Origin of the sequence: Aquibium microcysteis (assembly GCF_014495845.1) — a bacterium.
Classification (GTDB): domain Bacteria; phylum Pseudomonadota; class Alphaproteobacteria; order Rhizobiales; family Rhizobiaceae; genus Aquibium; species Aquibium microcysteis.
In genome coordinates this window covers 2,830,203-3,060,014 of record NZ_CP061080.1, presented here as the reverse complement: position 1 = coordinate 3,060,014, position 229,812 = coordinate 2,830,203, and the positions used below count along the sequence as shown (strand labels likewise).

Below are 229,812 nucleotides of genomic sequence, written 5' to 3'. Positions count from 1 at the left end.
TGAGGTTTTCCAGCAGCGTGAGGCCGGGCGCCAGCATGAACTCCTGGTGCACCATGCCCACGCCGCGGGCGAAGGCGTCGGCGGGGCCGGCGAAGGTCGCCGGTTCCCCGTCGAGCAGGATGACGCCGGAATCCGGCCGGTCCACGCCCTGCAGGATCCGCATCAGCGTCGACTTGCCGGCGCCGTTGCCGCCGACGATGGCGTGCACCGTTCCGCGCCGCGCCCGGAAGTCGATCGCGTCGTTGGCCAGCACCGGGCCGAACCGCCGCGTGACGCCCTGCGCCCCGAGGCGGACCGACCGGTCCGGCATCGTCTCTGCCGTCTGCATGGAAGGCCGGATCCCAAGGCTTACTTCAGGTAATCGGGATAGCCCTGCTCGACCACGTTCCAGACCTTGATCTTGCCCGACAGGATGTCCTGCTTCGCGGCCTCGACCTTTTCGAGATAGGCGGCCGGGATCAGGTCCTTCGTGTGCTTCATCTCCGACAGGCCGACCCCGTTCTCGGCGAGGCCGAAGGCGATGGTCTTGCCGCTCGGGAAATTGCCCGCGGCATAGTCCTTGATCAGGGTCTCGACCGCGACGTCGGTGCGCTTGATCATGCTGGTCAGCACGTTGCCCGGGGCCAGCCCGTCCTGGTCGGTGTCGACGCCGATGGCGTAGCGGCCGGCTTCCTTGGCGGCCTGGATGACGCCCATGCCGGTGCCGCCGGCGACCTGGTAGACGATGTCGGCGCCTTCCTCGAACATGGCCTTGGTCATCTGCAGGCCGATCGCCGGGTCGGCGAAGTTGTTGGAATAGGCGACCTTCACCACCACGTCGGGATTGGCGGCCTTGGCGCCCTCGACATAGCCGGCGATGAACTTGTCGATGCCGGCCGACTTGGTGCCGCCGATGACGCCGATGATCGGCTCCGGCGTGATGCCCTTGATGGAGGTGTCGGTGGTGACCAGCGCCGCCAGCATGCCGGCGAGGTAGGATCCTTCCTGTTCCTGGAACAGCACCGAGGCGACGTTCGGCGCCTCGCGGACCTGGTTCAGGATCACGTAGTTGGTGTCGGGATAGTCCTTGGCCACCTCGAGCATCGGCTCGCCGTGCGAATATTCGAGGTCGATGACGAGGCCGAAATCGGCGTCCGAGGCGCGGCGCAGGATTTCTGCGGCCTGGGCGACCACGTCGCGCGATTCGACCGGCTTGCCCTCGAGACCGGTGGCTTCGAGCCCGCGCTTGAAGCCTTCATAGGCGAGGTCGTTGTAGGACTGGTCGCCGAGGCCGCTCTGCGAGATGACGAGCGCGACCGGCTTCTCCGCCGACAGGGCGCTAGTTGTCCCAAGGGCCGAGACGAGGGCCGATGTGGCCACGGTGATCGCCAATGTTCTGATCATGCTGGTACTCCTTGCCATTCTTGATGTTCCCCACATGATGCTGCCGGACGAGGAGAGCCTCGTATGAGTAGCGGCGGGCATCATAGATCGCGCTGACGGCATCGAGCGGCGTGCCGTCGGCGGCGAACGAGTGTCGGGTCACCGCGACGACGACCGCGTCGCCCTCGAGACCCAGAAGCGTGCGGTCCCGCTCGGAGGCGGGACAGGCCACCAGCCGTTCCGTCGCGCTGGCGACGACGAGGCCGTGCGCCTCGAAATGGCGGTAGAGCGAGAAGCCCGGCTCCGACGCGATCGCCCGCGTCAGCCGCGTCTCCGCGACGATTTCCGTCGACAGGATCGAGCGGTGCCGCGCGACGCCGCGGCCGTCGACCAGCCGCAGGCGGTCGAGCAGCATGACCGGCGTTCCGGCTGCGTAGGGCAGCCCGTCCTCCCAGTCCGCCGCCTCGAAGGCGAGCAGCCGGTGCGAGGCGACGTGACCCGCGGCCTCGACCGCCTCGGTGAAGGAGAGCAGGTAGCCCGGCGCCCGCCGCAGCGGCGCCTCGGCCACGAAGGAGCCGCTGCCCTGGCGGCGCGTCACCAGCCCTTCCTCGACCAGCTGTTCCACGGCCTTCGCCACGGTGAAGCGGCTGACGCCCCACAGCTTCGCCAGTTCCGGCTCGCTCGGAATGCGCGCGCCCGGTCCCATCTCGCCGATCTGGGTCTTCAGCCCCTCGGCGATCTGCAGATAGAGCGGTCCTGCGCGGGTTCCGGCCTTGATCATGCTTGTCCATGCCATCTTGTCCAGTCAACTGAGCAGATCGTGAGGCGGCTTGCAAGTGGATTTCGCTGGCAGACCGAGTGCGTCACGCGTCGGAGCACCTCCAGGCCGAGCGGCATCGGCACGGCGCCGCACGTCGCCGTCACCTCTGCTGCACCGGCAGCGTCGGGCGTCCCCCCTCGCGCCGCGTCATTCCGGACCGGTCGCCGAGCGCAGCGGAGGCGTCCGGATTCGGAATCCATTCCGTGACGTCCGCAGGAAGAAGCCTGACGCGATCGACGTCGGGAATGGATTCCGGACAGCCGCTCCGCGCTCCGCGCGGCTCGTCTTCCGGAATGACGCGGGCAAGGCGACCGCCGCCGATCCCGCCTCCGCTCTCGCCCGGCGCCTCCCACCTTCGTCATCCCGGGAGGGCGTCCGAGCGCAGCGAAGGACGACGTATCCGGGATCCATGCCTCGTCGGCGACGCCTCGCTCCGGTGCAGGACGGACCCTCTCCTTCTCCATCGTTCCGTTGATCGTCTTCCAACGACGCATGGCCCCCCGGGTCTGCGCGACGGCCTTCGGCCTGCTCCGCCGAGGATGACGATGCCGAAGGACGCGCCACGGGAACGGAGCACCCTGGCGTCCGCGGCCATCGTCCGTCCGGCTGCTGGGTTGTCTACGGGGAAATCCTCGGCGTCGCCCCTCCCGCAGGGGCGTGGGTCGAAACTCCGACTACATGTTCCTGGAAATGCACCACGAGCGTCGCCCCTCCCGCCGGGGCGTGCACCGAAACCTCGTCGGAGGCCGGTCCGGCGCGATCATCTCATCGGCCTTCCGATGCCGGGCCGCGGTGTGCTGCTCCTGAACGCTTCTTTTACCAGAAGTGCCTAAAACAGTCCTCATGCAGAAACCTGGCGCCGGCCGACGAGCGACGATGGTCTCCACCATGGCTGCGGCCGGGCTCGTCCCTGCGGCCCTGGTCGGGAGCCTCGTGGCGGCCGTCCCGGCGCCGTCCTTCGGGCGCTCCGCGACGATCGCAGCCGTCTTTCCGCCCTGGTGGCCGGCAGGGCGCGCCTTCGAGGCGGCGGCGGGAGCGGGACCCCTGCTCGACGCGGGACGGGCGCCGTTCGTGATGGTGGTCGGCTTCACCGATCCGGCCGTCGCCGACAGGCTGCGGGCTGCCGGTGCGATTTTCCTCGTGGATGCCGCGGCCGTCGGCTGTGCGCCGACGGGGCCAGATGAAGGATGAGACGATGAACTCCACGACGGGCGACGCGCTCCGGGATCTCGGCCTGCACAGACGCCGCATGGTGAAGGCCATCGCGGTCGGGCAGTTCGGCGCGCTGCCGCTGATCGGTCTGGCGCAGATCCTCAACGGCACCACCGGCTTCGGGATGCTGGCGGCCTCGCTCACGCTTGCCGTGCTGGCGACGGCGCTTGCGCGGCGGCCCGCGCTGGAGGCGGCGGCGAGCGCGATCTGCGGCGTGGCGGTGGCGGCCAACGTGTCGTTCCTGGTCGCCGCACTTGCCGGCAATCCCCTGCAGGTCGACATGCACATGGCCTATTTCGCGGGCCTCGCCCTGATCGGCGCGACGTTCGACTGGCGCGCCATCGTCGCCGCGACGCTGACGACCGCCGTGCATCACCTCGTCCTGAACTTCGCCTTCCCGGCAGCCATCTATCCGGGCGGCACCGACATGATCCGCTTTCTCGTGCATGCCGTGATCCTGGTCGTCGAGGCGGCGGCGCTGCTGTGGGTGGCGTGGCGGGTCGGCGGCATGTTCGACAGCATCGCGCGCACGGGCGAGGCCATGCGCGAGGAGCAGCGCCGCGCCGACGCCGCCGGACGGGAGACCCTCGCCCTGCGCGAACGCCAGCAGGCGGAGCGCGAGGAGCAGATGCGAAGGCAGGAGGCGCAGGCCGCCGATCTCCGCCGGTTCGTCGCCGACATGGAGCGGGGCCTCGGCCGGATCGCGGACGGCGACCTGACGGTGCGGCTGCTGGATCCGGCCCCGGTCGCCTACGAGGCGCTCCGGCACAAGTTCAACGAAACCATCGGCCAGCTGATGCGGACGATCGGTGCGACGGTCGAGGTCGTCGCGACGATCCGCGGCGGGCTGGCCGAGATTACCGCCGCCTCCGGCGACCTGTCGACGCGCACGGAGCAGCAGGCGGCCAGCCTCGAGGAAACGGTGGCCGCGCTCGGTGCCGTGACGCAGGGCGTGAACGAGACGGCCACCGCGGCCGGCCGCGCGCAGCAGCTTGCCGACGCCGCGCGGACGGATGCCGACGGCGGCAGCGCCGTCGTGCGCAGCGCCGTCGACGCCATGAGCGTGATCCGGTCCTCCTCGGCCGAGGTGTCCAAGATCGTCGGCGTGATCGACGAAATCGCCTTCCAGACCAATCTGCTGGCGCTCAACGCCGGTGTGGAGGCCGCCCGCGCCGGCGAGGCCGGCCGCGGCTTCGCCGTCGTTGCCCAGGAAGTGCGCGGGCTGGCGCAGCGCTCGGCCGAAGCGGCGCGGGAGATCAGGGGGCTGATCTCGGCTTCGGGCGATCAGGTGAAGACCGGCGTCGAACTCGTCGCCGCCTCCGGGCAGGCGCTCGCCAGGATCATGGAACAGGTCGTGGCCATGAGCGATCTCGTCGCCCACATCGCCGATGGCGCGCGGGAGCAGGCCGGCAGCCTCCGCGAAGTCTCGACCGCGGCCGACCGCATGGACCGCGTCACCCAGCAGAACGCCGCCATGGTCGAACAGAGCGCCGCCGCGGCGCAGAAGCTCTCGATCGAAACCGAGGAACTGGCGCGCATGATCGCCCGGTTCCGCACTGCCGGCAGCGAACCCGCGTTCCGTCCCGCACGCGCCGCCTGACGGCGCAGCCGGTCGGCGGCACGGGCGTCCCTCCACCGCCTCTGTCGCCGCCTGCGCCGCGTCGCTGCGTCCTCTGCGTGCGCGCTTCGCAAAGATCGCCGACCTTTTCCGGAACAGGCACCGCACTCGGCCGTTTGGTGCTCGGTCGGTCACGGATGTGACCTCCAACCCATCATTCCGCGAAAGGGACATGACCATGGCGAAGGAAAAGACGCTGGAAGACCTCTTCCACGATACGCTCAAGGACATCTACTACGCCGAGCGCAAGATCCTGAAGGCACTGCCGAAGATGAAGCGCGCCGCGCAGTCCGACGAACTCAAGGCCGCCTTCGACAAGCACCACCAGGAGACGCAGGGCCAGATCGAGCGCCTGCAGCAGGTGTTCGAGATCATGGGCAAGCGCGCCCAGGGCAAGACCTGCGACGCCATCGAGGGCATCATCTCCGAGGGCGAGGAGATCATGGACGAGTTCAAGGGCACGGCAGCCCTCGACGCCGGCCTGATCTCGTCGGCGCAGGCCGTCGAGCACTACGAGATCACCCGCTACGGCACCCTGAAGCGCTGGGCGACGGAACTCGGCATGACGGATGCCGCCGACCTGCTCGATCAGACCCTGCAGGAGGAGTCCAAGACCGACGGCGATCTCACCAAGCTCGCCGATTCCTCCGCCAACGCGCGGGCGAAGTCGAAGAAGGCCGCCTGACGACGCAACATCGGCCCGCGGCGGGGCCCCAACCCGCCGCGAGAGCCGCCTGAAAAGCCCGGCGCTGCCCCCCCCTCGGGTGAAGGGCGGCCGTCGGTGCTGGCGGCGATGTGCCGCCGCGGTGTTTCCTCAGGCATCGGCCTTGGCCGTACGGCGCACCGACACTGTCCCCGACCTCCGGCACCCCGAGAGTCGCCATGGCTGCTTCCGGTCTCGTCCACGGCCCGCTGGGGCCGAACTGCCTGCACGTCTGCATCGACATGCAGGCCATCTTCATGCCGGGTGCGCCCTGGGGAAATCCCTGGATGGAACGTGTCCTCCCGGCGGTCGAGGAATTGTCGGCGCGGCATGCGCGGCGCACCGTCTTCACGCGTTTCGTGCCCGCCACGGATCCAGAGACGGCGCCCGGCGCCTGGAAACGCTACTATCGCAAATGGGAAGCCCTGACGCTGCGGCACGTGGCGCCGGAGCTCGTCGACCTCCTGCCGGCGCTGGCGCGCCTCGCTCCACCGGCGGCGGTGCTCGACAAGCGGGTCTACTCGCCCTGGACGGAGGGGCGGCTCGATGCCCTGCTGGCATCGGGCGGGATCGACACGCTGGTCGTCTCGGGTGGCGAGACCGATGTCTGCGTGCTTGCAACGGTGCTCGGCGCCGTCGACCGCGGCTACCGCGTCGTCATCGCCGCCGATGCGGTCTGCGGCTCGGCCGACAGCACCCACGATGCAGCGATGCTGCTCTACGCGTCGCGCTTCAGCGAGCAGGTTGAGGTCGCGGCGACGGAGGAAATCCTTTCGGGCTGGTCCTGACTTCCCGGACCGGGATGCGGGCGGACCGTGGCGCGGCTCCGCGGGCGTCTGGCATCGATCCGGCGACCGTGCTAGCGGCGCGGACGCGAAGGACATGCGATGGTCGAAGACGGCACGCGATATCTGCTCTGCCGCCCCAATGGCGGTCTGAACGACACGCTGGTGCAGCTGGAGCTGTGCCGGCGGTACGCCGCCCGCTTCGGCCGTACGCTGATCGTCGACACCTCGCGCTGCGGGCTCAGGCTGCCTTTCGGGGAGGTCTTCCTGCCGCGTGAGGATTTCGGGCCGCCCGTCCTCGGCCTCACCGCAGGTCTGGCGCAGGAACTCGACCGCTGCGCGTCGGTTGCGCCGTCCGCACTGGCGGGCCGCATCTCCACCTACGTCTCCGTCTGGGATACCGAACTCGGAGCAACGGTGGAGCGGGACTCGCGGCAGCGCATCGTCTTCGATCTCGAATGCGACCATGCGGAGGCCCTTCTCGTGCACGAGCAGCCCGGCGGCGGAAAGCGGGGCTTCGGGTTCCTCGGGCGCGTGGCGCTCTCACCCTGGATCGCCGATGCGGTGACCGCGCGGCTGCTGCCGCTCGGCGGCGACTACGACGCCATCCACGTGCGCAACACCGATCTGTCGACCGACTACCTGCGCCTGTTCCGGCGCTGCCGGCGGCTCTTCGCCGGCCGGCAGCTGCTCGTCTGCTCCGATGCGGCTGACGTGAAGCGGCGGGCGGCGGAGGTCTTCGCCGCGAGCACGATCCTGAGCGTCGCCGAGGTCCCGGACACGGGCGGCGAAGGCCTGCACTGGAGCCGGCTCTCGGAACCCCGCAAGGCGGCGGTCGACCTGTTCGCCGATCTCCTCGCGATCGCGCTGAGCCGCCGTTTCGTGTTCACCGCGGTGGACGCGCGCGGCGGCAGGCGCACCGGGTTCTCCGGCTTCTCGGTGCTGGCCGACATGCTGCGCCAGCAGCCGGACGTCGTGCGCGGCCTGCTGGAGGCGGCCGATCCGGTCCGCGTCGCCGCGCTGTTGACGGCTCACGCCGCGCCGGGCGGCATGCGGGCGGTCGGGCGGTCCGTCGCGGTGCTCGACCAGTGGCGCTGGAACCATGGCGCCCGCTGGTTGTCCCTGCGGCTCGGCGTGAAGCTGCGGCTGCGCGCGCTGCTCCCGGGCTGACCGCGATCTTGTCCGTCCGCCGCAAGCTCCGGGACGCGCGTGTGGGGTGCGGCCGTGCCGGACGGCAGCGATTTTTGTGCGCGGCGTCGCGTCGGTCTTTTCGCGCCGGTGCCGGCGTGCGATGATCATGCTGCGGCCATCCGGCCGCGTTCCTGAGGGGGTTCTTCCGATGTCTCGCATGCCCGCGCGCCGTCTCGTCGCGTCGCTCCTGTCCCTGTCTGCCGTCTGCCTGCTGCCGTCCGTCATTCCAGCCAAGGCATCCGACGTCACCTTCGTCATCCGCAACAACCACCCCAACGCCGTACGCGTGGAACTCTACAGCCAGGACCGCGATCACGTCTGGCCGGGCAGGGGCCAGGATTTCTACCTCGACGACGGCGAAGCGCGCGAGATGTCGCTGGCCTGCGAGGAAGGCGAGCGGATCTGCTACGGGGCCTGGATCGACGGCGACGAGAGCACCTATTGGGGCGTGGGCCCCGGCAATGCCGAGAGCTGCGCCGACTGCTGCTACGTCTGCGAGGGCGGCCAGACGGAGGAGATCGTGCTCGAGGAATAGGGCTCCGGTGCGCGGGAGCATCCCGGCCGGACCCATCGCGCTTCGCTTCCGGATGGCGAGGCGATCCGCCGGCGGATCGCCTCGTGCCTGACGGGTCGCGCCAGTCTCTTGCGCCTGCAACCTTTGGGTGCCGGCGCCATTAGCGGGTCGGAAACCTCCACCCGCTCCCGTCCGGTGGCGCGGGTCCCGTTTCCGCGAGCGGCTCTATTTGGACGCCAGCACCGCGCAGCGTCCGAAGATCGGGAACTTGTATTTCTTCAGGCCGGCCTCGCAGTCTTTCAGCGCCATGTCCTCGGCCGCCGCCTTCGACGGAAAGTTCAGCCGCCAGGAGCAGATGAAATGCTCGTTGCCGTAGCCGTCGGGCGTGCTGACATAGGCGGAATGGCCGGACGCCGCGACGTAGCGGTCGTATCCGCCTTCGCAGGGGCCGTGGACCATGGTTCCGAAACGCGGCGCCCGTCGCACCTCGCCCTTGTCTCCCGCGAGCGAACCGGCCTGCGCCGGCGCGAGCGAGGCGGCGATCACCGCGCCGGCGATGGCCAGTCCAGCCATCCTGCGTCCTGAACCCACCCTCACGTCCTCCTCTGGCCCCAAGCTTCTCGATTCGCGGGACGGTTGCGGGCTCCATACCCGCATATCGACAGGCTCATGCGCCTGCAGGCCCCTTCGGACCATCGCCGGTCGTCGGCGCCGGTCGGCGGGACTACTTCGACGCGACGACCTCGCAGGGGCCGAAGACCTCGTGCCTGTACCTCTTCACGCCCGCCCGGCAATCGGCCAGCGCGGCGGCTTCCGCCTTGGCCTTGGTGGCGAAGTTCAGGCGCCAGGAGCAGACATAGGCCTCGTTGCCGAAACCGCTCGGCGACGAGGCGTAGGCGGAGTGGCCGCCAGCGGCGACGTATTTCCTGTAGCCGTCCTTGCACGGCCCGTACTCCAGATTGTCGAAGATGTGCCGCCGCTTCACCTCGCCCTCGCTGCCCGCCAGCGATCCGGCCCGTGCGCCAGCAAGCGGCGAAAGGATCGCAGCCCCCGTCAGTGACACAGCCAGAATGAAGACTTCCGCACGCATGACGATACTCCCCCTTCCTCGATGTTTCCATCGAGAGTAGCGAGATCACGGCCGGTTGCAATCGCGTTGCGGGGACTTCCGTCTGCCTCCGATACAATCTTGCGGACGCGTTGCAGTTGTGCCGCACTCCACCGCACCCGACGTCCCGAGGAAGCCGCCGGCGGCCTGGTCGTCGGTCCGCGCCCGATCCCGCCTCACGGCCGCGGGTCGTTCCAGTGCACCATCGGCAGGCCGGCCACCGGGCTGCGGAAGAACGGGATCCTCGTGCCGCGCAGCGAGCCGATGTAGACCGTCTTCAGGTCCGGGCCGCCGAAGGTGACGCTGGCGAACCAGGGCGCGATGGTCCCGCCGGCGGCCAGCATCAGGTCGGGCGTGGCGGCGCCGCGATCGAAGGCGTCGAGCAGGCGCCGGCTCGCCTCCGGATTGTCGTCGTCGAGGATGATCCTGAGCTCGCCCTCCGGGGTGATGGCGAAGATGCGGTCGGTCATCACATGCGTGCCCCAGAGATTGCCGTGGGCGTCGAAGGCGATGCCGTCGATGAAGGCGCCGTGGTCCTCGGGGCCGAAGGTCTGGCGCTCCGACAGCGAGCCGTCGGCCGCCACCCGGAAGCGGGTGATCTTCCGGCCGGTGGTCTCCACCACGTAGAGCCACTCCTCCTTCGCATCGAGCCGGATTTCATTGGTGAAGGCGATGCCGGTGGCGACCGTGCGCACCGTGTCGCCGTCGACCAGCAGGATCGACCCGTCCTCGACGCGGCGGCTCGCCGCCTCCATCCAGTTCCGGATCTGGGTCGAGACCGTCACCCAGAGCCGGTCCCTGGAGTCGCGCAGGACGAAGTTGACCTTGCCGATCGGCTGGCCGTCGACCTTGTCGATCAGCACCCTGGTCTGGCCCGCGCGGGTCATCAGTTCCAGGCAGTCGGTACCGAAATTGGAGATGTAGATCGAACCGTCGCGGGCGAAGGCGAGACCGTTCGGCAGCGTCCCCTGCGTGAAGCGCGTCGCCTCGTCGGTGGCGGTCGCAAACGCGTCGGCGTGGCTCTGCGCGATCAGCTCCTGCGTGCCGTCCGGCTTGATGTGCATGACGCCCGAGCGCGCGTCGGCGGCCCACAGGCTGCCGTCGCGCTCGGCAAGGATGCATTCTGGCCGCTGCAGATCGTGGCCGACATAGGAGATGTCGGCCTTCGTCACGGTGAAGCCGTCGATCGGATTGGCCATCTCAGACCTCCTTCCAGCCGTCCGCCGTCTTCATCCGGTGGCGGATCGTGTTGTGCCGGCCGAGCGTCTGCTCGATGAAGCAGCCCTTCTTGGCGGTCTCGATCAGCTCGATCACCTTGTCCTGCGGCGAGGAACTGTCGATCAGCACGTCGATCTCGAAGGCCTTCGGCGCCGTCTCGTAGACCGGGCCCACCGCCTGCCAGTTCCACTGCACCCGCGTCTCGACCTTCAGGTCGTCGATCTTCACGCCGAGCCTTTTGGCGAAGGCGCGGATCTGCGTCATGATGCAGCCGGTCAGCGCGCCGACGAACAGCGCCAGCGGCGGCGGCGCCGAGGCATCTCCGCCGTGGAAGGAACCCTCGTCGGTCGCCATCTCGAACGGCCCCTCGGGGAAGGGCTGCACCATGGTGACCGACAGTTCGTTGCGCATCTTGCCGACGGCGTGGCCGGTGCAGTCGAACTGCACGACCGCCCTGTCCGTGACGGGGGCGTTCATCAGAAGGCCACCCGGTCGCCGCCCTTGAGGGCGAGCATCGCGCGGGCCTCTGCCGGCGTCGCGATGCCGTGGCCGAGTTCCTCGAGGATGGTGCGGATCTTGGCCACCTGCTCGGCATTCGAGCCGGCAAGCCTTCCCTTGCCGATGTAGAGCGAGTCCTCCAGCCCGACGCGCACGTGGCCGCCGAGAAGGGCGGCCTGCGTGATGAAGGGCATCTGGAAGCGGCCCGCCGCCAGCACCGACCAGACGTAGTCGTCGCCGAACAGCCGGTCGGCGGTCTGCTTCATGAAGGCGACGTTCTCGACCTCGGCACCGATGCCGCCCAGGATGCCGAAGATGGACTGGACGAGGAAGGGCGGCTTCACCAGGCCCTTGTCGACGAAATGGGCCAGGTTGTAGAGGTGGCCGATGTCGTAGCACTCGTGCTCGAAGCGCGTGCCGCAGCCTTCGCCGAGATGCTGCAGGATGTAGGCGATGTCGCGGAAAGTGTTGCGGAAGATGTAGTCGTCCGTCGCTTCCAGGTACGGCTTCTCCCAGGAATGCTTCCACTCCTTGTACTTGCCGGCCATCGGGTGCAGCGCGAAATTCATCGAGCCCATGTTGAGCGAGCAGAGTTCCGGCTCGGCCTTGAGCGGTGCCGCCAGCCGCTCCTGCACGGTCATGCCGAGCCCGCCGCCGGTGGTGATGTTCACCACCGCGTCGGTCGCCTGCTTGATGCGCGGCAGGAACTGCATGAAGACTTCCGGATCCGGCGTCGGCTTGCCGGTCTCGGGGTCGCGGGCGTGCAGGTGCAGGATCGCCGCACCGGCCTCGGCCGCATCGATCGACTGCTTGGCGATCTCGTCGGGCGTGATCGGCAGCGCGTCCGACATGGTCGGCGTGTGGACGCCGCCGGTGACGGCGCAGGTGATGATGATCTTGTCGTTCTTGCGGGCCATGGGGTCCTCCCTGATGTGTCTGTCGTTTTCGTCTCGCGAGTCCGGCGCCGTCAGCTTGGCCGTGGCTTCACGATGCGGTTCCTGAGCGTGCCGATGCGCTCGACGGTGAGTTCGATCACGTCGCCCGGCGCCAGCTGGCGGCCGACCTCCAGCGCACAACCGGTGCCGACCGTGCCCGAGCCGATCACCTCGCCGGCGAAGAGCGACTCGGAGGTCGAGAGGTAGGAGATGATCCGCGCGAAGGAGTGGTGCATGTCGCGCGAGTTTCCCCCGCCCCAGCGCTCGCCGTTGACGCGCACCTCCATGTCGAGCGCGACCGGATGCGTCACTTCGTCGGCCGTGAGGATGTAGGGGCCGAGGATGTTGCCGGTGTCGAAATCCTTGCCCTTGGTGGGGCCGAGCTGGCCGGGCGTCTCCTTCAGCTGCGCGTCGCGCGCCGACATGTCGTTGAAGATCGTGTAGCCGAAGACGTGCTCCATCGCCCGCTCGGCCGGAATGTCCACGCCGCCGGTGCCGATGATGACGGCGAGCTCCAGCTCGTAGTCCATGAAGGACGAGTAGGACGGCCAGAGCGTGTCCTGCCCGTGGCCGATCACCGACAGATGGTTGCACTTGTAGTAGATCGGCTGCTCGTACCAGACCGCGGGGATTTCATAGCGCTTGCCCGTCCGCTTTTCCGCCTGGTCGTAGGCATTGCGCAGATGCGCCTCGAAGGCCAGGCAGTCACGCATTCGCACCGGGCGGGGCAGGGGCGCGCGGAAGACCACCGACGCTTCCTCCACCAGGGCCTCGGCGGGCGGTGCGGCGAGCAGGCCGCGCGCCGCGTCCAGTCCGTCCGGACCGGCCTCGATCAGCGCCTGCATGGTGGCGAAGGCGGACCCGTCCTGCCCCGCCAGCCTTGCGGCATGCGCAAGGTCGAGGAGCCGGCCTTCCGACTGAACGGCTGCCACGAATTCGCGGCCCGAGGCGACGACGGTGGCGAGACGCACCGCCTAGTCCTCGAAGATCGCGACGGCGCGGGTGAAGCCCGCGGACGCCGCCTTGATCTTGAAGGGGAAGCAGGCGATCTCGTAGCCGTTCGCCGGCAGCCGGTCGAGATTCGCCAGCTTCTCGATGTGGCAGTAGCCGATCTCCATGCCGGCGCGATGGCCTTCCCAGATGATCTTCGGGTCCTGCGTCTGCGCGAACCGCTTCGCCGTGTGGACGAAGGGCGCGTCCCAGCTCCAGGCGTCGGTGCCGGTCACGCGCACGCCGCGCTCGAGCAGCCAGATCGTCGCCTCGCGGCCCATCCCGCAGCCGCGCGCGACGTAGTCGGGCTGGCCGTAGCGGGCGCCGGCGGCGGTGTTCACCACCACGATGTCGAGCGGGCGCAGGTCGTGGCCGATGCGCTTCAGCTCCGCCTCGACGTCCGCGGCGGTGGCCACGTAGCCGTCCTCCATGTGGCGGAAGTCGAGCTTGACGCCCGGGTTGAAGCACCATTCCAGCGGCACCTCGTCGATGGTGATCGCCCGCTCGCCATCGTTCATGGTCGAGGCGTAGTGATAGGGCGCGTCGAGATGGGTGCCGTTGTGGGTGGAGACGCTGAGCTGCTCCACCGCCCAGCCCTCGCCGTTCGGCAGCTGGTCCTTCGTCAGACCGGGGAAGAAGGGCAGGATCTGCCCGCCCGTCATCTGGTGGTCGAGATAGTCGATCTTCGGCAGCGCCATCGGCGGATCGGAGGCGATCCCCATCTCGAGGGCGACGGACAGGTCGATGATGCGGCGCGGCATGGCGGTCTCCGGGACTAGCGGGCGAGTAGGCCGGTGGCGAGGAACGGGAAGGCGAGGACGAGCGCGAGCACGAGCCCCATCATGATGGCGAAGGGGGCCGCGCCGCGGAAGATCTCGCCGAGCGAGATCGAATCGTCGTTCAGCGTCGATTTGATGACGAAGACCGAGAGCCCGAACGGCGGCGTCAACAGCCCGATCTCCACCGCGATCACGGTGACGATCCCGAACCAGACGAGGTCCACGCCCATCGGGATGATGACGGGCAGCATCAGCGGGACCAGGATCAGCATGATCGAGGACGAGTCGAGGATCGTCCCCATCAGGATCACGAGCAGCACGTAGGCCAGGATCACGCTCCAGAAGCCGATGTCGGCGGTGGCGACGAAGGAGCCGAACTCCGCTGGCAGGCCGGACAGCGACAGCATGCGCGAATACATCTGCGCGGCGATGATCAGGAAGGAGATCGAGGCCGTCACCAGGCCGGTGTCGGTCAGCACCTCCCAGAAGCTGCGCCACGTCAGCGCCCGGCGCGCCAGTCCGATGGCGATGGCGCCGAGACAGCCGACGGCGCCGGCCTCGATCGGGGTGAAGAAGCCGGCGTAGAGGCCGCCGAGCACCAGCGCGATCAGCGTCGCGATCGGCAGACCCTTGGCGGCGAGATCGCGCCCCGACATGTCGTGTTCGGTGTCGCCCGACAGGTTCTCGCCGATGAAGGAGGGCCAGAAATAGGCCATCAGGATGACGCCCCCGGCAAAGACGACGGCGAGAAGGATGCCCGGCAGCACGCCGGCGAGGAACAGGTCGCCGACCGACTGTTCCGTCAGCAGGCCGTAGAGGATCAGGAGCAGGCTCGGCGGGATCAGCATGCCGAGAACCGACGAGCCGGCGACGACGCCGACCGAGAACTTCTTGGTGTAGCCGTGCCGGACCATCTCGGGCACGGCGAGCCTGGTGAACACGGCCGCCGAGGCGATCGAGATGCCGGTGATGGCGGCGAAGATGGCGTTGGCGGCGACGGTCGACACGCCGAGCCCGCCCTTCAGCCTTCGGAAGAGCTGGTTGGCGACGTCGAAGGCGTCGCGGCCGAGCCCGGTCACCGAGACGAGGAAGCCCATCAGCACGAACAGCGGCACCACGCCGAAGAAGTAGGAGGAGATGGTTTCGGAGGCGGCGAGAGCCAGCAGCTTGCCGGCCAGCAGCGGCGATCCCTTCATCATCCAGACGCCGACATAGGAGCACAGCATGAGCGCGATCGGCACCCACAGGCCGGCATAGACCAGCACGATCATGGCGCCGAGCGTGGCGAGCCCGATCTCGAAGGAGCTCATCGGGCCGCTCCGCCGTTCCCGCGCCCGAGGAGGCCGGACAATGCGATCGCGCCGGCGATGAGCATCTGCATGATGAGGGCGGCGCAGCCGATGAGGATCACCAGCTTCACCGGCCATTCAGGAGCCGTGAAGTCGCCGACCGTCCCGACATAGGTGCCCCGTTCCCAGGCCTTCTCGAAGAGGGGCCAGCTGGCGGAGAGGAGGAACCAGACGAGGGCCAGGGCGGCGGCGACATAGATCAGTTCGACCGCCGCCCGCAGCCGCGGCGAGCGTCGGGCGATGGCGTCGAGCAGGGCGTCGGTGCGGGTGAACCGTCCCATGCGGAACGCCTGCGAGACCTGCAGGAAGACGATCGCCACGATCGACATCGAGACGATTTCAGGCACGCCCGAAATCGGCGCCAGGAAGAGGTTCCGGCCGAGCACGTCGGCATTGACCAGCACGACGAGCGCCAGGATCAGCAGCGTGCCGATCACGTTGAGCCCGTTCGAGATCATGTCGGCGGTGGCGCGGATGCGCCTGCCCCAGCCGGAGCCGTTCGTCGGCTCCGGCGTCGCTCCATGTGCCATGGACGTTCGCCCCTTCGAAGGTGCCTGAGGGTGTTCGGACCGCAGACTATTCCTGGTCCCAGTCGCGCACCGGCTTGCCGCCGGCGGCGCGGATGGCGTCCATGTAGGCCTTCAGGATCTCGCTGCCGGCCTTGCCTTCGCCGTCGACCTGCTTGGCCCAGGTCTGCGCGACGTTGTCCATGCCGGCAGCCCATTTCTGGCGGAAGGCGTCGTCGACCTCGGTGATCGTCGCACCCTGGTCGGCCATGGCCTTCAGGGCGGCCTCCTGTGCGGCGCCGAGATCGGCGAGGTAGGCCGTCTTGAAGGCTTCGGCGCCGGCCTTGAGCGCCTTCTGCACCTCTTCCGGCTGCTCGTCGTACCACTCCTTGTTGGCCGCCAGCGCGCCGGCATACTGCGCGCCGAAGCCGATCCGGGTCACGTAGGGAGCCACCTCGTAGAGCTTGCCGGGCAGGGCGGCGGTGGCGAAGACGATGACGCCGTCATACACGCCGGTCTTGATCTCGTTGTAGTAGGTGGTGAGGTTGCCGGAGACGCCGACCGCGCCGCTGCCGGCGAGCCAGTTCACGGCCGGCCCGGGCGCGCCGATCTTCTTGCCCTTGAGATCCTCGATCGACTTCACCGGGAAGGTGGTCATCAGCAGGTAGTCGTCGATCGCCGATGGGCCGCCGAGATATTCGAGGCCGTTTTCCTCCCAGGTCACCTTCATGGCGGCGTTCGACGCATGCAGGCCGTCGACCGTGTTGGCCACCAGGGCGGGGTCGCTCGACACGAAGGGCGTGTAGTAGCTCACGTTCTGCAGCGACAGCTTGGCGGGGTCGAAGACCGACGAGATGACGCCGACCTGTGCGAGACCTTCCTCGGTCGCCTCGAGCTCGTCGCCCACCTTGGCCAGCGAGCCGCCGTACTGCTCGTCCCACTTGATCTCGTGGCCGCTGCCCTCGAGCGCCTTGTTGACGGCGGGGATGAAGGTCTGGCTGGCATGCTTGACCCAGCGGAACACCGGCGGGTGGCCGGCGACGATGGTCGCGTCGATCGTCTCGGCGCGCGCGCCCGCCGTCGATGCGGCGAGGGCGGCGGCGAGGAGCGTGTATTTCAGAAGCGTCTTACCGAACATGGTTTCCTCCCTTGGTTCGATCGGTTCGTCTTTGAAGTTCGTCGGTCAGTCCCCGTGCATCAGGGCCCGGACGCCGGCGCTCGAAAAAGCGACGACGGCGCGCAGCAGCTTTGCCGTCTCGGGATGGTCGTACCTTTCCGACATGCGGCCCGCGCGGTTGGCGATGCCCACGGCCGCGATGCCGGCGCCGAGCGACAGGAGATAGGCGCGGATGGCGTCGCTCTCCGTCATCTGCGGCTCGATCTCGCGGAAGGCGTCGGTGAAGCGGCGGGCGATGCCGTCGAAGTTCTCCGCGATCACCCGCTTGGCCACTTCGTCGACGGAATGCGTGAACACGGCCAGCATCTTGACGTAGGAATAGCCGCCCTGCTCCTCGTCGGTCGCCAGTTCGATCAGCGGCGCCAGGAAGGCCTCGATGAGGTCGTCGACCGTCGGCTGCCCCTTCTCCCTGAGGGCGGCGAGACGGGTGTCGCGCTGGGCGTTCACGAAGGAGGACCGGCGGCGCATGATCGCGTGCAGCAGTCCTTCCTTGGAACCGAAATAATAGGCGATCATCGCCTGATTGACGCCCGCATCCCGCGCGATGCCGCGCATCGATGCGCCGGCATAGCCGAACTCCGCGAACGCCCGCTCGCCCGCCGACAGGATGGCAGTGCTGACGTCGCCTTCCGTGCGCGTCTGCGTGAGCATGATCAGGCAGGTCCTCCCATTCGTTAAACGTTTGACGAATTCATCGGACGAGTCAAGCCGCTTCGTTCGTCGGGCCGTCCGATCCTCTCGCGAGAGGGGTGTCGACCCTACCTGGAACCCGCTCCCGTGGCTCGGGGCGGCGAAAGCCAGGCCCGCCAGGGCTCCCTTTCGGGCCGCTGGAGACCGGCCGGCGGGAATGCGTCTTCCTGCGGAGTGCGATCGACGGACGGGGGACGCGGATCGCCGGCAGCGCCGGCCAGCCCGGTGACGGCGGCGCCGTCCCCGTCAGCGTGTGAAGCGCAGCGTCACGGCGATGGAGAAGGTGTTTCCGCCCACGCCTTCGGGCGGTCGCGGATAGGGCGCGGCGCGCCGGGCAACGGCCAGCGCTTCCTGGTCGAGCATGGCGTGTCCCGAGCCCGACGAGACCCGCGCGCCGGCGAGGCCGCCCGCGCGGTCGATGACGATCGAGAGCCGCGTCACGCCGGTGATGCCGGCATTGCGGGCGGCGGCGGGGTAGCGCTTGTAGCGCTGGATATGGGAGAGGACCCGCCGGCCGTACGCGGCTTCGGCGCCGGGCGCCGCGGCGGCGCGGGCCTGGCTTCCCGCGCTCGCGGCGGAAGCGGCCTTTCGCGACGGTGCGGCGGCGGGCTGGCCTCCGGACGGCGCCGCGGCCTTCGCCCTTTCCTTCTGCGGGTGCGGCTGGCGCGCAGCGGCCGTGTCGCGGCTCTCCGTCGCGGCGGGACGCGCCTGCCCCTGCCTGCGCACGTCGGTCTTCCGCGCCGGTTCTGCCGCAGCGCTCTGCGGCTGCGGACGCGGTTCGGGGATCTGCGCCACCGTCTGCGGCAGGGTGAGGTCCTGCGCATCGCCGGGCAGCGTCGTCACCGCCGGCGGCGCCGCCAGCATGGCGGTCACCGCTGCATCCGGCACGGGCGGCGCGAAGGCCGGTGCGGCGGGCGCCGCAGTTTCCGCCGTCGTCGTCGGCGTGTCGTCGGGGACCGTCGGACGTGCCGCCACCGGCTCGACCGGAGCCAGCGCTTCGGCCATGGCGACCGCGGCTGCATCCGGAACCTCCGCCTGCAGCGGCTCGGCGACCGCCGCCGCGACCGGTGCGGCAGGCTCCGCCGACACCTGCTCCGCCGGGCTCGGCGTGGTTTCCGCGGCCTCCGGTGCCGCAGCCAGCGCTTCCACGGCGGCCCCGGATGCGACCGGGGGAACGGCTGCCGCGGCGGGGTCGCCGGACGGGGAGGCCGGGGCGGCGGGCGTCTCCTCGACGGTCCGGGAGAAGGCCGGTTCCACCGGCGCGACGGCGGCGGATGACGGCAACGCTTCGGCCTCGTCCGGCAACGCCTCGACCGCGTCCCGCCGCTGCGCCGTTTCCGCCGGCTGTGGCGGAGCCACGGCCTCGGCGTCATCGGCGCGAAGCGGTTCGACGGGGCGGGCTTCATCCGCCCATGGCGCATCCGGGGACCCGGCCGGATCCGGCTCCACGGTCGCGGCCGGCTCCGGAACGGCCGCCTCCGCCAGCCCGACCGGCTCCGCGGCGCCGGCCTGATCTGGCGTCACGGCCTCCGCCCGATCGGCCGCCACGGCCTCCGCCCGATCCGGCTCTACCGCCTCGGCCCGATCCGGCTCCACCGCCTCGGCCTGGGCAGGCGCCACGGCCTCCGTCACCGCCTGCCCGGCCACGGGCGCATCCTCGGTTTCCGGCCAGTCGCCGTCCGTCACCACCGCACCGTCCTGGCCGGCGAACGCGGCGCTGGCAGGCGCGGCCGGGACGTCGAAGACCAGTTCGACCGCGAGGCCGTCCGACGCGGCCTCGACGCCCTCCGGCGCCAGGCCGCTCGCTAGCCAGGCGAAGGCGGCGGCATGGACGGTCGCCGACAGGATCAGCGCGACGGCGCCGAGCCGTCGCCGGCGCGGGGCGGGATGCGGCAGGAGCGGCGCCGCGAGGCCGCCGGCCGACAATCCGGTGGACGGCATCGCGCCACCATTGTCGTTCTCGCCGCGGCGGGGCGCGTCGAGAGCGGGCGCCGCGCCCACGCCATTCCTGGACCGGGCCGCTTCCGCGGCGCTGCGGCGGGCGAGGTCGATCCAGGCCGGGGTGACGGTCATGGCCTTCCTCCCGCGACCGTGTGCCCGCCAGGCTCCGCCGACAGCCCGACCGGCGCCAGCACCGGCCGGCCGTCCTCCCGCGCGACGTGGGCGCGGATGCCGAAGACGCCGGCCAGCATCGCCGCGTCCAGCACCTCGGCCGGGTCGCCGTCGGCGGCGACCGCGCCTGCGCGCAGCACGATCACCCGGTCGCACCAGCGTGCCGCCAGCGTCAGGTCGTGCAGCGACACCAGGATCGCGCGACCGCGCCGGGCGATCGTGCCGAGGGCGGCCATCATGGCGATCTGGTGGGCGGGGTCGAGGCCGGAGACCGGTTCGTCGGCGATCAGCACGGGCGTGTCCTGCGCGATGGCGCGGGCGGCCAGCACGCGGGCCTGCTCTCCGCCCGAGAGTTCGGTCGCGCGCCGCGCGGCGAGGGCGTCGACGTCCATCACCCGCATCGCCTCGCGGCAGATGTCCATGTCGCGCGCGTCGGGGCGCGCGGCAAAGCCGAGCCAAGGCAGCCTGCCGAGCGCCACCGCCTTCTCCACGCTCACCGGCCAGCCGATCACCCGCGTCTGCGGCAGGTAGGCGACGAGTCGGGCCCGCCCGCCCGGGGACAGGCTGGCAGCGTCGCGTCCGCCGATCCGCACCGTGCCGGAATGGGCGATCTGGCCTGCGAGTGCCCGCATCAGCGTCGACTTGCCTGCGCCGTTCGGCCCGAGCAGCCCGACCACCTCTCCCGGCCGCACGAGAAGATCGACGCCGCGCAGCACGCGGCGGCCGGCGAGATCCACGTCGAGGGCGCGGGCGGCGAGTTCCATCAGGCGATCCCCCGGCGGGAGCGCGTCACCAGCCACAGGAAGAAGGGCGCGCCGATGAGCGCCGTCATCACGCCGACGTTGAGTTCCTTGGCCGGAACGATGGTGCGGGCGGCGATGTCGGCGGCGAGCAGCAGCGCTGCGCCGCCGAGGCCGGAGGGAACGAGCAGCCGGCTCGGCATCCGGTCGGTCAGCGGGCGCAGCAGATGCGGCACGACGAGGCCCACGAAGCCGATCGCGCCGGTGACGGCGACACCGGCGCCGACGGCCAGCGCCACGCCCGCCACGAGCATGATCCGGGCGCGCATCAGGTCGATGCCGAGGCTCTGCGCCGCCTCCTCGCCGAAGGACAGGGCGTCGAGCGCCCGTGCCGAGGCGAGAATCAGCGCCCAGCCGATCAGCATCGGCGGCAGCGAGATCCAGACGTGGACCATGGAGCGGTCCTTGATGGAGCCGAGCAGCCAGAAGATGATCTCGTAGCTCGCGAAGGGATTGGGCGAGAGGTTCAGTGCCAGCGAGGTGAAGGCTCCGGCGAGGCTGGACAGGGCGATGCCGGCCAGGATCAGCGTCAGCGTCGTGGTGTTGCCGGCGGCGATCGCCAGGAGCACGACGACGGCCACCAGGGCTCCGGTCATCGCACCCGCGGGCAGCGCCAGCATGGAGGCACCGGCGAGGCCGGAATAGAACACGATCACGGCCCCCAGCGAGGCCGTGGCCGACACGCCGATGATCCCGGGTTCGGCGAGCGGGTTGCGCAGGAAGCCCTGGAGGGCCGCGCCCGACAGTCCTAGACCGAAACCGACGAGGGCGGCGAGCAGCGCGCGCGGCAGACGGACCTCGCGCATGATGATCGCGGCGGCCTCGCCGCCGCCCGACAGGAGCCCGTCCACGCCCGCCGCCAGTCCGAGCGCGGCGGGGCCGATCAGCAGCGACGCCGCGAAGAGCACGGCGACCGCGACCGACAGCGGCAGGATCAGGCGGGACGCGTTCATCCGGCCGCTCCCCGTGCCTCGAGGATCCCGTCTCGAAGGCCTCGGAGCGCGCGCACGGCTTCCAGGGTGAAATATCCGCCGCAGTTCCATGCGCCGCGCGGCACGATGCCGGACGCCAGCCGCGCGCCGCTTGCCGCGATGGCGGGATGGCGCGTGACCTCGTCGGCGAGGGCGGGAGCATCCTCGGCCCGCGCCGGAAGCAGCACCACGTCCGGGCGGTCGGAGACCAGCAGTTCGAGCGGGTAGGGGGCCATGCCGGCAAAGCCCCGCTCGGCCGCGAGATTGCGGAAGCCCGCCGCTTCCAGCACGCTGCCGGCCAGCGTGTCCGCGCCCGTCGCCACGCCGTTCTGGCCGTAGAGGACGATGGTGGGCCGCGGCGCGTCGGCGGGCACCCTCAGTGCGGCGAGGTCGCGTTCGAAAGCTGCGGCCATCGCTTCGGCCCGGGCCTCGGCGCCGAGGATCGCGCCCATGCGGCGGATATCGAGCGGGATCGTGTCGAGCGTCTGCGTGTAGTCGAACTCCTCCACCCGCAGCCCGAGATGGCGCAGCAGCTGGGTCGTATTGTGAAGCGAGTAGGTCCCGGTCACCACCGCTTCGGGCGCCGCGACGAAGACCTCTTCGGCGATGCCGGCATTCTTGGGGTAGGCGCCGGCCTTCGCGTGCAGGAAAGAGTAGTCCGGATCGTCGGACAGCACCGACAGCGAAACGATCTGTTCCGGCGCCGCCAGCGCGAGCACGAGCTGGTCGGTACAGACGTTGAGCGACATGACCCTCGGCGTCCCGTCCGCGGCGGCGATCCGCGCCGGTCCGGCGATCATCGCCGCCGCCAGAACGGCGGCGACCGGCGGAAACCAGGGGGCGCCCGGCCGACGCGCGCGTCCGGCCCGACTGCCGGGTGCACGCGCGACGACCGGGCGGCGGCGCATCAGAACTGCGCCTTGAAGCCCGCGAAGGCGGAGATGCCGGCCGTGCCGAAGCCCGGCGACACCTGGTAGTCCTGGTCGAGCAGGTTCTCCACGCGCACATAGGCTTCGGTGTTCTCGGTCGGCTTGTAGGCCACCTTGGCGTTGATCAGCACGTAGTCGTCGAGCTTCACGTCGCCGCGCACCGCGCTGTATCTTGTGCAGGGTGAGGGGTCGGGATCGCAGCCGAAACTGGTCGTATAGGCTTGGCTGCCGACGATGATGGTGTCCAGCGTATCGAGCGGGATCTTGGCCGTGGCCGAAATCGTCCACTTCTCGGCCGGGCGCACCGTCGCCTGCAGGCCGATCGCATGCTCCGGAATGCGGATGGCGCGGTCGCCGTCGGGATCCCTGGCGTCGGTATAGGTGTAGTTCGCACCGACGTCGAACCAGCTTGATGCCTTCCAGGTCACGGAGGTCTCGACGCCGCGGGACTTCGTCGTCCCGGGGGCCTGCTGGTAGTTGAAGGTGACGTTGTCGTAGAGGATCAGGTTCTCGACGTCGAGCATGAAGAAGGTGACGTCCGCCACCAGCGCCCCGTCGAGCAGGGTCTGTTCCACGCCCGCGTCGAAACTGAAACTCGTTTCGGGCTTGAGGGCGGTGTTTCCGACGTAGGGGCCGTACAGTTCGTAGAGGCTGGGGGCACGGAAGCCCGTCCCGACCGAGCCGTGCAGCCGGGTCCCGGTCTGGTCGAACAGGTAGGACGCGGTGCCGCGGTAGGTGAGGTGCCCGCCGAATGCGGAGTGGCTGTCGTGGCGAAGCCCGCCGGTCAGGACGAGATTCTCGACCGGCTCCAGGATGGCCTGGGTCCAGACGCCGGTCAGCGAGAAGGTTTCGTCGGTGTCCGTGCCGTAGTTGTCGGTCGCCTCGGCACCCTGCCGTTCGTGGTCCGCACCGTACTGCAGCGTGAGCCAGGTCGAGGCCTCGAAAGAGCCCTGGTAGTCGAACTTGGTGCGCTTGCCGGTGTAGTCGGCGTCGAAGGCGCCGTTGATCGGATCGACGGACCGAATCGCGCGGTCGAGCTGGAAGACCTGCACGGAAGCTGTGTTCTTCAGTCGTCCGTCGAGCAGGTCGAGATTGAAGCCGAAGCGGGCGGCCGCCTGTTCGGTGGCGTTGCGGTTCTGGAGATTGTCGGAAGGCTCGACGATCTCGCCGGTGCGGGGGATGACGTAGCGATCGTTGTCGTAGTTGGACCGACCCTTGATGTAGAGCGCGCTGGCGAAGACGGAGAAGTTCTCGTTGAACCGGTACTCGCCGTTGATGTCGAGATTGCCGAGGTCGAAGGCGTCGTTTTCGGTCCCGAGCGCTGCGGACGAGATGCCGTCGGTATGATAGCCGGCCGCGTTGAACGACAGGCTCGCCTTGTCGTTGGCGGCGCGCAGCCCGTAGGCGCCGCGCACCGTGCCGTTCGAGCCCGCCTCGACGCCGACCAGATGCTTCACGCCGGGCTCGATCCCGCCGAGGGTCGAGACCGAGATGACGCCCGCGATCGCGTCGGAACCGTAGAGCGTGCTCTGCGAGCCCTTCAGGACCTCGATGCTGCCCACGCTGTCGGCGAGCAGATACTGGTAGGACGTCTGGACCTGGGTGCTCGTCGGGTCGGAGATGTCGATGCCGTTGTAGAGCGTCTTGACGTAGCGGCGGGGCAGGCCGCGCACGGAGAGGCTCGCCTCGGTTCCCTGACCGCCGGGAGAGGTAATGTGGATGCCCGGCAGCTGGTTCAGGTAGTCGACGATGAGAGGCCGCGCCTGCGCCTCGATCTCGTCCTTGCTCACGGTCTCCACCTTCGAGCCGGTCTTGGCCTTGTCGATGGGCGTGCGGTTGGGCGTGATGACGATTTCGCCGATGTCGAGTTCCTGAGCGAAGGCAGGTGCTGCGACGATCAGCGAAAGAACGGATACGGCGGCGGAAAGCGACAGCGCTTTCGTGTGATTCATGACGGTCCCCCGGGGCCGCGCCCCCTCGGACGCGGTCATGGTTGCAATGGTGCCGGTGGGATCGGTGTCGGGGTCCCCCAGCGATGACGAAAGCCACCACTGTGCGAGACAGCGCCGGAAGCTCCCCGCATCCGGAAACGTGACGGCCCGAGGCAGGTCTCCTGGCTTGCGGTTCAGCGGCCTGCCCTGCCTTCCCGAAGCGACGAACGCGCCTCAGTGGCATCGATGGACAGGCCTCGCCGCTTACAGTTGCGGGGGCAGCTACGGTCGCGATGCCTGCGGCACCGTCCCGTATTCCCTATCTCCTCCCGGCCTGCATTGGCACGGGAACCTCGGACGCCGACATATTAACAGTCCGTGAAGCGCCGGGTCAACGGTCCGGGCAAGCGCGATTCACGGTCGAGCGACCGGCGCCGGACGACCGCAGCGTGTTTAGCCGTACTAAAACAATCCGCTTGACTCGTTCCAGGCGGCGAGTCACGTTTTAGAAATACTAAAACGGGGGAAAGCGTGGCCGACCGGGTTGATCACGAGGGCTTTGCGGGTGCCGAGGCGGCGCCGCTGGGCGATCGCCTGCGGACGCGACGCCAGGCGCTCGGGCTGACCCTGAAGGAGGTCGCGGACAAGGCGGGCCTGTCGGTCGGCTTCATCTCGCAGATCGAGCGCGGCATCACCACGCCGTCGCTGTCGTCGCTGGTATCGGTGTCGCGGGTCCTCGGGCTGCACGTCTCGGAGTTCCTGTCGCAGCCCAAGGTCACGGCTTCGATGACCCGGAGCAGCCAGCGCCCGCATTATGCCGTCGGCGGCAACTCGCTGGTCTACGAACGGCTGTCCACCTCGTTTCCGGGCAACGTGCTGCGCAGCCTGATCATCCACGAGCCGCCCGGCTACCGCTCCGAACCGATCGCGCACGAGGGCGAGGAGATCTTCTACGTGCTGTCGGGGGCCATCACCGTCGAGCTCGAGGGGGAGACGAACATCCTCGAAGCCGGCGATTCGCTGCACTTCCAGTCCAACCGCGTCCACTCGTCGTGGAACCACACCGGCTCGCCGGCCACCATCCTGCACACCTGCACGATGGACGTGTTCGGCGACGACCCGGCCACGGAGGAACCGCACCCGGTCGTCCAGCGGGCGGCCGCGCGCGGCCGCAAACCATCCAAATCCAGGATCAACAAAGGGGAATCATGATGAAATCGATCGCCAGGCCGTTCGCGGCCGCGCTTCTCGCCGCCACCGTCCTCACGCCGCTCGCCGTCGCGCAGGCATCCGCGCAGACCGTGCTGCGCCTCGACGAGGTCGCCGTCGGCGAACTCGATCCGGGCAAGGCGTCGGACTATGCCGACTCCATCCTGATGTTCAACGTCTACGACACGCTGGTCCTGCCCGTGCAGGGCGGCCCGGGCTACGCGCCGCATCTGGCCGAGAGCTGGGAGGCCGACGGCAACGACTTCGTCTTCAAGCTGCGGACCGACGTGAAGTTCCAGAGCGGAAACCCGCTGACCGCCGAAGACGTCGTCTTCTCCTTCGACCGGATGAAGTCGCTCGGCGCCGGCCTGTCCTTCGTCTTCGCCAAGGTCGAGTCGGCCGAGGCGGTCGATGCGAACACCGTCCGCTTCAAGCTGACCGAGCCATACTCCCCCTTCGTCGCCTCCCTGGTCCGCCTGCCCATTCTCGACAAGAAGCTCGTCATGGCCAACCTCGGCGACGGCGAGGGCGAGATGAAGGACTGGGGCCAGGCCTTCCTGTCGGCCAACGGTGCGGGTTCGGGGGCCTACAAGGTCGTCTCGCACAATCCGCAGCAGGAAACGGTCATGGAGAAGAATCCGGACTATTTCCTCGACGTGGCGGCCAGCGCGCCCGACCAGGTGCGCCTGCGCTACGGCCTGGAGGCGGCCACCGTGCGCACGCTGATCGCCCAGGGCGAGCACGACATCTCCTCGCAGTGGCTGCCGCCGGAGGTGCTGAAGGCGCTTGCCGGCAGTGGCGCGCAGATCCTCAAGGAGGCCGGCGGCGGCGCGTTCTACGTCAAGCTCAACACCGCCAAGCCGCCGCTCGACGACGTGAACTGCCGCCTGGCGCTGGCATCCGCCTTCGATTACTCCGCCGGCATCCAGATGGTGGCGGTGGCCGACGGCATCGCACAGGGCAGCCCGTCGACCGGCGCGATCCCGGTCGGCATGTTCGGTGCCGGCGACACGCCGCTGGCGCGCGACCTCGAGGCCGCCAAGGCGCATCTCGCCGCCTGCAAGTACAAGCCGGAGGACTTCACGCTCGAACTGTCCTGGATCGGCGAGGTCCCGATCGAGGAGCGCTTCGCGCTGCTGATGCAGGCGAACTTCGCCGAGATCGGCATCAAGTCGGAGATCCGCAAGGTGCCGTGGGCGCTGTTCACCGAGCTGGTGTCGAAGCCCGAGAACACGCCCAACGTCTCGCAGATCTTCGCCAACGCGGTGACCGGCGATCCCGACACGCTCCTGTTCCCGATGTACCACTCCTCGCTCAAGGGCACGTGGCAGTCGCCGGAATATCTGACCGATGCCACCGTCGACGACCTGCTGGTCAAGGGCCGCACCGTCACCGATCCGGCCGAGCGCCAGGCCACCTATGCCGCGCTCAACGCCCGGCTGATGGAGATCGCGCCGACCATCTACGGCTATGACCGGCAGTCGCTCTTCGCCGCGTCGAACCGGGTCAAGGTGCCGGCGCTCAGCGATCCGGAGAAGGCCTTCGGCCTCGACGGCATGGGCTTCACCTTCCGCCTGATGGAAATGACCGGCCAGTAACCCGGGCAGCAACCGAACCCTCATACCGGGACCGGCGGGCGACCGCCTGTCCCGGCGAACCGAAGAGCCGCCATGCCCCCCGTCGTCCGCCTCCTCGCGAAGCGGCTCGGAACCTCCCTGCTCGTCCTGGTGGGGGTCTCGATGCTGATCTTCGCCATCGCCCGGATCATCCCCGGCGATCCCGCGCGCATCGCGCTCGGGCCGAACGCCAGCGTCGAGCAGGTGGCGCAGATGCGTGAGCGGCTGCATCTCGACGATGCGCTGGTCGTCCAATACGCCTATTTCGTCCGCGACGTCTTTCGCGGCGATCTCGGCGTCTCGCTCTACACCAACCGCCCCGTCACCACCGACATCGCCCAGTTCCTGCCCGCGACGCTGGAACTCATCGTCGTCGCCGGCCTGATGATGGTGCTCTTCGGCCTGCCGCTCGGCGTCGCCGCGGCGCGCTGGCGCGGCACCTGGGCGGACCATGCCATCCGGCTGGTCACGCTGCTCGGCGTCTCGGCGCCGAGCTTCGTCTGGGCGGTCATCCTGATGCTGTGCTTCGCCTATTTCCTGCCGCTGTTCCCGATCGCCGGGCGCATCGCCGACAGCTACCAGATCGCGCCGGTCACCGGCTTCCTCACCATCGACACCCTTCTGGCCGGCAACCTCTCCGCCTTCGCCAACGCTGCCTGGCACATCGTGCTGCCGGCCTTCGCGCTGGCGCTGTCGGGCATCGGCCAGGCCGCAAGGCTCACCCGCTCCAACATGGTCGAGACCTACGACAGGCCCTACATCGAGATGGCGCAGTCCTACGGCTTCGCCGAAGGCCGCATCGCGCGGCGCTGGGCCTTCCGGCCATCGCTCATCCCGTCGCTGACGATCATCGGCCTCGATTTCGCGGCCATGCTCGGCAACGCCTTCCTGGTCGAGGCCGTCTTCGCCTGGCCCGGCCTGTCGCGCTACGGCGTCGCCGTCATCCTGCGCAAGGATCTCAACGCCATCGTCGGCACGGTGCTGATCATCTCGGCGCTGTTCCTGATCGTCAACGTCGTCGTCGACCTCCTCATCGCGCTGATCAACCCGCGCATCCGGCTGTCGCAGAGGGCAGGGTGATGGTCATCGGTTTTCGCGCATTCACCCCCCTCTGCCCTGCCGGGCATCTCCCCCTCGAGGGGGGAGATCGGCTGTCATCGATGCGTTCGCCAATCTCCAGCGTCGCAAGAAAAGCGGGGCCGCCGAAGCTGCCGATCTCCCCCCTCGAGGGGGAGATGCCCGGCAAGGCAGAGGGGGGTATCGTACGCGCGACGGTCTTCCAGCGAACGCATGGAAGGACCCTCCGTTGATGAAGCGCACGCTCTCCATCCTCCTGCGCAACCCGCTCTCGGCCCTCGGCCTGTTCCTCGTGGCGCTCGTCGTGCTGTCGGCGGTCTTCGCCGACGTCATCGCGCCGTTCCCCAGCCATGCGGGCGCCGTGGTCGACTTCGCCAATTTCAACAAGCCGCCGGAATGGCCCTACGTCTTCGGCACCGATCTCGTCGGTCGCGACCTGTTCTCGCGCATCCTCTACGCCTATCGCATCTCGCTCCTGCTCGGCGTCGTGGTGCTCGTCATCGCCGTGCCGGTCGGCGTCACCATCGGGCTCGTCGCCGGCTATCTCGGCGGCTGGACCGAATACGTGCTGATGCGCGTCACCGACGTCTTCCTGTCAATCCCGCCGCTGGTGCTCGCCATGTCGATGATGGGCCTGCTGCAGCCCACGCTCACCAACGGCATGCTGGCGGTCACCGCCATGTGGTGGCCCTGGTACACGCGGCTCGTCTACAACCTCGCCCGATCCGAGAAGGAGGAGGGCTACGTGCTCGCCGCCGAGGTGATCGGCGCGTCGAAGGCGCATGTCATCTTCCGCGAGATCCTGCCCAACTGCGTCCCCTCGATCGTCACCAAGATGACGCTCGACCTCGGCTTCGTCATCCTCATCGCCTCGTCGCTCTCCTTCCTGGGGCTCGGCGTGCAGCCGCCGACGCCGGATCTCGGCTCGATGGTCGCCGACGGCGCCAAGTACCTGCCGGATTCCTGGTGGCTCACCGTCTTCCCGGGGCTGGCCATCCTGGTCGCCGTCTTCGGCTTCAACCTCGTCGGCGACGCGCTGCGCGACGTGCTCGGAGGCGGCCAGTGACGGCGCCGACGCTTCTCCTCCGCGACCTCACCCTCGGCTTCCGCGGCTGGTCGGGGCAGGTCGACGTGCTGCACGGCATCTCGCTGCACGTCGGGAAGGGCGAGCGCGTGGCGCTCGTCGGCGAAAGCGGCTCGGGCAAGTCGGTCACCGCGCGCATCGTGCTCGGCCTGCTGCAGCAGCTGAAGACCGCGCGCATCGGCGGCCTCGTCTCCTTCGAGGGGAAGGACCTGTCCAGCCTGTCGGCACGCCAGCGTCACGCCCTGCGCGGCACCCGCATGTCGATGATCTTCCAGGACCCGACCTCCTCGCTCAACCCCGTCTACACGATCGACGCGCAGTTCCACGAGGTGCTGAAGCGCGCCGTGCCCGGCATCTCGCAGGCGCAGGCGCGGGAGAAGGCCGAGGCAGCGCTGGCCGACGTCGCCATCCCCGATCCGGCGCGCGCGCTCGATTCCTATTCGTTCCAGCTGTCGGGCGGCATGAACCAGCGCGTCATGATCGCCATGGCGCTCGCCAACGAGCCGTCGCTTCTGATCGCCGACGAGCCGGGCACCGCGCTGGACGTCACCGTGCAGGCGCAGACCCTGGCGCTGATGCGCGACCTGGTCGAGAAGCACGGCACCTCGGTGCTGTTCATCTCGCACAATCTCGGCGTGGTCCGCGAATTCGCCGACCGCGTCTACGTCATCTACAAGGGCCGCATCGTCGAACACGGCCGCTCGGCCGATCTCTTCGCCGACCCCCGCCACCCCTATACCCGCGCCCTGCTCGCCGCCGTCCCCCGCATCACCGGCGGCGGCATTCCCGAGATCGAGGACGTGTCGGACAGCTATTTCGCGCCGATGGTGGTGCACGAGGGATGTGAAGAGCCGGGGGAGGCGGGGTGATGACGATCCAATCGCGGCCCACCGCCTCGCCCGGCAGTACCCCCACCCCTTACCCCTCCCCTCAAGGGGGAGGGGCACACCCAGCGCCAATGCTCGCCCTTCGACCGGAATCCCGACGAACTGCGCCTTCGCGGTCCCCCTCCCCCTTGAGGGGAGGGGTAAGGGGTGGGGGTTCACCGGCCCGCCGTCTCCGAATCATCCTGGAACATCCGCGTCCCGGCGCATCATCGGACCACCGCCCATGACCGCGCTGCTGTCCCTCGACCGCGTCTCCAAGACCTTCACGCAAGGCCGCCACGAGGTTCGCGCCGTCGACGACGTGTCCTTCGACGTCGTCCAGGGCGAATGCCTGGCGATCGTCGGCGAAAGCGGGTCGGGCAAGTCGACCATCGCCAACATGATCCTCGGCATCTACCCGCCGACCGCCGGCACCATCGCCTTCAAGGGCGCGGCGCTTCCGACTGCCCGGACGCTCGCCCATCGCCGCGCGATCCAGCTGGTGCAGCAGAACCCGCTCTCCTCGCTCAACCCGCGGCGCACCATCGGCGCCTCGCTGCGGCTGCCGCTCGACGTGCACGACCTCGGCCCGCGGGCCGATCGCGCCGGCCGCGTCGGCGAACTCCTCGAAGACGTCGGCCTGCCGGCCGACTATGCAAGGCGCGCCCCCGACGCGCTGTCGGGCGGTCAGCGCCAGCGTGTCGCCATCGCCCGCGCGCTCGCCTGCCAGTCCGATCTCGTGGTGCTCGACGAGCCGACCTCCGCGCTCGACGTGCTGGTGCAGGCGCGCGTGCTCAAGCTCCTGAACGATCTGCGCAAAAGCCGCGGCCTCACCTATGTGTTCATCACCCACGACCTGTCGGTCGTGCGCAACGTCGCCGACCGCGTCGCCGTCTTCGAGCGCGGCCGGCTGGTCGAGCTGAACCCGACGGAGACCATCTTCTCCGATCCCCACCACCCCTACACGCGACGCCTGATCGGCGCCGTTCCGGTCGTCACCGCCGACGAGGTGCGGCTGCGCGACCGTCTCATGGAGAACGACAATGAACGTGCCTGACTATACCCCCTTCCTCCTCGCCGCCGGCGGCACCGGCCAGCCGCAGGCCGCCCTCGACGCGCTCTGCGCGCTCACGCAGCAGGTCGTCGGAGCCAAGCTCTTCACCGTCATGACCAGCGACCGGGCGCAACGGGTCAATGCACGCGTCTATTCCAACATGCCCGACGCCTATCCCGTCTCGGGCACCAAGCCTGCCAACGAGACCGACTGGTCGCGCCAGGTCATCGCGGAGAAGAAGACCTTCGTCGCCAACGACATCGAGGCGATCGCCGACGTGTTCGGTGACTGGGAGCAGATCCGTTCGCTCGGCTGCGAGAGCGTCATGAACGTGCCGATCCTGATCGACGGCGAAGTCGCCGGGACCATCAACTGCCTCGACGTCGCAGGGCACTATACGCCCGAGCGGGTGGCCGCGGCCGAGGCGCTGAAGCTGCCCGGCCTCGTCTGCCTGCTTCTCCTCCAGCGCATGACCAAGGGAGCCTGACCATGGGCGAGACCACCATCCGCGTCGCCACCGACGTCGGCGGCACCTTCACCGACCTCGTCTGCTTCGAGACCGATACCGCCACCGGCGCGGCACGCATCGTCACCGCCAAGTCCGACACCACCCCGCCGAATTTCGAGCAGGGCGTGCTCAACGTGCTGGCCAAGGCCGGCATCGATCCGGCGTCGGTCGATTTCCTGGCGCATGGCACCACGGTCGTCATCAACGCGCTGACCGAGCGCAAGGGCGTCAAGGTCGGGCTCGTCACCACCGAAGGCTTCCGCGACACGCTGGAGATCGCGCGCGGCAACCGGCCGGATTTCTTCAACCTGCACTACCAGAAGCCGAAGCCCTTCGTGCCGCGCTATCTGCGCCGCGAACTGCCCGGCCGCATCTCCTACAAGGGCGAGGAGCTGAAGCCGCTCGACCTGTCGGCCCTGCCGGGCATCGTCGCAGACTTCCGGGCCGACGGCGTCCAGGCGGTCGCCATCTCCTTCCTGCACTCCTATGCCGATCCCGCGCACGAGGAGGCGGCGATGGCGGAGCTGCGGCGGCTCTGGCCGGAGGTCTCGGCCGTCGCCTCGCACCAGATCACCCGCGAATGGCGCGAATACGAGCGCACCAACACCGCCGTCCTGTCGGCCTATGTCCAGCCGATCGCCGAGCGCTATCTGTCGCGTCTGGCCGGCGGCCTGAAGGAGCAGGGGCTGAAGGGCAGCCCCTACATCATGCAGTCGAACTGCGGCGTCGATTCGCTCGATTCCGTGTCGAAGATCCCGATCACCATGGTCGAATCCGGCCCGGCCTCCGGCTTCTGGGGCGCGGCCGAGCTCGGCAAGCTGATCGGCGAACCCAACGTGCTGGCACTCGATATCGGGGGCACCACGGCCAAGTGCTCGCTGATCGAGGACGGTGCGGTCAAGATCAAGACCGACTACTGGATCGAGCGCGACCGCACCTCGGCCGGCTACCCGATCATGGTGCCCGTCGTCGACCTGGTCGAGATCGGCAATGGCGGCGGCTCGATCGCCTGGGTCGACGATTTCGGCAAGCTGCATGTCGGCCCGCAGTCGGCCGGCGCCATGCCCGGCCCGGCCGCCTACGGCCGCGGCGGCACCAACGCCACCACCACCGACGCCAATCTCTGGCTCGGCCGCATCAACCGCGACTATTTCTGCGGCGGCGAGGTCGTGGCCGACATGGCGGCCGCCGAGACGGCCCTGTCGGGCGTGGCGGCGAAGCTCGGCATCGACGCCACGGAGGCGGCGCGCGGTATCATCCGCATCGCCAACAACAACATGGTCAACGCGCTGAAGCTCGTCTCGCTCAACCGCGGCCACGACCCGCGCGACTTCACGCTGGTGGCCTTCGGCGGCGGCGGTGCCATGCACGGCGTGGCGCTCGGCCAGGAACTCGGCGTGAAGAAGGTCGTGGTGCCGGCCGGCGCCTCGGTCTTCTCGGCCTGGGGCATGATGATGTCGGACCTGCGCCGCGACTATTTCGTCACCCGCCTCGCCGAACTGACGCCGGGCTCGGCCGCCGGCATCGAGGCGATCTTCGCCGAGACGGAAGAGCGGGCACGGGCGCAGTTCGCCGCCGAGGGCGTGGCGGCCGACAAGGTCCGCATGCTGCGCTACGGCAAGTTCCGCTACCAGAACCAGGAGCACACGACCGAGGTGCTCATCCCCGGTGGCGCGATCACCGACGGGCGCCTCGCCGAGATCCAGGCCGCCTTCCACGAGACCTACGAGCGAGAATACACCTACCGGCTCGGCGCGCCGGTCGAGATGGTGGGCATCCATCTCGTCGCCTCGGCCGAGGTCGGCAAGCTCACCATGGCGAAGCGCGAGCCCACCGGCGCGACGGCCGACGCCGCGCTCAAGGGCCACCGCGACGTCGACTACGCGCTGGAGGGCATCCACCGCGCCGCGATCTACGACGGCACGAAGCTCGAGCCCGGCATGGCCTTCGCAGGCCCCGCCATCGTCGAGGATCCCGGCACCACGGTCGTCATCCATCCCGGCAACCAGGTCGCGATCGACGGCTACGGCAACATCCACATCACGCTGGCGTCATGACGTCCATGCTTCGCGCGCTTCACCCCCCCCGGCCGGCAGGCCAGAGGGGGGGTGCCTCGCGTCACGGGAACTCATCGAACCACGGAGGCCACCATGCCTGACATGTCGAACGACCCCATCACGCTCGAAATCATCCAGAACTCGCTGCAGGCGGCGGCCGACGAGATGTTCGCGGTCATGAAGAAGACCGCGATGAGTTCGATCATCTACGAGGTGCTCGACATGGGCACCGGCATCACCGACGCCAGGGGCGCGCTGGCGTCGTCGGGGGCCGGCATCCCCGCCTTCATCGGCGTGCTCGACAAGGCGGTGAAGGTGATCGTCGCCAAGTACGACAAGCCCGGCGACATCCAGCCCGGCGACGTCTTCGCCACCAACGATCCCTATTACGGCGGCGTCACGCATCTGAACGACATCGTCGTCGCCATGCCGGTCTTTGCCGGCGACACGCTGATCGCCTGGACCGCCAACATCGCCCACAATTCCGACGTCGGCGGCATGGCTCCCGGTTCGCTCACCGGCGAGGCGACCGAAATCTTCCAGGAGGGCCTTCGCCTGCCCGCCATCAAGATCATCGCCAAGGGCGAGCCGATCCGCTCGGTGATGGAGATCATCAAGGTCAATTCGCGCATGCCCGACGTGCTCGAAGGCGATGTCTGGGCGGCCATCGCCTCGGTGCGCATCGGGGCCAGGCGCCTCGTCGAGATCGCCGACAAATACGGCACCGCCACCTTCCAGAACGCCATGGCCTCCTTCCTCGACTTCGGCGAGGAGGTGTCGCTGAAGGCGCTGAAGGACCTGCCCAAGGGCACGTTCGAACTCTCCGAGGAGCAGGACGACGGCCGCATCTTCAACGTGAAGATCACCATCTCCGACGACGCTTTCGAGGTCGACCTGCTCGACAATCCGGACCAGTCTCCGAACCCCGTCAACACCTCGCGCGACGGCGTCATGGTCGCCGCGCAGATGATCTTCAAGTCGCTGACCGATCCCTATTCGCCGGCCAACGAGGGCTCGTTCCGGCCGATCCGGCTGCTCACCCGCGAGGGCTCGGTCTTCCATGCGAAGGAGCCGGCGCCGATCGGCTTCTACTACGAGATCGAGCTGCGCGTGTACGACATCATGTGGCGGTGCCTCGCCCAGCACATGCCGGAACGGCTGGCGTCCGGCCATTTCGCGAGCGTGTGCGGCACCTTCATCGGCGGCATCCACCCCGACACCGGGCGCCAGTACACGATCATCGAGCCGCAGCTCGGCGGCTGGGGCGCAAGCCGCGGCGGCGACGGCAATTCCGCGATCTTCTGCGGCTTCCACGGCGAGACCTACAACTGCCCGGCCGAGATCAACGAGGCGCGCAACGGGCTCTATGTCGACCGCATGGAGCTCAACGTCGCCCCGGGCGGCGAGGGCCGCCATCGCGGCGGCCGCGGCATCGTCATGGACTACCGGGTGCGGGCCGACAACGGCTTCCTCACCGCCGGCTACACCCGGTCGAAGTTCCCGCCCTGGGCGCTCGACGGCGGCAACGAGGGCTCGCCCAACTATGTCGAGGTGATCCGCAAGGACGGGTCGCGCGAGACCTTCTCCTTCGTCTCCGGCCTCGTCACCCATACCGACGACGTCATCCGCGTCGTCACCGGCAATGGCGGCGGCATCGGCGATCCGAGAGAGCGCGACCGCACGGCGGTGGCCGACGACATCCGCAACGGGTTGATCACGCCGGAGCGGGCCCGCGAGGTCTACGGCTACACCGGCTAGCGCGAGCCCGCCTTCCGCATCCGCGCGGAAGGCCGTGCGGGCGGCGGGGACGGAGGGGCATCCGTCCCCGCCGTCTTCCCGCAGCAATCCATTCCGGCGCGCGGTGCGGCCAAGTTCCGGCCCGCGCCCGACCGAGGAGACACGAGGACATCATGACCCATCCCACCGCCGACCGCCTGGCCCGCCTGCGCCGCTCCATGGCCGCCGAGAACGTCGATCTCGTCGCCGTCGCGCCCGGCTCGCACATGGACTGGCTCGTCGGCTTCCATCCCCATCCCGACGAACGCCCCTGCCTGCTGCTGGTCGGTCCGAAGCGCGAGGCCTTCCTGATGCCGGTGCTGAACGCCGAAGGCACGCGCGAATCCACCGACATCGCCTTCCACACCTGGAGCGACGATCTCGGGCCGAACGAAGCGCTCGCCGCCGCCCTCGCGGATGTCGGCGCCGCTCAGGCCGCGAGCGTCGTGCTCGACGAGACCATGCGCGCCGACTTCGCGCTCTTGGTGCTCGGCGCGCTGCCGGGGGCGAAGCACGCCTTCACCGAACGCACGCTGGGGCGTCTGCGCATGGTCAAGGACGAGCGGGAATTCGCGAAGCTGAAGATGAACGCCGCCATCGCCGACCGCGCCATGCAGACGGCGTTCTCCGCCATCAGGCCCGGCCTGACCGAAAGGCAGGTCGCCCAGATCGTGCGCGACTATTTCGCCTCGGAGGGCGCCGTGCCCGCCTTCTGGATCGTCGGCGCCGGCTCCAACGGTGCCTTCCCGCACCACCAGACCGGCGACCGCCAGCTGGCCGAGGGCGACGCCATCGTCATCGACATCGGCGGCCGCAAGGAAGGCTTCCCCTCCGACATCACCCGCATGGCTGTCGTCGGCGAACCGCCGGAGGGCTACGGCCAGATCCATTCGATCGTCGAGAAGGCGGTGCAGGCCGCTCTCGCCGCGGCGCGGCCCGGCGTCCTGGCCAGGGAGGTCGACGCCGCGGCGCGGCGCGTCATCGCCGATGCCGGCTACGGCGAATACTTCGTCCACCGCACCGGCCACGGTCTCGGCATCGACGGCCACGAGCCGCCCTACGTCACGGCGACGTCCGAGACGGTGCTGGAAGAGGGCATGGTCTTCTCCATCGAGCCCGGCATCTACATCCCCGGCCGCTTCGGCATCCGCCTGGAGGAGATCGTCATCCTGCGCGCCGACGGCCCGGAGATTTTGTCCACGCTTCCGCGCGACCTCCACGTGGCGCGATAGGGGGGCGGGCGTTCGGCGGGTCGGGGACCGTGCCCGTTCTTTCAGTCGTAGGGCCTTATGGCACCCCCCTCTGCCCTGCCGGGCATCTCCCCCTCAAGGGGGGAGATCGGCAGCTTCGATGGCGGCACCCCTCCTTCAACGTTGGCGATCGGGCGAGACGACAGAGGCAACCGATCTCCCCCCTTGAGGGGGAGATGCCGGCAGGCAGAGGGGGGTATCGTCGAGCGCGACCTCGCCAGCGGCAGTACAACGAGACCATGACGAGGCAGACATGACCACCGGAAGCACCACCCCTGACCCCATCACCGCCTCCGTCATCCAGTCCTCGCTGGTGGCCGCCGCCGACGAGATGTTCGCGGTGCTGAAGAAGACCGCCATGAGCCCGATCATCTACGAGGTGCTCGACGTCGGCACCGGCATCACCGATCCGGCGGGCGAACTGGTCTCGTCGGGCGCCGGCATCCCCACCTTCGTCGGCGTGCTCGACAAGGCGGTCCGGCGCATCGTCGACCTGCACGGTCGCGACGGCATCCGGCCCGGCGACTGCTTCATCACCAACGATCCCTATTTCGGCGGCGTCACGCATCTCAACGACGTCGTCATCGCCCTGCCGGTCTTCGCCGAAGGCACGCTCGTCGCCTGGGCCGCCTCGATCGCGCACTGGAACGACGTCGGCGGCAAGACGCCGGGCTCGATGGCGGTCGACGTGTCGGAGATCTTCCAGGAGGGGCTGCGCCTGCCGGCCGTGAAGCTGTTCGCGGACGGGGCGCCGATCTCCCCGGTCTTCGACATCATCGCCGCCAATTCGCGCCTGCCGGATTTCGTCCAGGGCGATCTGTGGGCGCAGGTGGCGGCGAGCCGCAAGGCCGAGACCCGCATCCGCCAGCTGGTCGGGACCTATGGGCTCGACGCCTGGCACGCCGCGTTGGCCTCGCTGTTCGAAGAGGGCGAGCGGCGCGGCCGCGCCGGCCTCGCCACGCTGCCGCGCGGCACGTTCCGCATCGAGGAGCGCCAGGACGACGGGGCGCTCTGGCAGGCCTCGATCACCATCGCGCATGACCGCTTCACCGTCGACCTCACCGGCAATCCGGCGCAGCGCGCGGCGCCCTACAACACCAGCCGCGACGGCGCCGTCATTTCCGCCCAGATGATCTTCAAGGCGCTGACCGACCCGACGCTGTTTGCCAATGCCGGCTCGTTCCGGGCGCTGGAGGTGATCACCGAGCCCGGCACCATCTTCCACGCCACCGGCACGGCGCCGCACGGCTATTACTTCGAGACCCGCATCCGGCTGGCCGACATGCTGTGGCAGTGCATGGCGCGCGCGCTGCCGGAGCGGCTGCCGGCCGGTTCCTTCGCCTCGATCTGCGGCACCGTGATCGCCGGTCACCATCCGGACACCGCGCGCCGCTTCACCATGGTCGAGCCGCAGATGGGCGGCTGGGGCGCCACCGCCACGCGCGACGGGCTCGACGCCATGTACTCGGCCAACCACGGCGAGACCTTCAACTGCCCGGTCGAGATCTGCGAGGCGCGCTACGGCCTCGACGTCGCCTTCAAGCGCCTGAACGAGGGCGACGCGGGCGCCGGACTGCATTCGGGCGGCAAGGGCCTGCAGACCCTCTACCGCTTGCGCGCGCCCGCCGTGCTCTCGGCCGGCTACAGCCGCGCGAAGGAACCCGTCTGGGGCCTCGAGGGTGGCGCATCCGGCGGCGTCAACGGCCTCTCCGTCCTCCACCCCGACGGCCGCCGCGCGCGCCTCACCTTCGCCAGCGGCGTCAGGCTCGAACCTGGCGACGAAGTGCTGATCGAAACCGCCAATGGCGGCGGCTGGGGCAGGGCAGGGGTATAGAGAATACGGGGCCAGTCTACTGAATTCCGGGTCGCAGCCTTTCGAACGGCGCCGCGGGGTCACCCGCGTTGACTAAACTGGCCCCGCATTTTCCGTGCCTCCTGCGGCCGCGCTTCGACGGCTATGCAGCGGCCGGCAGCGCCCGCCACCGCTTCGCCGCCAAACCATTTGGCGAATGGCCGGCCGGCTGTTACATTGCCTCCAACTCAAGATGATCGCGCCTGCAGCATCCGGGATGGAAGCGCGGCGACGGAAGGATGAAAGCGTGAACGACCTCGAATTCGGCGGGCAACCGTCGGGCGGCGAGGCTTCCCGGGGCGGACGGGCCAGGAAGAGGCGCGGGCGTCGCAGGACGGGGCAGAAGCAGGCGGCGCCGACGCAGGGCGCGCCCGCGTCCCGTCCGGGAAAGCCCGAGTCCCAGCAGCCGAACCTCCAGCAGCAGAAGAAGAAGCGCAAGCGACGGCGTGGCCGCAAGGTCTTCGCCCGCGACGGCGCCGAGGGCGTGGTCGCGGCGCCCGTGGCGGCCAAACCTTCGGCGAAGCCGCTGCCCGCGCAGCCGGCGCCCGACCCCGTGGAGCCGCGCGGTGCTGCGGGCGGCACCGAAACGCGTCCGCATGCCTATGCGGCGCTCGACCTCGGCACGAACAACTGCCGGCTGCTCGTCGCCGTGCCGACGCGGCCGGGCCAGTTCCGCGTCGTCGATGCCTTCTCGCGGATCGTGCGGCTGGGCGAGGGGCTGTCGGGCTCGGGCCGTCTCGGCGACCAGGCGATGCACCGGGCCGTCGAGGCGCTGAAGCACTGCGCGGAGAAGCTCGCCGGGCGCGAGATCCGCAAGGCGCGGCTGATCGCCACCGAGGCCTGCCGCTCGGCGGAGAACGGCGTCGAGTTCCTGGCCCGGGTGGCCGACGAGACCGGCCTCGTGCTGGAGATCATCGACCGCGAGACCGAGGCGCGGCTGGCCGTATCGGGCTGCGGGTCGCTGGTCGATCGCGACACCGAGGGCGTGGTGCTGTTCGACATCGGTGGCGGCTCCTCCGAGATCGCGCTGATCGACATGTCCGCGCGGCGAACGGGGCGGCTGGCCGACCACATCGTCTCCTGGACGTCGCTGCCGGTCGGCGTCGTGTCGCTGTCGGAGCGTTTCGGCGGCCGTCACGTGACGCCGGAGATCTATGCCGCCATGGTCGAGGACGTCGCGCGCATGCTCGACGCCTTCGAAGGCCGCGAGAAGCTCGGCGCGATCGCGCGCGGCGACCGTTTCCACCTGCTCGGCACGTCGGGCACGGTGACGACGCTCGCCGGCATCCATCTCGACCTGCCGCGCTACGACCGGCGCCGGGTGGACGGGCTGTGGATGCAGTCGCAGGACATCGACCGCATGATCGAGCGGCTGGTCGGCTGGGAGTTTCACGAGCGGGTCGCCAATCCCTGCATCGGGCCGGACCGCGCCGATCTCGTGCTTGCCGGCTGCGCCATCCTCGAGGCGATCCGGCGAGTCTGGCCCTCGCAGCGCCTGCGCGTCGCCGACCGCGGCCTGCGCGAGGGTATCCTGGCCGAACTCATGGCAGAAGACGGGGCATGGCGGCGCGGCCGCGAGCGGGAGCGGGCACGGACATGAAGAAGCCCACCGGCGGCTCCGGGCCGCGCGCGCTCAAGACCCGCATCAAGAAGAAGAGCGGACTGAAGAACTCGTCGCGCCGCTGGCTCGAGCGGCACATGAACGATCCCTACGTTCACCGCTCCAAGGCCGAAGGCTTCCGCTCCCGCGCGGCCTTCAAGCTGATCGAGATCGACGACCGTTACAAGATCCTCAGGCCCGGCACGAAGGTGATCGACCTCGGCGCGGCCCCCGGCGGGTGGAGCCAGGTCGCGGCAAGCCGCATCGGCTCGACCAACGACGCGCCGTCGGTCGTCGCCATCGACTATCTGGATATGGATGCGATCCCCGGCGTCGCGTTCCTCAAGATGGACTTCCTCGAACCGGATGCGCCGGACCGGTTGATGGCGATGCTGGGCGGCGCACCGGACGTCGTTCTCTCCGACATGGCGGCGCCCACGACCGGACATCGCCGGACCGATCACATCCGCACCATGCATCTGTGCGAGGTGGCGGCCGATTTTGCCGTCAGCGTCCTGAAGCCCGGCGGACACTTCCTCGCCAAGACCTTCCAGGGCGGCGCGGAGGACGTGGTCCTCGACATGCTCAAGAAGAACTTCGCGTCGGTCCACCACGTCAAGCCGCCGGCCTCGCGCGCCGAATCCGTCGAGCTCTATCTGTTCGCGAAGGGCTTCAAGGGCCGGGTCCAGACGCCGCCGGCTCCCCCGGAGGCCTGACCCTATTTCGGCGGTACGACCTGGCTGCGGGCGTTGTCTCCGCCGATCCGGTGTCCGGAGACTGAAGAACCGGCATCCGGCGGCAGTCGCAGGAAGGGCAGCGCCGCCGTCGCGGTGACGATGGCCACGACGACGAAGGCGATGCCGAAGGCATCGACGCCGAGCGGCGTTCCGGTCGCCACGGTCACCCCCTCCAGGATGCCGCCGGCCAGCGCCACGCCGAGCGCGATCGAGATCTGCTGGAACACCGAGGCGATGGCTGTCGCCTGGCCGGCGCGTTCGTCGCCGATGTCGGCGAAGATCAGCGCATTGGCCGAGGTGAAGAAGAGCGAGCGCAGGAAGCCGCCGGCGATCAGCGTGGCGATGATTGCCCAGGCGGGGGTCTGCGGCGTGAAGACGGCGGCGAGCCCGAGGAAGAAGGCGCCGCCGATCGCCGAGCCCGCCAGGACGCGGCGGAAGCCGCCGCGGCGCAGGGCCGTCGTGGCGAGGAACTTCATGCCGATGGCCCCGAAGGCGGCGGAGAAGGTGAGCATGCCGGATTCGAACGGCGTCATCCCGAAACCGAGCTGGAACATCAGCGGCAGCAGGAAAGGGGTTGCCCCCGCACCGATCCGGAACAGCGTCCCGCCGACGATGGCGGCCGAGAAGACCCGGTTGGAGAACAGGCTGAGGTCGAGGAGCGGGCGCGGCGTGCTCCGGGCATGGCGCACATAGGCGAAGCCGGCGGCGATCCCGGCAAGCAGGGTCGCCAGGCCGACGACGGGCGGGAGGGCGGGGAGGCTCACCACCGACAGGCCGAAGACGATCCCGGCTGCCGCAGCCGCCGACAGGACGAAGCCCCTGCCGTCGATCGGGCCCGGGCGGCCGCGCTCGAGCACGGGAAGCAGGGTCCAGGCGGCGGCGATGCCCAGAATGCCGATCGGCACGTTGATGAGGAAGATCCAGTGCCAGCTCAGGAAGGTCGTCAGGAAGCCGCCGACCGGCGGGCCGACCAGCGGGCCGAGCAGGCCGGGGATCGTCAGCCAGGCCATGGCCGAGACGAGGTTCTGCCGCGGCGTCGCGCGCACCAGCAGCAGCCGGGCGACCGGCGTCATCATCGAGCCGCCCATGCCCTGGAGGAAGCGCGCCATCACGAAGGCTTCGAGCGAACCGGCGGTCGCGCAGGCGATCGAGCCGATGACGAAGACGCCGATGGCGGTGCAGAACAGGCGCTTGGCGCCGAAGCGGTCGGCCATCCAGGCGCTGATCGGGATGAAGATCGCCAGCGAGACGAGATAGGCCGTCAGCGCGAGCTTCAGGGCGATCGGGCTGGTGCCGATGTCGGCGGCGATCGCCGGCAGCGAGGTCGCGATGACGGTCGAGTCCATCTGCTCCATGAAGAGCGCGACCGCGAGGACGAGCGGGATGGTGCGGTTCAACTCTCGATCCAATTCATCTTGTCTTCGAAGGCGTTAGCATGCGGCGCGCCGGATTGTCCCGGTCCTTTCGGTCCTGTCCCACAACGAAGTGACCCGTGGACCGCTCGGCTGGGCCGGTACGGCGGCGCCGGCGGACCAGGCGCTGCAAAACGCCCCGGCCGAGAGGAAGCGCCTTCCCATCGTCACGGACGCATGGTACCAGCCACCGCCATTCCCAACGGGAAACTGTCTTGTCGGCGCGGTCCAGCGGACCGCCGCCGCCCCTGGAACATCGAAGGAATGGTCATGGCGAAAATCATCGTATCCGCGACGGGAGCCGAGGCGCTCACCTTCGACGACGTCCTCCTCCAACCCGGCCATTCCGACGTGATGCCCGGGCAGACCGACGTGCGGACGGTGATCGCCCGCGACATCGAACTCAACGTGCCGATCCTGTCGGCGGCGATGGACACGGTGACGGAATCGCGCCTGGCCATCGCCATGGCGCAGGCCGGCGGCATCGGCGTCATTCACCGCAACCTGTCGCCCGAGCAGCAGGCCGAGGAGGTCCGGCAGGTCAAGAAGTTCGAATCCGGCATGGTGGTCAATCCGGTCACGATCGGGCCGGACGCCACGCTCGGCGACGCCCAGGCGCTGATGCGGGCGCATGGCATCTCCGGCATCCCGGTGGTGGAGAACGGCGGCACGGGCGGACAGCGCAACGGCCGGCTGGTCGGCATCCTGACCAACCGCGACGTCCGCTTCGCCTCCGACCCGTCTCAGAGGGTGTCGGAACTGATGACGAAGGAGAACCTCGTCACGGTGAGCGAGAGCGTCGACCAGGAAGAGGCCAAGCGGCTGCTGCACCAGCGCCGCATCGAGAAGCTCCTGGTCGTCGATCACCGCGGCCATTGCGTCGGGCTGATCACCGTCAAGGACATCGAGAAGACGCAGCTGAACCCGAACGCCGCCAAGGACGCGCAGGGGCGGCTGCGGGTCGCCGCCGCCACCAGCGTCGGCGACGACGGCTTCGAGCGGGCCGAGCGGCTGATCGCGGCCGGCGTCGACCTGCTCGTCATCGACACCGCGCACGGCCACTCGCAGCGCGTGCTCGACGCGGTCGCCCGGGCCAAGAAACTCTCGAACTCCGTGCGCATCCTCGCCGGCAACGTCGCCACCGGCGAGGGCACGCAGGCGCTGATCGATGCGGGCGCGGATGCGGTGAAGGTCGGCATCGGTCCGGGTTCGATCTGCACCACCCGCATCGTGGCCGGCGTCGGCGTGCCGCAGCTCACCGCCATCATGTCGGCGGTCGAGGTGGCCGAGCGGCAGGGCATCAGCATCGTCGCCGACGGCGGCATCAAGTATTCGGGCGACCTCGCCAAGGCACTGGCCGCCGGTGCGAGCGCGGCGATGATCGGATCGCTGCTCGCCGGCACGGAGGAGAGCCCGGGCGAGGTCTATCTGCACCAGGGCCGGTCCTTCAAGGCCTATCGCGGCATGGGCTCGGTGGGTGCGATGGCGCGCGGCTCGGCAGATCGCTACTTCCAGGCGGAGGTCCGCGACACGCTGAAGCTGGTGCCGGAAGGCATCGAGGGTCAGGTCCCCTACAAGGGACCCGTCAGCGGCGTGCTGCACCAGCTCGCCGGCGGCCTCAAGGCGTCCATGGGCTATGTCGGGGCGCCGAACCTCGAGCAGTTCCGCAACAAGGCCACCTTCGTGCGCATCTCCGGCGCAGGCCTGCGCGAGAGCCACGCGCACGACGTGACGATCACCCGGGAGAGCCCGAACTATCCCGGGATGAGCTGAGCAGCCAGCCGGCCCACGGCGAACCGCGGGGGGCGCGGTGGAGGCCTGTGCGCCGTCACGCGGCCTGCGACATCTGCGGCGGAAAGATCAGCGAGCGATGGACCGCTGCGCCCGCCATCGCGCCGTGACCGACCGCGATGGCGACCGACGCCATCGGGCTCGCCACGTCGCCGCAGGCGAAGATGCCCGGCACCGACGTCGCCTTCATCGGGTCGGTCGCGACGAAGGACCCTTGCGGCCCTTCCTCCATCCTGCAGCCGAGCGTCGCGGGGAGGGGCGTGACGATCCGGGTCCGGGTGGCGACGAACAGGCCATCGACGGCAAGGCGCCGGCCATCGGACAGCACGGCGACCGGCGCGCCGGGTTCTCCGTCGATCCGGGTCACGGGCACCATCTCGATCGATACCCCTCGCTGCACGAGGTCGGCGACCTGGGGATCGCCCGGCTCGAAGAACCCGTTGGCGAACAGCGTCGTCTGCCCCCATTCGGGCAGCATCGCCGCCTGGTGCAGCGACATCGGGCCGGTGGCCAGCACGCCGATCCGGCCGCGGTTCAGCTCGTAACCATGGCAATAGGGGCATGTCATCGCGCCGACGCCCCATTGCGCTTCGAGGCCCGGGACGTCGGGCAGGACATCCTCCACGCCGGTGGCGAGCACGATGCGCCGGCCGTCGACGTGCTGCCCGTCGGCGAGCGTCACGCTGAACGCGTCGATGCCGCCCGTCGCCGAAACCGCTTCGCCGGCGATGAAGCTCACCGTCGGATAGGCCAGGAGCTGCCCGCGCGCCTCAGCGGCTATTGCGCCCGGCGCGTGGCCGTCGCGGCCGAGGAAGCCGTGGGAGGTGTGGGCGAAGCGGTTGCGGCGCCGTCCCGCGTCCACGACCAGCACCCGGCGGCGGGCGCGGGCCACCTGAATGGCGGCGGAGAGGCCGGCATAGCTGCCGCCGATGACGATGACGTCAAACATGGCGATGTTCCTTCGGTGCGGTTGGATGCTGCGCCAGGCGGGCGCGGAAATCGGCATCGATCGATGCCAGGGTGATGGAGCGAAGCCTTGCGTGGACGAGGCGTTCGGCCTCGCCCAGCGTCTCCTGCATGGAAGCGTTGACGGCTTGTTCGACCAGGCAGGACGGCTGGGGCGTGCGGCTGCCGATGGCGAAGAGGCCGGGCGCGCCGAGCGCGATATGCACGTCCGCCAGCGTGATCTCAGACAGCGGCCGCCCCAGCGTCCAGCCGCCGCCATGACCCTTGCCCGACCGGACGATGCCTGCACCGCGCAGGCCCGCCATGGTCCGGCGGACGGCGGCGGGGTTGCCGTGCATGTAGCGGGCGAGTTCCTCCGACGTCACCGGATTCTCCCGTTCCGCCATGTGGAGGAGCAGATGCAGCATGGCGGAGAGGCGCGTGTCGGGCTTCATGTAACTTCATATGTTACATGAAAGGCGGCGCGTCAAGATGCGCAGGCGCGCTGTCCGTTGCTGCGGGACATGCTATTGCCGACGGGTGCGCCGATGCGCACGCGGGAGGAGAACGCTCAGAATGGAAGCCGATGCCATCTTCTGGCCGATGATCGCGCATGTGGCGCTGGTCTACGGCGTCTACGGGCTCATGGCGCTGCGCCGGAAGCGCGCCGTGGAGACCGGCAGCGCGAAGATCTCGCAGTTCCGCGAGAACCGGGACGAGCCGGCGGAGAGCCTGTTCGTCCGCAACAACCTGGCCAACCAGTTCGAGCTGCCGGTGCTGTTCCACGCCTGCTGCCTGGCGCTGTTCGCCAGCGGCGGCGTGGGTGCGGTCGTGCTCGTGTTCGCGTGGGTGTTCGTGGCGTCGCGCTATGTGCACGCGGCCATACACGTGACCACGAACCGGATCCGACACCGGCAGCCGGCCTTCATCGCCGGCTTCCTGTCGCTGGGCGCGATGTGGGGAGCGCTCGCGGTCCACATCGCCTGACCGCGAGCGCCGCCTCGTGCCGAAGGCTCAGCCTTCGCCGGCCGGGACGATCCGGAGCAGCCGGCCGCCGGCCCGGTCCTCGAGCGCCCAGATCGCGCCGTCGGGACCCTGCTCGACCTCGCGGATGCGCGCGTTCATCGGGAAGCGGCGGAGTTCGCGGGCCATCGTTCCGTCGCTCTGCTCGCCCAGATCGACCTGCACGATCGCCTGTGCCGACAGCCCGCCGATGATCGCGTCGCCCTGCCAGTCGGCAAACAGATCACCCGAGTAGATCACCAGCCCGGCCGGCGAGATCACCGGCGTCCAGTGCGCTTCCGGCTCCTCGAACTCCGGCCGGGTCGGGTGATCGGGGATGTCGGCGCCCGAATAGTTCACGCCATAGGAGACGACCGGCCAGCCGTAGTTGCGGCCCGGCTCGACCAGATTGATCTCGTCGCCGCCGCGCGGTCCCATCTCGTGCGTCCAGAGCCGCCCGTCGCCGTCGAAGGCGATGCCGAGCATGTTGCGGTGGCCGACGCTCCAGAAGCTCTTCGCGAGATCACCCGCGTCCTGGAAGGGATTGTCGCCCGGCACCGAGCCGTCCGGGTTGAGGCGGATGATCTTGCCGAGCGCGCTGTCCATGTCCTGCGCCGGGGTCTGCTTCTGGCGTTCGCCGGAGGTGACGAACAGATGCGCGCCGTCCGGCGAGAAGGCGAGGCGGTGGGAGTAATGACCGTTGCCGCTGACCTTCGGCTCCTGGCGCCAGATCACCTCGAGGTTCTCAAGGGCGGGTTCGCTCCCGTCGCGCGAAAGCGTCGCCCGCGCCACCGCGGCACCCTGCAGGCCGTCGTCGCCGCGTTCCGCATAGGAGATGTAGACATGGCCGGTCGTGCCGAAGTCGGGACCGATCAGCACGTCTCCCAGCCCGCCCTGGCCGGCATAGGCCACTTCGGGAACGCCGGAAACCTCCGACTTCGTGCCGTCCTGCGTGACCAGCAGGAGATTGCCTGGCTTCTCGGTGACGAGCAGTTCGCCGTCCGGCAGGAAGGTCATGGCCCATGGCTCGTCGAACTCGGCGACCGGGGTCGCCTCGATCGTCACGCCGTCCTGCGACGTCACGATGAAACTCTGGGCGAGCGCCGACACCGGGACGAGCAGGGCGGTGATTGCGAGGGGTAAACGCATGGAAGCCTCCGTGTTCGTGATTGTCCTCCCGGCAGATAGGGTCTCCGACGCTGGTTTCCGATCACGCCTGCGTGACGAACCGGGCAGGAGGACGGTCACCCGGAGGCCGCTTCCAGGCCATGGGCATCGGCGATGAGGCGGCCGATGGTGCGGTATTCCTCGGGTCGCGGACCGTTGCGACGCCAGACGAGACAGATGCGGCGGGAGGGCTGCGGATCGGCGAAGGGCACGACCTTCATGTCGCGCATCGCGGTGACCGTCTGCAGCGCGATCTCGGGGATCAGCGTCAGGCCGAGCCCGTGCGAGACCATCTGCAGCAGGGTCGTCAGGCTGGTCGCGCCGTAGCTCGAAAGCGCGAGAGGGCGGACGGAGCGGCAGACCGCGAGCGCCTGGTCGCGCAGGCAATGGCCTTCCTCCAGCAGCATGAGCCGTTCCAGCGCCGGGCTCTCGGGCGGAACCGGCGGGGAGTGGAATTCGGGATCGTCGCGCGGCACGGCGAGATAGAACCGGTCCTCGAACAGCGGTTCGGCCACGAGGCCGGGCTCCTCGATCGGCAATGCGGCGACGAAGGCGTCGAGCCGTCCCGACAGGGTCTCCTCGACGAGGGTACCGGTCACGGCCTCGCGCAGCTCGAGCTGGAGGTCGGGATAACTGCGCCTCGCGAGCGGCAGGACCGCCGGCAGCAGGTAGGGGGCGACGGTCGGGATCATGCCCAGCCGGAAGCGGCCTTCCATCGGCCGCCGGCCGCGCCGGGCGATCGCCTCCACGTCGCGAATGTCGGCCAGGATCCGCTCGATGCGGGGGCGCAGCTGCCGCGCCTCCTCTGTGATGCGGATGCCGCTGCGGCTGCGCTCGAACAGCTTGCAGTCGAGCTTCTCCTCCATCTCCGCGATCTGCGACGACAGCGCCGGCTGCGACACGCCGACGAGTTCGGCCGCCCGCCCGAAATGGAGGGTCTCGGCAAGCGCGTCGAAATACTCCATCTGGCGAACGGAAAGGCGGATCATAAGCATTGGCTATCACGAAACAGCGATGGCGCAAATCGGCCTTATCGTGGGCGCCGCGAGAGGCCTCATGATGGGATGCGATGCTGCTTGCCGCCGGCGACGGGAGGGGCTACCAGTCCGTCGATCGGGTAGCCGACAACGGGGAAGACCGGACATGCGCACAGGCGGACGACTGGCTGCGGCCATCGAGGTTCTCGCGGACATCCAGACACGCCACAGGCCCGCGGCCGACGCGCTGAAGGACTGGGGTCTGTCGCACCGCTTCGCGGGTGCAGGTGATCGCGGCGCCATCGGCAACATCGTGTACGACGCGCTTCGCCGCCGCCGCTCGGCTGCCCATCTGCTCGGCGCGGACACGCCGCGGGCGCTGGCCTTCGGCGCGCTGCTCCTGGAATGGGGCGAGACCGCGGCCGGGCTGAACGCCTCGCTCGAGGGCGACCGCTTCGCGCCGGCGCCGCTGGACGAGTCGGAACTCGCCGCCATCGCGGCCAATCCGCTGGACGCTGCCCCCGACGCCGTACGCGCGGACGTTCCGGACTGGTGCGCGCCGCTGCTCCGGCAAGCCTTCGGCGCCGACTGGGTGGAGGAGAGCAGGGCCCTCTCGGACCGTCCGCCGCTCGATCTGCGGGTCAACACGCTGCGTGCCGATCGCGAGCGCATCCTGCGCGAACTCGCCGGGATGAAGGCCGCACCGACGCGGCTGGCGCCGCACGGCATCCGCATTCCGCCGATAGAAGGCAGCGGACGCCACCCGAACGTCCAGGCGGAGCCGGCCTTCGCGAAGGGCTGGATGGAGGTGCAGGACGAGGGGTCGCAGGTCGCCGCCCGGCTGGCGGGCGCCGAACCCGGCATGCAGGTGCTCGACTACTGTGCCGGAGCCGGCGGGAAGACCCTGGCGCTGTCGGCCGACATGGACAATCGCGGCCAGCTCTTCGCCCATGATTCCGAGAAGCAGCGGCTCGCACCGATCTTCGACCGCCTGCGCCGTTCCGAGACGCGCAACGTGCAGGTGATGTCGCGCGCGGACGAACTCGCGGCGCTCGAAGGGCGGATGGACCTCGTCCTCGTCGATGCTCCCTGCACCGGCTCGGGCACGTGGCGCCGCCGGCCCGATGCGAAATGGCGGCTGACCGAGCGCCAGCTCGAGGTGCGGATGGCCGAGCAGGACGGGATCCTCGCCGCGGCCAGCCGGTTCGTGAGGCCGGGCGGCCGGCTCGTCTACGTCACCTGCTCGCTGTTCCCACTGGAGAATGCGGAGCGCCTGCAGCGCTTTCTCGCCTCGAACGCCGCCTTCACGCCGGTGGACCATGTCGCGCTGTTCGAGACCTGCTTCCCGGGCGAGGGCGGCTCGGCGCGCATCGACCCCGCGGGCGGCATCTCGCTTTCGCCCGCGCGCAGCGGTACCGATGGATTCTACGTCGGCGTGATGGTCCGCCGCGATTGATGCTTCCTCCCAGGGCGCCCCAATGGACGAGTTCCTCGAACAGTTCACGGATCCGAGCAAGTTCGTCGGCCACATAAACTACATCCTCGTCATCCTCTCGGTCTCGATGAGCAGCATGCGCTGGCTGCGCATCTTCGCCATCGCGTCGGGCATCACCGGGGTGATCTACTACGGGTTCCTGGTCTCGGACCTGATCAGCGCCACCTGGGAATTCATCTTCACCACCGTGAACGCGATCCAGCTCGCGCTGGTGCTCCTCGCCAACCGCAGCCGCCGCGTGAGCGACGACGAGAAGCTGTTCATCGACACGGTCCTGCCGTCGCTGGAAGGCAATCTGCGCACCCGCATGCTGAAGCTCGGCCGATGGGAGACGAAGGCGCCGGGCGAGGTGCTGATCGAGGAGGGGCAGGAGGCGCCGCAGCTGGTCTTCATCGCCCGCGGCGCGGCCAGCGTCGAAAAGAGTGATCGGCTGATCGGGGTCTGCGGACCGGGCGACTTCCTCGGCGAGATGAGCTTCCTCTCCGGCAAGCCGGCCTCGGCCACGGTGCGCGTCGCCAACGAGATCCGCTGCTGCGTCTACGATCCGGCCGAACTGCGGGCGCTGCTGCAGCGCAACCCGCCGATCCGTCAGGCGTTGGAGCTGAGCTTCAACCGGAACCTCGTCGGCAAGCTGGACCGGATGAACGAAACCCGGCACGCGTCCGCCTGAGGGCGGGCGACAGGCCGCGAAACCGGAGACCCTTCATGAACCGCCGCAGACTGGCGACCCACATCGCCTTCCTCGTGCTCGTCGTCGGCGGAGGGCTCCTGATCGGCGCCACCAACACGCCCGACGGTTGGTATGCCTCCCTGGCCAAGCCGCCGTTCAACCCGCCGAACTGGATCTTCGGGCCGGTCTGGACGATCCTCTACGTCGCGATCGCGGTGGCCGGCGCGCGGACCTGGCTTCGCGACCGGCGCGGCGCGGCGATGACCTTGTGGTGGGGACAGCTCGTCCTCAATTTCCTCTGGTCGCCGGCCTTCTTCACGCTGCATTCGATCGGCGGAGCGATGGTCGTCGTCACGGGAATGGCCGTCGCGGTCGCTGCCTTCATCGCGGCGTCGTGGCGGCACGACCGGCCGGCCGCCCTGCTCTTCGTCCCCTACCTCGCCTGGGTCTGCTTCGCCGGGCTGCTCAACGGGTCGATCCTTTGGCTCAACGGATCGCCGGTTGCAGTGCAATAGCGATGCATTGCCACCGCGGGACCGCCTTGCGATAACGGTCCCGCACCGAGGACCAGCCCATGCCCGACATCACCGACGAACCCACCGACTACGAACGCCGTGTGCGGTCGAGTTTCGACCGCCAGGCGGTGATGAAGACCATCGGCGCCGTGCTGACGCAGGTCACCCCCGGCATGGTCGAGATCGAGATGCCGTTTTCCGAGCCGCTGACCCAGCAGCACGGGTTCCTGCATGCCGGCATCATCTCAACCGCGCTGGATTCGGCCTGCGGATATGCGGCCTTCTCGCTGATGCCGGCGGATGCGGCCGTCCTCACCATCGAGTTCAAGGTGAACATGCTGGCGCCCGGCAGGGGCGAGCGCTTCCTGTTCAGGGGCTCGGTCACGAAGCCTGGCCGCACGATCATCGTTGCGGACGGCCAGGCCTATGCCTTCAGCGCGAGTGGCGAAGCCAAGCTCGTCGCGACCATGACCGGCACGATGATGGTGGTGACGGGCCGCGAGGGCATCGCCGGATGAGCGCGCCGTCCGGCCCTCCGCCCTTCAAGGACGTCGCCGGCCGCCGCATCCTCTACGTAATGGCGGCCGCCGCCGAATACGGGCCGCATCTGCAGGCGAGGTTCCAGCCGCTCATGACGGGTGTCGGTCCCGTCGAGGCGGCGGTCGAGGTCACCCGCGCCCTGGCGCTGATCGAGCGCACCGACCGGGCGCCGGATCTCGTCGTCTCGCTCGGGTCGGCCGGCAGCCGCGTGCTGGAGCAGACCGAGGTCTACCAGGCCGTCTCCGTCGGCTATCGCGACATGGATGCCTCCCCGCTTGGTTTCGCCCGCGGCGCCACCCCCTTCCTCGACCTGCCGGCCGTCGTGCCGCTGCCGCTGCGGATCGCCGGTGTGCCGCAGGCGACGCTGTCGACGGGTGCGAACATCGTCTCCGGCACCGCCTACGACGCGATCGCCGAGGACATGGTCGACATGGAGACCTTCGCGGTCCTGCGCGCCTGCCAGCGCTTCGACGTGCCGCTGATCGCGCTGCGCGGCATCTCAGACGGCGCGGCCGATCTGCGCCATGTCGGCGACTGGACCGAGTATCTGCACGTCATCGACGAGAAGCTTGCAGCGGTGGTGGACCGGCTGGAAGTGGCGATCGCCGCCGGACTCATCGTGGAGGCGAGCGGGTAGAGCGCCCGCGTTGCCGCGGCACGATTGCCTCCACGTCGCGCTCGCCAGACAGGAAGGCTGTCCGCTGGTGACGGCGGATGCACGGCTGGTGGCAAAATTCGCGGCCACGCGGCACGTGGGATTGCTGGAAACGCTCTGATCGTCTAGTGGCTCGCCATGAGCACGATCCCCCATCCCGACAGCATCCTCATCATCGATTTCGGCAGTCAGGTGACGCAGCTGATCGCCCGGCGCGTTCGCGAAACCGGTGTCTACTGCGAGATCTGGCCGTTCCAGAAGGCGCAGGAAGGCTTCGACAGGCTCGCGCCGAAGGGGGTCATCTTCTCCGGCGGGCCGGACTCGGTGACCCGTGAGGGATCGCCGCGCGCGCCGCAGGCGGTGTTCGAGGCGGGCGTGCCCATCCTCGCCATCTGCTACGGCCAGCAGACCATGGCGGAACAGCTCGGCGGCACGGTCGAGGGCGGGCACGCGGCGGAATTCGGCCGCGCCGACGTCGAGATCCTGAAGGCCTCGCCGCTGTTCGACGGCGTCTGGGAGGTGGGCGGGCGCTATCCGGTCTGGATGAGCCATGGCGACCGCGTCACCCGGGCGCCCAAGGGCTTCGAGATCATCGGAACCTCCGAGAACGCGCCCTTCGCGATCTGCGTGGACGAGGCGCGGCGCTACTACACCACGATGTTCCATCCCGAGGTCGTGCACACGCCCGACGGGGGTAAGCTGCTCGCCAACTTCGTGCACCGTATCGTCGGGCTGAAATCGGACTGGACCATGTCCGCCTACCGCGCCGAGATGGTGCAGAAGATACGCGACCAGGTCGGTTCCGGCCGCGTGCTCTGCGCGCTGTCGGGCGGCGTCGACTCCTCCGTCGCGGCGGTGCTGATCCACGAGGCAGTCGGCGACCAGCTGACCTGCGTCTATGTCGACCACGGCCTGATGCGGCTGGGCGAGAGCGAGCAGGTGGTCGGCATGTTCCGCGACCACTTCAACATCCCGCTCGTCCATGTCGACGCCTCCGACCTGTTCATCGGCCAGCTCGAGGGCGAGGCCGATCCCGAGACCAAGCGCAAGACGATCGGGCGCCTGTTCATCGAGGTGTTCGAGGAACAGGCGAAGAAGATCGCCGAGGACGGGCGCGGCGCGCCGACCTTCCTCGCCCAGGGCACGCTCTATCCCGACGTGATCGAGAGCGTCTCCTTCTCGGGCGGGCCGTCGGTCACCATCAAGAGCCACCACAATGTCGGCGGCCTGCCCGCGCGCATGAACATGACGCTGGTGGAGCCGCTGCGCGAACTGTTCAAGGACGAGGTGCGGGCGCTCGGCCGCGAGCTCGGCCTTCCCGAAAGCTTCATCGGCCGCCATCCCTTCCCGGGTCCGGGTCTGGCGATCCGCCTGCCGGGCGGTGTGACGCGCGAAAAGCTCGATATCCTGCGCAAGGCAGACGCCATCTATATCGAAGAGATCCGCAAGGCTGGCCTCTACGACAAGATCTGGCAGGCTTTCTCGGTGCTGCTCCCGGTCCAGACGGTCGGCGTCATGGGCGACGGCCGCACCTACGACCGCGTGCTGGCGTTGCGCGCGGTGACGTCGGTCGACGGCATGACCGCCGACTTCTTCCCCTTCGACATGAATTTCCTCGGCCGCGCCGCAACCCGCATCATCAACGAGGTCAAGGGCGTCAACCGGGTCGTCTACGACGTGACGAGCAAGCCGCCGGGGACCATCGAGTGGGAATGATTCAGACCCATCCGAACATCGCCGAATTTACGCTGCGATACGATCTAACGCACTGAAAGCAAAATAAAATCATCCTGTGCCTATCGATGTCTATCGGTGGGCATGGATGGCGTTGGGCGGCCTCGCTGAGGGGCTTCGCCCCCAATGCGGCCGTCCGGTGTCGGCGAAGACGGAGCGGCCAAGGGCTTTCCGCGCAACCGACCCTCGGCTGCGCCGCCCCGACCGATCCGGGGCGTCGGGGCCCGCGAGGGGCGGGCGGCCCGACTCACAGGATGACGGACTTCTCGTACGGCTTCAGCTTGACGACGTCCTCCAGCATCGTCTCGCGGCGCCGGAGCAGTTCAGTACCGGTCTTGACGCCCTCGCCGACCGTGACGGGATCGGCCCTCGCGAGGATCGCGTCGGTGAACAGCGTCATTCCCTCCTTCCAGCGGTCCTTCAGATAGGCTCCCTCGTTCACCAGGTCGGGATGGATCTCGCGCGCGCCGCCCTTGCCCTGTGGCAGACCGACACCATTGGCCAGCGACTGCATGGCCTTGGATACCTGCAGGACGGTCGTGTCCACCGACCTGTCGGTCCCCTTGGTCACCACCAGCTGAGGGGCGAGGCTGCGCAGGACCAGGAGGTTCGTCGCCGCCGAGAACTTCATCTCTGCCTTGCGTTCGACCGGTGCGTCGCTGTCGTCGATGGCCTTGAACTGGATGGCGAGGTGATCGCAGAGCACCTGCGGGTAGCGTCCCGCCGCGTCCGTCACGCTCGCCGGATCCTCGGGGTTTCCGAAGACCTTGACCATCAGGTGGTCGATGAATTCGACCTGCCCCTTCGCCACCTCCTTCGGCGTGACGCCGTGCTCGCGGGCCAGATTGTCGATCTCGCCGCCGGTGACCGAGAAGCTCCGGTAGGCGTTGCACTCCCCGACGAGCGAGACGGCTATCCGACCGATCTCGGGCGTCTTCGAGATGCCGCTCATCAGCTGGCTGTTCGTGTCGTTGCTGCGAAGGTAGGTGTTCTCGTTCGGGTATTTCCTGGCGTGGTCCTCGGTGTAGAGCTTGACCCCGGCATAGGCACCGCCGGCGAGCATGTCCGCGTCGTGCCGGTCGACGTCGAAAGGCACCTTCGGGCCGACATGCGTCTCGTGGAAGAGGTCCTTGACCATGGACCTGCGCTCGTTTTCGAGCCGCGCGAAAGCCAGCACGCCACCAAGCGACACCGCCTGTTCGACCGCCTTCGGATCGCCCCGCCTGACGATGGCCTCCGCGAATTCGCGGAAGCCCTCCGCCCACTTCTCCTTCAGTCCCTCACCCTGCGTGTTGATTTCAGGGTGGAAGTCGCCGCCGCCGAAACCGACGCCGTTCACCAGAGACTGCATGCCTTTGCTCAACTGGATCGCGCTTTGCCTCTGCCTCGGCGAGAGGGACGTGTCGCCCGACGCGATGAGTGGGTTGAGGCTGCGCAGGAACAGGGTGTTGCGCGCGACGTTCAGCTTGAGCGCCGCCTTCTTCTCCTCGGGCGCGGAACTGTCGTCGATGGCCCTGAACTCGATGGCCAGCTGGTCGCACAGCTCCTGCGGGAAGCGACCCGCCGCCGTCTCCACGCTCCGCGGGTTGCCGGGTTCGCCGAAGGCCCTGATCATCGCCCTGTCGACGCTCTCGACGGAATTCTTCGCCAGCCGGGAGATCTCTTCCTGCCGCTTGACCGGATCCTCTTCGACGACCCCCGCCTCCACCTTGCCGAAGGCGCCCGTGTTGACCGCGACGCCCCCGTCCTTCACCAGATCGCTGATGACCTTCGCCTCGCCGCGCAGGTTCCGGCCGGCGAAGCCGGAAAGCCTCGACGAGTGCGAATCGGACCGTTGGAAGGATGCCTGCTTGTCCACCAGCGCGTTCTCTCCTGCGCCCACCTTCCCGAGCTGATCGGCCCCGTCCTTGATCAGCAGATAGCTGCCACCCTGGCGGAATTCCTTGCCGTACGCGGAGGGTTCGAAGTCCGAATGCGGCCCGCTGAGACTGTCGATGAAGGGCTTGAGCATGGTCTTGACGGCTTCGCCCAGGCGCCGCTGGTCGGTCGCCTTCTGCTTTTCCGACCGCAGATCCTCGGTCTCGACGACGGTCTCCCCCTTCAGATCGTCGAGGTCGATGCGGAGGCCGGTGCCGACCGATGCCGTCGACAGCGTCCGCTTCGGCGTTTCCGGGACGTCGTCCCCCGCATCGGAGCCGTCCTCGTCGATGAACAGGTCGAGATCCTGGCCGGACAGGCGATCCCGCGTGAAGTCGATCTCCGACTTCGACGCGCGGGGCCGCATGGGCTGCACCTGCTCGACCGTCGACTGGGTGAACAGATTCTTGATGTCCTGCCAGAGTTCCTTGAAGAAGGTCCGCGCCGCCTCGCCGAAGGGTCTGGTGGAGCTCGGCTTTTCGGCGTCGACCTGCTTGATCGGGATGTCGCCGAACATCGGCGTCTGGCTGGTTCCCTCGGTCCTCCGAGGCTGGAACTGCTTCGGTGCGACTTCGTAGCTTGCCATCGTCCTGCTCCTTGTCTCGTGGTGCCGCTCAGAGCGTAAGATTCAATCGAGGATGCGAAAGAATGCCCACTGAAGTCCCTGAGATCTTTGATTTAAGCTGCGCGGAAACGGGCATTCTTCCACATCCCCTCACGCGCGGATGAGGACGCTGTCGCCGTCCTGTCCCTCGGCCACGTCGCCGGCGGGGCGGTCCGGCGCGCCCGACTGCCAGAAGGCGAGGTGGCCGACGAAGGCGAGGATGCGCCGTTCGAAGGCTTCCGCGGTCAGGCCCGCCACGGCGACCCTCTCGCACAGCACGAAGCGGCTGCCGCCCGGCTGCAGCGCGATGCGTGCGCCGCCGGTCGCCTCGCCGAGATGGTTGGCTTCCAGGGCACGGCGTAGGATTGCGACGTCACGGGCATGTCCCAGCCCTTCCACGTGGGACCAGATCTCGAGGGTTTCCGGGTCCAGCCGATGAAAGCTGACCCGCAACACCCCGTCGAACTGCAGCGTCGCGTCGCCTTCGCGGTCGAACTGGAGGTTGGGGAGGCCGACGCGTCCTCCGAGATCCCTGAGGGCAGTCGCAACGGGTTCCATTGTGGGCTCCGGCTTGAAGGATGGAAGACGAACGATACGCGATCCCGCATGGGCGACGGTGATGGACGGCACGTCCGACCCGTGCCGCCCGGCACGTCCGGCAGGCCAAGGCAGCCCTCTGCGCGAGGGCCGCAGGACATCCGCCGGGGAGGGGGCTGTGTCGTCTGATAAGCGATCGGCGACCCCGCCCGTGTAGGTCTCTTGTCCGGGGTGCAACCGGCAGGCGGCGGCGGATCGCCGGCCGGGATCCGCGCCGGCAAGCCGAGGCATTGGGAAAGGTGGATCGCCATGGAACCGTTAGCGCAACTTGCCCAGCTGGGCGGTTCGGACCTGTCGGGCGTGGGGGCGGATGCGGGTGCGACGGCGGCGCCGGATGCCTCGCGGATCGAGCGTTTCCAGCAGATCTTCCAGGAGAGCAGGGACGCCCGGCCGGATGCCGTCCAGCCGGCCGACCAGGCATCGCGCGGAGATGCGCTTCGCACGCTCGAGCTGGATCGCGTTCCCGCGCCGCTCAGCGCGACCGGCGATGCGATCCTCGGCGGCCTGTCGCGCCTGCGCGAGGCCTTCGACGCCCAGCAGAACAGGCTCGGCCAGCTGGCCGAAGCGAGCACGGGGTCCGAGCTGATCGCCGTGCAACTCGAGGTCGTCCAGTACAGCATGCTGGTCGACGTCACGTCGAAGCTGACCGGCAAGGCCACGCAGTCCTTCGACACGCTCATGAAGGGTCAGTGAGACAGGATTCGGATCGGCTGATCGTGTTGCTTTCCCAGACAAACGCCAACGTCCCGGGCCGCGCGCAGCCGCTGGTGCTTTCGCAGCGCCGCCGCCTGCCGCAGGGGTTCCGCCTCGCCGCCGCCGGGCTCCTGTTCCTCCTCGCCGGATGCCAGGCCGACCTCTATTCGAACCTGACGGAGACCGAAGCCAACGAGATGCTGGGCGTGCTGCTGGCCAACGACGTCAGCGCCGACAAGAAGGCACTGGGGGAGGGCGTCTTCACCCTCGTCGTGGGCAAGGACGACATCCTGCGGTCGCTCGAGATCCTGAAGAACAGCGGGCTGCCGCGCGTCCAGGGCGCCTCCATGGGGCAGGTCTTCGCGAAGTCCGGCATCGTTTCGTCGCCCTTCGAGGAGCGCATCCGCTACGTCTACGCCCTTGGCGAGGACGTGGCGAAGACGATCCAGCAGATCGACGGCGTTCTGACCGCGCGCGTCCACATCGTGCTGCCCGAGAAGGCGGAGTTCGGCCAGGACGTGAAACCGTCGTCGGCCGCGGTCTTCATCAAGCAGCGCCCGCAGGTCGATCTCGATTTCCTCGTGCCGCAGATCCGGCGGCTGGTGTCCAATTCGATCGAGGGCGTCTCGTTCGACAACGTCGCGGTGGTGCTGGTCGAGGCGCAGGACGTGCCGCTGATGCCGGGTACGCGCAACGCCCCGGAGATGCGGGACGTGCTGCCGGGCGTTCGGGTGGCCGCCGCGTCGATGGACATGCTCTGGATGTGGGTCGGCGGGTTCGCGGCCGTCCTCCTGCTGTCGATCGTCGGCAACGTCGCGCTGATGGTGGCCCGGATGCGGTCGGGCAAGCCGGCATCGACCAGGGAGGCGGATGCATGATGCCGCCCGGCATTCCCCGATCGGTGCGGCTGCAGTGCAGCCTCGCGGCGGCGATCACCAATCCGGCTTCGCTGGTGGCTTCCGATCTCCAGGGACTTTCCCCCTGGGACCCGGACCGGCTGAAGCCCTTCCGCGACGGCCCGAACGGCGATCTCGTGGCGCGTGCCCTCGCGGCCGATCTCGGCCTGCACGACCTGGCGGCCGGCGACAGCCTCGCCGTCGGGTTGCGGACCAAGGAGGATGTCCGGCTGGCGCTCCAGATCGCGATCGCCCCGGCGTCGGAACTGCGGGCTGGCGTGCGGCAGCTGGCCGCCGCGACGTTCCGCAAGACGATCGGCAACGCGGTCCGCAAGGCCGACCGGATGATGCTCTCGGAGCATGTCGGGGAGGAGGCGCTGCTCACCGCCACGCGGCAGGCCGAAACCTTCTGGCCGTCCCTGTCGGTCTACGACACGCTGGACCCCGGCCTGCTCGCCGCGCCGCAGGAGCCGGCGCAGGCGCACGGGGAGGCCGCAGCCGCCTGGTCCCGACCTCGCCTGTCGCGCGAGATCGCCCTGCTTCCGGCGATCCTGCGCCAGGCCTGGGGCATCCTGCATGCCTGCGTCGACGCCACCGACAAGACCTCGGGTGCGATGCTGCGCGCCCGTTTCGGCGCCGGTCTGGCGGACCTGCTTCCCGCCGGCGGCCTGCGCGGGCCGGCCGCTGCGGCGCGGTCCATCCCCGCACCGCAATGTGCGGTGATCTTCAACCTGCTCCAGCGAAAGGTGCCGGCGTGGTCGACGTCTATCGACTAGCGGAGATCCGGCTGGCTCTCGGATCGGGCAACCGCGTCATCAAGCGGCGTGACATGCAGGCGATCGAGGATGCGTCCGCGATCGTCGCGGCGGCGCACGCCCGGGCCCGCGAAATCCTGGCGGAGGCGGAGATCCAGCGCGAGGAGGAGCGCCGGCGCGGCCATGCGGAAGGAACCGCGGCCGCCGCGCGCCAGAGCTTCGAGCGCCTGCTGCGCGAGCAGGCGCAATTCGACGCCAGTCTCGAGCGCTCGCGCGGGGACCTGACCGACCTGGTGGTGGCCTGCACGCGCGCCATCATCCAGGACGTCGATCCGGTCGACGCGGCCATCTCGCTGACGCGGTCCGCGCTGGGGCGCATGCGGCGCGAGCGGCGATGCCAGCTTTTCGTCCCGAGCCAGATCCTGGAGCCCGTCCAGGCCCGGATCGCCGGGGTGCTTGCGGATTTCCCCGAGGTGGAACTCATCGACGTGGTGGGCGATCCGGCGCTGTCGCCGCCCACGGTCGTGCTGGCCTCGGGCCTCGGGCGCGTGAAGTGTTCGCTCGACGAGACCGTGGACGCGCTGGCCGACATCCTGCGCGGCGTGCTGATCCCGGTGCGCCCGGCCGCCGAGGAAGCCGTTCCGCATTTCGGCGGCGCGTCATGAACGCCTTCGTGCGACCGGTGGCGGACCTGCCGTCCGAAGAAGCGCGGCGGATCGGCGCGATCCGGGCGATGCCGGCCGAGCGGGTCGGCATCCTGCGCGAGAGGCTGCGCGAACTGCGGCCCTATCCGCTGCTGGGACTGGTGCGGAAGGTGGTCGGGACCATCATCCATGCCTCCGCGCCGAGCGTGCAGGTGGGCGAACTGGTGGAACTGCGCACGCCCGCCACCGGCCACAAGCTGATGGCCGAAGTCGTCGGCTTCCTCGGCGACGAGGCCCTGCTGTCGCCGATCGGCGAGACCCAAGGCGTGGCGCCGCACACGGAGGTCCGGCCCACCGGTCGCGTGCAGTCGGTGGCGGTGGGCGACGGGCTGCTCGGCCGCGTCATCGACGGGCTCGGAAACTTCATCGACGGGTCTGACCGGCCGTTCGAGCCCGAGACCTACTATCCGGTCTACCAGCTGCCGCCCGATCCGATGAAGCGGCGCGTCATCACCACGCCGCTGTCTCTCGGCGTGCGGGCGCTCGACGGGCTGCTCACGTGCGGCGAAGGCCAGCGCATGGGCATCTTCGCGGCGGCGGGCGGCGGCAAGTCGACGCTCCTGTCCATGCTGGTGAAGGGCGCCGACGTCGACGTGACCGTGCTCGCGCTGATCGGCGAGCGCGGCCGCGAAGTGCGCGAGTTCATCGAGCACGACCTCGGCCCGGATGGTCTCGCGAAGTCGGTCGTCGTCTGCGCCACGTCCGACAAGTCGTCGATGGAGCGCGCCAAGGCGGCCTTCGTCGCGACATCGATAGCCGAGTTCCACCGCGACAAGGGGCGCCGGGTGCTCTTCCTGATGGATTCGGTGACGCGCTTCGCCCGGGCGCTGCGCGAGATCGGCCTCGCCGCCGGCGAGCCGCCGACGCGGCGCGGTTTTCCCCCGTCGGTCTTCGCCAACCTGCCCAAGCTCATGGAGCGGGTGGGCATGAACGAGACCGGGTCGATCACGGCGCTCTACACGGTGCTGGTGGAGGGCGACGACATGAACGAGCCGGTGGCCGACGAGACCCGCTCGATCCTCGACGGTCATATCATCCTGTCGGCGCGCCTGGCGCAGCAGAACCATTATCCGGCCATCGACGTGCTCGCCTCCAAGAGCCGCGTCATGACCAAGGTCACCTCGCCCGAACACCTGCAGGCGGCCGGCGCGATCAACGAGCTGATGGCCACCTACAACGAGGTGGAGCTTCTGGTGAAGATCGGCGAGTACAAGCCCGGCTCCGACCCGCGCGCCGACCGCGCCATCGCCAAGGTCGAGGAGATCCGGCAGTTCCTGCGCCAGCGCACGACGGAGCGCACGCCCTTCGCCGAGACCGTTGCGCGGCTGCGCAAGGTGGCCTCATGAGCGCGCTGCGGCAATACAGGACGCTGGCGAAGGTCAAGTCGCTGCGGGAGCAGAAGGCGCTCGAAGACCTGCAGAAGGCGCGCCGCGCCGAACTGGAGGGCGAGCAGAAGGTGGAGCGGCTGACGCGGGAGCTGGCCGAAAGTGCCGCGACCCTGCCGGACCGCATCGACGCGCTCTATCGCGCGGTGATCGGCAAGACCATCGATCTCGTCGAGATCGATCTGGTCAAGCACCGGGCCAAGCTGCTGGAGGCCGACCACCAGAAGATCGCCGACCGCAAGGCCCGTGCGGAGCACGCGCTGGTCGCGCTGCGCAAGCAGACGCGCGAGGCCGCCGAGGCCTATCGCGCGGCGCAGATGGACCGCGAGAAGTATGACGGCCTGCTCGCCGACCTGTCGCGCGAGATCCTGCTCGCGGCGACCACGAAGGAGGAAGCCGAAGTCGAGGATCTGTTCGCCCGTCCCCGCAGCCGCATCGTCGCAGAGGAGAAACGCGATGGCAGGCATTGAACGCACCGACCCGATGCCGCCGAACCGGCAGGGCCGGCCTTCGGACCACGAGCCTGCACGGGAGGACAACCGCAAGGGACGCGATCTGTCGGGCCGATTCGGCACGGGCGGAACGCCCTTCCGCGAGGGATCGGCGAAGGGGCGGGACCATCTGCAGAGCCGCGAGAAGGCCTTTGCGCAGGCACTGCGGGCGAACGAGGCACGCAGCGCGCCTGACGCCCGGCCGGGAGCGGGAGAGGCCCCTTCCGAGGGACGCGCCGCGATCACCGACGCGGGCCGGCGGAACGGACGATCCGACCGCGGCAATGCCGAGGAAGAGGCCGGCCTGCCGGTGCTGCTCGCGCGCGCCGGTCCCGAGAGTGCCGCGTCCGGCGGCCGCAGCGCCGATCTGGCACAGTCGCCGTCCGCGGATCTCGCCCAGCGCATCGAGAGCCTGGCGCGCAGGATCGGCGACCAGATCGACGCGCAGCTGCGGGTGAACCTGATCGGCTCGGGCGACGGCGGCTTCCGCCTGTCGGTGACGCTCGACGATCCCGCGCTCGCGCTGAAATCGATCGTCGTGCAGGGCGACGGCGACGTGCTGTCCGTCAATCTCCGTTTCGCCGAGGACATGCTGGATCGCGAGACGCTCGCGACGCTCGCCGGGCAGCTCGCGACGACGCTCGCGACGCGCTTTCCGCGCCGGACGATCGAAGTGTCGGGGCTTCCCGTCGGCTCGGGCGGGGAAGACGAGTCCGAAACGATGGCCGATGCCGCCGCGCCGACCGGCCTCAGCGCGCTGTTTTCAAGACGATGAACGACCTCGCCACCATCGCCGGAAGTGCCCAGAGGACCGGCATCGGCGCCGGCCAGGCGCCGGCCGCACCGGCGGCGGCGGCCCTGCCGCGCCTGGCGTTGCGTGCAAGCCAGATCGAGACGTGGAACGCGCTCGTTTCTGCCGAGGGGACCGAGCTGAGGGTCGCCGGGCTGACGGTGGCGTTCCGCCGCCAGCCTGCGTCGTCGGGCCGCCGCTTCCGCCACGCGCTGAAATGGCTCGACGCGACCAGTGGACGCACGGTCCTCGTATCGCTGCAGACGTTCCCGTTCCTCGAAAGTCACGGGGCCGACCTGCGGGCCGAAAACCTCGACGACCTGCCCGCCCATCTCGGCACGGCGCTCGAGGCAAGCGCGCTGGCGATTGTGGCCGACAGGCTGGCGAAGACCGGAATGAAGCCACCCGCGATCGAAGCCGCAACGGACGTCCCGCCGGCCGGTGCGATCGACGTCGTGGTCCGGATCGGCGGCTTGTTCGCGGGGGAGGTGGCGCTGCGGCTCTGCGGTGCGCCCGGCGCACTGGCGAGCCTGGGCGGGATCGATGGCATCCTGGCGCTGGCGCGGGTCTCGCCGCTGGCGGAAGCGGTGCGGGTGCCGTTCTCCGTGCGGCTCGCCGAGGCGGTGCTGTCGGCCGGCGAGGTCGCGAGCCTGGAGATAGGCGACGCGATCCTGCTCGACGGATCGCCTCGGCGGAGCCTCATGCTCTGCGCCATGCGCCGCCGCTTCCACATCGAACGCATGCAGGACGGCTGGATGATCACGGAGATCGGGATGGACGGCGACCAGAACCCTTCGGGTGCAAGGGACGGAATGAGCGGCGCGGGCGGCCGGGCGGGCGAAACGGCCATGCCGGATCCGGCCGGGCTGCCGGTCGCGGTGGCTTTCGAACTCGCCACGTCGGAGGTTCCGATCGGGCAGCTGGCCACATGGACCCCTGGTGCGCTGGTGGACATCGGTCTCGCCGACGTCGCGGCCGGCCTGCCGGTGACCGTCCGGATCGGCGGCCGGCAGATGGCCCGCGGCGATCTCGTGCGGATCGACGACCGGTTCGCCGTACGGCTCTCGGCGATCGGACCCTGGTCGAACGCCGGTGGCGACGGCAGCTGACGAGAGCGAGGCGCGGGGTGCCGCCAGGCACCCGCGCTCCCGAAAAGGGCGGCGGAGCCGCGCAAACTGACCCGGTCCGAAGATGATCGATCCGCTCAATCTCATCCTGATCCTCGCGATCGCGGCGCTGGTTCCGTTCATCGCGATCGTGGCCACCGCCTACATCAAGCTGTCGGTGGTCTTCCTGCTTTTGCGCAACGCGCTCGGCGTGCAGCAGATTCCACCGAACTCGGCGCTCAACGCGCTCGCCATCATCCTGTCCGGCTACATCATGACGCCGGTCTTCTACGAAACCCTGCAGATCCTCTCGAACGGCGACTACCGGTTCGATTCGGTGGCGAACATCACCACCACCTTCAACGCCGCCAAGGGGCCGCTGATCGAGTTCCTGAACAAGCATGCCGACATGCGCGAGAAGACGTTCTTCCTGGAGGCGGCCTCGCAGCTCTGGCCCCCGGAGGTGCGCGCGACCCTGACGCCGGACTCGCTGGCGGTGGTGCTGCCGGCCTTCACCGTCAGCCAGCTGCGCGAGGCGTTCGAGATCGGGTTCCTGCTCTACCTGCCCTTCATCGCCATCGACCTGATCGTCTCGAACATCCTGCTCGCCATGGGCATGATGATGGTGTCACCGCTGACCATCTCGCTGCCCTTCAAGCTCTTCCTCTTCGTGATGGTCGACGGCTGGTCGCGCCTGATCCTCGGCCTGGTGGGGTCCTATGCATGAACGCGGTTCGGTCCGGGTCCGTCCGGCAAGCAGGGAGGCGCGGCCATGAGCGCTGAAGACACCCTTCACTACGTGACGCAGAGCATGATGCTCGTCATGCTGCTCTCGATGCCGCCGATCATCGTCGCGTCGATCGTCGGCATCGTCGTGTCGCTGCTGCAGGCGCTGACGCAGATCCAGGAGCAGACGCTGCCTTTCGCCATCAAGCTCATCGCGGTGGCGATCACGATCTCGGCCATGGCCGGGATCCTGGGCTCGGAGATGCTGAACTACACGGAAGGCATCTTCAACGACTTTCCCAAGCTGGTGCGCTGAGCCGCCATGAACACGGCCGTCCTCATGGAGCTTCTGGGGCAGTACAAGCCGCTGCTCCTGTCGCTGCTGCTCAGCATGGGACGGACCTACGCCTTCCTGGCGGCCTCGCAGATCCTGTCGCCCTCGGCCGTGCCGCGGCTGGCGCGGACGGCGGCCGTGCTGGTGCTGGTGGCGCCGCTCGTGCCGCTGAACGCGGCCTTCGCGCAGGGGTTCGACCCGGGCGTGGCGACCTTCGCGGCGCTCTTTGCCAAGGAGTACGCGGTCGGCTTCCTGATCGGCTTCCTGATCGCCTGGCTGTTCTGGGCGGTGCAGGCGGCGGGCGCCTTCATCGACAACCAGCGCGGCGCGGCGATCGCCTCCTCGATCGACCCGCTGCAGGGGCATGAGACGTCGCCGCTTGGCAACCTCTTCAGCCAGGCCTTCCTGACCTATTTCTTCGCCATCGGCGGCTTCCTGCTGGTCGTGGACCTGCTCTATTCGTCGTTCCAGGTCTGGCCGGTGACGCGCGGGCTGCCGATCGTCTCGGAAGCGGTGCCGTCGTTCTTCCTCGGGGTGATGGACAGCGGCATGCGGCTGATGTTCGTTCTCGCCGCACCGATCATCGCCCTGATGTTCCTGGCGGAGTTCGGCCTGGCGATCGTCAGCCGCTTCGCCCCGCAGATCCAGGTCTTCATCCTGGCGATGCCGATCAAGAGCGCGATCGCGATCCTGATCCTGATCTTCTACTTCTCGACCATGTTCGACGTGGCGGGCCGCGAATCGGAGAGCTTCCGGTCGCTGCTCGACCGCTTCTACGCCATGCTGGAATTCGGCTCGGACGCGGTCGACCGCCTGCCGCCACCTTCGGACGGGGAGCCGCGGCCGTGAGCCAGTCGTCCGGCGAAAAGACCGAACAGCCGACGCTCAAGAAGCTTCGCGACGCGCGGCAGAAGGGCCAGGTGGCACGTTCGCAGGAACTGGTCACCACGCTGTCGCTGTTCGGCGTGATCGCCGTCATATGGATGCTCGGATCGTGGATCTACGCCAGTCTGGTGCAGATGCTCGACCTCGCCGCGATGTTCGCAGCCCAGACCGGTTCCGGCGACAAGACGGCGCTGATCTCCTCGATGGCGGTGATCTACGACATCGGCGCGGGCATCCACCTGCCGGTGCTCGGGGTCTGCATCCTGATGGGCATCGCGGCCAACTACATCCAGTTCGGCACCGTGTTCTCGCTGGAGAACCTGATGCCGAAGCTGGACAAGGTCTCGCCGGCCAGCGGCTTCAAGCGCATCTTCTCGATGAAGCAGCTCGTCGAGATCCTCAAGTCGATCATCAAGATCGTCTTCCTGAGCATTCTTCTCTACATCGTCATGGAACGGGCGATCGGCGCGTTCATCACCTCTGTCTATTGCGGCATGAACTGCCTGCTGCAGGTGACGGTGAGCATGCTGATGCTGACCTTCGCGCTGAGCGGCCTCGCCTTCGTGATCGTGGCGGTGGCCGATTTCGCCTACCAGAGGCACAGCTTCATCAAGGGGCTGATGATGACGAAGGAGGAGGTCAAGCGGGAATACAAGGAGAGCGAGGGCGACCCCGTCGTGAAGGGGCAGCGCAAGCAGTTCGCCTTCGAGCTGATCATGTCCGACCAGGTCGGGCAGGCGCGCAAGTCGACGGCCGTCGTCATCAACCCGACGCATCTCGCGGTGGCGATCCGCTTCTCCGAAGACACGATGCCCCTGCCGATGGTGGTGGCCAAGGGCCGCGACCTCAATGCGGTGGCTATCCGCGCCGCGGCGGAGGAAGAAGGCGTTCCGATCTTCCGCAACGTGCCGCTCGCGCGCAATCTCTTCGCCGACACGGAGCCCGGCCAGTACATTCCCGACGAGACCTTCGAGGTGGTTGCCGAGATTCTGGCCTGGGTGGCCAGCAACCGCGACGTGCTCTACCGCGGACCGCTGTCGCACGGGGTCATCGACATGGAAGCGGGCGACCACCGCGCGCCATAGCCGGAAGCAGCGCCTGCCGGCACGGTCGACCGTATTGTCAGGAAGCCTTGCCCGGTCCTCCCTGGCGCAGCCGCGTCACCCGTCTGATGAAGTCGAGAAGGATTCGGTCGAGATCGTCTGGCTCCAGGGCCGCCACGTCGACGCGCTGGCAGAGGAATGGGACGCCCGCGGAGTCCAGCGCGAATCTTGCGTCCGCGAGGCCGGCATCCGCATTGGCGCGCAGAAGGTCGCGCAGCCCGCCATCCGTCGGCTGTCGCCGGTCGGTTGCGACATGCGCGGCGATTTCCATGACCGTCTCTGAGATCCTCACCAGATAGACGGACAGGGAATCCTGGACGACGATCTCCGCCCGGCCTCCGGCGTCGAACGCCAGCTGCTGGAGGCCCGTGAGATCCTTCAGCGTCTCCAGTGCCTGCCGAACGTCCCTCATGGCCGCCGCATCCGCTCGGTCGGCCCCGGGGCCGGCGCGATCAGCGCGGACGCCGGGTGGGCTCCTGCGACGAGGGCCGTCGAAGCGCGGACCCGGTGGCGATCGGTGCGGAACCCCGTTCTCTGCACGGAAACCGTCACTCGCGTTCCGGCGCGTTCGGCGTGACGCCGAACTGGATGCCGATCAGGAGCCGCTGCGCGGTGTGCTGGTCCTCCCGGTAGTTCGGATTGCCGCGCGCCCGCCTCGCCACCGTGGTCAGGGCGCGGCGGGCTTCGGCGATCTCGCCGCCATTCAGTGCGCAGGTGCCGATCAGCAGCGAGACGCGCGGGTGGTCGAAGCCCTGGTCGATGAGCCAGTAGCCGAGCTCGATCGCGAGCTCCGGCCGGTTCTCGTGCGCCGCGATGACCGCGAGGCCGAAGACCGAGGGCAGATGCGGCCGTTCGGGCGGTCGCGCCTTGCCGCCGCTGTAGCACGTGAGGAAACCGAAGGCTGCGGCGGGACGAAGACCGAGGCCGAAATGCCGGCATGCGCCGGCGTAGATGTGTTCGGTCGACGGCTGATCACCGTCGAGCGGATCGATCGGCAGGCCGAACCCTGCCCCACCCTCCGGCTGCAGGGAGGCGATCAGGTCGGCCATCGGTGCCGCGCAGGTACCGAGCGGCGTCCAGAAGAAGCTCGTCAGCGCGGCACGGCCGATTCGCTCGATGTCGCTATCGCGAAGCGGCAGGGCGCCACGCTCCCACACGCCCGCGCCGTCCTCAAGCCGCGACCTCGATATCGGCTCCACGACTGCAAGCATGTGAATTCCGTTCCTCGGTTGTGGTGACTGCCGCGCCCGGGACAGGTCCCCGTCGGGGGGCTCGCCGGTGTCGTTTCCTGCGCCGGTTACTTCAAGTGCCATGGCATGCCATCGGGATAAACGCGGGCCATGTAGCCCTTCGGGACGCGAACCAGCACGCCCAGTTCGCCAATGCTCGAGATGCGGCTCTCGATGGAGGGCGAGGCGCCTTCCTCGAGCGTCTCGCCGCCTTCGACCTGCAGATAACGCTCGCCGCTGGTCTTGGCACCCACGATCGCGAGATCGTAGCTTTCATCCTCGCGCAGCAGGAACTGGATGAACTTCGGGTTTCGGCGCGCCTCGTTGAGATAGATCGAGTCCTCGGCGAGCGCCATCATCGCCGGGCTGCCGGTGCGCATCAGGCAGTCACGCACGCGCGTCGGCGAAAGTCCGGCCTCCAGCACCAGCCCGCGCTTGGCATCGACCAGATCCTTCATCGCGATCTGGTTCGAGACGCTGAGCAGGTCGAGCCAGAACACCAGCGTCGGCAGCATCTCGATGGAGAGACGGGAGCCGGGCCAGCAGGCCTTGTCGCCGAGCTCGATCGAACGTTCGGCTGGAAGCGGGGCGGCGGCGGCCTCGGAGACACGGATGTTGATGCGGCGGAACGCCTGTTCGAGATCGGCGCCGCGTTCATCGCCGAGCGCCTCCTTCAGGCGGTCCTCGTCCTTCATCTCGAGCATCGCGCCGGTGGCCTCGTTGAGTTCCCGGAACGCCTGCTGCGTTTCACCCTGATCGAAATGCGTCGTCACCGGCGCGTCGTCGCGTGGCGTCGCATCGGCCGCGGATACGGCCGGTGCGTCCGCATCGGCTCCGTCGACGAGCACGTCCGGCACGCGCACGACCGGTTCCGGGGCAGGGAGGATGGAAACCGACGGCGCCGCGCTCGCGACCTGCCGCAGGTCGCCTGCCCGCCTGAGGGCGACGTCGAGCGAGAGCGTATCGGCGGCGGGCCGGTCGTCCGCGGCACCGACTTCGCCGCCGGGCGACGGCCTGGCGCCGTCGTCGGGACCGGCTGCGGCATCTGCCGCCGCGGAGGCGTCGGGCGTCGTTGGCGGAGCTCCCGCAGCGGAAGCGTCCTGTTCTCCCGCCGTCCCGCCAGGCGGGTCCTGGGCCGCGGCCTCGCCCCCGGGCGTCGTCGCCTGCCCGGCGTCGGCGGTCTCCGGCTCGGCACGGGCGCCCGGAGCGACCGCGTCGACGAGCGTCTCGTAGCTGGTCTGGTTGCTGAGCAGGAGGTCGAGCGGGATGGACCGGCCAGGCGTCCCGGCCGCGAGTTCGTCGCTCGCAAGAATGATCGGCGTCCGGTCGGCCGGGCCGGCGGCTGCCTGCTCCTGCGGCGCGCTGCCGTCGATCACGACCGTGCGGCCTTCGATCCCCACGTAGGACCGCAGCGCCATCGATCGGGCGATTCCTGCCGCGTAGGACTTCAGGAAACCGAGCCAGGCATCCACCTGATCGTTGCGGACGGCGCCGGTCGCCTCGATGAGCTGGCCTCCGCCGGGCGCGGAGGTCAGCCGGAACAGGACGCCGTCGAGGATCTTGGACCGCGCCGCCAGCGCGAGCGTTTCCTCGAGGAAAGTCTCTGCGGTGCGGACCTCGGAGCGGACGGCGGAGACCCCCACAACCTGCTCGGCGATCAGCGTCGACACCTCGTCGACCTTCTCCTTTTCGAGCACCGTGCCCTTCAGGATGACGGTGCCGTCGCGCTCGATCGCCACGGTCAGGGGCAGGCCGCGTGCGGCGACCAGCGCCGAGAGTTCGTTCTCGAGGACGTCGCGCGCCCAGAGACGAAGCCTGACGGGAACATCCGTCTCGCGCACGGCTTCGCTGATCGCCCGACGCTCCACGAGCGTGTCCACGTAGCCACGCGCATTGATCGTCCCGTCGACCTCTTCCTCCACGACGACGTCTGCGGCGAAGGGGAAACGGTCGACCGCTGCGCGCACCACCTCGACATCCGGCGGCCCGGACTTCGAGACGAGGCCCGACAGCGTCGAACCGCCGCCCGACAGCGCGACCGCGCCGAAGACGAGGAGCAGCACGAGCACGGCGACCGGAACGCCGTAGCGGATGGCGCCTTTCTCTGCCTTTCCGGGGGTCCGCGGCGCCGCGGCAGCGGGCTTGTCCACGGATGCGGACGACAGGAGCTGGTTCCAGTTCGCGCTGGCCTTGGCGACGGCGAACCGTGTCGTCGCGACCGTGACCACCTCGAGCTGGTCGATGTCGTGCCAGGTCGCGCTGCCGGCGTCGATCGCCAGACCGGTCGAGGTCGTCACGGCGCCGGCGGCCGCCGCGATCGAGATCGTGCCCCCGGCGATTCGCAGCCTGGCATGCGCGGGCTTGAGGGCGACGTCCGTGATCTGCAGATCGTCGTCCGCTCCCGACCCGATGACGTACTCGCCATCTTCGAGCGCGACCTCGACGCCGTTCTGCACGCCGTTCAGGATCTTCAGGATGACGATCTGTCCGTGATTGCTCATCGACCAAGTCCACGATGCCCGAACGGCTGGCGCGGGCGATACCGGCGCAGCCGCCCGGCGGAAGCCCGACAGTCTCTCCGGTGTCCACCGACGATCATAGGGCTCCGTGGGCTTCGCACTGTGACCGAAAGCACACGGGAACGTCTGCAGCATCCGTACGGCATGGGTGAAACGTTCCTTCGCCCTGCATGGAGTGTCGGACGACACAGTGCGGGTCCGGCGGCGACGCGCATATCTCGACGCAGAGCGATTCAGGGGATTCACTCGATGACGGGATTGGTCTGAGAGCTTCTCGTATTCTCGCGTCGGCTCCGAGGACGCCGACGCTGGGATTGTTCGATTGCGGCAGGATTGAAATGCGGAACGAGATGCACTGTCCTGACCTCGCCGTGAGGACGAGTTGCATCGCCAGGACCGGCATCCTCCTCCTTCTGCTCGCCTGCCTCTCCGGCTGCATGAGCATCTTCGAGGGCGTCGACGAACGTCAGCCCGAAAGCGCCGGCGAGTTCCTGTCCAAGGATTTCCAGCGAGAAACCGTGTTCAGCAATGCGAACGGCCCGCGGCTCGTCGGGCCGCGCCGCGGCGAGGACGGCTACGTCGACACGTCCGCGGTGAACTCGACGGACCGGGCCGCGAGGGAGCGGCGCAATGCGCCTTATGACGGCCGCGCATCCTTCGGCGGCGATCCGACCGTCCTGGGCGGAGACGAGCGCGGCTGGGACTCGCGCGGGGATGGTGGCGCCGGCTTCCCGGGGGCTAGCGGCGCTCCGGGCGGCCGCCAGTTTGCGGCAGGCGAGCGCGTGACGCTCCGGTTCGACGACGAGCCGCTACCGAGCGTCATCCGCCAGGTTCTCGGCGGCGTGCTGCGCGTCAACTACGTCATCCCGCCCGGGCTCACGGGCAACGTCACCTTCAGGACGGAACGCCCGATCCCGGTCGACCAGGTGCTCCTCGTGCTGCGCGACATCCTCGCGCGCTACAACCTCGCGATCCGCCGCATCAACGACGTCTACCAGATCGGCACTCCCGACGAGCTGGAACTGCTCGAGGCCAACAGCGAGGCGAGCCGGCTCGACGATCCGACGACCCGAATCATCAAGCTGCAGCGCGGCAATGCGGTGGAGTTCGCGCGCGTGTTGTCCGCGCTCGTACCCGCCGGAACGTCGGTATCGGCGATCGAGAGCTCCAACTCGCTCGTCGTCCGCGGCCGGTCCGCCGACTTCGGCTCGGTCATGGGCCTCCTCGACACCCTCGTGGCGACCGGAATGACCGACCAGCGGATCGCCATCGTCCCGCTGAACGAGGCGCCGCCGGAGCAGGTCGCGGCCCAGGTTCTCGCGGCCTATTCGGCGCCGGGCCTGCCAGCCGTGAGCATCGTGCCGCTGGACAACCGCCAGGCCGTCCTCGTCTCCACCGCCAGCGTCCGGACGATGGACGAGGTGAAGCGGCTGGTCCGCGAGCTCGACACGGACCTGACCGAGCGCGCCGAGCTGCGGATCATCCAGCTGACGCATCTCAAGGCCGAGGAAATGGCCGATCAGCTCGTCAAGGTGTTCGGCGGAGAGGCCCCGAGCACCGAGGCGGCGCAGACGGCGCAGACGACGTCCAACATCCTGGCGGCAGCCAGGGACCGCGCCAACGCCGGCGTCGATGCGAGCGCCGAAGGTGCCGTGGCCGCAGACGGTGCGGAAGGCAGCGAGGCAGCCGAGGGACAGTCCGCGCAGGACGGTGCCTCCCTCCTCGTTCCGGGGTCGGAGGCACTCTCCATCACGGCCAACGCCCGCTCGAACTCGCTGCTGATTCGCTCGAGCTACAAGCAGTTCAAGCGGATCAAGGACGTCGTCGCGGCTCTCGACATTCCCGAGGGACAGGTCGTCATCGAGGCGACGATCCTCGAGGTCGACATCAACGACCGGCTCAAGCTCGGTGTCCAGTTCTTCCTCGAAGGCGCCGGCATCTCGGCGCGGTCGTCCGAACTCCTCGGCGCGGTCGATCCGGGCGGTGCCGGCTTCACGGGCGTGTTCAGCCGGGCGGTGGGCAACGTCCAGGTGGAAGTCGTCCTCGAGGCGCTGCAGTCGGTGACGAACGTCAAGATCGTCTCGTCCCCCTATCTGACAGTGGCCAACAACCAGACGGCACGGTTGTCGGTCGGCGACCAGATTCCGTTCACGAAGGCGTCGCAGACCTCCAATTCGGGCGGGTCCGTCACGGTGACGCAGGAGGTGGAGACGCGCGACACGGGCGTGATTCTCGAGGTCACGCCGCAGATCCGGCCCGACAATTCGGTCTCGCTGTTGATCTCGCAGGAGGTTTCTGCCGCGCGCGCGGTCGCCACGGGCGCAGACAAGGGCGTCAATCCGGTCATTTCCCAGCGGTCGATCAATTCGCAGATCGTCGTCGATTCGGGTGCGACGGCGCTGCTCGGCGGCCTGATCCAGGAACGCGCGAGCCTGGTCGAGAACGGCGTCCCCGTGCTGCGGAAGATCCCCGTCGTCGGAAACCTCTTCCGGCAGCGCGACGGCACGACGCAGCGGTCGGAGCTCGTCGTGCTGATCACGCCGCGCGTCGCGCGCCGGTCGGGCCAGCTCGAGCAGCTGACCGAGCAACTGCGCTGGCAGAGCTCCATCCGTCCCCACACGTCCCCCAAGCCATGACGCGGGACGCACACGGGGCTCTGCCGCAAGGAACCGCGTGGTAAACAGATGCTGAATGTGGCGGTCGTTACGAGTTGTAACGGCGAGGCTCTCCGCCTATTCTCCTTCTGGCCATCGCACGCGGGGCCGTGGACGTCAGGGCAGGGGTGATCCGTTGGAGAGTTGCGCTGAAGCGCTCGAGGTCATTCGACGCAGGACCGGCCAGGATTCCGGTTCGGCCCGTGCGAATGCCGTGGACATCGAGATCGAACATGTCGTGCAGGTCCGGTTCAGCGTCGTCGACGACGATCGGCTGCTCCTGCGCGCCCCGCTGCACGACGTCTCGGTCCGGCTGAGCCGCGACATCATGACGGAGATGCTGAAGGCCAACGCCTACGGCCAGGCGACCGGCGCGGCACGGCTGGCGCTCGATGCCGAGGACGACCGGCCGGTTCTCCTCATGACGCTCGCCGTGAAGCCGCTCGACGAGGTCTCTCTCGTCGGACGGGTCATCGACTTCATGAACCATGCCGCCTACTGGCAGACGGTGGGGACCGACGATCTGGAGGCGCTGCGGGAGAACGCGCGGATGCCGGCCATGGCCCCGGACCGCTGGAACGACGTCGTCCTCGTCAGGGTCTGAAGCGCCGCCGGCTCCGCGAAAACGTGCCGCCTGATACAGACGGAGGCCGCAGCCCCATCCTAGTGTCCGGGTGAACCGGGACAGTCCCGGCGTGCAGTCGACGCGGCCGCGCGGTTCCCGAAGCATGAACGCCATGGGCACCGTGCGCTTCGACCGAGAGGAGCAAGGCCATGACCGAGATCGTCAACGCGCCCGTTTCCATCCAGTCGCTTCTTTATCAGGAAGTGCCGCCCACCCCTACGGGCACGCCCGTGCAGGGGACGCAGACCCCGTCGTCCGGCATCGTCGGCCTGCAGCAGATCGTGGCGGACCAGTCGACCACGACCGGCAGCCGCGGCCTCTCGGCGGCGACGCTCGGGCTCACCCGACCGCGCGGCAGCGGCGTGACGGAGGCGGATCTGGTTCTCGTCCGCCAATTGCTCGACGACCTGCGCAGCGATCTGAAGACGAACGAGCTCTTCGCCAATGCCGAGCGCCGCACCACCGCGCTCGGAGACGCGCTCGCCGTGCTGAAGTCGCTCGAGGAGAACCTCGCGCGCGCGGTCTTCCTGGAAGCGGACACGGAGCCGGCGAAGGCCCGCACGGAGGCGGCCAAGCAGAACTACGACCAGGCGAGCCTCGTGACCGGGGCGGCGAGAGGCCAGCTCAACACGTACCTGAACGACGTCCACGATCCGCTGGTCAAGCAGATCACCGACACCAAAGCGGAGAACGTGACGCTGCAGCAGCGCGTGGACACGATCAACACCACGCTCCTGCCGGAGGAGCGCCAGAAGAAGATCGCGGCCGAGACGCAGCTCGGATCGGCGATCAATCCGGCGCCGGGGACGATCCGCTACGACCTTGCGACCCAGCGCAACGAGAAGACCCGCATCGAGGCCCTCGTCAACGCCGAACCCGATGCCGCCAAGAAGCAGGCCATCAGGACGCAGAACAACTATGCCGGCGTCCTGACCGAGATTGGCCGGCTGGAAGGTCTCGAGAGAGAGAAGATCGGGATCATCGACGACGCGGTCGAGGCCATCGCCGCATTGGAATCCGAGGCTTCCTCCAAGTCCACGACGATCGAGACGAACAAGGGCAACATCGCTACCTGGGAGGAGACGCTCAGGACCGTGGTCGCGCCGGAGAAGGCGCGGCTGGAACGCATCCTTCAGGATGCGGTCGACGTCGAAACGGTGATGAAGGGCCGCTACGACGCGGCCGACAGCTACGAAAAGTCGATACCCGGGCAGCTCGAGGTCGCGCTCGGCAATTTCAACGCGTCGCTGGCGGTGATCGGCGTCTTCATCGCACGCCTCTCGACCGGGTCCGGCAGTCTCGAAGGGGGGCTCGCGGCCGAGCTCCTCGCTCTCAAGGAAGGAAATCTCGGCACCATCCGGCAGCTTTCGGACCTTCTCGACAAGGCACGGGACGCGCTCATCGCCGACAGCGCCATCAAGAACGCGATCCGCAACGAGACGAATGATCTCGGCGAGGTCCGCAAGACCAAGGTGAGCCTCGCCTTCTCCGCGATCTTCACCTCCCTGCAGGAGGCGCTGAACAACCTCGCCAACGGTATAGAGGCCTCGACCGGAGGGCAGGACAAGTCGAAGGGTCGCGTCCGGTTCGCGATCGGCGGCACCGCATGAGCTTCTCGCCTTTCGATCCCGCGGTGATGCGCCGGGTGCTCGGCCGCCCTGTGCCGCGCGCGGACGCCCGCACATCGAACGAGGGACCCGCCGAGCGGCTCGAACGCGGCTCCGATTTCGAGACGGCCCGGATGAACGACGCCTATCGCCAGATGGAGCAGGCGCTGCGGGACCTGCTGGCGCATCCGTTCATCCGCGAGGATGCCGAGACCCTCGGCCGCATCGAGAACCTTCTGTACTGCGTCGACATGGACGATTTCGTCCACAGGTTCGACGTCGCGTCGCGGCACATCGAGGCGAGGCTCGCCGTGGTGGCCGCGGGTGGCGCGCACGCGGGGCACCCGCAGAGCCAGCCGGCGACGCGGGCGCAGATCCCCGGAGGGGCGGGTGCCGAAGCGGCTCTGCGTGCGGCCGCTCCGCTCCCTCCTTCGGCCCCGGTCGCGGACCGTGGCGGCGACACCCCACCGCGGCCGGCCGGCTCGCGGATGCGGCTGAACCTCTGAGGCGCCGGAAGATGACGACGCGATCCGGAATGCCGGACGCCAGAAGGGAGACGATGTCGTGACGACCGCAGTGGCCGGTGCAATCGGCGGAAGCTTCGTTCCGTCCCCTCTCAATCCGCTGTTTTCGGGTGCCCCGCCGACGCCGCTCGCGGTGGTCTCGCTGTCGCAGTTTCTGGCCGCGAGCGCCGATTTCCAGGCCGAGTATCTCCGGGCTGCGGGCGTCCAGCTGGGTACCACCGCCGACGGCCGCGGCGCCTACGGGCGGCAGTTCGCCGACGGGGGCGCCACCCGCACCTTCATCCTCGCCACCGACAACCGGACGGTTCTGGCCGTCGACCAGCTGACGCAGACCGCCTACGAGCGGCTCGGCGGAAGCGACCGCCAGCTTGCGCTTTCCACGGGCGCCGCTTCGGTTCTGCCCTTCGCCGACGACTTTGCCGCGCAGACGGACGCGTTCCGGGTAGCCTATCTGCTGGCGAACGGCGGACCGATCGGCAGTTCGGTTCCGGCGCCACAGGGCCTGATCTTCGCCGAATCGGGCGGCCAGCGGATCTTCATCCTCGACACGGCGTCGACGCGCACCATCGACCTCGGCCGCCTGACGGTGGCCGGCTACTTCGCCCTGTCGGCAAACGACCGCGCGCTCGCCCGCGCGTCGGGCGGGCTGCTGCTCCGGCCGACCGCCTACGAGATGCGCGGGCTGACGACGGCGCAGCAGATCGAGTACGTGCGCGATTTCGGGTCGACGCTCGGCTCGGCGGGCGGCGTGCCGGTGCGTGGCGTACTCGTTCCGGACGGAGGGCAGACCGCCTTCATCGAAAGTGCCGCGGGCGGCGTCATCGACGTCGGGGCGCTGCGGACCGGCAGCTTCCATGCGCTGAGTGCCGACGACCGGGCGCGCGTCCTGGCGACCGGCCTTCTGAAGCTCAATCCCTCCGCGGCGGAGTTCCGTGCCCTGACGCCGGAGGCGCAGGCGCGCCATCTCGACCTGTTCGGCGTGGTCCTGGGCAGGACGCTCGACGGCTCGGACGTCATCGGCCTGCTGCTGCGCGACGGCGGCACGTCCAGCGGCTTCGTTCGGACTGCGACCGGGGTCCTCGACGTCAGCGGCGCCGCCCCTACTGCGGCGGCTTTCCAGGCACTGCCTGCCGGGGATGCGGCTCTCGCGATGGCGAGCGGCGCGCTGCCCTTCCTGCCCAGCGCCGAGGCCTTCGCCGGCTGGTCGCCGGCGGAGCAACTGGCGTTTCTGCGGGCGAACGCGCTGTCGCTCGGAATTCCCGCCGGGGGGACCGGCGCGGTGGAGGGCTTGACGTTCGGAAGTCCGCGCGGAGCGAAGACCTACATCCTGTCTGCGCTCGACCGCCTGCTCGATCCGGCGAAGGTGACGTTCAGCGCATATCACGCGGTGACGCTCGGCGTGCCCGACCTGACGTCGGACGAGCGGGCGGCGATCCGGGTACTGGCGGGCGGCGTTCCCGATCCCGTCAGGGCCGGCGAACTGTCGGACCCCGCGGTGCCGCTCCAGGTGCGTCTCGACTGGCTGGCGGCCAACGGGCAGACGCTCGCGACGCTGCCGGACGGTCGCAAGGCGATCGGCGTCGTCCTGCCGGACGCCGACGGGACGAGGGTCACCACCCTCCTGTCGGCGAGCGGCACGAGCCTCATCGCCTTCGACACGCTCACGCCCTCCGGTTTCCTGGCGCTCTCGGCGATCGACCAGGCCCTGGTGGTGGCGACCGGCACCTACCGGCCGAGTCTCGCCGACTTCAATGCGCTCGGGCTTGCCGACAAGCTTCTGTTCGTTGCGACCGCCGGCACCCTGCGTTTCGTCGCGCCCGATGGCACGACGCGAAGCGGGCTCATCGTCACGGACGGCACGGTCGACCGGCTGCTGATCGCCAATGTCAGCAACACCGGAATCATCGACACGGGGGCGCTCACCTTCGCGAGCTTCTACCAGCTGTCGGAGACGGCCCAGTCGCTCGTGCTCGCATCGGGCGGCTATGTGCCGAGGCCGACGCTGGCGGAATTCGTGGCGGCGCCGTCCTCGGTGAAGGCGCGCCACATCGAGGTCGCCGGCAACGTCGTCGGCACCCTGTCCGACGGTTCGGCGGTGCGGGGGATCGAGATTTCCGACGGCATCTCGCGCAGCTTCTACATATCCAGCGCGGCCGGAACCGGGGCGATCGACATCCTGGCGCTGTCGCTGTCGCAGATCAGCGCGACCTCCATGCTGCAGGCCGATCGTGACCGCGTCTTCGCGAGCGGCGTGTTCACCGGATGGCCGACCGCCGCGCAGCTTCGCGCCGATACCAACCTCGTCAAGACGTTCCAGGTGACGCTCGGGATCGACGAAGCCGGCCTGCCCATCTACGGACTTGCGGTTCCCGACGGCAGCGGCACGCCGGCCGTGTTCATCGTGGAGTCCGGCGGGGCTGTCCGGGAAGCGAGCGCGCTGAGCTCCGCGCAGTTCGACGCCCTGACGCCGGCCCAGCGGGGCCGGATCCGTGCGGTCGACCGCTATGTGACGGTGCCACAGCTTCAGCCCTATCTGCGCAATGCGAATGCGCGCGATCCCTACGACACGGTCAACGACGCGCCGGGAGAACTGATCCGGACCCGGGAGGCGGGCGAGCTCTACGAGCTGATGTTCCTCGACGGCGACACGCGGAAGCTGCCCGATAATCCGCTGACCGGCCTGGCGACCACCGACGCGGCCTTCCTGTCGACCTTCCTGACGGCCCATTCCGCGCACCAGCTGGAGTACATCAAGGCCAATGGCGAGGCCCTGACCGCGACCGATCCCGACAGCGGCGCCCCGCGGACGACGAAGGTGCTCGAACTCCTCGTCGGCGTCGACAGGCTGAGCTACATGGTTTCGGCCGACGGCATGAGCGTCGTCACCGTCGCAACGCTGTCGCTCGGCGACATCTCGAAGCTGTCCCAGCTCGACCAGCGCTTCCTGGCGCAGACCGATGCCTATGTTCAGGTCGCCGCCGCGCTCGGGCTCAGCACCGACAAGTCGAGCCTGCTGTCGCTGGTGGCCGCGCTGCGCAGCGAGGTTCCGGCCCTGCCGGGCGACGATGCCAGCGTCTTCACGAGCCAGCTCGACAACATCGTCGAGCGGCTGAACGCCAGTTCGATCTTCTCGCCGGCGGCGCTGCAGACCGCTCTGTCGACCATCCAGGCGCGGATGAACCGGGTGAAGGCGTTCAACGACGTGCTCAGCCGCTATGCCAGCCTCGGCAGCGATTCGCAGCGGGTCGCCGAAGCCTACAAGGTGGGACTGGACTGGGAGAAGCTGAAGGAAGGCTATGACGACTTCATGCGCGAGGAACGGCGCATCATGGTCAACGACAACAGGATCACGCGGCTGGCGCGCCTGGCGAAGCTCGGCATCCCGACCATGGACATGCCGCGGATGATCGTGGAAGCGCAGACGCTCTACGAGATCAGCGCCCGGGCCCGGGCGGACTCGGACACGGCCGAGATCAAGCAGCAGAACGCGATGCTGTCGGACTACACCGAATATCAGCGCATCATCTCGAAGACCGCGGCAAGCTTCCCCGACACGGACCAGAAGACGGCGATCAAGATCCAGGACGACGACATCGATCCGCGGGTGTCGAACATGTTCGAGAAACGCGTGGGGATCGTGCCGCATCCGATCGAGGTGCTGACGAACACCACGCGCCCGTCGCAATACACCCAGACGCTCGACCTGAACTTCACCGAGAATCCGGCGGGCGACGGCCAGCAGATCGCCTATTCCTTCTACTACGACATCATCCTCGGGACTTTCGGGATCACCGAACCGTCGACGACCGATCCCAACGTCCCGCCCGGGTTCAGGAGCATCTCGCAACTGGACGACCTGATCGAGACCTATGGCGAGGGCGGGCAGGTGGCCATCAACAACTACCTCCGGTTTCTCGCCAACAGATACAACCAGATCCAGCGTGTCGATCCGGACGACTATACCGGTGAAGGGCAGGCGATCGTCAACCAGATCAACGCCTGGATCGATGCCCGCGTGACGGCCACCGACAAGAACGCGAGCAACGAGGAGCGTGCCGCGTTCCACGGCGGGGTCCTCGGCGTCACCGAAGGCGTCTTCAATCAGAGCGAGTTCGGTGCGCTCCAGTCCTATTGGAACGGCGAGGTCAATGACCGCTACAACTTCAACGTCGAATGGATGTTCAGCCAGACATACATGCGATGGCTCGAAAAGAGCGACAAGAACGACGACGACTGGAACGCAACGCAGAACTTCTTCCCCGAATGGGTCGAGAAGAACTATTTCGAGAACAACGACGCCAAGAACGTCGGTATCACCTTCGTCTATCTCGCCAACAATCCGAACACCTACGACGCGCTGAAGCGCAAGGTGGACTGGGACAATTTCGGCACGCAGCTGACCAACGCCATCACCAACATCAACCAGTCGAACCAGATCCGCCAGAACGCCATCAGCCAGACGACCAGCCAGGCCGGCCGCCATTTCGATCTCGTCAACAACACGCTGCGGCGGCTGAACGACATCCTGGGCACGATCGCGCGCGGTGTCGTATGACCGCGATCTCCGGTACCCCGCTCTATCTGAGGACGCCCGACATCGACGGTCGCATCCTCAACGATGCCATGCGCGAGGAAGCGAGCACGCTTTCGGCGAGTTCGCCCTTCGACGGGGTAACGAAGCTCCTCACCGGACGGCCGAACGACTTCGGCGACCCCGCCACCGCGACCCACCTCCCGTCCGGTTTCCGATACTGGCACACGGCGCACCAGCTCGAATGGCTGAAGGCCTATCAGGGGGCGGGGGCCAGCACGCTCTCGGTGACGGATGGCGGCAACAGCATCTCGACGCTCGCCGTCTCTCTGCCCTACGGCTCGGACGGCGGCGAGACGATGCACGTGCTGCTGACGTCGGGACTGAACGGAGCCGTCCCCGGCGAGAAGCTCGGCGTGACGATCCTCAACGATCTCCTGCCCGACCGGCTGCAGCGCATGTCGCTCGACGACCAGCGGCTCGTCGCCTCGCATCCCGCGTTCGGCGGCCTGCTGGCCGGCCCCTTCGGACTGCGGCCCTCGGTCGGGGAGACGGTGACGCAGGCGCGTGCCGCGATGTCGGCGACGCTGCAGGCGCTGCGCGACCTGATCACGAACTCGCCCGCGCTCCCGCCTTCCGACGATCCCGAGCAGCCGACGAATCCGGCGCAGCTGATCCTCGACCAGATCGATCTCGCGCTCGCCAATCTCGACCGGATGGGCGTGTTCAATCCGGCGACGATCGAAGACCTTCGGGCCCAGCTCGCGGCGCAATACGAACGCCTGGAACGATATGGCGCCGCTCTGCGCGGCTTCACGGCGCCGGAAACCGCGACCACGGGCTTCATGAGCACCGACAACAGGGCAGGGCTGCGCGGTGCCTATGAAATCTTCGTCCAGTCGTCGGCGCGGATGCTCGACGTGGCCCGCGCGACCGCCGAAGTGGTTTCGACGGGGCGCTTCAACGGCAAGATCCTGGACGTGGCCGGGATGACCTTCACGTTCCAGGTGCTGGCGAACTACCAAGGCGAGGCGGAGATGCAGGCGCGGACCGAGGAGATCCGCGTACGCAATGCGCTTCTCGCCAATTATTCGGTGATGCAGCAGCTCGTGAACCGGACGTCGGCGGCCATTCCGGCGCCGCCGAAGGCCGATGACGGTGTCGTCGATCCGCCGGAGGGTGGGCTCGTCTACGATACGGACAGCGCCACCCGGGCGCTGGAGGAGAAGGTGCTGTCGATGTTCCTGAGCAATTCCTCCGTGACGGCGGCGCCGCATCCCTCGGAGCTGCAGCTCGGCGTCACACGTCCGCCTTTGAGCGAGACGTCGCTGACGAAGGGGGAGTGGGATACGTTCGGCACCGTGCTGTCGGGGGCCGTGCGCGTGCTCGACCGCGACGTGCAGAGCCTGTCCGATCAGGTCAACGCCATCAGCCGCGAGCGCAACCGGCATTTCGACATGGCGACGGAGGTCATGCAGAAGATGACGTCGATCGTCTCGGAAATCTCGGCGGGCATCAACTGAGCGCCATGAAGGAAACCCGATCATGAAGGCCGCCCGCCCCGGTGCCGGGCCTGTCCCCCGGCATCCGAGGATCCAGGCGCTCGACGTCGGCGTCGAGACGATCGCGCGCTGGCGCGTCGACGACGAGCAGCACCTGCCGAAGGACAAGAAGGCGCCGCCGGTGTTCCTGCCGGAGACGCGGGCGCTCGACGAGATCCTGCACCGACCGTCGCTCGACGAACGGCTGCCAAATCTTCTGAAGCCGGAGCGGCTCGATCCGGACCTGCTGCGGCCGGCGCGCGTCAGCGACATCCGGCGCAGCCTTGCGCAGCGGTTTCGCGACCTGGAGCAGTCGGCCGCCGGCGAGGTGCGCCGCACGGCCTTCGCCGCCGCAGCGACGGTGCTCGAGGAGGACATCGTCCTCGACGACGAGGTGCGCACCGCCCTCGCGCTGCTGCTGCGGGGCTGACCGGCGCCGATGTCCGACCGCTCCGACAGCCCCAGTACTTCCGACGCCGGCGGGGGGCGTCAGAGCGCTCCTTCCGACGGCGCCACGGGCCAGAAAGCGCTGGCGCGCCGAAGCGACCAGGTCGCCAATCGCTGGGTCTCGCCGGTCGAAGGCGACGAGCGCGATTTCCTCCTGCTCGTGATCTACATCTATCTGCAGCACCAGATGAACGATCGGGCGCAGATCCTGGTCGAAGCGATGGCGGAGGCGGGAGACGGCAGCCGCGAGGTGGTGCTGGCGCAGGCGATCCTCGCCTTCATGCGGAAGGACTACGAACGGACGCTGGAGGTGCTCGCCCGGCTCGACCGGATCGACCCCATCGAGCGCTATGCCCGCAATACGCTGAGCGAGCGCCAGCGCATGCGTTCCTACCTGCGCGCCCGCTCGCTGCACGAGCTCGGCGACGACGCCGCCGCCACCGTCGATCTCTACATCCGCCATCAGGAGCGGCCATCGGGGAGCAGCGGGGACGAGTGATACCAGCGGTCTTTTCGATTGACCCTCGGCGCTGCCCCTCATCCGCCTGCCGGCACCTTCTCCCCGCGAGCGGGGAGAAGGGGGCACGGCCGCGACATCGGCACCAGGTAGGCAACCTTTGCGACCGGCGAAGCCGTCGGTGACGGCGTTCTTCTCCCCGTGTTACGGGGAGAAGGTGCCGGCAGGCGGATGAGGGGCGGCGCGAGGGTCGAAGGCAAAGCCCAGTAGTATGAGGCGCGCGGCGCTGGCCGCGGGATGTCCAACGACGGCGATGGCACCGGGGACGGTGCGCGCGTCGCGGATCGGTCTGCGGAAGAGAAGGTGACGCAGAGATGCCGTCGCCGGAGCGTGAGCGCGATCCGGCGCGGGCCGGTCTCCGCACGGGGCATGATCCCGACCGCCTCCGTCCGCACACGCCGGCCCCGGATCGCGACCGCTGGCGTGTTCTCGGGCGCGCCGTCGCGTCGGCGCAACCGCTTCCGCGCGCTGCAGGATGAAGACATGTCCTGGGGCAATACAATGCGCCGCGGCGCCCGACTCCGGGACGCCGGCCGCCGACTGCCGCACCGAGCAACGACTGCCGCGAACGGTCCATCGTCCGGAGGTCCGGCGGCGTTTCGGCGGGGAACACGTGGCGGACGAGACGACCCTGCGCCGAAGCGGCCCGCTCCGGCGAGGAATACCAAGCCCGCCAGCGCTCCGGGCAGCCGGAGCGCGGGCCGTGGCGGCGATCAGGCGACGTTGCGGACGACGGTCTTCAGCGTGTCGGAGATCGACTTCATCATGTTGGTGCGCAGGTTGGTGATGGTCGACCAGGTGTTCATCAGCATCTGCATCTCGAACATGCGCTCGGTGTCCGAGAGGTTCTCGTTCGCCTGCACGGCGCGGAGCTGGTCTTCGAGCTTCTGGCCCTGGCCCTGCAGCTGCGCCTGGAAATAGGCGAGGTCGAAGCCCTGCGTCCGGCGATAGGCGGTGTTGTCGATGCTCACGCCGGTCTGCGTCGCGCTCTGGGCGGTGGCGGTCTCGATGCCGTTTGCGGCGGTGATGGCCATGGGGCGGGTCCTCTTCGGTTCAACGGGTCCGGGTGTCGCGCGGCGCAGCTACGATCTGGCCCGCGGCCTTCACGGCTTTCCTGAGGGCGACGACGGCCTGAAAGTCCTCCGCCGTCAGGCCAGCCGCCTGAAGTTCTCCAAGTCTGCCTTCCAGGACGACCAGCGCGCGAATGGTTTCCTCCGCCGTGCGGCGTCCGTCGGGGCCGAGAAGCTCGGCTTCGAGGTCGGTGAAGCCGAGGAACTCGAGTCCCCGGCTCGACTCTGTATCCCCGCCGGAGGCAGCGGGGTGTGTCGTTTGGCTCATCGGCAGGCTCACTCCGTTGCGGTCGGGCGGATCACCCTAGCCCTTGAAGGCGATGCTTTCCAGCTTGGCGCGGTTGGTGAGGATGATGTGGCGATCCTCCACGACGACGATTCCTTCCGAAATCCACACGCGCAGGATCTTGTTCACGTTCTCACGCGTTCCGCGGGCCATGGCGCCCAGATCGCGCTGGGTGACCACCGGCCCGAGCACGGGCACGATCCGGTTCTGATAGCGCAGGCTGTTGCCGAGCGTATCGAGCAGCCGCAGGATCGCCAGCGCGAGCCGCGAGGTCAGGTTGGGGAGATAGAGGGCCCGCGTGACCTCGATGTGGGCACGGTGGCGGGCGGAGATCAGGCGCGTGAGCAGCCGGCGCAGCTCGTCGTAGACGCGGCCTTCGCGGTCGATCCAGTTCATATCGACGACGAGCAGGTCGGCCGCGTCGATCGTTGTGGCGGTGTCGCAGTAGCCGGCGGGATCGAAGGACCCTGCCTCGCCGAACGACGCGCCGGCCGGAATGATGGCATAGAGCGCGACCGAGCCGTCCTCGATGATGTGGGTCAGGCGCACATGGCCGCGCTCGATGAAGTAGAAGGTGGAGGCCGGGTCGTCCTGGAAGTAGACGATGGTGTTGGCGGCCAGGCTGCGGCGGCGCATGTGGCCGCGCAGCACGATGCGCGCCTCCTCGCTGAGCCCCTCCACGGCGCGCGGCAGGGGGAAGGGTTTCCGGTCGTCACCTGGAAAATGCGTCTCGAGCACCGCGGGACTGGGCGGCATCTCGACGGCAGGGTAGGTATCCTGCATGGCGAAGGGCGCGGACATGCTAGGTCGGCTGACTCTCGCCCGGGTTGCCATAACCCTGCAGGACCGAATTGTTCGTGATGTCCTGGACGGGGTCGAAGATCGGTTTGTCGTTCTTCTGGTTCGTCAGCACCGTTATGGTCTGGCTGGAATTCAGGTACTGCTCGAAGTTCGTGGCGTCGTTCTGGCGGTTGTCGACGCCCCTGCGGACGTTGACCTCGACGTCCTGGACGCCGGACTGGTTCTGAGGCTGATCGGTCCGGCCGAGGTTCTGCAACTCGGTCGAGGGTCGGGGAACCGACACGGGAAGACTGTTGTCGACCACAGGACATACTCCTCATCATCGAGCACCGGACCCGGCGCCTGCTCGCGCCCTCGAGGTGCCGCAGGCCCGCTTCCCGGATTGCGGTTCGCCTCCAGCCAAGAAGGCGGACGTACCGACGTCTCCGCCGCCAGGGGGCGCAGTCCTTCGCTTCACGAAGACTTAACGAACCCGGTTCCGCCTTCCATAGGTCCATGACCTAGAAACGCCGCCGGGGCGTCCCGCGCTAAGCCGAAAATCCGCTGCTGACGGGGCATGGCCACGGAGCCACGACCCCTTCTGCCGCCCGCTCGACCGTCGCCGGTCTTCCCCGCCGTCCCCTGCCGCCTTTTTCCGTCCCGTCGACTTTTGACCTGCCGCGGCGCGCACGTGTGTGCCGAAAGACACAAGGGTCACCCTTCAGGCAGTGGAAGCTTCGTGCAGGACGATCAGACGGGCGCGGTTCGGCCGCGGTGCGGCAGCCGGTCCACGGCGCTGCTGCGCCCATACGGTCCTGGTCTTCAAGGAGGTAACATGTCGGACATCAACTCGTCCCGTGCCCCGCTCGAGATGGTTCGCACGCAGATCGCCACGCACAACGCCGCTTCCGAGATCGGCACGAGGATGCTCGGCCAGTCGTCGGTCACCCAGGAACGCGTGTCCATGGGCGGCGTCGACCAGTCCGACATCTCGGACGCGATGGAGGAACTCGGCGGCGCGGTGGCGCATCGGGAAAAGCCGAAGCTCGAGCAGACCAAGCTGCGCAAGGGCGCCGGCACCAGCCTCGACGCAATGTCCCGCATCGCCCAGTATCAGGACAAGCTGCCCGACCAGCCGCGCGACCAGCGCCTGCGCGACCTCAAGGACCGCATGGACGAGTTCCAGCGCCTGACGGACCGTGGCGGCAGCGGCTCCAACCGGCCGACCGCCGAGGACATCCTGAAGGCGCTGGCGAAATACGACAAGGATCCCAGCCACCAGTTCGCCGCGCTGGAGCAGCTTCGCAAGCAGATGGTCCAGCTCGGCGCGAGCGATGCCTTCCTGTCGGTGCTCGACCAGGCGCGCGGCCGCTTCCACCAGGGACAGACCGCAAGGGACGTGACGGCCGGCTTCGCGGTCGGCCAGGTGTCGCACGACATGTCGGAGGTGTTCGATGCCGACCCGTCCAGCATCCGCGACGCCTATCGCACGATCGTGCGCGAGAATCTCAATCTCGGCCAGATCTTCGACCAGCTGAAGGGTTTCAACCTCGCCGGCTCCTACGACGAGATCATCGAATCCTTCACCAGGGTGGCGGCGCGCGAACTCGAGGGGCTGCCTGGCGATTCGGACGTCGTGACCGTGGGCGAGACGCGGCAGATCCTGGGCGGCCTCCTCGACGAACTCTCCAAGCTCAAGCGCCTGAAGACCGTCCTGTCGGAATCGGAGATCGCGGTCCAGACGATCCTGCGGGTGCACCCGGAGCTCCGGTCGCGGCCCGATCTGCCCGACGGCAAGGAGATGGCGAGCCGCCTCCTGCATTTCGCAGCGAACCCGTCGGTCTCCGTCGGCGACGTGGAGCGGCTGATCAGCGGGCTGAACACCGACGATCCGGCGACCTCGGTGACGGCGGTGAACACGATCCGCAACACCCACTCGACGCTGCCCGATTCGGTGATGCCCTCGATGATCGCGCGCGAGCAGCAGAGCAGGGCGATCCTCGATCTCTCCACGCGGCTGGTGGCGCGGGAAGAGGCCTATTTCGATTCCCAGTCGCACTGATCGACGAACCGGCAGGAAAACCCATGGCAAGCCTCCCCAATTCCATTCTCGCCACCGTCCAGCGCTTCGCGGAATCGATGAATCTCGTGGCTGCGCCGGCGCGCGACGGGTCCTACATCTTCGAGTTCGAGACGACCGGCACCCTTTCGTTCACGCCGCCTGCCGGGGGAACCGGACCGGCGGTGATGAGCCTCTCGCGTGAGCTGCGGTCGCCGCGCTACGCCGCGCTGCCCGCATTGCTGCGCCAGGCGGGCTACGATCCGGGGCTCGACCGGACCATCCATGTCGGCCTGTCGCGCAAGGGCAAGGCGGTGATCTGGACCGCGCTCGGCGCGGAGCGGTTCGAACTGTCGGACCTGATGGGTGTCTGGAACCGCCTGCGTGCCGTCGCCGCGGCGGCGTGAGGGCGGATCGGCGAAGCCCTGTGCCTTTCGACACCGCACCGGCCGGGAAGCCGGTCTAGCTTCCGGCTCAGTCATTCGGGAACAACATGATGTCCATCCTCGACGACCACCCGCTGCGCCATCTCGACCCCGAGATGCTGGCGACGAAGGGACCTGAGATCATCGATACCGTGATGCGCGAGCTCGGCCTCCAGGACAACGCTGTCTACCGCGCGATCCGCGCCGGCGCGACGCCAGCGGCCGCCCTCGGGCTCGACAAGAAGCACACCGAGGCGCTGTACGAGAAGGGGTACGACCTCCTGCAGGTGGGCGACACGGTACGGGCGCGGGCCGTTCTCACGACGCTGATGACGCTCGATCCGAGCGAGGAGCGCGGCGCCTACGCGCTGGCTGCGAGCTATCAGATGGAAGGCCGCTTCGAGACGGCCGCCCAGCTCTACACCAACTACATCACGATGGATGCGACCAATCCCGAAGGCTACCTGCGGCTGGGCGAATGCCTGATGGCAGTCGGCGAACTCGACAATGCCGAGGGCTGCTTCGACCTGGCGCGCGAGGAGGCCCGCCGCGGACACGGTTCGCCCGGCTCTGCCGCGGTGGCCGACCAGCGGCTCGCGGAGGTGCGGGCGCTGAAGAACATGCCCGCGAAGGGCTGACGCAACTCCAGACGAACCCTGCACGGCAGCGGAGAGGACGAGTCCATGGCCGATCTGACGGTACCCAAGGGGACCAGCGTCCCGCCGACGATCACCCCCGATACCTTCACGACGTCCCTGATGAAGGACGTCGAGACGATCCTGACGGGACTGGGCGTGAGCGGCGTCAACGGCCTCACGCCGGACGTCATGAATACCGTCTCGAAGACGATGAAGCAGAGTTTTGCCTCGATCTTCGCCTCGTCCGGCTTCGCGCCGAAGCGGTCGGGCGACGTCGAGCTGGTCCTCGCCCAGGTGTCGGCGGCCCTCAGCGACACGCGGGAGGACACGAGTCTGGAAAGCGTGAAGTCCAACCAGGAGAAGATCCGTACCTCGCAGCAGGAGCAGCAGTCGAAGCTGGAGGAACGCAAGGAGAAGATCGAGGAAGCGGTCGCCAACGACCGCAAGTCGGGTATCGCGGCGATCTTCGCCAAGATCTTCCAGGCGATCGCGCTGCTCTTCACCTACATCGCGGCCGGCGTGATGATGGCGACGGGCGTGGGCGTCGGCGTCGCGGCCCTTCTCATCGCCGGCGCGATCGCGATGACGATCCAGTTCGCCGATTCCGTTGCGAAGGACGCGAGCGGAGGGCTCGGGATCGCGGGCCTGGTGGCGAAGTCGCTCGGCAAGAGCGACGAGGAGATCGCCAAGGCCGACGAGGTCTTCGGCAAGGTGATGTCCGGCCTGACGATCGCGCTGTCGGTGGCGACGATCGCGGTGACGCTCGGCCCCGCTCTCCTGAGCGCGGTGGCCAAGGCCATCGGCAAGATCGCCAGCGCGGCGCTGACGACCGCCATCAACACCGGAAGCCAGACCGCTTCGAACGTCGGCAACACACTGGCTCACGTCGCCATCAATCTCGGCTCCAAGGCGAGTTCGATGAATTCGGTGCTGCAGGGGACGGCCCAGATCTCGAGTTCGACGATCAACACGATGAAGACCGTCTCGACCGTGGGCAATGCGGTCTCCCAGATCGGCGGCGGGACGACCGGCATCGTCACGGCCACGCTGGTGTCGGACAGCCAGAAGGCGCAGGCCGAAGCCAAGCGCCTCGAGGCCGAGGGCCAGGAAATGGATGCCATCCAGAAGACGCTGGAGAGCCTGATCGACCAGGCGCTCGAGATGCTGATGAACGCCAACCAGATTTCGAACCAGATCCTGGATTCCGCGATCCAGGGCATCACCGACCGCACCGACAGCCTCATGCGCACGCGCTTCTCCGGCTGAGGACGAAGGCGCGGCAAACCGACAGGACCGAACGATGAACACGATCAACACCACGAATGTCGGCCAGCCGACGACCACCGTCATCCCCGGCCAGACCGGCGAGACCAAGCAGACCACGAAGACGACCTCCGGCGGCATGACGGGGATCACGTTCACGCCGGACATGCTGAAGGAGCTGATCGGCGGCACCAACGGCAAGTCGAACGGCAAGACGGTGACCGGTCCGGAGAGCTTCTCCCTGCCGCCGGGAGTGACGCCGGAGATGCTGGCAGCGAAGCTGAAGGACTTCATCGCCGGGGCCTCCGACCGCACGTCGCTGTTCGCGGCGCTGATCGAGCTCATGAATTCGCAGCGCCAGAACGCGGTCGAGCAGCGCGCGAACGCGCGGGAATCGGCGAAGACCCAGATGCTCGAGGGCGCGCAGATGAGCCGCGACGCGGCCGACAAGCAGGAGGACGCGGCGATCTCCTCGCTCGTCGGCGGTATCATCAGCGGTGCCATGCAGATTCTGGGCGGGGCGATGTCGCTCGGCATGCAGGCGAAGTTCTCGAACATGAAGTTCGGATCCGACGCCGTGATGAACAGGGCGAGCACGATCCATACGGCCCAGCAGCAGGCGATCAACTCCTTCGCCGGCGCGGGCAGTTCGATCGCCGGCAGCGGCGGTCAGCAGGCCGGCGCGATGCAGCAGGCCGACGCAAGCAACCTTCAGGCCGACAGCCAGGAAATGCAGGCGGGCTCGCAGGATTCGCTGAACCAGCAGGACATCGAGAAGAAGTTCTCCGAGGACCTGACCCAGGTCATCCAGTCGGTGATCCAGTTCATGAAGGAGATCCGCAACGCCGAGATCGAGCGCATGTCCTCGATCACGCGCGGCTGACGGGCGAAGGGCCGGAGGAACCGTCATGGAAACGAGCTTCGCGCAGGCGCTCGACGCGCTCTACGTGCTCCTCGACCAGCCTGCGCCGCTGCGCGAGGAGATCGCCGACGGGCGCCACGAGATCTCGGTCGATACGCGGGCGGGGCAGGTCGGGCTGCGCCTCGGCGTCTCGCCGAACGGACGCTCGGTGCTGATCGAGACCGTCGACGGTCCGCGTTTCGCCGCGGACGCGGCGATGCGCGAGCGCCAGATCGCGGCCGTGCTGCACACGGCGCTCGGGCTCGCGGCATCGAACGGCACGAGTGCCGGTGCCGAGGCGGTCCCGGACGAGCCGGACGCCCTGCGGCTGCGCCTCCAGGCGCGCGTCAGCCTCGCTGCGCCGCGCAGCCAGGTCGGCGTGGCGCTGAAATCGGCGATCGAGGACATGATCGAACAGATGGAGTGGCAGGGTGCGCATCTCGACGGTTCCGGCCTCGCCGGAACGGCGTCGGGCCTGCGCGGACAGCCGGCTCCGGCGGCCGATGCATTCATCTTCCGTCCCTAGGGCGGTGGCCGGAATAACGGAAAGGAAGGAACCACATGGACGCGGCGACCGGCGAGGCGAAGGAACTGGAGCGGCTGGGAAAGGCGCTCCGCGACAGCTACGGGCTGCAGACGAGCGAGCTGCGGGCGCTCGCGCATGTCGGGCACATGAAGATGATGGCGGGTGATTTCGCCGGCGCGCAGCGGATCTACTCCCTGCTCGTGGTGCTTTCGCCCGACGATACGGGCTTCCAGATCGGCCTGGCGGACGCGTCGATCGCGCTCGGTCATTTCGACCTGGCACTGCAGGCAGGAGCGGCCGTGATCGCGGGCCGGCCGACGGATCCGCGGGGCTATTTCATCTCGGGCCGGGCCTGTCTCGGGCTCGGTCTGGCCGATGAGGCGCGCGAGGATCTCGCCGACGCCATCCGGCTGTCGCGCCTGCCCGACGATGCCGGGCTGCGGGAGCGTGCCGAGCGCATCCTCTCGCTGTCCGGTCGCGGCTAGGCGGCCGGCGTGGCGCCCGACGGAACAGGGGATGGCCCCCCGCCACCCGCCAACGCATCGGCCGGCGTGCTGCAGCGGCTGTTCGGCCTCGGGCCCGAGGACATCGGCGTCCTGCAATCGCTGTTCGATACGCTCGGCGGACGCGCCTTCGGAGGGTTGGCGAAGGCGCTGGACTCCGGCACGGCGCCCGCCGCCGCCCTCGGCCTCTCGCCGCAGCTGATCGAGAACCTCTACGCACGCGCCTTCGCGCTCTTCGATGCCGGTCACGTCGACCGGTCGGAAGCGCTGTTCCGGACGCTGTGCACCCTCGACGGCAAGCGCGCCGACCACTGGATGGGCCTCGGCATCTGCGCCCGGGTCCGCGAGGACTTCAACAGCGCCATGGTGGCGTTCTCGACCGCCAGCAGCTTGCGCGACGACTGGGCCGTTCCGCTCTTCCACCTCCTCGAGGCGCATATGCGGCGCGGCGAGTTCGAGGCGGCGGCAGCACTCCTGCCGCGCGTCGAGGCGGGGATCGAGCAGCTCACGGCGCCGATCCAGGACGAGACCGCGCGCTTCAAGCTCGCGCTCCAGGTCCGGCGAGGGGGGTGAGCGTGGGCGGGGATTTCGGCGCCGTCTATGTCAGGCTGATGCAGGGCGCGCTGATTGCCCAGCTCAGCAAGGACATTCTCGGCGATGCGGCGCCGGCAGCCGCTCCGACCGGCGGCGGCAACCCGCCGGACGCGCCAGCGGCGGGTTTGCCGGAGCGGGCTGCGGATCGGCGGCCGGCGGAGGGCGGAGTCTCCGCACGTCCGCAGCCCGCCGAAGCCGCGGTCCCGCGGCCGGTTCCGTCGTTTTCCGCCTTTCCTGCGGCGGGTGCTGCCCCGGTCCGCTCCGCGAGCGACGTCGTACCCGACCAGCTCGAGCCGGCCATGCGGGCTGCAGCGGACGCACGGCCCGCGGATGCTGCGCCGGCCGATACGGTCCAGCGCATGCGGATGACACCGGCCGCATCCCTCACCCTCGCCGGACTGACCCGGCCGCACGGCACGTCAGGCGACAGGCCGGACGCCTCGCCGGTCCAGGCGAATGCGGCTGCCGTCACCGATCAGCGGAGCGCGGAACCGCCCGGGCAACCGCAGACGCGAGACCTCGCGCGAGTGCCCGCCCTGCAACCGGCGAGCCTCGCAGGCGCGGGCGGAGCGGCGGGAGATGCGACGGCGCGTGGCACAGGCGCAGATCCCGGTGCCGTAGCCGCCGATCCGCGCAGGTCCGGCCAGGCGGTTGGCACCCACCTTCCGGGCGCCGCCGCCTTCCTCGCCGACCCGCGGGGAGCGGCAGAGCTTCCGGGCGCCGGCGCCACCAGCCCGGCCACGTCTTCCGCAGGCGCGGCACGAGCGGCCCCGGTGATCGGGGCGGCCGAGGACGTCGCGACCCCGCGCAGCCTCGCGGGCGCAGGCGCCGGGCTGCAGCAGACGCCGCCGACGGTCGGCCCGGAGCGGGCGCCGGGGATCCTGACGCTCGCGGAGACCGAGGCTCTCCTGTCGGCCGCGGCGACGTCCGGTTCCGGGGCGGGTGTCGATCCGATGCGCACGTCGGCGATCGCCGGACCGCTCGCGGCCGGCAGCATGCCCGCCGTCGCGAGAGAGGCGTTCCTCTCCGCCATCGCGGCCCTGGGCAACCGCCCGGATCAGGCTGTCTCGCGCGAGATGCTGGCCGCCGTGATCCTCAACGCCGCGATGATACCGGGCTGGCCCTTTCCGCGCGCATACGAGAACCCGGCGCATGCCGCCGATGCCCGCCGGGCGTCCGGGCAGCTCGCGGCTGCGGGTGCCGAGGAGTTCAAGCTGACGCCGGAGGAGATGATTGCCTACCTCACCTCGATCGGCGCCAATGCCCGCCTGCTCAAGGCGCTGCAGGACCTGTTCGCCCGCGTGGAGAAGAAGGAAGCGGTCAAACTCATGGCCTGGCTGCTCGCGCTCACCTCGGCCCTGCGCGAGATCGAGAAGTCGGTCGAGGATCTGCTGCGGAAGGGAACGCAGCTGCCGGAATGGGCGCAGGACGTCGCCGACCAGATCCGCAAGGGGCTCTCGCGCCGGCAGCGCTACCAGATCTGATACCAGCGGTCTTTTCGACTGACCCACGGCGCTGCCCCTCATCCGCCTGCCGGCACCTTCTCCCCGCAAGCGGGGAGAAGGGGGCACGGCCGCGACATCGGCACCAGGTAGGCGACCTTTGCGACCGGCGAAGCCGTCGGTGACAGCGTTCTTCTCCCCGTGTTACGGGGAGAAGGTGCCGGCAGGCGGATGAGGGGCGGCGCGAGGGTCGAAGGTAAAGCCCAGTAGTATGACCGGCCCCGAAAGCGCAGTGCGCTCCTTCGGATTTGCTCCGCGCTTCAGGTTCCTGTCTCCGCACCTGTCTCCCGATCGAAACCGGTACCCACCTTCGGGAGAACTGCCTCAGGGGACGACCGTCACAGGACGACGACCGTCGCACCCTGCGGAACGCGGTCGTACAGATCGATCACGTCGACGTTCAGCATCCGGACGCAGCCGGCGGTGACCTCCGAGCCGAGGGACCCTGCGTCGTTCGTGCCGTGGATGCGGTAGAGCGTGTCGCGACCGTCGCGGTGGAGGTAGAGGGCACGCGCCCCGAGCGGATTGTCGGTGCCGCCGCTCATTCCTCCGGCTCCCCCGCCGAAGGCCCCCAGCCGCGGATCGCGTGCGATCATCTCGGCGGGCGGCGTCCAGGTCGGCCAGGCGCGCTTCGCACCCACCGTCGCCCGACCCTTCCACAGAAAGCCTTCGCGACCGATGCCGATCCCGTAGCGGATCGCGCGGCCGCCGGGCTGCACGAGGTAGAGGAAGCGCGCTCCGGTCTCAACCACCACCGTCCCCGGCTGCTCGGCGGTCAGATAGGCGACGACCTGCCGCCGGTGCTTCCGGCGCAGGGTTCCGGAGGGGACACCCGGAACGAAATGCGCCTCGTCGAAGACCGGCCGCGCATAGTCGACCTCCAGCAGTTCGCCATCGGTGCCGTCGCTCGCGCATCCCGTCGCGGCGACCGAGAGGACCATGGCCACGAAGGTGCGCCGGTCGACCACCGGCCGAGGGGTGGCGCGATGGCTGGACTGCTCATTCCGAACGGTCGGCATCGAAGCACCTCCCGCGCAGATCGAGGAGAAGCGCGTCCATGGACGGTCCATGGCTGCTCCGAAGCCGGTCCAGACCGATCCTGCGCGGATCCTGGCTCGTGAGCGACGTATCCGCCGCGATCATCCTCTCGATCCAGTCCGCGAGCCGGCGCCCCGTCTCCGCGACCGTCGCGAACGCGTCCGCGTCGAGGTCGCCGCGCTCCAGCTGGTCGAGCCGATCGAGTGCCGGAACCAGGATGGCCGAAGCGGTGGCGCGCAAGAGGCGGTCGTCGCCGGTCTCGCGAACGGCGCGTCCGACTGGAGCAAGGACCTCCGCCGGAATCGTCGAGAACAGGGTCACGTAGCGACCGTTGCGGAACCAGCGCTCGTCCAGATAGGCCGCGACGAGGCCTTGAAGGAGGTCGAGCTCGCGGACGAGCATCTCCTCGTAGGGCGTATGCGCGAGGGTCGACAGAGGCAGCCTCGCGGCCTGCGACGCGATGAAGCGCGATGCGTCGAGCGCCAGCTCGAACCGCAGCGCCGGCGCCGCGACGGAAAGCAGACGGCGCAACGCCGCCTTCACCTCCCGGTCCGCGGGACCGGGGCCGGGCGAGGCGGTGCCGCCTCTTTCCCGCGCGCGGGAGACGGCCTCCCGCAGGACGTTGCCGGCTTGGCCCAGGGCATGCAGGCGCGCCTCGTCCGCCAGCCGCTCCGATCCGATCCCCTCGACGAGGCCGGCCAGTCCGGCCAGATCGGTTTCGCCGGCGCCGCGATAGAGTGGCGCAAGGCGGGCGAGCGGCGCCAGCGTGCTTGCCACGAAGGCCATGGCGCGCTCCTCGCCGAGCGCGCGTTCCTCCAGCAGCGCGTGCGCAGCCATCGCGTGGAGATGGCGGCGCGCCACGGGGCGCCAGTTTTCGCCTGGCCCGGCTTCGCGCTGAAAGGCCGCCAGAAGGGACCTTGCGAGCCTGTTGACGGCGGCCGGCTGCGAATCGAGGACCGCCCGCCGTAGATCGAGCAGCGACATCATCGGCCGCTTCTTCCGGTGATCGTGGTCACGATCTCGTCGAGGATCGCCATTTCTTCCTTCGACAGGGCGATCCGGTCGAGCGCCTCGAGCCGAAGGCGCGCACCCACCGACGCCTTTTCCTGCTGGGTCTCGCCCGGGGACAGCGCGTCGATGCCGAGGGAGAGCAGACGCACGAACTCCGCGGTCCTGCCGCCGAGCGCGCCGTCCTGAAGCGGAACATCGCGCATGTTGCCCGCGCTGAAGCGCAGCTGCGCGAGCGACTGCGCGGAGGTTACGGCGTCCGCGAGCGATCCCCTGTCCGGGCCGCCTGTGCGCGGCTGGACCTGCGGGCCGTTGCCGCTGTTGATCGAGTTCACCATGATGGTCGAACGACAGTCGCGCCCGCCGTCGCGGGATGGGAGGATGGGGACGGCGCAGCCGCCGGCCGCCTCCTCGGGTCCGCCGTCGCCGGGCACTCCAGGGGTGCCGGAAGATCTGCCGGCCAAAAGGAAAGCCGGACCCACGTCCGTCGGCCGGCCGCTCCCGATGCGCTCGCGGCGCGGGGAGAGCGGCTCGGAGACCAGCGCGCGGCGACGACCGGCCGGGACGGGAGGAAGGGCGCCGCCCCGGGCTCTCCGCCCCATTCGCCACCCGATCTTTGCACCGCCAGACGTGCCTCCCGTCGGTTCATCGTCATTTCTCCCCGGCACGACAGCATGGCCGGGCTGAACCCGATGCACGTTAGCAACGGTCCCCCGCGGCCACTGTGCCGGACATCACGGTCCGGCAGCGCTGAGAGGGACGGAAAACGCTAGATTCGCTTCGGGCAGCATCCGATTTGCCGTTTCTTGCCCCGCGGACGAACGAAATGTGCGAAAGCGGCGGGCCATGGCTTTCCGGGGATAGCGAAAGCGGCAGGGTGCGGGCAGTATCGTGACGAGGGGTGAAGGCCGGGGTGACGCGGACGGTTCGAGCGAGGCCTGCGAAGAGGCCGTGTCGGCCGCCGTTACGCGGCTCTGCGAGCGCGGGCAGGCGCGAATGCGCGGGAGGTTTGCGGACTTGAACGAGCGCGCGGACGGAATCAGGCTCCTTGGCTATGCCTTGGTGTACGTGCTGGTCGGCGCGTTGTCGCTTTCGACCGCTTCGGTGCAGTGGAATGCGGCAGCCGTCTGGGTGCCGTCCGGATTCGCGACGGGCCTGATCCTGGCGAAGGGGAGGGCCTACTGGCCGAGCGTCAGCGCCGGGTCCTTCGCGGTCAACCTCGCCATCAACGTCGGGGTCGGCCTGCCGCTGGAGGTCGCGGCCCTTCTGGCGATCCTCATCGCGGCGGCGAATACGGGCGAGGCGCTGCTGACCGCCTTCCTCATCGAACGCCATGCCTATGGACAGTCGTTCCTCTTCCACACCCGCGGCGTCATCCGCTTCCTGCTCATCGCACCGGTCTTTCCGCCGCTGATCAGCGTCGTCTGCGGGGTCACCGCGAGTTCGTTCCTCGTCGGAACGCAGAGCGACGGCCTCTTCGAGGTGGCGCTGACCTGGTACGTCGCCAACGCGGCCGGCATCCTGATCTTCACCGGGCTCACGGTTCTCGCCCTGTCGAACCGCGTCCGCAGCCCGGTGCCCGGCCGGCCGCTGGAAGCCGTCGCGCTGGTGGTCTCGCTGTGCCTGGCGATCCAGGCCCTTTGCGGCCTTTATCTCACCGACCACATTTCGGAGTGGCCGACACCCTACATGATCGCCCCGCTGCTCGTCTGGGCGGCCTTCCGCTTCGGCGCCGGAGGAGCGCTGGCGGCGATCGCTCTGGTCACGGCCGGCGCCTCGTTGGGGACCCTCAACGGCTTCGTGGTGTTTCCGTCCGAATTGCCGTGGCGCTCGCTGGTCTACCTGCAGATCTACCTGGCGGTTCTCGCCATCGTGACGCTCTGCGTCTCCGCCGCGGTGGCCGAGGCCGAGCGCGTCAAGTCCGAACTCGAGCAGCGCGTGCTGGCCAGGACGAGGACCGTCGAGCAGCTGCTCGACCAGCGCGAGACCCTGATGATGCTGGTGGCGCATGATCTCAGGAGCCCGCTCGCGGGTGTGAGCAACACGATCGAAGCGCTGGAGACGGCGGCTGCGCGCGGCGATCTCGATGCGAGCACGCTGACCTCCACGCTCGCGATGATGCGCGAGACCTGCAAGGCGCTGATGGTGCGCATCGCCGGCCTCATCGCGCCGGACGGCGATCAGCGGCCGTCGACCGCCGGCCCGACGGACGAACTGGCGGCCATCGTGCGGCGTGTCCTGGTCGCGCACCGGCTGCCTCTCCTCCACCACTCGCTCGCGACGGAGCTGGCTATACCCGATGGACTGCGGACGCCGGAGCCGGCGGTGGTCGAACACATCCTCGATACCGTCATCGACAATGCGATCCGTCATTCGCCGCCTGCCGGTGCGATCCGGATCGGCGCCCGCCGGGAGGGCGCGTGCATCGTCGTCGACGTTTCGGACGAAGGCCCCGGCATCGCGCCTGAACGCCTCGCCCGGATCATGAGCGGCGACGGTGTCGGCGCGTCCCAGGAAGGGGCGGGGCTCGGACTGCGCCTCGCCCGTCGCTACACGGACTGGCTCGGCGGACGGCTGACGGCGCAGAACCTGGCGCCGCGCGGCGCGAGATTCGAGTTCGAGTTCCCTGCGCCGGGCGGGATGCCGCAGACGAGGCACGGCCGCGCGGCGGCCTGAGGGAGCGTCGGGACCTCCGCGGCTCGCGCGGCTTTCCGGAACAGACTCCGAACTCCCGCGCCGCTCACGCGGGATCGCCGCCCGCGAGCGGCCGCAGGCGGCCGACGAGCATGATCGCTCCGACCGACAGCGCGAGGAAACAGAGGCGCCCCGCCGCACCGAGGGTGACCCAGAGGGTCGTCGAGACCCCGTCCGTGCGAGCGGAGGCGGAAGCGGGCTCGCCTGCCGGACTCCCGGTTCCGCCACCCCCGGCGATGATGCGTGCCAGCCTTTCCGGGAAAGCCGCCGGGTCGTTGATCCGGCCGAAGAGCGCAAGGTAGGCGTCCGACCAGCCTGCATCCGGGCCGGGCGCCCGCAGCGCGAGCGGCACGTCGATCTCGGTGACGGGCAGGGCGACGGCGTCGAGCGCCCGGCGCAGCGTCGGATGGCCGTCCTGCGCGAAGACGAAGACGAGGATGCCTCCGGCGGCGGGCGACACCAGTCCGCGCAGGTCCGATGCGAGAGCGGGCGCTGCGAGGGACAGGCGCACGGCGTCCGCCGGCGGCGTCCCGGCCGGCTTCACCTCGACATGGTCGCGCCGCAGGTCCACCGTGGCGATGGATGCGTCGCGCACCGCGCGAAGCCGGAACGCCTCGACGAGGCCCGCCGGTTCGACGACTTCGCCGGGCCGGATCGGGAAGCCTGTCTCGGCGGACGCCGGCCGCGGCGGCCGGCCGGCGGCGGACACCGTCAGCAGCAGGACCACGACGCAGAGCAGGTTCGCCGACACGTCGAGGAGGATCGTCAGGAAGGAAACGCCCGCCAGCGGTTCCGCCCCGGCGTGCGGCGCGGACGGTCCGCGTCTCGAAGGCCGCCGGCCGGTCACCGGCCCCCGCAGACGAGAACGAGACCTGTTCCGCGACGTTCGATCCGGCGGATTTCGGCGCAGGTGCGGTCGACGCGGACGCGGTCGATCGCAGTCGCTCCCAGCGCCGCCAGGCGCGCGCTGGCATGGAAGGCAGCCTCGATTCCGTCCGGTGCGACGATCAGGAGCGGGCGGGCGGTTCCCGGTCCCGCGGGCAGCGGACTCGTGGCGATGGCCGAAACGGGGATCACGGTTCCGCCCGGGGCCAGGGCCAGCCCGCCGGCACCGGCGAACAGGATCGGCCCGGCATGGCCCTCGGTCGAGAAGCCCGGCGGCAATGCCAGGGGCTCCCGCGCCGTCGCGGATGCCTGGCGCGACAGGACGGCCGGGCCGAGCGTCACGAGCAGCACCAGCAGGATGCCCGTCGTGCCCAGGATCAGGTCGGCCATCGCGGCGGCGCCACCCGCTTCCGCTTCGCTTGCGGCGGGCGTCACGGCTCCGGCTCCGGGGCTCTGGGGGCGGCGTCGGCCTCGCCGATCGCCTCGGCGCGCTCGACGGCGGCGAGCGCCAGCGTCGCGGCGATCGACCCGACCAGTCCGAGCAGCGTCGTCTCGAAGGCGGTGGCGATGCCGCGGAGGCTTTCGGCCAGTCCGGCGCCCTGCGTGGCGGGCTGATCCGCGAGCGCGACCGGCAGACTGGCAAGCGCCTGAATGATGCCGACGACGGTGCCGAGGAATCCGAGGACCGGAAGGAGGCCGATCAGGGTGCGCAGCAGCCGCCGCTGCGCCGCCGCGCGCCGCCTCGCGGCTTCCACGGCACCGGGCTCGGCGGATTCGGCGCGCATCGCGGCGCGCAGGTGATCGCGCCAGGACTGGGTGAGGAGGACGCAGATCGCGCAGAACAGGACGATGATCGCGACGTGGGCGGGGGTCGAGATCAGCCATTCGAGGGAAGCTCGGCGCTGCATCAGCGTCGCTGCGAGGAAGAGCGCCGACAGGAGAACGATTGCCGCAGCGAGGGCGTAGAGCGCGAGAGCGCCTGCCGACCCTGCGAGCCTGCCGTCCACGGCCGTTGCGGCCGACCGGCCAGGGCGCTGCAGCGATGCCATCAACGCCGACCGGTGCGCCAGATCGTCCAGCGCGCGTCCTGCCGAAAGGCTGCTCGCGACGAGCGGCCAGTAGGCGAAGCCGGCGAAGGCGACGGCCAGATCGCTCGCCGTCCATCCGGCCGGGTCTGCTGTGGGCAGCGCGGAGACCGCCACTCCGGCCGTCGACAGGGCGGAGAAGAAGATGCCCGCCCAGGCGAGCGGCTGCAGGATCGTCGCGACCGGAAGGAACGCCGCCAGCAGGGGACCCGCGGCGACGAGAAGGGCGAGCGCGAGCCTCGGCGCTCCGTCGAAGGCCGGAGCGAGGAGGACCAGCGCGAGCGCCTGGGCGATCGCCGCGACGAGCGCGAAGAGGGCGGCGCGGAATCCGAGCAGGCGGGCGGCCTCCCGCGTGCTTCGTTCCGGCGTCGCGGCCGTCGAGGTCACGTCCTCCTCCGGCCGTCAGGTGATGCGGATTCGGTCGAGCGGCTGGATGCTGACGTCGGGCGCCAGCTCCTGGAAGGACAGGATCGCGAGTTCGGGGAAGTCCCGCTCGACGATCTTGCGCATGAAGCGGCGGATGTCCATCGGCGCGAGCAGGACCGGGGTCAGCGCATGGCCGCTGAGGTCGCCGATGGAGGCCTTCAGCGCCTCCATCAGGCGACGGTGGAAGTCGGGCGAGAGCGCCAGGTAGGAAGCCGCCGAGGTCTGGCGCACGGCGCCGCGGACCTCGTCCTCGACTTCCTTGCCGAGCAGATAGGCCGGGATGACGTTCTGGCCGCCGGAGTACTTGTAGGTGATGTAGCGGGAGAGCGCGCCGCGAACATGTTCGGAGAGCAGGATCGGGTCCTTCTCGCGCTGGCCCCATTCCACCAGCGCCTCCAGGATGGTGCGCATGTCGCGGATCGAGATGCCTTCGCCGACGAGGCGCTTGAGGACGTCCGTGATGGTGATGATGGGCAGCGCGCGGGTCGCCTCGCGCACGAGCTCGGCGAAGTTCTTCTCCATCTGGTTCATGAGGAACATCGCCTCCTGCACGCCGAGGAACTGCCCCGCATGGTCCTTGAGAACGTGGGCGAGGTGGTAGGTCAGCATGCTGGGCAGCGTCATGCGCTGGATGCCCGACTGGTCGACGAGGCCGAGATGGCGGGTATGGACCCAGAGGCTCGGCGTGTTCGGCAGGAAATCGTCGCCCCTTTCATAGGGGATGTCGAACATCTTCAGGTTGGCTTCGCTCTCGCGCACGATGAAGTGGTCCGCCCGTGCCGCACCGGCGGCGACCGGAATCTCGTTGACCATGATGCGGTAGTGGCCGGCGGCGAGGTTCTCGTTCAGCCGCAGGTGGATGCCGGGAAAGGGCACGCCGAGGTCGAAATAGAGCGCCCGCCGCACGCGGGCGACCTCGCGGTCGAGCCGCTCGGGCTTGATCGCCGAACGCACCGATGCGGCGATGTCGACCATCAGCGGCACCGTCAGGGCGAAGGTGACCGGCTCGACGGGGCGGGTGTCCTCCTCCTCGTCGGGGAAGCGCGGCGCCTGTCCGACCGGGCCGGCCGCCGCGGACAGGGCCGGCATGCGGGTTCCCTCTCGCTCGCGGGTGTCGGATTTGCGACGGCGGATGATCATGTAGCCGCCGCCGCCCACCAGCGCGGCCAGCAGCAGGAAGGTGATGGTCGGGAAGCCGGGGATCAGGGCGAAGCCGACGCAGATGCCGCCCGCGATCAGCAGCGCCTTGGGTTCGTTGATGAGCTGTCCGGCGATGTCGGAGCCGAGATTCTCGTTCTTCTCCGACGAGACGCGGGTGACGATGAAGCCCGCGGTGATGGAGATGAACAGCGCCGGGATCTGTGACACCAGCCCGTCGCCGATCGTGAGGATGGCATAGAGGTTCAGCGCCTCGCCGATGTCCATGCCGCGCTGGGTGGTGCCGATCAGGATACCGCCGATGATGTTGACGGCGATGATGATCAGGCCGGCGATGGCGTCGCCCTTCACGAACTTCATGGCGCCGTCCATGGCGCCGTAGAGTTGCGATTCCTTCTCGAGCTTGCCGCGGCGGCTCTTGGCCTCGTTCATGTCGATCTGGCCGGCGCGCATGTCGGAATCGATCGACATCTGCTTGCCGGGCATCGCGTCCAGCGAGAACCGCGCCGAGACTTCCGCGACGCGCTCGGCCCCCTTGGTGATGACCATGAAGTTGACGATGGTCAGGATCAGGAAGATGACGGCGCCGACGACGAGATTGCCGGAGACGACGAACTTGCCGAAGGTCTCGACGATCTGACCCGCATCGGCGTCGAGGAGGATCAGGCGCGTGGTGGTGATCGACAAAGCGAGCCGGAACAGCGTCGTCAGGAGCAGGATCGCCGGAAAGGCGGAAAAGGCGACGATGTCGGAGAGATAGATCGCGACCATCAGAAGGATGGCCGAGAGCGTGAGGTTGATGCCGATCAGGATGTCCACCAGGAAGGTGGGCAGCGGCAGGATCATCATGAAGACGATGCAGATCAGCAGGAAGGCGAGGATGACGTCGTTGCGCTGCGACGCCGCACGCAAAAATCTGGTGAACACGATTCCTGGCCTCCTGCCGTCTGGCCGCGCGGCGCTCCCGTTGTGCCTTCCGGGCGGGGGAGCGGATGTATCCTTTGACACCATCGTGCCGGCCCGCGGCGCTAGGGTCCGGACGGCCTGCCGCTTCGGCGGCGCAAGGGAGCTGGATGACCGGTGGCGGAACTGCTGACGAGCGACGAGACGCGGCTTCTCGCGTCGATCGGAATGCTGGGGCTCTCACGCGGCACGCTTGAAGGCGCGGACGCCATCTTCGCCGCGCTCGCGCTGGCGCGGCCGGGGGCGGAGATCGGCCCGCTGGGGCAGGGGCTCGTGAAGATGGCGCGGGGCGACGCGCGCGGTGCCGCCGCGATCCTCAACGCCGCCGAGCCCAGCGACGCGATCTATTTCTTCCTCGCCGTGGCGCTGCGCGGCATGGGCGAGGAGGCTGAAGCCATGGACATCCTCGAGAACCTGGCGGCGGTCGCCGCGGCGCCGATCCGCGACATGGCGCGCCAGATGATCGACGGGGTCGAGGCCTAGAGCGCGCCGCTGCGGAGACCGGCCTCGCCGTCTCCCTCATGCCGGACGGCCGCGCAGCGCGCTTCGTCTTCCGGAATGACGCGCGACAGGGCGGCCGGCACCGGGACTGCCTTCGCCGTCGCACGGCGTTCCGCCCCCACTTTCGTCATCCCGGAACGGCGTCCGAGCGGAGCGAAGGACGGCGTATCCGGGATCCATGCCTCGCCGCCCCTGACCGCAATCCGGTGGAGGACATCCACCGGAAGCCGACTCTTTTCGACGTCGTCCCGCTCTCCGATATCGGCCGAGGCATGAATCCCGGGTCTGCGCCTCCGTTTCGCTCCGGCTTCGCCCGGGATGACGAAAGTGAAGGGGCGCGGTCCGCCGAGCACTGCGCCGGCCCCGCGCGAATCCCGGCCGCCGTCCGTGCGCCGCGAGACGCCGGCGTCAGGGCGCCAGCGAGAGCGCCGAGAGACGGGCGATCAGCTCGTTGCTGTCGCGGCAGTTCAGCTTGCGCCGGATGTTGTCCCGGTGCACCGCGACGGTCTTCTTGCTGATCCCGACCGTGCGGGCGATCTCTGCGATCGACACCCCTCGTCCGATCATGCCCGCCACCAGCCGTTCGCGGCGCGTCAGGTGAACGTCGCCGATCACGATCGTGTCGGTCCCGGTCGGCCCGGCGGCGTCCCTCGCAGGCAAGGCCGGAAACACGTCCCGGGTCCGGCGCCGGACGACGATCTCGCGGATGGTCGAGAGCAGGGTGGCGAGGCTCGAATCCTTGCTCACGAACTCGTCCGCTCCGGCGGCGGCGACGACCGTCCGGTACTGCCTGTTGGGGAGCGAGGAATAGACCACGATGACGCTGTCGGGCGCGAGCTTGCGGATACTGCGGATGGCATCGACGTTGATCGTGCCCCGGTAGACCAGATCGAGGATGAAGACGTCGGCGATCCGGTCGAGACCCTCGCTGGCGAGGCTGTCCGGACTGGAGCAGCTGCCCGACAGGTGGAGGTCCGGATGCCCCCTGAGGAGAAGGCTGAGGCCCGCTTCGACGATCGGATGATCGTCGATCAGAAAGAGCTTCGTCCGAGGGTGCGGGGTGCTGCCCAGTTCCAAGATCGCGGCATTGGAGTTCATGATCGCCCGCCCGGCCCAATGGCAGCAACTTATTCGAATTCTCGCTTTGGAATCAAGCTGCAAGAGCTTTGGGCGGAGGCGAAGGACGCATTCGCTTCTAACCATGGGCCGTCATCGACATGACTTTGACCAAGACTGATGCAACAGCCATTTTTTTGAACAGTCGGGCGCATTCGTCTTAGGCAATCGCGTCGCGCTCCGATCGCAAGACCTTCGCGCAGGCCAGGGCGCGTGACGTTTCGACCGCGCTTGCCGGACCGGGGTCGAGACTGCTGCCGGCGCGCATCGTCGCTTCGACGGTTTATCTTTTTCGACGCTGGCGCGATACTCCCGCTTCAGGAACGTTCCGGATGAGTCCGGCAGGCGGGAGGATCATCCGCATGGTATCGATCGTGGTTGCTCCCCGCGCCTATGGCGCGATCCCGCCACGGCTTTTCGCGGGCGATACGATCGGCTTCCGGTCCGGCACATACGACGTGCCGCTGGTCATCCAGGGCGCCGCCGGCACGCCGGCACGGCCCATCGTCATCGGGCCTGACGGCGGCACGCGGAGCGGTGCAACGGTCTTCACCAGCGGCCTCTCCCTGGACGAAGCGCGGTCATGGGCGAACGCGCTCGCCGACCGGCGCCAGCGGGCCGGCTATTATCCGAGCGTCGGACAGGTGGGCGATTTCGCGATGCTGACGCTGCGCAACTGCCGCCACGTCGCCATCCACGGCCTCGACTTCACGGACTGCTGGCCGACGGCGATCTATCTCGACGATTGCCAGCACGTCGTCATCCACGACGTCCGCTTCCGCGGCGGCACGATCGCGATCGGCGCCAACGGCATCGACACGCACGACATCGTCGTCCAGCACTGCGACTGGCAGCAGGACACCAGCGACGGCCACGACATGTGGAACCGCATCCCCTGGGCGCGCATCCACGGCGCGAGCGACAACGAGAAGGACGCCGCCGTCGATCTCACGGGTGACTGGCGCTGCTTCGACGGCGACTTCTTCCGCGCCTGGAACGTCTCGGGCAACGTCATCATCCGCAGGAACCGCGTCAGCGACGCCTTCAATGCCATCCATGTCTTCAACAGCCACGACAGGCTGGCGCCCGGCGTCGCGCCTGACGGGCTCGCCTTCAACGGCGGCCGGCAGTCTTCCGCCAACGTCCTGATCGAGGAGAACGACTTCGTCCGCATCCGCGACAACGTCTTCGAACCCGAGGGCCATGCCTGGAACTGGGTGATCCGCCGCAACCGCCTGCGGAACTGCTTCCGCCCCTTCTCCTTCGAACTCGACCGCGCCGGCTGGTTCTACGTCTACGGCAACACCGCGGCCTTCACCCATCGTCCCTCGACGCACCTGTCGCCGGAGGACCTCGCGCGGTTCGAACCGCGCATGAACCCGACGCTGTTCAAGCTCGGCGGCGCGCAGCGCAACGAGGGGCCGATCCACGTCCTCAACAATTCCTGGTTCATGGGGGTCGGCAAGGGCGTGTTCGCCAGCGGCGCGCTGGGGCGGCTGATCCACGCCAACAACGCGATCGCCTTCGGCCCGAAGGCCAAGGCCGGCCTGTTCGGGCCGGACGGCGCGGTCTCGACCCGGTCCTCCATCGGCGAGGCGGCGGCCGAGGCGACGCGATTCACCCGGCGCTGGAGCGAACTCGGCATCCGCATGTTCGGCGACGTCGGCAACGACCCCTCCTTCCCCGACGTCTACGGCCGGGTGGGCTATCCGCTCGGGGCGGATTGCGTCCATGCGCCGTCGCTGTTCGCCGCGCCCGACGCCGCCGTGCCGGATTTCGCGGGGGTGTCGCCGGCGCTCATGGGCACCGCGGTCGAGGTGCCGGTCGCCCTGCCGGACGGCCGCACGGTGACGCTCGCCGGAGGCCATCACCGCGGCGCGGTGCAGTCGGGAGACCCGCTCGCGGCGCTCGACCGCCTGCTCGGTTTCCTGCCGGACGATTCGTGGCTGCCGCGGCTTCCCGAGCCGTGCGGCGCGGCCTGATCCTGAGGGCTTCGCGCCGGCCCGCTCAGACTGTGTGAATCGATCGAGGATGCGAAAGAATGCCTGCTGAAATCCTGGCGATTTCTGGCTCGAGCTGCAGGGAAGCGGGCATTCTTCCGCAGCCTCTCAGGCCGACGCCGTCTCCTTCACCCGCGCGCCGGGCGCGATGGTGGGCGGTGCGGCGTTGAGCTTCTCGATGGCGAAGCCGGCGGCGGCCTTGTAGCCGGCCATGAAGGCGGCGCGCTCCTCGGCGGGAATGACGTCGTCGATGTTGTCGAAGGCGCCGCCGCAGCGTTCGTCGACGAGGTTGAGCAGGCCGAAGGGGCCGGCGCCGCGGTTGCGCAGGATGACGGCCGAGATCGGCCCGCAGAGCCTATCGTCATAGGCGGCGAGCGCCCTTTCCGTCACGCCGTGCTCGACCAGGCAGGCACCGAGCACGCGCGCGTCGACGATCGCCTGGCTCGCGCCGTTCGAGCCGGTCGGATACATGGCGTGCGCGGCATCGCCCATCAGCGCCACCGCGCCGTCGCGCCAGGTCGGCACGGGGTCGCGGTCGATCATCGGATATTCGAAGACGTCGGTCGCCCCCGACAGCATTGCGGGCACGTCGAGCCAGTCCCAGGTCCAGCCGTCGAAATGGTGGACGAAGTCCTCGAGCGCCACGCGCTTGTTCCAGTCGCCGCCCTGCCAGCCTTTCGAGGCGTCCTGTGTCACCTCGGCGATCCAGTTGATCACCGACAGGCCGGTCTTCGGGTCGGGATGCGAGATCGGGTAGAAGACGACGCGGTGCCGGTGCGTGCCGAGGCCGACGAAGGAGGCACCGGAGCGGATCGGCTTGCCGAGGCTCGTGCCACGCCACATCACCGCGCCGCCCCAGTGGATCGGCGGCTGGGCCGGATGCATCTGCGCGCGCACCGCGGAGTGGATGCCGTCGGCGCCGACGAGCAGCGCGCCGGTCTCCTCGTTCGTCGACCCGTCCGAATGCTGAACGACGGCGGTGACCCCGCCGCCGGGCTCGTTGCGATATCCGGTGACGCGGCTGTCGAGCCGCACCGCATCGGCGCCGAGGCGTTCCACCACCGTCTCGAACAGCAGCATCTGCAGGCGTCCGCGATGCACGGCATATTGCGGCCAGGCATAGCCGGCCTCGAGACCGCGCGGCTCGGAATAGACGTCGTTGCCGTTCAGCCCCACCAGCGCCCATTCGCGCGCCGGCAGGCCGACGCGGTCGAGTTCGGCCGTGCCGATGCCGAGGTCTTCCAGTTCGCGCACCGCGTTGGGCTGGATGTTGATGCCGACACCGAGCGGCTTCAGCGCCTTCACGCTCTCGAAGACGATGCAGCGCACGCCGATCTGGTGCAGCGTCAGCGCGGTCGCAAGCCCGCCGATGCCGCCGCCGGCGATCAGGACGACTGGTCCGGACATTCCTTCCCCCATGATGTGCTGGCCGGGGCTTTAAGCAAGAAAGCCGCGCAAGGCAACGGCGGTGGGGAGGAGGACGGGCGTATCCGGGACGGCGCTCTGCGAAGCCGGGTGTGCCGGCGGGGCGTCGGGCAGGGCGGGCGTGGTGGCATATCGGCGCGGGCAGGGGATGGACCGGCGTGCGAGCGTCGGGCAGGTGCGCCGCCTTCCGCGGAAAGCTGTCGGGGCTTCAACATGCACCCCGCGCAAGGCAACGGCGGCGGGGGCTTTTCCGGCAGGCGCCCCGCGAGGCCTTGGCGTGCAGGCAGGGCCTCGGGCAGGACGTCCGCGCGCCGCAGCGGCGCGGGCAGGGGCGGCGCCTTCGCCCCGAGCCGCACGCCGCGATGCCTGGGGCACGATGTGTCGGGGAGCGCCGTGCCGCAGGTGGGCGCGCGGTCGCGGCGAGCCCGTTCCGGAAGAAGCCTGTCGGGATGGGCCGCCGCGGTCGCGCGCGCCTGCCCGCCGCCGCCGTCCACACGCCCGGCACCCCTGCGTGTTTTTCCACCGCTGCGGGCTTGATCGCGCCCGACAATGTGTTAAGTAGCGCCCCATCAGCGCTGGCGCGGCGCCCGGATTACCGTCCGCACGCCCATGCCGCATGTGCGGCAGCGTCACACTGGTGGGGAATAGGTTAACGGTAGACCCACGGACTCTGACTCCGTTAGTCCTGGTTCGAATCCAGGTTCCCCAGCCAACCTCCCCTGCTTCTGAAACAGAGAGTTCTTCGTGCTGTGCTCGCGGTGCTCGCCGGCGCCTGAATCTGCCGGACCAGTCGCAGCGAGGAACAGGCCAGAATCGACGGGCCGAGGCTTGCCCGTCTGCGCTCTCCCCGACCACTCTGCTCGTGGGCTGTCTCGCGTCCCGCAGATCCCGAAGGAGCCTTGGGCGTCGCCAGATGGTGATCGAGCACCTCACCGAGAAGGACACCATGGACCCGGCCTGCTCTGCGAGAGCCCCTTCATCGACGAGGCTCCGGAAGGGCTGCAGCAGGTGTTCGACGTCGGGCGGACGGAGCGGCTGGTCGAGGTGATCCGGGGCTTCAGCCGGAGCGCAGAACGGCCGGCGGAGGCTGTGTGAGCGGCCACGCCTTGTCCCGCGAGCGGGGGCGGCTTCCCGGCACCACGGCAGCCTTGCGTCGACGAGCTTCGCCGGCGCGACGCGTCGACGCCGGCACGCTCTTCCGGTCGCTCGACGGTCCGTTCTCGCCGCCCGTCCAGCGGAAGACTGGTCGCGCAGCCACCCCGTCGGCGGCGACGGGCCGGTGCCGGCAGCGCGTGGTGACGTCGTCGCGAGGGCGGATCGCGGCGAGGTCGCCATCGCGCGGTCGATCGTCGGGCATCCGGGTCGCGCCGGTCCGCCCGGCCTGCGCGTCGCTCCGACGCCACCCTGCTCGTCGCGATGGACGGGCGATTTTTCCGAGGGAGAGCCGCCGTCGAACATCCCCGCGCCACCATCGCCTCGACCCGACGCGCGACGGCGGCTTCCGGTCGTTCGGGAGCCGCGGGGTTCGAAAAAAACTCGATTGCAATATGTAATTTTATCGGAGTAAAAGATTTGTATGGGTTCTTGCTTCCCTCCGGGGTGCACGCACAGGAGATGCCGCATGGCCGGTGACGACGATCGGAGATTCCCCCTTCATCCGGACATGATGGTTCTGGTGAATGCGCGCCGTCCGACGCCGCCCGGTCAGAGCGTGCAGGCCCAGCGCGAAAGCTGGAATGCCTATGCGGCCCGACTGGCCGAGCCACATCCCGACACGCTCGACGTCACGGACTCCACCGTGCCGGGCATGGAGGGGGACGTGCCGGTCCGCATCTACCGCCCGAAAGCGGCAGCCGCAGTGACGCCCTGCATGATCTACCTGCATGGAGGCGGCTACATGCTCGGCGATCTCGACAGTTCGGATTCGATCGCCTGGGGTTTCGCGGTGGAGACCGGCGCGACGGTGATCAGCGTCGACTATCGCCTGACGCCCGAACACCCCTGGCCGGCCGGCTTCGACGATTGCTGGTCGGTGCTGGTCTGGGCGGCGGAACAGGGAGCATCGATTGGCATCGACCCCGACCGCCTCGTGGTCGGGGGCGACAGTGCGGGCGGGCGTTTCGCCGCCTCCCTCTGCCAGAAGGCGAAGCTCGCGGGCGGTCCGAAGATCCGCGCCCAGGCCGTGATCTACGCCAATGCGGGGCCGATCCCCGATGCGGGATCGATGGTGGACTTCGCGACGGGTTTCGGTCTGACCGCAGCCCGCACCACGGAGTTCGGCGAGCTTCTGTTTCCAGGCGGCCCGTGGCTCGACGATCCCGTCGCCTTCCCCGTGCTGGCCGACGATCTGACGGGCCTTCCACCCACCCTGGTCCACATGGCGGAATACGACCCGATCCGCGACGCGGGGCGGGCCTATGCCGCCAGACTGGTTCTTGCCGGAAACGACGTCACCGTGCGGACCGCGCGGGGGATGATCCATGGCTTCATGCGGGCACGTTTCACGGGAGCGCAGGCGGCAGCCGAATTCAGGTTCATCTGCGACTTCCTCGCCCGCCACATGGTCTAGCCATGCTGATCGATCGCGTCAGGACGCGAGGCGGGCAGGCCTGTCCGGACAGCCTCTATGCCCATCAGCTGGTCCCGCCGCCGCGAGTCCCGCTGGACGACGATCTGCAGGTCGACGTCGCCGTCGTCGGTGCAGGCTTCACGGGCCTGTCGGCCGCCCTGGCTCTGGCCGGCACGGGCATCGACTGCGCGGTGCTCGAAGCCAATGCGCCGGGGTGGGGTGCGTCCGGCCGCAATGGAGGCCAGATCAATCCCGGGCTGAAGCATGCGCCGACAAGAGTGCGGGCGGATCTGGGCGAACGCGCGATGCGGATGTCGCAGAACGCTGCGGATACGGTGTTCGAACTCGTCGAAGAGCATGGCATTTCCTGCGACATCCGCAGGGGCGGCACGATTCGCGCGGCGGTCGATCGGGGCACTTTGGCCGATCTGCATGCTCTCGCGCGCGATGCGCGGGCAGAGGGCGTGGACTATCGGATGCTCTCGCGCGAGGAAGCCGCCGCCGTGACCGGAAGCACGCGCTACACCGGTGGGCTTCGCGATCCGAAGGGCGGCCAGCTCAACCCGCTGAAATATGTTCTCGGGATCGCTGCCGCAGCCGAGCGTGCCGGCGCGCGGATCTACTGCGACACCCCCGTTCACGGTATCGGGGAGAGCGGCGGTCGCTGGACGCTTTCGACGCCGCAGGGCACCGTCGTCGCCCGGGCGGTCATGATCGCCACCAATGGATACTCCGGACCCCTGGTGCCCCGGCTCGCCCGTTCGCTGCTTCCGGTCTACAGCGCCATCCTTGCGTCGAAGCCTTTGCCGCCGGCCCTGCGCGCGTGCATCGCGGCGGGCGGGGAATCGGTCTTCGAGGCGGGCGCGATCACCACCTATTATCGGGTCGACAGCGCAGGGAGACTGATCTTCGGCGGTCGAGGCGCGATGGCGGACCGGAGCGGTCCCGGCGCATTCCCCTCGCTCGCCGCGCAGGCCGAAAGGCTCTGGCCGGGAATAGGGGCGGTCGGCTGGGAATATGGCTGGAACGGGCGGCTCGCCCTGACTGCCGATCACTACCCGCACGTGCATCGGCTGGGGCCGGCGGGCTTCGCCTGTCTCGGCTACAATGGTCGCGGCGTCGCCATGGCCACGGTGATGGGACAGGAAGTGGCCCGGATGCTGGCCTCGACGCTGAGCGGCGCGGCGCATGTGCCGGCCTTTCCCGTCAGCCCGATCCGGCCGATCGCGTTGCAGCCCGCATGGCCGATGGGCGTCGCCCCATCGCTCGCTCTGGCGAAGGCGCGGCAGTGGTTGCGCGACCGGCGCGTCTGACGCGGTCCTAGCTGCGGAGAAAGCCGCGCCAGACCAGTTCGACCTGCAGGCGAAGCCGCGCGTGCATGTCCTCGATGCTCATGTCCTCGATGATCATGTAGAGGCGGAAACAGTCGCGGGTGATGGCGTTCAGCAGCTGCGCGGCCGTCAGCGCATCGACGTCGCGATCGACGTGGCCGCGCAGTTGCATCTGCCGGAGGAGCCGCTCGAGCTTGCGCGTGAAGATCGACTGGGCCTCGATATAGGCTGCGCGGCGTTCGTCCTGTGCTTCGAGCGCGGCGGCCGAGATCATGCGCCAGACGTTCTTCTGACGGTAGTCGAAGCCGTCCTGCAGATCGATGCGGACGAATTCGCATATGACGTCGATCGGATCGCCCCTGGGGTCTTCGATGATGCGGTCGAGGGCCTCGTCCATCATCTCCTTGCTGATCTCGAGAAGCCCGAGGAGGATGTCGCTCTTCGATCGGAAGTAATTGTAGATCGTCGGCGGCGAGACTTCTGCCAGGCCCGCGATATCCTCCATCGTCGTTTCCGCGAAGCCCTTCGCGGTGAACAGATCGGCGGCGGCGAAAACGATCGCCCTGTGTCGGCGCAGCCGCTGCCGGTCGCGCAGTCCCAGATTTGCGCCCGCCTTTTCCATGTCGTCTCCAAACCTCGTCATCGGCTGCCAGGCTCTCGCTAAGGGCAAGCGCTAAGGCCCGCACCTGGCCTCGCTGCGGAATCGGTCGATCGCGAAATCCGTGCACTCGCGAGCCACGGACGGCCGCCTGACACAGGGACCTCCGTGGAACAGCCTGCGGTCGACCGACGGCACAACCTGTATAGGACCTAAGTTCTTTATTCCAATGAAATGAGCGCCGGCGCGCCCAATCCCCACACGGGCCGCGGACGGGCTGAACCGGCGACCGGCGCAAAAACTTTATCGCATTAAAAAATATTGCCGCAACAAAATATTTGACCTTGACTAACGGATGGGCGCGGTTAGGCTGACCGGAGAAGCGCAGAAAGCGAGAAAGCCGGCCTCCGCATGCCCTTGGGTCAAGTCCAGGTAGAAGCCGCCGTCAAACGATACGGCAACGTCGAGGCTGTTCGAGGCGTCGACCTGCATATTCTCGGTGGAGAGTTTCTCACGCTGCTCGGTCCGTCGGGCTGCGGCAAGACCACCATCCTGCGGATGGTCGCGGGTTTCGAGGACCCCACGTCGGGGCGGATCCTGATCGACGGGCGCGACGTCACCAGGGTGCCGACCTACCGGCGTCCGATCGGCATGGTGATGCAGAACCTCGCGCTGTTCCCGCACATGGACGTCAGCGAGAACGTGATGTTCGGCCTTCTGCTTCGCAAGGAGGACCGCGCCGCCGCACGGCGCAAGGCTGGGGATGCGCTCGCGATGGTCGGCCTGGCCGGCTACGAGGAGAGGCTGATTCACCAGCTGTCGGGCGGGCAGAAGCAGCGCGTCGCACTCGCCCGGTCCCTGGTCACGCAGCCGTCCGTCCTTCTGCTCGACGAGCCGCTCTCTGCTCTCGACCTGAAGCTTCGCCAGCAGATGCAGGAGGAGCTCAAGCGCATCCAGAAGCAGGTCGGCACCACATTCATCTTCGTTACGCACGACCAGGAAGAGGCGATGAGCATGTCCGATCGGATCGCCGTGGTGAACCACGGACTGATCGAGCAACTCGGGTCGCCCCGGGATGTCTACGACACGCCCGCTTCGCTCTTCGTCGCCAACTTCGTCGGTGAGACGAACGTCTTTCCCGGTCGGGTCAGCGACGCGAGCGGCGGGACGGCCCGGGTGAGCATCGATGAGGTGGGGCAGGTGGTCACTGCCCGCGGCGCCGGCTTCCAGTCCGGCGACAGGGTCGACGTGATGTTCCGTCCGGATTACCTGCACCTCGCTCGTCCCGGCGCTGCCGACGGCCTTGTCGGGACCGTGACCGATCGAACGTTCATAGGCAGCGGAACGCGCTACCTCGTTTCTGCGGCCGGGCGCGACGTCAAGGTCCGCACCCGGCACGGCCCGCAGGAGCCCGGGTTCGCCCCGGGAGAGGCCGTGCAGATCACCTTCGAGGACGGCGGCTGCGTTGCGCTGCCCGCTGCCTGATCGCCACCACCACTCTACAACACCCAATGAGGGGCCTTTCGTGACCGACAAGCTGATACTGAACCGCCGTCATCTGATCGCCACGGGTGCCGCCGCTCTCGCGGCGCCGTTCGTCATCGGCCGGCAGTCCTATGCCCAGGGCAAGGGCGAAATCATCCAGTGCAACTTCGGCGGCGGCGTGGCCAACGCCTTCCGCAAGGCCTATGGCGAACTCTTCACCCAGGAGACCGGCATCCCGTTCAAGATCGTCGAGGTGCCCTCCACCGAGACGGCCGTGATGTCGAACGCGTCGGCGCCGATCTACAATTCGTCCTATCACTCCTATTCCGGGGCGATGAAGCTCAACAAGATGGGCGTGACCGAGACGCTCAAGCTCGCGGACTTCCCGGCGCTCAGGGACGTGCCGAAGAACATGCTGCCGATGCTGGATGACGAGCACATCTCCGGCATCCCCATCCAGTTCATCTTCTATGGTCTCTGCTACAATACCGACTTCTCGAAGAAGGAGGACTTCACCTCGTGGAAGGCACTGGCCGACCCGAAGTGGAAGGGGCAGGTGACGGTGACCAAGCCGGTCTTCGCCTCGCTCTATGACGTGCCTTGGTACGCCCACATGCTCACCGGCGACCAGAAGCAGCTGGAGACCGGGATCCAGCAGTACAAGGCCGTCTCCGACAATGCCCTGACGGCCTACACCTCCATGGCGCAGAACCAGCAGTTGCTCCAGCGCGGCGATGCCGTCGCCTCCGCCTACTACTCCAGCCAGGTCTGGACGCTGAAGGAGGAGGGCGCCACCAACGTCGAGGTCAACATCCCGCAGGAAGGGGCCCTCATGATCCCCTACGTGTTCGTGATCCCGAAGAACGCTCCGCATATGGAAGCCGCTTTCGAGTTCGCGCGTTTCGCGGGCACCGCGGCTCCGCAGGAGCGGAACTTCGCGGCATCGGGCTACATCCCGCTGAACACGACCGCGAAGATCGACGAGGACCTCCTCGTGCAGCGCCTCGGCTACTCGCGCGAAGAGATCGTCGCCAAGACCTTCAATCCCGACTGGGCCTACATCGAGTCCACCCGCGAAGATCTCATCAAGAAGATCGAAGCGGCCCTGGGCTGAGCGGCGGGAACAACGCGAGGATTCCTCATGAGCTTTGGTAGGGCCTCCCTGCTGCTGCTGCTGCCCTGTATCGGCTTGCTGATCGGCCTGCTGACCGGTGTCGGCACGCTGGTGCAGCAGGCCTTCACCGGGGTGGAGGGATCCTCCGTCGCGAACGTGGCGGACTTCCTGGGCAGGCCCGAGGCCATGCGGGTCTTCTGGTATACCCACCGCATCGCGCTCGAAGTGACGGCGATCTGTCTCCTCATCGCCTATCCGCTCGCCGTGTTCATGGCACTGCGGCCGAAGGTGATCTACCTCGTGCTGATCCTGATGCCGTTGATGGTGTCGATCGTGGTGCGCACCTATGGCTGGGTGGTGATCCTGGGGCCGCGTGGCCTCGTCAACACCGCGCTCAGGGCGGCCGGGATCATCGACAGGCCTCTGCCGCTGATGTTCAACGACGGGGGCGTGATCGTGGGACTCGTCCACATCTTCATCCCCTTTGCGGTCCTGGCGATCCTCGCGGTCTACGTGAAGATCGAGAAGACCCTGCTCGAGGCCGCGATGGTGCTTGGGGCTTCGCCGCTGAAAGTGTTCCTTCGCGTGGTTCTGCCGCTGTCGCTTCCCGGCGTCGCCACCGCGGCCAGCATCGTCTACCTTCTCTCCCTGGGCGCCATCGTCACGCCGCTCCTGCTCGGCGGGCAGCAGCAGAACATGCTGGGAACGATGATCTACAACCAGATGCTGGTCTACTACAATTTCCCCGCGGCTTCGGCTGCGGCGATCCTTCTGACCGGCTCGGCGGCGATCGCCGTCATCCCCTTCCAGCTGGTCGATCGGTGGGCCACGCGGAAACTGCCGAGCCGGCGGACCTGAGGACGCTCGATGAAACCCGCACAAGCCGTGCTCACCGCCTTCGCCGCCGCGGCATTCGCTTTCATCCTGGCGCCTATCCTGGTCGTGGTCGTCGCCTCCGTCACGCCGCGGGGATATCTCGAGTTCCCGCCGCAGGGTCTGTCGCTGCGGTGGTATGTCGAGGTGCTGACCTCCTGGGCCTGGGGCCGCGCCTTCCTCGTCAGCGTCGCGCTGGCCACCGTGGCCGCCACGGCGACGACCTTCGTGTGTTTCCTCGCCGCCCTCGTCACGACGCGTCGCAGGGTTCCGGGCAAGAACCTGCTCGAGTTCCTGATCCAGCTGCCGCTCCTGCTGCCGCACGCGGCCCTGGCCATGGCTCTGTTCTCGCTCATCCTCGTTCTCGGCCTGCGGGGCAGCTTCCCAGGGCTTGCCGTCGCCCACCTCATCCTGGTCATGCCGTTCGTCTACGCTCCGATCGTGAACGGACTGCGCCAGCACGACCTCTCGGTCGAGGAGGCTGCGGCGACGCTCGGGGCCGATCCGATCACCGTCTTCCGCAAGATCACGCTGCCGATGATCCGGCCGGCGCTCGTCAGCGCATTCCTCTTCAGCTTCATCGTCTCGTTCGACGAAGTAACGGTCTCGGTCTTCCTGATCGGGGTCGACATGACCACGCTTCCCGTCAAGATCCTCTCCGACATCCAGGCCTCGGCCAGCCCGGCCATCGCCGCCGTCTCGACCCTCCTGATGGGGCTCACGCTGGCGATGGTCTACATCATCAACCGGCTCATCGGCATCCGTCTCTTCGTCGAGAACCGCGCCTGAGAGCCAACCTCAGCCTAGCATCTTCGAGAATGAACATGATCGAGCGTCGCCAGTTCTACATCGATGGCGCCTGGGTGGATCCCGTCGACGGCCGGGACGTCCAGGTGATCGACCCTTGCACCGAAATGCCCTGTGCGGTCATATCGATGGCGGGACCCGCGGATGTCGACCGGGCCGTGGCTGCCGCCAAGGCGGCGCTGCCTGCATGGATGGTCACGCCTCCTGGCGAGCGCATCGCTGCCGTGGAGCGGTTTCTAAGGGCCTACGAGGCTCGGATCGAGGACGTGGCCCGAGCGGTGTCCCTGGAAATGGGCGCGCCGATCGATCTGGCGCGCCGCGCTCAAGCTCCTCTCGCGATCAAGCATATCAAGGGGTTTCTTGCGGCCGCGCGCGATTTCGCATTCGAAGCGCCGCTCTCTCCGCAGGATGACGGGACCCGTATCATCCACGAGGCGGCCGGGGTCTGTGCACTGATCACCCCGTGGAACTGGCCTCTGAACCAGATCTCGCTGAAGACGATCGCCGCCCTGCTCGCGGGCTGCACGATGGTGCTCAAGCCCTCGGAGGAGAGTCCCCTCAGCGCACTGCTCTGGGCCGAATGCATCGACGCGGCGGGGCTCCCAAAAGGGGTCTTCAACCTCATCAACGGTGACGGTGCAGGGGCGGGGACGATGCTCAGCCGCCATCCGGACGTGGACATGGTCAGCTTCACCGGCTCGACCCGTGCGGGCATCGCGATATCCAAGGCGGCTGCGGACACGCTGAAGCGCGTTCACCTCGAACTGGGCGGCAAGGGTGCCAATCTGATCTTCGCCGACGCCGAGCCGGGCGCCGTCGAGCGCGGTGTCCGCCAGATGATGAACAACACCGGCCAGTCCTGCAATGCGCCGAGCCGCATGCTGGTGCAGAGAGACGTGTATCCAGAAGCCGTCCGGATCGCGGCAGAGGTCGCCGGACGCCTCACGGTGGGGCCGTCGTCAGCCGAGGGCCCACATCTCGGTCCCGTCGTGAATCGCGCCCAGTGGAACAGGATCCAGGGTCTCATTCGCACCGGAATCGCCGAGGGTGCCCGTCTCGTCGCCGGTGGGGTCGGCCTGCCGGACGACGTCGAGAAGGGCTACTACGTGCGGCCCACCGTCTTCGCCGATGCGAACAACGCCATGACGATCGCGCGCGAGGAGATATTCGGTCCCGTTCTGACGATCATTCCCTTCGATACCGAGGAGGAGGCGATCGCCATCGCCAACGACACGTCCTTCGGCCTTTCGAACTATGTCCAGACGGCAGATCCCGACCGCGCCCGGCGCGTCGCCCGGGCCCTGCGCTCCGGCATGGTGGAACTGAACGGCACCCCCCGAGGCCCCGGCGCGCCCTTCGGCGGCATGAAGCAGTCGGGCAACGGTCGCGAGGCCGGTGTCTGGGGGCTGCAGGATTTCCTGGAGGTGAAGGCGGTCGGCGGCTGGAGCGCCTGAGCCTTCGCATCCGTCTCATTCTTTCTGCAAGGACACTGAACCATGAAAGCCTGGCTCAACCATGACCACGGCGCTGCCCTGCGTTGCGAGGAGGTGCCTGACCCCGATCCCGGCTCCGAAGGGCTGGTCATCCAGGTCAGCCATTGCGGTCTGTGCCATTCCGACCTCCACCGCTGGCGCGGCATATCCAACATGGGCAGCCGCGGCGTCGTTCAGCGCCCCCGCCCCGAGAACCCGGTGGCGATGGGCCATGAGATCGTCGGCGAGATCGTCGGCATGGGCACGGCCGTAACCGGGCGCAGGCTCGGCGAGAAGGTCATCGTCTATCCCTGGTTCGGCTGCGGCAGGTGCAGGGCCTGCCTGTCCGGGGCGGACAACATGTGCCGCGAGCCCACGCGCAGCCTGGGCTTCGGGAACCACGGCGGCTTCGCCGAGCGGGTCGCGGTTCCGCATGAACGCTATGCCGTGCCTCTCGGGGACCTGTCGCCCGAACAGGCGGCTCCACTGGCATGCGCCGGGCTGACCGTCCGCTGCGCCATCCGCAAGATCGAGCCTTTCGACCCGACCGAGGCGATCGTCACGATCGGGACGGGCGGGGTCGGCCTGACCGCCATTTCGGTGCTGCATGCGCTCGGCCATCGCAATGTCATCGCGCTGGATCGGGATCCGAGCCGGGCCGCCGTCGCCGTCGCCGCCGGCGCAGCGCGGTTCATCGCAACACCGGAAGGCACGACGTCGGCAGACCTTATCGAGGCGCTCGGCGGAAAGGTCGACACCGTCCTCGATTTCGTCAACAGTTCGCAAACCGCGACGCTCGCCTTCGATCTTCTCGGGAAAGGCGGGCAAATGGTCCAGGTCGGACTCTACGGCGGCGAGTTGAGTGTGCCACTGCCGCTCATCACGGGTGCGTCACTCACGGTTCGTGGAAGCATCACCGGCACGCTCGACGACCTGCGCGACGTGGTCCGCATGGCGCGGAACGGACAGCTTCCCGCGATCCCTGTTTCCGTGCTTCCGAAGAGCGCGTTGAACGATGCCATTCATCGCCTTGAGAACGGGCAGGTCAAGGGCCGCATCGTGCTGGTCGCCGAGGGCGGGGACCTGGCGGCCTGACCGATCCCTGGGCGTTTCGGGCACTATCCGGAGGTTCCCGTCGACGCAGGTCCGCTCGCAGCGCAGACCGCCTTTCGGACAGCATGACCGCCTCAGGCTCGCTCGGCGTCGCAACCTGCCGGACGGGTAGCTGCAGCGAACGGAACGCATGGGCTGATCGAGCGCAGGAGGCGTCGGCGCCGACGGCTCCCTCCCGGCGCCGCAGGCACCGGGCCGGGTTCAGCACGTCTTCGTCATCCGCCTGCGCCGTCCTTCGACGCCGTTTCGGGCTTCGATGACTGCACCGACCGCTGCGGCTTCTCCGCCGCGCCCCTGTCCGCCAGGGCCAGGTCCGGGATTTCTCATCCTCATCCCCCCGCCGCCACCCGCCCCAGCCCGCGCGCCATGTCGATGAAGGCCCTGAACGCGGCGGAGGGGTTTTTGCGGCCGGGATAGTAGAGGCAGAGGGGGGCTGAGGGGGGCGTCCAGTCGTGGAGGACGCGTTCCAGCCGACCCGCCGCGAGGTCGTCGCGGATGTCGGCCTCCATGAAGAAGCCGATGCCGGTCCCGTCGAGGACGGCGATGCGGGCGAGCGACGATTCGTCGAGGGTGATCGGGCCGTCGACGTCGATCTGGACCGGATCGCCGTCCTTCTCGAAGTGCCAGCGGTAGAGCGCGCCGTTCGGCAGGCGGATGCGGATGCAGGGATGGCCAGGAAGATCCGACGGCACGCGCGGCCGGCCATGGGCTTCGAAGTAGGAGGGCGTGGCGACGACGGCGAAGCGGCGCGGGGCGCCGACGGGGAGCGCGATCATGTCGCTCGGCACGAGGTCGGCGCCGCGCAGCCCCAGGTCGAAGCCCTCGGCCACGATGTCGACGATCCGGCCCTCCGTGACGAGATCGACATGCACCTGCGGGTGCCGCCGCAGGAATTCGAGAATGAGCGGCGCCAGCACCTCGCGCGCCCCGCTCGCGAAGGCGTTGATGCGCAGCGTGCCCGACGGCGTGTCCTGCTGTGACCGCACCGCCGCCATGGCGTCCTTGATGTCGCGAAGCGCCGGGGTGACGCGATCGACGAAGATGCGTCCGGCATCGGTGAGCGAGACGCTGCGCGTGGTGCGGTTGAACAGCCGCACGCCGAGCTGCCGCTCGGTCCGCGCGATCAGGTTGCTCAGCGCCGTCGTCGAGAGCCCGAGTTCGAGTGCGGCCGCCCGGAACGATCCCCGCGCCGCGATGGCGAGAACGGCTTGCAGCTCGACGAGGCCGTGGCTTGGCATTGTCCCTGATTCCGCAATGTTACATCCGGCTTTGTCCCCGTTATCGCGACGAAGGTCCAGCCTTATGTTGCGTCCATCGACGGCCGTGCATGGCGCCGGCCGCTGCAAGAGACGGAGACGACGGATGAACATCGAACTCCCCGGGCCGATCGCGGCCTATTTCGTAGCGGACCGAAGCCGCGACGCCGATGCCGTGGCCGCCTGCTTCGGCGACGACGGCGTCGTGACGGACGAACGCCGGACACACTCCGGCCGGGAGGCGATCCGCCGCTGGAAGGCCGAAGCGTCGGCGGCCTTCGCCTACACGGTCGAACCCTTCGCGCTGTCGCAGGACGATGGCCGCTCCGTGGTGACGGGCCGGGTCGCGGGTGATTTCCCGGGCAGTCCGGTCGATCTCCGCTACGTCTTCACGCTCGACGGCGACCGCATCGCCGCGCTGGAGATCGTGCCATGATCCCCTTCCTTTCGCTCGAAGGCAGGCGGGCGCTCGTCACGTCCGGCACGCGCGGTGCGGGCGCCGCCACGGTACGGCTGTTCGCCGAGCTCGGGGCCGAGGTGCTGACCAGCGCACGCAGCCGGCCGGAGACGCTCGACGACGGCGTCGGCTTCGTCGCTGCGGATCTGACCTCGGCCGAAGGCTGCGCGACACTCGCGGGAGCGGTGCAGGAGCGCTGGGGCGGCGTCGACGTCGTCGTCCACATGCTCGGCGGCTCGTCGGCGCCGGCCGGAGGGTTCGCCGCGCTCGGCGACGACGAATGGCGCAGGGAACTCGATCTCAACCTGATGCCCGCCGTGCGGCTCGATCGCGCCCTGGTGCCCGGCATGGTGGCGCGGGGGGGCGGCGTGGTCGTCCACGTCACCTCGATCCAGCGCGCCCTGCCGCTGCCCGAGGCGACGACGGCCTATGCGGCGGCGAAGGCGGCGCTCTCCACCTACAGCAAGGCGCTGTCGAAGGAGGTGTCGCCGAAGGGTGTCCGCGTCGTCCGCGTCTCGCCGGGATGGATCGAGACGGAGGCGGCGGTGCATCTGGCCGAACGTGTCGGCGCGGAGGCCGGTGCGGGCGTCGAGGAGGGGAAGCGGCGGATCATGGCGGCGCTGGGCGGAATCCCGATCGGCCGGCCGTCGAGCCCCGCGGAAGTCGCCGCGCTGATCGCCTTCCTCGCCTCCGATCGCGCCGCCAGCATCACGGGGACGGAATTCGTGATCGACGGCGGCACGATCCCGACTGCCTAGAGACCTCGGAACCGGTCGGTCGGCTTTCGGCTCAGCCCGACACGCTCCAGTCGCCGGTCCGGGAATAGATGGCGTCGCGCAGCCGGCGCAGCTCGCCGGCCATCGCGTTCAGCTGCGCGGGCGCCTGCCCGGACGTTTCGATCAGGGCGTCGGCGAGGCAGCCCGCGCGCGAACGCAGGTCGCGGCCGGCATCGGTCAGGGCCACGACCACCTGCCGCTCGTTGTCGGGATTGCGCGCGCGGCGCAGGAGGCCGCCGGCCTCCAGCCGCTTGAGCAGGGGCGTCAGCGTGCTCGACTCCAGCGCCAGGGTATCGGCGATCCGGCCGACGGTCTGGGAGTCCTCGCGCCACAGGACGTTGAGCACGAGATACTGCGGATAGGTCAGCCCCAGTCCGTCGAGCAGCGGCTTGTAGAGGCGCTGGACGGCCATTCCGGCTGAGTAGATGGCGTAGCAGAGCTGCTCGTCGAGCGGCAGCGGCGGGTTGGGCTTGGGCATCGGGACCTCCGTCGGCGTCTCCGTAGCGCATCCGATCGCAAAAAGGAATATCGCGATAAGATTCCGGCTGGACAAGGATCGCAGCCGCTGCTACACGATAGTTATCGCAATAAACGTTATCGCAAAAGAAAGGAAGGCACCATGTCCACCACCAGCATCCTCGCAGCGACGGCCGCGGCCGTTGCCCTGGCCGCCGCCTCCGCCGAGGCCGCCGACCGGATCCCCGACACGCAGCAGATCCGCAACGTCGTCCTCGTCCACGGCGCCTTCGCCGACGGCTCCGGCTGGCGCGGCGTCTACGACCGGCTGACCGCCCGCGGCTACAGGGTCACCATCGTGCAGAATCCGCTCACCTCGCTCGCAGACGACGTCGCGGCGACGAAGCGGGCGCTCGACCGCCAGGACGGGCCGGCCGTCCTGGTCGGCCACAGCTGGGGCGGGACGGTGATCACCGAGGCGGGCGTCCACCCGCAGGTCCGCAGCCTCGTCTATGTCTCCGCGCTGTCGCCGGACGCGGGCGAGACCACCGCCCAGCAGTATGACGGCTTCACCACCCCGCCCGAATTCGTGCTCGACATCGGCGCCGACGGCTTCGGCTTCATCCGGCCGGACGCCTTCGCGGCGGGGTTCGCGGCCGACGCCGGCGCGGCCGATGCGGCCTTCCTGCGGGATTCGCAGGTGCCGATCGCCATGGCCTCCTTCGCCACGACGCTGACCAACGCCGCCTGGCGGCAGAAGCCCAGCTGGGCGGTGATCGCCACCGACGACAAGGCCTTCGACCAGAAGATGCTGCACGGCATGGCTGAGAAGATCGGCGCGAGGGTCACCGAAGTCGCGGCCAGCCACGCCGTCTTCATGACCCAGCCCGACGTCGTGGCCGGCGTCATCGACGAGGCCGCCCGGGGCGCCGAAGACGCCGCCCGGGGCGCCGAAGACGCCGCCCGGGGCACCGGCGCCGCCGCCCGGTAGGACCGCGCCCGCGGCCGCCACGGCATTCCTTCCAACGCATGACGACCGCTCACAACAAAGGAGACATGAGCATGGCGACGATCAGGACTTCCGACGGCACGACCATCTTCTACAAGGACTGGGGTCCGAAGGACGCGCAGCCCGTGGTGTTCCATCATGGCTGGCCGCTGTCGGGCGACGACTGGGACAACCAGATGCTGTTCTTCCTCGGCGAGGGCTACCGCGTCGTCGCGCATGACCGGCGCGGTCATGGCCGGTCGGACCAGACCGACACCGGCAACGACATGGACACCTATGCCGCCGACGTGGCCGATCTCGCCCGGGCGCTCGATCTGAGGAACGCGATCCACATCGGCCATTCCACCGGCGGCGGCGAGGTCGCCCGCTACGCCGCCCGGGCAGAGGCGGGCCGGGTCGCGAAGGCCGTGCTGATCGGCGCGGTGCCGCCGGTGATGGCGAGGACGCCGTCCAACCCCGACGGCATCCCGCTCGATGTCTTCGACGGCTTCCGCTCGGCGCTGGTTGCCAACCGGGCGCAGTTCTTCCGCGACATCCCGTCCGGCCCCTTCTACGGCTTCAACCGCGAGGGCGCCAAGGTCAGCCAGGGCCTGATCGACAACTGGTGGCGCCAGGGCATGGCGGGCGGCGCCAAGGCCCATTATGACTGCATAACGGCCTTTTCGGAAACCGACTTCACCGAGGACCTGAAGGCCATCACCGTGCCCGTCCTGGTGATCCACGGCGAGGACGACCAGATCGTGCCGATCGCCAACTCGGCCCACAAGGCCGTGCGGCTGCTGAAGAACGGCACGCTGAAGACCTATCCGAGCCTGTCGCACGGGCTGTTCGCGACGCATCCGGAGGTCGTCAATCCCGACCTCCTGGCCTTCGCGCGGGGCTGACGGCCGCCCGCCGTGCGGGAACCGGGGGCCTCGCCGCTCTACGGTTCCCGCAGAAGCATCTTCTCCGCCGCCACCACGACGGCGAAGATGCCGATGGCGAGCAGCGAGGAGAGCACGATCGCGGCGTACAGGCGGTCCGACTGGTAGTTGAAGGTCGCCTGGATGATCAGTGCGCCGAGGCCCTTGTCGGAGCCGATCCACTCGCCGACGATCGCGCCGATGACGGCGGTGGCCGAGCTGATGCGCAGCGAGGAGAACAGCAGCGGCAGCGAGCGCGGCAGGCGCAGGCGCCAGAACACCTCCCAGCGGCTGGCCGAGAGCATGCGGAACAGCTCGTGCTCGCTGGGGCCGGCCGAATCGAGGCCGCGGATCATGTTGATCAGCGTCGGGAAGAAGCAGATCACCGCGGCGATGACGATCTTGGGCGTCATGCCGAGCCCGAAAATCAGGATGATGATGGGCGAGAGCGCCAGGATCGGGATGGTGTTGAAGAACAGCACGACGGGAAAATAGGCGGCCTGCAGGACCCGGCTGTGGACGAAGACGACCGCGAGCAGGATCGCGGCGAGATTGCCGATCAGGAAGCCGGCGCCGGCCTCGATCGCGGTCGGCCAGAAATGGCCCGACAGAAGCGCCGCGTCGCGCCCCAGCACGGCAAAGACGGCGGTGGGCGTCGGCACGATGTAGGCGGGCACGCCGGCCAGCGGCAGCAGATACTGCCAGGCGAGGATGAGGGACGCGGCGCCGGCGAAGGGCAGTACCGTGCGGGCAAGCGGCGGGAGCGGTGTCATGATGCCTCCGCCAGCGCCGCGCGCAGGTCGGCCATCGCGGCGACCAGGGCAGGGTGCTCGCGCGTGCAGCGGTTCTGCGGCTGCTTGATCGGTTTCAGGTCGCGGTCGAGGAGGATGCGTCCGGGATTGGCGGCGAGCACGAGGACGCGCTCGCCCAGATAGGCTGCCTCGGCGATGGAGTGGGTGACGAAGAGGATGGTCGTGCCGGTCCGCCGCCACAGGTTCAGCAGTTCGTCGTTCAGCCGGTCGCGCGTGATCTCGTCGAGCGCCCCGAACGGTTCGTCCATGAGAAGCAGCTTCGGCTCGCCCATCAGCGCCCGTGCGATGGCGACGCGCTGGCGCTGCCCGCCGGACAGCTGGTTGGGATAGCGCCCGCCGAAGCCGGCGAGGCCCATCAGGTCGAGAAGTGCCTCGCTCCGGTCGGCGATCGCCCGCGTCAGGCTCGCGCGCCCGACCTGGAGCGGCAGGCAGACGTTCTGCCGGACCGTGCGCCAGGGCAGAAGCGTGGAATCCTGGAAGACGAAGGCGACCTCGCGCCGGCTGCGCACCGCGGCCGCGGTTGCGCCGAGAACCTCGACGGTTCCGGCGAGCGGCGGCAGGAGGTCCGCCACGACGCGCAGCAGGGTCGACTTGCCGCAGCCCGAGGGGCCGAGGATCGACAGGAAGGAGCCGGCCTCGACGGTGAGATCGAGGCCGGTGATGACGGTGACGGGTTCCCCGGCCGTCGGATAGCCGACGTCGAGACCGACTGCCCGGACGGCCGGCTGCATCGGCTCAGGCGCCGGGGGCAGCGAGCTTCGGCCGGCTGTCGGCCGTCAGGTCGAGGATCTTCGTCGTGTAGACGTCCTCCGTCTTCGGGCGGCCGTTCGGATACTGCCCGACCGTGTCGAGCAGCGTCAGCTGGCCGTCGAGCGATTCGGGGCTGAACGTGCCCCAGCCGCCGGCGGCGGTGTTCTCGTCGAAGGAGAGCTTCAGGATCAGGTCGATGGTCTTCTCTTCCCAACCGAGATCCATCTCCGGATAGGCTTCGACCATCGTCTTGACCGCTTCCTGCGGGTTGGCGTGCACGAAGCCCCAGCCCCTGGCGACCGCGCCGATGAACTTCGCCAGCGTCTCGGCGTCGCCGTCGACCGCGCCGTCCGTGGCGAAATAGACGTTGGCGTAGGAGTCCAGACCGAGGTCGCGGACGAGGAGGTCGATGCGGTCCTCGCCGACGACCGACAGGGCCTGGGTGTTGGTGATCCAGCCGCCGATGGCATCCACCTCGCCGCGCACCAGCGGGCCCTTGTCGAAGCCGACGTTGACGACGTTCACGTCGGCCGGCGCGATGCCGTTCTTCGCCAGGATGGCATCCATCAGGAAGCGGGCGGTCGGCTGGATGCCGATCGTCTTGCCCTTCAGGTCGGCCACGCCGTTGATCGGCTTGCCGGGCTTCGACGTCAGCGCGTAGGGGCCGGTGCGGAAGCCGCAGGCGATGATGCGCACGGGCACGCCGCCGGCGCGGGCGGCGAAGAGCTGCGGCGTCTCGGAGAACTGGCCGAGTTCCGCCGAGCCCGAGATCACCGGCGGCACGGTGGCGGAGTTCGGGCCGCCCGGGCTGAACGTGACCTCGAAGCCGGCCTCCTCGAAATAGCCGTTCTTCATGGCGGCGATGTCGCCGATCTGGCCGTTCGACATCAGCCAGTCATACTGGATGACGAGCTCGGCGGCGGCCCGCGCCGAGGTCGCGGAAAGGAGCTGGATGCCCGGCGCGAAGGCGAGCAGGCCTGCCGCCGCGCCGGTCTTGAAGAGGGTTCTGCGGTCGATGCGGTGGTTCGGATATCCTGTCATGATCGTTCCCCTTGTCATTGTGGTTTCGTTTCGCCGGTCCCATTCCCGGCGCGGATCAGGTCACGGCTGTTCGTCGTGATAGTCGCCGGGGCCGCCGTCGAGCCAGGCGTAGAGTTCCCAGAGCGTGCCGTCGGGATCGGTGAAATAGGCGCAGCGCGCGTTCCAGACGTAGTCCGCCGGCGGGCCCTGGAAGGGCACGCCCTTCGCCGACAGCGCGGCATGGACCCGGTCGATTTCGGCCGGCGCGTCGAGCCTCACCGCCACGCAGGCCTTGTGCGCCGCCCGCGGCGCGCGGACGTCCGAGACCCCGGTGTGGCGGCTGATGTGACCGATCTCCCAGGCCGCCAGCGTGACGCCCTCGCCGTGGAAATCGGCGAAGCCCTCCGCCCGGCGGCGCAGCCGGAAGCCGAGCCTGTCGACATAGAAATCGACGGTGCGCTGAATGTCCTCCACCAGGAGGCAGATGTCGGAGATGCGGTGCTCCGTCCCGAAGGTCATGGCTTTGTCTCCCCGGCTTTCTCGCCGTTCCTGGTGTTCTTCAGGCTCACCCCGACGCGCTCGGCGGCGCCGATGATGTGGGCGCGCATGGCCTGCGCGGCGGCGTCCGCGTCGCCGGCCACCAGCGCCTCGTAGATCAGCACGTGCTCGCCGACATTGACGTCGACCAGATCGTGCAGCGGGTTGACCGCGCGGGCGTAGTGGATCGAACGGCGGATCTGCTCGCAGATGAAGGCGATGAAGGTGTGGATGTAGCCGTTGCCGGTCGCCCGCGCGATCTCGCGGTGGAAGGCCAGATCCGCCTCGATGCTGCCGTCCTCCCAGCGTTCCTCGCCGCCCATGCGGTCGAGCGCGGTCTTGATGGCGACGAGGTGCTCGGGCGTGCGTCGCTCGGCCGCCAGCGCCGCCGCCTCCGCCTCCAGGATGCAGCGCAGCTCGAACAGCCGCTCCATGTTGTCGCCGTCCTTCAGCGCATCGCGGTCGATGCGGATGGCGGCGCGCTGCTCGGGCGCCAGCACGAAGGCGCCGACGCCCTGGCGCGCCTCGATCACGCCGTCGGCACGCAGCTGGGCCACGGCCTCGCGCACGACATTGCGGCTGACGCCGAAGCGGTCCGCCAGCTGCTGTTCGGTCGGCAGGCGGTGCCCGGGCTGGAACCCGCCCTCCTCGATCTCGCGCGAGAGGAGTGCCGCCACCCGCCCGGGAAGCGCCTCGAATGTGCCGATGCTGCTCGATCGTTCTCTCATGCCTGCTCCTTCCCGGCCGGGATGAGACATCCCGGGTTCATCAGGTCCTGCGGATCGAGCGCGTCCTTTACCGCGCGCATCGTCCGTCGCTCCACCGCGCCCAGCCCGGCCCAGAAGGCCTCCGTGCGTGCGCGGCCGATGCCGTGTTCGGCGCTGATCGAGCCGTGGAACGCCTCGACGATCGCAAAGAGACCGTCGGTGATCCGCCGCCCATGCGCCTGCGCCTGCGCGCGCGGCATGTCGGCCGGCGGGAGGAGATTGAAATGGATGTTGCCGTCGCCGGCATGGCCGTAGACCTGCGGCATCCAGTCGGGCCAGTCGCGGGCGGCGAAGGCGCGCGCCGCCGTAACGAAGGCCGGCACGTCGCCCAGCCGCACCGAGACGTCGCTGCGCACGTGGTAGCCGCGCCGCGCCTGGCCTTCCACGAGGCCTTCGCGAATGGCCCAGAAGCGTCGTGCCTGGGCCTGGCTCTGCGCCACCACGGCGTCGCCGACGAGGCCCTGCGCGATCATGTCGGCCAGGAAGCCCTCCAGCAGCGCGCGGCCGTCCATGCGCCTGCCGCAGGACAGCTCGATCAGCACGTGGACGGGGAAGGCCGACGAGACGGGCGCCATCATGGCGTCGTCGATCAGCCGGGCGAGCGGCAGGCATTCCGTGCCGATGATCTCGAAGGCGGTGACGAGTTCGGAGAGGTCGCCGCGCGCCAGGGCGCTGATCGCCATGGCGTCCGCGATGGAGCCGACGCCGAGATAGGCGGTCTCGATCGTCGCCGGTTTCGGATGCAGCCTGAGGCAGAGCCCGGTGACGATGCCGAGCGTGCCCTCCGAGCCGATGAAGAGCTGCTTCAGGTCGTAGCCGCGATTGTCCTTGCGCAGGCCGCGCATGGCGCTCCACAGCGAGCCGTCGGGCAGCACGGCCTCCAGCCCGAGGATCAGGTCGCGCGCCATGCCGAAGCGCAGCACGTTGACGCCGCCCGCATTGGTCGCCGCATTGCCGCCGACCTGGCAGCTGCCCTGGGCGCCCAGCGCGAGCGGGAACTGCAGGCCGATGGCGTCCGCGGCGTCCCGTGCCGTCTGCAGCGTGCAGCCGGCGTCGAGGTCGAGCGTCGCATTGGCGGCGTCGGCGCGGCGGATGGCGTTCAGCCGCGACAGGCTGACGATCACCATGGCTCGGCCGGAGGCGGGCGGAAAGGCACCGCCGACCAGCCCCGAATTGCCGCCCTGCGGGACGATGGCGATCCCGTGCCGGCGGCAGATGTCGACGCAGGCCTGAACCTCTCGGACGGATCCGGGCCTCGCCACCGCGACGGCATCCCCCGTCCAGTCGCCCGACCAGTCCGTGAGGAAGCCCGCCTTGTCCTCTGGCCGGAGGAGCACGGCGGATTCGCCCAGAGCGCCGACGAGATCGGTGCTGAGGCTTTCCGCGGCAGGGATGGCGGGTGAGGCGAGCAGAGGAAATCCTCCCGTAACGTAATCATATCATACTGTCATCCTACAACTTAGCAAGCGGTTTCCGTCGGGGCAGACGCCTGCGGCGTCCATTGCCCTGGCACGCCCGGGAGATTTCCCCCGCGGTCATCCAGCCGTCGCCGAGCCGGCGTAGGCTCGCGCCTCGCTCGACTTCCGGGAGCCCGCCATGAACCACACGACCGTGCGTCTGCTCGATGCCTGCGAGCGGCTGCTCTGCGAGGTCGACTGCGTCGACGACCTGACCGTCCGGCGGCTGGCGAGCGAGGCGGGAACGACGCCGTCCTCGGTGAGCTATCATTTCGGGTCGCAGGAGCGCCTGATCGTGGCGACTGCCGAGCGTGTCTACCGGCGGCTGAACCAGGAGCGCATGAATCTCCTGAACCGGGCGGTGCAGAAGCGCCATCCGGAGCCGCCCGCGCTCGAGGAGGTGATCGCGGCGCTGGTCGGCCCCTCCGTGCGCTGGAGCCTCGACGACGGTTCGCAGTACCGCGTGCTGGCGCATTTCAACGCGATGTCGCAGCGCAGCCGCGATCCCGAGATCTACCGGGCGATCATCGAGGGCGTCGAGCATCACAAGGTCTTCATGGCCTATCTGCGCCAGCTCGCGCCCTGGCTCGACGACGCCGCGATCGGCTGGCGCATGAGCTGTGCGCTCGGCATCCGCTCGCAGGTGACGCGCAGCCGGGTGCGCAACGAGGTCCTGACCGGCCATGCCATCGACTTCTCCGATCCGGAGGAGGTGATCGCGCGGATCGTCGAGGTGGTGGTGCCGATGTTCCTCCGTCCAGGCTGACCGGCGCACCAGGGCGCAGCGGCGGATTTCGAACGCTGTTTGAAACCCGTCATGCTGCCGATACGCCACGCGCCTACCCAAGCCCCGAAGCAATGCAACGGGCGACCCCATGGCCTCGATCGACATCCGAGACGTTCACAAGCTCTACGGCAGGACGCCGGCGGTGCGCGGACTGGACCTTGCCGTCGAGGACGGCAGTTTCCTGGTCATCCTCGGGCCGTCGGGATGCGGCAAGTCCACGCTGCTGCGGATGATCGCCGGGCTGGAGGACATCACCGCGGGCACGATCGCGTTCGACGGCCGCGTCGTCAACGACGTCGAGCCGGGCCGGCGCGGCTGCGCCATGGTGTTCCAGAACTACGCGCTCTACCCGCACATGACGGTGGCCGAGAACATCGGCTACGCGCTCAAGGTCGCGCGGGTGCCGAAGGCCGAGCGCAAGGAGCGGATCGGCCGGGTGGCGGCGATGCTGGGGCTCGGCGACCTTCTCGATCGCAAGCCCTCGCAGCTTTCGGGCGGGCAGCGCCAGCGGGTGGCGATGGGCCGCGCCATGGTGCGCCAGCCCGGCATCTTCCTCTTCGACGAACCGCTGTCGAACCTCGACGCCAAGCTCAGGATCCAGATGCGGCTCGAGATCAAGCGGCTGCACCGCGAGCTGAAGACCACCAGCGTCTTCGTCACCCACGACCAGGTCGAGGCGATGACGCTCGCCGACACGCTGGTCGTCATGAACCAGGGCGTGATCGAGCAGGTCGGCACGCCGGCCGAGGTGTTCCGGCGGCCGACGAGCCGGTTCGTGGCCAATTTCCTCGGCTCGCCGCCGATGAACTTCCTTCCCGCCGAAATCGACCGGCGGGGCAGGGCGGTGCTGGCGGGCGGGCACATGCCCTGGCCCGACCTGGTCTTCGAGCTCGCCGCGGGAACGGCGGTCGAGATCGGCCTGCGGCCGGGCGACCTGAGGCCGGTCGCCGGCAAGGCGGCCGACGGCGCCATCCCCTTCGAACCCGACATCTTGGAAGACCTCGGCAGCGAGCTGCACTGGCACGGCACCGTCGAGGGCAGCGCCGTCGCGGTCGCGCTGCCTGCCGCGACCGCCATCCCGACCGGTCCCGTCGGCCTGAGGGCCTCGCCGTCGGCCGTCCACGCCTTTCTCGGCGACGGCAAGCGCGTCGAGCCCGCCGTATCCCTCGCGACATCCAAACCCACCGGAGAAGCCCCATGGCGCGCGACGTCACTTTCGTACACCTGACCGACCTCCACATCGGCGACCCGTCGCAGGACACGCACCTGTTCTCGGACACGCGCTCGACGCTCTCCGAAATCGTGCGGCTGGTCGGCACCATCCAGCCGAGGCCGAGCTTCGTCGTGGCGAGCGGCGACCTGTCCAACCGCGGCGACCCGGAAAGCTACGCCGTGCTGAAGGACCTGATGGCGGGCCTCGACTTGCCGGTCGTCTACGCGCTCGGCAACCACGACACCCGCGAAGGCTTCTACCGCGGCATGCTCGGCCGCGCGGACGATCTCGCCCAGCCCTACGACCATGACGCCGTCATCGACGGCATCCATGTCGTCACGCTCGATTCCAGCACGCCCGGCTTCATCGGCGGCTCGATCGAGGAGGCCCAGTTCGCCTGGCTGGCCGAGACGCTCGACCGTCATCCCGACCTGCCGAAGCTGATCGTCTCGCATCATCCGCCGGCACTCGGCGACGCGCCGGACTGGGCGCACTGGCGCACGATCCACTTCGACCAGTCGCAGCGGCTCGCCACGCTGCTGAGGGGCCGCAACGTGATCGGCATCCTGTCGGGCCACATCCACCACGACCGGGTCTCGTCCTGGCACGGCATCCCGGTCGTGGTCGGCATGGGCCAGCACGCGGCCACCGACATCCTGCGCAGCGACGTGCTGCGCATGGTGCGCGGCGCCTCCTTCGCCATCGGCACGATCCGCCGCAGCGGACTGACGGTGGCCTTCGTGCCGCTGCCGGCCGACCGCGCCGAGCTCAACGTTTATCCGCTGGATCTGATGCTCCAGCGCGCCGCGCCCGTACAGGCCGCGGCCGAGTGATCCTCCCCCGACCCGAAAGGAATTTTCCATGATCCGCAGACATTTCCTGGCGCTCGCGCTGACCACCGGCCTGATGGCCGGAGGCTTCGCTCCGGCTGCGCAGGCGCAGATGGCGCCGTCCGTCGACCAGCCGGTGACCATCACCTTCTACAACTACAACCTCGCCTCGGCCGGCATCGGCCGGGAAGCCACGCTCGACCTGATCGCCCGCTTCGAGGCGGCCAATCCGAACATCAAGGTCGAGCCGATCGCGGCACCCTCCAACGAAGTGCTGTCGCGCGTCCAGGCCGACATGGTGGCCGGCCTCGACGTCGACGTCGCCCAGCTCGTCTTCCGCGACCTGATCTACGCCGCCGAGCAGCTCGGCGCGCAGCCGCTGGAGGATCTCGCGGGCGAGGAACTCGCCGCCCATGCCGCCGGCTTCGTTCCCAACGGCCTGGCGCTCGGCGCGGTGGACGGCAAGACCTACGGGCTGGCCTACGTGTTCTCGACGCCGGTCATGTTCATCAACCGCGACCTGTTCCGCGCCGCCGGTCTCGATCCGGACCAGCCGCCGCGCACCTGGGACGAGGTGAAGGCGGCCGGCATGGCGATCGCGCAGAAGACCGGCAAGCACGGCTTCTTCCCCGGCGCCTACGGGCCGACCGACGGCACCTTCGTCTATCAGGCGATCGTCATCTCGAACGGCGGCAAGGTGCGCGAGGGCAACAGGCTCACCTTCGCCGACAAGGACCAGGCCGATGCGGTGGCCATGCTGCGCGACCTGATGGATTCGGGCGCCCATGCCCGCATCGACGTCGGCGCGCATCTCGACACCTTCCAGTCGGGCAATCTCGGCATGTTCCTCTACACCTCGGCCATCCTGAACCGCGTCGAGACGGCTGCGGCGGGCAAGTTCGAGGTCGGGCTGGCGCCGATGCCGTCCTTCGGCGACAAGCCGACCGCGCCGACCAATTCCGGCTCGGCCATCTTCATGTTCTCGCAGGACCCGGTGAAGCAGCGCGCGGCCTGGGAGCTGATGAAGTTCCTGACCTCGGACGAGGCCTATTCGATCATCACGTCGAAGATCGGCTACCTGCCGCTGCGCCTCTCCACGCTGGACGATCCGCGCTACCTCAAGGACTGGTATGCGGCCAATCCGAAGTACAAGGCCAATGTCGAGCAGCTGTCGCGGCTGACGGCGAACGTCGCCTTCCCCGGACCGAACTACCGGCAGGTCGAAAACATGATGAAGGACGCCATGACCGAGGCCGTCTTCGGCAGCGGCGATCCGCGTGTGGTTCTCAAGACCGCGCAGGACACCGCCCAGCCGCTGATGCCGCAGGACTGACCAGGAATCCAGGGTGCGCCGGGGCGGTCGCCCCCGCCCCGGCGCGCGCGTTCAGGAGATCCCGATGACCGACGCGACGATCACCGGCGCCCATGTCGCGCCGCGCGGCCTGCCGCGCCTGCGGCTCTCGGCCGCCGAACCCTGGCTCTATCTCGCGCCCGCGCTCGTGGTCGTGGCGGTGTGGACCTACGTGCCGCTGCTGCAGGCCTTCGAACTGTCCTTCTACCAGTGGAACATGCTGCCGCGGTCGACGCCGCGCTTCGTCGGCCTCGACAACTACCGCAACCTCCTGTCCCTGCCGGACATGCGCCAGGCGGTGGTCAACACCGTGATCTACACGATCGGCCTGCTGCCGCTGTCGGTCGGCGTCCCGCTGGCGGTCGCGCTGCTCACCGGCAACCTGGGCGGGCGGCTGCGCAATCTCTACCGGGCGCTGATCTTCGTGCCGATGATCGTGGCGCCGATCGTCGCCGCCATCCTCTGGCGCTGGCTGCTCAACGAGGACCACGGTCTGGTCAACGCCTGGCTCGCCGGGCTCGGCCTCGGCAAGGTCGGCTTCCTCAGCGATCCCGACGTCGCGCTCTGGACGCTGGTCTGGATCACCGGCTGGAAGCTGATCGGCTTTTCCACGCTGCTCTTCGCCGCCGCCGACAGCGCTATCAGCCCGAGCTACGTGGAGGCGGCGCGCATGGACGGGGCGAGCCCCTGGCAGATCGTGCGCGACATCCGGCTGCCGCTGATGTCGCCGACGATCCTGCTGATCACCATGATGACCATCCTGTTCGGCGCGCAATGGAGCTTCGTCTACATCAACGCGCTCACCGGCGGCGGGCCGCTGCGCTCCACCACCAACGTCTATCACGTCATGTGGGAATACGGTTTCAAGACCATGGCGGCCGGCTGGAGCACGGCGGCGGGCATGCTCGTCTTTGCCGTCTTCGGGCTGATCGCGATCGGCTGTCTCGCCCTCATGCGGAGGTTCGCGGTCTATGACGAATAGGACGAATCCCGGGCGCATCGCCGCCCACGGCGTGATGGTCGCGCTGTCGTTTCTGGCCATCTTCCCGGTCTACTGGATGATCCAGACCTCGTTCCGCTCCGAGAACGAGATCTTTTCGGGCGGGCTGTTCCCCGCCGCGCCGACGCTGAAGAACTATGCCGACGTGCTCGCCGCGATGCCGATGCTGCGCATCCTGGCCAACACCGCCCTCATGGCCGGCGCCACCACGCTGGCGCAGGTCGCCACCGGCCTGCTCGCCGCCTGGGCGCTGGTGCGCTGGCGCTTTCCGGGCGGAGCACTCGCACGCTCGCTGATCGCGCTGTCCTGGCTGGTGCCGTTCCAGGTGGTGATGATCCCGAACTACGTGCTGGCGAGCCGGCTCGGCCTGCTCGACACGGTGGCCGGGCTGGTCATCCCGAACGCTGCCGCCGCCTTCTCCGTGCTCGTGCTCTACAACGCCATGCGCGGCTTCCCGCGCGAGGTGGTGGAGGCGGCGCGGATGGACGGCGCGGGCTCCTTGCGCATCCTCGCCGAGGTGGTGCTGCCGAACCTGCGGGCGCCGCTGGCGTCCGTCTCGATCCTGTGCTTCATCTCGGCCTGGAACGAATATTTCTGGCCGCTGCTCCTGATCCGCCGCATGGAGAATTCGGTCGTCCAGATCGGACTGCAGTTCTTCATGACGCAGGAAGGCAACGACTGGGGGCCGCTGATGGCCGCCGCCACGCTTGCCTCCCTGCCCATCCTCGCGCTCTACCTGGTCCTGCAGCGACAGGTGGTCGACTCCTTCATGAAATCGGGAATCCGCTGAATGACCGGGACTTTCGAACGTCACATCCGCCTCGAAGGGGCTTTCAACGTTCGCGACCTCGGCGGCTATGCGCTTCCCGGCGGCGGAGCCACGCGCTGGCGTTCGGTTCTGCGGGCGGACGGGCTGCAGGGCCTGACGGAGGGGGACGTCGGCACGCTGCTGGAAGCCGGCCTGGCGACGGTCGTCGACCTGCGCAGCGATCTCGAACTCCAGCGGCATCCGAGCGTCTTCGCCGGGCATCGGGCCGTCGAGTACCGGCACATCCCGCTGTTCGACAGCCTCGCCCCGGTCGATACGCTGCTGTCGTCGCAGCCGTCGTTCAGCCTCGCGGAACGGTACGTCAGCGCGGTCGAGATCTGCGGGCCGGCGCTTGCGAAGGTCGCGGCGGCGATCGCCGAGGCTGACGCAGGCGTCGTCCTGTTCAACTGCACGGCCGGCAAGGACCGGACGGGCATCGTCGCGGCCATGCTGCTCGGTCTCGCCGGCGTCGCCGACGACGACATCGTGCAGGACTATGCGCTCACCGCCAGCACCGCCGCCGTGCTGATGGACAGCCTGCGCAAGGCCGCCCGGTCGCGCGGCCTGAGCGAGACGGCGGCATCGATCCTGCTGTCCAGCGAAGCGCGGACGATGCAGGCCTTCCTGGCCCATGTCTCGGATCGCCATGGCGGCTTCGCCTCCTATCTGTCGCGCGCGGGCGTGTCGGACCCTCATCTCGACCGGCTGGTCGACCGGCTGGTGGCGCGGGCGCACGTGACTTTCTGAGCATCGGAACTCCGAGAGCCCGCGTGCTGCAGGAACATTGCGGCAGCGAGCCTGTTCACCCTGCAGTCCGCCGCCGTGCCTGCGGGGAGCGGTGGCATCGCCCCATCGTCGGTGACGACGGGCGCTGCGCCGCCGGGCGGGTCCGCCGCCACCTATCCACCGAACATGTCTCGAGGAGATCTTTCATGGCCGACACGCTCAAAGCCTTCGCATTGAACTGCAGCCTGAAATCCGGTGGCGACGCCGAAAGCTCGTCCACGGACAAGATGGTGGCGGACCTGTTTGCGGAGCTGGCCGCCGTCGGCGTGGAGGGCGAAGTGGTTCGAGCGGTCGACGCCTCCATTCTCCCCGGTGTCCTGTCGGACATGGGGCCGGGCGACGGCTGGCCCCGGCTGCGCCAGAAGATCGTCGAGAGCGACATCTTCATCCTGGCGACCCCGATCTGGCTCGGCCAGCCTTCGTCCGTCGCCAAGCGCGTGCTCGAGCGCCTGGATGCATTCCTCGGCGAGACCGACGACAAGGGGCGCATGCCCGCCACCGGCAAGGTCGCGCTCGTGGCCGTCGTCGGCAACGAGGACGGTGCCCATGCCAGTCACGCGGCCTGCTTCCAGGCACTCGACGACGTCGGCTTCACGATCCCGGCCAATGCCGGCTGCTACTGGGTGGGAGAAGCGATGCAGTCGAAGGACTACAAGGACCTCGAGGAGATTCCGGATCCCGTCGCCTCGGCTCTGAAGATGGCGGCCTCCGGCGCGGCGCATCTCGCCCGGCTGCTGAAGGCGAATCCCTATCCGGGAACCTGACCGCGCCGGCGATCCCCTGATCCGGCGCCGGCCGACAATGACGATCGGAGCGGCCGGGAAACGTCCGGGGGCACGAGGCCGCCGAGGCTCGAGCAGCAGCAGGTGAGACAGCAGGAACAATCCTGCCGTCCGGTTGTTTGGCCTCGCATGAGGGAGCAGCCTGCATGCTGACCGCGCACCTCGTCGTGCTGGCGGTGCTGACGAACGTCTTGGCGCCGCTCGGAATCCTGGGCTGGCGTATGGCAGGCGGGCCGCGGGCCGATGCCCCGGCGCTTGGATCTCCCGGTGCGGCGCTGCTTCTCGTTGCACTCGTCTGGGGCTGGCATGTCCCGGCCCTGCTGGGCGCGGCGCAGTCGTCGGTCCTGCTGTCGGCGGGCCTCTATGCAGCCGTGGCGCTGTCGGCCTGCCTGTTCTGGCACGCCGTCTTCGCCGATGCGGACATCCGTCCCTGGCGCTCGCTGGCCGCGGTCCTGTCGGGCATGAAGGCGTTCGGTCTCCTCGGCGTGCTGCTCGTGCTTGCTCCGCGGCCACTCTACGGCCCTCCGGTCGTGGCGGAAGCCGGTGCAGCCGGGCAGTGGGACCAGAACATCGGCGGGCTGCTCTTCATGGCGATCTCGGCGCTCGGTTTCCTCGTCGCGGCCGTGGTCATCGTCACCCGGGTGATGGCGCGGGTCGAGGGCCGGCCGGGCTGGACCGGAGGTCTTCCCTGACCATGTGGATCCCGAAGAACCTCCGCTTCCGGCGCGCGCTGTTCTGGTTCGTGGTCTTCGCTGCCGTCGGCGTCGGCGGTTTCCTCGTCTTCATGTTCTCCGGCATCTACAACGTCGCTGCGTCGGTGCAGCACTTCGACGTCACCAACCACGTCATCAAGATCGTCCTCAGGCGGTCCATCCAGACCCACAGCGGCGTGGATTCCGTGCCCGCCCTCGACGATCCGGGCCTCGTGCGGCTGGGCGCCAACCACTACCGGATCGGCTGCGCGCCCTGTCACGGCAGCCCGGCCTCCCCGGGTTCCGCCGTCGTGGCGCGGATGTACCCCGCGCCGCCGCCGCTGACGCATGCGCGCGACGATTGGAGTTCGGAAGACCTGCACTGGATCGTCCGCAACGGCCTGAAGTTCACCGGCATGCCGGCCTGGCCCGGCGCGGGACGCACCACCGAGGTCTGGCCCCTCGTCGCCTTCATCGAGGCGCTGCCCGACATGTCGCCCTCGGAGTACGGTGCGCTGATTGCTTCGCCCGACACCCGGGGTGCGGCCGGTCTCGATCTGGGGAGCGGCGATGGCGCGAAACACTCGCTCGCAGCCGCGGCTGCCCGTTGCGCGGCCTGCCATGGGGCAGGCGGGGCCGAACCGGTCGACGGTCTCGTCCCCGCGCTTGCGGGCCAGAAGGCGGATTACCTGGCGCGCGCCTTGACGGAGTATCGCGACGACGTCCGCCAGAGCGGGATCATGGAGCCGGTCGCCCATGATCTCGACGACGCGGCCATCCGCGCGCTTGCGCAGCACTACGCCGACGCCGGCCGGACGGGGAACGGCGCCGCGGCTGTGCCGGCCGCGCCGGCTGCAATGGGGGACGCCGAACGCGGGCGCAGGATCGTCGAGGTCGGGCTTCCGCAGGCGCGCGTGGCGCCCTGCGGTTCGTGTCACGGCGCCAGCCGGTCGAGCCAGTTCCCGCGGATCGACGGACTGTCCTTCGCCTACATCGTCACGCAACTGGAACTCTTCCGCACCGGCGTGCGCGCGGCATCGCCCTATGCCGCCATCATGGCGAACGTCGCCGGCCATCTCGACGAGACCATGATGAAGGACGTCGCGGCCTATCTCGCCGCACGCCCGACCGAGCCGCGGCAACCGGCGCCGGCCCGACCGGAGGCGGCACGATGAGACGGCGCCTCCTTCTCGTCGCCGCAGCACTGGCGCTGACGGGCTGCGCCGGGGTCCAGTCCGCGCTTTCGCCGGCGGGCGCGGAGGCGGTGGAGATCGATCCGCTGTTCTGGACGGTGACCGGCATCAGCGCGCTCGTCACCGGCCTCGTCACGATCCTGCTGGCGGTGGCGATCTTCGGCCCGCCCGCCTGGCGCGCGCGGCTGTCGGGCGGCTGGATCGTCTGGGGCGGCGGCATCGTCTTCCCGGTCGTCGTCCTGTCGGGACTGTTCGTCTACGGCCTGATTGTGCTGCAGGCCGGCGCCACGCGCGCCGCGACGGCCGCGGGGCCGGGCGTCACCATCATCGGCAAGCGCTGGTGGTGGGACGTCGTCTACACCACCCCGGACGGCCGCGAGATCCGCAGCGCCAACGAACTGCGCCTGCCGGTCGGTCGCGCCGTGGCGATCCGGCTCGAGTCCGACAACGTCATCCACAGCTTCTGGGCGCCGCGGCTGGCGGGCAAGCTCGACATGATTCCCGGTCGTACCAACGTGCTGACGCTGGAAGCGACGGAGCCCGGGGCGAGCCGCGGGCAGTGCGCCGAGTATTGCGGTGGGGCGCATGCGCTGATGGCGTTCTGGGTCGTGGCCCTGCCGCAGGACCAGTATGACGAATGGCTGGAGCGCGAGGCCGGCGATGCGCGCGAGCCGCAGACGAGCGTGGAGGCGCGCGGGCGGGACCTCTTCCTGGAGAACGGCTGCGGCGCCTGCCATGCGATCCGCGGCACCGGCGCCGAAGGCGTGCTCGGCCCGGACCTCACCCATGTCGGCGGGCGCCTGTCGCTCGCCGCTGCCGCACTGCCCAACACCCGCGCCGCCTTCGCCACCTGGCTGGTCGAGAACGGGCACATCAAGCCGGAGAACCTGATGCCGGAGTATCGCTACCTCGAACCGGACGAGGTCGACGCGATCTCGGCCTATCTGGAAAGCCTGGAGTAGGGATGCTCGATTTCGCCCGGCTCGGATTGACGATCAACATCCTGCTGTTCGGCGCGGGCGCCGTCGCGGTGTGGTTTTCCGGTGCCCGGCTGACCGGCTATGCCGACGCGATCAGCCGCAAGACCGGTCTCGGGCAGGCGGTGATCGGCATCGTCCTGCTCGCCGGCATCACGTCACTGCCGGAGATCGGCGTGACGGCCACGGCATCCCTGTCCGGCGACGCACAGCTGGCAGTCAACAACCTGTTCGGGTCGATCGCGCTGCAGGTCGCGCTGCTCGCCATCGTCGATCTCGTCATCGGCCGCGACGCGCTGACATCGGTCGTCCCCGACCCGACGGTGCTGCTGATGGGAACCCTGAACGTCGTGCTCATCACCTTCGCCGCGGCGGCGATGGTGGCGGGCGACGTTCCGTTCTTCGGCATCGGCCTGTGGGCCTGGGGCTGCCTCTTCGGTTACATCGCCGGCGTGTGGCTGCTGTCGAAGGCGCAGGGCAAGCGTCCCTGGCTTGCCGCCCGCGGCGGCCACATCGACGAGGATCTGATCGAGAAGCAGAAGCAGCGCGAGGAGGGAGCGGAAGAGGCAGCCGGTAGCCTCCGCACCCTGCTTCTGAAAACCGCCGGCGTCGCCGCCGTCATCCTCGTCGCGGGCTTCGTGCTGGCGCGCAGCGGCGACGCGATCGCGCAGGCGACCGGTCTCGGCCAGAGCTTCGTCGGCTTCGTGCTCGTGGCCTTCGCCACCTCGCTGCCCGAACTCAGCACCGCGCTGAGCGCCGCCAAGCTCGGCCTCTACACGATGGCGATCTCCGACATCCTTGGCACCAACATCATCAACGTCGCGCTGGTCTTCGTCGTCGACCTCCTCGACACCGACGCCGAGCCGGTGCTGAACCGGATGGACGACTTCGCCATCTTCGGCGCGTTGCTGGCCGTCGTGCTGACCGCCTTCTTCCTTGCCGGCATGACCGAGCGCCGCGACCGGTCGGTCCTGCGCATGGGCTACGATTCCATCCTCGTCATCGTCTTCTATCTCGGCGGCGTCGCCGTCCTCTACACCTTGCGAGCGGGCACATGACGGACGCCACCGAAAGGCACCTGCCGAACCCCGGCAACCGCGATCCGCAGGAGCTGGAGGACCTGAAGCGCATCTGGGCGATGCCGAAAGGGTTCCGGCTGCTGACGGCCGTCAACAACACGGTCATCGGACTGCTCTATATCGGCGTCGCCTTCCTGTTCTTCCTGATGGCGGGCGTGCTCGCGCTGGTCATGCGCACGCAGCTCGCCATGCCGGAGAACGACTTCATCGGCCAGGACCTCTACAACCAGATCTTCACCGTCCACGGCACGACGATGATGTTCCTCTTCGCCGTCCCGGCGGTGGAGGCGCTGGGGGTCATGCTGCTGCCGCAGATGCTGGCCGCCCGCGACCTGCCGTTCCCGCGGCTGTCGGCCTTCGCCATCTGGGCCTATGTCGTCGGCGGGCTCGTGTTCTTCTCGACCGTCTTCTACGACCTCGCGCCCAAGGGCGGCTGGTTCATGTACGCGCCGCTGACGCTGAAGGAGTATTCCCCCGGCGACAATGCCGACTTCTGGCTGCTGGGCATCGGCTTCATCGAGATCTCGGCGATCGCCGGCGCGATCGAGATCGTCGTCGGGGCGCTCAGGACACGGCCGCCCGGCATGTCGCTGGCCAGGATGCCGATCTTCGCCTGGGCGATGCTGATCTTCGCGGCGATGATCATGTTCGCATTCCCGGCGGTGATCCTGGGCACCATGCTGCTCGAGATCGAGCGCTCCTTCGGCTGGCCCTTCTTCACCGCCGACCAGGGCGGCGATCCGCTCCTGTGGCAGCACCTGTTCTGGTTCTTCGGCCATCCGGAGGTCTACATCATCTTCCTGCCGGCGGCCGGCCTCGTCTCGATGATCGTGCCGACGATGGCACAGCGCCCGCTGGTCGGCTACAATCTCATCGTCATCGCGCTGATCGCCACCGGCTTCTTCTCCTTCGGCCTGTGGGTGCATCATATGTTCACCACGGGCATTCCCTCGCTCAGCCTTGCCTTCTTCTCGGCCGCCTCGATGGCGGTGGCGATCCCGTCCGGCATCCAGATGTTCTCGTGGATCGCCACCATCGCGTCGAGCAAGGGGCGCCTGCGCATCACCACGCCCTCGCTCTTCGTGCTCGGCTTCCTGTTCATCTTCACCATCGGCGGGATGACCGGCATCATGGTGGCGCTCGTGCCGGTCGACTTCCAGGTGCACGACACCTATTTCGTCGTCGCCCATTTCCACTACGTGCTGGTGGGCGGGATGGTCTTCCCGCTGTTTGCGACCTTCTACTACTGGACGCCGATGGTGGCGAAGCGGCCGCTGTCCGAGCGGCTCGGCCGCTGGGTGTTCTGGCTGATGTTCATCGGCTTCAACGTCGCCTTCTTCCCCATGCACCTGACGGGACTGCGCGGCATGCCGCGGCGCGTCTGGACCTATCCGGCCGACGTCGGATGGGACTGGCTGAACCTGATCTCGACCGCCGGCGCCTACATCTTCGCCGCCGGCGTCGCGATCTTCGTGCTCGATCTCGTCCGCAACTTCCGGGCCGGCGAGGGCGGGCCGGACAATCCCTGGGGCGCGGGCACGCTGGAGTGGCTGCCCAACGACGTCTATTCGGCCCGCAGCGTTCCGCTGGTGACCAGCCGCGAGCCGCTCTGGGACAATCCGGACCTGCCGCGCGAGGTCCAGGAAGGGCGGCACTTCCTGCCCAATGCGCCGACCGGCGGCCGCGAGACGATCGTCACCTCGGCCATCGACGCCGAGCCGCAATACATCATCCAGATGCCCGGCCCCGGCTGGTCGCCCTTCATCGCCGCCGTCTTCACCGCAGCCTTCTTCCTGCTCCTCACCATCAAGGCGGTGACGATCGCGGTGGTCTGCGCGGTCGTGGCCATCGGCGCGATGCTCGTCTGGACCTGGGGGCTCGATCCCGGACCGGCAAAGGGCAAGGTGGACATCGGCGCCGGTCTCAGGCTGCCGACCTACATGTCCGGCCCGAGCTCGCATTCCTGGTGGGCGATGATCGTCCTCGTGCTGGTCGCGACCTCGCTCTACGTCGCCTACGTCTTTGCCTATCTCTATCTGTGGATCGTGTCGCCGGAGGTCTGGGCGCCCGCGGGGTCGCCCGCGCTGCCGTCGCTGGCCTGGCCGCTCGGCGGTGCCGCGCTCATCGTCGCGGGGACCGCCTCGATGTGGCTCGCGGGGCGGCTGCTGCCCGAACCCGGCGGCCGCTCGCTGGCGATGCCGCTGTTCAACGCCATCGGCGCGCTCTGCCTCGCCGGCGCGGTCGCGCTGGAGATCTGGGGGCACGTCCAGTCGGGCCTGCGCCCGGACGAGACTTCCTACGGCGCGATGGTCTACATGCAGAGCGTCGTCAACGGACAGATCGCCTTCGCGCTTTTGATCATGATCGGCTTCTCGGTGGCGCGCTCCTTCGCCGGGCTGCTCGACCGCGAGCGCCGGGTGAGCTTCGACAACGGGGCCGTGCTCTACTACTACGCCGCCGGGCAGGCGTTCTTCGGCCTTCTCCTCATCCACGGCTTCCCGCGCATGGTGGGCTGACATGAGCGATCTGGAAAAACTCCTGCGCCCCCGTCCCACGCCGTCGACGCTCGGGACGCTGGCCTATCTGCTGCTCGGACCGCTCGCCTGGGCGATGCAGCTCACCCTCCTTTATGCCGGCCATACGCTCTTCTGCAGCCAGGGCGGCTCGGCGGCGCTGGGCGACGGGCTGGTCATCGGCGTCTCGGCCGTCCTGGCCCTGCTGGTCGGCGGCTTCCTGCTGGTCCCGTCCGCCGTGGCACGCCGCCTCGGCCTGACGCGCGAGATGGACGCCCGCGCGGCCTATGACAGGATCGCCTGGATGGCGGGCCTGCTCGCGCTGGTGGCGATCCTGTGGACCGGCACGACGGCCGTCCTGGTCGAGGCCTGCGTCCAGGGGCGCTGATCGCGGGTGCTTCGGCGGCCTCTTTCCCTGCCACAGGCTGATCCGGCTTGACAGCGGCAGCCCGACTTTCCAAACATCCGGACTGGTCGGACCAGTTGCCGGGTGGAGAAGACGGCACCGACCCTGCCTCGGGAGGACATGACGATGACCATTGCCACGCAGCCGGCGGCTGCCGCTCCGGCCGTACCCTTCGACGCCGGCCGCCTCGACCGGCTGATGGAGGAGGCCGGCATCGACGTGATGCTGGCGACCTCCAAGCACAACACCGCCTACCTGCTCGGCGGCTACCGCTTCATCTTCTTCTCGGCGATGGATGCGATCGGCCACAGCCGCTATCTGCCGATCGTGGTCTACGAGAAGGGGCGGCCGGATCATGCGGCCTTCGTGGCCAACAGGATGGAGGCGGGCGAGCACCAGAACCATCCGTTCTGGACGCCGGCCTTCCATCCGGAGACCTGGGGCTCGGTCGACGCGGCGAAGCGCGCGGTCGAGCACCTGCGCAAGATCGGCAAGGCGGGCGCGCGCATCGGCATCGAGCCGGCCTTCCTTCCCTCCGACGCGCACAGGATCCTCGTCGACGGCCTTGAGGGCGCGACGCTGGTCGACGCCACCGCCGTGATGGAGCGCCTGCGGGCTTTGAAGACCCCGCACGAACTGGCCGAACTGAAGCAGGCGTCGGAACTGATCACGGACGCCATGATGGCGACGATCGCCGCGGCGGGGGAGGGGTCGACGAAGGCCGAAATCATCGAGCGGCTGCGGCGCGAGGAGACCAACCGCGGCCTGCAGTTCGAATACTGCCTGCTGACGCTCGGCGCCAGCCACAACCGCGCCGCCTCCGACCAGGCCTGGCAGAAGGGCGAGGTGCTGTCGATCGATTCCGGCGGCAACTGGCACGGCTATATCGGCGACCTTTGCCGCATGGGCGTGCTGGGCGAGCCGGATGCGGAGCTGGAGGATCTGCTTGGCGAGGTGGAGGCGGTGCAGCAGGCCGCCTTCTCGAAGGTCGCGGCCGGGACGCGCGGCGGCGACATGATCGCCCATGCGGAAAGCGTCCTGAAGGCCTCGAAGGTCGCGGCCTTCACCGATTTCTTCGCCCACGGCATGGGCCTCATCAGCCACGAGGTGCCGTTCCTGATGACCAATCACCCCGTCGCCTACGAAGGCGTCGACGCCGACCGGCCGCTGGAGGCCGGCATGGTGCTCTCGGTCGAGACGACGATGCTGCATCCGACGCGCGGCTTCATCAAGCTCGAGGACACGCTGGCGGTCACGGCCGGCGGCTACGCGATGTTCGGCGAGCGGGGCAGGGGCTGGAACAGGGGCGGCACGGCCTGAGGCGTCGCGGCCAGCTGGATCCGGCGCGGGCGGTCGGAAACCACCGCCCGCGCCGTTCGGCCGGTCACGCCCGGGAGGGAGCGTTCAGCTGCCGGCCTCGATGATGCGGAAGTCCGGCAGGTCGCGCAGGCCGCGTTCGGGACCGGCCGGCGAATAGACCACGAAGAGCTGCATCGGCCCGTCGCCGGTGTTGAGCGTCGAATGGAACCGGCTCTCCGGCACGTAGACCGTGCAGCCGGGGCCGACCTTGCGGGTCACGGGATTGCCGTCCTCGTCCTCCACCATCTGCTCGCCCTCGCCGGAGATGACGAAGATGATCTCCTCGGCGCCGGGATGGTTGTGGCGCGCATGGCCCTGGCCGGACGGCAGGTCGACGACCCCGCCCGAAAAGCGCTGCGCCCCGTTGACCTCCGGCGCGACCGTCAGCGCCAGCCGGCCCCAGTCGAAGCCGAAGGCGTCGACGTCCTTCGGATAGACGAAATAGCCGTCCGATCCCTGCTTCATGCTCGTCTCCTCCCTGTTCGTCCTCTCAGCCCAGCCGTTTCAGCGGCAGCGACTTGAAGCTTGCGGTCTGGTCGCGGATCGCCATCTCGGCCGGCAGGCGCTCCATCGAGCTCGCGCCGTAGAAGCCGTGGCAGATGCGGCAGTTTTCCAGGATGTGGCGCGCATCGTCGGGCATGGCGATCGGGCCGCCGTGGCAGATGACGATCACGTCGCCGCGCACCGCCATGGCCGCGCTGGCGATCGCGTCGATCTCGCCGACGCACTGGTCGAGCGACTTGGCCGAGGTGGCGCCGATCGAGCCGCCGGTGGTGACGCCCATGTGCGCCACGATGATGTCGGCGCCGGCCTTCGTCATGGCGACGGCCTCGTCGGGATTGAAGACGTAGGGCGTGGTCAGGAGATCCAGCGCGGCTGCTGCCGCGATCATGTCGACCTCGAGGCCGAAGCCCATGCCGGTCTCCTCGAAGCTCTGGCGCATCGTGCCGTCGAAGAGCCCGATGGTCGGAAAATTCTGCACGCCCGAGAACCCCATCTGCTTCAGCTCGGCAAGGAACTGCGGCATCAGCACGAAGGGATCGGTGCCATTGACGCCCGCGAGCACCGGGGTGTGCCGGACGACGGGCAGGACCTCGACGGCCATTTCCTTGACGATCTCGTTGGCGTTGCCATAGGCGAGCAGCCCGGCGGCGGAGCCGCGGCCGGCCATGCGGTAGCGGCCCGAATTGTAGATGACGATCAGGTCGATGCCGCCGGCCTCCTCGGCCTTGGCCGACAGGCCCGTCCCCGCCCCGCCGCCGATGATCGGCCGGCCTTCGGCGATCATTGTCCGAAACTTGTCCAGGATCGTCTTGCGCGGGATGGCGGGCATGGGTCCCTCAGGTCTTCGAGATGTCGAGAAAAATGTCTGCGGCTGCGGCCGCGAAGGCCGGATCGTTGATGTGGAGCGGCAGCCGCATCACCTGCCGGTCGCCCGTCCGGACCAGGGTCTGCTCGATGGCGTCGAACAGCGCGGCATCGGTCTCCGGGTCGAAGAAGGCGCCGCCCTCGACGTCGAGGGCGGATACGCCCTTCTCCGGGATCAGCAGCCGCACCGGCCCCTCGCAGCGGTTCAGACGCCCGGCCAGCCAGGCGCCGATGGCGCGCGCTTCGCCGGCATTCGTGCGCATCAGCGTCACGTTGGGATTGTGGCGATAGAGCGTGCGGCCCGCGTAGTGCGCGGGCACGGTGTCGAAGGCCCAGAAATTCACCATGTCGAGCGCGCCGACGGAGCCCACCCAGGGCAACCGCGTGCGGGCCACCGCGCCGAGACGGTCCTCGGTGGCCGGCAGCACGCCGCCGCAGACGAGGTCGCAGACCTCGGTCGTGGTGATGTCGAGGAAGCCCGTCAGCATGCCGCTGTCGGCGAGCTTCTCCATGGTGCGCCCGCCGGTGCCGGTGGCGTGGAAGACCATGCAGTCGTAGCGGTCGCGCAGCCGCTCGACGATGGCCGTCACGGCAGGCGTGGTCACGCCGAACATGGTGAGCCCGATGGCCGGCAGGGCGTCCTGCGCCGGAGCGGGCGGATGCAGCGCCATGCCCGCGATCGCCTCTGCGGCGTTGGCGAGGATCGTCCGGCTCAGCCGGTTGAGGCCGGCCATGTCGGTCACCGACGGCATCATGACGATGTCGGAAATGTCGACATAGGGGGCCACGTCGCCGGAGGCCAGCGTCGAGACCATCAGCTTGGGCACGCCGTAGGGGAGGGCGCGCATTCCGGCGGTGACGATGGACGTCCCGCCGCCGCCGCCGATGCCGACGACGCCGCCGATGTCGTCGCGGGAGGCGAGGAATGCCGCGAGCGCCGTTCCCATGGCCTCGACCGCGCGGCCCCTGTCGTCGAGACCGAGCACGGCGCACGTGCCGCCGGGATGGAAGGCCGCGACCTCGGCTGCCCCGACATCGAAGCCGTCGGCCGGTGCCCGCGTGCCGACGTCGACGCGGGCGATCGCCGCTCCGCGCGCGGCGACGAGGCTGGCCAGATAGTCGAGTTCCTCGCCCTTGGTGTCGGCCGTGCCGACGACGTAGACGCGCTTCATGATCCTCCCGCGCCTTCCGGGTGGGAAGGCGGTCCCTGTTCATGGTGCAGCCGACGGATGCCGGTTGCAAATTTTTGAGACGGTCGTATCATATTGACATGAGTGTCTCACGTCAATCGACCGAAGGTGAAGCCGATCCGGCACGCGGACCAAGGGCGCGCACGCGGCGGCTGATGCTGGAGACGGCGACGCGGCTGATGCAGTCCGGCGCGACGCCCTCCGTCAGCGAGGTGGCGGAAGCCGCGGAGGTCTCGCGGGCTACCGCCTATCGCTATTTCCCGAGCCAGGCGGCGCTGGTGCATGCGGTGGTCGACGAAGCGCTGGGTCCGATCCTGACGCGCACGAACGACCGTCCGAAGGCGGAGGATCGCGTCGACGATCTCCTCCGGACGTCGCTGCCGCGGATCGAGGCGTTCGAAGCCACGTTCAAGGCCGCGCTGAAGCTGTCGCTGGAGCAATGGGCGAAGCGTCAGGCCGGGTCGCTGGGCGACGAGCCGCCGTTCACCCGCGGTCATCGCATCGACCTGCTTCAGGATGCGCTTCTTCCCTTGCGGGACACGCTCGCCGAAGACGATTTCCAGCGTCTCGCGCAGGCGCTCTCTCTGATCTACGGTGTGGAGGCGTTCGTCGTCCTGAAGGACATCTGGGGTCTGGATGGCGAACGCGTGCAGGCGGTGACGCGGTGGGCGGCATCCGCGCTCGTGCATGCGGCGATCGAAGCCGGCGCGGGGTCCCGCAAGCCGGCCTGACCGGCCCCTATCTGGTTCGACCAGTTTGCTGCCTGATCTTTCGGCTGGCTCTCGATCATGATCGCGCCTCGTTCCTCCCCGATGCTCTATTCGGCGGAATTGATTGGAGAATGTTGCCTTTCGGAGCCAAATTGCTGCAGGGAGCGGCGCAACAGATCGAGAGAAGGGCCTTGACGCGCTTCGCCATTTGGTAATACCAGATTGTACCGGGTGAATGTGAGGGAGCATTTCCCCGAAGCGCGGGCCGAAGACGGGAGGAACCGTTCTCTTCGGCCGGGCAGCGCCAGCATGGGACTACCTGTGCCAGCCGTCGGCCGGCACTTCAGACGGTAGGTGCATAGATGGGAGGAAGTCATTATGCGCAATAGGATCACCGGCCTCGTGGCCGGTCTTGGACTGACGCTTGCCTGTTCGACCTCCGTGTTCGCTCAGGAACTGACGATCTTCTGGGCGGAATGGGATCCGGCGAACTACCTGCAGGAACTGGTCAACGAATACGAGGCCGAGACGGGGGTCAAGGTCACGGTCGAGACCACGCCGTGGTCCGACTTCCAGACCAAGACCTTCACCGAGCTCAACGCCCGCGGTTCGGCCTACGACATGGTCGTCGGCGACTCGCAGTGGATCGGCGCGGCTTCCGAGGCCGGGCACTACGTCGACCTCACCGAGTTCTTCAACAAGCACGACCTGAACAACGTGATGGCGCCGGCGACGGTGAAGTATTACGCCGAGTATCCCGCCAGTTCCGGAAAATACTGGTCGATCCCGGCGGAGGGCGACGCGGTCGGCTGGTCCTACCGCAAGGACTGGTTCGAGGACCCCAAGGAGATGGAGGCGTTCAAGGCCAAGTATGGCTACGATCTCGCGCCGCCGGCCACCTGGGCGCAGATGCGCGACATCGCCGAGTTCTTCCACCGTCCGGACCAGAACCGCTACGGCATCGCCATCTACACCGACAACTCCTATGACGGCCTCGTCATGGGCGTCGAGAACGCCATCTTCTCCTACGGCGGCGAGCTCGGCGACTACGCCACCTACAAGGTCGACGGGATCATCAATTCCGAGCAGAACGTGAAGGCGCTCGAGATGTACCGCGAGCTCTACGGCTTCACGCCGCCCGGCTGGGCCAAGACCTTCTTCGTCGAGAACAACCAGGCGATCACCGAGAACCTGGCGGCGATGAGCATGAACTACTTCGCCTTCTTCCCGGCGCTGACCAACGAGGCCTCGAACCCGAACGCCAAGGTCACCGGCTTCTTCGCCAATCCGGCAGGTCCGGACGGCCACCAGTTCGCCGCGCTCGGCGGGCAGGGCATCTCGGTCATCTCCTATTCGGAGAACCAGGAGGAATCGATGAAGTTCCTCGAATGGTTCATCAAGGACGAGACCCAGAAGCGCTGGGCCGAACTCGGCGGCTATACCGCCAGCGCCAAGGTGCTGGAGTCGGAGGAGTTCCAGAACGCGACGCCCTACAACAAGGCCTTCTACGAGACCATGTTCAAGGTGAAGGACTTCTGGGCGACGCCGGAATATGCCGAGCTGCTGATCCAGATGAACCAGCGCATCTACCCCTACGTGACGGCCGGACAGGGCACCGCGAAGGAAGCCCTCGACGCGCTCGCCGCCGACTGGAACGCCACCTTCAAGAAGTACAACCGCGTGAAGTGACGCCATCCCGGTGCGAGGGGGCGGCCACCGCCGCCCCCTCGATCCGTTTCGCGCGGCCCGTCGCCGCGAGGCTCTGGGAGGAGCAGGGTTTTGACGACATTGACGATGACGACACTCGACCCGCGCAGCCGTGCGGCGCGGCGGGGACTGAGCGACCTGTCGATCAGGAACCTCTTCATCATTCCGACGATCGTCTTCCTGATCGTCTTCAACATCTTCCCGCTGCTCTATTCGCTCGGATACTCGTTCACGGATTTCCGCGCCTCGTCGAACGCGCCGGCCAATTTCGTCGGTCTCGACAACTACCGCACGCTGCTCAACGACCCGTTCATCTGGTCGAATTTCGCCATCACCGCCAAATACGTGATCGTCTCGGTCGCGGGGCAGGTGATCGTCGGCTTCGGCGTGGCGCTGCTGCTCAACCGCGACATTCCCTTCAAGGGCCTGATCACGACGCTGCTGCTCCTGCCGATGATGCTGTCAATGGCCGTCGTCGGGCTGTTCTGGAAGCTGCTCTACGATCCGTCCTTCGGCATCATCAACTATGCGCTCGGGCTCGGCCGGTTCGAATGGCTGTCGGACCCGGACATGGCGCTCTACGCGGTGGCGCTCACCGACATCTGGATGTGGTCGCCCTTCGTGATGCTCCTGTCGCTCGCAGGGCTGTCGGCGGTGCCGAAGCACCTCTACGAGGCGGCGGCGATCGACCGGGCGGGTCCCCTCTACACCTTCTTCCGGATCACGCTGCCGCTGGTCGCGCCGATCCTGATGATCGCCATCATCTTCCGCACGATGGAGGCCTTCAAGACCTTCGACCTCGCCTACATCCTGACCAGCCAGCCGACGACCGAGGTGATCTCGATCCGGCTGTACAAGATGGCCTTCCAGGAATGGCAGACGGGGCTCAGCTGCGCGCTCGCCTACATCGTGCTGATCATGGTCATCGCGATCACCAACATCTACGTGAAATACCTGAACAAAGTGAAGGAACGCTGAGATGGCGGCCGTCCAGACCACCTCCGAGCGCGCCCTCAACAGGATCGCCATCGTCGGCGTGCTGATCGCCACGATCATCTTCCTCGCGCCGATCTACTGGATCGTCTCGACCTCCTTCAAGCCGCGCAACCTCGCCACGACCATCCCGCCGACGGTGCTGTTCGAGCCCGAGATCTCGCCCTTCGTGAAGCTGGTGCTGCGCCGCTCGCAGATGCGCGAGCAGCCGACGCCGGAGGAATATGCCGCCGCCCCGTGGTGGGAGCGGCTGGTCTTCGACGGCGGCGAGAAGGTGGTGCGCGACGGCCAGGGCAACGTCCAGCTGTCGGGCTATCCCAGCCGCTTCGTCAACTCGCTGATCGTGGCCATCGTCTCGACGGTGCTGGCCGTCGGCATGGGGACGATCACCGCCTACGGCTTCTCGCGCTTCAAGGTGAAGGGCGAGCAGGACTGGCTGTTCTTCATCCTGTCGACGCGCATGCTGCCACCGGTGGTGGTGGCGATCCCGATGTTCCTGATGTACCGCGCGGTCGGCCTCAACGACACGCATCTCGGCCTCATCATCCTCTACACCGCCTTCAACCTCTCCTTTTCGGTCTGGCTGATGAAGGGCTTCATCGACGAGATCCCGAAGGAGTACGAGGAGGCGGCGCTCGTCGACGGCTACACGCGCATGGAGGCCTTCTTCAAGGTGGTGCTGCCGGAGGCGGCGACCGGCATCGCGGCGACCGCCGTGTTCTGCTTCATCACGGCGTGGAACGAATACGCCTTCGCGCTGATCATGACGCGCCGCACGGCGCAGACCGCGCCGCCCTTCATCCCGAGCCAGGTCGGGTCGGGCCTGCCCGACTGGACCGTGATCGCCTCCGGCACCTTCCTGTTCCTGCTGCCGGTGGCCATCTTCACCTTCCTCCTGCGCAACCATCTCCTGCGCGGCATGAGCTTCGGGGCGATCCGCAAATGAGCTTCCGCGCCTTCAACCAGCGCTGGCTGCACCCGGCGTTCCAGACGCTGATGATCCTCGGCATCGTGGCGCTGTGCCAGCCGTGGAACTTCTTCCTGCACCGGTACGGCGTGACGCTGATCCTGATCGGGCTGGTCGGCTTCATGATCACCGGCAAGATCGGCCCGGCGAAGGCGAAGAACCCGGACGGCGCCTTCGACGTCTCCGACCATCACGACGGCAAGGCCGGAGAAAAGGCATGACGCATATCGAGCTTCGCGGCGTGCAGAAATGGTTCGGCGCCGTCCAGGTCATCAAGGACCTCAACCTGACGATCGAGGACGGCGAGTTCATCGTCATGCTCGGCCAGTCGGGCTGCGGCAAGACGACGACGCTGCGCGCCATCGCCGGGCTGGAGACGATCGACGAGGGCGATATCCTGATCGACGGCAAGCCGGTGCAGCACCTGAAGTGCTCGGACCGCGACATCGCCATGGTGTTCCAGTCCTTCTCGCTCTATCCGCACATGACCGTCTACGAGAACATCGCCTTTCCGCTGCGCGCGACGGGCATGGGCAAGGCGGGCATCGACGAGGCGGTGCGGGCGATCGCCAGGGTCCTGAAGATCACCGAGCTTCTCGACCGCAGGCCCTCGGCGCTCTCGGGCGGCGACATGCAGCGCGTGGCGATCGGACGCGCGCTGGTGCGCCATCCCAAGGCGATGCTGATGGACGAGCCGATCGGCGCGCTCGACGCCAAGCTGCGCGAGGAGATGCGGGCCGAGATCAAGCGGCTGCACGTCAAGCAGGGCTCGACGACGATCTACGTCACCCACGACCAGGTCGAGGCGATGAGCCTCGCCGACCGGATCGTGATCATGCACGAGGGCGTGCTGCAGCAGGTCGGTGCGCCCGAGGAGGTCTACCGGCATCCGCAGAACCTCTTCGTGGCGCAGTTCGTCGGCAGCCCGGTGATGAACGTCGCGCCGGCGATCGTGCGCAGCGAGGGCGCCGACGTCTCGGTGGCGATCGACGCGGCTGTCCCCGGCTTCGCCTTTCCGCCGGAACTGCTGGGAAGGCTCGACGGACATTCCGGCAGCGGCGCGCTGAAGCTCGGCATCCGCCCCGAAGCCGTGCTGGTGAGCCGCGAGGCGCAGCCGGGCTACGTGCCCGTGGTCGCCCACATCATCGAGCCGCTCGGCTCGCACGACATCGTCGACCTGAAGGTGGGCGGCGAAATCCTGCGCGCCCGCACGCCCTCCGGCTTCGTGCCGAAGGCCGGCGAGCCCGTCCATGCGCGCGTCGACCCCGCCCAGGCGCATTTCTTCGACACGTCCAGCGGCAAGAGCCTCGGAGTGAGACTGTAAGCCATGGCCCATATCGAGCTCAGAAACGTCACCAAGACCTTCGGCGACAGCACGGCGCTGAAGGGTCTCGACCTGACGGTCGAGGACGGACAGTTCTTCGTGCTGCTCGGCGAAACCGGCGCCGGCAAGACGACGACGCTGCGCGTCGTGGCGGGGCTGGAGAAGCCGACCGCCGGCACGGTGCTGATCGACGGCGTCGACGTCGGCGACTGGGGCGCGGCGGAGCGCGACGTGGCGCTGGTGCTGCAGCAATACTCGCTCTACCCGCGCTACACGGTCCGCGAGAACCTCGAGTTTCCGCTGAAGTCGAAGATCCGCCGCGTCGACCCCGCCGAGATCAAGGCCCGCGTCGAGCGGGTCGCCAGGACGCTGCGCATCGAGCACCTGATGGACCGCAAGACCGACCGGCTGTCGGGCGGCGAGATGCAGCGCGTCTCGATCGGGCGCGCCATCGTGCGCAAGCCGCGCGTCTTCCTGATGGACGAGCCGCTGTCGGCGCTGGATGCCAAGCTGCGCGAGGCGCTCCGGATCGAACTCAAGAACCTGCAGATGAATCTCGGCGCCACCTTCCTGTTCGTCACGCACGACCAGGTCGAGGCGATGTCGATGGGCGACCGGATCGGCGTGCTCGACCGCGGCCGGCTGGTGCAGGTCGGCACGCCGGCCGAGATCTATGCCCGGCCGAGGAACACCTTCGTCGCGCGGGCCGTCGGCTCGCCGCCGATGAACCTCCTCGACGGCGCGGTGCGCGATGGCCGGGCGGTCGCGGAAGCGGGCTTCGCCCTGCCGATCGCGGCCGCGCCTTCGCAGGACGGGCGCCCGGTGACCTTCGGCGTGCGGCCCGAGGACATCCGCCTCGATCCCGACGCGTCGGCGCGGGGACGGGTTCACGACGTCGAGAACCACGGGGTGGAGAAGATCGTCACGCTCGCGGCGGGCGAGACTCTCGTGCGGCTGACGACACCGGCTTCGCAGCGGCTCTCGATCGACGACACGGTGGGCTTCTCCTGGAATCCCGACCGGATCATCCTGTTCGACCGGGGGACGGGCCTGAACCTGGCGGCGGCGTAGCGGCGACTGCTGCGAGCGGTCAATCCGGGGACGGAAATACGGGGACAGTTTACGCAATTCGACACCGTTCTCCGCCTTTCCGGGTCGGTCCCGGGGTCGAATTGCGTAGACTGTCCCCGCATTTCCGGCAGCACGGGCGGGCCGGGAGGCGGCTCTGCCGCCCGGCCTTGCTGGGTCTCGGGATGGGGATTTGGGCGCCGCAGGCGCGGCGTCAGGAGGTGTCGTGGACCTGCGGCAGCGGCAGGCCGGGCAGGACGGGGCAGGCGACGGCGAGGCAGGCGGGGCGTCCGGGGATCGCGTCGCGGCCGGGCGCCCAGGCGGTGCCGCCCATGCTGGCCAGCACCGCGGAGAGCATCGCCGCGCACCAGCGGTAGCGCCAGGCGACCAGCGCGGCATCGAAGGGGCTGTCGTCGTCCGGCCCGGCGGCGGCCGCCAGTTCGTCCTCGATCGCTTCGACGTCGATCCGCAGCGCGTCGGCGACGCTGATCCGCGCGGCCTGCTCGCCGCGGCGCAGGAAGAACAGCACCAGCCAGCGCACGGCAAAGCAACGGCCGGCGGCGGCGTCGGCATGCGCGGCGAGCGACAGCAGGAGCGTGATCGTCTCCCGCAGCTTCCGCCCGTTCAGTCCCGCCCCGCCCATATCCGCCCTCCTTCAGCTGCGGCCAGTCTGCGGTGGACCGGCAGGGGTGTGGACAGAATTTTCGCAAGGCATTGATTTCGCTGGAAGGGTCCATCCTCCACCCCACGCAGTGGGGGCGGAGGTGGCGTCGCGCAGCGACGACGGAGGGGGGGCGCAGGATGTGGCGGCGACGGGGGCGGCGGCGGCGCGTGCCTCGTCGTGGACCGGATCGCGGGGACGGATGGCGAGGCATGGATCCCGGATACGACGTCCTGCGCTGCGCTTGGACGCCGTTCCGGGATGACGAAGGTGGGGGGCAACGATGGCTCCGATCCTCGGGCCGTCGATGCGCGGGAGCGTGATGGACGGCCTGGCCACGTCCGTCGTGCCGACCGTCCGTCGTCGCGACCAGGCCCGGCGGGGTCCCCCCCTCCGCCTCGCTTCGCTCGGCACCTCCCCCCACTTCGTGGGGTTGGAGGATGGGCGGCGGCGCTTGGGGCGGGCTGTCCTCCACCCCACGCAGTGGGGGCGGAGGTGGCGTCGCGCAGCGACGACGGAGGGGGGGCGCAGGATGTGGCGCTCGCAGCGGCGACCGGGCGGCACGGGCCTCGTCGTGGGCCGGATCGCGGGGACGGATGGCGAGGCATGGATCCCGGATACGTCGTCCTTCGCTGCGCTCGGACGTCGTTCCGGGATGACGAAGGTGGGGGGGGCGGGTCGGATCCTCTGGCCGTCGATGCGCGGGAGCGTGATGGACGGCCTGGCCACGTCCGTCGTGCCGACCGTCCGTCGTCCCGGACTGGTCCGGCGGGGTCCCCCCCTCCGCCTCGCTTCGCTCGGCACCTCTGTACCCTTTCTCCTGCGGTTTCTGGATGCACGCCGTGGGTCGCGCGACGTGAAGCGGAGCGGAACGGAGCGTGACCCACGGGCGACGGCCCGAATCGGCGTAGCTTTCCCGAACCGAGCCGATCCGTCGGGAGCGACCAATCACCTCCTGTGGCCCGACCACCTGGGGGGGACGCGTGCCCCGACGGATTGGCCGTGATCGACGCCCCGTGGGGAGTCCGCGCCGGACCTTCGGATCATCGTCCGAGCGCCAGTACAGGGATCGGCGAAGGTCGCGGTGGCTCGCATGCTCGAAGGGAGAAAGGACATGACCGATCAGAAACAGTGGTATGCCGGCGTCGACTGGGCGTCGCAGAGCCATCATGTGTTCCTCACGGACGGTGATGGCCGGAGAATCGGCGAAAGGGTCTTCAGGCACGGCGGCGAAGGCCTCGCCGAGATGGCGGCCTGGCTGACGTCGACCAGCGGTGCGCCCGAGGCGGGCCGGATCCGGGTCGCGATCGAGGTGCCGCATGGCCCCGTGGTCGAAACGCTGGTCGAGCGCGGCTTCGCGGTGCACGCCATCAATCCCAAGCAGATGGATCGCTTCCGCGACCGCTTCACCCTCGCCGGCGCCAAGGACGACAGCCGCGACGCGGAAGTGATGGCCTCGGCCCTGCGAACCGATGCCCGGTGCTTCCGGCCGCTCGCGGCCGCCGATCCCGTCGTCGTCGAACTGCGCGAGTGGTCGCGCATGGCCGAGGGTCTCGGTGCCGAGCGCAGCCGGCTGACGAACCGCATGCGCGAGCAGCTCTGGCGCTACTTTCCGGCGCTGCTCGAGCTCGAAGACGATCTCGGCGCCGCGTGGCTGCTCGATCTGTGGGAGACCGCGCCGACGCCGGCCAAGGCCGCGCGCATCCGCGAGGCGACGATCGCCAGGCTTCTCAAGCGCCATCGCATCCGCCGCTTCGATGCCGCCCATGTGCTCGCCGCGCTGCGCAAGCCGCCCCTCGCGGTCGCCGCCGGGACGACCGAGGCCGCCAGCGCCCACATCGACATGCTCGTTGCGCGCATCCGCCTGGTGAACCGGCAGCTCAGGCAGGCCCACCATCAGCTCGATGCCCTGACCGCCCGCCTCATCCCCGCCGAGGAGACCGAGCCGGGGCAGGTGAAGCAGCATGACGTGGAGATCCTCGCATCCTTGCCGGGAGTGGGAAGGATCGTCCTCGCCACGCTGCTTGCAGAAGCCTTCGATGCCCTGCAGCGACGCGACTACGCCGCCTTGCGCAGTCTGACAGGCGTGGCGCCGGTCACCAAGCGGTCGGGCAAGAGTTGCATCGTCATCCGACGACAGGCCTGCCACGACCGGCTCGCCAATGCCGTGTACCACTGGGCGCGCGTCGCCATCCAGCACGACCTCAACAGCCGTTCGAAGTACACCGCCCTTCGAAGCCGAGGTCACAGCCACGGACGCGCCCTGCGCTCCGTCGCAAACCGCCTCCTCAACGTCGCCTGCGCCATGCTGAAGGCCGGAACCACCTTCGACCCATCCCGGGCCACCCAGAAAACCCCTTGCTGAACGGTGGGGAGTCCCCCCCACTTCGTGGGGTTGGAGGATGGGCGTCGGCGCTTGGGGCGGGCTTCCTCCACCCCACGCAGTGGGGGCGGAGGTGGCGTCGCGCAGCGACGACGGAGGGGGGGCGGCGCAGGATGTGGCGCCCGCGGCGACGACCGGGCGGCGCATGCCTCGTCGTGGGCCGGATCGCGGGGACGGACGGCGAGGCATGGATCCCGGATACGTCGTCCTGCGCTGCGCTTGGACGCCGTTCCGGGATGACGAAGGCGGGGGGCAGCGGAGGCGGCGGCGGAAGGATGGCGGCGGGGGCCGACCGGATCGACGGAGACGACCCGTGGCACGTGCCTCGTCGTGGGCCGGATCGCGGGGATGGGCGGCGAGGCATGGATCCCGGATACGTCGTCCTGCGCTGCGCTTGGACGCCGTTCCGGGATGACGAAGGTGGCGGCTTGATACGGCGCCCCTTGCTCCCCCTCCGCGTCGCTGCGCTCGGCACCTCCCTCCCGCTTCGCGGGGCGGGAGGATGGGTGCTGCGGCGATCAGGCGGGGAAGCGGCGGCGGTAGGCGGGGAGGGCTTCGGGGTTGCAGAGGTTTTCCGGCAGTTCCCCGCGCAGGACGCGGGCGGCCTCTTCCGCGGCGGCCATGCCCATGCGGCGCATGCTGCCTTCGGTGATGCCCGACATGTGCGGCGTGACGACGACGTTGTCGAAGCCGAGATAGGGGTGGCCGTCCGGCAGCGGCTGGCGGTCGAAGACGTCGAGGGCGGCGCCGCCGATCCGGCCTTCGCGCAGGGCGGCCAGCATGGCGTCGTCGTCGACGACGGGGCCGCGCGAGATGTTGATGACCAGCGCGTCGGGCTTCATCCGGCCGAGGACGCGGGCGCCGACCAGACCGCGGGTCTCCTCCGTCAGCGGGCAGCAGAGCACCATGACGTCGCAGCGCGCGGCGAGGTCGTCGAGGCCGACGAACTCGGCATCCGCCGGAATGTCGCGCCGGGAGCGGCTGTGGATCAGCACGTCGAGCCCGTAGCCGTGGCGGGCGATGGCATGGACCTGGCGGCCGATATTGCCGAAGCCGACGATGCCGAGCGTCAGGCCGTCGAGGTCGCGGGTGAGATCGGCATGGCGGCGCGCCGCGTTCCAGCCATCGGCGCGCAGGTCGCGGTCGATGACGCGGAACCGGCGCAGCAGCGTCATGGCGGCGAAGAAGACGTATTCGGCGACGGTGCGCGCATTGGCGCCCGGCGTGTTGGCGACGATGACGCCGGCTTTGGTCGCCGCGTCCATCGGGATCATGTCGAGCCCGGCCCCGTGGCGGATGGCGGCGCGCAGGCGCGGCGCCCGTTCGAACAGGGCGGGCGGCAGGGGCGCGCGCACGACGATCAGGTCGGCGTCGCGGCCCTCGGCCAGCAGCGTGTCGGGATCGTAAGCCGAGGCGAAGCGCAGGCTGCCCAGCGTGCGGAGCTTCTCGGCGACCTGCGGGTGCAGGACGTTGGTGGACAGGATGTCGGGCACGTCGGTCAGGCCTTCTCGAGCGTCTGGAGGGGGCGGTCGCCGTCCGGTCCGTCGATGAGGCCCTTCCAGTAGCTCTCGGCACCCTGCAGATGGGCGCTCATGAGGGCCTGGGCGAGGTTGCCGTCGCGGCGCTGCAGCGCCTCGAAGATGCGGATGTGCTCGGCATGCGAGCGGCGGCCGCGGTCCGGATCGTTGAAATAGATCGGCAGGCGCTGCTCGCCCATGATGTAGTAGACGCTGCAGACCTTGTGGAAGACGCTGTTCTTGGTGGCCCGCACGATCTCGAGGTGGAAGTCGCGGTCCTCGCGCGCCAGGCCTTCGCCGGCGGCGAGCTTCTGTTCGGAAAGCTGCAGGATCTCGCGCAGGCGCTCGAAATTCTCCTCCGTGGCGCGGACGCAGGCGAGCTCGGCCGCCTTGATCTCGTGGATCTTGCGCAGCTCGACGGTCTCGTAGATCTGGATCGGGTCGAGCGGCACGCCGGCGCGGGCGAACAGCGCCATGGCGTCGACGCTGGCCTGGTTGGTGGTGAGGTAGATGCCGGACTTGGCGCGGCGCTCGACGATGCGCATGGCTTCGAGGATCGCCAGCGCCTCGCGGACCTGGCCGCGGCTCACCGAAAAATGGTCGGCCAGTTCGCGCTCGGACGGAAGCCGGCCGTTCTGCGCCTTCGACTGCTGGTACAGGAAGGCCGCGAGATCCGGCAGAAGGTTGTTTTCCTTCATGACTTAAGCCCCGTGCGCGTGCGCCTCCAGGAACGATTCGGCGATCGTGAAACCGAGGCCCGGACGATCCGGTATGGCGATCAATCCGTCGCTCACCGACACGTCGTCCTCGACGAGGTCGTGGATCATGGGATTGGCACCGAGCGAGTATTCGATCACGAAGCTTGCAGGCGAAGCCGCGCATACATGCAAGCCCGCGAAGAAGCAAGGCGCGCCGGCCCACAGGTGCGGCGAGAGGCGCAGGTTGAAGGCGCTGGCGAGCGCGCCGATGCGCATCGCCTCGGTGATGCCGCCGCAGAAGGCGGGGTCGGGCTGGAACACGTCGACGGCCTTGAGCACGGCGAGATCGCGGAAGGCGAAGCGGGTGGCCTCGGACTCGCCCGCGGCGATCGGCACCGGGCCGGCGGCGCGCACCTCCGCCATGCCGGCCTTGTCGTCGGCGATCACCGGCTCCTCGAACCAGGTCAGGTCGCAGTCGGCGACCATGTGGGCGAAGCGCTTGGCGTCGGCGACGGTGTAGGTGCCGTGGGCGTCGACCATCAGCTGGACCTCCGGCCCGAGCGCGGCGCGCGCGGCCCTGACGCGGGCGGCCGAGACGTGCGGGGCGCCGTCCATGGCGCCGACGCGCATCTTGACGGAGCGGAAGCCGCCGGCGTCGATGTAGGACTGCAGCTGCTCGCCGATGCGGTCGGCCGGGGCCCAGCCGCCGGAGGCGTAGGCCGGCAGGCGGTCGGCCTTGCGGCCGCCGAGCAGGCGCCAAACGGGCTGGCCGAGCGACTTGCCGAGGATGTCCCAGAGCGCGATGTCGACGGCGCTGATGGCGGCGACCGAGATGCCGCGGCGCGACAGTTCGGGCATGGCATGGCCGGCGGCGGCGGCCTTCTCGTGGCGCACGCCGTTGTAGAGCATCTCCCAGATCTGGGCGATGTCGGCGGGGTCGCGGCCGATCAGCCGCGGCGCGACCTCGTGGTTGAGCATGTGGACCAGCGCGGCGTAGGTGCCGGCGCTGCCGGCGGCGTTCTTGCCCTCGCCCCAGCCGACGAGACCGTCGTCGGTCTCGATGCGCAGGATCGCCGCGTCGAAGGTTGTGAGCTGGCCGAAATCGCTCTTGTGCTGGCGGCTCGCCTCGATCGGGATGCGGACCCACCAGGCCCGGGCTGACGTGATGCGCATCTCAGAACGTGCCCCCAGGGATCGTCCGCCACAACTTTTCCGGGCAAGCCTTCGCAAGCTCCGGCGGCACGAGGCCGGCCGGATCGGTCGCTGTCGATGTCATGGCGTCGGTCCTGCCTGGCCGGTTCGGATGCTACTTGATGAGCGGCAGAATGGTCTCCGCCGTGATCCGCATCTGGTCGGTGTAGAACTTTTCCGTCAGCAGGCTCGACCCGTGGTCCTGGATGAACTTCAGCTGCTCGGGCGAGATGTCGACCGGATTGCGCTCGACCATGTCGGGATAGCGGTTGGCCGGGGTGCGGTCGACCGGGGCGACGAACTCGTTGGTGAGCGCGCCGTCGTAGCCGATGTCCTTGAGGATGCCGACGATCTTCTTCCAGTCGATGGTGCCGAGACCGGCCGCGAAACGGTTGTTGTCGGCGATGTGGAAGTCGAACAGCCGCTTGCCGGCCTTGCGGATGGCTTCCTCGACGTCGAACTCCTCCATGTGGATGTGGTAGGCGTCGAGGCAGACGCCGCATTCGGGGCTGACGGCGTCGGCCAGCGCCAGCGCCTGCTCGCCGCGGTTGAAGAGATAGGTCTCGAAGCGGTTGAGCGGCTCGACCGCGACGCGCACGCCGACCTTCTTGGCATGGGCGAAGCATTCGCGGGTGGCGTCGACCACCCATCTCCATTCGTCCGCCTCGGTGCCGTCCGGCACGACCTTGCCGACGGTGGCGGGGACGAGGGTGATGATCTCGCCATCGAGTTCGCTGACCATCGTCAGCACGTCCTTGACGTATTGCACGGAACGCTCGCGCTGGCCCTGGTCGGCCGCGGCGAGGTTGCGCTCGCCCAGCATCAGGGTGACCGCGCCCCAGCAGCGGATGCCGTGTTCCTTGAGGAGACGGCGCGTCTCCTTCGTCTCGTACTGCGCCGGCTCCCCCGAAATCTCGATCGACTCGTAGCCGAATTGCTTGATGCGCCGGAGCGTGGTCTCCAGCGGTTCCGCACGCATCCAGTTGTGCGTCGATAGATGCATGGTCAGCGTCCTCCCGATTGCTGCGACGTCGTCCGGCTCGCGGCCGGCTCGTTCCAGCCGATCGCCCGCTCCTCCTCGAACTGGTGCGACCAAAACTGTTCGGATGAAGCTCTAAACCATTCCCCGGGGCGGTGCAAGCATCTGTCTTCGTGCCGGGACCATAGGCCAATCTCTTGATTTATCAGGCATTGCGAAAGGGACTCGGCCGTTTCGTCGCTCCGGTCTGGTCGGACCAGCTTGACCGCGCCGCTGCATTTGGTATTACCAGAACGAGAAGAGCGGATGCCGTTCCCGGAGGAGGGGCGGCGTGTCGCCAAACCAACGGGAGGAGCACCATGGCGGCGCGGATCAAGGGGCCTGCGATCTTTCTGGCGCAGTTTGCGGGCGATGCGGCGCCGTTCGATTCGCTGCCCTCGATCGCCCGGTGGGCGGCGGGGCTGGGCTACGAGGGGGTGCAGATCCCGACCTGGGACGGGCGGCTGTTCGACCTGAAGACGGCAGCCGGGTCGCAGGCCTATTGCGACGAGATGAAGGGCATCTGCGCCGATGCGGGCGTGGCCATCACCGAACTGTCGACGCATCTGCAGGGCCAGCTGGTGGCGGTGCATCCGGCCTATGACGCGCAGTTCGACGGCTTCGCGCCGGCATCCGTGCACGGCAATCCGAAGGCGCGGCAGGCCTGGGCCGTGGAGCAGATGCTGCTCGCGGCCAGGGCCTCGAAGAATCTCGGGCTCGACGTCTCGGTGTCGTTCACCGGCGCGCTCGCCTTCCCCTATCTCTACCCCTGGCCGCAGCGGCCGGCAGGGCTGATCGAGGAGGCCTTCGCCGAGCTCGGCCGGCGCTGGCGGCCCATCCTCGACGCCTACGAGGATGCGGGCTGTTCGATCGGCTACGAGATCCATCCCGGCGAGGACGTGTTCGACGGCACCACCTTCGAGATGTTCCTCGACGCGGTGGGCGGGCACCGGCGCTGCACGATCAACTACGATCCCTCGCACTTCCTGCTGCAGCAGCTCGACTATCTCGCCTTCATCGACATCTATCACGAGCGCATCTCGGCCTTCCACGTCAAGGATGCCGAGTTCAACCCGACCGGCCGGCAGGGCGTCTATTCGGGCTATGCGGGCTGGACCAACCGCGCCGGCCGCTTCCGCTCGCTGGGCGACGGGCAGGTCGACTTCTCCGGCATCTTCTCGAAGCTGACGCAATATGGCTACGACAGCTGGGCGGTGCTGGAATGGGAATGCTGCCTGAAGCACCCCGAACAGGGGGCCGCCGAAGGCGCGCCCTTCATCAAGAGCCACCTGATCGACGTGACGGAAAAGGCCTTCGACGACTTTGCCGGCGGGTCGACGGATCGGGGGGCGTTGCGGAGGATGATGGGGATTGGGGAGTAGGCAGTCGGCAGTCGGCAGTCGGCAGTCGGCAGTCGGAAAAAAGGTGACCGGGACCGGGTCCCGATACAAGCGTTTTCGTCCGGGTGATCCCGTTTTCCTGCGCCATCCGCGCCACGTCTCTCCATCTTCCTTCCGACTGCCGACTGCCGACTGCCGACTGCCGACTGCCCACTGCCCACTGCCCACTGCCAACTTCCAACCCCCGGAGCCCCCCCATGGTCAGCGCATCGAACCTCTCCACCCAGTCCGGCCCCATCCGCCTCGGCATGGTCGGCGGCGGCCAGGGGGCGTTCATCGGGGGGGTGCACCGGATCGCGGCGCGGCTCGACGGGGAGTTCGTGCTGGTGGCCGGCGCGCTGTCGTCGGATGCGGAGCGCGCGAAGGCGTCGGCGGCGGAACTGGGGCTCGATCCCGAGCGCAGCTATGGCTCCTTTGCCGAGATGGCGGCGGCGGAGGCCGGCCGCGCCGACGGCATCGAGGCGGTGGCGATCGTGACGCCCAACCACATGCACTTCCCGGCGGCGAAGGCCTTCCTCGAGGCGGGCATCCACGTCATCTGCGACAAGCCGCTGACCTCCACCCTCGCCGACGCGCGGGCGCTCGCCGCGGCGGTGGAGAAGAGCGGCAAGCTGTTCGTGCTCACCCACAACTACACCGGCTATCCGATGGTGCGGCAGGCCCGCGCGATGGTGGCGGCGGGCGAACTCGGCGACATCCGCGTGGTGCAGGCCGAATATCCGCAGGACTGGCTGACGACGCGGCTGGAGGCGAGCGGGCAGAAGCAGGCGGCCTGGCGCACCGATCCGGCGAAGTCCGGGGCCGGCGGCGCGACGGGCGACATCGGGACGCACGCCTACAACCTCGCCCGCTTCGTCACCGGGCTGGAACTCGACGCGCTGTCGGCCGATCTCACGGCCTTCGTCGAGGGCCGGCCGCTCGACGACAACGCCCATGTGATGCTGCGCTTCAAGGCGAAGGGCGATGCCCCGGCGGCGAAGGGCATGCTGTGGGCGAGCCAGGTGGCGCCCGGCAACGAGAACGCGCTGAAGCTCCGCGTCTACGGCACCAAGGGCGGGCTCGCATGGGAGCAGGAACAGCCGAACCACCTCTGGTTCACGCCGTTCGGCGAACCGAAGCGGCTGGTGACACGGTCCGGCGCCGGCGCCGGACCGGCGGCCGCCCGCGTCAGCCGCGTGCCGTCGGGCCATCCCGAAGGCTATCTCGAAGGCTTCGCCACGATCTACGCCGAAGCGGCCCGCGCCATCCGCGCCGCCCGCTCGGGTGCGGCCCCCGATCCGAACGTCACCTATCCCACCGTCGCCGACGGCGTCGAGGGCGTCGCCTTCGTGGAGGCCTGCGTGGCATCGTCGAGGAACGACGCGGCGTGGACGAGGCTGTGAGGGCGCGCGCGCAGGCGGAGGGATGGCGATGAAGATCGGCATGTGCATGTTCCTCTGGACGACCAAGGTGACGTCGGAGCACGAGGCGATCCTGCGTGACATCAGGGCGACGGGGTTCGACGGCGTCGAGATCCCGGTCTTCGAGGGCGCGCCCGACGACTACCGCCGGCTCGGCGACCTGCTCGACGCGATCGGGCTCGAGCGCACCGCCGTCTCGGCGATGGGCGATCCGGCGATGAACCTGATCGGCGCGGATGCGGCTGCGCGCGCGGCCGGTGTCGCGCATGTCCGATGGGCGATCGACTGCGCGGCGGCGCTGGGCGCACAGACGCTCAGCGGTCCGCTGCATTCGACGCTCGGGCATTTTTCGGGGGAGGGGCCGACGCGGGAGGAGTTCGAGCGATCGGTCGCCGCGCAGCGGGCGATCGGCGAGCATGCCGCGCTGCGCGGCGTGACGATCGGGCTCGAGGCGCTGAACCGCTTCGAATGCTACCTCGTCAACACCATGGATGCGCTGTCGGCGCATGTCGAGGCGATCGGCCATCCCAACATCCGGGCCATGTACGACACGTTTCACGCCAACATCGAGGAGGCCGACCCGATCGGCGCCTTCACGCGCAATCTGGCCAACATCGTCCACGTCCACATTTCGGAGAACGACCGCGGCGTGCCGGGGCGCGGCAACATCCCCTGGGCCGAGACCTTCGCTGCGATCAGGGCCAGCGGCTATGACGGCTGGCTGACCATCGAGGCCTTCGGCCGGGCGCTGAAGGACCTCGCGGCGGCGACCAAGGTGTGGCGCGACTTCGCCGAGAGCCCGCAGGCGGTCTACCGCGAGGGCTACGCCCACATCCGCCGCCATCTCGACGCGGCGTAGGGCACGGCGACACGATCCGGGACGGAGCGATCCCGCCCGGCCGCGACAGGCGCATCAACGGAGGAGAATCCCGATGCCAGGCAAGAAGATACTGATGCTGACGGGCGAGTTCACGGAGGAATACGAGATCTTCGTGTTCCAGCAGGGCATGGAGGCTGTCGGGCACACCGTCCACGTGATCTGCCCCGACAAGAAGGCCGGCGACAAGATCCAGACCTCGCTGCACGATTTCGAGGGCCACCAGACCTATATCGAGCGCTTCGGCCATCTCACCGACATCAACAAGACCTTCTCGGAGGTGCGGCCGGAGGACTACGACGCGGTCTACTGCGCCGGCGGCCGCGGCCCGGAATACATCCGCACCGACAAGCGCATCCAGGCGATGGTGCGGCATTTCCACGAGGCGAACAAGCCGATCTTCACCATCTGCCACGGTGTGCAGATCCTCATCGCCGTCGACGGCGTGGTGCGCGGCAAGAAGGTCGCGGCACTGGGCGCCTGCGAGCCGGAGGTGACGCTGGCGGGTGGCACCTACATCGACGTGAAGCCGACCGAGGCCTATGTCGACGGCACGATGGTCTCGGCCAAGGGCTGGACGGGGCTTGCCGCCTTCATGCGCGAATGCCTGAAGGTGCTGGGAACGGAAATCCGGCACGCCTGAGCGGGCGGGCCAGGGGACCGGCGCCGTTCTCACCCTGGCGGCGGCCGCTTGCCTTCCTCATCCCGGGCGGAGGCGCAGAGCCTGGATCCGGGACTCGGCGGTCGTCGAGAGGCGGGACGGCGCGGGCGGGGCAGCGGTCCTTCTCCATCGTCCTGTCCGACGGCAGACGGCGAGGCATGGATCCCGGATACGGCGTCCTGCGCTTCGCTCGGACGTCGTTCCGGGATGACGAAGCGGAGGGGGCGGGCGCCGGAGGGTGTTGCGTCCCCTGTTTCGGCATTGCGGCAGCCCCGCTTCACCCTTGCGGCGCGCCCTTCACCTTCGTCATCCCGGGCGAAGCCGGAGCGGAGCGGAGGCGCAGACCCGGGATCCGGGCCTCGACGGTCGTCGAATGGCGCGAGGGCGGAGACAGGACGGCGGCGCATACCTCGTCGCGCACCGGATTGCGGGCAAGGATGGCGAGGCATGGATCCCGGATACGGCGTCCTTCGCTTCGCTCGGACGTCGTTCCGGGATGACGAAGCGGAGGGGGGGCGCCGGAGGGTGTTGCGGCCGCCGTCCTGGTGTCATTCCGGAAGGCGAGCCGCGCGGAGCGCGGGGCGTCTGTCCGGAATCCATTCCGTGACGTCGGGCTTGTCGAGGCCCCTGCCGTAGAGGTCACGGAATGGATTCCGGATCCGGATGCCTCCGCTTCGCTCGGCATCCGGTCCGGAATGACGCGGCGCGGGCGGGGCTGCGGTCCTTCTCCATCGTCCTGTCCGACGGCAGACGGCGAGGCATGGATCCCGGATACGGCGTCCTGCGCTTCGCTCGGACGTCGTTCCGGGATGACGAAGCGGAGGGGGCGGGCTGGCCGGAGGGTGTTGCGGCCCCTGTTTCGGCATTGCGGCAGCCCCGCTTCACCCTTGCGGCGCGCCCTTCACCTTCGTCATCCCGGGCGAAGCCGGAGCGGAGCGGAGGCGCAGAGCCGGGATCCGGGCCTCGGCGGTCGTCGAGAGGCGCGAGGACGGAGACAGGACGGCGGCGCATACCTCGTCGCGCACCGGATTGCGGGCAAGGATGGCGAGGCATGGATCCCGGATACGTCGTCCTTCGCTTCGCTTGGACGTCGTTCCGGGATGACGAAGCGGAGGGGGCGGGCGCCGGAGGGCGTTGCGTTCCCTGTTTCGACATTGCGCAGCCCCGCTTCACCCTTGCGGCGCTTCCGACGGCAGCGCGCTCCTCAGAACCGGAAGACGCCGTAGCCCGGGTCGCCCAGCGGGGCGTTGAGGGAGGCGGACAGCGCGATGGCGAGCGCGTTGCGGGTGTCGACGGGATCGATGATGCCGTCGTCCCAGAGTTCGGAGGTCGCGTAGTAGGCCGAGAGCTGCTCCTGATAGGCGGAGCGCGTGTCTTCCCACAGCTGCCGCACCACGGCCTCGTCGACGGTGCCGCCGTTGCGCTTCATCTGGTTGACCTTGACCTCGGCCAGCGTGTTGGCGGCCTGGTCGCCGCCCATGACGCCGATCTGGTGGTTGGGCCAGGTGAACAGGAAGCGGCCGTCGAAGGCGCGGCCGCACATGCCGTAATTGCCGGCGCCGAAGGAGCCGTTGCACATGACGGTGAACTTGGGCACGCGCGAGCAGGACTGGGCCATGATCATCTTGGCGCCGTCCTTGGTGATGCCGCGCCGCTCGTATTCCTTGCCGATCATGTAGCCGGTGATGTTCTGCAGGAAGACCAGCGGCGTCTCGTTCTGGTTGCAGAGCTCGATGAAGTGGGCGCCCTTGAGGGAACTGTCGTTGAACAGGACGCCGTTGTTGGCGAGGATGCCGACCTTGTAGCCCCAGACGTTGGCGAAGCCGCAGACCAGCGTGGTGCCGTAGTTCGGCTGGTACTCGTGGAAGCGGCTGCCGTCGACGATGCGGGCGATGATCTCGCGCATGTCGAACTGCTTCTTGATGTCGTCGGGGACGATTCCGTAGATCTCCTGCGGGTCGTAGGCGGGATCCTCGGGCGCCTCGCGCTGGCAGGCCCATTTCTTCGGGCGGTCCCACTGGGCGACGATCTCGCGGCCGATATGGATCGCCTCCTCCTCGCTGGCGGCGGGATAGTCGCAGGTGCCGGAGACGGAGGTGTGCATGTCGGCGCCGCCGAGTTCCTCCACCGTGACCTCCTCGCCGGTCGCGGCCTTGACCAGGGGCGGGCCGCCGAGGAACACGGCGCCGGTGCCGCGCACGATGACCGAGTAGTCGGAGAGGCCCGGGATATAGGCGCCGCCGGCGGTGCAGTGGCCGAAGACCAGCGCCAGCTGCTTGACGCCCATCTTCGAGAGGATCGACTGGTTGCGGAAGATCCGGCCGGCCATGTACCTGTCGGGGAAGACCTCGGACTGGAGCTGCAGGAAGCCGCCGGCCGAATCGCACAGGTGGATGACCGGCAGCCGGTTCTCCATGGCGATGTCGAGCGCGCGGACGATCTTCTTCGTGGTGAGCGGATACCAGGCGCCGCCCTTGACGGTGGGATCGTCGGCGCGGACGATCACCTCGCGGCCCGACACGATGCCGATGCCGACGATGGAACTCGCCGAGGGCGAGTCGCCGCCATAGGCCATGCCGGCGGCGAGCGAGGAGAGTTCGAGGAAGGGCGTGCCCGGATCGAGCAGCTTCTCGATGCGCTCGCGCGGGCGCATCTTGCCCTGGCCGGCGAGCCGGTCGAGGTCGCGCGCGGGACGCTGGTGGCGCGCGGCTTCCTGTCGGGCGCGGAAATCCCCGACCATCCGGCGGTTGTGCGCCTCGAAGCGGCGGAAATCCGCCGAGGAGGTGCTGATCATGGACTGGATCCTGCGCATGCGTGTCAGCCTTCGTCGACCTGTGGCTCGAGCGTCGCGATGACCTCGTCCTTCTCGAACGTCTGGCCCTCGGCGCGGTGTACGGCGGCGAGGACGCCGTCGCGGGGGGAGGCGAGGCCGGTCTGGAGCTTCATGCTCTCGATGGTGACGAGCACCTCGCCGCGCGCGACCCGGTCGCCGGGGCGCCGATGCACGCAGACCACGGCGCCGGGCATCGGCGCCTTCACCACGTCGGCGCCGGCGCCCGCGCCGCCCTCCTTCGAGAATGGATCGACGATGCCGACCTCGAAGGTGCGGCCGGCGAGCCGGAGCACCTGGCGGTCGCCGAGCGCGGCGCGGGCGAAGCGGACCGGCTCGCCGGCGATCGTCATCGACGCCTCGCCGCGGCCGGCGGAGGGGAGTTCGGCCAGCTCGTACTCGGCATCGTCGATGCGCAGCACCAGATGGGGCCGGCGGCGGACGATGGAGACCTCGTGGACCTGGCCGTCGAGCGTGAGCTTGAGGCTCATCCTCAGTTCCTCCAGCCGCCGATGGCGGCGTGCGGCTCGGGCGTGCCGAGCGCGAGTTCGCGGAAATCGCGGTCGCCGAGCGCGGCCGCGGCCATCACCTGCGCCAGCACCCGGGCGGACGGCGGCTGCGGCGCCAGCGCCTGCCGCTGCTCGGCCACGAAGCCGGTGTGCAGGTCGCCGGCGCGGAAGGCGCCGTTGCCCAGCACGCGGGCGAGATAGTCGACATTGGTGGTGACGCCGAGCAGGGCGAGTTCGCCGAGCGCGGCGATGGAGCGGTCGATCGCCTCGGCGCGGGTGGCGCCATGGGCGACGAGCTTGGCCAGCATCGGATCGAAATCGGCGGTGACCTTCTGGCCGGGATCGAGCGCGTTCTCGAAGCGCAGCCAGGGCGCCTCCGGTACGCCCAGATGGGCGAGCGTGCCCGTCTCGGGCAGGAAGTCGCGGTCGGGATCCTCCGCGCAGATGCGACACTCGATGGCGTGACCGTTCGCGGCGACGTCGGCCTGCGCGAGCGGCAGGCCGCGGCCGGCGGCGATCTCGATCTGGGCGCGGACGAGATCGAGGCCGGTGATCATCTCGGTGACCGGGTGCTCGACCTGCAGCCGCGTGTTCATCTCCAGGAAGAAGAAGCGGCCGTCGGCGCCGAGGATGTATTCCACCGTGCCGGCGTTCCTGTAGCGCGCGGCGGCGGCGAGCCGCACGGCCGAGGCGCAGATGGCGTCGCGCAGCGCCGGATCGAGGCGGGCGGCGGGCGCCTCCTCGACGATCTTCTGGAACCGGCGCTGGACGGAGCATTCGCGCTCGAAGAGATGGATCGCGCCGCCCTCGCCGTCGCCCAGCACCTGCACCTCGATGTGGCGCGGGCGCTCGACATAGGTCTCGGCATAGACGCGGCCGTCGCCGAAATAGCGCTGCGCCTCGCCCGAGGCGATGCGGGCGGCCTCGCGCAGGCCTTCGGCCGAGCGGACGATCGACATGCCCTTGCCGCCGCCGCCGGCGGCCGCCTTGATGAGGAGCGGAAAGCCGATGCCCTCGGCCCGCGCGATGAAGTCGTCGAGGTCTCCGGTCGGCATGACGGACGGCGCCACCGGCACGCCCTGCGCTTCCGCGAAGCTGCGCGCGGAGATCTTGTCGCCCATCAGCGCGATGGTTTCGGGGGAGGGGCCGATGAAGGTGAGGCCGGCGGCCCCGACCGCGGCGGCGAAACGGGCGTTCTCCGACAGGAAGCCATAGCCGGGGTGGATGGCGTCGGCGCCCGTCGCCAGCGCCGCCGCCACGATGGCCTCGACGTCGAGATGGGCCGCCACCGGCGTCTCGCCGTCGATCGCGACCGCCTCGCCGGCCATGCGCACGTGCCTGGCGCGCGCCTCGACCGGATGGTGGATCGCCACCGAGGCGATGCCCATGGCGTCCAGCGTGCGGATGACGCGGCAGGCGATCTCGCCGCGGTTGGCGATGAGCACCTTGCGGAACAGGGGAGCGCTCATGACGTCGCCTCTCCGCCGTGACCGGCGAGCGGGCCGCCGTCCGCCACCCAGGCGGCCGGAACCTCGACGGGAAAGTCCATCATGATCTGAGCCAGCGCCTTGCCTTGCGGATCGTGCCGGAGCGAGGCGATGCCGCCGCCGCCGAGACCCTGGTGGAGGAGAAAGTTGAGACCGTTCAGTCCCGGCCAATCGAAACGCTCGACCTCGCCCCGGACGTAATGCGCGAAGTAGCGGCGGACCGCTTCGGGCGTGCAGCTTCGCCCGATCCAGGGGAGGAATTCGGGCCGGCGGGCGAGGATGCCGACATTGCCGATGTCGCCCTTGTCGCCGCTGCGGCCGTGCGCGAGGGCGATCAGCGGGACGGTGGCGAGCGGGCCGCCGGGCGACGCGATCGAACTCCCACCCTCTCCCGCTCCCGACGAGGGGGAGGGGGGCGCCGGCGCTTCATCGTCCGTCGGGTCGAAGAGTTGTGACGTCCCGGACTCCGCCGCCCCCTCGTGGGAAGGCGATTGCAGGGGGTCGCCGTGCGCCCCCTCCACCACGCTTCGCGTGGTCCCCCTCCCCCGCTCCGCAGGGGAGGATATCGACGCCGCCGCTGAGATCCTCCCCTGCGGAGCGGGGGAGGGGGACCACGAAGTGGTGGAGGGGGCAGGAGCGATGGATATGCGATAACCGTCCTCCTCGCGGGGAGGGGGCGGGAGTATCGCCGGACCGACTTCGATCGTCCGCCCGTCGACCTCCACCTGCGCGGGAATGTCGGCCTTGGGCGCCAGGAAGGAGAAGAGCCGGATCACCGGCTGCGGCTCGGGGCGACCGCCGGCGAAGCCGGTGAGGCCCTGCGCCATCGCCGTGGCGGCCGGGAAGATCTCGCGGCCGAAGATCTGCAGCGCATCCTTCGAGGCGTGGCGGACGGCGATCTTGAGGATCACCTCGCGCGTGGCACCGGCGCGCGCATGGTCGCCGTAGCTGGCCTCGCTGCCGAGGACTTCGATCGAGCGATCGGCGAAGCCGTCGAAGCCCGCGGCCTGCATCAGCCGCTCGCAGCGTGCGAGGATGGCCCTTGCCGTCGCGCGGGCCTTGTCGGCCGCCTCGCGGCCGGCGATCATCATGGTGACGGCGGACCGGTAGCCGTCGGGATGAGTGAGGCTCACCTTGTAGCTGTCGGTCGGTGCCGACCCGCGGGCCCCGGTGACCCTGACGCGGTCGGGACCCTCCTGCTCGAGCCTGACCGCGCTCCAGTCGGCGACGACGTCGGGAAGGACGTAGCGCCGCGGGTCGCCCACCTCGTAGACGATCTGCTCGGCCACGGTCTTCGTGCTGACCAGCCCGCCGGTACCCGCGGGCTTGGTGACGACGAAGCTGCCGTCGGCGCTGCATTCGGCCACCGGAAAGCCCATGTCGTCCCAGCCGGCGACCTCGCGCCAGTCGGTGAAGATGCCGCCGGTGACCTGCGTGCCGCATTCGAGCACGTGGCCGCAGAGGCTGCCGGCCGACAGGAGGTCGTGCTGGCCGGGCTGCCAGCCGAATTCGTGGATCAGCGGGCCGAGCACGACGGCCGAATCGACCACGCGCCCGGTGATGACGACGTCGGCGCCCGCATCGAGCGCGGCGGCGATCGGGAAGGCGCCGAGATAGGCGTTGACGCTGGCGGCCTGCGCCGGCATCGGGGCGCCGGAGAACATCTCGCGCAGGTCCTGCGCGCGGTAGCGCTCGACCCGCCCCGACAGGTCGTCGCCGCGCACCACCGCGACCTTCAGGTCGACGCCCGCCTCGCGGAAGACGGCGAGCAGGGCCTCGCGGCACGCATCGGGATTGACCCCGCCGGCATTGGTGACGACGCGGATCTTCTTCTGCGCGATCTCGCGCGCCAGCGGCTTCATGACCATGGTGACGAAATCGGTCGCGTAGCCGAGATCGGGCCGCTTCGCCTTCATCCGCGCCAGGATCGACATGGTGATCTCGGCCAGATAGTCCATCACGAGATAGTCGATGCCGCCGCCGCGCACGAGCTGCGCCGGGCCCTCCGGCGTGTCGCCCCAGAATCCGGCGCCGCAGCCGATCCGCACGGTCCTCGCCATGCCCGCTACTCCCCCGTCCAGTTCGGCCTGCGCTTCTCGTTGAAGGCGGCCATGCCTTCGCGGGCGTCGCGCGTGCGGGCCATGTTGGCCAGCATGAACTGGGCGTATTCGAGGGCGGCATCCGTCGACATCTCGCGGATCTTCGACAGCGCCTGCTTGCCCAGCCGGATGCCGGTGGGCGACTTGTCGGTGATGCGCGCGAGCAGCCAGTCGAGCCTGGCGTCGAGGTCCGGCGCGGGCACGGCGTAGTTGACGATCCCTTCGGCCGCCGCCTCGCGTGCCAGGATCGGCTCGCCCGACAGGCACAGTTCCATCATGCGGCGGTAGCCGATGACGCGCAGCAGGTAGGGAAGGATCATCATCGGGAAGATGCCGACCTTGACCTCGGACACGCCGAGCATGGCATCCTCGCGGGCGACGACGAGGTCGCAGGCGCAGACGAGGCCGAGCCCGCCGGCCAGCGCATGGCCGTTGACGCGTGCCACCAGCGGCAGGCGGCAGGAATCCATCCGGCGCAGCAGGCGGGCGACGTAGTGCCGCGGATCGGCGACGTCGATGGTGAAGGGCGTGCCGTCGGCCTGGAGCTGGAGGTCGCCGCCCGCACAGAAGGCCTTGTCGCCGGCACCGGTGAGCACGACGGCGCGGACCGAGCGATCGGCCTCGGCGCGGTCGAGCCCGGCATGAATCAGCTCCGCGACCTCCTGGTTGAGGGCATTGCGCCGCTCTTCGCGACTGATCGTGATCCACAACGCCTCCTGGCGGCGTTCGATCGTTACCGGTTCCGTCACCTGCTCCCCCATCTCTCGCGGTCGGGCCGGGTGCTAAATGATTTCAATTCATCAGCGTTGTCAACCGATCTCCGGCGGGTTTCCCCGCAAGGCGCCATTGCGATGACAAGCCATCACAATTGCCGTGGAAGGCTTGACATGAACCGGGCGATGGGATGATGAAATGACTTCATTAGCGCGGCGGCACGGCCGCCTTCATTCATGCGGCGGCGCAGCCGCCGGGCCGGTCGAGGGAGGACGTCTTGGACATTGCAGGATCGAACGAGAGAAACGCCGGCTTCGATCTCGACCCGGAACACGAGATGATCCTCGACAATGCGGACCGTTTTGCCCGCAACGAACTCTATCCGCTCTCCGAGCGGATGGACAACGAGGAATGGTGGCCGGGCGAGGCCTTTCCGAAGATCGGCGACGCCGGCCTGTTCGGCATCACCATCCCGGAGGCCTATGGCGGCACCGGCCTCGACCTCTTCGCCGCGGGCCTTGTGCTGCAGGGCTTCGCGCGCTGGAACCACGCCATGGCGCTGGCCTGGGTGGCGCACGACAATCTCTGCGCCAACAACATCTACCGCAACGGCAACGAGGAGCAGCGGCGGCGCTATCTCCCCGACCTCTGCTCCGGCCGCAAGATCGGCGCGCTCGGGCTGACGGAGCCCGGCGCCGGCTCGGACGCGCTGGGCTCGATGCGCACGACGGCACGCCGCGAGGGCGACGACTACGTGCTCAACGGTTCCAAGATCTACATCACCAATGGCCCGGTGGCCGACGTGCTGCTGGTCTATGCCAAGACCGACCGCGAGAAGGGCGCGCACGGCATCTCGGCCTTCATCGTGGAGAAAGGGATGCCCGGCTTCACGGTGGCGCAGAAGCTGAACAAGATGGGCTATCGCGGCAGCCAGACCGGCGAACTGCTGTTCGAGGAATGCCGCGTGCCGGCCGCCAACCTCGTCGGCGGGGAGAACCGCGGCGTGGCGGTGGTGATGAGCGGGCTCGACCTCGAACGGGCGATGATCTCGCCGATCTGCCTCGGGGTGGCCGAGCGGGCGCTGCAGCTGTCGATCGACTATGCGAAGACCCGCCGGCAGTTCGGCAAGCCGATCGGCTCGTTCCAGATGGTGCAGTCGATGATCGCCGACATGTATGTGCAGGTGGAGACGATCCGCACCTTCACCTACCGCGTGCTGGCGGCCGCGGCACCGCTGGAGATCGGCGGCGGCGGGCGCGGCGACATCCACATGCTGACGGCGGCCTCGGTGATGTATGCGGCGGAGGCCTCGCACAAGGTGCTCGACCTCGCCGTGCAGGTGCATGGCGGGACGGGCTACATCTGGGAATCGGAGATCAACCGGCTGTTCCGCTCGACCAAGCTGCTCGAGATCGGCGCCGGCACGACGGAGGTGCGCAAGATGATCATCGCCGGCGAACTGCTGAAAGGCATGGAGCGGTGAGCGGGGCGGAGCGCTTCGGCCTCGCCGACGAGGATCTCGCCGTCCATCCGACCGTCTATGCGCCCGGCAGCTTCGACGGCCGCGTGGTGCTGGTCTCGGGCGGGGCGGGCGGCATCGGCCGCGCGGCCGCCTGGCTCTTCGCCCGGCTCGGAGCGCATGTGATCGTCAGCGGCCGCAGCGAGGAGAAGATCGCGGGCCTCGTGGCGGCGATGCGCGACAAGGGCCTCGCCTGCTCCGGCCATGCCGTCGACGTGCGCGATCCCGACGGGGTCGCCGCCTTCTTCGACCGGATCTGGGCCGAGCACGGCCGGATCGACCTCCTCGTCAACAGTGCCGGCGGGCAGTTCCCGCAGGCGGCCATCGACTTCAGCGTGAAGGGCTGGAACGCCGTCATCAACACCAACCTCAACGGCACCTGGTTCATGATGCAGGCCGCCGCCCGCAAATGGCGCGACGCCGGCCAGCCGGGCAGCATCGTCAACATCGTCGTCGTCACCACGCACGGCCTCTACGGCGTGGCGCACACGATCGCCGCGCGCGCGGGCGTGATCGGGCTCAGCCGGAGCGTGGCGGTGGAATGGGCCCCTCTCGGCATCCGCGTCAACTGCGTGGCGCCGGGCGCCATCGAGACCGACGGCTGGAAGGTCTACACCCCGGAAGTCCGCGCCGCCTATCCCCGCACCAACCCGATGATGCGCGCCGGAAGCGCCTGGGACATCGCCGAGGCCTGCGTCTATCTCGGCGGCCCGGCGGCAAAATTCGTCACCGGCGAACTGCTCACCGTCGACGGCGGCGGCCAGCTCTGGGGCGAGACCTGGACGACCGGCAAGCCGGACTATTTCAAGGAGTGATACCGGAGGCCCTTGTCCATGACGGCGATGAGGGACCGCGGGGGCGGAACGGTGAATGCGGTTTCGATCGGCGGGCGTCATTCCGGGGCCGCGCAGCGGAACCCGGAATCCAGAGCGCCGGCGCCCCGGACGGGGGCACGGGCGCCGCGCATTTCCGCCTCGGTCACCACTCTGGATTCCGGGTTCCGCTGCGCGGTCCCGGAATGACGCCGCCGAGGGAGGCCGCGGGGGTGGGTTTCGATGCCGGCTGCAGGTGCTCCTGTGCAACTGAGTTGAGGGGGCTCGTCTGGAGGGGCGTTGCATCTGTCTGCGCCGCCGTTGCGTTCCCCTGCCTCGCCTTTGCCGCGGCCCTCCTTCATCGTCGTCATCCCGGGCGAAGCCGGAGCGGAGCGGAGGCGCAGACCCGGGATCCATGCCTCGGCCGATATCGGGGGGCTGGACGGTGCGGACGACCCACCGGGCCTTCTCCATCGTCCCGCTCGATGACCTGCGCCGAGGCATGGATCCCGGATACGTCGTCCTTCGCTGCGCTCGGACGTCGTTCCGGGATGACGAAGGTGGGGGCGCGCAGGCCTTCAGCCCCTCGCCCTCGGCGTCCGTCCCGATACGGCCAGCCCGCGTGGCACGTCATTCCGGGGCCGCGCAGCGGAACCCGGAATCCAGAGCGCCGGCGCCTCGGACCGGGGCACGGGCGCCGCGCATTTCCGCCCCGGTCACCACGCTGGATTCCGGGTTCCGCTGCGCGGCCCCGGAATGACGCCGCCGAGGGAGGCAGCGCGGGTGGTCCTCGATGCCCGCCTGAAGATGCTCAGGTGCAGCAGAGTTGATGACGAAGCGGCGGGCGCGCGTCTGGAGGGGCGTTGCATCTGCCTGCGCCGCCTTTGCCGCGGCCCTCCTTCACCTTCGTCATCCCGGGCGAAGCCGGAGCGGAGCGGAGGCGCAGACCCGGGATCCATGCCTCGGCCGGTTTCGGGTGGCTGGACGGTGCAGACGACGCACCGGGTTCTCCATCGTCCCGCTCGATGACCTGCGCCGAGGCATGGATCCCGGATACGCGGCCTCTCGCTCCGCTCGACGCCGTTCCGGGATGACGAAGGCGGGGGGTGGCGGTGTTTTCACCTTCGTCATCCCGGGCGAAGCCGGAGCGGAGCGGAGGCGCAGACCCGGGATCCATGCCTCGAGCGGTGTCGGGTGGCTGGACGGTGCAGACGACCCACCGGGCCTTCTCCATCGTCCCGCTCGATGACCTGCGCCGAGGCATGGATCCCGGAATGTGGCCTCTCGCTACGCTCGACGCCGTTCCGGGATGACGAAGGCGGGGGCGGCGACCGAAAGGGGGCCGGACGATGTGACGACGGCGACGGCGGCGGGAGCGGCCGCCGACCGCCGGTGGCACGCCTCGTCGTGCACCGGATCGCGGGGACGGATGGCGAGGCATGGATCCCGGATACGTCGTCCTTCGCTGCGCTCGGACGTCGTTCCGGGATGACGAAGGTGGAGGGGGCGGCGCTATTTTCGCCTTCGTCATCCCGGGCGAAGCCGGAGCGGAGCGGAGGCGCAGACCCGGGATCCATGCCTCGGCCGATATCGGGGGGCTGGACGGTGCGGACGACCCACCGGGCCTTCTCCATCGTCCCGCTCGATGACCTGCGCCGAGGCATGGATCCCGGATACGTCGTCCTTCGCTGCGCTCGGACGTCGTTCCGGGATGACGAAGGCGGGGGCGCGCAGGCCCCCAGCCCCTCCTCCTTATCGTCCGTCCCGATGCGGCCAGCCCGCGTGGCACGTCATTCCGGGGCCGCGCAGCGGAACCCGGAATCCAGAGCGCCGGCGCCCGGGGCGGGGGCAGGAGCGCCGCGCATTTCCGCCACGGTCACCACTCTGGATTCCGGGTTCCGCTGCGCGGCCCCGGAATGACGCCGCCGAGGGAGGCCGCGGGGGTCTTCGAAGAAGCAGGCGGGGTGGAGCATCCGGTCGAGTGCGGGGTCGCCCGTTTCCGGCGCGAGGGACGGAATGATGGACGGGATCCTGGCTTTCATCGAAGTGCCGCCGTCGGCTGAACGCTTCTCCTTCGGGTGGTGCCGGACCCCGGCGGGGTCGTTCGGCGATGGTGCGATCTGCGTGCGGGGCGCGGCGAATTCGAGCCGCCGGCCCCCCGGCCCGCCTCCCGTTTCCGAGGGGCGATGACGCCCCGCGGACGGGCGCGGAAAATTTTCGCCGCTGCTCTTGAATCGCCGAGACCGCAAAATTAGCTCACCTGCGCGCGACGCCGGCGACGGGTCGCGCACCCCGCCCGGCCAGCGGGCCGGCGCGGTGGAACCTCTCACAATCTGTTTGTCCAGAAGGAGAACGATATGACGTTCCGTCCATTGCACGACCGTATCCTGGTGCGGCGCATCGAGGCCGAGGAGAAGACCGCGGGCGGCATCATCATCCCCGACACCGCGAAGGAAAAGCCAAGCGAGGGCGAGGTCATCGCCGTCGGACCCGGCGCCCGCGACGAAGCCGGAAAGCTCGTCGAACTCGACGTGAAGGTCGGCGACCGCATCCTGTTCGGCAAGTGGTCGGGCACCGAGATCAAGCTCGGCGGCGAGGACCTGCTCATCATGAAGGAAAGCGACGTGATGGGCGTGATCGAGCCGACTGCCGCGCTCCGGAAGGCCGCCTGACGGTCCCGGCGATTTCATCCGGTCAATGACTAGCTGCCTATCGAAGGAGTGATCCAATGGCTGCCAAGGACGTGAAATTCCATGCGGACGCGCGCGAGCGGATGCTGCGCGGCGTCGACATCCTCGCCAACGCGGTGAAGGTGACGCTCGGCCCGAAGGGCCGCAACGTCGTCATCGACAAGTCGTTCGGCGCCCCGCGCATCACCAAGGACGGCGTCACCGTCGCCAAGGAGATCGAGCTGGAGGACAAGTTCGAGAACATGGGCGCCCAGATGGTGCGCGAAGTGGCCTCCAAGACCAACGACCTCGCCGGCGACGGCACCACGACGGCGACCGTGCTCGCCCAGGCCATCGTCAAGGAGGGTGCCAAGGCGGTGGCCTCGGGCATGAACCCGATGGACCTGAAGCGCGGCATCGACAAGGCCGTCGACGCCGTGGTGGCCGAGCTGAAGGCCAGGGCGCGCAAGATCTCGAAGAACGACGAGATCGCGCAGGTGGGCACGATTTCGGCCAATGGCGATGCCGAGATCGGCCGCTTCCTCGCCGAGGCGATGCAGAAGGTGGGCAACGAAGGCGTCATCACCGTCGAGGAGGCCAAGACCGCCGAGACCGAGCTGGAGGTGGTCGAGGGCATGCAGTTCGACCGCGGCTATCTCTCGCCCTATTTCGTCACCAACCAGGACAAGATGCGCGTCGAGCTCGAGGAGCCCTACGTGCTGATCCACGAGAAGAAGCTCGGCAACCTGCAGGCCATGCTTCCGGTGCTGGAGGCGGTGGTGCAGTCGGGCAAGCCGCTGCTGATCATCGCCGAGGACGTGGAGGGCGAGGCGCTCGCCACGCTCGTGGTCAACAAGCTGCGCGGCGGCCTGAAAGTGGCGGCCGTCAAGGCGCCCGGCTTCGGCGACCGCCGCAAGGCGATGCTGGAGGACATCGCGATCCTGACCGGCGGCACCGCCATCAGCGAGGATCTCGGCGTCAAGCTGGAGAACGTGACGCTCGCCATGCTCGGCCGCGCCAAGAAGGTGGTGATCGAGAAGGAGAACACCACCATCGTCGACGGGGCCGGCGCGAAGGCCGAGATCGAGGGCCGCGTGAAGCAGATCCGGGCGCAGATCGAGGAGACCACCTCGGATTACGACCGCGAGAAGCTGCAGGAGCGGCTGGCCAAGCTCGCCGGCGGCGTGGCGGTGATCCGCGTCGGCGGCGCGACCGAGGTGGAGGTGAAGGAGAAGAAGGACCGCGTCGACGACGCTCTGCACGCCACCCGCGCGGCGGTGGAGGAAGGCGTCCTGCCCGGCGGCGGCGTGGCGCTGCTGCGCGCGGCCAGGGCGCTCGACGGCGTGACCGCCGACAATGCCGACCAGAAGGCCGGCATCGACATCGTGCGGCGCGCCATCGAGGCTCCGGTGCGGCAGATCGCCGAGAACGCCGGCGCGGAGGGCTCGATCATCGTCGGCAAGCTGCGCGAGACGTCCGAGTTCGGCTGGGGCTGGAACGCCCAGACCGACACGTTCGGCGACCTCTACGCCGAGGGCGTGATCGACCCGGCCAAGGTGGTGCGCACCGCCCTCCAGGACGCCGCCTCGGTCGCCGGCCTGCTGGTGACCACCGAGGCGATGATCGCCGAAAAGCCGAAGAAGGACGCAGCCCCGGCGATGCCCGCTGGCGGCATGGACTACTGACGCCGCAAGCCGGCCCGCACTCCGGGTGGAGTGCGGGCTGAGGGGCGACCAGCGTCGGGTATAGGAGGCGGCTTCCCACGCGGGAGGGCGTCTTTTTTGGGGCTGTAGCGGAGGGGGCCTGCCGCTGCGGGCGGCGGCGGCGACACTGGGCGTTGCTCGCCGGATGGGTCGCGCTACACTGCTAGCCGGCTCCGCCCGCAAGGCTAGCCTCGCGCTCGCCCGCAAACTCCCGAATGTCACCGCGCCGCCTGATGACGGCACATCAAGCGAACCGGACGACTACCGCCCGCCATGCCCCTGCTGCGGTGGACACATGATCGTCATCGAGACGTTCGAGCGCTGGAGGCAGCCACCAGGACCGCCGCACGCGTCGACGGCGGACCGGGAGACCGAACTATGACCCGGCATTGCATGATCGGGCCTACAGCCGCAGACGCTCCGCCTCCGGCAACGAACCCGCGCGCGGCGCCGGCAATCGCTGACGCCGACATGGGTCTCCCCGGACCAGTTCCGGGCCGCCAATACCGCGCGGAGGCGCAACGAAGCGGCCTGTCCGCATCCACCATCGCTCTTCCCGGCGCCGGTCGCGCCATCGCCGACATCGGCCGCAGTACGAAATCCCCATAGCCGTCGATGGTGGCCAGCGGGTTCCTGCATGAGAGGCTTTCGTACGCCTGCAGGCACCCGAAACCCTTCACCATTCCGGCCGTTACGGCTCGTACATTGAGCGCACAAGAACAGACCCTGGAATGCATGGTTGCTCTGCGGCCGATTCGCGGTCCTGACCGATGGTAAGCCCAACCAACTTAGATAAACACATCAGGCGTTTGCCGTAGGTGCGTCGTACCAGTGGCCTGCGCGGTAACACCCCGCCGCGTGGTCACCGTTCAGATATGCAAGGCGATGTGCGGCACCGACAAGGAAGTCGCAGCTCGACCTTAGCCCAGTGAATGCCTTCTTCACCTCAGGGCTGGGTGAAGGACCCATTAGATGATCCGCGCAAATCTGCGCAAGGACCGAGAAGATATCCATTTGCGCAGTCGGGGTGCGCACTGTTCCCAGAATCAAGCCAGTTCGATTAACGATGACCTCATCGCGCTTAAATAGATCAAGCACAGCTGCGCCAAACTGCTCCTTTGAGCTAAACTGGACATGGAAAACTGGATGACCAGGTTTCTCCTCATCCATGTCATAATGTGCCCCATACACATGTTCGAGGTTGCCTGCCTTCTGTCGGAAATATGCAACCTCGGTCCCGAAAGTCTTAGTTCGGAGCGGTGAAGCTTTAAATTCCGGACCTTCAAACGTTAGCCATCCTTGAGTGACAACGAATAGATCGGGACCTCTTCGATTGGGTCGTTCTGGCACGTAGAACACTATTGGCCCGAAATCCAATTTGACGACGTCATCGGGCGCGGCCGGGTCTATTCGGAACACCTCAAAGCCGTTCGAGGGGGCGATCTGACTGGCTTGGTACATCTGCGTCAAGCCGAACGTGGCGCTCTGCCAAGCGTCGGCAACGCGTTGTAGCACTCGCGGTGCATCCTTGTTCACGCTTAACCGCCCCCCTCACAAGCCCAGCAAAGGAGCCCATTCGTCGTAGAAGTCCCTCTCGACCCGACAAAGCTGCGCGCCGGCGGGAATCCAGCTGCTAGAGGGTACAGAGCAATCAGGTCGCTCGCAGACCGGCCGAACAGTAAAGGGGCACCAAAAGCCGCCCTTCATTCCTCCACATCGATCGCAGGCATGCGTTGCAAGGGCTCGATCGAGCACCGCTTCGACAAGCTGGCGATTGCGATCTGCGAAGGACTCTACATCCGAATCGTCGGGATCGCCGCCGAGGCCATCGAGGACCCGATCCACGTCGCCGCGCCAGAAGTAGCTATGCCCTGCGCTGAAGGGACCTGAGTAACGAGCATCATTAAACAGCGGATCGATTGCTTCAAACTCTCCCAATGTCGTTGCCATGTACGCACAAAGACTATGTCGCGAAAGGATCGGTCCAGGGTATTTCAGTATCGCATTGCAGAGCACGTGTCCGAGAACATAGGTAAGTAGCTTTATCTTATCCTGATCATCCGGATGTTCTCCGCCCGCAAAGTTGCGGAGCTGCTGGAGTAAAGCGGAATTCGCGGCCCCAAGCCGTGACATGTACGCGGCGAATTGACTTTCCAAACGCGGACGGCCCAGCAGTGAAGCGAGTACTGCGGCAAGGCTACGTCGCTCGGTCAACAATGCGGGCATCGCTTCGATACCTGCACGAAGGCTCCGGAAACCTCTAAACGTGGTCGCAACGAAAGCAGCGCCGTTCTCATCGTCTGTCGGCACACGGAGCTCGAACAGGTTTGGTTCCTTTGGGAGTGCCGCTAGGTTGCCGCGTGAAAAATCTCCCACCGGAATCGACTTCGCCTGGCACCAGCCGACGATACTAAGGCCAAACAGCCCCTTCACGCTGGTCGTGAGATCGTAATCAGTTATTACAAGCGCAGTCTGATTGTCGACTTGCGATTCAAAGGCGTCGGCCGGAGGGCCGTCATCTTCAGTTGGTACCCAAGTCCTGATCTCGACTTCTTCCGCTGACATCATCACCTCCAATCGCTGACGAAGCGACCCCAGGTTTTCGGCGTTGTCGTCGATTAGCAACAGATTGGGCGTCTCGCCGGCCACTATCGGGTCCCTCCTGCCGAGAGCGGCAGGCGAACCCGCACGCATGTTGAAAAGTCAGCCGGTGGGTCAACAAGCTCAGCCCTTCCTCCGAACGCTTCGGCACCCCGCCGTACTAGAGCGAGGCCGAGGCCCATCCCCGATCCGAGCGGATCGTTCTTCGATTGCGTGGTAGTGAACAGTGGATCGAAGACCCGCTCTTGCAGGGCGGTTGGGATACCGACACCCGTATCGGAGACCTCAAGGTAATGCCATCTTGCCTCGTTCCAGGCACGAAAGGCAATTTTTCCTCGTTGCTTTCCCACCTTCGCCGTCACAGCTTTCAGCGCGTTTGTGTAGAGGTTCAGCGCAATCCCATTATATAACGATACAGGGACAGGAGCGGCAGTCAATTCGGGCTCCGCGGAAATTTCGACCTCGATGTTGCGTTCCTCTGCATATTTTCCGAAAACTCTTTTTACTTGTTGCAAGCGCGGCCTGACCGGGTATGGCTTTACCGGCGTCGCCTTCGATCCCTGAATGTAGCCGGAAGAGTATGTAACGAACTCCTTTAGCTGTTTAATATGGCCGGCGAAAGCTTGGACCTGAGGTTCAAATCTCGGAGCGGTTCTTGCGAGCTCAACCAGGTCCTTGTGAGTCTGCTCAAGCTCCTGTAGCGCGACGCCGAATTCGTGCGTCATGAACCCGGCGACCACACCAAGGAGGCTCATCACCTCAAGCTGCTGCTCGCGTTCTTTAGCATTCTCTTCCTGACGCTCGACAAATTGCTGCGTCTCCGCAATCGCCGCGACGATCTTGACCTTATCGGCGGCTGCGATGTTGGGATTTTGCTGAACTTCGGTGATCGCAGTTCGCGTTCGGTCGCGGATCGTAGCGACAAGCGCCTCCTGCTCAGCCTGTTTCTCCTCCAGCTGAAGCCGCCGGTCTGCAAAAGCTATGGCCTCGACGGCTCCACGGATGAGATCCGACAGCTGTGCAAAGGCTCGGTTCTCGACGAAACCCTCGCGGTCGGCCGAAGCGATAAGGCCTTCCTCTTCGCTGTCAGGATCAAGCTCGTTCGACCGTTTGCCTTCGACCTGAACTAATCCGACAAGCTGTGCTGACTGAGGAAGCCTCAGCATCCAGTTCTGTGATGTGTCCGCTCTGACCTGTGGCGACATCGCAAAGTGTTTTGCCGCGATTGTCGAGCGTGGATCGCGGTAATTGCGGGCAGCATCAGCTTGGAGCCGCAGCCAATCGTCGGCTTGAGATCCATAAGGCTGGACACGGAAGCTGCGGTCGAACACCGCTACGCCGTGGTTCGCACCGATCCATGACTGCGCCCTCCGACCGTCGACTGGCATATCCGTGAATGTGCCAGACCGACGCGGGAAGAAGCGTATGTCGGCATAAAGCTTGCCGATCTCGTTGGGGTAAGTATCAATGATCTTAAGATAGGGTGATCTTTGCCCCCGTCGGTGGATGCGGAGATCGATCTTGTCGCCCTGAAGCCGCAATCTTGCCCGAAGCACGTACGCATCAAGGATGGCCGCGGCGACATCTCCCTCATCGTCATCGTCACCAACCCTGACCTTCAGCAAGAAGCCAGGATCCGCGGACATTCCGATCTGATCGCCTGTCTCAACGTCGTCGCCATCGGTCATTGTCCGGAACAGCGATCGTAGTGGCGTTAGAATGCCGATCGACCCGGTCCTCACCATATTGAGATCGAGGCGGTTCGCTTCTGCCCGCAACCGTGTGATAGTCAGCGTTGTCCCTGTAGGCGTATCGGCAGGCACCTGTACAAGTTCGAAGGGTACCTGGACTTTGCCCAAGTCCTCGTGTCGATCGAACTTCGGCCAATCGAAAGTTGCAGTCAGCCGCGTGCGAACACCACGCTTGTCGTCGTGGGCTACAGAACTGAGACTTAGCGCTCGCCCGAGGAACCGGACGGCAAAGCGCCCTATGCCTTTCTCGCCGGTGATCAGGCGGAGATAACCTTCGCTGAATCTGAGGTCCTCTTTCGCACTCGTGCCGATCCGCATCCACCCGTTGGTGAAGCGGTCCAGCGTCATGCCGGCACCATCATCAGAAACTACGATAGATCGCGGGGGGGCATATTCGACCGAGCATTCCGTTGCGTCGGCGTCGTAGGCATTCTTAATCAGCTCGACGATCGCCACTTCCGGCTGCTTGACCAGCCGCTCCCCAAGCTCACGAAGAATTCTGCTTTCGATCGTAAACGAGATAGTGCCGCGATCCAGCACATGATCCGTTGTTGGTGAGTGGGTTTTTGCCAAGCTAGTTTCCTACCGTTACAAAATGACGTAGCAGAAGGGTATTCAGCTGATTTATCTCGATCTTCCGTAGTCCATTTGAGTGGGCCACAACCCTGTCACGCAGGTCTTCGCCATCAAGTCCGTCAACGATTGTTGTGATCTGTTCCTCGCAAGTATTGTAGATGCCCGAAACACCACCGACGGCCCGGGCGCCTATCGTGTTTCGGACGCCCTTCGGGAACTTGCCCTTGAAACTTTGAGCGATCAGAACCTCGGGGATAGGAGGCATCTTGAAGGCCCACCACTTTTCCCGCTCAAGGCACGTAGCGGTCTGGTAATCGCTTGGCGGAACTGCATTGAGATAGGCGGCAAGCATGGCGCTGGGCGCTACATCGGTTCGTATGAGCCAGCACTTTTGGCCAGGCATCCGGTAGTAGCGTTTGAAGGCCAGCTCATTTAGGTCGCGCACGTTTCCGGGAAGGACGCGAAGCGTGGTGATGCACGGGACCACATCGCGCCCAATCGCCAAGCCGCTTCGCGCGCGTTCACCCTCAGTGAGTGTGAGAACCTTCTGTGTGCCGGGGCTCAGTCCGCGTATGGCGCGTGGGGCTCCTTCCGGGATGTCGCTCCTTCGAACATAGTCGATTACACCGGCCCCCGAGCCGCTGGCAGATTGGAGCGGCAGATAGGCGCCGTCCGCATTCTCCTCGAAATAGCTCCAGCGACCATTTCGTTTGGCTTTGTCAACGATCGTGATTGATGAGGTTGTCAGAACACTGTCGAAAGTTGTGTCTATCAATCGGTAAACGTTTACTTCCCAGCGCTGATGGGCGATGTAGTCGCGCAGTGCACGAGCCGACGGCCGAGAAACCCACTCGAAAGGGATGACAAGTACGCATAGGCCGTCATCTTTAAGGCTTGCCAGTGATTGCAGGAAAAAGTACTGCCATGCGTTAGCGAGACCGGACACATTGATGCCCAGTCGTCGCCGCAGCACATTAGACGCCTGTTCGCGCCAGCCCGTGGGCAAGTCCTGATTGCGGACAAACGGTGGGTTCCCAATTGAAAGATCTGCGTCCTCAATTTCGTCGGAGAACGCGCACCGATTGACCAACCGAGCACCGTCAGGAAGTTGAGCATTCGCGCATCGCTCTGCGTCGATCTCGTAGCCAATGTATTCTTCATATGTGCCACCCACCGCGAAGCGCGCATCGCCAGCACCCAGATCAAGCACTTTTCCAATGCGCGTACGGAGTAAATTGACGTGATCCCAAGCAGCCCGCACGAGTTCTCTTGGCGTATCTACTTGGCATCGGTCGAGATAAAGTGATACTGAATCCCAGTCTCCCCAATCCCGAGTGAGATCGATGACTTGGCGTGAAGCCGGCGATGGCTTGCACTCCACCCCCATGTTGTGTACCTTTTCTATCACTTTATGTTCTACCTCTTCGGGCCTCTCCTTAACATCCCGATCCTTCAGCATATAGATGCGGTTGTGTTTGGATAGTCGCTGTTATATGATAACTTGTTGACATCTATCCTCTCCCTGCCTTCATTCGCCTGCCGTCGGCTGTCGTCGGCATCCAGGCCGGAAGAACTGCCATACAACCACAGTTTTTCCAATTCGAACATGTCGGAGCAGGTCGGCTCATGCCGCCATCCAGCCCGATAATCCGGCCCTATAAATCGGGCGGTCGCAGTCTGCGGGATTCCGCTCGTCCGGTTGAAGCCGTGAGATCAGTTTGTTGATCGGCCCGCGTGACGGATCGAGCGTTAGCAGGGGACGGTATCCCGCGAGAACCATTACTGAGTAGGCAGCGCATTTTGAGCTGTTCGAATCTTGATGCCCAGAAACAGATCGCATGTTAGCCGCGATCGAACTTGCCGACAGGCGGAACCGAACGAAATTACGTGTCGTGTGACATCCGCGGCGCTTCGGGTGGCCGACATGCAGGCGTTGGCCGAACGCCGGCTTTCTCAGCTTCTCGGACCACAACCGGACAGTCCGCAGCGGGCCCCAATCCCGCCGCCCTTCCTCTCGCCTCCCGCCCCCTTCACCCCCGCCCCACCCTCTCCTCCATCTCATGCCGTAAAATCTTCCCCGTCGTACTCCGCGGAAAATCCTCGAACGCCACGAAATGCACCGCCTTTGGCCGCTTGTAGCCGGCGAGGTGGGTGCGGCAGAGGGTTTCGATGTCGGGGGCGGTGAGGGTTTCGTCGGTGCGGGCGACGAAGGCGACGGGGACTTCGCCCCAGCGGTCGTCGCGCCGGCGCACGACGACGGCGTCGCGGATGCGCGGGTCGGACAGGAGCACGCGCTCGATCTCGGCGGGATAGATGTTCTCGCCGCCCGACTTGATCATGTACTTGGCGCGGTCGACGAAGTCGTAGGTGCCGTCGGGGTTGCGGCGGAAGAGGTCGCCCATGCGGAACCAGCCGCCGGCGAAGTCGCGGGCGTTGGTGGCGTCGGCGTTCCAGTAGCCGCTGAAGACGGTGGGGCCGCGCACGGCCGCCTCGCCGGGCTCGCCGTCGGGCACCTCGTTGCCGTCGGCGTCGAGGAGGCGCAGGTCGCAGAAGGCGCTGCGGCGCTTGGAGAGGCTTTCCGGGATCGTGCCCGCGGGAATGAGGTGCGAGGAGGCGGGCGGCAGGCCGGTCTCGGTCGCGCCGAAACTGTTGAGATAGGGGGCGTTCGTCAGCCGCGACAGTTCGGCGATCATGTGCCGCGGGACGAGGTCGGCCATGGCGCCGACGGCGCGGATGCTCTTCGGGCGGCGGCCGGTGCGGGCGAGCAACTCGACGACCGGCTCGATCGAACCCGGCATCAAAAGCATCCAGCCCAGTTCGTGCCGCTCCATGGCGCCGACGATCGCCTCGGCGTCGAAGCCGTCGACGACGATCACGGTGGCGCCCGACATCAGCGCGCCGAGCACCTGGTCGGTGGAGCCCATGTGGAACATCGGCGCCCAGGCGACGAAGCCGTCGCGCTCGGTCGCATGCATGTCGACGCGCAGCACCATGTTGCGGGCGATCTCGGCGCGGTGGCTGATCAGCGCGCCCTTGGGCAGGCCGGTGGTGCCGCTGGTGTAGAGGATGACGAGCCCGTCCTCGGGGTCGACGTCCGGCAGGCGGTCGAGGGGCGGCGATGCGAGAAGGGCGTCGTAGTCGCGCTCGAGGACGAGGGGGCGGCGCGTGCCGACGTCGAGGGCCGAAAGCACCGCCTCGAACCGCGCGGAGACGACGATCAGGGCCGGGTCGACGAGATCGATGCAGTGCTGCAGTTCGGCCGGCGCCAGGCGCCAGTTCTGGCAGGCGACGATGGCGCCGAGGGCTGCGCAGGCGAGCTCGATCTCGGCATATTCGATGCGGTTCTCCGAGAGCAGCGCCAGCCGGTCGCCGCGGCGCAGGCCGAGCCCGTGCAGGGCAGCCGCCAGCGACAGCACGCGGCGGTCGACCTCACGGTAGCTGAGGCGGCGCGCGCCCTGTTCCAGCGCCAACGCCCCGGGGTCGCGCCGTGCGCAGGCGCGGAAGAGGCCGTGGACGGTGAGGCGGCCGGCGGCCGCGACCTCCTGCCGCCAGGCCGGCGCGGTTGCCGGCGCCTGTGACGGCGCCTGTGATGGCGCCGGTGATGGTGCCGGTGACGGCGCCGTGGACGGTGCCTGTGTTGGTGACTGCATCAGATCCTCCCTGCCGATCCGCCCTCCCGTGCGGTCCGGTGCCCCTCAGGGCGTCGCCGGACCGGTGATCGCTTCCAGCCGCGCCACCACCCGCTCCAGCCGCTCGGCGAGATCCGGGGCGGGGGACGTCTCGGGCCGGCGGCGTTCGAGCCCGCTCAGCACGAGGTCGGCGATCATGTCGGCGGTCGTGTCCGGGTCGAAGTCGCCCTCGCCGCGGAGATAGGCGAAGGTTCGATGCTCGGTGCAGCCGTAGATCATGTCGCGGATCAGCCGCAGCGGCACGTCCTCGCGCAGTTCGCCGGCCGCCATGCCCTCCTTGATGATGTCGAGCGTGCGGCGGGTGTATTCGCGGTTGAGCTCGTGCACGGCGGTGCTGCTGTAGTCGCGGCCGGTGCGCAGGTGCTGGAACATCAGGTTGCAGAGCGCCGGCTCCTCGTGGATGGTCGCGAGGTGCCGCCAGATCATGAAGCGCAGCCGGTTGCGGGTGCCGCGGATCCCGGAAAGCTGCAGGTCGTAGTCGGCCAGCATGCCCTCGTACCAGTCCTCGATCACCTTGACGAGCAGGTCGCGCTTGTTCTCGAAGTAGCGGTAGATGCTGCCCTCGACCACGTTGGCGCGCTCGGCGATGTCGGAAAGGGGCGCGTCCTCGTAGCCCTTCTCGCGGAAGACGGCGCGGGCGGCCGACATGATCTCGGCGACGCGCTGCTCGCGGGAGAGACGGAAGACCTGCCGGCGGGGGGTGCCGCTGTTCATCGAGCCTCCATGCGGAAGGACGGGGCCCGCTTCTCGGTGAAGGCGGTCATGCCCTCCCGCCACTCGGGCCCTGCTGCTGCGACCGCGACGGCGTCGAGCGCGATCCTGTCGGCTTCCTCGGCCGTCGCGGTCTCGCAGCGGTACAGCGCCCGTTTCGTCTCCGCAACGGAAATCGGGCTGCAGGCGAGGAAGCGGCGGGCGAAGGCGAGCGACGCCTGCTCGAGTTCCGCTTGCGGGTGAACCGTCGTCACGAGGCCGAAGCCCAGCGCCTCGCGCGCCGACCACGACTCGCCGGGCAGGGCGATCTCCAGGGCCTTCGCCCGGCCGACGAGGCGCGACAGCATCTGGACGCCGCCGCCGCCCGGCACGGCGCCGAGCCGCGTTTCCGTGAGCCCGATCCGCGGCCCGTCGGCCATCAGCCGGAAATCGCAGGCGAGGGCGAGTTCGCAGCCGCCGCCGAGCGCGTGGCCGCCGATGGCGGCGACTGTGACGAAGGGGCCGTCGCGCAGCCGCGCGAACACCTGGAGGATGCGGCGGACATAGTCGCGGATGGCGCGCGGGTCGGCGTAGAGGGGCGAGGCGGGATCGGTGAAGTAGCGGATATGGGCGCCGCCGCAGAAGGTCCTGCCCGAGCCGGTGACGATCAGCACGCGCGCGCCGGCGGCCTCGGCCTCGCCGAACCGGTCCTCCAGCGCGGCGAGGAGTTCGGTCGTGAGGGTGTTGTGCGCGTCGCCGCGGGCGAGGGTGATCCGGGCGATGCCGTCGGCCGGCCAGTCGATGGCAGCCGGTGGGCTCAACTCTGTCGAGGTCATTTCTCTGCTCCGCGGGACGTCATCGAATTCCGGGTTGACAAAGCGGCGGCTTCACCCGTTAATGAACACAATTCATCATCCGGCCGCAAGAAGCAAGAGGTGGATCGAAAGCGCGATCGAGCGTTGCGGGAGGGGGCATGTCGGAGAATCCATGCGTTTCGGGTGCCGAAACGGCGGCGAGGCCCGTCGGCCTTCGATCATGCGTTCAGCGTTCGCTTCTCTGCAGATAAGCGTCATTCATTACGGGATCACGGCCGGGCGATGCTCGCTTTGAACAACATCCAGATCCTCTACGACCGCGCCATCGAAGCGGTGCGCGACGTGTCGCTCGAGGTTCCGCAGGGCGCCATCGTGGCGCTGCTCGGCTCGAACGGCGCGGGGAAGTCGACGATCCTGAAGGCGATCTCGGGCGTGCTCTACCAGGAGGACGGCGAGATCATGAGCGGCTCGATCCTGCTCGAGGGCGAGCGGATCTCGGGGGCCGCGCCGCGCGACATCGTCCGCAAGGGGCTGCTGCAGGTGCCGGAGGGCAGGGCGCTGTTTTCCACCCTGACGGTGGAGGAAAACCTCGTCATGGGCGGCTTCACGCGCAGCCGGTCGGAGACCGCCGAGGGGCTGGAGACGGTCTATCGCCTGTTTCCGCGCATCAAGGAGCGGCGAACGCAGATTTCGGGCTACCTGTCGGGCGGCGAGCAGCAGATGGTGGCGGTGGGACGCGCGCTGATGGGCCGGCCGCGGCTCCTGATGCTCGACGAGCCGTCGCTCGGGCTCGCGCCGCAGATCGTCGAGACGATCTTCGAGGCGATCGTCAAGCTCAATGCCGAGAGCGCCATGACGGTGCTGCTGGTCGAGCAGAACGCGCAGCTGGCGCTGCAGACGGCCTCCTACGGCTACATCATCGAGAACGGGCGGATCGTGCTCGACGGACCGGCGGACAAGCTGCGCTCGAACCACGACGTGCAGGAATTCTACCTCGGTTTCTCGGGCGGCGAACGCAGGAGCATGCGCGACGTGAAGCACTACAAGCGCCGCAAGAGGTGGCTGTCGTGACGGCGTTCCTGGAACTCCATGGCGTGATGAAGCGGTTCGGCGGCCTGGTGGCGGTGAACGAGGTCAGCCTGACCGTCGAGCAGGGGCAGATCTACAGCCTGATCGGGCCGAACGGCGCGGGCAAGACGACGCTGTTCAACCTGATCAGCGCCGTGTTCCGGCCGACGGAAGGGCGCATCCTGTTCCAGGGGCAGGACCTGACGCGGCTGCCGACCCATGCGCTGGCGCGGCTCGGCATCGCCCGCACCTTCCAGAACCTCGCCGTCTTCAAGCACGAGACGGTGGTGAACAATCTGCTGGTCGGGATGCATTCGCACCTGCGCTCGGGTCCGCTGTCGGCCGCCCTGTTCTGGGGCCGCACGCGGCGCGAGGAGATCGCGGCGCGCGCGCGCGTGGAGGAGATCATCGACTTCCTCGAGATCGAGGACATCCGCGACCATCCGGTCGGCACGCTGTCCTACGGCCAGCAGAAGCGGGTCGAACTCGGCCGGGCGCTGGCGATCTCGCCGAAGCTGCTGCTGATCGACGAGATGGTGTCGGGCATGAACCAGGAGGAGCGGGAGGACATCGCCCGCTTCATCCTCGACCTGAAGGACGAGCTGGGGATGACGGTGTTCATGGTGGAACACGACATGGGGATCGTCATGGACATCTCCGACCACGTCTGCGTCATGAACTACGGCCGCAAGATCGCGGAGGGAACGCCGGCAGAGGTGGCGGCGAACCCGGCGGTGATCGAGGCCTATCTCGGCAGCAGCCGGAGCGCGGCATGAGCGGGCGCGTCGATCCGGCCGGCATGACCATGCCGCAGGTGCTGAAGCGGCACGCCGCCACGCAAGGGACGGCGCTGGCGCTGCGCGAGAAGCGACAGGGGCTGTGGCGCCGCACCAGCTGGCGCGACTATTACGAGACCGCGCGGCTGGCCGCCATCGGCTTCTGCGCGCTGGGCTTCCAGCCCGGCGACCGGGTGGCGGTGGCGGGCGACGACAGCCCGGAATGGCTGTTCGCCGACCTCGGCGCGCAGATGGCGGGCGGCGCCTGCCTCGGCATCTACCCGACCAATCCCTGGCCGGAACTGCAGTACATCCTGCGCCATTCGCGGTCGCGGATCGTGGTGTGCGGCGACCAGGAGCAGACCGACAAGGTGCTGGAGGCACGCCGGCAGGAGGGGGGGCTGCCCGATCTCGAGCACATCGTCTGCGTCGACATGAAGGGCATGCGGCAATACCGCGAGCCGGGGCTGATGTCGTTCGACGAGCTGGTGGAGCTCGGGCGCGACATGGAGGCCGAGTTCGGCCCGGTCGTCGACGCCCGCATCGACGGCGGCAGCCCCGACGACGTCGCCATCGTCGTCTACACGTCCGGCACGACGGGCATGCCCAAGGGGGCGATGCTCAGCCACCGCAACATGCTTCATTCGGCAGCCGAGGTGGCGCGCATCCACGGGCTCACCCGCGAGACCTATTCGGTGCTGTGCTACCTGCCGCTCTGCCACGTGGCCGAGCGCAGCTTCTCCACCGTGCTGCAGCTCGTGACGGGCTGCACGGTCTCGTTTGCCGAATCCGTCGACACGGTGGTGGTGAACCTGCGCGAGATCGCGCCGAAGGGCTTCCTCGGCGTGCCGCGGATCTGGGAGAAGATGCAGCAGAGCGTCGCCTACCGGGTCAAGGACACGACGCCGTTCCAGCGGCGCGTCTACGAGGCCTGCATGGCGCGCGGCCGGCCGATCGCGGAACGGCGGCTGGCCAATGGCGGCGCCTTCGCGAGCCTCTCCGACCGGCTGGGTTTCGCGCTGCTGTCGCTCGTCTGCTTCCGCAGCCTGCGCAACTTCCTCGGCCTCAACCGGGTGCGTGCCGGCTTCTGCGGCGGGGCGACGGTCTCGCCCGAGGTGCTCCTGTTCTTCTGGATCCTCGGCGTGCCGGTCTACCAGATCTACGGCATGACGGAGAGCGCGGGCGTGTCGCACACGCAGCGTCCCGGCGCCACGACCCTCGGGCGGTCCGGCCCGCTGATCGACGGTCTCGACCAGAGGACGGCCGCCGACGGCGAACTCATGCTGCGGGGCCCCAGCGTCTTCAAGGGCTACCTGTTCGACGAGGAGGCGACGAAGCGCGCCTTTACCGACGGCTGGCTGCACACCGGCGACATCGTCGAGGTGGAGGCGAGCGGCGAGGCGCACGTGCTCGACCGCAAGAAGGACATCCTGATCACCTCGGGCGGCAAGAACATCACGCCCTCGCTGATCGAGAACGCGCTGAAGGACTCGCCCTACATCCGCGAGGCGATCCTGCTCGGCGACGGCCGCAACTTCCTCGCCGCGCTGATCCAGATCGACCTCGAGACTACCGGCAAGTGGGCGCAGGAACGCAACATCCAGTACACGACCTACCGGACGCTGGCCCAGCACGAGAAGGTGGTGGAGCTGATCGACGGCGAGGTGAAGCGCGTCAACGACCGCTTCGCCCGCGTCGAGAACGTCCGCAAGTTCCTGATCCTGTCGAAGGAACTCGACCATGACGACGGCGAGCTGACGGCGACGATGAAGGTGCGCCGGCGGATCATCGAGGAGAAGTTCGGGACCGAGATCCGGTCGATCTACGGGGATGCCGCCTGATGGATTTCCTGCTCCTCCTGCTCGCCAGCGGACTGGTCTCGGGCGCGGCCTACGGGCTGATCGCCATGGGCTTCGCGCTGATCTTCAAGTCGACCGGCGTCGTCAATTTCGCGCAGGGCGAACTGGTGATGCTGACGGCCTACATCTCCTTCACGCTCTATTCGACCTTCGAGCTGTCGTTCTTCCCGCTGATGCTGGTCACCATCCCGATCTCGATGGTGATCGGGCTGGTCCTGGAGCGGCTGTTCATCCGGCCGATGCTGGGCGAGCCGATCTTCGCGATCGTCATGGTCACGGTCGGCCTGGCGGTGGTGCTGCGCGGCATCACCATCATGATCTGGGGGCCGGACCCCTATAATTTCGGCGCCGGCATTCCGGCGGAGGTGGTGCTGGTCGGCGGCGTGCCGTTCTATCCGGCGCAGATCTACCTGATCGGGGCGCTGGCCGTGCTGACGGCGGCGGGCTGGGCCTTCCTGCGCTTCTCGCGGATGGGCATCGCCATGCGGGCTGTGGCGGCCAACGAGACGGCGGCGCTGCTCGTCGGCATCAGCGTCAGCCGCATCCACGCCGTCGCCTGGATGCTGTCGGCGGCGATCGCCTCGATCGCCGGCGTGCTGTTCGCGGCCAATTTCAAGCTCGCGCCGGACCTCTGGTTCCAGGGGCTGCGATCCTTCCCGGCGGTCATCCTCGGCGGGATGGACTCGGTGATCGGCTCGGCGGTGGCGGGGCTCGTCATCGGGGTGATCGAGAACCTGTTCCAGGGCTATGTCGGCCAGGGCCTGCGCGAGATCTCCGGCTTCATCGTCATCGTCATCGTGCTGATGGTCCGGCCCTTCGGACTGTTCGGCTCCAGGGACATCGAGCGGGTCTGATGCGCACAGGTCATTTCAAGGAACGCACCGCCCAGCTCGTCGCGCTCAGCGACAGCAAGGTGGTCTGGTCGTTCGCCGGGCTGCTGCTCGCGCTGGTGCTCGCCGCGCCCTTCCTGATCGGCAACTACCAGGTGACGCTGCTCGTCTCGGCGATGATCGCGATCGTCGGCGCGGTCGGGCTCAACATGCTCACGGGCACGACCGGGCTGATCTCGCTCGGCCAGGCGGGGTTCCTCGCCGTCGGCGCCTACACCAACGCGATCCTGATGATGGATCACGGCTGGCCGGTGTGGCTGTCGATGCCGGCGGCGGGCGTGGTCTCGGCGCTGGTCAGCCTGCTGGTGGGCGTGCCGTCGCTCCGGCTGAAAGGCCTCTACCTCGCCATCACGACGCTCGCCTTCGCCTTCATCATCAACCACGTCATCCTCTATGCGGAATGGCTGACGCACGGGCCGAACGGCATCTTCGTGTCGGGCGCCAAGGTGATGGGCGTCGACCTGCAGCGCGGCAAGGCGCTCTACTACCTGACCTTCGGCATCACGGTGCTGGTGGTGTTCGCGGCGCTCAACATCCAGCGGTCGCGGGTGGGCCGCGCCTGGATGGCGATCCGCGACCACGACATCGCGGCGCGCGTGATGGGCGTCGACCTCCTGCGCTACAAGCTCTACGCCTTCATGGTGAGTTCCTTCATCGTCGGCATCGCCGGCGCGCTGATCTCGCTGCAGATCCGCTTCGTCAACATCGACGTCTTCGCGCTGATCCTGTCGATCGAGGCGCTGGCGATCATCATCCTCGGCGGTCTCGGCTCGATCGCGGGCGCCATCCTCGGCGCGATCTTCCTGTCGCTGCTGCCGGAGGCCATCCGGCTCTTCTTCGACGTCTTCGCCGACACGAATTCGAGCTTCTACACGACCTATGTCTACGAGATCCGCGGCATCACCTACGGCATCGTCATCATCGCCTTCCTGCGGCTGAAGCCGGAGGGGCTGATCGGGCTGTGGCGCGACGTCAGGAAATACTGGAGCAACTGGCCGCTCGCCTACTAGCCGCGGAAACGGCAGGCGGGCACAAACGAAGTGGAGGAAACAATGAAGAACGGACTGCTCGCGCTCAGCGCGTTCCTGCTTGCCTCGACCGCCGCCTACGCCGCCGATCCCGGCGTGTCGGACACGGAGATCAAGATCGGCGACGTCAACATCATGACCGGACCGGCGTCCTTCATCGGCCGCGCCGTGTCGGTCGGATCGAAGATCGCGGCCGCCGAGATCAACGAGGCCGGCGGCGTCAACGGCCGCAAGATCACCATCGTCACCGAGGACGACGGCTACGTGCCGGCGCGCTCGTTCCAGGCGCTGACCAAGCTGATCGAGGTCGACGAGATCTTCGCCCTCAACGGCACGTCGGGCACGGCCAACGTGCTCGCCATGATGCCGCTGATCGAGGAGAACAACCTGCCGACCGTGGTGACGACGGCGCCGAACGAACTGGTCTACAACCCGGTGCGCCCCTCGGTCTTCACCGTCGGCGCGAGCTATTCCGACGCCTTCTACGCGCAGCTGAAGTACATCCACGAGAACAGCGAGCCGGCGAACGCCGTCTACGGCCTGATCCGGCAGGACGACGATTTCGGCGGCGCCGTGGAGGCCGGCTACGACCGCGCGGTCAAGGAGTTCGGGGTCAAGGACGGGCTGCGCATCCGCTTCAAGAAGGGCACGGCCAACTTCGCCGCCGAGGTGGCGCAGATGAAGCAGGCCGGCGTCAACGTGCTCGCCAATGGCGGCATCATCGCCGGCGCGGCCAACATCCTCGGCGAAGCGCGCAAGCTGTCGATGGACCTGCAGGTCGCCTCGGTGTGGAGCGAGGACATGCCGCCCTCGGTCAATCTCTCGGCACCGGCCGGCTACGACTATCTGGTGGCGGACTACGTGGCGCTCAGCGGGCCGGCGATCGACGCCTTCCTGGAGAAGGCCAAGAAATACGCCAGCGACGAGGAGATCGGCGCCATCAACCGCTACACCTACGTCACCTATGTCGGCCTGAAGGCACTCGCCGAGGCGATGGGCCAGTGCGGCCAGGACCTGACCCGCGCCTGCACGGTGGAGAAGCTGCGTGGCCTGAAGGACTTCGACACGCAGGGCATCAGCGCGCCGCTGAGCTTCGACAATCCCGAGCAGCTGTCGGGCACGGCAGTCGCCGTCTACCAGCTCAACGCCGCGGAGAAGACCTTCAAGGCACTGACCGACTTCGCCGACTACTGAGAACCACCCGCGGAGCCGCCCTTGGCGGCTCCGCCTTCCTTTCCGGAGATTTCATGGCCATTCCCTCCGCGTGGCGCGCGCGCCTGCGCCTGCCGGTGCTGTCGGCGCCGATGTTCCTCATCTCGGGGCCGGACCTCGTGGTCGGCGCCTGCAATGCCGGCGTGGTGGGCACCTTCCCGGCTCTCAACCAGCGCAGCACGGAGGGCTACCGCGACTGGCTCGACGAGATCCACGACCGGCTCGGGCCGGACGCCGCGCCCTACGGCGTCAACCTCGTCGTCCACCGCAGCAACCCGCGGCTCGAGGCCGATCTCGCGGTGACGATCGACCGCAAGGTGCCGCTGGTCATCACCTCGCTCGGCCTGAACCGCGAGCTGATCGACGCCGTGCACGGCTATGGCGGGCGCGTGTTCCACGACGTCACCACGCTGCGCTTCGCGGCCAAGGCGGCCGAAGCCGGCGTCGACGGGCTGATCGCGGTGGCCTACGGGGCGGGCGGCCATGCCGGTCTGATCAGCCCCTTCGCCGCGCTGCACGAGATCCGCGCGATCTTCTCCGGTACGCTGGTGCTGGGCGGCGCGATCTCGACCGGCCGGCAGATCGCGGCGGCGACCTTGATGGGGGCCGACATGGCCTATATGGGCACGCGCTTCATGGCCACGGCCGAGAGCCTGGCCGTGCCGCGCCAGCGCGAGATGATCCTCGAGGCGCGGGCGGCCGACATCGTCTACACGCCGGCGGTGTCGGGCATCCCGGGCAATTTCCTGCGGGCGAGCCTGGCGGCGGCCGGGCGCGACCCCGACGACCTGACGCCGCCCGACAAGCTCAACTTCGGCACCACCGACGCGCGGGCCTGGCGCGACCTCTGGGCCGCGGGACAAGGCGTCGGCGCGATCGACGACATGCCGCCGGTGGCGGCCCTCGTCGAGACGCTGCGAAGCGACTATGCCGAGGCTTTCGCGAGCGCGCAGGCCGCCCGGTTCGCCTGAGACGCCGCGGGACCGGCGCAGCGGGTATTCACCAGCCGGTGCCGAGGTATTTCGACGATTCATTCGACTGATGCTTCCTGCTGCGGCTAACGTGTCGGCCGCGTGGAGGAGCATTCGGTATGGCCAGGACGATCATCGACCTCGCGGTCGCGCTGACGGCGGGGATCAGGTCCGATCCGCCGGGACTGGGGCCCGAGATCGACTACATGGGCCATGCCGAAGGCGGGCGCGAGTTCGAGGCGATGTTCGGCGTGCCGCCCGGTGCGCTGCGCGACGGGGCGGGGGCGGCCGCGGAGCGCTGCCGGATCACGACGCACAACGGCACGCACATGGACGCGCCGTGGCACTATCACCCGACGATGGACGGCGGGAAGCCGGCGATGACGATCGACCAGGTGCCGCTCGACTGGTGCTTCGGGCGCGGCGTCAAGCTCGACTTCCGCCATCTGCCGAACGGCCACACCGTCACGGCGGCAGAGGTCGAAGCGGAGCTCGCGCGGATCGGGCACCAGCTCGCTCCGGGCGACATCGTGCTCGTCAACACGGCGGCCGGCGCCCGCTACGGACAGGACGATTATGTCGGCACCGGCTGCGGCATGGGGCGCGAGGCGACGCTGTTCCTGACCGGGCAGGGGGTCAGGGTCTGCGGCACGGACGCCTGGAGCTGGGATCCGCCGCTCGCCTACCAGGCCGCGCGGGCGCGGGAGACCGGCGACTGGTCGGTGTTCTGGGAGGGTCACAAGGCGGGCGCCGACACGGTCTACTGCCACATGGAGAAGCTCGCCAACCTGCACCTCTTGCCGCCGACCGGCTTCGAGGTGATCGCGCTGCCGGTGAAGGTGGAGCGCGGCTCGGCCGGATGGTGCCGGCCGGTCGCCCTGGTCGACGCGTGACGCAGGCCGCCGGTGCGGCGCGCGCCGGTTCACGACGAGAGCGGGAGGACGTCATGACGCAGGCTTTCCAGGCCGGCACCCTGCCGAATGGCGGCGGCCTCGCGCGCCTGACGCTGGCGGGAACGGGAGCGCTTTCGCTCGTGGCCGTCGCGGGCATCCTGGCGGGCGCGCTCGTGATCTGCATCGACGTGCTGGGGCGATGGCTGTTCGGCGCCTCGGTGGTGGCGCTGAACGAGATCATGTCGGCCGTCTTCGCGGTCGCCATCGCGGCGACGCTGCCGGCGGGCGCGGCGCGGCGGGTCAATCTCAGCATCGACCTGCTCGGGCACATGACAGGGCCGCGCCTGAGCGCCTGGCTCAAGGTGGCCGGCTCGCTGCTGCTGCTCGCCTTCTTCGCGCTCTTGGCCTGGCGGGTGTTCGGGCTGGCGCTGCGCTACCACGCGCAGGGCAGGGCGACCTCGATCCTGCGGTGGCCGCTGGCCCCGACCTATTTCGCCGTCGCCGTGTCGATGGGGATCGCGGCGCTGGTGCAGCTGGTCAACGCCATCGACGACGTCCGTGCCGCGCGTGCGGTGCGGCGCGGATCGCGGTCGAGCCCGGCGGTGCTGGCGCTGGCTGGCACGCTGATCGCCTTCGCCCTGGCGACCGGCCTCTGGATCGCCCTGGATATCGACGGCTTTTCGGGCGCCGTGACGGGCCATCCGGCTGCGGCCGTGATCCTCGCCTTCCTGCTGCTCTGGGCCGGCGTGCTGGCGCAGCTGCCGCTCGCGACGGTCACGGCCATGATCGGGCTCGTCGGCACGCTCGCCTATGTCGGCGGACCGGCGACGGCGAACACCTTCGCCTCCGACGCGCTCGACTTCCTGCGCAACGAGCAGGTGTCGACGCTGCCGATGTTCCTGATCATGGGCGCCTTCGCCGTGGTGGCCGGCGTGTCCGACGACCTGTTCCGCGTGGCGAACGCCGTGCTGGGCCGCTTCCGCGGCGGGCTCGCCTATGCCACCGTCGCGGGCTGCGCCGGCTTCGGCGCCGTCTCGGGCAATTCCATCGCCACCTCGGCGACGTTCGGGCGGATGGCGCTGCCGCAGATGAAGCAGCGCGGCTATGCGCCGACGCTGTCGAGCGCCACGGTGGCGGCCGGCGGGACGCTCGGCGCGCTGGTGCCGCCGTCGGGCGTGATCATCCTCTTCGCGCTGCTCACCGAACAGTCGATCGGCGCCCTCTTCGTCGCGGCGATGGTGCCGGCGCTGCTCGCCGTCCTGCTCTACTTCGCGGCCATCGCCATCGTGCTGCGGCTCGATCCCGGCGCGGCGCCGGCGGCCGAGCCGTCGTCGGCGAGCGATCTGGCTGCCGCGCTGCGCGGTTCGCTGCCGGTCGCGCTCCTGTTCGCGGTGGTGATCGGCGGGCTCTATGGCGGGGTATTCACCGCGACGGAAAGTGCTGCGGTCGGCGCCGTGGGCTCGTTCCTGCTTGCGCTGGCGCGCGGCCGGCTGAACCGGACGAGCCTGCTCGGCGTGTTTTCCGAGATCACCGCCTCGACGGCGATGATCTACGGCCTGATCTTCGGCGCGCTCGCCTTCTCGTTCTTCGTCGATCTCGGCCAGACGCCGACGATGGCCGCCGAATGGATCGCTTCCTTCGACGCGCGGCCAGTCGTCATCCTGGCGGCGCTGATCGTGCTCTATCTCCTGCTCGGCTCGGTGATGGACAGTTTCGCCGTGATGGTGATCACGGTGCCGGTGGTGACGCCGCTGGTGATCGGCCTCGGCTACGACATGCTGTTCTGGGGCGTGCTGATGCTGGTGGTGGTCGAGACCGGCATGATCACGCCGCCCTTCGGCATGAACCTCTTCGTCATCAAGAGCCTGCAGCCCGAGGTGCCGCTGTCGGCGGTGATGCGCGGCGTGCTCCCCTTCGTGCTCGCCGACCTCGTGAAGATCGTGCTGCTGGTGGCCTTCCCCGCCCTGTCGCTCTGGCTGCCGTCGACGATGAACTGACCGGCGGCCCTGGTCTTCGACCTGCGGCGAGAACCGCGCGCTTTCTCCCGAACGAAGAACGGCCGGCGAGCCCGGGGGCTGCCGGCCGTTTCCCGTCCGGCCGGAAGGGGAGAGACCGCGGATCAGGGCTTCGCGGCGGCGAGTTCCTCGCGGAAGCCGGCGATCAGGTCGGCGCCGCCGGGAACGCGCTCGGCGAAGCCGGCCTCGATGCGGCTGCCCAGCCGCGCGACGAGTTCGGCCACCTGCTCGGGGGAGCCGACCGAGAAGGTGTGGCTGCCGTTGGCCGCCACGAAGCCGCGCGCCTCGGCTTCCCAGCCGTCGACGGTGGCGCCGGCGTTGCGCGAGGCCTCGCAGCCCGAATGCTTCGTCAGCACGGCGCGGGCCTCGTCGGAGAGCGCATCCCAGCGGTCCTTCGCCATGAAGACGAGGCCGAGCGCGCCGCCGAGCGGCAGGTCGAGATGGTTCGTCGTCACCTCGTTGAGGCGGAAGCCCGGGAAGGCGGTGTAGTTCATGATGGTGCCGTCGGCGGTGCCGCGCTGCAGCGCCTGGTACTGCTCGGTGATGGTGATCGACAGCGGCGTGCCGCCATAGGCCTGGATGATGGCGGCCGAGATCGGGCTGCCGGAAATGATCTTCTTGCCGGCGAGCTGGTCCATCGCGGTGAGCTCGGCGCCGTTCAGGTGCGCGGCCGACTGCGGGAACTGGACGAAGAGCAGCGGCACGATCGCGCCGGTCTCGTCGCCGAAGGCGCCCTTCTCGTGCAGGCGGCAGAGCGCCAGCGACCCCTGCTGCGACGTCTCGACCATCAGCGGCAGCGTTGAGACCAGCATGCGCGGGAAGCGGCCGGGATCGAAGACGGTCATGCCCCAGACCACCTGGACGACGTCGTCCACGACGCGGTCGTAGTAGTTCTCGTGGTTGACCATCGTGGGACCGTGCCGCATCTCGATGCTGACGGCGCCGCCGCCCTCGGCGTTCACCGCGTCGGCCCAGGGCTTCAGCACCTTGGTGACGATCGGATGCTGCTCGGCGTTCGAGGTGCCGAAGAGCAGGGTTTCGGCGGATGCGGCCGTACAGGCCGCAAGCGATGCGCCGCACAGCAGCGCCGCGATCAGGTGGCGTCTCATGGTGTTCCTCCCTTCAAGACTTGCCGGCCGACAGGGGTCGGCCCGACCGGCTGGAAAGCTACAGAGACGGAATACCTTTGGAAATTTGATTGGTTGAATGCCAGCCATTGATTCTGATGATAGTCGAGCGCGTCAGCCCCGATCCGCCGCGATGCTGGCGTGAAGCTCGCTGCGCAGCCAGGCAAGGGCCGGATCCTGACCGCGGATCGAATGCCACTGGATGCGCTGTTCCAGCGGGGGAAGGTCGAGCGGCGGGTCGAGGACCGCAAGACCGCCCAGCCTCGCCATGCGGCGCGCAAGCCGGGCCTGCACCAGCGCGATCCGCCGGGTGGACCGCACGAGATCCGGCAGGGAGGCGAAGGAGAAGCTGGTCACCGCGACCTGGACGGCGAGGCCCGCCTCCCGCAGCACGCGCGCGGCATAGCTCTCGCCGGCATTCGGCGGCAGCATGACGACGTGCTCGGCCGCAAGGAAGGCCGCCATCGTCAGCCCGTCGCGCGCGGCGGGATGGTCGGCGTCGAGGACGCAGACCATCGGGTCCATCAGCAGCCGTTCCGACGGGTGGTCGGGCGAGCAGTAGATTCCCGGTGCGATCAGGAGGTCGGTGTCGCCGCGCTCGAGCTGCAACTGCGGCAGACTCTGCTGCGGCTTGACGTCGAAGCGCATGGAGGGCGCCTTGCGCGCCACCGCCGCCAGGAAGGGCGGCACGACCGTGCTGAGGCTGTAGTCCGAGACCATCAGGCCGATCCGGCGGCTGGAGGTCGCGGCTTCGAAGCCGGGCGGCGTGGCCACCGCCGCGTCGATCCGCACCAGGATGTCGCGCACCGGCTGTTCCAGGGCGATGGCGCGCGGCGTCAGTTCCATGCGGCGGCCGACCTGGACGAGCAGCGGGTCGTCGAAATGCTGGCGCAGCCGGTTGAGCGCGTTCGACATGGCCGACTGGGTGATCGACAGTTCCTCTGCCGCGCGGCTGACGCTGCGCAGGCGGATCAACTTGTCGAGCGCGGCGAGCAGGTTGAGGTCCAGGTTCTTGAAGCGCACGGCCTATCCTCAAATTCCGTGAATACCTCGCATTGAAACTTACAATTTCATCAATGCCAAGAGGGTCGCTAGGGTCCCGCCATCAAGCCGCGACAGGAGGAGCCGCGTGTTTCGCTGTTTTCCGACGAATTACGTGTGGGATCTCTCCGTCAACCTGTCGATCGAGATGGGCGGACGGATGGGCGAGATCGCCGAGATGTGCGCGCCGCTGACGGAGGCCGCCAAGGCGCCCGACGCCGAGGGGACCCGCGCCTTCCGCGAAAGCTGGGAGCGGATGGCCGACCGGCTGTGCGGGCTGGCTGAGGACGACCTCGTGCGCGGCCGCACCCTGTCGGCGTCGGGCAAGCTGATGCGGGCGGCGAACTACATGATCATCGCCGAACGGATGCAGGCGCACGGCTCGGACGGGCGGCTTGCGCTCTACCGGCGGCACCTCGCGACCTTCTACCAGGCGCTGGCCCTGGGCGGGACCGGCGCGCATCGCGTCGAGATTCCCTATGCCGGCAAGCATCTGGCGGCCATCTTCGTGCCGGCTGAGGGCGCGAGCGGGCCGCAGCCGCTGCTCGTCCAGGTCAACGGCTTCGACAGCACCAAGGAGATGCGGCTTATGGCGCAGCTGCCGGGGTTCCTGGCGAGGCGCGGCATCGCCTCGCTGGTGCTCGACCAGCCGGGCACGGGCGAGGCGCTGCGGCTGCAGGACATCGTCGCGCGCCACGATGCCGAGCACTGGGCGACGCCGGTCTACGAGTGGCTGGCGTCGCGGCCGGACGTGGACGCCGCGCGGATCGGCATGGAGGGGGTCAGCCTCGGGGGATATTATGCGCCCCGGGCGGTGGCCTTCGAGCCGCGCTATGCCTGCGGCGTCAGCTGGGGCGCCAACCATGACTGGCGCGACGTGCAGAAGCGGCGCCTGGAGCGCGACGGCGATTTCCCCGTGCCGCACTACTGGGCGCATGCCTGCTGGGTGTTCGGCGCGAAAGACGTCGACGACTTCATGCAGAAGGCCGAGCACATGCATCTCGACGGCGTGCTCGACCGCATCCGCGTGCCCTTCCTCGTCACCCACGGCAAGCACGACACGCAGATCCCGCTCAAATGGGCGCATCGCACCTACGAGCAGCTGGTCAACAGCCCGCGCCGCGAACTGGTGATCTTCGACGAGCGCACCGGAGGCGTGATGCATTCCAGCGTCGACAATTCCGGTCCCGCGCTCGATTGCATTTCCGATTTCGTCGCCGAGTGCCTCGGCGGCCGCACGTCCTGACCCACGGAGACAGATCCATGCAGATCATCGGACCGGATTCCCTCGTCTTCGGCGTGGACGACGTGCCCGCCTGCCACGAATTCCTCACCGCCTACGGGCTCGACGCCCATGACTACACGCCTGAGAAGGGCGGCCACTTCCTGTCGCTCGACGGGACCGGCCTCGAGATCCGCCGCCGCGACGACCCCTCGCTGCCGCCGGCGCTGAAGACCGGCAACATGCTGCGGATGCAGGTGCTGGGCGTCGTCGACCAGGCGGCTATGGAAGCGGTCGCGGCGGAACTCGGCAAGGACCGTCAGGTCCTGCGGCTCGCCGACGGGTCGCTGCGCACGCAGGACGACCAGGGCTTCGAACTGTCGTTCCGGGTGACCACGCGCAGGCCGCTCGACCTGCCGGCCGAGAAGGTCAACGCGCCAGGCGATTTCGGCCGCAAGCCCAACCAGATCGGGGTCTGGCAGGACATGCCGACGAAGCCGCGCACGCTCAGCCACGTCGTGCTGTTCGTGCCCGACATCGAGCCCGCGGTCGCCTTCTACCGCGACCGGCTCGGCTTCCGCATCACCGACACCTTCACCGGCACCGGACCCTTCCTGCGTCCGCAGGCGAATGCCGACCACCACACGCACTTCTTCATCCGCACCCCGCCCTACATGCAGGGCTGCGAGCATCTGGCCTTCCACATGGGTGGCCCGACCGAGCTGATGCTGGCCGGCAGCAAGATGATCAAGGCGGGATACGAGAGCTTCTGGGGGCCGGGACGCCACAAGTTCGGCTCGAACTGGTTCTGGTATTTCAAGAGCCCGCTCGGCTGCAACGTCGAGTTCGACGCCGACATGGACACGCATGACGACGACTGGGTTCCGCGCGAGGCGCCGATGGGGGCGGAGGCGGCGCAGGCCTTCCTGTTCCAGCATCGCGACAAGTGGGCGCCGAGCGGCGGGCCCAAGCCGGGGCATTGACCCGGCTCTGCGACCTCGACGACCTGCCCGAGGGTGGCGCGCGGGGCTTCGAGGTGCCGGGTCTGGCCTGCAAGGTCATCGTGGTGCGCCGGGGAGGGCGCGTCCATGGCTGGCGCGACTTCTGCCCGCACTACAAGGGCGGGACGCCGATGGCCTGGAAGCGCGACGCCTATCTCAACGGCGCCGGCGACCACATCGCGTGCCATGCGCACGGAGCCTGGTTCGACATCGAGACGGGAGCCTGCGTGCAGGGACCGTGCCTCGGCAAGCGGCTGATCCGCGTGCCGCTGACGGTTGACGAGGCGGGCGCCGTGCGCCTGAGACAGAGGGAGGAGAGGACATGAACGCGACGGTACGACGGGGGCTGGTGATCGGCGGCGGATTCTCGGGCATGGCGGCCGCCATCCAGCTGAAACGCGCGGGGGCGGAGGTCGACCTCGTCGAGATCGATTCCGGCTGGCGCAGCTACGGGGCGGGCATCAGCCTGAACGGCGGAACGTTCCGGGCGTTCCGGACGCTCGGCATCCTCGACGCTTTCCGCGCCGAGGGAGCGATGAGCGACGGCGTCGAGATCCGTGGCCCGCAGGACCAGATTCTCGCGAGCCTGCCGACGCCTTCGGTGGTTGAGGGGATACCCGGGAACGGCGGAACGATGCGGCCGCTGCTGGCGCGCCTGCTGGCCGAGAAGGTCAGGGGAGAAGGCGTCACCGTGCGGCTCGGAGCGAGCTTTGCCGGGATCGAGGACGGCGCGGACGCCTGTCATGTCCGCTTCACCGACGGAACGACGGCCGACTACGATCTGGTCGTCGGCGCGGACGGTCTCTACTCCGCCGTGCGACGGACGTTGTGGCCGGAGGCCCCGAAGCCGCGCTATGTCGGGCAGGCGGTCTGGCGGGCCGTGATCCCGCGGCCGGCGAACCTTCCCACCACCGCGATGTGGATGGGGCCGAAGCTGAAGGCCGGGATCAACCACGTCTCGGCCACGCAGTCCTATCTGTTCCTGACCGAGGACCGGCCGAGCAACGACCACGTGCCCGCGGAGACGCAGCTGGCGACGCTGAAGGCGCTGCTGGCGCGGTTCCCGTCGCCCACGCTGCAGGCGGTGGCCGAGGATCTCGGCGGACACAGCCAGGTGGTCTACCGGCCGCTCGAACAGCTTCTGCTGCCCGCCCCATGGCACAAGGGCCGGGTCGTGCTGATCGGCGACGCCGTGCACGCGACGACGCCGCACATGGCGGCGGGGGCGATGATCGGGCTCGAGGATGCCATCGTGCTCGCCGAGGAACTCGCGCGTGCAGACAATCTGCCGACGGCGCTCGCCGCGTTCCAGCAGCGGCGCTGGGAGCGGTGCCGGATGGTGGTCGAGAATTCCGGCCGTCTCGCCGAGATCGAGCAGGGCCACGGCACGCAGGAGGAGCACTCCCGGCTGATGCGCATGACGCTCGGCGCGCTGGCGCAGCCGATCTGACGCCGACCGGTCGGCGTCCGGTCCAGACGCGGTCCGCATGCGGCGGACGGGGCCTGTCGCCCGCCGCGCGATTGGCATAGGGAAGCAAACGACGACAGCCTGCAGCGGCAGGAACAGGGGCGAAAGCCGGGGAGACACACGCATGAAACTCGCCACCTACAAGGATGGAAGCCGCGACGGCCAGCTCTGGATCGTCAGCCGCGACCTCAGCCTGGCGACGCCGGCAGACGCGATCGCGCCCAGCCTGCGTGCCGCGCTCGAGGACTGGGACAGCGCGGCACCCGCCTTGCAATCGCTGGCGGCGGACCTCGACGCCGGCCGGGTGCCGGGGGCTGCGCCGTTCGATCCCGCGCGCTGCATGGCGCCGCTGCCGCGGGCGGCGGCCTGGCTCGACGGCTCGTCCTTCCTGCATCACGGCCGGCTGATGGAAAAGGCCTTCAACGCCCCGCCGATCCCCGATTTCGAGACCGTGCCGGTGGTCTACCAGGGCGGCAGCGACGACCTGCGCGGCCCGCGCGAGCCGATGCCCTTCGTCGCCGAGGAGCACCAGATCGACATGGAGGGCGAGTTCGGCGTGATCGTCGGCGACGTGCCGATGGGGACGACGCCGGACGAGGCGCTCGAACACGTGCGCCTGCTCGTGCAGCTGAACGACTGGTCGCTGCGCAAGCTGGCACCCTACGAGATGAGCCGCGGCTTCGGATGGGTCCAGGCCAAGCCCTCGACCTCGTTCGCGCCGGTGGCGATCACGCCGGACGAACTGGGCGACGACTGGCGGGACGGGCGCATCCAGCTCAGGCTGCACGTCGCCATCAACGGCCGCGAGGTCGGGCGCGCCCATGGCGGGGCCGGCGCCTTCTCCTTCGCGCAGCTGATCGCGCACTGCGCGGCGACGCGGCGGCTTTCGGCCGGTACCATCATCGGCACCGGTACCGTGTCGAACGACGATCCGCAGGCCGGCTCGTCCTGCCTGTCGGAAGTCCGCGTGCTGGAAATCCTGCGTGAGGGCGCGCCGAAGACGCCCTTCCTGTCCTTCGGCGACCGGGTTCGGATGGAGGCGCGGGCGGATGACGGCGGCACGCCGTTCGGCGCGCTCGACCAGGAGGTCGTGCGGGCCTGACGGCCCGCCGCCAAAGCGCGTCGCGATCCTTCAGATCCGCTTCGTACCCTTCAGGTCTCCGTTTTCGCGCATGTCTCCCGAAACCGTTCCCCGCATGCGGGGGACATGCTTCATCGCGGGCCGGCGCAGACGACGAGGATCCGCGCGTCGGTCTCGCCGCTCGAGGCATAGAGGTGGCCCCGCGCGCTGTCGAAATAGATCGAGTCGCCCTCGTGGAGCACGACCGGGTCGCGACCTTCGAGATGGACGGTGACGGTGCCTTCCAGAACCACCAGGAACTCCTGGCCCGGGTGGCGGACGAACTCCTCGAAATCGAGGATGTCGTGGGCCTTCAGCGTGCCCATCATCGGGGTCATGGCCTTCTGCCACAGTTCCGGAAACAGCATCTCGTAGACGTAGTTGCTGGTTTCCTGGCGGCTGAACTCGCCCTTGCGGGCGACCGCGAAGGCGCCGTCCTCGAACCGGCTGCCGCCAGCGTCGAAGAAGGCCGCCATGTCGGCGCCGAGGCCATTGGCGAGTTGCGCCAGCCGGTCGTAGGTCAGGGCGATCACGCCGCGCTCGGCCTTTGAGATCGTCGAGACGGCGAGGCCCGATCGCTCCGCGACCTGCGCCAGCGTCCAGCCCCTGTCGCGCCGGAGCGCGCGGATGCGCTTCCCGAACTCGATGCGCTGAGTATCGGCCTTTTCCATCTGCAGCATGGCTCCGTTTTAGGGCCGACCACCCCGGGGGGAAAGTGATTTTCCGATTGGAAAATGATCTTTTCCGATCGGAAAATCGATGCTAGCTTCTGGTCAGGAGGGGATGCGGATGGCTGACGACGTCTACGACATCATCGTGATCGGCGCGGGCATGGCAGGAGCGTCCGTGGCCGCGGAGCTGGCCGGCGCGGGACGCATCCTCCTGATCGAGGCAGAAGGCCGGCCCGGTTATCACACGACCGGGCGCTCCGCGGCGCTGTTCACGGCCGCCTACGGGCCACCGGTCATCCGGGCGCTGACGCGGGCTTCCGTGCCCTTCTACCGCAATCCGCAAAGTCCGTTCGTCGCGCATCCGCTCTTGAAGGATCGCGGTGTGCTCTTCATCGCGCGGGAAGACCAGGCGCACGGCATGGCAGAACTCGTGTCGGAACTGGGCGACGCGGTGCGCCCGATCGACCCTGACACGGCGCAGGCGCAGATGCCGCTGCTGCGGCCGGGGCACGTCGCCCAGGCGATGATGGACGATTCCGCCGCCGACATCGACGTGGACGCGCTGCACCAGCATTATCTCAAGGCGCTGCAGGCGGCGGGCGGCGTGGTGCGGACCCATGCCGGCGTGACGGCACTCGGCCGCGTGGCGGGCGACTGGGTCGTGGAGACGCGTTCCGGCCGCTTCCGCGCAGCCGTCGTGGTCAACGCGGCGGGCGCCTGGGCAGACGAGATCGCCGCCATGGCCGGCGTCTCCCGCATCGGACTGGTGCCGAAGCGCCGCACCGCGGTGCTGATCGATCCGCCGGAAGGCGTGATGCCCGACAGCCCCGCCGTCTGGCCGGCCGTCGTCGACGTCGACGAAAAGTTCTACATTAAGCCCGACGCCGGCAGGCTGCTGATCTCCCCGGCCGACGAGACGCCGTCCGCGCCCTGCGACGCGCAGCCGGAAGAGCTCGACGTCGCCATCTGCATCGACCGGATCGAGACGGCCTTCGACATCGCGGTGCGGCGGATCGAGCACAAATGGGCCGGCCTTCGCTCCTTCGTCGCCGACAAGGCCCCGGTCGCCGGCTATGCGCCCGATGCGCCCGGCTTCTTCTGGCTGGCGGGGCAGGGCGGTTACGGCATCCAGAGCGCGCCGGCCCTGTCGCGCACCGCGGCGGCGCTCGTGCTCGGGCGCGCGGTGCCGGACGATGTCGCGGCGGAAGGCGTCGAGCCGTGGATGCTCGGGGCCGAACGCCTGGGAGGCGGCGCATGATCTGGCTGGTGCCGATCGTCGGCCTGCTCCTGCTGGGCTCCGGCCTCGCCATCGCCTACGTGATCGGCGCCGCCGCGGTGCTCGCCTTCGTGGCGACCGACAACACGCGCTACCTCGCCGTCCTGCCGCAGCAGATCTTCTCCAAGATCGACGTCTTCGCGCTGATGGCCATGCCGCTGTTCATCCTGGCCGGCGAACTGATGAACCGCGGCGGCATCACGCGGGTGTTGATCGACCTGGCAATGGCGATGGTGGGGCGGCTGCGCGGCGGTCTCGGCCACGTCAACATCATGACCAGCGTCTTCTTCGCCGGCATCTCCGGCTCGGCCGTCGCCGATGCGGCGGCCGTGTCGAACACGCTGGTGCCGGCCATGCGCGAGCGCGGCTACAGCCTCGACTACGCCGCCGCCGTCACCGCCGCCTCCTCGATCATCGGGCCGATCATCCCGCCCTCGATCATCCTCATCTTCTACGGCGCTCTGATGAGCACGTCGGTGACGGCGCTGTTCATCGCCGGCATCGTCCCGGGCCTGCTGCTCGCCGCGGCGCTGATGGTGCTCAATGCCGTCTATGCGCGGACACAGAACCATCCGCGGCTGGAGAAGCACGAGGTGCCGGCCTTCTTCCCCGCCCTCCTGCATGCCCTGCCGGCGCTGCTGGTTCCCGGGATCATCATGGGCGGCATCGTCTTCGGCATCATGACGCCGACCGAGGCGGCGGCGGTCGCGGTGGCCGTCGCCTGGCTCGGCGGGCGCCACTACGAGCGTCTCGCCTTCAGCGAGGTGTGGCAGGCCTTCCGCCGCACGGCGATGCTGTCGGGCGCCATCTTCCTCCTGATCGCCGCCGTATCGGCACTCGGCCATCTGAGCGCTCTCGAACGCATTCCCGAAGCGATCTCCGACCTCGTGCGGGAGATGGGGCTCGGCCCCGTCGGTTACATGATCGCCATCAACGTGCTGTTCCTGCTGGCCGGCATGATCCTCGACATCCCCGTGGCGCTGGCGCTGCTCGTGCCGCTGCTGGCGCCGACCGCGCTGGCGCAGGGGGCCGACCCCGTCCATCTCGGCATCGTTCTGTGCTTCAACCTGTGCATCGGGCTGGTGTCGCCGCCGCTGGGCGGCTGCCTGATCATGGTCGCGACGGTGACCGGGATCAACTACTGGCGCCTGGCGCGGGCGGTGCTGCCCTTCGTCGCGGTGCAGATCCTCGTCCTGGCGGTGCTGATCGCGCTGCCGGACCTTTCGCTGGCGCTGCCGCGCGCATTCGGATTGGCCGGAGGAGGATGACGGCCGACCGATCCAGAGGAACTTCGACGACAACAACGGGAGAACATCGATGAGACGCCTTGCATTCCTTGCCGCGATCGGGGCAGCGCTGGCCCTGACGCCGGCCGCCTTCGCACAGGTGAAGGTCTCGCTCGACAGCCCGCCGGACCTCAGCGGTTCCGGCAGCTACGTCTGGGCGCATGCCTTCGTGGAACACATGAACGCCAACGGCCTGAAGGCCGAGGAATTCCAGCGCGGCGCGCTCGGCAACGACGACGAGGTGTTCGACCAGGTCAGCCAGGGCCTCGTCGAGGTGGCGCTGGCGCCGCTGAACATCGTCGGGTCGCTGGACAAGCTGATCTACGGGTTGCGGCTGCCCTATTTCTTCGCCGACATGGAAGAGGTCGACAAGGCGCTCTACGAGGGCGGCATGCTGGAGAAGATCAATGCCGGCACGACGCCGGGCGGCGTTCGCGTCGCGGCGATGACGACGGTCGGCCCCGCCAGCGGTATCTTCAACACCAAGCGCAAGGTCGAGACGGTCGCCGACATGAAGGGGCTCCGGATGCGGGCGCTCGACGAGAGCCAGATCGAGCTTTACGAGGCCTGGGGCGCGGCGGGCACCGTCGTCAACTGGGCGGAGGTGCCGAACGCGCTGCAGACCGGCGTCGCCGACGGCTACCTCAACCCGGCCTTCGTGCCGCTGCTGTTCGGCCACACCGATTTCATCAAGCATTTCACCGACGCGGCGGTGTCGCCGTCGCTGCGCATCGTGATCATGTCCGAGCAGTGGTACGACGGTCTTTCGGAGGCCGACCGGACGGTCGTCGACGGTGCCATCGCGGCCGCCGACAAGGCCAACCGCGACTGGCTCGGCACGCAGGGCGCGGTCATCGACAAGCTGAAGGAAGCGGGCGTCGAAGTCGTCGAACTGTCCGAGGAAGCCCGCGCGGAGTTCCGCAAGGCGTCCGAGCCGACCTATCAGAGCGGCCTGATCACTGCCGAACAGCTCGCCGAATGGCGCAAGGCCAAGGGCGAGTAGCGACCATGAAGACCCTCGCCATGGGCCTCGACCGCCTGTCGGCGAGGATCGACCACATCGCGATGGCCTTCGCGGTGGCCGCGCTCGGCATCATGCTGGGCGCCGCACTGTGGCAGACGGTGGCGCGCTACATCTTCGACTCGCCGCCGATCTGGACCGAGGAACTGGCGCGGCGCGCCATGGTGTGGGCCGGCATGCTCGGCGCGTCCTGCGCCTTCCGGGCCGGCGCGAACCCGGTGCTGTTTCCGGCGATGCTCGCGATCCGCGGCGGCACCGGTGTCGTCCTGTCGCTGCTGCGCGCGGCGGGCGTCGTCGTGTTCGTCGGACCCGTGCTGTGGTTCTGCATCTTCGCGCCGGGCATGAACGTCGCGCGCGGCTTTCTCGGGCGCAGCCTGGAGCGGCAGGCGGAAATGCTCGGCGTTCCGATGATCTGGTTCACCGCGGCGGTTCCCGTCGCGCTCGCCATCATCCTCATCCACATGCTTGCCGTGCTGGCGTCGGAGCTTGCGGGGCGCGACGACACGGCACATGCCGACAAAACGAGCGAGACTTGATCGAATGAAGCTGTTCATCGCGGGCCTGAGCACCGAAACCAACTCGTTCTCGCCCCTGCCGACCGGTCTGCTGAGCTTCGCGGAAGCCGGCATCCGGCATGGCGACGCGACGCGCCACCCGAAGGAATACTTCACCGCGCCGCTGCACATCTGGCGCGCGCTCGCCGAGGCGCGCGGCTGGGAGGTGGTGGAATCGCTGTCGGCGCACGCCCAGCCGGCCGGCCTGACGGTGCGCTCGGTCTACGAGGGTTTTCGCGACGAGATCGCGGCCGATCTCGCCCGCTGCGGCGGCGCCGACGTCGTGCTCCTGGCGCTGCATGGGGCGATGATCGCGGACGGCTACGACGATTGCGAGGGCGACCTGATCGCCCATTGCCGGCGGGCTGCGCCCGATGCGGTGATCGGCGGGCTGCTCGACCCGCACTGCCACCTGACGGAGACGATGCTCACGCAAGCCTCGCTGCTCGTCTGCTTCAAGGAATATCCGCATGTCGACATTCCCGAGCGGGCGGACGACCTGTTCCGGCTGGCGGCGGACGCGGCCGAAGGCAAGATCCGGCCGGTCATGCGGGATTTCGACTGCCGCATGATCCTGGCGATGCCGACGCCGAAGGGCCCGATGCGCGATTTCGTCGATGCCATGAGCGCGCGCGAGGGCAGGGGCGGCATCCTGTCGCTGTCGATCGCGCATGGATTTCCCTGGGGCGACCATGAGCGCACCGGCGCGCGGGCGCTCGCCATCGTCGACGGCGACGCGAAGCGGGCGCAGGCCGTGGCCGAGGAACTCGGACGGTCGCTCTACGCGATCCGCCATCAGCTGCTGCCCGACATGGCCGACATCGCACGCGCGCTCGACGAGGCTGAGGCGGAGCCGCGCGGCCCGGTCGTGCTCGCCGACGTCTCCGACAATCCCGGCGGCGGTGCGCCGTCCGACGCGACATTCCTGCTGCGCGCGATGATCGAGCGCGGCATGACATCGGTCGCGACCGGGCTGTTCTGGGATCCGGTGGCCGTGCGCATCTGCCGCGAGGCGGGCGAGGGCGCGACCCTGCCGCTGCGGCTCGGCGGCAAATGCGGCCCGATGTCGGGCGACCCGCTCGACCTCGTGGTGACGGTGCGCAGATGCCTGTCCGGCCTGACCCAGCGCTTCGGCACGCTGCCCGCGCCGATGGGCGAGGCGGTGTGGGTGGAAGCGGACGGCATCGACATCGTGATCACCGACGTGCGGGGGCAGACCTTCCATCCGGAGGCCTTCGAACAGCTCGGGATCGTCTTGGCTGAGCGGCGCTATGTCTGCGTCAAGTCGTCGAACCACTACCAGGCCGGCTTCAATCCGATCGCTGCGAAGGTCATTCCCGTCGCCACGCCCGGCTCGATCACGCCCGACTACGCCAACATCCCCTACACCAGGCGCGCCCGAGACTACTGGCCCGCCGTACCGGATCCCCTGTCATGAGCAATCCTCTCATCCATTCCCGCGATGCGTTCGCGGCACGTCATCCCGAACAGCGCGCCATCCTCGGCGGGCGGGACTGGGGCTACCTGGACGTCGGCAAGGGGCCCGTGCTGGTCCTGATCCCGGGGACGCTCGGCCGTGGCGACATCTTCTGGAACCAGATCGAGGCGCTGTCCGGCCGGCTCCGGATCGTGGCGGTGAGCTATCCCGACAGCGGCGGCGTCGTCGACTGGGCGCAGGACCTGCTCGCCCTGTTCGGCCGGCTCGGCATCGGCCGCGCGACCGTGCTCGGCAGTTCGCTCGGCGGCTATCTGGCGCAGCAGATAGCGGGCATCGCACCCGAGCGCGTGGAGGCGCTCGTCGCGGCGAACACGCTGCATTCGGCCGAAGGCATCAAGGACCGGCCGCCCTATTCGCTCGACCTGATGGCGGCGCCGATCGGCGACCTGCGCGCCGGCTTCGGGGCGGGGATGGAGATCTGGCGCAAGGCGCATCCCGACCAGAGCGATCTCGTCGACCTGCTCTTGCAGGAGGCGGGCGGGCGCATCCTCGAACCGGAACTGCGCGCGCGGCTCGACGCGCTGAAGACGGCGCAGGAACTGCCGCCGATGGGCCTGCCCGGCGACCGGATCTTCACCGTCGAGGCCGACGACGATCCGCTGATCCCGCCGCAGATGCGCGCGGCGGTGCGGGCGCGGCTGCGGCCGGCGGTCGCCTATCGCTACCTCCATGGCGGGCACTTTCCCTACATCGCCCGCCCGGCGCTCTATACTGCGATGCTGGAACAGATCATGGGGCTAAGCGGCACGGGGCACGACTGGGGCGCGGGGCCGGAGCGCAGCGCATGATCGTGCTCAGCCATGCCGACGTGGCGGCGCTGTTTCCGATGGAGACGGCGATCGACGTCGTGCAGCGCGCCATGATCGAGGTGTCGGCGCGCCGCGCCGAACTGCCGCTGCGCAGCGTCGTGCCGGTGGGCGGGGGAAACCGCATGGGCGTCATGCCCGGCGCGCTCGCCGATCCGGCCTGCTTCGGCGTCAAGCTGGTCAGCCTGTTTCCGGGCAATCCGGCGAAGGGCCTGTCCTCGCATCGCGGGGCGATCGTGCTCTTCGAGGCCGAGACCGGCGAGGCGGTCGCCATGATGGATGCGAGCCTGCTCACGGCGGTGCGGACGGCAGCCGCGAGCGCCGTGGCGACGCGGGCGCTGGCGCGCGAGGAGGTCACTTCGCTGGCGATCATCGGCTACGGCGAACAGGCCGAGCACCATCTCGAGGCGATGCTGGCGGTGCGGCGGATCGAACGGGTGGCGGTCGCCGGGCGATCGGCCGAGAAGGCCGTCGACTTCTGCCGGAAGGCGTCGGAGCATCATCCGGGCGTCGTCTTCACGTCTGGGAGCGACGTGCGGGCGGCGGTGGCAGACGCGGACGTCGTCTGCACCGTCACCGCGTCGGCGACCCCGATCCTGATGGGCGACTGGCTGCCGGCCGGGTGCCACGTCAACGTCGTGGGCTCGTCGATCCCCTCCATGCGGGAGGTGGACGACCGCTTCGTCGAGCGCGCGGCCATCTGGGTCGACTATCTGCCGTCGACGCTCGCACAGGCGGGCGAAATCGTCGACATGATCGCGGCGGGGCGCTTCTCCGCCGACGACCTGCGTGGGGAGATCGGTTCGGTCCTCGCAGGCGATGGAGCCGGGCGTTCGTCGCGCGACGAGATCACGGTCTACCGCTCGCTCGGCATCGCCGCCCAGGATCTCGCCGCGGCACATTTCATTCATTCGCAGGCGAAGGCGCTCGCCATCGGCCAGTGCGTGGCGCTATAGGCGTCTTTCGTCTCCCGGCGGGCCTGCCCCTCGCGACGGTCTGCCCGGCCGGCGAGCCGCGGCCGCACCGTCGGAAGAGCAATCGCTCCGCGCCAGTCAAAGAGCGATTGCAGCGTGCCGCCGAGTCTGATTCCTTGGCGGGAGAGGGGCTGATTCGAAGCAGCGGTCGGAGGCCAGCGGCGTCCGGCGCGCGCCCCGACATGCGGGCATTTGCCGGAAGAGAAGAGTCATGGCCGATCACACCAAGCCCATCGCCGAGATGCGGCCGAAGATTTCCATCATCGGGGTCGGCGGCGGCGGCGGAAACGCCGTCAACAACATGATCGCCGAGAAGCTGCAGGGGGCGGAGTTCATCGTCGCCAACACCGACGCGCAGGCCCTCGCCATGTCGAAGGCGCAGAAGCTGATCCAGCTCGGCGCGCAGGTGACGCAGGGGCTCGGCGCCGGCTCGCTGCCCGAGGTCGGGCAGGCGGCGGCGGAGGAATCGATCGACGAGATCATGGACCACCTCGCCGGAACGCACATGTGCTTCGTGACGGCGGGCATGGGCGGCGGCACCGGTACGGGCGCGGCACCGGTCATCGCCGAGGCGGCGCGGCGCGCCGGCATCCTCACCGTCGCGGTCGTGACGAAGCCCTTCGCCTTCGAGGGGCGGCGGCGGATGCAGATGGCCGAGGCCGGCATCGAGCGGCTGCGCCAGGTGGCGGACACGGTGATCGTGATCCCCAACCAGAACCTGTTCCGGGTCGCCGACGCCAAGACGACCTTCGCCGACGCCTTCGTGATCGCCGACCGCGTGCTCTATTCGGGCGTCGGCTGCATCACCGACCTGATCGTCAAGGAAGGCCTGATCAACCTCGACTTCGCCGACGTGCGCTCGGTCATGCGCGACATGGGACGCGCGATGATGGGAACCGGCGAGGCGTCGGGCGAGGGCCGGGCAAGGAATGCGGCGGAGGCGGCGATCGCCAACCCGCTGCTCGACGAGGCGTCGATCAAGGGCGCCAAGGGCGTGCTGGTGTCGATCTCCGGCGGCATGGACATGACGCTGTTCGAAGTCGACGAGGCGGCGTCGCGCGTGCGCGCGGAAGTGACGGACGAGGCGGACATCATCGTCGGCGCGATCTTCGACAAGAGCCTGGAAGGGAATTTCCGGGTGTCGATCGTGGCGGCCGGGCTGCAGGGGCCGGAGGCGACGGACACGCTCCACGGACAGCCTTCGATCGGCCATCCGCACCAGCAGACGGGCGGGCGGCTGCTGCAGTAGCGGCCGTTTCGCCTGCCGGGCAGACCGCCACCGCCCGCTCACTGGCCGGGAAAGCCCGGGCAGTCAGGCGGCTGCCTGCGGCGCCACGCCTTGCCGGCGCCGAATGGCGTCGAAGACCTCCTGCCAGTGGCTGAGGAAGAGGAGCTGGCCTGCGCCGTCGACCAGTTCGACGGTCGTTCCCGGAACGACGTCCGCGAAGGCGAGCGACTGGGACGGATGCACGATGGCGTCGTCGCGCCCGTGCAGGATCTGGAACCTGTGCGCCGTCGATCGGGCCTCCTGCGAAAAATCGAGCAGCGTGATGCAGGTTTCCCGGCTGAAGGCTTCGACACCGTTGCGGAGCGCCTCGACCGAGGTCCTGGCGATGAGATCGGCGATCTCGGGGTTTCGTCGCATCGCGAGAACGTCGGCTTCGCTGTCGCGGCAATTGTAGACGACGAAGTCGCGCGCGAAGGCGGTCTCCATGACGCTGACCATCGCCCATGACACGATCGGGAGCATCTGCGGCAGGTTCCTCGCCATGCGCAGCATGAAGCGCTGGCGCTGCGGCGTCGATTTCAGCCATTCGTCGCGCCAGATCGGCGCTCGGCCGACGGCGAGGAGCCGCGTGACGTGCTCGGGATGGAGCCGCGCGAAGCGCAGGGCGAAGGGCGCCGACGTCGAATGGCTGACGACGACGGCGCGGGCGATGCCGAGCTGGCCGAGCAGGTCGCGCATGTCGCCCGCGACCCTGTCGATCAGATCGTCGTCGCTCGCCGCGGCGACCTTGTCGGAGCCGGCGAAGCCGGGGCGGAAGGGGGCGAGGATGCGCAGGCCGTCCCTGTGGGCCTGCCGGATGGCTGCCTCCGGCAGTTCCGCGCCGTAGGGCAGGTTGTGCAGCATCAGCACGGGCGCGCCGTCCGCTGCGCCCTGCTCGACATACTGCAGGCGGCGGCCGTCGCGCAGGACGATCTGGCGGCGAGCCTTGACCGGCGCCGGGCCGGCCTGCGCGACGACCGGCTCGGCCGGTCTCGACGCCGGACCGAGGACGCCGGCCGAGAAGCCGCAGAGCAGGCGCACCAGGGCCGGGATGTCGCGGACGGAGGTCTTGTTCTTGATGAGCTTGATCTGGGTCCGCACGGTGTCGACGGAAACGCCGCGCTCGGCGGCGACGTCCGGCAGCCGCAGGCCGCTGGCGAGCAGCACGGCCACGCGCGCCTCGGCATGGGTGAGCCCGTAGGCGCTGCGAAAGAGTTCGACGGCCGTTTCGTCGAAGCCGAAATCGACGATGGACAGCAGGTAGACGGGCTCCTCGGAGGCGTCCTGGAAGCCGTTCTCGACCCGCTTCACCAGAACGCTGGTCTGTGTGCGGCTCAGCGGATCGGCATGGCCGGCCACCGCGAGCAGCCGGCCGGTATCGGCCGACGCCATGTACTCCCGAACGCGCCGTAGAATTCCCGGATCGGCGAGCAGGTCGCGCAGGGTGGCGGGCATGCGGTCCTGCCGCGCATGCGCCATCGCGTTGGCGGCGATGACGGTCTCCGAACGGCGAACAAGATAGGACGGGTTCGGCACCGCTTCGAGGACGGCCGTGGCCCTCTGGTCGTCGGTCCGCGCCCGGACGAGCCTCTCCTGGATCGAGCGAACGTTTTCGATGTGGCCCAGGGCGCTTTCGTCGACCAGAGCGGCGACGCCTTCGTCCGGCCTGCCGTCGGCCCCCGGGGCGAAGAGGAGCTCATCCAGCCGATCGAACATCCGGTCGAAATTTCCCGGAGGAAGGGTAGCGGCGTAGATTGCCGCAACCAGATCGTGCTTGTCGATGCTTGGCATAAACTTCCCGGGAAAACCCAACTTTCCGTAATTGGCCCGCCATTCATCGGTTCGTCAACCGGATACTTAACAGAGGGTTAAGCCCGCTTCGGCGACGGCTCCGCGCTGCGGCACGGCTGCCGACCGCGGCGGCATCTGATGGAATCGCGGGCATCGCAGGGCGGTCGCGGCGCGTTCCCGGCGCTTCAGGTGCCATGGCCGCGCTGCACTGGCCGCGGCAGGCTCGCAGCCGCAGCCGCGAGGGGCGGGCGCGAACCAGCCGGGCCGACGCGATTTCGTCCGCCTTTTCAGTCGCATACCCAAATGTGGGTATGCGCATCTGCGGCCGCATCGCTACATCTCCGGCGGGGACTTTCGACTGGGGACTGGTCACGGTGAGCCACTATTCGATCCTGGACGTGTGCAGTGCGGCAAGGCGCGCGGGGGCCGTTGCGGCGGCGTTTCTGACCTTGGTCGGGATCGCGACGCCGGCCATCGCCGGGACGCTGTCGGAGTCGGAGGCCGTCGACGAACGGATAACGACGCTCGGCACGTGCAGTATCCACGTCCAGCACTTCGTGGAGGGCGTGCAGCGTGCCGCCATGATCGACCTCTACGCGGACGGCTTCACCCAGCTCGGTACCGCCGGCGGCGCTTCCTATGTCACCGAACAAGAGGAGACGCGTCCCTACACCTCGACCGCCATCACCGAACAGATGATCGCCACCTGTCTCGGCGTCGAGGTCGACGACGTCACGATCGTGTCGCAGAACGGCGCCGAGGAAGGGGACAATGCGTATTACGTCGACGAGGGGATGAATCTCGACTTCGTCGTCCTCGTCCCGGCGGGCGCGCGGCAGGCGGGGTCCTACAGCTTCAGCCTGCCTGGAACGGACACGGTTCCGGAGCCCTACGACATGCCCGTCGCCGATGCCGGCGACGACCAGGAGGTCGCGTCGGGTGAGGAGGTGACGCTCGACGGCGCGGGCACCGGCGGACAGGACAAGCTCGCCTTCACCTGGGTCCAGACGGGCGGGGAAAAGGTCGCTCTGTCGGACGGGACGGCGCAGAGGCCGACCTTCACGGCGCCGACGCTCGCCCCGGGCGCGCAGGACGCGGTGCTGACCTTCTCGCTGGTGGTCGACGACGGGCTCGTCGACAGCGAGGCGGACGAGGTGACGGTCACGGTCAAGGCACCGGCCGGCGCGCAGGGGGCGCTGTCGCAGTCGGGGCCGGTGGAGCGTTCCACGACGATCGGCACGTGCTTTGTCCTAATCCTGCACCACGTGGATGGCGAGTTGCGTGCCGCCGCGATCGACCTGTACTCGGGCGACGCCAATCACATCGGTATCGCCGGCGGAGCAGCTTACAGCACCGAAGAAGGGGAGACGCGTTCCTACACCTCGACTGCCATCACCGAGGAGATGATCGCTACCTGCCTCGACGTCGATGTCGACGACGTCACGATCTTGTCGCAGAATGGCGCGGAGGTGGGGGACAATGCCTATTTCGTCGACGATGGGATGAATCTCGACTTCGTCGTTTCCGTTCCGGCGGCGGGCCGCAAGGCCGGTGCCTACAGCTTCAACCTGCCGGGTACCGACAGCGTGCCGGGCCGGGCGTCGGAGAACGTGGCGCCGGTCGCCGATGCCGGCGACGACCAGGAGGTGCAGCCGGGCGACGAGGTGACGCTCGACGGCTCGGCTTCGAGCGATGCCGACGGCGACGACCTGACCTATCTCTGGACGCAGACCGGCGGCGAGACGGTGACGCTGTCGAGCGCCACCGGCAAGGCGCCGCGCTTCACCGCGCCGGCCAAGGCGGGCGCGCTCACCTTCTCGCTGGTGATGAACGACGGGCTCGCCGACAGCGAGGCGGACGAGGTGGTCGTCACCGTCAAGGCACCGGCCGGCGCGCAGGGGGCGCTGTCGCAGGCAGGGCGCATCATGACATCCGCGAGGATCGGCTCCTGCTCGATTGAACTACAGCACCTTCCGAACAACGGCGCCCCAACCGCCGGCATCTGGATGCGTCATGAACAGCAGCGATACATCGCGGGGGGGGCGGCCTATTCGATAAACGGAGAGACCTCCTCTACCTACGTCCTCGTCGGCAACGCGTTCACGAGCGAAGTTCTTGCTTCCTGTCTGGGCATCGACGCCAGCCACGTCACCATCACCTCGCAGGACGGCGCCGAGACCGGGGATGATGCCTACTATTCTGACGAGGGGATGAACCTCGATTTCTTCGTCGATGTGCCTGCCGACGGGCGCAAGCGCGGCGCCTACCGCTTCGCAATGCCCTACGAATACGTCATGCCCTACGACACGGAGGACAATCTGGCGCCGGTCGCCGATGCCGGCGACGACCAGGTGGTCCAGCCGGGCGACGAGGTGACGCTCGACGGCTCGGCTTCGAGCGATGCCGACGGCGACGACCTGACCTATCTCTGGACGCAGACCGGCGGCGAGACGGTGACGCTGTCGAGCGCCACCGGCAAGGCGCCGCGCTTCACCGCGCCGGCCAAGGCGGGCGCGCTCACCTTCTCGCTGGTGATGAACGACGGGCTCGCCGACAGCGAGGCGGACGAGGTGGTCGTCACCGTCGCCGGTGCGAACACGCGGCCGGTCGCGTCGGCCGGCACCGGCCTGCGCGGCGTCCTGCCGGGCGCCTTCGTCAGTCTCGACGGTTCGGGTTCGGGCGACGAGGACGGCGACGACCTGACTTATCTGTGGACGCAGACGGATGGCACGACGGTCACGCTGTCCGACGCCACGGCCGCGCAGCCGACCTTCACCGCACCGGACCAGCCGAGCGATCTCACCTTCTCGCTCGTCGTCAACGACGGCACCGAGGACAGCGAGCCCGACACGGTGACGATCTCCGTGATGGAATCGAACCAGCCGCCGCTCGCCGATGCGGGCGAGGACCAGGAGGTGGAATCGGGCGCGACGGTCACGCTCGACGGTTCCGGCTCGAGCGATCCCGAGGAGGACCCGCTCAACTACGCCTGGAAGCAGACTGCCGGGCCGGACGTGACCCTGGAGAGCAGCGGCACCGGCGACAAGCAGACCTTCACCGCCCCGACGCTCGCGCCGGGCGACGAGGACGTGGTGCTGACCTTCTCGCTCAGCGTCCATGACGGCATGTCCTACAGCGACGAGGCCGACACCGTGACCGTGACGGTGAAGGCGCCGCAACCGGGCGGAAAGATCGCGCAGATGATCTCGTTCACCTCCGACATCCCCGACACCGCGATCGTCGGCCGCACGCTCGACGTGACGGCCGAATCCGATTCCGGTCTCCCGGTCACGCTGTCCGTCGGCAACGGCGCGGGCCAGGGCGCTGCGCCCTGCACCATCGAGGACGGCACCGTGTCCTTCTCGGCCGAGGGCGTCTGCGCGATCACGGCCACGCAGGAGGGCGACGAGACGCATGAGGCTGCAGAGCCGCTGGTGGCGCAGGTGACCGTCGGCCCGGAGATGACGGTGACGCCGCCGGCCGGCAAGCTGCCGACGGCGGTGGTGGACATGGTCTATTCGATCACCATCACGGCGAGCATCCCCGCGACCACAACCCTCTGCAGCGGCATCCTGCCAAAGGGCCTCGAACTCTATACCGACGGCAGGCTCACCGGGACCCCCGAGGAGGACGGAACCTATGAATTCCGGGTCTGCTTCGACGCTTCGATCCCGACGGTACGGACGACTGTCGGCGCCCGGACGACGCCTCCGGTCGAGCAGCAGATCGTGAACTACACGCTCGACGTGGAGCCCGCGTCCGACAGCAGCGCCATCCAGAAGATCGCGGACGCCGCGACGGAGGCTTCCGCCATCGTTTCCGGCGAGGTGATCGTGGAGACGGTCTCGGACGCGGCGAGCGCAGCCTTCAACGACACGCCGCCGCTGGTGACGGCCTATTCCGACGGCGTCAGGATCACGCTCGGCAAGCAGGGACGGCTGGCGACCCCTGCGTCGGACGCCATCGAGGCGCTGACCACGGAGGACCGCAAGGCCGTGCGCGCGCGGGCCGGCGGCACGCTGCCCGGTCTCTTCGCCTATGCCGCAGACGGCGGGGCTGCCGCGGCCGACCAGGTCGATCCGTCGCGCTGGTCGTTCTGGGGATCGGCGCGGCTGACCGGCGTGGACGTCAATGCGACCGAAGCCGATCTGGAAGGCACGCAGGTCAATGCGCTCGCCGGCGCGGGCTACCGGCTGAACGACCGTCTGGTGCTGGGCGTCTTCGGCGGCTACGAGGTGATGGACTTCGAGGACGACGCTAGTGCCCGCTTCGAGGGCGACGGCTTCACGGGCGGCGTCTATGCCGCCTGGCGGCCGAAAGCCGGGCTGCGGTTCGATGCACAGGTCTCCGCGACGTCGCTGCTGTATGACGTCCGGTCGGGACAGGTCTCGACGAGCTTTGGCGCCAACCGCCTGATCGCCGCGGCGGGTGTGACCGGGATGCAGCGCTTCGGCGCGATCGCGCTCGAGCCGAGCCTGCGCGCCACCGGCGTCTGGGAAGACCAGGAAGGCCATGTCGACAGCGCCAGCGTCGCCCACGCCGCCCGCAAGTTCCACTTCGGGAAGATCTCGGCCGGCGCGAAGGCGTCAACGACCATCGACCTCGGCGAGGGGCGCTCGCTGGCTCCCTACGTCGCCGCCTATGCCGACTACCGCTTCTCCGGCGGGGAGACGACGGCGACGCTGGAGGCCTTCGACGACCTCTCGGCGCGGTTCGGTGCCGGCTTCACCGCGCGTGTCAACGCATCCACCTCGTTCGGTCTCGACGCGGACGTCTCCGGGCTCGGGCTCGAGGACGTCATGATGTGGTCGCTGAAGATGCGGCTCGGCATCGTCTTCTGACGTCCGGCTCCGGCTGGACGGTGCAGACGACCCACCGGACCTTCTCCATCGTCCCGCTCGATGACCTGCGCCGAGGCATGGATCCCGGATACGCGGCGTCTCGCTACGCTCGACGCCGCGTTCCGGGATGACGAAGGCGGGGGGTGCCGGCCCCCAGCCCCTCGTCCTCGGCGTCCGTCCCGATGCGGCCAGCCTGTGTGGCACGTCATTCCGGGGCCGCGCAGCGGAACCCGGAATCCAGAGCGCCGGCGCCCGGGGCGGGGGCACGAGCGCCGCGCCTTTCCGCCTCGGTCACCACTCTGGATTCCGGGTTCCGCTGCGCGGCCCCGGAATGACGCCGATAAGGGAGGCCGCGGGGGTGGGTTTCGATGCCGCCTGCAGGTGCTCATGTGCAGCTGAGTTGAGGGGGCGCGTCTGGAGGGGCGTTGCATCTGCCTGCGCCGCCGTTGCGTTCCCCTGCCTTGCCTTTGCCGCGGCCCTCCTTCACCTTCGTCATCCCGGGCGAAGCCGGAGCGGAGGCGCAGACCCGGGATCCATGCCTCGAGCGGTGTCGGGTGGCTGGACGGTGCAGACGACGCACCGTTCCTTCTCCATCGTCCCGCTCGATGACCTGCGCCGAGGCATGGATCCCGGATACGTCGTCCTGCGCTGCGCTCGGACGCCGTTCCGGGATGACGAAGGCGGGGGGACGGCCGAAAGGGCGCCGGACGATGTGACGACGGCGACGGCGGCGGGAGCGGCCGCCGACCGCCGGTGGCACGCCTCGTCGTGCACCGGATCGCGGGGACGGATGGCGAGGCATGGATCCCGGATACGTGGTCCTTCGCTGCGCTCGGACGTCGTTCCGGGATGACGAAGGCGGGGGCGCGCAGGCCTCCAGCCCCTCGTCCTCGGCGTCCGTCCCGATGCGGCCAGCCCGCGTGGCACGTCATTCCGGGGCCGCGCAGCGGAACCCGGAATCCAGAGTACCGGCGGCCTGGACGGGGGCACGAGCGCCGCGTATTTCCGCAACGGTCACCACGCTGGATTCCGGGTCCCGCTGCGCGGCCCCGGAATGACGCCGATGAGGGAGGCTGCGTGGTGGGTTTCGATGCTGCCTGCAGATGCGCAAGTGCAGCTGAGTTGATGACGAAGGGAAGGGGGCGCGGTCGCGGGTGCAGCCACCTCCACGGTCGTCATCCTGAGGGTCCGAAGGACGGGCGAGACCGGTGGCTCGCCCCGAAAGCGGAGCGAGCCTCGAAGGACGCAGGACGATGGCGAAACGATACGGCGCAGGTGCGGTCTCACGCTCCTGCGCCGTGATGTCTTTACCCGATCAGAAGTTGACGCTGAACTTGGCGCCGCCTGCGTTGATCGTGGTGTCCTGGCCGAAGGCGCCCTCGTAGAAGATCTGGAGGGTGCCCATGTCGCCCTTGAGGATGTCGACGCCGGCCGAGACGGTCCACAGGACGTCTTCGGAGGTGGTGCCGACGGTGAAGGGCGTCGCGGCGTTGCCGTCGGCGTTGAAGACGCCGGTCAGCGAGTAGTCGTTGCCGGTGTAGAGGGCGACGCCGCCGCGCAGGTAGGGCCGCAGCAGCATGTCGCCGCCGAGCTCGATCTGGCCGCCGACCTCGACCGCCGGCAGCAGCGCCAGCACGGTGTTGTCGACGCCGTTGCTGCTGATGGAGGCCACGCCGCCGCTTTCGGTGAAGGCGCCGGTGCGCACGTAGGTGGCCGACAGGTCGACCATCGGGCGCAGGTAGAAGCCGCCGGTCTGCAGCGTGTAGGCGGCGCGCAGGCGGCCGCTGACGGTGGTCACGTCGGTCTCGCCCGACAGGAGGTCGGTGAAGTTGCCGAAGGCGATCGGCCGCAGCGTGTCGTAGCTGCCGTGGGAGGCCGAGAGCGAGGCCGCCAGCAGCAGCGGGCCGGGTGCGTACTTGACGACCGCGCCGGCCGAGAAGCTGTCGCCCTTGCTCGACGCGCCGCCGTCGCCGTCGCGGTCGGACGAGCGGTAGCCGATGGAGCCGCCGAGGCGCCAGGGCGTGCCGTCGACCGCCATCTGCACGCCGCCCATGATCTCGGTGGAGCGGGTGTTGAAGCCGGTCAGGTCGCCATTGGCGGCGTTCAGGTCGTACTCGCTGTAGACGGCGCGGCCCCAGGCGCATTCGCCCTCGGCGGCGAAGGCGTTCTCGCCACCGGCCATGCGGCAGCTGAGCATGCCGTCGGAGAAGGTGTCGATGTCCTGCACGGCGGCGATCTGGTCGGCGACGTAGATGTTGGGCGACAGCTGGTTGAGGGCGGCCTCGCCTTCCTCGACGGAGCCGAGGTTGAGCAGCGCCACCGCCAGCGGCTCGAGCCCGCCGGGGCCCTGGATGCTGGCCTGGATGGCGTTGCCGATGGAGCTGGCATTGTCGCCCATGCCGGCCGGCGAGAAGTCGAAGCCGTTGATCGACAGCTGGACGTCGTTGCCGCCGTTCACCGTGCTGACGCCGGCGAGCACGAAGGGGTTGGTGATGGTCAGCGACTGCGTGGCGCCGTTCGCCGTGGTGATGATGGTGTAGGTCTCCGGCGTGCCGTCGGCGCTGACGAAGTTCAGCCGCAGGTCGCCGTCGAGCGAGGCGGTGTTGGAGACGGCGATGCGGTCGGCGGTGCCGTTGTCCATGTCGACGTCGAACAGCAGCGTGCCGGTCGCCTCGTTGACGAGGATGCCCGTCAGCGTCGACGTGTAGACGTTGTCGTCGCCGCCCGGCGACAGCGTGCCCGAGTTGCTGAGGGTGTCGCCATCCAGGTTCACGAGGCTGCCCATGTTGAAGAGCGCGCCAGCGTGGTTGTTGAAGGTGTTGCTCCACACATAGAGGTCGACGTTGCCGCTGATCGTGCCGTAGTTCTCGATCACCGTCTCGCCGCGGTCGGCCTGGATGGCCATGCCGGCAATGCCGTCGGCGCTGGCGATGGTGCCGTAGTTGTAGAGGTTGTTGTAATTGGCCTGCTCGAAATAGACGCCCGTGAAGCCTGCGCCACCCCGCACGCTGCCGTCGCTGCCGATGGTGACCGACTGCGTGCCCCAGGTGCGGAGGTGGATGGCGTCCTGCGCGCCGGAGACCGTGCCGTCGTCATAGGTGACGGTGATCGTGCCGCTGCCCGAATAGGCCTGGATGCCGGCGCGGGTGCTGGAGCTGATGTCGCCCGTGGCATCCACGGTCACCGAGTCGCCGCTGATGTTGCGGGCATAGATGCCGTCGAGCACCGAGGTGACGGCGCCATACTGCTTCACGTCGACCTTGCCTGAAGCGGTCTCGGCATAGATGCCGTACTTGGTCTCGGCTCCGATCGTGCCCGTGTGGCTGATCGTGACACCGCCGCCGCCGCCGTTTTCGGCGAAGATGCCGCTCTCGTAGGCCGTGATGTCGCCCGAGGCCATCGTGACGGTGATCAGGCCGTTCGCGGTGTCGGCATAGATGCCGTTGCCCGTGTCCGACGTGATGTCGCCGGTGCGGTCGATGCTGATCGACTTGTTGGTGCCGTTCGTGGTGGCGAAGACGCCGTGCAGACCGGAGGTTATGGCACCGTACTGGTTCACGACGACCGCGCCGCTGCTCGACACCGCGTAGACGCCGAACCCGTTGGCGCCGGCATCGATCGTGCCGGTCTGGGAGACGCTGACCGTCTCCTCGCTGACGTTCTGGGCGAAGATGCCGGAGCCGGCCGCAACGATATTGCCGGACGCCACCGTCACGGTCACGGCGCCGTTCTTCGCGTAGGCGTAGATGCCGGTGTTGCCGCTGGTGACGTCGCCGGTCTGCAGCACGGTCACCGATTTGTCCGTGCCATTGGTGGACGCGAAGATGCCGTGGCTGCTGTCGGCTTCGATGACCCCGACATGCGTCACCGAAATCTGACCGGCGGCCGATTCGGCGAAGATGCCGGCCGAGCCCGCGAAAATGTCGCCGGTCTGCGTGATCTGGATGGCGTCGTCGCTCAGCGACTTGGCGAAGATGCCGTCGCCGTAAGCGTCGATGTCGCCGGACGCCATCGTGATCGTGATCGGCCCGTCCGTTGTGTGGGCGTAGATGCCGCGGCCGTTCGTCGACGTGATGTCGCCGGTGTGGTCGACGAGTACGCCCGCTCCCGAACCACTGGTCCGGGCGTAGATGCCGTCGCCGTTCGAATTGATGGCGCCATACTGGCGGACATTCACCACGCCGTCGGGCGAATCTGCAAAGATGCCGCGGCCCGAGGTCGAGTCGATCGTGCCGTAGGAGGTGATGTCGATCGTGCCGGAGCTGGTGTTGCGGGCGAAGATGCCGGTGTCCGAGGCGCTGATGTCGCCATAGGCGCGGGTGATCGTGATCGAGCCGTCGGCCGAGAAGGCGTAGATGCCGCGGCCGGAGGTCGACGTGATGTCGCCGTCCTGGTCGATCGTCACGCCGTCGTTGTCTCCGGTGGTCGTGGCATGGATGCCGTCGTCGCCGGACTGGACCGTGCCGTACTGGTTGACGGTGACCGCGGCGTTGGACGACTGTGCGAAGATGCCGCGGCCCGAAGCGCCGATGTCGCCGGTCATGTCGATCAGGATCGCGCCGTCCGCGCTCATCGCGCTGATGCCGGTCGTGCTCTGCAGGATGTCGCCGGTCAGGGAGATCGTGATGGAGCCGCCGCCGCCGGCCTTGGCATAGATGCCCTCGGCGCCGGCCGTGATGTCGCCGCTCGACCCGATGTCGATCGCGCCATGCGTCGATTCCGCATAGATGCCCTTGCCGCCGCTCGCGGTGATCGCGCCGGTGCGGTCGATCGTGACGGTGCCGCCATTGGAGGTGCGGGCAAAGATGCCGTCGCCGCCGGCGCTGATCACGCCGTCCTGCTCGATGCCGATGTTGCCCGTCGCCGACGATGCGAAGATTCCGTCGCTGCCGGCCGTGATGCCGCCGTCGAGATCGATGGTGATCGCGGTGCCGCCGTAGTTCTGCGCGAAGATGCCGAAACCCGTCGCATCGATGTCGCCGCCGGACATCGAAATGTCGACCATGCCGGTCGCCGAATAGGCATAGATGCCGTCGCCGGAAGTCGAGGTCAGGTTGCCTGTGCGGTCGACCGTCACCGTGTTGGAACCGTAGTTCTGCGCGAAGACGCCGGTGCCGACCGAGGTGAGCGCGCCGTACTGGTTGACGGTGACCGCGCCGGTCGAGGAATAGGCGTAGACGCCCTTGCCGCCGGCGTCGATCGTGCCGGTCATGTCCACGGAGACGGAGGCGCCGCTGCGGTTCTCGGCGAAGATGCCGTCGTTCGCCGAGGTGATGTCGCCGCTGCTCATGGTCACCGAGACCTGACCCATCGACGAATAGGCGTAGATGCCCCGTCCGTCGCCGCGCGTCGTGTCGATGTCGCCGCTGTGGATGACGGTCACGGATTC

At 68.6% G+C, this 229,812-nt stretch carries 201 protein-coding genes, 1 tRNA gene, 1 pseudogene and 1 riboswitch (2 of these 204 running past the window's edge); of the genes and pseudogenes, 127 read left to right on the top strand and 76 right to left on the bottom strand.

Features of this window, described 5'->3' with window-relative positions; translation table 11 throughout:
• The 3 genes in view from IAI54_RS14125 to IAI54_RS14115 are tightly spaced (at most 20 nt apart) and all read right to left on the bottom strand, a layout consistent with a single transcriptional unit that may run on beyond the window.
• Positions 1–328, bottom strand: the start of a protein-coding gene (locus IAI54_RS14125; protein ID WP_187967805.1) for an ABC transporter ATP-binding protein. Its footprint begins 1,211 nt before the window's first position; only the first 328 of its 1,539 coding nucleotides appear in the window; it begins with the start codon at positions 326–328; its stop codon lies beyond the left edge, outside the window.
• 20 nt (positions 329–348) lie between these two features.
• Positions 349–1,383, bottom strand: a complete 1,035-nt coding sequence (locus IAI54_RS14120) for a BMP family lipoprotein (RefSeq protein WP_210321125.1) — start codon at positions 1,381–1,383, stop codon at positions 349–351.
• A complete protein-coding gene (locus IAI54_RS14115; protein WP_187967803.1) occupies positions 1,319–2,143 on the bottom strand; it encodes a GntR family transcriptional regulator in 825 nt (274 codons plus the stop codon). Before IAI54_RS14115 ends, IAI54_RS14120 begins: the two co-directional genes overlap by 65 nt.
• 915 nt (positions 2,144–3,058) lie before the next feature.
• Here IAI54_RS14115 and IAI54_RS14110 point away from each other — a divergent pair.
• From IAI54_RS14110 to IAI54_RS14085, 6 genes are all read left to right on the top strand, one after another.
• Positions 3,059–3,373: a hypothetical protein gene (locus tag IAI54_RS14110; protein ID WP_187967802.1), complete on the top strand. Its 315-nt coding sequence runs from the start codon at positions 3,059–3,061 to the stop codon at positions 3,371–3,373.
• A 4-nt stretch (positions 3,374–3,377) separates the two neighbouring features.
• On the top strand, positions 3,378–4,994 hold the full coding sequence (locus IAI54_RS14105) for a methyl-accepting chemotaxis protein (RefSeq protein WP_235679052.1): 1,617 nt from the start codon (positions 3,378–3,380) through the stop codon (positions 4,992–4,994).
• A 196-nt stretch (positions 4,995–5,190) separates the two neighbouring features.
• Positions 5,191–5,697, top strand: a complete 507-nt coding sequence (locus IAI54_RS14100; protein WP_187972942.1) for a YciE/YciF ferroxidase family protein — start codon at positions 5,191–5,193, stop codon at positions 5,695–5,697.
• Between the two features lie 197 nt (positions 5,698–5,894).
• Positions 5,895–6,503, top strand: coding sequence for a cysteine hydrolase family protein (locus tag IAI54_RS14095; protein ID WP_187972941.1), 609 nt, complete (start codon positions 5,895–5,897; stop codon positions 6,501–6,503).
• A gap of 99 nt (positions 6,504–6,602) precedes the next feature.
• Positions 6,603–7,670 carry a hypothetical protein gene (locus IAI54_RS14090; RefSeq protein WP_187972940.1) on the top strand — a complete coding sequence of 356 codons (1,068 nt, stop codon included), beginning with the start codon at positions 6,603–6,605 and terminating at the stop codon, positions 7,668–7,670.
• Between the two features lie 169 nt (positions 7,671–7,839).
• Positions 7,840–8,226: a hypothetical protein gene (locus IAI54_RS14085; protein ID WP_187972939.1), complete on the top strand. Its 387-nt coding sequence runs from the start codon at positions 7,840–7,842 to the stop codon at positions 8,224–8,226.
• A gap of 204 nt (positions 8,227–8,430) precedes the next feature.
• On the opposite strand, the gene IAI54_RS14080 is transcribed toward IAI54_RS14085, so the two are convergent.
• The 16 genes from IAI54_RS14080 to IAI54_RS14005 form a co-directional block, all read right to left on the bottom strand.
• Positions 8,431–8,778 (bottom strand): hypothetical protein, encoded by a 348-nt coding sequence (locus IAI54_RS14080; RefSeq protein WP_187972938.1) that lies wholly within the window; start codon positions 8,776–8,778, stop codon positions 8,431–8,433.
• Between the two features lie 151 nt (positions 8,779–8,929).
• Positions 8,930–9,295 carry a hypothetical protein gene (locus IAI54_RS14075; protein ID WP_187972937.1) on the bottom strand — a complete coding sequence of 122 codons (366 nt, stop codon included), beginning with the start codon at positions 9,293–9,295 and terminating at the stop codon, positions 8,930–8,932.
• A gap of 194 nt (positions 9,296–9,489) precedes the next feature.
• Positions 9,490–10,512 carry an SMP-30/gluconolactonase/LRE family protein gene (locus IAI54_RS14070; RefSeq protein ID WP_187972936.1) on the bottom strand — a complete coding sequence of 341 codons (1,023 nt, stop codon included), beginning with the start codon at positions 10,510–10,512 and terminating at the stop codon, positions 9,490–9,492.
• Between the two features lies 1 nt (position 10,513).
• Positions 10,514–11,008 carry an OsmC family protein gene (locus IAI54_RS14065; RefSeq protein ID WP_187972935.1) on the bottom strand — a complete coding sequence of 165 codons (495 nt, stop codon included), beginning with the start codon at positions 11,006–11,008 and terminating at the stop codon, positions 10,514–10,516.
• A complete protein-coding gene (gene kce, locus IAI54_RS14060) occupies positions 11,008–11,946 on the bottom strand; it encodes a 3,5-dioxohexanoate:acetyl-CoA acetone transferase (protein WP_187972934.1) in 939 nt (312 codons plus the stop codon). Before kce ends, IAI54_RS14065 begins: the two co-directional genes overlap by 1 nt.
• 50 nt (positions 11,947–11,996) lie before the next feature.
• Positions 11,997–12,935 (bottom strand): fumarylacetoacetate hydrolase family protein, encoded by a 939-nt coding sequence (locus IAI54_RS14055; protein WP_210321254.1) that lies wholly within the window; start codon positions 12,933–12,935, stop codon positions 11,997–11,999.
• A gap of 3 nt (positions 12,936–12,938) precedes the next feature.
• On the bottom strand, positions 12,939–13,715 hold the full coding sequence (locus IAI54_RS14050) for a cyclase family protein (RefSeq protein WP_187972933.1): 777 nt from the start codon (positions 13,713–13,715) through the stop codon (positions 12,939–12,941).
• A 14-nt stretch (positions 13,716–13,729) separates the two neighbouring features.
• A complete protein-coding gene (locus IAI54_RS14045) occupies positions 13,730–15,043 on the bottom strand; it encodes a TRAP transporter large permease (protein ID WP_187972932.1) in 1,314 nt (437 codons plus the stop codon).
• Positions 15,040–15,612 (bottom strand): TRAP transporter small permease subunit, encoded by a 573-nt coding sequence (locus IAI54_RS14040; RefSeq protein ID WP_187972931.1) that lies wholly within the window; start codon positions 15,610–15,612, stop codon positions 15,040–15,042. The genes IAI54_RS14045 and IAI54_RS14040 overlap by 4 nt, the downstream gene beginning before the upstream one ends.
• Before the next feature lie 46 nt (positions 15,613–15,658).
• Positions 15,659–16,726: a C4-dicarboxylate TRAP transporter substrate-binding protein gene (locus IAI54_RS14035; RefSeq protein WP_187972930.1), complete on the bottom strand. Its 1,068-nt coding sequence runs from the start codon at positions 16,724–16,726 to the stop codon at positions 15,659–15,661.
• 45 nt (positions 16,727–16,771) lie between these two features.
• Positions 16,772–17,416: a TetR/AcrR family transcriptional regulator gene (locus IAI54_RS14030; RefSeq protein ID WP_187972929.1), complete on the bottom strand. Its 645-nt coding sequence runs from the start codon at positions 17,414–17,416 to the stop codon at positions 16,772–16,774.
• 285 nt (positions 17,417–17,701) lie between these two features.
• Complete coding sequence (locus tag IAI54_RS14025) at positions 17,702–19,528, bottom strand: energy transducer TonB (RefSeq protein WP_187972928.1); 1,827 nt, start codon at positions 19,526–19,528, stop codon at positions 17,702–17,704.
• Positions 19,525–20,331 (bottom strand): ABC transporter ATP-binding protein, encoded by an 807-nt coding sequence (locus IAI54_RS14020; protein ID WP_420838284.1) that lies wholly within the window; start codon positions 20,329–20,331, stop codon positions 19,525–19,527. Before IAI54_RS14020 ends, IAI54_RS14025 begins: the two co-directional genes overlap by 4 nt.
• On the bottom strand, positions 20,331–21,320 hold the full coding sequence (locus IAI54_RS14015; RefSeq protein ID WP_187972927.1) for a FecCD family ABC transporter permease: 990 nt from the start codon (positions 21,318–21,320) through the stop codon (positions 20,331–20,333). Before IAI54_RS14015 ends, IAI54_RS14020 begins: the two co-directional genes overlap by 1 nt.
• On the bottom strand, positions 21,317–22,138 hold the full coding sequence (locus IAI54_RS14010; protein ID WP_235679358.1) for an ABC transporter substrate-binding protein: 822 nt from the start codon (positions 22,136–22,138) through the stop codon (positions 21,317–21,319). Before IAI54_RS14010 ends, IAI54_RS14015 begins: the two co-directional genes overlap by 4 nt.
• A 107-nt stretch (positions 22,139–22,245) precedes the next feature.
• Positions 22,246–24,219 (bottom strand): TonB-dependent receptor plug domain-containing protein, encoded by a 1,974-nt coding sequence (locus tag IAI54_RS14005; RefSeq protein ID WP_187972925.1) that lies wholly within the window; start codon positions 24,217–24,219, stop codon positions 22,246–22,248.
• 134 nt (positions 24,220–24,353) lie between these two features.
• Positions 24,354–24,569: riboswitch (cobalamin riboswitch) on the bottom strand.
• A gap of 160 nt (positions 24,570–24,729) precedes the next feature.
• Between IAI54_RS14005 and IAI54_RS14000 the strand changes: the two genes are divergently transcribed.
• From IAI54_RS14000 to IAI54_RS13940, 13 genes are all read left to right on the top strand, one after another.
• The gene (locus IAI54_RS14000) at positions 24,730–25,410 is read left to right on the top strand and encodes a cupin domain-containing protein (RefSeq protein ID WP_187972924.1); all 681 of its coding nucleotides are present in this window, start codon (positions 24,730–24,732) and stop codon (positions 25,408–25,410) included.
• Positions 25,407–27,005, top strand: coding sequence for an ABC transporter substrate-binding protein (locus IAI54_RS13995; protein WP_235679357.1), 1,599 nt, complete (start codon positions 25,407–25,409; stop codon positions 27,003–27,005). The genes IAI54_RS14000 and IAI54_RS13995 overlap by 4 nt, the downstream gene beginning before the upstream one ends.
• Before the next feature lie 72 nt (positions 27,006–27,077).
• The gene (locus IAI54_RS13990; protein WP_187972923.1) at positions 27,078–28,103 is read left to right on the top strand and encodes an ABC transporter permease; all 1,026 of its coding nucleotides are present in this window, start codon (positions 27,078–27,080) and stop codon (positions 28,101–28,103) included.
• Positions 28,104–28,332: 229 nt separating this feature from the next.
• Positions 28,333–29,166 carry an ABC transporter permease gene (locus tag IAI54_RS13985; protein ID WP_187972922.1) on the top strand — a complete coding sequence of 278 codons (834 nt, stop codon included), beginning with the start codon at positions 28,333–28,335 and terminating at the stop codon, positions 29,164–29,166.
• Positions 29,163–30,053, top strand: coding sequence for an ABC transporter ATP-binding protein (locus tag IAI54_RS13980; protein ID WP_187972921.1), 891 nt, complete (start codon positions 29,163–29,165; stop codon positions 30,051–30,053). Before IAI54_RS13985 ends, IAI54_RS13980 begins: the two co-directional genes overlap by 4 nt.
• Before the next feature lie 241 nt (positions 30,054–30,294).
• Entirely contained in the window at positions 30,295–31,107 is an 813-nt protein-coding gene (locus IAI54_RS13975; RefSeq protein ID WP_187972920.1) for an ABC transporter ATP-binding protein, read from the top strand.
• Positions 31,094–31,591, top strand: a complete 498-nt coding sequence (locus tag IAI54_RS13970) for a GAF domain-containing protein (protein WP_187972919.1) — start codon at positions 31,094–31,096, stop codon at positions 31,589–31,591. Before IAI54_RS13975 ends, IAI54_RS13970 begins: the two co-directional genes overlap by 14 nt.
• A gap of 2 nt (positions 31,592–31,593) precedes the next feature.
• Positions 31,594–33,669, top strand: a complete 2,076-nt coding sequence (locus tag IAI54_RS13965) for a hydantoinase/oxoprolinase family protein (RefSeq protein WP_187972918.1) — start codon at positions 31,594–31,596, stop codon at positions 33,667–33,669.
• A 93-nt stretch (positions 33,670–33,762) separates the two neighbouring features.
• Positions 33,763–35,427, top strand: a complete 1,665-nt coding sequence (locus IAI54_RS13960) for a hydantoinase B/oxoprolinase family protein (protein ID WP_210321253.1) — start codon at positions 33,763–33,765, stop codon at positions 35,425–35,427.
• 152 nt (positions 35,428–35,579) lie between these two features.
• Complete coding sequence (locus tag IAI54_RS13955; RefSeq protein WP_187972917.1) at positions 35,580–36,677, top strand: M24 family metallopeptidase; 1,098 nt, start codon at positions 35,580–35,582, stop codon at positions 36,675–36,677.
• Between the two features lie 271 nt (positions 36,678–36,948).
• Positions 36,949–38,529, top strand: coding sequence for a hydantoinase B/oxoprolinase family protein (locus IAI54_RS13950; RefSeq protein ID WP_187972916.1), 1,581 nt, complete (start codon positions 36,949–36,951; stop codon positions 38,527–38,529).
• A 235-nt stretch (positions 38,530–38,764) separates the two neighbouring features.
• Positions 38,765–40,147 (top strand): Ppx/GppA phosphatase family protein, encoded by a 1,383-nt coding sequence (locus IAI54_RS13945; RefSeq protein WP_420838283.1) that lies wholly within the window; start codon positions 38,765–38,767, stop codon positions 40,145–40,147.
• Complete coding sequence (locus IAI54_RS13940) at positions 40,144–40,863, top strand: RlmE family RNA methyltransferase (protein ID WP_187972914.1); 720 nt, start codon at positions 40,144–40,146, stop codon at positions 40,861–40,863. Before IAI54_RS13945 ends, IAI54_RS13940 begins: the two co-directional genes overlap by 4 nt.
• A gap of 2 nt (positions 40,864–40,865) precedes the next feature.
• Here IAI54_RS13940 and IAI54_RS13935 read toward each other — a convergent pair whose 3' ends face one another.
• On the bottom strand, positions 40,866–42,281 hold the full coding sequence (locus IAI54_RS13935) for an MFS transporter (RefSeq protein ID WP_187972913.1): 1,416 nt from the start codon (positions 42,279–42,281) through the stop codon (positions 40,866–40,868).
• A gap of 285 nt (positions 42,282–42,566) precedes the next feature.
• Between IAI54_RS13935 and guaB the strand changes: the two genes are divergently transcribed.
• Positions 42,567–44,069: an IMP dehydrogenase gene (gene guaB / locus IAI54_RS13930; protein WP_187972912.1), complete on the top strand. Its 1,503-nt coding sequence runs from the start codon at positions 42,567–42,569 to the stop codon at positions 44,067–44,069.
• A gap of 55 nt (positions 44,070–44,124) precedes the next feature.
• Here the strand turns inward: guaB and IAI54_RS13925 are convergent, their stop codons facing one another.
• Together IAI54_RS13925 and IAI54_RS13920 are read right to left on the bottom strand one after the other, a co-directional pair.
• Positions 44,125–45,036 carry an NAD(P)/FAD-dependent oxidoreductase gene (locus tag IAI54_RS13925; protein ID WP_187972911.1) on the bottom strand — a complete coding sequence of 304 codons (912 nt, stop codon included), beginning with the start codon at positions 45,034–45,036 and terminating at the stop codon, positions 44,125–44,127.
• A complete protein-coding gene (locus IAI54_RS13920; RefSeq protein WP_187972910.1) occupies positions 45,029–45,487 on the bottom strand; it encodes an Rrf2 family transcriptional regulator in 459 nt (152 codons plus the stop codon). Before IAI54_RS13920 ends, IAI54_RS13925 begins: the two co-directional genes overlap by 8 nt.
• A 121-nt stretch (positions 45,488–45,608) precedes the next feature.
• On the opposite strand from IAI54_RS13920, the gene IAI54_RS13915 reads away from it, so the two are divergent.
• Positions 45,609–46,019: an MAPEG family protein gene (locus IAI54_RS13915; RefSeq protein WP_187972909.1), complete on the top strand. Its 411-nt coding sequence runs from the start codon at positions 45,609–45,611 to the stop codon at positions 46,017–46,019.
• Between the two features lie 27 nt (positions 46,020–46,046).
• On the opposite strand, the gene IAI54_RS13910 is transcribed toward IAI54_RS13915, so the two are convergent.
• Positions 46,047–47,183, bottom strand: coding sequence for a PQQ-dependent sugar dehydrogenase (locus tag IAI54_RS13910; RefSeq protein WP_187972908.1), 1,137 nt, complete (start codon positions 47,181–47,183; stop codon positions 46,047–46,049).
• A 95-nt stretch (positions 47,184–47,278) separates the two neighbouring features.
• Complete coding sequence (locus tag IAI54_RS13905) at positions 47,279–48,190, bottom strand: hydrogen peroxide-inducible genes activator (RefSeq protein ID WP_187973155.1); 912 nt, start codon at positions 48,188–48,190, stop codon at positions 47,279–47,281.
• A 154-nt stretch (positions 48,191–48,344) separates the two neighbouring features.
• Here IAI54_RS13905 and IAI54_RS13900 point away from each other — a divergent pair, with 154 nt between their 5' ends.
• From IAI54_RS13900 to guaA, 6 genes are all read left to right on the top strand, one after another.
• A complete protein-coding gene (locus tag IAI54_RS13900; protein WP_187972907.1) occupies positions 48,345–49,634 on the top strand; it encodes an RsmB/NOP family class I SAM-dependent RNA methyltransferase in 1,290 nt (429 codons plus the stop codon).
• Positions 49,635–49,656: 22 nt separating this feature from the next.
• Positions 49,657–50,343 (top strand): cyclic nucleotide-binding domain-containing protein, encoded by a 687-nt coding sequence (locus IAI54_RS13895; RefSeq protein ID WP_187972906.1) that lies wholly within the window; start codon positions 49,657–49,659, stop codon positions 50,341–50,343.
• Positions 50,344–50,378: 35 nt separating this feature from the next.
• Positions 50,379–50,858: a TspO/MBR family protein gene (locus tag IAI54_RS13890; RefSeq protein ID WP_187972905.1), complete on the top strand. Its 480-nt coding sequence runs from the start codon at positions 50,379–50,381 to the stop codon at positions 50,856–50,858.
• Positions 50,859–50,917: 59 nt separating this feature from the next.
• Entirely contained in the window at positions 50,918–51,376 is a 459-nt protein-coding gene (locus tag IAI54_RS13885; protein ID WP_187972904.1) for a PaaI family thioesterase, read from the top strand.
• A complete protein-coding gene (locus IAI54_RS13880; RefSeq protein ID WP_187972903.1) occupies positions 51,373–52,035 on the top strand; it encodes a 5'-methylthioadenosine/S-adenosylhomocysteine nucleosidase in 663 nt (220 codons plus the stop codon). Before IAI54_RS13885 ends, IAI54_RS13880 begins: the two co-directional genes overlap by 4 nt.
• A gap of 156 nt (positions 52,036–52,191) precedes the next feature.
• Positions 52,192–53,769 (top strand): glutamine-hydrolyzing GMP synthase, encoded by a 1,578-nt coding sequence (gene guaA, locus IAI54_RS13875; RefSeq protein WP_187972902.1) that lies wholly within the window; start codon positions 52,192–52,194, stop codon positions 53,767–53,769.
• A 265-nt stretch (positions 53,770–54,034) separates the two neighbouring features.
• Here the strand turns inward: guaA and IAI54_RS13870 are convergent, their stop codons facing one another.
• On the bottom strand, positions 54,035–56,290 hold the full coding sequence (locus IAI54_RS13870) for a hypothetical protein (protein WP_187972901.1): 2,256 nt from the start codon (positions 56,288–56,290) through the stop codon (positions 54,035–54,037).
• A 129-nt stretch (positions 56,291–56,419) separates the two neighbouring features.
• Positions 56,420–56,866 carry a type III secretion system chaperone gene (locus tag IAI54_RS13865; protein WP_187972900.1) on the bottom strand — a complete coding sequence of 149 codons (447 nt, stop codon included), beginning with the start codon at positions 56,864–56,866 and terminating at the stop codon, positions 56,420–56,422.
• A 288-nt stretch (positions 56,867–57,154) separates the two neighbouring features.
• Here IAI54_RS13865 and sctI point away from each other — a divergent pair, with 288 nt between their 5' ends.
• From sctI to sctU, 12 genes are all read left to right on the top strand, one after another.
• Positions 57,155–57,598: a type III secretion system inner rod subunit SctI gene (sctI, locus tag IAI54_RS13860; RefSeq protein ID WP_187972899.1), complete on the top strand. Its 444-nt coding sequence runs from the start codon at positions 57,155–57,157 to the stop codon at positions 57,596–57,598.
• A 26-nt stretch (positions 57,599–57,624) separates the two neighbouring features.
• A complete protein-coding gene (gene sctJ, locus IAI54_RS13855; protein WP_210321252.1) occupies positions 57,625–58,476 on the top strand; it encodes a type III secretion system inner membrane ring lipoprotein SctJ in 852 nt (283 codons plus the stop codon).
• Positions 58,473–59,270 carry a hypothetical protein gene (locus IAI54_RS13850; protein WP_187972897.1) on the top strand — a complete coding sequence of 266 codons (798 nt, stop codon included), beginning with the start codon at positions 58,473–58,475 and terminating at the stop codon, positions 59,268–59,270. The genes sctJ and IAI54_RS13850 overlap by 4 nt, the downstream gene beginning before the upstream one ends.
• A complete protein-coding gene (locus IAI54_RS13845) occupies positions 59,249–59,914 on the top strand; it encodes a hypothetical protein (protein WP_187972896.1) in 666 nt (221 codons plus the stop codon). The genes IAI54_RS13850 and IAI54_RS13845 overlap by 22 nt, the downstream gene beginning before the upstream one ends.
• 68 nt (positions 59,915–59,982) lie before the next feature.
• Positions 59,983–61,299: a type III secretion system ATPase SctN gene (gene sctN, locus IAI54_RS13840; RefSeq protein ID WP_187973154.1), complete on the top strand. Its 1,317-nt coding sequence runs from the start codon at positions 59,983–59,985 to the stop codon at positions 61,297–61,299.
• Positions 61,296–61,808 carry a type III secretion system stalk subunit SctO gene (sctO, locus tag IAI54_RS13835; protein ID WP_187972895.1) on the top strand — a complete coding sequence of 171 codons (513 nt, stop codon included), beginning with the start codon at positions 61,296–61,298 and terminating at the stop codon, positions 61,806–61,808. The genes sctN and sctO overlap by 4 nt, the downstream gene beginning before the upstream one ends.
• Complete coding sequence (locus IAI54_RS13830; protein ID WP_187972894.1) at positions 61,795–62,604, top strand: hypothetical protein; 810 nt, start codon at positions 61,795–61,797, stop codon at positions 62,602–62,604. The genes sctO and IAI54_RS13830 overlap by 14 nt, the downstream gene beginning before the upstream one ends.
• On the top strand, positions 62,601–63,728 hold the full coding sequence (locus IAI54_RS13825; RefSeq protein ID WP_187972893.1) for a FliM/FliN family flagellar motor switch protein: 1,128 nt from the start codon (positions 62,601–62,603) through the stop codon (positions 63,726–63,728). The genes IAI54_RS13830 and IAI54_RS13825 overlap by 4 nt, the downstream gene beginning before the upstream one ends.
• An 82-nt stretch (positions 63,729–63,810) precedes the next feature.
• Positions 63,811–64,452 carry a type III secretion system export apparatus subunit SctR gene (sctR, locus tag IAI54_RS13820; RefSeq protein WP_187972892.1) on the top strand — a complete coding sequence of 214 codons (642 nt, stop codon included), beginning with the start codon at positions 63,811–63,813 and terminating at the stop codon, positions 64,450–64,452.
• A 45-nt stretch (positions 64,453–64,497) separates the two neighbouring features.
• A complete protein-coding gene (sctS, locus tag IAI54_RS13815) occupies positions 64,498–64,767 on the top strand; it encodes a type III secretion system export apparatus subunit SctS (RefSeq protein ID WP_187972891.1) in 270 nt (89 codons plus the stop codon).
• A 6-nt stretch (positions 64,768–64,773) separates the two neighbouring features.
• Positions 64,774–65,634, top strand: a complete 861-nt coding sequence (gene sctT / locus IAI54_RS13810) for a type III secretion system export apparatus subunit SctT (protein WP_187972890.1) — start codon at positions 64,774–64,776, stop codon at positions 65,632–65,634.
• Complete coding sequence (sctU, locus tag IAI54_RS13805) at positions 65,631–66,755, top strand: type III secretion system export apparatus subunit SctU (protein WP_187972889.1); 1,125 nt, start codon at positions 65,631–65,633, stop codon at positions 66,753–66,755. The genes sctT and sctU overlap by 4 nt, the downstream gene beginning before the upstream one ends.
• Before the next feature lie 37 nt (positions 66,756–66,792).
• Here the strand turns inward: sctU and IAI54_RS13800 are convergent, their stop codons facing one another.
• The 3 genes from IAI54_RS13800 to IAI54_RS13790 form a co-directional block, all read right to left on the bottom strand.
• A complete protein-coding gene (locus IAI54_RS13800) occupies positions 66,793–67,185 on the bottom strand; it encodes a type III secretion system chaperone (RefSeq protein WP_187972888.1) in 393 nt (130 codons plus the stop codon).
• Between the two features lie 136 nt (positions 67,186–67,321).
• Positions 67,322–67,984, bottom strand: coding sequence for a hypothetical protein (locus IAI54_RS13795; protein ID WP_187972887.1), 663 nt, complete (start codon positions 67,982–67,984; stop codon positions 67,322–67,324).
• 86 nt (positions 67,985–68,070) lie between these two features.
• Positions 68,071–70,503: an FHA domain-containing protein gene (locus IAI54_RS13790; RefSeq protein ID WP_187972886.1), complete on the bottom strand. Its 2,433-nt coding sequence runs from the start codon at positions 70,501–70,503 to the stop codon at positions 68,071–68,073.
• Between the two features lie 356 nt (positions 70,504–70,859).
• On the opposite strand from IAI54_RS13790, the gene gspD reads away from it, so the two are divergent.
• The 8 genes from gspD (at position 70,860) to IAI54_RS13750 (ending at position 82,949) form a co-directional block, all read left to right on the top strand.
• Entirely contained in the window at positions 70,860–73,157 is a 2,298-nt protein-coding gene (gene gspD / locus IAI54_RS13785) for a type II secretion system secretin GspD (protein WP_187972885.1), read from the top strand.
• Positions 73,158–73,389: 232 nt separating this feature from the next.
• Positions 73,390–73,779, top strand: coding sequence for a type III secretion system chaperone (locus IAI54_RS13780; protein WP_235679355.1), 390 nt, complete (start codon positions 73,390–73,392; stop codon positions 73,777–73,779).
• A 170-nt stretch (positions 73,780–73,949) separates the two neighbouring features.
• Positions 73,950–75,410, top strand: a complete 1,461-nt coding sequence (locus IAI54_RS13775; RefSeq protein WP_187972883.1) for a hypothetical protein — start codon at positions 73,950–73,952, stop codon at positions 75,408–75,410.
• The gene (locus IAI54_RS13770; RefSeq protein ID WP_187972882.1) at positions 75,407–75,913 is read left to right on the top strand and encodes a hypothetical protein; all 507 of its coding nucleotides are present in this window, start codon (positions 75,407–75,409) and stop codon (positions 75,911–75,913) included. The genes IAI54_RS13775 and IAI54_RS13770 overlap by 4 nt, the downstream gene beginning before the upstream one ends.
• Positions 75,914–75,971: 58 nt before the next feature.
• A complete protein-coding gene (locus IAI54_RS13765; protein WP_187972881.1) occupies positions 75,972–80,486 on the top strand; it encodes a hypothetical protein in 4,515 nt (1,504 codons plus the stop codon).
• A complete protein-coding gene (locus IAI54_RS13760) occupies positions 80,483–81,985 on the top strand; it encodes a hypothetical protein (protein ID WP_187972880.1) in 1,503 nt (500 codons plus the stop codon). Before IAI54_RS13765 ends, IAI54_RS13760 begins: the two co-directional genes overlap by 4 nt.
• A 22-nt stretch (positions 81,986–82,007) precedes the next feature.
• Positions 82,008–82,433, top strand: coding sequence for a type III secretion apparatus assembly protein SctX (gene sctX / locus IAI54_RS13755; protein WP_187972879.1), 426 nt, complete (start codon positions 82,008–82,010; stop codon positions 82,431–82,433).
• 9 nt (positions 82,434–82,442) lie between these two features.
• Positions 82,443–82,949: a hypothetical protein gene (locus IAI54_RS13750; protein WP_187972878.1), complete on the top strand. Its 507-nt coding sequence runs from the start codon at positions 82,443–82,445 to the stop codon at positions 82,947–82,949.
• A 731-nt stretch (positions 82,950–83,680) separates the two neighbouring features.
• On the opposite strand, the gene IAI54_RS13745 is transcribed toward IAI54_RS13750, so the two are convergent.
• From IAI54_RS13745 to IAI54_RS13730, 4 genes are read right to left on the bottom strand one after another with little or no spacing between them, the layout of a single operon-like run.
• Positions 83,681–84,001 (bottom strand): EscF/YscF/HrpA family type III secretion system needle major subunit, encoded by a 321-nt coding sequence (locus IAI54_RS13745; RefSeq protein ID WP_187972877.1) that lies wholly within the window; start codon positions 83,999–84,001, stop codon positions 83,681–83,683.
• A 19-nt stretch (positions 84,002–84,020) separates the two neighbouring features.
• Complete coding sequence (locus tag IAI54_RS13740) at positions 84,021–84,305, bottom strand: hypothetical protein (RefSeq protein ID WP_187972876.1); 285 nt, start codon at positions 84,303–84,305, stop codon at positions 84,021–84,023.
• Positions 84,306–84,341: 36 nt separating this feature from the next.
• Complete coding sequence (locus tag IAI54_RS13735; RefSeq protein ID WP_187972875.1) at positions 84,342–85,124, bottom strand: Crp/Fnr family transcriptional regulator; 783 nt, start codon at positions 85,122–85,124, stop codon at positions 84,342–84,344.
• A 1-nt stretch (position 85,125) separates the two neighbouring features.
• Positions 85,126–85,428, bottom strand: coding sequence for a hypothetical protein (locus tag IAI54_RS13730; protein ID WP_187972874.1), 303 nt, complete (start codon positions 85,426–85,428; stop codon positions 85,126–85,128).
• 510 nt (positions 85,429–85,938) lie between these two features.
• On the opposite strand from IAI54_RS13730, the gene IAI54_RS13725 reads away from it, so the two are divergent.
• The 9 genes from IAI54_RS13725 (at position 85,939) to IAI54_RS13685 (ending at position 93,496) form a co-directional block, all read left to right on the top strand.
• Positions 85,939–87,165, top strand: a complete 1,227-nt coding sequence (locus IAI54_RS13725; protein ID WP_187972873.1) for an HrpJ domain-containing protein — start codon at positions 85,939–85,941, stop codon at positions 87,163–87,165.
• A 23-nt stretch (positions 87,166–87,188) separates the two neighbouring features.
• Positions 87,189–87,569 (top strand): type III secretion system chaperone family protein, encoded by a 381-nt coding sequence (locus IAI54_RS13720; RefSeq protein ID WP_187972872.1) that lies wholly within the window; start codon positions 87,189–87,191, stop codon positions 87,567–87,569.
• Positions 87,570–87,658: 89 nt separating this feature from the next.
• On the top strand, positions 87,659–88,225 hold the full coding sequence (locus IAI54_RS13715) for a tetratricopeptide repeat protein (protein WP_210321251.1): 567 nt from the start codon (positions 87,659–87,661) through the stop codon (positions 88,223–88,225).
• A 45-nt stretch (positions 88,226–88,270) separates the two neighbouring features.
• Positions 88,271–89,491 (top strand): type III secretion system translocon subunit SseC family protein, encoded by a 1,221-nt coding sequence (gene sctE, locus IAI54_RS13710; RefSeq protein ID WP_187972870.1) that lies wholly within the window; start codon positions 88,271–88,273, stop codon positions 89,489–89,491.
• A gap of 34 nt (positions 89,492–89,525) precedes the next feature.
• The gene (locus tag IAI54_RS13705; protein ID WP_187972869.1) at positions 89,526–90,371 is read left to right on the top strand and encodes a hypothetical protein; all 846 of its coding nucleotides are present in this window, start codon (positions 89,526–89,528) and stop codon (positions 90,369–90,371) included.
• A 25-nt stretch (positions 90,372–90,396) separates the two neighbouring features.
• Complete coding sequence (locus IAI54_RS13700) at positions 90,397–90,915, top strand: hypothetical protein (protein WP_187972868.1); 519 nt, start codon at positions 90,397–90,399, stop codon at positions 90,913–90,915.
• Between the two features lie 35 nt (positions 90,916–90,950).
• Entirely contained in the window at positions 90,951–91,400 is a 450-nt protein-coding gene (locus IAI54_RS13695) for a tetratricopeptide repeat protein (protein ID WP_187972867.1), read from the top strand.
• A gap of 66 nt (positions 91,401–91,466) precedes the next feature.
• The gene (locus tag IAI54_RS13690) at positions 91,467–91,991 is read left to right on the top strand and encodes a hypothetical protein (RefSeq protein ID WP_210321250.1); all 525 of its coding nucleotides are present in this window, start codon (positions 91,467–91,469) and stop codon (positions 91,989–91,991) included.
• A gap of 2 nt (positions 91,992–91,993) precedes the next feature.
• Positions 91,994–93,496 carry a hypothetical protein gene (locus tag IAI54_RS13685; RefSeq protein WP_187972865.1) on the top strand — a complete coding sequence of 501 codons (1,503 nt, stop codon included), beginning with the start codon at positions 91,994–91,996 and terminating at the stop codon, positions 93,494–93,496.
• 356 nt (positions 93,497–93,852) lie between these two features.
• On the opposite strand, the gene IAI54_RS13680 is transcribed toward IAI54_RS13685, so the two are convergent.
• From IAI54_RS13680 to IAI54_RS13670, 3 genes are read right to left on the bottom strand one after another with little or no spacing between them, the layout of a single operon-like run.
• Positions 93,853–94,455: a L,D-transpeptidase gene (locus IAI54_RS13680; RefSeq protein WP_476726961.1), complete on the bottom strand. Its 603-nt coding sequence runs from the start codon at positions 94,453–94,455 to the stop codon at positions 93,853–93,855.
• 58 nt (positions 94,456–94,513) lie between these two features.
• Positions 94,514–95,539 (bottom strand): hypothetical protein, encoded by a 1,026-nt coding sequence (locus tag IAI54_RS13675; protein ID WP_187972863.1) that lies wholly within the window; start codon positions 95,537–95,539, stop codon positions 94,514–94,516.
• Complete coding sequence (locus IAI54_RS13670) at positions 95,536–95,898, bottom strand: hypothetical protein (RefSeq protein ID WP_187972862.1); 363 nt, start codon at positions 95,896–95,898, stop codon at positions 95,536–95,538. The genes IAI54_RS13675 and IAI54_RS13670 overlap by 4 nt, the downstream gene beginning before the upstream one ends.
• A gap of 679 nt (positions 95,899–96,577) precedes the next feature.
• Between IAI54_RS13670 and IAI54_RS13665 the strand changes: the two genes are divergently transcribed.
• Positions 96,578–98,236 (top strand): sensor histidine kinase, encoded by a 1,659-nt coding sequence (locus IAI54_RS13665; RefSeq protein ID WP_187972861.1) that lies wholly within the window; start codon positions 96,578–96,580, stop codon positions 98,234–98,236.
• 64 nt (positions 98,237–98,300) lie between these two features.
• Here the strand turns inward: IAI54_RS13665 and IAI54_RS13660 are convergent, their stop codons facing one another.
• The 4 genes from IAI54_RS13660 to sctV form a co-directional block, all read right to left on the bottom strand.
• Positions 98,301–99,005, bottom strand: coding sequence for a hypothetical protein (locus tag IAI54_RS13660; RefSeq protein ID WP_187972860.1), 705 nt, complete (start codon positions 99,003–99,005; stop codon positions 98,301–98,303).
• 92 nt (positions 99,006–99,097) lie between these two features.
• Complete coding sequence (locus IAI54_RS13655; protein WP_187972859.1) at positions 99,098–99,574, bottom strand: hypothetical protein; 477 nt, start codon at positions 99,572–99,574, stop codon at positions 99,098–99,100.
• Entirely contained in the window at positions 99,571–100,611 is a 1,041-nt protein-coding gene (locus IAI54_RS13650) for a MotA/TolQ/ExbB proton channel family protein (protein ID WP_187972858.1), read from the bottom strand. Before IAI54_RS13650 ends, IAI54_RS13655 begins: the two co-directional genes overlap by 4 nt.
• Positions 100,612–100,626: 15 nt before the next feature.
• Positions 100,627–102,735, bottom strand: a complete 2,109-nt coding sequence (sctV, locus tag IAI54_RS13645; RefSeq protein WP_275403611.1) for a type III secretion system export apparatus subunit SctV — start codon at positions 102,733–102,735, stop codon at positions 100,627–100,629.
• Between the two features lie 153 nt (positions 102,736–102,888).
• Here sctV and IAI54_RS13640 point away from each other — a divergent pair, with 153 nt between their 5' ends.
• Positions 102,889–103,254 (top strand): hypothetical protein, encoded by a 366-nt coding sequence (locus tag IAI54_RS13640; protein WP_187972856.1) that lies wholly within the window; start codon positions 102,889–102,891, stop codon positions 103,252–103,254.
• A gap of 426 nt (positions 103,255–103,680) precedes the next feature.
• Here the strand turns inward: IAI54_RS13640 and IAI54_RS13635 are convergent, their stop codons facing one another.
• Complete coding sequence (locus tag IAI54_RS13635) at positions 103,681–104,370, bottom strand: LuxR C-terminal-related transcriptional regulator (RefSeq protein WP_187972855.1); 690 nt, start codon at positions 104,368–104,370, stop codon at positions 103,681–103,683.
• Between the two features lie 380 nt (positions 104,371–104,750).
• Between IAI54_RS13635 and IAI54_RS13630 the strand changes: the two genes are divergently transcribed.
• On the top strand, positions 104,751–106,370 hold the full coding sequence (locus IAI54_RS13630) for a right-handed parallel beta-helix repeat-containing protein (RefSeq protein WP_187972854.1): 1,620 nt from the start codon (positions 104,751–104,753) through the stop codon (positions 106,368–106,370).
• A 126-nt stretch (positions 106,371–106,496) separates the two neighbouring features.
• Here the strand turns inward: IAI54_RS13630 and IAI54_RS13625 are convergent, their stop codons facing one another.
• Positions 106,497–107,795 carry a flavin-dependent oxidoreductase gene (locus IAI54_RS13625; RefSeq protein WP_187972853.1) on the bottom strand — a complete coding sequence of 433 codons (1,299 nt, stop codon included), beginning with the start codon at positions 107,793–107,795 and terminating at the stop codon, positions 106,497–106,499.
• Positions 107,796–108,451: 656 nt separating this feature from the next.
• Between IAI54_RS13625 and IAI54_RS13620 the strand changes: the two genes are divergently transcribed.
• From IAI54_RS13620 to IAI54_RS13610, 3 genes are all read left to right on the top strand, one after another.
• Positions 108,452–108,525: transfer RNA gene (locus tag IAI54_RS13620), tRNA-Gln, on the top strand.
• A 909-nt stretch (positions 108,526–109,434) separates the two neighbouring features.
• Complete coding sequence (locus IAI54_RS13615; protein WP_187972852.1) at positions 109,435–110,382, top strand: alpha/beta hydrolase; 948 nt, start codon at positions 109,435–109,437, stop codon at positions 110,380–110,382.
• 2 nt (positions 110,383–110,384) lie between these two features.
• Positions 110,385–111,695, top strand: a complete 1,311-nt coding sequence (locus IAI54_RS13610; RefSeq protein ID WP_187972851.1) for an NAD(P)/FAD-dependent oxidoreductase — start codon at positions 110,385–110,387, stop codon at positions 111,693–111,695.
• Between the two features lie 7 nt (positions 111,696–111,702).
• Here the strand turns inward: IAI54_RS13610 and IAI54_RS13605 are convergent, their stop codons facing one another.
• A complete protein-coding gene (locus IAI54_RS13605; RefSeq protein ID WP_187972850.1) occupies positions 111,703–112,335 on the bottom strand; it encodes a TetR/AcrR family transcriptional regulator in 633 nt (210 codons plus the stop codon).
• 387 nt (positions 112,336–112,722) lie between these two features.
• Here IAI54_RS13605 and IAI54_RS13600 point away from each other — a divergent pair, with 387 nt between their 5' ends.
• Genes IAI54_RS13600 through IAI54_RS13575 form a run of 6 tightly spaced genes read left to right on the top strand, consistent with a single transcriptional unit; the run spans position 112,723 to position 119,157 of the window.
• The gene (locus IAI54_RS13600; protein WP_187972849.1) at positions 112,723–113,796 is read left to right on the top strand and encodes an ABC transporter ATP-binding protein; all 1,074 of its coding nucleotides are present in this window, start codon (positions 112,723–112,725) and stop codon (positions 113,794–113,796) included.
• Positions 113,797–113,836: 40 nt separating this feature from the next.
• Positions 113,837–114,910 carry an extracellular solute-binding protein gene (locus tag IAI54_RS13595; protein ID WP_187972848.1) on the top strand — a complete coding sequence of 358 codons (1,074 nt, stop codon included), beginning with the start codon at positions 113,837–113,839 and terminating at the stop codon, positions 114,908–114,910.
• A 27-nt stretch (positions 114,911–114,937) separates the two neighbouring features.
• The gene (locus tag IAI54_RS13590; protein ID WP_187972847.1) at positions 114,938–115,768 is read left to right on the top strand and encodes an ABC transporter permease; all 831 of its coding nucleotides are present in this window, start codon (positions 114,938–114,940) and stop codon (positions 115,766–115,768) included.
• 9 nt (positions 115,769–115,777) lie between these two features.
• Complete coding sequence (locus IAI54_RS13585; protein WP_187972846.1) at positions 115,778–116,572, top strand: ABC transporter permease; 795 nt, start codon at positions 115,778–115,780, stop codon at positions 116,570–116,572.
• A 29-nt stretch (positions 116,573–116,601) separates the two neighbouring features.
• Complete coding sequence (locus IAI54_RS13580) at positions 116,602–118,044, top strand: aldehyde dehydrogenase family protein (protein WP_420838282.1); 1,443 nt, start codon at positions 116,602–116,604, stop codon at positions 118,042–118,044.
• 42 nt (positions 118,045–118,086) lie between these two features.
• Entirely contained in the window at positions 118,087–119,157 is a 1,071-nt protein-coding gene (locus IAI54_RS13575) for an alcohol dehydrogenase catalytic domain-containing protein (RefSeq protein ID WP_187972844.1), read from the top strand.
• 347 nt (positions 119,158–119,504) lie between these two features.
• Here the strand turns inward: IAI54_RS13575 and IAI54_RS13570 are convergent, their stop codons facing one another.
• Positions 119,505–120,413, bottom strand: a complete 909-nt coding sequence (locus tag IAI54_RS13570; RefSeq protein WP_187972843.1) for a LysR family transcriptional regulator — start codon at positions 120,411–120,413, stop codon at positions 119,505–119,507.
• 124 nt (positions 120,414–120,537) lie between these two features.
• Here IAI54_RS13570 and IAI54_RS13565 point away from each other — a divergent pair, with 124 nt between their 5' ends.
• Entirely contained in the window at positions 120,538–120,867 is a 330-nt protein-coding gene (locus IAI54_RS13565; protein ID WP_187972842.1) for a nuclear transport factor 2 family protein, read from the top strand.
• Positions 120,864–121,646 (top strand): SDR family oxidoreductase, encoded by a 783-nt coding sequence (locus IAI54_RS13560; protein ID WP_187972841.1) that lies wholly within the window; start codon positions 120,864–120,866, stop codon positions 121,644–121,646. Before IAI54_RS13565 ends, IAI54_RS13560 begins: the two co-directional genes overlap by 4 nt.
• A gap of 31 nt (positions 121,647–121,677) precedes the next feature.
• Here IAI54_RS13560 and IAI54_RS13555 read toward each other — a convergent pair whose 3' ends face one another.
• Complete coding sequence (locus IAI54_RS13555) at positions 121,678–122,142, bottom strand: MarR family winged helix-turn-helix transcriptional regulator (RefSeq protein WP_187972840.1); 465 nt, start codon at positions 122,140–122,142, stop codon at positions 121,678–121,680.
• A gap of 141 nt (positions 122,143–122,283) precedes the next feature.
• On the opposite strand from IAI54_RS13555, the gene IAI54_RS13550 reads away from it, so the two are divergent.
• The gene (locus IAI54_RS13550) at positions 122,284–123,111 is read left to right on the top strand and encodes an alpha/beta fold hydrolase (RefSeq protein ID WP_187972839.1); all 828 of its coding nucleotides are present in this window, start codon (positions 122,284–122,286) and stop codon (positions 123,109–123,111) included.
• A 71-nt stretch (positions 123,112–123,182) separates the two neighbouring features.
• Positions 123,183–124,013: an alpha/beta fold hydrolase gene (locus IAI54_RS13545; RefSeq protein WP_187972838.1), complete on the top strand. Its 831-nt coding sequence runs from the start codon at positions 123,183–123,185 to the stop codon at positions 124,011–124,013.
• Between the two features lie 38 nt (positions 124,014–124,051).
• On the opposite strand, the gene IAI54_RS13540 is transcribed toward IAI54_RS13545, so the two are convergent.
• The 6 genes from IAI54_RS13540 to IAI54_RS13515 are packed head-to-tail and all read right to left on the bottom strand — an operon-like array spanning position 124,052 to position 129,254.
• The gene (locus IAI54_RS13540; protein WP_187972837.1) at positions 124,052–124,804 is read right to left on the bottom strand and encodes an ABC transporter permease; all 753 of its coding nucleotides are present in this window, start codon (positions 124,802–124,804) and stop codon (positions 124,052–124,054) included.
• Positions 124,801–125,574, bottom strand: coding sequence for an ABC transporter ATP-binding protein (locus IAI54_RS13535; RefSeq protein WP_187972836.1), 774 nt, complete (start codon positions 125,572–125,574; stop codon positions 124,801–124,803). The genes IAI54_RS13540 and IAI54_RS13535 overlap by 4 nt, the downstream gene beginning before the upstream one ends.
• Before the next feature lie 4 nt (positions 125,575–125,578).
• Positions 125,579–126,634: an ABC transporter substrate-binding protein gene (locus IAI54_RS13530; RefSeq protein ID WP_187972835.1), complete on the bottom strand. Its 1,056-nt coding sequence runs from the start codon at positions 126,632–126,634 to the stop codon at positions 125,579–125,581.
• Between the two features lie 60 nt (positions 126,635–126,694).
• Complete coding sequence (locus IAI54_RS13525) at positions 126,695–127,132, bottom strand: VOC family protein (RefSeq protein WP_187972834.1); 438 nt, start codon at positions 127,130–127,132, stop codon at positions 126,695–126,697.
• Positions 127,129–127,878 carry a FadR/GntR family transcriptional regulator gene (locus tag IAI54_RS13520; RefSeq protein ID WP_187972833.1) on the bottom strand — a complete coding sequence of 250 codons (750 nt, stop codon included), beginning with the start codon at positions 127,876–127,878 and terminating at the stop codon, positions 127,129–127,131. Before IAI54_RS13520 ends, IAI54_RS13525 begins: the two co-directional genes overlap by 4 nt.
• On the bottom strand, positions 127,875–129,254 hold the full coding sequence (locus IAI54_RS13515) for an FAD-binding oxidoreductase (RefSeq protein WP_235679354.1): 1,380 nt from the start codon (positions 129,252–129,254) through the stop codon (positions 127,875–127,877). The genes IAI54_RS13520 and IAI54_RS13515 overlap by 4 nt, the downstream gene beginning before the upstream one ends.
• 259 nt (positions 129,255–129,513) lie before the next feature.
• Here IAI54_RS13515 and IAI54_RS13510 point away from each other — a divergent pair, with 259 nt between their 5' ends.
• From IAI54_RS13510 to IAI54_RS13440, 15 genes are all read left to right on the top strand, one after another.
• On the top strand, positions 129,514–130,140 hold the full coding sequence (locus tag IAI54_RS13510) for a TetR family transcriptional regulator (RefSeq protein WP_187972832.1): 627 nt from the start codon (positions 129,514–129,516) through the stop codon (positions 130,138–130,140).
• Between the two features lie 109 nt (positions 130,141–130,249).
• Positions 130,250–131,389 carry an ABC transporter ATP-binding protein gene (locus tag IAI54_RS13505; protein WP_187972831.1) on the top strand — a complete coding sequence of 380 codons (1,140 nt, stop codon included), beginning with the start codon at positions 130,250–130,252 and terminating at the stop codon, positions 131,387–131,389.
• Positions 131,359–132,207, top strand: a complete 849-nt coding sequence (locus IAI54_RS13500; protein ID WP_187972830.1) for a metallophosphoesterase — start codon at positions 131,359–131,361, stop codon at positions 132,205–132,207. Before IAI54_RS13505 ends, IAI54_RS13500 begins: the two co-directional genes overlap by 31 nt.
• Positions 132,208–132,235: 28 nt before the next feature.
• Positions 132,236–133,537 (top strand): ABC transporter substrate-binding protein, encoded by a 1,302-nt coding sequence (locus IAI54_RS13495; RefSeq protein WP_187972829.1) that lies wholly within the window; start codon positions 132,236–132,238, stop codon positions 133,535–133,537.
• Positions 133,538–133,601: 64 nt separating this feature from the next.
• Positions 133,602–134,537, top strand: a complete 936-nt coding sequence (locus IAI54_RS13490; RefSeq protein WP_187972828.1) for a carbohydrate ABC transporter permease — start codon at positions 133,602–133,604, stop codon at positions 134,535–134,537.
• Positions 134,527–135,345 (top strand): carbohydrate ABC transporter permease, encoded by an 819-nt coding sequence (locus IAI54_RS13485; RefSeq protein WP_187972827.1) that lies wholly within the window; start codon positions 134,527–134,529, stop codon positions 135,343–135,345. The genes IAI54_RS13490 and IAI54_RS13485 overlap by 11 nt, the downstream gene beginning before the upstream one ends.
• A complete protein-coding gene (locus IAI54_RS13480; RefSeq protein ID WP_187972826.1) occupies positions 135,346–136,110 on the top strand; it encodes a tyrosine-protein phosphatase in 765 nt (254 codons plus the stop codon).
• Positions 136,111–136,295: 185 nt separating this feature from the next.
• A complete protein-coding gene (locus tag IAI54_RS13475; protein WP_187972825.1) occupies positions 136,296–136,913 on the top strand; it encodes a flavodoxin family protein in 618 nt (205 codons plus the stop codon).
• 164 nt (positions 136,914–137,077) lie between these two features.
• Positions 137,078–137,623 carry a cytochrome c oxidase assembly protein gene (locus tag IAI54_RS13470; RefSeq protein WP_187972824.1) on the top strand — a complete coding sequence of 182 codons (546 nt, stop codon included), beginning with the start codon at positions 137,078–137,080 and terminating at the stop codon, positions 137,621–137,623.
• 2 nt (positions 137,624–137,625) lie between these two features.
• The gene (locus IAI54_RS13465) at positions 137,626–138,798 is read left to right on the top strand and encodes a c-type cytochrome (RefSeq protein ID WP_187972823.1); all 1,173 of its coding nucleotides are present in this window, start codon (positions 137,626–137,628) and stop codon (positions 138,796–138,798) included.
• Positions 138,795–139,778, top strand: coding sequence for a cytochrome c oxidase subunit II (locus tag IAI54_RS13460; RefSeq protein WP_187972822.1), 984 nt, complete (start codon positions 138,795–138,797; stop codon positions 139,776–139,778). The genes IAI54_RS13465 and IAI54_RS13460 overlap by 4 nt, the downstream gene beginning before the upstream one ends.
• 2 nt (positions 139,779–139,780) lie before the next feature.
• The gene (locus tag IAI54_RS13455) at positions 139,781–140,851 is read left to right on the top strand and encodes a sodium:calcium antiporter (RefSeq protein WP_187972821.1); all 1,071 of its coding nucleotides are present in this window, start codon (positions 139,781–139,783) and stop codon (positions 140,849–140,851) included.
• Positions 140,848–143,388 carry a cytochrome c oxidase subunit I gene (gene ctaD / locus IAI54_RS13450; protein WP_187972820.1) on the top strand — a complete coding sequence of 847 codons (2,541 nt, stop codon included), beginning with the start codon at positions 140,848–140,850 and terminating at the stop codon, positions 143,386–143,388. The genes IAI54_RS13455 and ctaD overlap by 4 nt, the downstream gene beginning before the upstream one ends.
• A 1-nt stretch (position 143,389) precedes the next feature.
• Positions 143,390–143,773 (top strand): hypothetical protein, encoded by a 384-nt coding sequence (locus IAI54_RS13445; RefSeq protein WP_187972819.1) that lies wholly within the window; start codon positions 143,390–143,392, stop codon positions 143,771–143,773.
• 144 nt (positions 143,774–143,917) lie between these two features.
• Positions 143,918–145,111, top strand: coding sequence for a M24 family metallopeptidase (locus IAI54_RS13440; RefSeq protein WP_187972818.1), 1,194 nt, complete (start codon positions 143,918–143,920; stop codon positions 145,109–145,111).
• A gap of 84 nt (positions 145,112–145,195) precedes the next feature.
• Here the strand turns inward: IAI54_RS13440 and IAI54_RS13435 are convergent, their stop codons facing one another.
• From IAI54_RS13435 to IAI54_RS13425, 3 genes are read right to left on the bottom strand one after another with little or no spacing between them, the layout of a single operon-like run.
• Complete coding sequence (locus tag IAI54_RS13435) at positions 145,196–145,615, bottom strand: cupin domain-containing protein (protein ID WP_187972817.1); 420 nt, start codon at positions 145,613–145,615, stop codon at positions 145,196–145,198.
• A 25-nt stretch (positions 145,616–145,640) separates the two neighbouring features.
• Positions 145,641–146,483: a phosphoenolpyruvate hydrolase family protein gene (locus IAI54_RS13430; protein ID WP_187972816.1), complete on the bottom strand. Its 843-nt coding sequence runs from the start codon at positions 146,481–146,483 to the stop codon at positions 145,641–145,643.
• A 7-nt stretch (positions 146,484–146,490) separates the two neighbouring features.
• Positions 146,491–147,690: a Tm-1-like ATP-binding domain-containing protein gene (locus tag IAI54_RS13425; RefSeq protein WP_187972815.1), complete on the bottom strand. Its 1,200-nt coding sequence runs from the start codon at positions 147,688–147,690 to the stop codon at positions 146,491–146,493.
• A gap of 98 nt (positions 147,691–147,788) precedes the next feature.
• Between IAI54_RS13425 and IAI54_RS13420 the strand changes: the two genes are divergently transcribed.
• The 7 genes from IAI54_RS13420 (at position 147,789) to IAI54_RS13390 (ending at position 154,480) form a co-directional block, all read left to right on the top strand.
• Positions 147,789–148,439 (top strand): TetR/AcrR family transcriptional regulator, encoded by a 651-nt coding sequence (locus IAI54_RS13420; protein WP_187972814.1) that lies wholly within the window; start codon positions 147,789–147,791, stop codon positions 148,437–148,439.
• Positions 148,440–148,796: 357 nt separating this feature from the next.
• Positions 148,797–150,107: an ABC transporter substrate-binding protein gene (locus IAI54_RS13415; RefSeq protein WP_187972813.1), complete on the top strand. Its 1,311-nt coding sequence runs from the start codon at positions 148,797–148,799 to the stop codon at positions 150,105–150,107.
• A 105-nt stretch (positions 150,108–150,212) separates the two neighbouring features.
• Positions 150,213–151,103 (top strand): carbohydrate ABC transporter permease, encoded by an 891-nt coding sequence (locus tag IAI54_RS13410; RefSeq protein ID WP_420838281.1) that lies wholly within the window; start codon positions 150,213–150,215, stop codon positions 151,101–151,103.
• A gap of 1 nt (position 151,104) precedes the next feature.
• Entirely contained in the window at positions 151,105–152,064 is a 960-nt protein-coding gene (locus IAI54_RS13405) for a carbohydrate ABC transporter permease (protein ID WP_187972811.1), read from the top strand.
• Positions 152,061–152,306: a hypothetical protein gene (locus tag IAI54_RS13400; protein WP_187972810.1), complete on the top strand. Its 246-nt coding sequence runs from the start codon at positions 152,061–152,063 to the stop codon at positions 152,304–152,306. The genes IAI54_RS13405 and IAI54_RS13400 overlap by 4 nt, the downstream gene beginning before the upstream one ends.
• Complete coding sequence (locus IAI54_RS13395) at positions 152,303–153,409, top strand: ABC transporter ATP-binding protein (protein WP_187972809.1); 1,107 nt, start codon at positions 152,303–152,305, stop codon at positions 153,407–153,409. Before IAI54_RS13400 ends, IAI54_RS13395 begins: the two co-directional genes overlap by 4 nt.
• A gap of 3 nt (positions 153,410–153,412) precedes the next feature.
• Positions 153,413–154,480: an ABC transporter ATP-binding protein gene (locus IAI54_RS13390; protein WP_187972808.1), complete on the top strand. Its 1,068-nt coding sequence runs from the start codon at positions 153,413–153,415 to the stop codon at positions 154,478–154,480.
• Between the two features lie 211 nt (positions 154,481–154,691).
• On the opposite strand, the gene IAI54_RS13385 is transcribed toward IAI54_RS13390, so the two are convergent.
• A complete protein-coding gene (locus IAI54_RS13385) occupies positions 154,692–155,120 on the bottom strand; it encodes a hypothetical protein (RefSeq protein WP_187972807.1) in 429 nt (142 codons plus the stop codon).
• A 1,132-nt stretch (positions 155,121–156,252) separates the two neighbouring features.
• Between IAI54_RS13385 and IAI54_RS13380 the strand changes: the two genes are divergently transcribed.
• The gene (locus tag IAI54_RS13380; RefSeq protein ID WP_187972806.1) at positions 156,253–157,503 is read left to right on the top strand and encodes an IS110 family RNA-guided transposase; all 1,251 of its coding nucleotides are present in this window, start codon (positions 156,253–156,255) and stop codon (positions 157,501–157,503) included.
• A 536-nt stretch (positions 157,504–158,039) separates the two neighbouring features.
• On the opposite strand, the gene IAI54_RS13375 is transcribed toward IAI54_RS13380, so the two are convergent.
• The 4 genes from IAI54_RS13375 to IAI54_RS13360 form a co-directional block, all read right to left on the bottom strand.
• Positions 158,040–159,014 carry an NAD(P)-dependent oxidoreductase gene (locus IAI54_RS13375; protein ID WP_187972805.1) on the bottom strand — a complete coding sequence of 325 codons (975 nt, stop codon included), beginning with the start codon at positions 159,012–159,014 and terminating at the stop codon, positions 158,040–158,042.
• A 5-nt stretch (positions 159,015–159,019) separates the two neighbouring features.
• Entirely contained in the window at positions 159,020–159,736 is a 717-nt protein-coding gene (locus IAI54_RS13370) for a FadR/GntR family transcriptional regulator (RefSeq protein ID WP_187972804.1), read from the bottom strand.
• Between the two features lie 3 nt (positions 159,737–159,739).
• Positions 159,740–160,909 carry a mandelate racemase/muconate lactonizing enzyme family protein gene (locus IAI54_RS13365; protein ID WP_187972803.1) on the bottom strand — a complete coding sequence of 390 codons (1,170 nt, stop codon included), beginning with the start codon at positions 160,907–160,909 and terminating at the stop codon, positions 159,740–159,742.
• A 133-nt stretch (positions 160,910–161,042) separates the two neighbouring features.
• A complete protein-coding gene (locus tag IAI54_RS13360) occupies positions 161,043–161,930 on the bottom strand; it encodes a sugar phosphate isomerase/epimerase family protein (RefSeq protein ID WP_187972802.1) in 888 nt (295 codons plus the stop codon).
• Between the two features lie 335 nt (positions 161,931–162,265).
• Here IAI54_RS13360 and IAI54_RS13355 point away from each other — a divergent pair, with 335 nt between their 5' ends.
• The 4 genes from IAI54_RS13355 (at position 162,266) to IAI54_RS13340 (ending at position 166,265) form a co-directional block, all read left to right on the top strand.
• Complete coding sequence (locus IAI54_RS13355; RefSeq protein WP_187972801.1) at positions 162,266–163,327, top strand: sugar phosphate isomerase/epimerase family protein; 1,062 nt, start codon at positions 162,266–162,268, stop codon at positions 163,325–163,327.
• Between the two features lie 215 nt (positions 163,328–163,542).
• Positions 163,543–164,727 carry a Gfo/Idh/MocA family protein gene (locus tag IAI54_RS13350; protein WP_187972800.1) on the top strand — a complete coding sequence of 395 codons (1,185 nt, stop codon included), beginning with the start codon at positions 163,543–163,545 and terminating at the stop codon, positions 164,725–164,727.
• A gap of 28 nt (positions 164,728–164,755) precedes the next feature.
• Positions 164,756–165,604, top strand: a complete 849-nt coding sequence (locus IAI54_RS13345; RefSeq protein WP_187972799.1) for a sugar phosphate isomerase/epimerase family protein — start codon at positions 164,756–164,758, stop codon at positions 165,602–165,604.
• Between the two features lie 73 nt (positions 165,605–165,677).
• On the top strand, positions 165,678–166,265 hold the full coding sequence (locus IAI54_RS13340) for a DJ-1/PfpI family protein (RefSeq protein ID WP_187972798.1): 588 nt from the start codon (positions 165,678–165,680) through the stop codon (positions 166,263–166,265).
• A 1,222-nt stretch (positions 166,266–167,487) separates the two neighbouring features.
• Here the strand turns inward: IAI54_RS13340 and IAI54_RS13335 are convergent.
• The 5 genes from IAI54_RS13335 to IAI54_RS13315 are packed head-to-tail and all read right to left on the bottom strand — an operon-like array spanning position 167,488 to position 173,957.
• Positions 167,488–169,095: an acyl-CoA carboxylase subunit beta gene (locus tag IAI54_RS13335; protein WP_187972797.1), complete on the bottom strand. Its 1,608-nt coding sequence runs from the start codon at positions 169,093–169,095 to the stop codon at positions 167,488–167,490.
• A 5-nt stretch (positions 169,096–169,100) separates the two neighbouring features.
• Entirely contained in the window at positions 169,101–169,604 is a 504-nt protein-coding gene (locus IAI54_RS13330; protein WP_187972796.1) for an acyl-CoA carboxylase biotin carboxyl carrier protein subunit, read from the bottom strand.
• Between the two features lie 2 nt (positions 169,605–169,606).
• Positions 169,607–171,091 carry an acetyl-CoA carboxylase biotin carboxylase subunit gene (locus IAI54_RS13325; RefSeq protein ID WP_210321249.1) on the bottom strand — a complete coding sequence of 495 codons (1,485 nt, stop codon included), beginning with the start codon at positions 171,089–171,091 and terminating at the stop codon, positions 169,607–169,609.
• Positions 171,088–173,169, bottom strand: coding sequence for an acyclic terpene utilization AtuA family protein (locus IAI54_RS13320; RefSeq protein WP_210321248.1), 2,082 nt, complete (start codon positions 173,167–173,169; stop codon positions 171,088–171,090). The genes IAI54_RS13325 and IAI54_RS13320 overlap by 4 nt, the downstream gene beginning before the upstream one ends.
• Before the next feature lie 5 nt (positions 173,170–173,174).
• Positions 173,175–173,957 carry an enoyl-CoA hydratase-related protein gene (locus tag IAI54_RS13315; protein WP_235679353.1) on the bottom strand — a complete coding sequence of 261 codons (783 nt, stop codon included), beginning with the start codon at positions 173,955–173,957 and terminating at the stop codon, positions 173,175–173,177.
• A gap of 242 nt (positions 173,958–174,199) precedes the next feature.
• Here IAI54_RS13315 and IAI54_RS28825 point away from each other — a divergent pair, with 242 nt between their 5' ends.
• From IAI54_RS28825 to IAI54_RS29300, 5 genes and pseudogenes are all read left to right on the top strand, one after another.
• Positions 174,200–175,405, top strand: coding sequence for an acyl-CoA dehydrogenase family protein (locus IAI54_RS28825; RefSeq protein WP_210321247.1), 1,206 nt, complete (start codon positions 174,200–174,202; stop codon positions 175,403–175,405).
• The gene (locus IAI54_RS28820; RefSeq protein WP_210321246.1) at positions 175,402–176,256 is read left to right on the top strand and encodes an SDR family oxidoreductase; all 855 of its coding nucleotides are present in this window, start codon (positions 175,402–175,404) and stop codon (positions 176,254–176,256) included. Before IAI54_RS28825 ends, IAI54_RS28820 begins: the two co-directional genes overlap by 4 nt.
• Positions 176,257–178,610: 2,354 nt before the next feature.
• A complete protein-coding gene (locus IAI54_RS13305; protein ID WP_187972793.1) occupies positions 178,611–178,925 on the top strand; it encodes a co-chaperone GroES in 315 nt (104 codons plus the stop codon).
• A 56-nt stretch (positions 178,926–178,981) separates the two neighbouring features.
• On the top strand, positions 178,982–180,607 hold the full coding sequence (gene groL / locus IAI54_RS13300; protein WP_187972792.1) for a chaperonin GroEL: 1,626 nt from the start codon (positions 178,982–178,984) through the stop codon (positions 180,605–180,607).
• A 178-nt stretch (positions 180,608–180,785) separates the two neighbouring features.
• Positions 180,786–181,007 (top strand): annotated as a pseudogene (locus IAI54_RS29300) (IS91 family transposase); the annotation flags it as partial.
• 419 nt (positions 181,008–181,426) lie between these two features.
• Here IAI54_RS29300 and IAI54_RS13295 read toward each other — a convergent pair.
• The 7 genes from IAI54_RS13295 to IAI54_RS13265 form a co-directional block, all read right to left on the bottom strand.
• Positions 181,427–182,161 (bottom strand): hypothetical protein, encoded by a 735-nt coding sequence (locus IAI54_RS13295; protein WP_187972791.1) that lies wholly within the window; start codon positions 182,159–182,161, stop codon positions 181,427–181,429.
• 15 nt (positions 182,162–182,176) lie between these two features.
• Entirely contained in the window at positions 182,177–183,274 is a 1,098-nt protein-coding gene (locus tag IAI54_RS13290; RefSeq protein ID WP_187972790.1) for a hypothetical protein, read from the bottom strand.
• Entirely contained in the window at positions 183,274–185,550 is a 2,277-nt protein-coding gene (locus tag IAI54_RS13285; protein WP_187972789.1) for a sensor histidine kinase, read from the bottom strand. The genes IAI54_RS13290 and IAI54_RS13285 overlap by 1 nt, the downstream gene beginning before the upstream one ends.
• Position 185,551: 1 nt before the next feature.
• A complete protein-coding gene (locus IAI54_RS13280) occupies positions 185,552–187,012 on the bottom strand; it encodes an Eco57I restriction-modification methylase domain-containing protein (protein ID WP_187972788.1) in 1,461 nt (486 codons plus the stop codon).
• Positions 187,013–187,583: 571 nt separating this feature from the next.
• Positions 187,584–189,203: a class I adenylate-forming enzyme family protein gene (locus IAI54_RS13275; protein ID WP_187972787.1), complete on the bottom strand. Its 1,620-nt coding sequence runs from the start codon at positions 189,201–189,203 to the stop codon at positions 187,584–187,586.
• A gap of 45 nt (positions 189,204–189,248) precedes the next feature.
• Positions 189,249–189,956: a TetR/AcrR family transcriptional regulator gene (locus IAI54_RS13270; protein WP_187972786.1), complete on the bottom strand. Its 708-nt coding sequence runs from the start codon at positions 189,954–189,956 to the stop codon at positions 189,249–189,251.
• Positions 189,953–190,768, bottom strand: a complete 816-nt coding sequence (locus tag IAI54_RS13265; RefSeq protein WP_187972785.1) for an enoyl-CoA hydratase/isomerase family protein — start codon at positions 190,766–190,768, stop codon at positions 189,953–189,955. Before IAI54_RS13265 ends, IAI54_RS13270 begins: the two co-directional genes overlap by 4 nt.
• A 261-nt stretch (positions 190,769–191,029) precedes the next feature.
• Between IAI54_RS13265 and IAI54_RS13260 the strand changes: the two genes are divergently transcribed.
• The 9 genes from IAI54_RS13260 to IAI54_RS13220 all read left to right on the top strand — a co-directional run bounded on the left by IAI54_RS13260 (position 191,030) and on the right by IAI54_RS13220 (position 201,441).
• On the top strand, positions 191,030–191,818 hold the full coding sequence (locus IAI54_RS13260) for an ABC transporter ATP-binding protein (protein ID WP_187972784.1): 789 nt from the start codon (positions 191,030–191,032) through the stop codon (positions 191,816–191,818).
• A complete protein-coding gene (locus IAI54_RS13255; protein WP_210321245.1) occupies positions 191,815–192,591 on the top strand; it encodes an ABC transporter ATP-binding protein in 777 nt (258 codons plus the stop codon). The genes IAI54_RS13260 and IAI54_RS13255 overlap by 4 nt, the downstream gene beginning before the upstream one ends.
• A complete protein-coding gene (locus tag IAI54_RS13250; RefSeq protein WP_187972783.1) occupies positions 192,588–194,432 on the top strand; it encodes an AMP-dependent synthetase/ligase in 1,845 nt (614 codons plus the stop codon). Before IAI54_RS13255 ends, IAI54_RS13250 begins: the two co-directional genes overlap by 4 nt.
• The gene (locus IAI54_RS13245) at positions 194,432–195,304 is read left to right on the top strand and encodes a branched-chain amino acid ABC transporter permease (protein WP_187972782.1); all 873 of its coding nucleotides are present in this window, start codon (positions 194,432–194,434) and stop codon (positions 195,302–195,304) included. The genes IAI54_RS13250 and IAI54_RS13245 overlap by 1 nt, the downstream gene beginning before the upstream one ends.
• Positions 195,304–196,350, top strand: coding sequence for a branched-chain amino acid ABC transporter permease (locus IAI54_RS13240; protein ID WP_187972781.1), 1,047 nt, complete (start codon positions 195,304–195,306; stop codon positions 196,348–196,350). The genes IAI54_RS13245 and IAI54_RS13240 overlap by 1 nt, the downstream gene beginning before the upstream one ends.
• Before the next feature lie 42 nt (positions 196,351–196,392).
• Positions 196,393–197,562, top strand: a complete 1,170-nt coding sequence (locus IAI54_RS13235) for an ABC transporter substrate-binding protein (RefSeq protein ID WP_187972780.1) — start codon at positions 196,393–196,395, stop codon at positions 197,560–197,562.
• Positions 197,563–197,615: 53 nt separating this feature from the next.
• A complete protein-coding gene (locus IAI54_RS13230; protein WP_187972779.1) occupies positions 197,616–198,551 on the top strand; it encodes an NAD(P)H-dependent flavin oxidoreductase in 936 nt (311 codons plus the stop codon).
• 119 nt (positions 198,552–198,670) lie between these two features.
• Positions 198,671–199,444, top strand: coding sequence for a cyclase family protein (locus tag IAI54_RS13225; RefSeq protein WP_187972778.1), 774 nt, complete (start codon positions 198,671–198,673; stop codon positions 199,442–199,444).
• Positions 199,445–199,497: 53 nt separating this feature from the next.
• Positions 199,498–201,441: a TRAP transporter large permease gene (locus IAI54_RS13220; protein ID WP_187972777.1), complete on the top strand. Its 1,944-nt coding sequence runs from the start codon at positions 199,498–199,500 to the stop codon at positions 201,439–201,441.
• 122 nt (positions 201,442–201,563) lie between these two features.
• Here the strand turns inward: IAI54_RS13220 and dctP are convergent, their stop codons facing one another.
• Positions 201,564–202,568, bottom strand: a complete 1,005-nt coding sequence (gene dctP, locus IAI54_RS13215) for a TRAP transporter substrate-binding protein DctP (RefSeq protein ID WP_187972776.1) — start codon at positions 202,566–202,568, stop codon at positions 201,564–201,566.
• Positions 202,569–202,700: 132 nt separating this feature from the next.
• Positions 202,701–203,609 carry a LysR family transcriptional regulator gene (locus IAI54_RS13210; RefSeq protein WP_187972775.1) on the bottom strand — a complete coding sequence of 303 codons (909 nt, stop codon included), beginning with the start codon at positions 203,607–203,609 and terminating at the stop codon, positions 202,701–202,703.
• Between the two features lie 106 nt (positions 203,610–203,715).
• On the opposite strand from IAI54_RS13210, the gene IAI54_RS13205 reads away from it, so the two are divergent.
• The 5 genes from IAI54_RS13205 to IAI54_RS13185 all read left to right on the top strand — a co-directional run bounded on the left by IAI54_RS13205 (position 203,716) and on the right by IAI54_RS13185 (position 208,420).
• Entirely contained in the window at positions 203,716–204,873 is a 1,158-nt protein-coding gene (locus IAI54_RS13205; RefSeq protein WP_187972774.1) for an alpha/beta hydrolase family protein, read from the top strand.
• Between the two features lie 17 nt (positions 204,874–204,890).
• Positions 204,891–205,832: a VOC family protein gene (locus tag IAI54_RS13200; RefSeq protein WP_187972773.1), complete on the top strand. Its 942-nt coding sequence runs from the start codon at positions 204,891–204,893 to the stop codon at positions 205,830–205,832.
• A complete protein-coding gene (locus tag IAI54_RS13195; protein ID WP_187972772.1) occupies positions 205,829–206,176 on the top strand; it encodes a Rieske (2Fe-2S) protein in 348 nt (115 codons plus the stop codon). Before IAI54_RS13200 ends, IAI54_RS13195 begins: the two co-directional genes overlap by 4 nt.
• A complete protein-coding gene (locus IAI54_RS13190; protein ID WP_187972771.1) occupies positions 206,173–207,300 on the top strand; it encodes an FAD-dependent oxidoreductase in 1,128 nt (375 codons plus the stop codon). The genes IAI54_RS13195 and IAI54_RS13190 overlap by 4 nt, the downstream gene beginning before the upstream one ends.
• 142 nt (positions 207,301–207,442) lie before the next feature.
• Positions 207,443–208,420 carry a fumarylacetoacetate hydrolase family protein gene (locus tag IAI54_RS13185; RefSeq protein ID WP_187972770.1) on the top strand — a complete coding sequence of 326 codons (978 nt, stop codon included), beginning with the start codon at positions 207,443–207,445 and terminating at the stop codon, positions 208,418–208,420.
• Positions 208,421–208,530: 110 nt separating this feature from the next.
• Here IAI54_RS13185 and IAI54_RS13180 read toward each other — a convergent pair whose 3' ends face one another.
• Positions 208,531–209,109: a helix-turn-helix domain-containing protein gene (locus tag IAI54_RS13180; RefSeq protein WP_235679352.1), complete on the bottom strand. Its 579-nt coding sequence runs from the start codon at positions 209,107–209,109 to the stop codon at positions 208,531–208,533.
• Positions 209,110–209,227: 118 nt separating this feature from the next.
• Between IAI54_RS13180 and IAI54_RS13175 the strand changes: the two genes are divergently transcribed.
• The 8 genes from IAI54_RS13175 to ftsZ all read left to right on the top strand — a co-directional run bounded on the left by IAI54_RS13175 (position 209,228) and on the right by ftsZ (position 217,773).
• Positions 209,228–210,367, top strand: coding sequence for an NAD(P)/FAD-dependent oxidoreductase (locus IAI54_RS13175; protein ID WP_187972768.1), 1,140 nt, complete (start codon positions 209,228–209,230; stop codon positions 210,365–210,367).
• Positions 210,364–211,653 (top strand): TRAP transporter large permease, encoded by a 1,290-nt coding sequence (locus tag IAI54_RS13170; protein WP_187972767.1) that lies wholly within the window; start codon positions 210,364–210,366, stop codon positions 211,651–211,653. Before IAI54_RS13175 ends, IAI54_RS13170 begins: the two co-directional genes overlap by 4 nt.
• 49 nt (positions 211,654–211,702) lie before the next feature.
• A complete protein-coding gene (locus IAI54_RS13165) occupies positions 211,703–212,674 on the top strand; it encodes a TRAP transporter substrate-binding protein (RefSeq protein WP_187972766.1) in 972 nt (323 codons plus the stop codon).
• A 5-nt stretch (positions 212,675–212,679) separates the two neighbouring features.
• Positions 212,680–213,228, top strand: a complete 549-nt coding sequence (locus IAI54_RS13160; protein ID WP_187972765.1) for a TRAP transporter small permease — start codon at positions 212,680–212,682, stop codon at positions 213,226–213,228.
• A 4-nt stretch (positions 213,229–213,232) separates the two neighbouring features.
• Complete coding sequence (locus tag IAI54_RS13155) at positions 213,233–214,684, top strand: M81 family metallopeptidase (RefSeq protein ID WP_187972764.1); 1,452 nt, start codon at positions 213,233–213,235, stop codon at positions 214,682–214,684.
• The gene (locus tag IAI54_RS13150) at positions 214,681–215,532 is read left to right on the top strand and encodes an alpha/beta fold hydrolase (RefSeq protein ID WP_187972763.1); all 852 of its coding nucleotides are present in this window, start codon (positions 214,681–214,683) and stop codon (positions 215,530–215,532) included. The genes IAI54_RS13155 and IAI54_RS13150 overlap by 4 nt, the downstream gene beginning before the upstream one ends.
• A complete protein-coding gene (locus IAI54_RS13145; protein ID WP_187972762.1) occupies positions 215,529–216,506 on the top strand; it encodes an ornithine cyclodeaminase family protein in 978 nt (325 codons plus the stop codon). Before IAI54_RS13150 ends, IAI54_RS13145 begins: the two co-directional genes overlap by 4 nt.
• Before the next feature lie 229 nt (positions 216,507–216,735).
• The gene (ftsZ, locus tag IAI54_RS13140; RefSeq protein WP_187972761.1) at positions 216,736–217,773 is read left to right on the top strand and encodes a cell division protein FtsZ; all 1,038 of its coding nucleotides are present in this window, start codon (positions 216,736–216,738) and stop codon (positions 217,771–217,773) included.
• 63 nt (positions 217,774–217,836) lie between these two features.
• Here the strand turns inward: ftsZ and IAI54_RS13135 are convergent, their stop codons facing one another.
• Positions 217,837–219,507: a bifunctional helix-turn-helix transcriptional regulator/alpha/beta hydrolase gene (locus IAI54_RS13135; RefSeq protein ID WP_187972760.1), complete on the bottom strand. Its 1,671-nt coding sequence runs from the start codon at positions 219,505–219,507 to the stop codon at positions 217,837–217,839.
• Between the two features lie 386 nt (positions 219,508–219,893).
• Here IAI54_RS13135 and IAI54_RS13130 point away from each other — a divergent pair, with 386 nt between their 5' ends.
• Positions 219,894–224,423, top strand: a complete 4,530-nt coding sequence (locus IAI54_RS13130) for an autotransporter outer membrane beta-barrel domain-containing protein (RefSeq protein WP_235679406.1) — start codon at positions 219,894–219,896, stop codon at positions 224,421–224,423.
• Positions 224,424–225,738: 1,315 nt separating this feature from the next.
• Here the strand turns inward: IAI54_RS13130 and IAI54_RS13125 are convergent.
• Positions 225,739–229,812 carry the 3' portion of an autotransporter domain-containing protein gene (locus IAI54_RS13125; RefSeq protein WP_187972758.1) on the bottom strand. 837 nt of this gene lie beyond the right edge of the window, so only the last 4,074 of its 4,911 coding nucleotides appear in the window; its start codon lies off the right edge, out of view; its stop codon occupies positions 225,739–225,741.

Excerpts from the sequence above, each read along its gene's own strand:
- IAI54_RS13590 (WP_187972847.1), top strand. The coding sequence starts at position 114,938 with ATGAGCTTTGGTAGGGCCTCCCTGCTGCTGCTGCTGCCCTGTATCGGC.
- IAI54_RS13445 (WP_187972819.1), top strand. The coding sequence starts at position 143,390 with ATGAGCGATCTGGAAAAACTCCTGCGCCCCCGTCCCACGCCGTCGACG.
- IAI54_RS13540 (WP_187972837.1), bottom strand. The coding sequence starts at position 124,804 with ATGACACCGCTCCCGCCGCTTGCCCGCACGGTACTGCCCTTCGCCGGC.
- IAI54_RS13330 (WP_187972796.1), bottom strand. The coding sequence starts at position 169,604 with ATGAGCCTCAAGCTCACGCTCGACGGCCAGGTCCACGAGGTCTCCATC.
- IAI54_RS13405 (WP_187972811.1), top strand. The coding sequence starts at position 151,105 with ATGGCGGCCGTCCAGACCACCTCCGAGCGCGCCCTCAACAGGATCGCC.
- IAI54_RS13890 (WP_187972905.1), top strand. The coding sequence starts at position 50,379 with ATGAACCGCCGCAGACTGGCGACCCACATCGCCTTCCTCGTGCTCGTC.
- IAI54_RS13700 (WP_187972868.1), top strand. The coding sequence starts at position 90,397 with ATGGAAACGAGCTTCGCGCAGGCGCTCGACGCGCTCTACGTGCTCCTC.
- IAI54_RS13695 (WP_187972867.1), top strand. The coding sequence starts at position 90,951 with ATGGACGCGGCGACCGGCGAGGCGAAGGAACTGGAGCGGCTGGGAAAG.
- IAI54_RS13725 (WP_187972873.1), top strand. The coding sequence starts at position 85,939 with ATGTCGGACATCAACTCGTCCCGTGCCCCGCTCGAGATGGTTCGCACG.
- IAI54_RS13900 (WP_187972907.1), top strand. The coding sequence starts at position 48,345 with ATGCGCACAGGCGGACGACTGGCTGCGGCCATCGAGGTTCTCGCGGAC.
- IAI54_RS13150 (WP_187972763.1), top strand. The coding sequence starts at position 214,681 with ATGAGCAATCCTCTCATCCATTCCCGCGATGCGTTCGCGGCACGTCAT.
- IAI54_RS13240 (WP_187972781.1), top strand. The coding sequence starts at position 195,304 with ATGCGCACAGGTCATTTCAAGGAACGCACCGCCCAGCTCGTCGCGCTC.
- IAI54_RS13400 (WP_187972810.1), top strand. The coding sequence starts at position 152,061 with ATGAGCTTCCGCGCCTTCAACCAGCGCTGGCTGCACCCGGCGTTCCAG.
- sctI (WP_187972899.1), top strand. The coding sequence starts at position 57,155 with ATGGAACCGTTAGCGCAACTTGCCCAGCTGGGCGGTTCGGACCTGTCG.
- IAI54_RS13580 (WP_420838282.1), top strand. The coding sequence starts at position 116,602 with ATGAACATGATCGAGCGTCGCCAGTTCTACATCGATGGCGCCTGGGTG.
- IAI54_RS13585 (WP_187972846.1), top strand. The coding sequence starts at position 115,778 with ATGAAACCCGCACAAGCCGTGCTCACCGCCTTCGCCGCCGCGGCATTC.
- IAI54_RS13535 (WP_187972836.1), bottom strand. The coding sequence starts at position 125,574 with ATGCAGCCGGCCGTCCGGGCAGTCGGTCTCGACGTCGGCTATCCGACG.
- IAI54_RS13550 (WP_187972839.1), top strand. The coding sequence starts at position 122,284 with ATGTCCACCACCAGCATCCTCGCAGCGACGGCCGCGGCCGTTGCCCTG.
- IAI54_RS13500 (WP_187972830.1), top strand. The coding sequence starts at position 131,359 with ATGGCGCGCGACGTCACTTTCGTACACCTGACCGACCTCCACATCGGC.
- IAI54_RS13600 (WP_187972849.1), top strand. The coding sequence starts at position 112,723 with ATGCCCTTGGGTCAAGTCCAGGTAGAAGCCGCCGTCAAACGATACGGC.
- IAI54_RS13925 (WP_187972911.1), bottom strand. The coding sequence starts at position 45,036 with ATGTTTGACGTCATCGTCATCGGCGGCAGCTATGCCGGCCTCTCCGCC.
- IAI54_RS14035 (WP_187972930.1), bottom strand. The coding sequence starts at position 16,726 with ATGTTCGGTAAGACGCTTCTGAAATACACGCTCCTCGCCGCCGCCCTC.
- IAI54_RS13175 (WP_187972768.1), top strand. The coding sequence starts at position 209,228 with ATGGCTGACGACGTCTACGACATCATCGTGATCGGCGCGGGCATGGCA.
- IAI54_RS14080 (WP_187972938.1), bottom strand. The coding sequence starts at position 8,778 with ATGGCTGGACTGGCCATCGCCGGCGCGGTGATCGCCGCCTCGCTCGCG.
- IAI54_RS14095 (WP_187972941.1), top strand. The coding sequence starts at position 5,895 with ATGGCTGCTTCCGGTCTCGTCCACGGCCCGCTGGGGCCGAACTGCCTG.
- IAI54_RS13525 (WP_187972834.1), bottom strand. The coding sequence starts at position 127,132 with ATGACCTTCGGGACGGAGCACCGCATCTCCGACATCTGCCTCCTGGTG.
- dctP (WP_187972776.1), bottom strand. The coding sequence starts at position 202,568 with ATGAGACGCCACCTGATCGCGGCGCTGCTGTGCGGCGCATCGCTTGCG.
- IAI54_RS13260 (WP_187972784.1), top strand. The coding sequence starts at position 191,030 with ATGCTCGCTTTGAACAACATCCAGATCCTCTACGACCGCGCCATCGAA.
- ftsZ (WP_187972761.1), top strand. The coding sequence starts at position 216,736 with ATGGCCGATCACACCAAGCCCATCGCCGAGATGCGGCCGAAGATTTCC.
- groL (WP_187972792.1), top strand. The coding sequence starts at position 178,982 with ATGGCTGCCAAGGACGTGAAATTCCATGCGGACGCGCGCGAGCGGATG.
- IAI54_RS13495 (WP_187972829.1), top strand. The coding sequence starts at position 132,236 with ATGATCCGCAGACATTTCCTGGCGCTCGCGCTGACCACCGGCCTGATG.
- IAI54_RS14050 (WP_187972933.1), bottom strand. The coding sequence starts at position 13,715 with ATGCCGCGCCGCATCATCGACCTGTCCGTCGCCCTCGAGATGGGGATC.
- IAI54_RS13180 (WP_235679352.1), bottom strand. The coding sequence starts at position 209,109 with ATGGAAAAGGCCGATACTCAGCGCATCGAGTTCGGGAAGCGCATCCGC.
- IAI54_RS13950 (WP_187972916.1), top strand. The coding sequence starts at position 36,949 with ATGACCACCGGAAGCACCACCCCTGACCCCATCACCGCCTCCGTCATC.
- IAI54_RS13505 (WP_187972831.1), top strand. The coding sequence starts at position 130,250 with ATGGCCTCGATCGACATCCGAGACGTTCACAAGCTCTACGGCAGGACG.
- IAI54_RS13200 (WP_187972773.1), top strand. The coding sequence starts at position 204,891 with ATGCAGATCATCGGACCGGATTCCCTCGTCTTCGGCGTGGACGACGTG.
- IAI54_RS13415 (WP_187972813.1), top strand. The coding sequence starts at position 148,797 with ATGCGCAATAGGATCACCGGCCTCGTGGCCGGTCTTGGACTGACGCTT.
- sctS (WP_187972891.1), top strand. The coding sequence starts at position 64,498 with ATGAGCGCTGAAGACACCCTTCACTACGTGACGCAGAGCATGATGCTC.
- IAI54_RS13425 (WP_187972815.1), bottom strand. The coding sequence starts at position 147,690 with ATGAAGCGCGTCTACGTCGTCGGCACGGCCGACACCAAGGGCGAGGAA.
- IAI54_RS13570 (WP_187972843.1), bottom strand. The coding sequence starts at position 120,413 with ATGCCAAGCCACGGCCTCGTCGAGCTGCAAGCCGTTCTCGCCATCGCG.
- IAI54_RS13465 (WP_187972823.1), top strand. The coding sequence starts at position 137,626 with ATGTGGATCCCGAAGAACCTCCGCTTCCGGCGCGCGCTGTTCTGGTTC.
- IAI54_RS13885 (WP_187972904.1), top strand. The coding sequence starts at position 50,918 with ATGCCCGACATCACCGACGAACCCACCGACTACGAACGCCGTGTGCGG.
- IAI54_RS13975 (WP_187972920.1), top strand. The coding sequence starts at position 30,295 with ATGACCGCGCTGCTGTCCCTCGACCGCGTCTCCAAGACCTTCACGCAA.
- IAI54_RS13750 (WP_187972878.1), top strand. The coding sequence starts at position 82,443 with ATGTCCGACCGCTCCGACAGCCCCAGTACTTCCGACGCCGGCGGGGGG.
- IAI54_RS14065 (WP_187972935.1), bottom strand. The coding sequence starts at position 11,008 with ATGAACGCCCCCGTCACGGACAGGGCGGTCGTGCAGTTCGACTGCACC.
- IAI54_RS13910 (WP_187972908.1), bottom strand. The coding sequence starts at position 47,183 with ATGCGTTTACCCCTCGCAATCACCGCCCTGCTCGTCCCGGTGTCGGCG.
- IAI54_RS13945 (WP_420838283.1), top strand. The coding sequence starts at position 38,765 with ATGGAAGCGCGGCGACGGAAGGATGAAAGCGTGAACGACCTCGAATTC.
- IAI54_RS13340 (WP_187972798.1), top strand. The coding sequence starts at position 165,678 with ATGCCAGGCAAGAAGATACTGATGCTGACGGGCGAGTTCACGGAGGAA.
- IAI54_RS13230 (WP_187972779.1), top strand. The coding sequence starts at position 197,616 with ATGGCCATTCCCTCCGCGTGGCGCGCGCGCCTGCGCCTGCCGGTGCTG.
- IAI54_RS13520 (WP_187972833.1), bottom strand. The coding sequence starts at position 127,878 with ATGAGAGAACGATCGAGCAGCATCGGCACATTCGAGGCGCTTCCCGGG.
- IAI54_RS13625 (WP_187972853.1), bottom strand. The coding sequence starts at position 107,795 with ATGTCCGGACCAGTCGTCCTGATCGCCGGCGGCGGCATCGGCGGGCTT.
- IAI54_RS13830 (WP_187972894.1), top strand. The coding sequence starts at position 61,795 with ATGGCAGGCATTGAACGCACCGACCCGATGCCGCCGAACCGGCAGGGC.
- IAI54_RS14010 (WP_235679358.1), bottom strand. The coding sequence starts at position 22,138 with ATGATCGCCGGACCGGCGCGGATCGCCGCCGCGGACGGGACGCCGAGG.
- IAI54_RS13395 (WP_187972809.1), top strand. The coding sequence starts at position 152,303 with ATGACGCATATCGAGCTTCGCGGCGTGCAGAAATGGTTCGGCGCCGTC.
- IAI54_RS13740 (WP_187972876.1), bottom strand. The coding sequence starts at position 84,305 with ATGAGCCAAACGACACACCCCGCTGCCTCCGGCGGGGATACAGAGTCG.
- IAI54_RS14045 (WP_187972932.1), bottom strand. The coding sequence starts at position 15,043 with ATGAGCTCCTTCGAGATCGGGCTCGCCACGCTCGGCGCCATGATCGTG.
- IAI54_RS13455 (WP_187972821.1), top strand. The coding sequence starts at position 139,781 with ATGCTCGATTTCGCCCGGCTCGGATTGACGATCAACATCCTGCTGTTC.
- IAI54_RS13135 (WP_187972760.1), bottom strand. The coding sequence starts at position 219,507 with ATGTTCGATCGGCTGGATGAGCTCCTCTTCGCCCCGGGGGCCGACGGC.
- IAI54_RS13555 (WP_187972840.1), bottom strand. The coding sequence starts at position 122,142 with ATGCCCAAGCCCAACCCGCCGCTGCCGCTCGACGAGCAGCTCTGCTAC.
- IAI54_RS13915 (WP_187972909.1), top strand. The coding sequence starts at position 45,609 with ATGGAAGCCGATGCCATCTTCTGGCCGATGATCGCGCATGTGGCGCTG.
- IAI54_RS13870 (WP_187972901.1), bottom strand. The coding sequence starts at position 56,290 with ATGGCAAGCTACGAAGTCGCACCGAAGCAGTTCCAGCCTCGGAGGACC.
- IAI54_RS13880 (WP_187972903.1), top strand. The coding sequence starts at position 51,373 with ATGAGCGCGCCGTCCGGCCCTCCGCCCTTCAAGGACGTCGCCGGCCGC.
- IAI54_RS14070 (WP_187972936.1), bottom strand. The coding sequence starts at position 10,512 with ATGGCCAATCCGATCGACGGCTTCACCGTGACGAAGGCCGACATCTCC.
- IAI54_RS13190 (WP_187972771.1), top strand. The coding sequence starts at position 206,173 with ATGAACGCGACGGTACGACGGGGGCTGGTGATCGGCGGCGGATTCTCG.
- IAI54_RS13145 (WP_187972762.1), top strand. The coding sequence starts at position 215,529 with ATGATCGTGCTCAGCCATGCCGACGTGGCGGCGCTGTTTCCGATGGAG.
- IAI54_RS13985 (WP_187972922.1), top strand. The coding sequence starts at position 28,333 with ATGAAGCGCACGCTCTCCATCCTCCTGCGCAACCCGCTCTCGGCCCTC.
- IAI54_RS13920 (WP_187972910.1), bottom strand. The coding sequence starts at position 45,487 with ATGAAGCCCGACACGCGCCTCTCCGCCATGCTGCATCTGCTCCTCCAC.
- IAI54_RS13705 (WP_187972869.1), top strand. The coding sequence starts at position 89,526 with ATGAACACGATCAACACCACGAATGTCGGCCAGCCGACGACCACCGTC.
- IAI54_RS13795 (WP_187972887.1), bottom strand. The coding sequence starts at position 67,984 with ATGCTTGCAGTCGTGGAGCCGATATCGAGGTCGCGGCTTGAGGACGGC.
- IAI54_RS14090 (WP_187972940.1), top strand. The coding sequence starts at position 6,603 with ATGGTCGAAGACGGCACGCGATATCTGCTCTGCCGCCCCAATGGCGGT.
- IAI54_RS13160 (WP_187972765.1), top strand. The coding sequence starts at position 212,680 with ATGAAGACCCTCGCCATGGGCCTCGACCGCCTGTCGGCGAGGATCGAC.
- IAI54_RS13480 (WP_187972826.1), top strand. The coding sequence starts at position 135,346 with ATGACCGGGACTTTCGAACGTCACATCCGCCTCGAAGGGGCTTTCAAC.
- IAI54_RS13865 (WP_187972900.1), bottom strand. The coding sequence starts at position 56,866 with ATGGAACCCGTTGCGACTGCCCTCAGGGATCTCGGAGGACGCGTCGGC.
- guaA (WP_187972902.1), top strand. The coding sequence starts at position 52,192 with ATGAGCACGATCCCCCATCCCGACAGCATCCTCATCATCGATTTCGGC.
- IAI54_RS13605 (WP_187972850.1), bottom strand. The coding sequence starts at position 112,335 with ATGGAAAAGGCGGGCGCAAATCTGGGACTGCGCGACCGGCAGCGGCTG.
- IAI54_RS13530 (WP_187972835.1), bottom strand. The coding sequence starts at position 126,634 with ATGACAGGATATCCGAACCACCGCATCGACCGCAGAACCCTCTTCAAG.
- IAI54_RS13565 (WP_187972842.1), top strand. The coding sequence starts at position 120,538 with ATGAACATCGAACTCCCCGGGCCGATCGCGGCCTATTTCGTAGCGGAC.
- IAI54_RS13965 (WP_187972918.1), top strand. The coding sequence starts at position 31,594 with ATGGGCGAGACCACCATCCGCGTCGCCACCGACGTCGGCGGCACCTTC.
- IAI54_RS14030 (WP_187972929.1), bottom strand. The coding sequence starts at position 17,416 with ATGCTCACGCAGACGCGCACGGAAGGCGACGTCAGCACTGCCATCCTG.
- IAI54_RS13990 (WP_187972923.1), top strand. The coding sequence starts at position 27,078 with ATGCCCCCCGTCGTCCGCCTCCTCGCGAAGCGGCTCGGAACCTCCCTG.
- sctE (WP_187972870.1), top strand. The coding sequence starts at position 88,271 with ATGGCCGATCTGACGGTACCCAAGGGGACCAGCGTCCCGCCGACGATC.
- IAI54_RS13475 (WP_187972825.1), top strand. The coding sequence starts at position 136,296 with ATGGCCGACACGCTCAAAGCCTTCGCATTGAACTGCAGCCTGAAATCC.
- IAI54_RS14015 (WP_187972927.1), bottom strand. The coding sequence starts at position 21,320 with ATGAACGCGTCCCGCCTGATCCTGCCGCTGTCGGTCGCGGTCGCCGTG.
- IAI54_RS14025 (WP_187972928.1), bottom strand. The coding sequence starts at position 19,528 with ATGACCGTCACCCCGGCCTGGATCGACCTCGCCCGCCGCAGCGCCGCG.
- IAI54_RS13130 (WP_235679406.1), top strand. The coding sequence starts at position 219,894 with ATGCGCATCTGCGGCCGCATCGCTACATCTCCGGCGGGGACTTTCGAC.
- IAI54_RS13970 (WP_187972919.1), top strand. The coding sequence starts at position 31,094 with ATGAACGTGCCTGACTATACCCCCTTCCTCCTCGCCGCCGGCGGCACC.
- IAI54_RS14085 (WP_187972939.1), top strand. The coding sequence starts at position 7,840 with ATGTCTCGCATGCCCGCGCGCCGTCTCGTCGCGTCGCTCCTGTCCCTG.
- IAI54_RS13720 (WP_187972872.1), top strand. The coding sequence starts at position 87,189 with ATGGCAAGCCTCCCCAATTCCATTCTCGCCACCGTCCAGCGCTTCGCG.
- IAI54_RS13490 (WP_187972828.1), top strand. The coding sequence starts at position 133,602 with ATGACCGACGCGACGATCACCGGCGCCCATGTCGCGCCGCGCGGCCTG.
- IAI54_RS13335 (WP_187972797.1), bottom strand. The coding sequence starts at position 169,095 with ATGCGCAGGATCCAGTCCATGATCAGCACCTCCTCGGCGGATTTCCGC.
- IAI54_RS13385 (WP_187972807.1), bottom strand. The coding sequence starts at position 155,120 with ATGGGCGGGGCGGGACTGAACGGGCGGAAGCTGCGGGAGACGATCACG.
- IAI54_RS13390 (WP_187972808.1), top strand. The coding sequence starts at position 153,413 with ATGGCCCATATCGAGCTCAGAAACGTCACCAAGACCTTCGGCGACAGC.
- IAI54_RS13955 (WP_187972917.1), top strand. The coding sequence starts at position 35,580 with ATGACCCATCCCACCGCCGACCGCCTGGCCCGCCTGCGCCGCTCCATG.
- IAI54_RS13380 (WP_187972806.1), top strand. The coding sequence starts at position 156,253 with ATGACCGATCAGAAACAGTGGTATGCCGGCGTCGACTGGGCGTCGCAG.
- IAI54_RS13365 (WP_187972803.1), bottom strand. The coding sequence starts at position 160,909 with ATGCGCATCACGTCAGCCCGGGCCTGGTGGGTCCGCATCCCGATCGAG.
- IAI54_RS13220 (WP_187972777.1), top strand. The coding sequence starts at position 199,498 with ATGACGCAGGCTTTCCAGGCCGGCACCCTGCCGAATGGCGGCGGCCTC.
- IAI54_RS13155 (WP_187972764.1), top strand. The coding sequence starts at position 213,233 with ATGAAGCTGTTCATCGCGGGCCTGAGCACCGAAACCAACTCGTTCTCG.
- IAI54_RS14075 (WP_187972937.1), bottom strand. The coding sequence starts at position 9,295 with ATGCGTGCGGAAGTCTTCATTCTGGCTGTGTCACTGACGGGGGCTGCG.
- IAI54_RS14020 (WP_420838284.1), bottom strand. The coding sequence starts at position 20,331 with ATGGAACTCGCCGCCCGCGCCCTCGACGTGGATCTCGCCGGCCGCCGC.
- IAI54_RS14100 (WP_187972942.1), top strand. The coding sequence starts at position 5,191 with ATGGCGAAGGAAAAGACGCTGGAAGACCTCTTCCACGATACGCTCAAG.
- IAI54_RS13350 (WP_187972800.1), top strand. The coding sequence starts at position 163,543 with ATGGTCAGCGCATCGAACCTCTCCACCCAGTCCGGCCCCATCCGCCTC.
- sctR (WP_187972892.1), top strand. The coding sequence starts at position 63,811 with ATGATCGATCCGCTCAATCTCATCCTGATCCTCGCGATCGCGGCGCTG.
- IAI54_RS13185 (WP_187972770.1), top strand. The coding sequence starts at position 207,443 with ATGAAACTCGCCACCTACAAGGATGGAAGCCGCGACGGCCAGCTCTGG.
- IAI54_RS13575 (WP_187972844.1), top strand. The coding sequence starts at position 118,087 with ATGAAAGCCTGGCTCAACCATGACCACGGCGCTGCCCTGCGTTGCGAG.
- IAI54_RS13485 (WP_187972827.1), top strand. The coding sequence starts at position 134,527 with ATGACGAATAGGACGAATCCCGGGCGCATCGCCGCCCACGGCGTGATG.
- IAI54_RS13960 (WP_210321253.1), top strand. The coding sequence starts at position 33,763 with ATGCCTGACATGTCGAACGACCCCATCACGCTCGAAATCATCCAGAAC.
- IAI54_RS13170 (WP_187972767.1), top strand. The coding sequence starts at position 210,364 with ATGATCTGGCTGGTGCCGATCGTCGGCCTGCTCCTGCTGGGCTCCGGC.
- IAI54_RS13345 (WP_187972799.1), top strand. The coding sequence starts at position 164,756 with ATGAAGATCGGCATGTGCATGTTCCTCTGGACGACCAAGGTGACGTCG.
- IAI54_RS13510 (WP_187972832.1), top strand. The coding sequence starts at position 129,514 with ATGAACCACACGACCGTGCGTCTGCTCGATGCCTGCGAGCGGCTGCTC.
- IAI54_RS13735 (WP_187972875.1), bottom strand. The coding sequence starts at position 85,124 with ATGTCCGCGCCCTTCGCCATGCAGGATACCTACCCTGCCGTCGAGATG.
- IAI54_RS14105 (WP_235679052.1), top strand. The coding sequence starts at position 3,378 with ATGAACTCCACGACGGGCGACGCGCTCCGGGATCTCGGCCTGCACAGA.
- IAI54_RS13370 (WP_187972804.1), bottom strand. The coding sequence starts at position 159,736 with ATGAAGGAAAACAACCTTCTGCCGGATCTCGCGGCCTTCCTGTACCAG.
- IAI54_RS13770 (WP_187972882.1), top strand. The coding sequence starts at position 75,407 with ATGAGCTTCTCGCCTTTCGATCCCGCGGTGATGCGCCGGGTGCTCGGC.
- IAI54_RS13610 (WP_187972851.1), top strand. The coding sequence starts at position 110,385 with ATGCTGATCGATCGCGTCAGGACGCGAGGCGGGCAGGCCTGTCCGGAC.
- IAI54_RS13680 (WP_476726961.1), bottom strand. The coding sequence starts at position 94,455 with ATGGTCCTCTCGGTCGCCGCGACGGGATGCGCGAGCGACGGCACCGAT.
- ctaD (WP_187972820.1), top strand. The coding sequence starts at position 140,848 with ATGACGGACGCCACCGAAAGGCACCTGCCGAACCCCGGCAACCGCGAT.
- IAI54_RS13250 (WP_187972783.1), top strand. The coding sequence starts at position 192,588 with ATGAGCGGGCGCGTCGATCCGGCCGGCATGACCATGCCGCAGGTGCTG.
- IAI54_RS13410 (WP_420838281.1), top strand. The coding sequence starts at position 150,213 with ATGACGACACTCGACCCGCGCAGCCGTGCGGCGCGGCGGGGACTGAGC.
- IAI54_RS13850 (WP_187972897.1), top strand. The coding sequence starts at position 58,473 with ATGATGCCGCCCGGCATTCCCCGATCGGTGCGGCTGCAGTGCAGCCTC.
- IAI54_RS14110 (WP_187967802.1), top strand. The coding sequence starts at position 3,059 with ATGGTCTCCACCATGGCTGCGGCCGGGCTCGTCCCTGCGGCCCTGGTC.
- IAI54_RS14005 (WP_187972925.1), bottom strand. The coding sequence starts at position 24,219 with ATGAATCACACGAAAGCGCTGTCGCTTTCCGCCGCCGTATCCGTTCTT.
- IAI54_RS13355 (WP_187972801.1), top strand. The coding sequence starts at position 162,266 with ATGGCGGCGCGGATCAAGGGGCCTGCGATCTTTCTGGCGCAGTTTGCG.
- IAI54_RS13165 (WP_187972766.1), top strand. The coding sequence starts at position 211,703 with ATGAGACGCCTTGCATTCCTTGCCGCGATCGGGGCAGCGCTGGCCCTG.
- IAI54_RS13320 (WP_210321248.1), bottom strand. The coding sequence starts at position 173,169 with ATGGCGAGGACCGTGCGGATCGGCTGCGGCGCCGGATTCTGGGGCGAC.
- IAI54_RS13630 (WP_187972854.1), top strand. The coding sequence starts at position 104,751 with ATGGTATCGATCGTGGTTGCTCCCCGCGCCTATGGCGCGATCCCGCCA.
- IAI54_RS13305 (WP_187972793.1), top strand. The coding sequence starts at position 178,611 with ATGACGTTCCGTCCATTGCACGACCGTATCCTGGTGCGGCGCATCGAG.
- kce (WP_187972934.1), bottom strand. The coding sequence starts at position 11,946 with ATGGCCCGCAAGAACGACAAGATCATCATCACCTGCGCCGTCACCGGC.
- IAI54_RS13905 (WP_187973155.1), bottom strand. The coding sequence starts at position 48,190 with ATGATCCGCCTTTCCGTTCGCCAGATGGAGTATTTCGACGCGCTTGCC.
- sctX (WP_187972879.1), top strand. The coding sequence starts at position 82,008 with ATGAAGGCCGCCCGCCCCGGTGCCGGGCCTGTCCCCCGGCATCCGAGG.
- IAI54_RS13360 (WP_187972802.1), bottom strand. The coding sequence starts at position 161,930 with ATGCATCTATCGACGCACAACTGGATGCGTGCGGAACCGCTGGAGACC.
- IAI54_RS13235 (WP_187972780.1), top strand. The coding sequence starts at position 196,393 with ATGAAGAACGGACTGCTCGCGCTCAGCGCGTTCCTGCTTGCCTCGACC.
- guaB (WP_187972912.1), top strand. The coding sequence starts at position 42,567 with ATGGCGAAAATCATCGTATCCGCGACGGGAGCCGAGGCGCTCACCTTC.
- IAI54_RS13940 (WP_187972914.1), top strand. The coding sequence starts at position 40,144 with ATGAAGAAGCCCACCGGCGGCTCCGGGCCGCGCGCGCTCAAGACCCGC.
- IAI54_RS13435 (WP_187972817.1), bottom strand. The coding sequence starts at position 145,615 with ATGAAGCAGGGATCGGACGGCTATTTCGTCTATCCGAAGGACGTCGAC.
- IAI54_RS13790 (WP_187972886.1), bottom strand. The coding sequence starts at position 70,503 with ATGAGCAATCACGGACAGATCGTCATCCTGAAGATCCTGAACGGCGTG.
- IAI54_RS13745 (WP_187972877.1), bottom strand. The coding sequence starts at position 84,001 with ATGGCCATCACCGCCGCAAACGGCATCGAGACCGCCACCGCCCAGAGC.
- IAI54_RS13275 (WP_187972787.1), bottom strand. The coding sequence starts at position 189,203 with ATGCAGTCACCAACACAGGCACCGTCCACGGCGCCGTCACCGGCACCA.
- IAI54_RS13675 (WP_187972863.1), bottom strand. The coding sequence starts at position 95,539 with ATGATGTCGCTGCTCGATCTACGGCGGGCGGTCCTCGATTCGCAGCCG.
- IAI54_RS13670 (WP_187972862.1), bottom strand. The coding sequence starts at position 95,898 with ATGGTGAACTCGATCAACAGCGGCAACGGCCCGCAGGTCCAGCCGCGC.
- IAI54_RS13800 (WP_187972888.1), bottom strand. The coding sequence starts at position 67,185 with ATGAGGGACGTTCGGCAGGCACTGGAGACGCTGAAGGATCTCACGGGC.
- IAI54_RS13280 (WP_187972788.1), bottom strand. The coding sequence starts at position 187,012 with ATGCTGAAGGATCGGGATGTTAAGGAGAGGCCCGAAGAGGTAGAACAT.
- gspD (WP_187972885.1), top strand. The coding sequence starts at position 70,860 with ATGCGGAACGAGATGCACTGTCCTGACCTCGCCGTGAGGACGAGTTGC.
- IAI54_RS13225 (WP_187972778.1), top strand. The coding sequence starts at position 198,671 with ATGGCCAGGACGATCATCGACCTCGCGGTCGCGCTGACGGCGGGGATC.
- sctO (WP_187972895.1), top strand. The coding sequence starts at position 61,296 with ATGAGCGCGCTGCGGCAATACAGGACGCTGGCGAAGGTCAAGTCGCTG.
- IAI54_RS13430 (WP_187972816.1), bottom strand. The coding sequence starts at position 146,483 with ATGCCCGCCATCCCGCGCAAGACGATCCTGGACAAGTTTCGGACAATG.
- IAI54_RS13715 (WP_210321251.1), top strand. The coding sequence starts at position 87,659 with ATGTCCATCCTCGACGACCACCCGCTGCGCCATCTCGACCCCGAGATG.
- IAI54_RS14120 (WP_210321125.1), bottom strand. The coding sequence starts at position 1,383 with ATGATCAGAACATTGGCGATCACCGTGGCCACATCGGCCCTCGTCTCG.
- IAI54_RS13995 (WP_235679357.1), top strand. The coding sequence starts at position 25,407 with ATGATGAAATCGATCGCCAGGCCGTTCGCGGCCGCGCTTCTCGCCGCC.
- IAI54_RS14040 (WP_187972931.1), bottom strand. The coding sequence starts at position 15,612 with ATGGCACATGGAGCGACGCCGGAGCCGACGAACGGCTCCGGCTGGGGC.
- IAI54_RS13545 (WP_187972838.1), top strand. The coding sequence starts at position 123,183 with ATGGCGACGATCAGGACTTCCGACGGCACGACCATCTTCTACAAGGAC.
- IAI54_RS14115 (WP_187967803.1), bottom strand. The coding sequence starts at position 2,143 with ATGATCAAGGCCGGAACCCGCGCAGGACCGCTCTATCTGCAGATCGCC.
- IAI54_RS13420 (WP_187972814.1), top strand. The coding sequence starts at position 147,789 with ATGAGTGTCTCACGTCAATCGACCGAAGGTGAAGCCGATCCGGCACGC.
- IAI54_RS13270 (WP_187972786.1), bottom strand. The coding sequence starts at position 189,956 with ATGAACAGCGGCACCCCCCGCCGGCAGGTCTTCCGTCTCTCCCGCGAG.
- IAI54_RS13325 (WP_210321249.1), bottom strand. The coding sequence starts at position 171,091 with ATGAGCGCTCCCCTGTTCCGCAAGGTGCTCATCGCCAACCGCGGCGAG.
- IAI54_RS13440 (WP_187972818.1), top strand. The coding sequence starts at position 143,918 with ATGACCATTGCCACGCAGCCGGCGGCTGCCGCTCCGGCCGTACCCTTC.
- IAI54_RS13760 (WP_187972880.1), top strand. The coding sequence starts at position 80,483 with ATGACCGCGATCTCCGGTACCCCGCTCTATCTGAGGACGCCCGACATC.
- sctT (WP_187972890.1), top strand. The coding sequence starts at position 64,774 with ATGAACACGGCCGTCCTCATGGAGCTTCTGGGGCAGTACAAGCCGCTG.
- IAI54_RS13560 (WP_187972841.1), top strand. The coding sequence starts at position 120,864 with ATGATCCCCTTCCTTTCGCTCGAAGGCAGGCGGGCGCTCGTCACGTCC.
- IAI54_RS13245 (WP_187972782.1), top strand. The coding sequence starts at position 194,432 with ATGGATTTCCTGCTCCTCCTGCTCGCCAGCGGACTGGTCTCGGGCGCG.
- IAI54_RS13775 (WP_187972883.1), top strand. The coding sequence starts at position 73,950 with ATGACCGAGATCGTCAACGCGCCCGTTTCCATCCAGTCGCTTCTTTAT.
- IAI54_RS13635 (WP_187972855.1), bottom strand. The coding sequence starts at position 104,370 with ATGAACTCCAATGCCGCGATCTTGGAACTGGGCAGCACCCCGCACCCT.
- IAI54_RS13825 (WP_187972893.1), top strand. The coding sequence starts at position 62,601 with ATGAACGACCTCGCCACCATCGCCGGAAGTGCCCAGAGGACCGGCATC.
- IAI54_RS13265 (WP_187972785.1), bottom strand. The coding sequence starts at position 190,768 with ATGACCTCGACAGAGTTGAGCCCACCGGCTGCCATCGACTGGCCGGCC.
- IAI54_RS13895 (WP_187972906.1), top strand. The coding sequence starts at position 49,657 with ATGGACGAGTTCCTCGAACAGTTCACGGATCCGAGCAAGTTCGTCGGC.
- IAI54_RS13470 (WP_187972824.1), top strand. The coding sequence starts at position 137,078 with ATGCTGACCGCGCACCTCGTCGTGCTGGCGGTGCTGACGAACGTCTTG.
- sctN (WP_187973154.1), top strand. The coding sequence starts at position 59,983 with ATGCCGGCCGAGCGGGTCGGCATCCTGCGCGAGAGGCTGCGCGAACTG.
- IAI54_RS13460 (WP_187972822.1), top strand. The coding sequence starts at position 138,795 with ATGAGACGGCGCCTCCTTCTCGTCGCCGCAGCACTGGCGCTGACGGGC.
- IAI54_RS13615 (WP_187972852.1), top strand. The coding sequence starts at position 109,435 with ATGGCCGGTGACGACGATCGGAGATTCCCCCTTCATCCGGACATGATG.